Source organism: Mesorhizobium opportunistum WSM2075 (assembly GCF_000176035.2).
Classification (GTDB): domain Bacteria; phylum Pseudomonadota; class Alphaproteobacteria; order Rhizobiales; family Rhizobiaceae; genus Mesorhizobium; species Mesorhizobium opportunistum.
Genome location: NC_015675.1, coordinates 6,367,349 through 6,598,034, shown reverse-complemented (window position 1 = coordinate 6,598,034; position 230,686 = coordinate 6,367,349). Strand labels below are relative to the sequence as shown.

Here is a 230,686-nt window from a genome sequence, read left to right as displayed (position 1 = left end):
AGTTTCCAATCTTGGCGCAAAGCACGATGTCTACGCCTTCCAGCGCGGCGATGACGCACTCGAGAGTGTCGTTCTCGCCCCAACCGCCGAGGCAATACTGCTCAACCTTGCGGTGCCCGACAAAGTTGATACCTATCGGCGAGGCTTCATACACCTGGAACTCCTTGGCATGGCCGAAGTGTTCGTTGACGCGGCCACCGCCCCTAGTCGCCACCGCGACGACCAGGGACTTGCCGGAGCCGGCTGCCTTGACCATTCCAATCGCTTCGCTCCTGGCCGCCAGGTGATCACGGCGCTCGTCCGCGACCAGCTCCCGATAGGCTTCGCGCTTGCCGGCATCATAGGTGAGCTCGCCAGGAATCTGGTCGATCGTGAATTCCTGGCCACGATCCTCGCCGAGCAGGCCGACGGCATCTGCCCGGCACTGCCGGCAGTGGCGCATCAGCTTGGCGCCGCCTTGAAGACGATCCTGAAGAGCCCTCATCTCCAGTGCATTTGGGCCGCGCTGCCCGGTCAGTCCGTAGTACGTGCCGTGAGCCGGGTCTGAAATCAGGGGCATGACGTTGTGCAGGATCGCGCCGCGCTGCTTGACCTGCTTGTTCACCTCAACCAGGTGCTGGTCGTTCACCCCGGGGATCATCACCGAATTAATTTTGGTGAGGATGCCGCGCGCGCTCAGCATCTCCAAGCTCAGCATCTGTCGCTCGTGCAGGATCCTGGCGGCTTCGATGCCGACATAGCGGCGGTGGTCGTAAAAGATCCAGGGATAGATCTTTGCTCCGATTTCCGGATCGACCATGTTGATGGTGATCGTCACGTGATCGACATTCATGTCGGCAAGCTCGGCGACATGGTCCGGCAGCGCGAGCCCATTGGTAGAGATGCAAAGCTTGATGTCGGGGATTTCCCTGACGACGCGTTCGAACGTCGCCTTTGTCTTCTCCCAGTCGTAGCAGGCATCGCCCGGTCCGGCGATGCCCAGCACGGAAAGCTGCGGCACTTCGTTGGCGACCGCGATAACCTTGCGTACCGCCTGGTCGGGCGTCAGCTTTTCCGAGACAACCCCAGGCCGGCTTTCGTTGGAGCAGTCATATTTGCGATTGCAATAGTTGCATTGGACATTGCACGCAGGCGCGACAGCGACGTGCATGCGCGCGAAATAGTGATGCGCCTCTTCAGAAAAGCACGGATGATCCTTGATCTTGTCCCAGACAGCCGGATCCAGATCGTCCGGTCTTGTCGACGACCCGCAGGAGGTAGATACGCAGCCACCCGAATTCGCGCTCGCCAGCAACTGGTCGGAGAGCTTCGTCTCGGTCAGGCTCTCAACCGAAATTGCCGGTGCGGACATTGAACGGCTCCGTTGCGGGTTAACGTCGCGGTTCAAAGCGCAAGCGCAATGCCAACTAAAAAGGCGGCACTATGATCGGCAATTGGCTTTCGCGTCGGATATCATGAGGCTGCTCCGACATAAATTTGTCGGACCTCGGACAGCGGCAGCCGCATAAGGTGAGGAAGGCGACTACGGCCGGACATCATTGAGAGACAGAAATCCCGTGTCGATCCCTTCACCCGTGAGCGCCTCGGCACAACGTTCTCGACCGGTCTCCGACGAAGATGTCGATCTCGGCGACTGTGAACTCATCGGCGGTGAAGGTGTCGCCGCATACTGTGTCGGCATGGTTCCAGCTAGGAGAGTGCGTGCCTCCCCTTTACTCTCGTCCAGACGCCCGCATGGGCTCCTCATGATCGCGATCAAGAGCGTGATCATCGTCAGAGACCGAGCAGCTTGGCCCTGGCACGGACAGTTCCCGCGCACCTGGCGCAGGGGTATGGTCTTGTTCTCGACATCGTGAGAACGCTGGAATTTCTTCACCTCGATGTCATGTCGGCGCAAAGCGTATCCGACCTGCCGCGTTCGTTAACCCGGTCCGGCGGTATGTGAGCCCTGGAAACACCTCAGGAGTTGTGGTCCAATGCTCCCCCCAAGTAGCATTCATTCAATTCTGGAAGTACACTGTTCACCCGCCCCCCTTTGCGAGGATGGTGCCAGAAGCGGTTGGCGCTTGTGGTAACTTCAGGAGTACACACGTGCCCTATGCAAACGCGGATCATCCGAACTTGAAGAGGACACCGAAGCCACCGCGCGGATAGTTCCATTCGATCTCGCCGCTGGCCTCGCACAAGACGCGGCAGGTGCCGCACTCCATGCAGCCATCAGCGGTGATTTCAACCTGACCTTTGTCGTTCGACTCATAGCATTTCGCTGGACAGACGAGGGTCAGCGCGACCAGATTCGCGCTTGGTTGCTCGTGCGGTCGCACCTTTATATGCGGACGGCCGGAGTCCACCAGATAGCGGTTCTGGTAAAGCTTGTCCTCTACACGCAAGTTCGTCACTGGGTTTGCCATGTGGTCAGTGCCTCACCGCCACGCCAATGCCAGGCGGATAGCGTCCCTGACCAGACCCAACCGCGATCGCGCCTTGATGAAGGCTGCGGTAGTAGCCCTTTCCTTCTCGATCTTTGGCGTGCCGTCGACCCGCATGAAGTTCTGCGCGGCTTGCGACATTAGCCGCGGGTAGGTCGTGAAGAAATTGCCGGCGTTATTATGGAGTAAGGCTGGCATGTCTTTGTATTTCCGCAGGTCCTTCACCACGAAGGATTCGTCCAGCATCGTCTTGTAAAGGGCGAGGTTCCGTTTGGTCATGGGATCGTTGCGTCTCTTGACTTGGATGATAGCTTCAGCCGCAATGCGACCGGAGGTCATGGCGAGGTTCGAACCCTCGCGGTGAATGGCGTTGTTCAATTGCGCAGCATCGCCAACAACGACCCAACCGTCGCCAAAGAGCTGCGGAATTGCCTTGTAGCCACCTTCAGGAATGAGATGCGCCGCGTATTCCTTCACCTCCGAGCCGGCGATCAGCGGCCGGATCGAAGGATGGTTTTTTAGCGCGTCCAGGAGGGCGTAAGGGCTCTCCATCTTCGCGGTGAAATCCGAGACGAGGCAGCCGATGCCCAGTGAGATCGATTCCTTGTTGGTGTAGAGGAACCCGAGCCCGGCCATGTCGTGGGATATCGTGCCGACTGCCTCGATCACGCAGCCTTCACTCCCTTTGACGCCGAACCGCTGCTCAATGACCTCTTCGGGCAAGAAATGCATTTCCTTGACGGCCAGCGCCACGGCTTCCGGCGTCAGCATCTTGCGCAGGCCGCCTCGCGTGCCAAGCAGCCCGCAGACACCTTCTGCAAGAACAACGACATCCGCGTAGATCGCTCCGCCAGCCCGATCTGTCCGGACCCCGATCACCTTGCCCTTGTCGTCACGCACGAGTTCCGTCACGGTCGTCTCGCACAGAAGCGTCGCGCCCGCCTGGCGCACCCTGCGCGAAAACCACTTGTCGAACTGGGCACGGATGATGGTATAGCGATTGGGGCTCACCTCGTTGAAGTCCTCAGACCGATAGTGAATCCCGGTGTGGGAGGTCTCGTCCATGACCCATAGCCGCTGTTCGACCAGATGCCGCTCCAGAGGTGCATCATCGCGGAAATCCGGGATGATCTTCTCCAGCATGTTCGCGTACATGATGGCGCCCTGAACATTCTTGGAGCCCGGATATTCACCTCGCTCCAACTGGAGCACCTTCAAGCCGTCGCTTGCCATGGTGTAAGCAGCTGCGTTCCCGGACATGCCGGCTCCGATAACAATGGCGTCGAATTCTTCGTTGATCATCTCCATCTCCCTTAGCTCGCAAGCTTGTCGCGGCTGTGCGGTGACAGCCGCCGGGTGAAGGCCTCGGTGAGCGCGGGGAGGAAGCGGACCGCATCGGTGACGATCCCGAGGTGAGCGAAATCGAAAATCGGAGCGTTCGGGTCGGTGTTGATGGCCACGATGAGATCGGCTGCCTCAACCCCAACGCGGTGCTGGATCGCGCCAGAAATACCAGCCGCTATGTAAAGCTTCGGCCGGATTGTCTTGCCAGTCTGGCCGATCTGCCGATCCGCCGGCATCCAGCCCTTTTGGACCAGCGGCCGCGAACAGCCAAATTCGGCGCCAATCGCTCGCGCGAGACTCTTCACAAGCTGCAGGTTCTCCGCCCCGCCGAGGCCGAGCCCTCCCGCAATCACCACATCGGCATAGGCGAGATTGGCTGTGCCTGACTGGCTATCCGGCAGGAAGCCGAGGATTTTGGTGACGATTTCATCCTCGGCCAGTGACAGCTTGTGCGCGATGACGCGCCCGATCGCTCTGTCCGCCCGCTGCGGCATGGGCATGACCCTCGGTCGCACCGTCGCCATCTGCGGCCTGTAGTTCAGCGTGTATATCGTGCATAGCAACGAGCCCCCGAAAGTCGGACGGGTCGCGGCCAGCGAACCGTCGGCATCCACATCGAGTTCGGTGCAGTCGGCCGTGAGCCCTGTTAGCAAGGTCGTCGCGACGGACCCGGCGAGATCCCTGCCGAGCGTGGTCGCTCCAAGAAGCAGAATCTCGGGTTTGTAAGTATCAACCAAATCGGTCATCGCCTTGGTGAAAGGCTCATTCCGATAGTCGGCGAGCAGCGGCGACTCGATGAAGTAGACAAGGTCGGCGCCATAGGCGAAGGCTTCGGCGACCGCGTTCTGGGTGGCTTCTTCCGGCGGTCCGAGCACAACGCCCCCGAGCTGGACGCCAAGTTTGTCTGCCAGCTTGCGGCCCTCACCAAGCAATTCGAAGGACACGGAGTGGACCTGGCCGCGTTCAAGCTCGATGAAAACCCAAACGTGCCGATAGGCCCTGAAACGCTCGGGCAGCTCCTTCGTCATCCCGGCACGGCCGGCGGGCGGGCGGGGAGTGTCTGGGTTCGCGCTCGACATATGGTCTGCTCCTTGCCGTCAGGCGCCGTCGAAGGCGAGTTCCGGTTCCAGTGCCGGCTGGCGGGTGAAAATTGCAACAATCAGTTCGTCGGCGAGATCGCGCAGCGTCTTCTCGGCCGTGTCAATTTGCGCTGCCTTTTCCGACCGCGCGGTAGGGGCGAAAACGCGTCTGACGACCGTCGGCGAGCCACGCAAGCCGCACTTGGTGAGGTCCTCAATGCCCGCCTCGGCCGCACTCCATTTCACCACCTGCCTCCGCGCAGCGCTCAATGCGTCTTCGATCGAGCCCCGACGCATCTCGTTGGTGCCTTCCAGCATTGTGATGAGGCAAGGCAGCTTGCTCTTCAGCGTCTGCGTCCCACCCTCGCAACGACGCTCCACCGTGATCTCGCGCGCAGCAAGATCGATGGTAGCGATTCTCGCGACATAGGTGAGTTGGCTGAGATCGAGACGCTTGGCGATGCCGGGCCCGACTTGCGCGGTGTCGCCGTCGATCGTCTGCTTGCCCGTGAAGACCACGTCCGGCGTGCCGAAGGTTTCGCCGATCTTCGCGATTGCCTGGGAGAGAGCAAGTGATGTCGCCAGTGTGTCGGAACCGGCAAAATAGCGGTCGGTCAAAAGCACCGCGCGATCGGCGCCGTAGCCAAGCGCTTTGCGCAGGGAGTCCTCTGCCATGGGCGGACCCATGGTGAGCACGGTGACCTCGCCGCCATAAGCGTCGCGTAGCCTGAGAGCTTCTTCGAGGGCGAATAGGTCATAGGGGTTAATGATGGTCGGCACACCCTGGCGCATGATGGTGTTCGTCACCGGATGGACCCGTATCTGTGCCGAGTCCGGCACCTGCTTAATGCTGACGACGATGTGCATTGGCGTTTCTCTACGCTGTTATCCGGATGCGGGCTGGCGGTGCGAGTTCTTGGCTGCATCATTCGTGCCAAGTGCTTTGCGGCCCTGTTCCCCTAAGTTCGGGCTGCTCATTACGGATGGTGCCGTTGCGATCCCGAATTTGTCGACTTCTTGACATTGTCGCGTCGCGTCTATGTCGCGATCATTCCCTGCCGAACGGCTTCAGGACGGAATCGAAAGGAACGAAAGCGCGGCGTGTCGTGCAAGCTTTATCCGGATCGTGATCTTTGAGCACCTTGAAGACCCGGTGCGTGAGCGGCGAGGAAACCGCGAAGTCCCCGTAAGCCCGTTCCAGCAGGGCGCGCACGCGCGCGGCGATCACCTGGTCGGGCAGACCGGAGAAATCTTCCTCAGCAAGGTATTGTCCCACACGCTTCATGATATGAAGCCGTGAAACGTTGAGCACCTTCGGATCATAGGCGACGCCAAGGACAGAGAAGAACTCCTCCGCGGCCGACACTCCTTTCAGTCGCGTAACGATATCGGTGACATCGATGGGACGGCCGTCAGCGGAACAGGTCATTACATTCTCCCTTGTCGGAAAACTGTTGGGTCAAATACGAAAAACTCTGATCTACAGCCGCGAAAATCCGCAGTTTGATGACGAGGTGGGCTGAGCCAGCGAGGCCGCAAGGCTGGGCGCCCCGGTGCCCGGGCGTGGCGAACAGGCGCCATGCGCAGCGCCGAGCAGTGCGAGATGGGCTCGATTATTGCCGCATTGGCTCTCGATCTGCCGGGCTCCGACCTGGGTGGGACCGAGGTCTTGTTGCTGGCATCTATGAGGAGATCGGCCAGACGCGGCCGGATCATGCCCCTTGATCTCCGGAGGGCTTTGGAGGGCACAGCCCCGACGATCGGCTTGGTGGCGGCTGTCGGTCGGCGTGACGCCTGCGCCACCTTGGCTGCCAGGGCGGGCAATGCGGTCAGGTCGATGCCAGCATGTGCGTGCTGGAGGACAGCCAACGCGGCGGCCACCTCTTCCAGCGCGGCATTGCCCCCGCGCTCGCTGAGTCCAAGGAGGGTGACCGAGGCATGGCGCGCGCCGGCGCGGATCGCCGCCAGCTGGGCGACAAGCTCGAAGGTCGAAAAGGGGTCGAGAACGCCGGCTGTGTCAGCCAGCCTCACGCGCCTTGCGCCGGCGCGCGCCGCCGTCATGATAACGCGCCCGAGATGATCCCGGTCGGCCCGTGAAGCATCCTCGCAGCCAACGGCGACGGAGGAGCCGCTGGCGGCTGCGCGCCCGACCATATGTTCGATAAGCTGGAGCGCTCCCGCCCGATCGAGGCCGAGCTTGGTGGCAAGTTGGATGTTCGATGCAGAAAACGACAGATTGACGGCCCGGACCCCGCTCTCGATCGCTGCTTCGAGATCCGGTGAGGTCATCCGGCACCAGGCCGTGAGCCGCACCGAGAGGCTGCGCGCGACCTCGTCGGCGCCCATTGCCGGCGTGCCGATCTCGATCTCAGGGACGCCGGCTGCTGCAAGCGACTCAGCGATCTCAAGTTTTTCCGCCACGGTGAAGGCAACGCCGGGTGCCTGCTCGCCGTCGCGCAGAGTCGTATCCTTGAGAAAGACCTGACTGCTCATGAATGGTCGCCGGAGCTTCCGGCGCTGAGACAGGGACCGCATTGAAGGTCTTCGGCACTCCGCCCTTCCGGCGCAGAACTGAGGGACGCGCGCAGCTTCTCCACCATGGCAGGCAAGACCTCGAGCACCCGGTCCACGTCGTCTTGGTCGTTGTCACGCGAGAACGAGAAACGGACCGCCCCATGTGGGATGTTCATCGCCCTCAGCACATGGCTCGGCTGTGCACAGCCAGAGGTGCAGGCGGAGCCTGAGGAACAGGCGATACCCACGCGGTTGAGGAGATGCAGGATTCCATCACCTTCGATACGTTCGAAGGCGATGTTTGCGGTGTTCGGCAAGCGCTCGACGGGATCGCCGTTGACGAAGGTGTTTGGTACACGCTGAAGAATCCCGTTCTCCAGCCGGTCGCGTAGCCACTTTATCCGTGTGGTCTCATCATCCATGAATTTCAGGGCGAGTTCGGCTGCCCTGCCGAGCCCGACTATGCCGGGCGTGTTTTCGGTTCCCGCACGCCGGTCTCTCTCTTGGTGACCGCCTTTGATCAGCGAGTGGAAGCGCACACCGCGCTTGAGGAAAAGTGCGCCGACGCCTTTCGGTCCATGCAATTTATGGCTGGAGAGCGATAGCATGTCGATAGCGGTCGATTTCAGGTCCATAGGGAGCTTGCCGACCGCCTGCACGGCATCGGTGTGGAAAAGGGCGCCGACTTCCTTCGCCAATTCGGCGAGCTTTGCGACGGGGAAGATCGTACCAGTTTCGTTGTTGGCCCACATGATCGAGACGATTGCCACGTTTGAGCTGAGGGCTGCCCGGTAAGCGTCAATGTCGAGCCGGCCATGGTGATCCACCGGGATCCTGTGCACCTTGACCCGGCGCGTCTGCTCAAGATGTGCGCAGAGCGCCAGCACTGCGGGATGTTCAACGGCGGACGTCACGATTTCTGTTCGGTCAGGCATCACCTCGAGCGCCGAAAGAATGGCCGCGTTGTCGCTTTCCGTCCCACCCGAGGTGAAGGTGATCTCGTCATCAAACGCCGCGCCGATCAGCGCCTGCAGCTGCCGCCGCGCGTTTCTCAACGCGGCGCCGGCAAGGGTGCCAAGACCGTGCGCCGACGAAGGGTTGCCGAATTGATCCGTAAGGAAGGGCAACATCGCTTGAACGACCTCGGGATCGACCCGTGTCGTTGCGTTGTTGTCGAGATAGAGAACTGTCATGGGTGTGGTCTCCAATCGAGCGGAATGACGTTAAGCGCAAGGACTCATCGCGCTTGCAGCCGCCGTTGATAGCCGAGACGATCCAGAGCCGGTGCAGCACCCACAAATTGATTTAGACCGGCGCCGCCGTCGCGATCGACGAGCTCACCTCCCGGGCCCTCTCTCCTGCTTCGACGATCAGCTGAAGGACTTGCCGCATGAGCACTTCGCTCGCGCGTTAGGGTTATCGAAGACAAAGCCGGAGGATTCGAGCCCCGTGACGAAGTCGACGGTCATGCCGGCGACATGCGGTTGGGAGCCGGCGTCTAAGAACACCTTGATCCCATCTGTCTCGAGGATCGCGTCGCCCTCGCGCGGGACGCTCTCCAAACCGATTGAGTATTTGAAGCCGGAGCAGCCGCCGGGCTGAACCATGATGCGAAAGCCTTCTGCGGGCTCAGTAGCGGCGGAAAGAGCGGTCTTGACCGCGGCAACGGCCTTGTCGGTGAGCGTAATCATGGCTCGCTTATCCTGGTGCGTGACGATTTTGCGGATCACCATGCATGGTCCGTGCCAATGGGAAAAGCGGCGCTGGAACAGTGCGACATCGCTAACACTGCCGCGATTCCGGTTCGGAATTGCTGCGAAGGCGTCCGGCAATCGACACGTATTGTCGAATTTGTCGCGTCCGCCACAGGGGCTGGGCCCGAGTTCCCGCCGAGCTGGCACGTAAGCCAGTTTCCGAGATGCTTTCGGCAAATTGGCACGAGTTTTGAGGCTCCCTTTTGGCGAGGACTAACGCTCCTGACCGACAGTATGGGCAAGCAGAGGTAAGACATGCACCAGCGCGAGAAACCTTCGCCAGAGAGAATCCGGCGGGCACGCGAAGACAGCCCCAAAATCCGCGACCGCGATCTCGCTGGCCAATTGGGCATCTCGGAAGCGGAGCTCTCCGCGGCACATTGCGGTTTTGGCACTGTGCGCATCGAGCCACGCGTCAATGTTGTTCTAACCGCTCTCGAGGCGGTCGGCGAGGTAATGGCGCTGACCAGCAATGATAGTGCCGTGCATGAGAAGATAGGCATCTACGACAAGGTGCTCACCGGCAACCATCACGCCATGGTGCTCGGCAATGACATTGATCTGCGCATCTTCCCGAAGGTGTGGGCGCATGGCTTTGCCGTCGAGACACGCGAAGGCGGGGAGATCCGCCGCAGCCTGCAATTTTTCGACGCCGCAGGCGAGGCAGTGCACAAGGTGCATCTGAGGCCGTCCTCAAACCTCTGTGCCTATCAAAGACTGACAGACGAGCTCCAATCCTCGAACCAGGAGCCGATTGTATCGGTTAAGACGAGGTCAGCCGAAAACGAGGCAAAGATTCCGGACCAAGCCGCTACCATCGACGACCTGCGGGAGCACTGGAGCCAGCTGACCGACGTACACCAGTTCTTCGGCATGCTCAAGACGCTGAACCTCAGGCGCCGCCGGGCGGTCCGCATGGTCGGCCAGGACTACGCCTGGCTGCTTGACAATGCTGCAATTGGCGGCATGTTCCATCGTGTCGCCGAGGACGAGATGCCGATCATGTGCTTTGTCGGCAATCCTGGCTGCATCCAGATCCATTCCGGCCCGATCAAGTTGGTCAGGCAGATCGGGCCTTGCATCAACGTACTCGACGCCACTTTCCACCTGCATCTCAGGACCCAGCACATCCGCGAGGTTTGGGCCGTGCGCAAGCCGACCAGGGACGGCCACGTCACGTCACTCGAAGCCTATGGCGCCGACGGCAATATGATCATCCAGTTTTTCGGGACGCGCAGGGAAGGCGAGCCCGAGCGCGACGACTGGCGGTTACTGACCGAGAACCTGCCGCGCTTTACCAATTCAACCGCCGCTTGAGGTAGGACCGATGCATATTGATTTCCGTTTTCGCTCGGCGTCCGCGCCGCTACTCTGGATTCTGCTGACCACCTCTCCGCCTGCCGAGGCCAACGAGAGCACAGCTGTCTTTTGCGACCCGTCGCGGATCGCCTCGACCGTAGTCTCCAGCCCCAGAGCGCTACACCCGTGGCGAGCTAGCCCTCAATGGTTCCGTTGCGATGTCCCAGAACCGGAAGCTGCCCCTGGTCTAATGCGTCAGCTGTACGTCGATCGAACGTCCAACATCCCGGCCCTGTACGGCGCCGGGTGGCATCAAGTGGTCGAGGTGAAATCGATCGGTCCCCTCGTCCAGTTTCCAGAGGGATGGCTCCACAAAGGCGTGCTCGAATGATCCATAAGGTCGGCAACCCCGTCGGCGTCTAATGCCAAGTCCGCAAGGGTAGCGTGCGAGATGGATGCAAAGCTGAACGCCGCCCGAAGCAGACCGTATCATCAAAGAACGCCAGCGCATCCTGTTCGTGCTATCGGAGCAGGGCAGTTAGATTCTCGGCCCGGGGCGGCGACGCAGCAGACCACGGCCTGGTTGCCGGTACGACGAGTGCGGTCGAGGATTTCTCCGGCGAGCAGCAGCTGTCCGACGAGGCGATCGTCACCGCCAGGCGAGGTGATCCTGACGCAGAAGAATGTCGGGGCGCAATCTTCAGAGCTCAGCCGTTTGCGGCCTCGCGATAGCCTCGGCGGATGTAGGCCTTCTTCTCACGAGCGCGCAGGCTCATCATGGTCAGCGATCGTTCCTGCGAACTGATCGCTGTCAGCAAATCCAACCTTGCCTGCGAACCGTCGATTACCACCGCAAAGCCGCTCGCTCCCTACAGCGCTGGTGGAGAGCGCGCTCGCGAGCGGCTTCGCTACCGCCGAGCCACACCCGGTCTGGGAGGGACCTCGTTCGATCCTTAGGCAGCTTCCACCAGGCTCCTCGTTAGCTTCTATGCGCAACGTTGTCATGTCTGGAACGGACAAGAATGTCGAAAGCCCTACCAGGCGTCGCCCCATACCGGGTCGCCACTACGATATATGAGCGGGCGCCAACGGTGCCCCTATTCGGCACGCGATTTGCTCAATGTCATCTGAGGCGATGTCGGCAGTGCGTCACGCAGCTCAGCGGTATCTCAGTCGAGCGCGTAAACGCCTGAACGCAGGAGAACCAAATGGTAGCCAACCCGGTTCCAGATCATGTCCCCCCGGAAATGGTGGGCGACTTCAGTCTTTTTACCTCGCCATGCATGTCCCCGACGCCCAACGGCGATCCGCACGCAGCAGTCGCTTGCGTGCATGCCGGGCCGCCGATCTTTTATTCGCCTTGGAACACGCGGGCCGGACAGGGTACTTGGGTCATCACTCGCGCGGCAGATCAGCGCCGGGTGCTGCAGGAGACCGAAGTCTTTTCCAGTCATCGCAGCATCTTCGCATCTGCATTGGGCGAAGACTGGCCGATGATCCCGCTCGAACTCGATCCACCGTACCATGGAGTCTTTCGCTCACTGCTCAATCCGCTGCTTTCGCCACAGCGTGTAGCGGAATTTGAACCAACTATCCGCGAGCGAGCGATAACGCTCATCGACAGCATCGCCTCGCGGGGCACGAGCTGCGACGTGATGAAGGATTTCGCCTTTCCCTTCGCGGTCAACATCTTCCTTCGCTTTCTCGGACTGCCGGATCACCGTCTCGATACATTTGTCGGCTGGGCGAAAGATCTGCTCCACGGCGACGATCTGAGACGGCCGGCGGCTGCTCGGACTATTGTGGCGTTCATCGACGAACTGGCGGCCATGCGCCGCAAAGAGCCCGTCGACGACTTCATGAGCTTCATCGTGCATGCACAGGTCGAGGGTCGCGGGCTGACGGACCAGGAGGTCCGTGGCATTGGCGTGCTTACCTTCGTTGCGGGGCTCGACACCGTCGCTGCAGCCATTGGCTTCGACTTGGCCTATCTCGCGCGCAACCTCGAAGATCAGGAATTGCTGCGGAACGAACCGGACCGGATTGTGCTCGCAGCCGAAGAGTTGCTGCGCGCCTATCCGAGCGTTCAGATGATCCGTGTGGCACGGAAAGATATCGATTTCAAAGGCGCGCCGATCCGCAAGGGAGACTTTGTTTCCTGCGCCACGATGATTGCAAATCGTGACCCCACGGAATTTGAGGCCCCCAACACGGTCGATCTGACGCGAGAGGGCAACCCTCACGCCGCCTTTGGCTATGGTCCCCACCGCTGCCTTGGCTCTCATCTCGCCCGGCGGGAAATTGTCGTTGGGCTGGAGGAGTGGATGGCGCGCATACCGCCCTTTCGGATCAAGGAGGCAACAGCACCCATCACCCATGGCGGCCATGTGTTCGGGATCGAAAATCTGGTCCTGGATTGGGCTCGACCAAGGCCGCGCGGAACTGGGCACATACGTGGGAAGTAGCCGTGCGCATTATCGTTCACAAAGCCAGGTGCCAGGGTCATGCGCAATGCTCGGCGCGAGCGCCGGCAGTCTTCAAGCTGGATGAGGCGGGCTACATCCTACCTGGCGACATTGATGTTGCGGATGGGGAGCAACTGCTTGCGGCAGATGGGGTGCGATCCTGCCCCGAACTAGCGCTGGAAATAGACGATCCGCCTGCTGCGCGCCTAGTAGCCGAGGCCACGCGCAAACGGAAGACTCCGCTCCCGGAACAACTCAGAACCCCGGAATTTGCGACTATGGACCACGCAAAAACTACCGAACTACTCGACCGTGAGGCGATCCGCGACTGTCTGTATCGGTACTGCCGCGGGATAGACCGCGCCGATGAGGCAGCGCTGCGTAGCGCCTACTGGCCTGATGCACATGACAATCACGGGGCCTATCGCGGCTCGGCCGAGGGCTTCATTCGGTTTGCGCTCGGTGTGTTCAAGACCGGACCGCGCAACATCCATCAGATCACGAACGTCCTTGTCGAATTCATCAAACCGGCTCAGGCCGCAGTCGAGAGCTATTTCACCGCGCTGCAACGCGGACCGGACAAAGACGGAGAAATGCGCCAGATGCTGCTAAGCGGGCGCTACTGCGATCTGTTTCAAAAGAGGGCAGGCGAGTGGCGGATTGCCGATCGGACCGTCGTCTACGATTGGCTCGAGGAGCAGGTCCCAGCTGCGGTGCTTGAGACCGAACGGTTCGGCCCGCGACAGCCGATTGGAGCACCGTATCCGAACGATCCGGTCTACGCGATCGGAAAGCATCGCGTTGCTTCTCGCGATAATGCGTTCCCAGCTCCGAACGGGAAAACACATCGGTGGGACGATAATTTATGACAACTCTGCTACGCCACAGCAAGCTTAGCGACACCCTGCGCGGTAAAGATGCGGCCGCCAGGGTAGCCTTTCTGCCCCGCGACAGCGTGACCGCGACAGCGCTCTGGTCTGAGGCCACGAGCGCGCCGAGGCCGGTCTACATCGATTTGCTGGACTTTGGCAGAGCCGCTCATCGAGGCAAGCACCTGTGCTTGAGGCGTCGGACACACATTCGGCTATCCAACCGAGAGTTGGATCGCAGCCAATGGGGAGGACGCCTGTCTGGGAACGCACGCGACCGGCACCAGCACAGGGTGCTCTACGGGGGCGCACCATTCCGCCGCACCACGTCGAGGACAGAGAATTCAGAGACTCCTGGAGAAAGTTCCCATGAAGCATGCAGGACGGGTCGTCATCATAACAGGCGCCGCGGGCGGAATCGGCCGTGCCCTGGTCGATGTTCTTGCCGCAGATCAAGACACTATCGTTGCGGTGGACCTTCCTGGGAGCGGCGTGTTTGAACTGGCCCGCGATCTCGGCGAGCAGCACCTTGGCCTCGAGTGCGATGTCTCGCGAGAGGGAGATATCCTCGCGCTCTATGGCCGGGTCGAAGCACAGTTCGGGCAGATCGACGTCCTCATCAACAACGCCGCGGTGGGACCCAATGTGGCTGCCACTGTCGACACCGATGTCGACGCCTTCCGACGCCGCCTGGCAGTAAACCTGATTGGGCCGTTCCTCATGGCGCGCGAGGCGGCGAGGCGCATGAGGCCGGGAGGTGCCATCGTCAACGTCGCTTCGATGTCGGGCGTGGCCAGCAATCCCAGACGCCATGCCTACGCAGCCTCGAAAGCAGGCCTGATCTCGTTGACAAAGTCGCTTGCATGCGAATGGGCTTCTCGCGGCATCCGCGTGACGGCGGTAGCGCCGGGCTGCGTGCGCACGCCTATGACTGCAGAGCTGGAACGAGCAGGCAAAATGGACCTCTCGGCGATGCGCCGTCGCGTGCCAATGGGGCGCATGGCTCGGCCCGACGAGATCGCCCGGGCTGTGCGTTTTCTGGCAAGCGCACAGGCGCACTACGTCACGGGATCCGTGCTGGCGGTCGACGGCGGCTGGATGTCATTCAACCAACCTGGGGATGCCTGCCCTGAGGTGGAAGGCGTTCCCCTAAGCGAACTCTCCTGTCCGGCCCAACGCGCCGACGCGCGAGTGGTGCTCGTCACGGGTGGTGCGAACGGTATAGGCGCCGCCGTTGCTCGCCGTTTTGCCGCGAATGGTGATACCGTCGTGATCGCCGATAAAGACCGCACCGCGGCAACGCTCCTGGCTGCACTGCTTGGCGGAAAGAACATCGCGAAATCGGTAGATGTGGCCGTCGAGGCCGAGGTGGTGGCGCTGTTTGAGGAACTGAGGGAGCGCTTCGGGGGCGTCGATATCCTCGTCAACGGTGCTTCTGTCGTCGACACTTTTGTGGCTGGGATCGAACAAATGCCTGCAGACATCGAACGTGTCCTGCATGTCAATCTCACTGGCGCCTTCATTTGCGCGCGTGAAGCGATCAAAGCAATGCGCCCTGGCGGCGTGATCCTCAACCTCGGATCGATCAACAGTTTTCTGCCCTTCGCGCCGCGTCACGCCTACGGTGCCTCGAAGGCGGCGATGGACATGCTGACCCGATGCATGGCGGCCGAACTGGGGCCCGCCGGCATTCGCACAGCCACCGTCGCTCCTGGCTATATCCGCACTCCCGCCATTAGCGAGTTGGCGAAAACCGGCCATATCGACTTGGCAACGATCGGCCGACGGATCCCTTTGGGCAGGATGGGAAGGCCGGAAGACGTTGCAGATGCAGCGTTTTTCCTGGCTTCCTCCGACGCCTCATACATCAACGGCTCGATCCTCTATGTGGACGGCGGCTGGACCGCGTTCGGTGACGCAGGAAACGCCAGCGAACTCTACGACGAATGCTTTGCGGAGGCGGGTGTTTGAACGTCGACCATCGCTACGCAACCGGGCGCCGTCCATGAAAGCGGAGACCCTGGCTTGGGACGCGCCCGCGGCGCGGCCCCGATCCAAGATGTCGGCGGGGCAACGTCCCTCGGTATGGGGGCTCTCGCGCGTGCCTGCAACCGCGGATCGCAAAACTGCTTATCGTAACACTATGCCCCTGCCAGGCGCCCGATCCGAGGCAATCGCGTGTCTCGGATGAGCGCAGTTCCAAATTCGCCACCATCAGCAAACAAGGAAACATAGTGGAATTCGCCACCTTCATCCTGGCCGCCCAACGTGGGTATCATCAATCCCCCGAGATCGTTATCCGAAACTCGATCGAACAGGCCATCGTTTCGGAACAGGCCGGCTTCGGCACAGCCTGGTTCGCAGAACACCACTTCAACAACTACAGCCTGATCCCGTCGCCGTTGATGATGGTGGCCCACTGCGCCGGAGTGACGAGCACCATTCGCCTCGGCACTGCCGTCTGCGTTCTGCCGCTCTACAAACCGCAGCGTCTGCTCTCCGAGATCGGATTCGCCGATATCCTTGCGAACGGTCGCCTGGAACTCGGCGTCGGCTCTGGATACCAACAGTTCGAGTTCGAGCGCTTCGGCGTCAGTATCGATGAGGCGCCGGCCATCTTTTCGGAACACCTCGATATCCTTTTGAAGGGTCTCAACCAGAACATCTTCGAGCACGATGGCCACTATGAGAAAATACCCCCGACAGCGATTTCAGTATCCACCGTCCAAAGGCCGGCACCGCCCATCTGGATGGCCGGCGGGCCGGCCCGCATGAAACGGGCCTACCGAGAGGGTCACAATTTCTTTGTCACCGCATTCCACGACGGCCTGGCGAGCTTGAGCACGTTGCGCGGAGCAATCAAGGAGGCGGCGGCTTCCGAGGACAGGAATGTGACGGACGCCAGGATATCGCTGTTGCGTTGCTGCTACGCCAGCGATGACGAGGAGGAGATCAAAAGCTATCTCGACAACGCCCGTTTCCAGCGCCGCCTGTCCGAGGCGCTGCATCAGCGCCGGCAGCAGAGCCACGACGGCTATCTGCTGCAGGAAACGCCCACCCAGCAGGATCTGTCCTTCGGGGCAATGCGCAACAACCTGCCGATCGGCAGTGTGAATCGCGTGATTGATCGCTTGCTGGAAGAGATCGACATTCTGAATCCGGATCAGATCGCTATCCAGACCCAGTTGGGGGATTTCGACCAAAAGCTAATGCTGCGCCAGATCGAACTCTGGGGAGACAAGATCATTCCCGCAATCAACAAGGCGCTGGGTTATGCGCGCGTTTGAATTCATAAGGGGTCCAACTTCGTGCCGCAGCTTCTTTTTCGTTCCACTCGGCATAAACGATTTCAAATGGCACGTTCATGAACGGAACTTGGCGTGCTTTCGATGAGTGGCGCTGCCGTCACCTGGACGGCCCCAGATGGGGTTCCCCACTATCTCGCCTGCCGACGGGCGAGCCTTCACGGCTAACCCGTCGCTTCAGGACCTGCTCGCGCCGTCAGCCAATTTCACGGCGTCGTGTCCTGGGTGAAATTCTCGCCTGCCGACAGGCTGCAGGACGCGTTTCAAGGCGAGCTCAATTGCATGATCAAGGCGGTCGATTTCGTCGACCGCTCCATTGGGCACGAGCCTGGGCACACGTGTGCCCGAAAGACTGACTGACCCGCGTTGCGCTCGGCAGAGTGCTGCGTGAAGGCACAGACCAGGAGAACGGAACATGTCCGGTCAAAACGATGCGCATATCGGCACCGGCCAATGGCCGACGATCCAGCCGGAGAAGGAGTTCGACGAACATGTGCTTGCCTGCGTCTTCTCCTGTGCGTTCAAGGAGGTCGAGGCTGGCACGACAGTGGCGGAGTCAACAGGCCTTTCGCTTGCCGAGCTGCGCGAGGTCTTGCCCCGCAGTTTCCCTGGTACCGCGATGGCAGCATTCGCCTCGGCAGACGTCAGCGATGTTGAGCCGGGTATAGAGGAAGAACTTCTGCGCGGCCTGCTACTGGCACATGCCCGGGCGAGCCATCCGGCGAGCGCCCGCTTCGCTAAGATCCTCGCCCGGCGCGCCATGCATGATGGCCATCTGTGGCAGGACCTTGGGCTTCCCGACCGGGCCGAGCTCAACCGCCTTCTTGCCACACACTTTCCGACGCTGGCGGCCGGCAACACCCAAAATATGAAATGGAAGAAGTACTTTTACCGCAAACTCTGCGAGGCCGAAGGGTTTTCGCTGTGCACTGCGCCCAATTGTCGGGAATGCAGTGATTTCGAAAATTGCTTCGGCCCCGAGAGAGGCGAATGTGAAGAACGCGTCACACCGGTTTAAACGCCGCGTTCGTCACGAGGCCCTGAGGCCTTGATTACCGTTGTGCCACAAGCGTTTTTCCCGGCGCCGTTGTATGGAGGAGGGGACATTCATCGCCTCGCGATATTTTGCGACCGTGCGGCGAGCGAGATCGATACCGTCTTCCTTGAGCCGGTCAGCGATTTCATCGTCCGAAAGCACGTTCTCAAACGATTCTTCGGCGACCATTGCTTTGATCCTATGGCGGACAGCTTCGGCGGAGTGCGCGTCACCGCCTTCGGAAGAAGCGATCGCGACAGTGAAAAAGTACTTGAGCTCGAACACTCCACGTGGGGTGTGCATGTACTTGTTCGACGTTACCCGGCTTACAGTCGACTCGTGCATGTTGATCACGTCAGCGACCGCCTTGAGATTGAGGGGCCGTAGGTGGGCGACGCCATATTCCAGAAAGGCATGCTGCTGGCGCACGATTTCGTTCGAAACTTTGACGATCGTCTTGGCGCGCTGATCGAGGCTGCTGATTAACCAGAGCGCATTCTGTAAGCATTCGTTGAGAAATGTCATCTCTTTCGATTTTTTGCCGACTCGGCGTGAAACTTCCTTGAGATAAGTGTGTTTGATCAAAACCTTGGGCTGCGTGTTCGGATCAGGCTCGATCTGCCATCCACCTCCGGGCGAGGGAGTGGCCCAGACATCCGGCACGATGCATTCCGGCGCGCCCGAGTGGAATGCGTTTCCGGGCTTGGGGTCGAGCGCACGGATTTCCTGCAGCATGTCGAAAAGATCTTCGTCGTCGACGCCGCAACGCACCTTCAAAGTCCGAAAATCGCGTCGCGCAAGCACGTCAAGGTTGGCAGTCAAAGCCGCCATGGCCGGGTCGAACCGGTCTCGCTGGCGCAGCTGTATCTCAAGACATTCGCCGAGAGATCGTGCGAAAATCCCCGGCGGATCGAGGTGCTGCAAGATACCCAAAACTCGTTCCACTTCGGCCGGCGGGATGTTTAGCTTCCCGGCCAGCTCCGAAGCACTTGCCCCAAGCCAACCAGTGTCATCCAGATGTCCCGCAAGCACATTAGCAATCAGCCGCTCGTGCGGCGTGAAGGCGGTGAAGGAAATCTGAGAAGCGACATGGTCGTGCAACGTTTCTGGTAAGGCGACAAACTCCTCGAAGGCACGATGATCGCCAGGCGCGGTGCTCGATTTCCCTTGCCTGGGCAGATCCCGTCTCTTCGCATACTCCAGAAGGGGATTTCTCTCGAGCTCCTGGGCCACGAACTGATTCAGTTCGGGAATGTTCATTTGAAGCAGGCGAATCGACTGGATGAGTTGAGGCGATAATCCAAGAGACTGTTTCTGAAGTAGGCTCAACGACGATTTCATGGTCACTTATTCCTGTCCAAGAAGCTCTGACCGCGGCTGGTTTCGATCTCTCACAGGTCGACGCCTCGCATGCGCGTCACCTTTGAATGACCATCCCGGACGCGCCGCTTTAGAGCTTTGCCCTTGTGCAAGTGGCGTCCAAACGCAGCTGCACATCTTCGGCACCAGGTCATGCAGCGTCCTTCAATGTTTGAAGGACGTTCTGCGGGGATGAGACGCCATAGGGGTCGGTCCCGCAGTTGTCGGAGAAACCTTCCTCCTCAAACCACTGCTCCACCACGCCATTATTGACCAGAGCCGCGTAGCGCCAGGAGCGCATACCGAAGCCGAGATTGTCCTTGGCAACCAGCATGCCCATTTTGCGAGTGAACTCGCCTGAACCGTCGGGGATCAGCTCGACTTTCTGCAACCCCAAGGACTTCCCCCATGCATTCATGACAAAGGCATCGTTGACGGAGAGGCAGTAGATCGCGTCAATTCCCTCCTTCTTGAATTCCGCATAGAGATCTTCGAAATTCGGCAGTTGGTAGGTCGAACAGGTCGGTGTGAAAGCACCGGGCAGAGAGAACAGGATGACCCGTTTGCCGGCAAAGTAGTCGTCGGATGTTCTTTTTTCCCAGCGGTATGGATTTGGCCCCTGGACTGAATCATCGCGGACACGCGTAAGAAACGTGACGAAGGGAACCTTCTTTTTACCGGTCATCAATTTTCTCCTTGAAAGGAGGTGGCACTGGATTCTTGCAGGGGCTGGCGCAATACCGAGCTGCGGGTCTCGTGCATGGCATGATGCCGACGGCGCTCCCGATGCTTTCCCCATTCGGGTGTATGGGAACGGCCCGGCTCCAGGTGTTCTTCACCCGAACCGCATCGACGTGAGCGATTGGGGGACGCGGCTCCCGATTCATGGCAACGGCCCGGCTCCAGACCTTTCTCACCCGAAAGCCATCGATATGAGGGATGAGGGCACCTTCTAGCGCCGCGATTGGTCTTGCCGCGACTAGGGCGCCGGAGCCGGCATGGATCACCCACTCCTCATACCCGGGGTCAAAATGCTGGCAACCGGACATGACCAGCAGCGGGATGAGCATATGCGTCGCAAAAGTGATTCTCCGCGCCGCAGAGCGGCGTGGCTGAACTGGTTCAGCGTATTGGCTGGACTTGCCTGTTTCCGGCCGACGTGGGCTCCGCCGAAACTTTGAGAAGCCTCTGGGCCACTGACATGCTGATGCAAACCGATTTGTGGCAAATGCGCGAGCATCATCTGGCGTCTCGGCATCGAACCCCAGTTGCAAAGCCGCTTCGGAGGACGGATCTCCGAACCGGACGACGTCCCGATCTTCAGCGAGGACGGCCACCGTCGCCTTTGTCCATCGTTTGGAGCTTGGGGCGTCAGCCATGGTAGTCACCTTCTTCCTGGTTTGATGGGCTCTAAGCACAAGGCAGCAAGCGGCATGCCATTTCCAATGAAGCTGCTCCTGCACCAGCGCTATCGCTTCGAGACGACGTCTTCGCCAACCGGAGGTGCGCGCCAGAGCCGTCACGTCATCACACCGAACAAAAGTCCTGTGTAGAGAGGGTATTCACGCGTCCGGCGCCGGCTGGCAAAGGACGGGCCAGACAGGGCAAGCCCGGGCAATACCCCGCATCGGCCGGCACAGCGATTGCACAGTGTGTTTGCCCTGGCGTGTTTTTACGTGCGACTAACGTGAACGCAGGCCGGCAGCGCCACGATCCGGATTCGATAAGGATCGCTTTCGCTACGATCTTTACACGCTTGGTGTTCCTCTCGCCGAGCGTCCCTATCGAAATCTATTGTGTCGGAAACTGGACTAGAATTGTCGCAAAGCCGACCCAAAGGTCGCCAAGAAGCGTCCGCTGTTTGCGGGAACCGGCAGAACGCAACGGAGCGCCAACCGGGCACGCAAATAGCCAACAATCTTGTCAGTGGGACGTCTGCAAATTTCGAGGAGAGCCTCGGCTGCCCCTAAGGACGCTTGATGCAGGAGCGCATTGATCTTCCGCTCCAACTCAACTGAAAGGATTTCTGTGACCTATATCGGTCGCTATGCCTGGACAGGCACTAAATCGGCATTTCAAAACCGATGATTTGACGGGTCTCGCTAGCTCGCGCCGAAAAAGTTTGCTGCCCATTTGTGCCCGACGTTCAAACGCTCATTGAAGAGCAGATTGCGCCCTTATCTCCCAAGCTCGTCGGCGTCCACCAGCGGGACGAGTTCGTTGCCATGAAGTTGTCGGACATAGTCATTCGAGAGGTGAGACCGTCGTTGCGCTGACACCCTTGCAATATCAGGACATCGATGTCGGCGAAGATGGGCTGCGCAACCTGACCAAGTCCGCCCGGGCCGAGCGCTGATCGCTCGCTGTAGTCTCGGTGCAGGCCGGCAAGGCACCGGCGCTGGTCCATGCCCGTTGAAGAGCCGACGTGGAAGAGGCAGTACCGCGAATTAGGCGGCCGTCCTAGGCGAGACGAAGGCCTGGATCGAAAAAGTATCGTGGGCAGACCGCGTCGCGCGGCTGGTGCGAGTCCACCTCGACGGCGAGCTTCTCTCCCACCAGGCGGTTAGGTTGCGTGTTTCGGGTCGAATACGAACACTGTGAGTGCCGCGAGCAATGTGGCAATTGCGGTGTAGGCAAAGACACCCGTGACGTGGTCGGGATCATTCAGCAGCAGTCCGCCGAAAATCGCGCCGGCTGCGATGGCTACCTGGAACGTTGAGGTCATCAGCACGGCGGCGCTTTCGGCCTGCTCGGGGACGGCACGCAGCAGTATCCAAGTCTGCAACCCCACCGGCACCGCGCCGAAGGCAAAGCCCCATACGGAAACCGCAATCGCCGAGGCATAGGTCGATGCTCCAAACTTCAGCAACGAGACAGCGGCTATCGCCATAAGGAAGGATGGCAGGGCCGCGACTGCCTTGAGACTGTGTTTGGCCAGGAATGCTCCGGCAAAACTGCCGAAGAAGCCGCTTATGCCAGAAAGGAGCAACAATATCCAGATCCCGTTGGTACCGAGCTTGGGAGTCGTCTCGAGGAAGACCCGAATATAGCTGAAGCTGGTGAAGTGCCCAGAAGCGACCAGCAGTACGACCAAAAGTGCGACCTTGATGGTCGGATCTTTGGCCGCATCCAGCAGACTGCGGAATCCAGCCATTTCAACCGGAGGCAGCGTCGGCATCGTTAAAAGCAGCACCAGCAGCGTAACAGCATTAAGCACTGCGGTGAGCGTGAAGGCCACTCGCCATCCCAAGCTGCCGCCGACGACGGCGCCGAATGCAGGCACGCATACGAGAGCGACCGAAACGCCGGCGAGGATGATTGACATGGCGCGCGGCAGAAGATGATTTGGAACGAGCCGTATCGCCAGCGATGCCGAAATCGACCAGAAGCCTCCGAGCGCAATGCCGAGCATAACGCGTGCTGCCAGCAAAACCGGCAGCGACGACCCGACTGCCACCAGGAGGTTGGACAGGATCTGAAGCAGCATCATTGCCCACAGGACGGTCCTGCGGTCCAGGCGCTTTGTAATAATGGCCATCGTCGGCGCTGAGATCGCCGCAGCAATGCCCGTCGCTGTGATCGCATATCCAACCGCATCCACTGAGATACCGAGATCGTGCGCTATCAGCGTCAGCACGCTGGCTGGCAGACACTCTGCCGCCACCAGCCCGAAGGTGCCCAAAGCAAGCGAAATGACCGCACCCCATGCGGGAGGAGATAGTCGATCCGGCGTTTCTGGGCCGTGCAGAACAGTTTCGATAAGACCCGTCGCCGATTCGGTCATGAACATTCTCGCCCAACATGGGTTGGCTGCGATGATCCGAACTAAAGGCAAAAGCGCGCCATCGCTGCCCGACATCTTGTGATAGTAGGGCGTGCAATTTCGGTGCCGGTTCTCCGTGCCCGACGGGGGTGTCATCGTCGGCAGACGTCTCATCAGGCTGTTCTATGCCGACCACGGCTTCCGTCTCGAACCAGCCATGCGCGCCAGCAGTTCCGAGCACGGACGTCTGATGTTCCGTGACGGGACGACGCGAGCCGGTCGCTATGACCGCCGCCTTTAAGCAGCCAAAAACCGGCTCTGACTCAAAGGACCATTTCCGGTGGCTCGAACCTGACGTTTTGTGTCGGGCATTGTCGGGTCCGCTACACGGCTCGTTCCAACAATAATCTATCTGCCAGCGAGCACTTGTTAGCGCACAAGCTAACTAGCTTGAGCCAAAAGGAAAAATCCCGCTTTGGCTGTCCTTCGGAAAAGTTGGCACGAATCTTGAGACCTCGTTGTGAGGCGGCAAGAGCTGCCCATCGGCATTTGTGTCCCGGGCAGCCGCGACGGATAAAACCAAGGAAGGAAACCTATTAATGTCAGGTCTGCGTCAGATCGCCTTTTACGGCAAGGGCGGCATCGGCAAGTCCACCACCTCCCAAAATACGCTCGCCGCCCTCGTCGACCTCGGGCAGCGAATCCTCATCGTCGGCTGCGACCCCAAAGCGGATTCCACCCGCCTGATCCTGAACTCGAAGGCTCAGGATACTGTCCTGCATCTCGCGGCACAGGAAGGTTCGGTGGAAGACCTCGAGCTTCAGGACGTGCTTAAGGTAGGCTACAGAGGCATCAAGTGCGTGGAGTCCGGCGGCCCGGAGCCGGGTGTGGGCTGCGCCGGCCGCGGCGTCATCACCTCAATCAATTTCCTTGAGGAGAACGGCGCCTACGACGATGTCGACTATGTCTCCTACGACGTGCTCGGGGACGTGGTTTGCGGCGGTTTCGCGATGCCGATCCGCGAGGGCAAGGCGCAGGAAATCTATATCGTCATGTCCGGGGAGATGATGGCGCTCTATGCCGCCAATAATATCGCCAAGGGCATCCTGAAATATGCACATTCGGGCGGTGTTCGGCTCGGCGGACTGATCTGTAACGAGCGTCAGACCGACCGTGAGCTTGACCTGGCCGAAGCACTGGCTTCCAGGCTCAACTCCAAGCTCATCCACTTCGTGCCGCGCGACAACATCGTCCAGCACGCCGAGCTCAGAAAGATGTCAGTGATCCAATATGCGCCCGACTCCAAGCAGGCCGGAGAATACCGCGCGCTGGCTGAGAAGATACATGCGAATTCTGGCCAGGGTACCATCCCGACCCCGATTACCATGGAGGAGCTCGAGGACATGCTGCTCGATTTCGGCATCATGAAAACCGACGAGCAGATGCTTGCCGAGCTCCAGGCCAAGGAAGCGGCAAAGGCGGCAGCCCAGTAACCGATATTGGGCGCCCTCCTTGAGGTGGCACGCCTTGCAAAGAACGGCGCCTCGTCGGTGAGGCGTCACCAGACACCTTGAAAGGGGTCCCATGAGCCTGGAATACGAGAATGATGGTGCTCTCCATGCGAAGCTTATTGAGGAGGTGCTATCGCAATATCCGGACAAAGCGGCGAAGCGCCGCAAAAAGCATCTCAGCGTCGCAAAGAGCGGGGACCAGGCCGGCGGGGAAAGCGAGATCCTTTCCGAATGCGACGTCAAATCGAACATCAAGTCCATTCCGGGAGTGATGACCATACGCGGCTGCGCCTATGCCGGTTCAAAGGGCGTGGTCTGGGGTCCGGTCAAGGATATGGTCCATATCTCGCACGGCCCCGTCGGTTGCGGCCAATATTCCTGGTCACAGCGCCGCAACTACTACGTCGGAACAACGGGCATCGACACGTTCGGGACAATGCAGTTCACATCCGATTTCCAGGAGAAAGACATTGTCTTCGGCGGTGACAAGAAACTGGAACAGATCATCGATGAGATCGAGCTACTGTTTCCGCTGAATAACGGCATCACGGTGCAATCCGAATGCCCGATCGGTCTCATTGGCGATGACACCGAGGCAGTTTCTCGCAAGAAGGCCAAGGAGTACGAAAAGACTATCGTGCCGGTGCGCTGCGAGGGCTTCCGCGGCGTCTCGCAATCACTCGGCCACCATATCGCCAATGACTCCATCCGCGACTGGGTCTTCGACAAGAAGGACGTCGATTTCGAGGCCGGTGCTTACGACGTCAACGTGATCGGCGACTACAATATTGGCGGCGACGCGTGGGCCTCGCGCATCCTGCTTGAGGAGATAGGATTGCGCGTGGTCGGCAACTGGTCCGGTGACGCGACACTGGCCGAGATCGAGCGCGCCCCGAAGGCCAAGCTCAATCTCATCCACTGCTACCGGTCGATGAACTACATCTGCCGGCATATGGAGGAAAAGTATGGCGTCGCCTGGATGGAGTACAATTTCTTCGGACCGTCCCAGATCGAGACCTCCCTGCGTAAAATAGCCAAGCATTTCGGCTCCGAAATCGAGGAGAAAGTCGAGAAGGTCATCGCCAAGTACAGACCGCTTGTCGACGCCGTCATCTCAAAGTACCGGCCGCGCCTCGAAGGCAATACCGTCATGCTCTACGTCGGCGGCCTGCGCCCCCGCCACGTCATCACAGCTTACGAAGACCTCGGCATGGTCATCGTTGGCACCGGCTACGAGTTCGCTCACAACGATGACTATCAACGCACGGGCCATTACGCAAAGAATGGCACCCTGATCTATGACGACGTTACCGGCTATGAGTTGGAGAAGTTCATCGAGGGAGTTCGCCCCAACCTGGTTGGCTCTGGCATCAAGGAAAAATACCCCGTGCAGAAGATGGGTATCCCGTTCCGTCAAATGCACTCCTGGGACTATTCGGGACCTTATCATGGCTATGACGGCTTCGCCATTTTCGCGCGCGACGTGGATCTTGCGATCAACAATCCGGTCTGGGACCTCTACCAGGCACCTTGGAAACAAGGCCCGTCCCGCGGGCAGGCGATGGCTGCCGAATAGACGCCCTGTCCAAGGCCTAGTCTCCCCCAGAGAGACGATGAACCCCCGCGGCTTGTGAGCCTCGGGAAACCGCAAACGTCTCGACGTACCTGAGCTGCCGTATGGCGCGGCCAGATGGAAAAGAGGTAATACCAATGCCGCAGTCGGCCGAAAAGATTCTCGACCACGCTCCGCTGTTCCGCGAGCCGGAATACAGGCAGATGCTCGCCGAGAAGAAGCTGAATTTCGAATGTCCGCACCCGGATCAGATCGTTGCCGATCAGGGTGAATTCACCAAGACCTGGGCGTACCGCGAAAAGAACCTCGCCCGACAAGCGCTTGTGATTAATCCCGCCAAGGCCTGCCAGCCGCTCGGCGCGGTGTTCGCGGCCGCAGGCTTCGAGCGGACCATGTCCTTCGTCCACGGTAGCCAGGGCTGCGTGGCCTACTACCGCTCTCATCTATCGCGCCATTTCAAGGAGCCTGCTTCGGCAGTTTCCTCCTCGATGACGGAGGACGCGGCAGTGTTCGGGGGCCTGAAGAACCTGGTCGACGGGCTCGCCAACACATACCAGCTTTACGACCCCAAGATGATCGCAGTGTCGACGACTTGTATGGCCGAGGTCATAGGCGACGACCTGCACAGCTTCATCGAGAACGCCAAAGACGAAAAGTCGGTGCCGAGCGACTTTGACGTGCCCTTCGCCCACACGCCGGCCTTCGTCGGCAGCCATATCGACGGCTATGACGGCATGCTGAAGGGCATTCTAGAGCACTTCTGGAAAGGCCAGGAGCGCACGGAGGCCAAGGGAACCATCAACGTCATTCCGGGCTTCGACGGCTTCTGCGTCGGCAACAACCGGGAACTCAAACGCCTGCTCGATATGATGGGTGTGTCCTACACCTTCATCCAGGACGCCTCTGACCAGTTCGACACGCCATCGGACGGGGAATACCGCATGTATGACGGCGGCACGAAGATCGAAGAGGTGAAGGGGGCACTCGACGCCGAGGCAACGCTTTCGCTCCAGCACTACAACACCCGAAAAACGCTCGACTATTGCGGGCAAGTTGGGCAGGCCACGGCTTCCTTCCATTATCCGCTCGGCGTCCAGGCGACCGACGAATTGCTGATGAAGGTGTCGGCGCTTTCCGGCAAGGAAATCCCCGAGGCAATCCGACTGGAGCGCGGCCGACTGGTTGATGCCATGGCCGACAGCCAATCCTGGCTGCACGGCAAGAAGTACGCGATCTACGGCGACCCGGACTTCGTGTACGCCATGGCCCGCTTCGTCATGGAGACCGGCGGCGAGCCGACACATTGCCTGGCCACCAACGGCTCCTCGGCCTGGCAAGCCGAGTTGCAGGAGCTGCTTGACGCCTCGCCCTTCGGCGCGGATGCCCAGGTCTGGGCCGGCAAGGACCTGTGGGCGATGCGGTCGCTGCTCTTCACCGAGCCGGTCGACCTGCTGATCGGCAATTCCTATGGCAAGTATCTGGAGCGTGACACCGGCACGCCGCTGATCCGCCTGACGTTTCCGATCTTCGACCGGCACCATCACCATCGTTTTGCGCTCATGGGCTATCAAGGCGGATTGCGCGTGCTGACCACGATCCTCGACAAGATCTTCGACAAACTCGATCGCGAGACGAGCCAGACGGGCGTGACGGACTATTCCTATGACCTCACCCGCTGAAACATACGGCCAGCTTTTCGCGCAGGCGGTTCGTCGCCGAATTGGGTTTGGGGGCTGACGCGATGACCGCGCTCAGTGCCAAGATCCAAGACGTTTTCGACGAGCCCGCCTGCGACAAGAACCGTGGCAAGGACGCCAAGGCGCGCAAGGAAGGCTGCGCACGGCCGCTGACGCCGGGAGCGGCAGCGGGCGGCTGCGCCTTCGACGGGGCCAAGATCGTCCTGCAGCCGATCACTGACGTTGCCCACCTGGTGCATGCGCCGCTCGCCTGCGAGGGAAATTCCTGGGACAACCGCGGTGCAGCTTCGTCCGGGCCAACCTTGTGGCGCACAAGCTTCACGACCGACCTCACCGAATTCGATGTGGTGATGGGGCGGGGGGAGCGGAAGCTCTTCAAGGCGATCCGCCAAATCACGGAGACCTATGCGCCCGCAGCAGTCTTTGTCTATTCGACCTGCGTGACGGCGCTCATCGGCGACGATATCGAGGCCGTCTGCAAACGCGCCGCCGAAAAGTTCGGCCTGGCCGTGGTTCCCGTCAACGCGCCGGGCTTGGCTGGCTCCAAGAACCTCGGCAACAAGCTTGCCGCGGAGGCGTTGCTCGACCATGTCATCGGCACGGTGGAACCCGACGACGCCGGCCCGTATGACATCAACATCCTTGGTGAATTCAACCTTTGCGGCGAATTCTGGCTGGTAAAGCCGCTCCTGGATCGGCTCGGGATCCGGGTGCGCGCCTGCATTCCGGGCGACGCGCGCTATCGCGACGTAGCTTCCGGGCACAGCGCCCGGGCGGCCATGGTGGTGTGCTCGACGGCCCTCATCACTCTAGCCCGCAAGATGGAGGAGCGCTGGGGAATCCCCTTCTTCGAAGGCTCCTTCTACGGGATCTCGGACACTTCGGAGGCACTTCGCAGAATTGCCAAGCTGCTGGTGAGGAAAGGTGCCGATCCGGAGATCCTGGACCGCGCAGAGACGCTGATTGCCGAGCAGGAGGCGGTTGCATGGAAGAAGCTTGAGGCCTACCGGCCGCGGCTCCAAGGCAAGCGCGTGCTGCTCAACACAGGCGGTGTGAAGTCCTGGTCGGTCGTCCATGCGCTGATGGAGATCGGCATGGAGATCGTGGGCACCTCGGTCAAGAAATCCACGCCCGAAGACAAGGTGCGCATCCAACAGATGCTCAAGGACGACAACCATATGTTCGAGCAGATGTCAGCGCGCGACCTTTACGCCATCCTCTCTGGAGGCAAGGCCGATATCATGCTGTCTGGCGGGCGCACGCAATTCGTCGCGCTGAAGGCCAAGACGCCCTGGCTCGACATCAATCAGGAGCGCCAGCACCCTTACGCCGGTTATGACGGCATGGTGGAACTCGTACGCCAGATCGACCTCGCCATTCACAACCCGATCTGGCGCCAGGTGCGCGAGCGACCCCCGTGGGATTGCCAGCCCGATGGGAAGCACCAATTGCCCAGCGCCAACAATGACACGGCGACGACGCGCGCTGTCCAGAATTTCGCTGCCACCACGCGGACGATTTCGGCTGTCGAGGAAATCCTATGACCCGCATCCTTCCCCAAACCAAATCAGCCTCGGTCAATCCACTGAAATCGTCACAGCCGCTTGGTGCCGCCTTGGCGTTTCTCGGCATTGACGGCGCAGTGCCGCTGTTCCACGGCGCCCAAGGCTGCACCAGCTTCGCCCTCGTGCTGTTCGTGCGGCATTTCAAGGAAACGATTCCCCTACAGACGACCGCGATGGATGAAATAACAACCATCCTCGGCGGGTCGGACAATCTGGAAGAGGCCATCCTCAACCTCAAGAGCCGCACGACGCCAAAGCTGATTGGGGTCTGCACGACGGCCCTGGTGGAAACCCGAGGCGAAGATTGCGCAGGCGGCGTCGCCGACATCAGGCTGAAACGGGCGAAAGACCTCGCCGGCACGGAAATCGTCCTGGCCAACACGCCTGATTTCACCGGCGCCCTCGAAGAGGGCTGGGCCAACGCTGTAACCGCGATGATCGAAGCTGTTACGCGACCTGGCGAACGGGCGCGCCAGTCCAAAAAACTTGCAATCTTGCCCGGCTGGAACCTCACCGTGGCTGACCTCGAGCATTTGCGCGAGATCGTCGAAAGCTTTGGCCTGCAATCGGTGATCTTGCCAGACCTTTCAGGCTCGCTCGACGGTACCGTGCCAGACCACTGGGTCCCCACCACCTATGGCGGAACGAGCATCGAGGATATCCGCGAGCTCGGCACGGCCGGGCACTGCATCGCGATCGGCGAGCATATGCGCCGCCCGGCCGAGGTTCTCTACAAGGCGACCGGCGTGCCTTACGTGCTGTTTCAGTCGCTGACCGGATTGAAGGGCGCCGATCAGTTCGTTTCGCTGCTGTCGGCTATTTCTGGCCAGCCTGTGCCGGCAAGCGTCCGCCGTCGGCGGGCGCAACTGCAAGATGCGTTGCTCGACGGACATTTCCACTTCGGAGGCAAGAAAATTGCGATCGCTGCTGAACCAGACCAACTCTATCAATTCGGAGCGTTCTTCGTCGACATGGGCTCCGCAATCACGGCGGCCGTCACGACGACCGATATGTCGAAAATTCTGGAAAAGGTACCGGCGGAGTCGATTCAGGTCGGCGATCTCGGCGATCTGGAATCACTTGCAAGCGGCGCTGATCTTCTGGTCACCCATTCACATGGACGCCAGGCCTCGAAACGCCTTGGCATTCCGCTTATGCGCATCGGCTTCCCCGTCTTCGACCGGCTTGGCAGCCAGCACAGGCTCTCGATCCTCTATCAAGGGACCCGTGATCTGGTCTTCGAGGTTGCCAACCTGTTCCAAGCCGACCGGCGTGCGCCGACGCCTGATGAGCTCGATCCATTCCGCAACCGCCAAACGCCAGGTGAGCCCGATGCGTCGCTTCTCACTCGTCACTGACGAGGTTCACCGTCCGATGCGTGAACGACAAGTAGGCGCTTTGCGGGTGGCAATCGCTACCCAGGACGTCAAGCAACTCAACGCCCATTTCGGGTCGGCCAAGCGCTTTGTCATCTACGATATGACGCGCGAGGAGTGGGAGCTTGTGGAAGTCATCGAGTTCGACGACGTCTCTGACGAAAGTGGGAAACATCACTCCGAGAGGGATGACCGCATCACACCGAAGATAAAAGCGCTGAAGGGCTGCCACCTCCTGTTTTGCCTGGCGATCGGTGGACCTTCGGCAGCCAAGCTTGTTTCGGCAAAAATCCATCCGATCAAGGTGCGGCATACTCAGAGCATCCAAGAGGTGCTGGTTCGCACGCAGCTGATGCTCAGGACCTGCCCTCCACCTTGGCTGCGCAAGGTCCTGGCTGAGGCAGGCGTACAGAAGCCGTCCTTTGAAGACGAGGACTGAAATGAGGAGGCGAAATGTTCGACCCTGCCCTTAGCCTTGCTGTCGATGAGGATGAGGTGGCGCTTGCCAGCCCGTTTCTCAAATGCCTCGTGCGGCTAATACGTGCTCAGGACTCTTACGGCGCGTGGGAAGGCAAAGCGGACCGCGAACTGCTGGCCGCCTTCATCATCACCAAGGAACAGCGCCGTGGGATCCCCATCATAGGCGATCCCGACCCGGACGTCCTGTGGAGGCTAGATATGTTTTATACCGCCATTGGGCTTGCGATCGAGGAGCGCTGCGGCCTGATGGCATCGCCGATCATGGAGCTGAGCCGTGAAGGCTTTGGGCGCGTGCTTTTCACGACTGGGCGGCTGGTCGCTCTGTCGAAGACGCTGCGCGACGTCCACCGGTTCGGCTTCGAGACGTTGCGGAAGCTCGCCGGGGCCGGCACGAAGCTGGTCAGCGACGCAATCGCAGCCATCGAAACCTATCCCGAGGTGGCGCGTGCGTGATGAAGCAGGTTTCGAGCCCAGGGGCCATGACAATCTTCAGCAGCCGCGGTGGCCAGCCGTCGCAGCCGACGCCGTCCAGGCGGATCAAGCTCCTGAAGTAACACCGATGAAGCCACTCGTCCTGATCTGTTCGCAAGATGCCGAGCTTTATCTGTTGCTCAGCCACATACTGGAGGTGGACGGCTTCGCCACTGAGCCGGTAAGGAGCGCCAAAGAAGTGCTTGCATTGGCCGACGAACGCGAATTCCAGGCCGTAGTGCTGGACTGCGGTCCGGCGAGCATAACCGGGGCCCCAATCTGCGCCCGGCTCAAGGGGGAGCCCCGGACCGCCGACCTTACCGTTATTGCCCTGATCGCGCCGGGTGCCGAGGAACAGCACCTCGATCTCCTGAAGGCTCGCATTGACGAGAGATTTGTGCGGCCGATCGTTCCGGCCAACCTGCTCGACTTTCTACGGGCGAGGCTGGCACTGCCGAAGCGGGGCGCAAATGGTGTTGAAAACGGCGGCTGGCTCACCTTTGGTGACCTCGAGATGAAGGTGGATGCCCGCCGGATTCGCGGCAATGGCCACGATATTCACCTCGGAGTCATCGAGTTCAACGTGCTGCTGCTTATGATGGAAGCTCCCGGCAAGGTCTTCAGCCGGAAGGAGCTTATCGGCGCGGCTTGGGAGAAAAACATCCATGTCGAACCACGCACCGTCGATGTCCATGTCAGCCGGATCAGAACAGCCCTCAAGAAGGCTTGGCCCGGCGGCGGCATTCTCACTGTGAGGTCGGCCGGCTACTCGCTCCAGACGCCGGACGGCTGAATCAGTTGAGGTGTAGTGCCACTCCCTTTCCCTCGCGCTGTGAGTCGGTGTTGCGGCCTGCCCCCTAGACTAAACGAAATACTCAGGAAGAAGCAGGCAAATGGGTTTTAAAAGCGTACTCTGTGTGACGGACGCAGACCATTCCGATCATGACGTCGAAACTGCTGCCGGCTTGTGTGCTGAAGTCGGTGCGCATCTTTCCGTACGGATAATACCGGCTCTGATGCTCGTTTTGTCATATCGGCCGATCAGAGATGGTATCCCCGAGTGGCCCACGGGGCGTGGACAGGCAATGGCCACATTGAACAATCAGTTTCGGCAAGAGAGATTTACACTGGACGTGCCCAGACTGGAAAGACGCTCCGAGAAGATCCAGGAACTGCTGAGGGCCATGTGCCTCTCCTATGATGTCGATACGGATTATTGTAATTTGACTGGCGTGGGGGAGGTGGTGCGACAGCGGGTACTCTGCGCCGACCTGACAATTGTCGGCCCCGCACTTCTCAACGACAGTATTGTCGGACCTGTCGTCATCAACGGCAGCTTACTTGATACGGGAAAACCGGTACTTATTGTGCCCAAGCGCGCTGAGGCGACGCTGTGGCCAAGGCGCGTCCTGGTCGGTTGGGATTCGCGACTCGAGGCATCCCGTGCCGTTCGGGAAGCGCTGGGTCTCCTATGCGCTGCTGAGGAAGTTCGTGTTGTCCTGGTGGGTCCGAAGGCGAACCACAAAGGGTACGGCGCGAAACCTGGAGCCGATATTGCTGCCTATCTCACGCGCCACGGTGCTCGGGTGTCGGTTGACCTGTTGCCAAGTGCTGGCAAATCGGCGGCCAAGGTGCTTGCGCAGCACGCAATCGATACATCTGCCGACATGATAGTCATGGGCGCTTATGGCAGCCGTCGCCTGCGTGAGCGGCTCTTCGGCGGCGTAACGAAATGGATTGTTGACAAGCCGACATTGCCGCTGTTCTTGGCGCGCTGACCGGCTCGGCAGTTGCACCGATGCCGCTCGAAGCTCTAGTCCACTTGGGTGAACTATTCAGATATCGGGAAAAAGATCGCGGCGGCGCGACGCTCCTCGAAGGCAGTGCACGAGGCCTGACCGATCATATGCTCCGGTCTTGAGTTGCTTGTCGAACTCTCGCCCGAGACGGCTCCAAAGGCCGTGCAGCGGCGCTGCTCGACGCTATCGAAGCACGGCCGCGGCAGGTTGGCCTAAGTCGAGAATGGTAGCTTGGCTTAATTCAGTTGAGAAAGACAGTCGTTAGCTTGGTGCACGGGTTAGGACCTATGCTCCGGCCAGCACAGCCGTTCGCTCAAGGCAATGGTCTTTGCAGCGCCGGACCACAGGCTGCCATTGTTCCCGGCTGCCCCATGTCGAGGGCAATTGCAGCTTCATAGAACTCAAGACGAGTGCCCTCAGGCAGCTTAAGGTAGGGCTTCGCCGCAGCTCGTGATGACCTTTAGCTGGCGCCGGACGGAAGCAGTGTGCGATCCTCACTGCCCCGGAAAGCCTGCCTTAGCCGAATTCATGGCTGACGAAGAGATGAGCTTGGCGAAAATAGGGGCAAGCATATGCTGGCTCTCGCGCGAAAGATGGATCGCATCAAGGTAGTAGATGTCTTCACCTGATTTCAGCGGGCACTTATCCTGCCCACACAAAGCTGGGACTATGGGGACGAATTGTACGCTTCGTGGCAGCAGATCCGCGAGGATTTGATTGTTCTGCCAAGACCTCTCGGCCCGCATGGTGGAGCACGGCGCATCGCCATTCATGAAGTCCGCACGGATGAGGCAAGTCAGCACATCAGTGGGCGGTTCTGGGGCTGGTCCAACCACTGCGGTCTTGATGCCACGGGTCGCCAGTGCGGCCGCGGTCTCTTTAATGGCAGACGTGAAGTTCGCTTTGGAAGCCTCCTGCGAAGGCCAGCTTCCATCCTTCGAAAGGAAGCTGCCTCCACGCCCCGAGTAGGTGTTCCAGCGGCCTGCCAGGATCACGAGTGTGACGTTGCCATCGGCAAGAACCGATTGGAGAGCGGACGCATTGAAGGCCGGGCAATCCGCTCTCAAGGGACTGGCGGGAAGCATCGTCATGTCGGGAAAAGGAGCGCACCCCGCCTTTGTGATCTGTCTGACGCGCACGCCTGTCGTCCGGGCGGCCTCGTCTAAAGCAGAGGCAAGATGGGCAGCCTGAGAATCGCCCCACAAAACGATCCTCGGAGCGACATTGCCGGAGCCAAGGAGGCATTCGCCCGTCTTGGGAATGAGCCCGCCACGCCGGAGGCAGGAAGAGGATTCGAACTTGGCCCTTTCCGCTCTAAGCGCTTGAACAGACGGGCCGCCATCAGGCCCCCGACTGGGGAAACCGGAGCTGTTGATGATCACCAGGGACAGACAGCACACCGCAGCCGTTGCGCCGGCGGTCGGTACCATCCACTTCCAGCCTGTGGCCCTCCGGCGAAACGGGCGCTCGACAAAGCGCCAGGAGAGTGCTGACGCGAGCACAGCGGCCGTCAGGACGGCGACACGTTCAGAGACGAACAATTCTCGATTCCGATAGATGCCTGCAAAGACCAGCAACGGCCAGTGCCAGAGGTAAAGCGAGTAGGATGTGAGCCCGACGAAGGCGGCAGGCTTGATCGACAGCCCTCTCGAGACCATCGTGTCGCGGTGAAAGCCGGCGGCGATGATAAGCGCCGCTCCAATGCAGGGAGCAAGCGCGTATAGGCCGGGAAATGGCGTATCCTGATTGAGCAGGAAGATGGAAGCGGTGATGAGCGTCAGACCCGAGGCAGCGAGGAGTTCCGCAATCGTTTGGTTTGGCTTCATTGCCTTAGCCACAGGCAGCGCGATCAGCCCGCCCGCGAGCAGTTCCCAGGCGCGCGTCGGAAGCATGTAGAATACAAAGGCCGGATCGCTCTGGAGCCAGTGCTGAGCTGCGGTGATGGAGATGATGCCCAGCGCCGCGACGATCATTGACGCCCATGGTCTCAGCCATCGCATCATGAGCACGACTGCCAAAGGCCACAGCAAATAAAACTGCTCCTCGACGGCCAGGGACCATGTATGCAGGAGCGGGAGCGAGGTCGCGGCTTCAGTGAAATAGTTGGTGTTGACGTAAAAAAAGAAGTTGCTGGCGGAAATCGCAGCGGCGATGGCGCTGTTGCCGAAGCCGATGAACTCTCCTGGCGGCAGCACAAACCACCCCATCGCAAAACATGAGGCCAGCATCGCGAACAGGGCAGGAAAAATCCGTCGGACACGGCGGTGATAGAAGTCCAGCAGCGAGAATTCGCCCCTGTCGGTGCGCTCGATGATGTCGGAGGTGATGAGGAAGCCGGAGACCACAAAGAAGATGTCGACCCCAACGAACCCGCCGCTGACCGCTGAAAAACCAGCGTGATATAGGACAACCGGAACAACGGCGACGGCCCGCAGACCGCTGATATCCGCTCGGTACTTCATGCAGCTGATCGTCCTCAGAAGGTTCCGAGCAGCGTTTTTCATGGTCGTTACGCATCGTAAAATCGATAGTTTCGATGAAGTGCATCTACGGTATGAATGCGGCCCATCGCGTGCGACTAAGAACCGAACCAGACCGGACACAAATCGCGCAACGCACAATCACGCTCGATTAAAGTGAAAGACGGCTTTTCACTAGAGGCGAACCCGTCCGGTCACCGGCCACTCCGGCTTGTCAGTGTGCGCAGTGGTGCGCCGATGGTACGGGGCGCCAAGGCAAAGATCGCCACTCCAGCGCACATGAGCTTGAGATCATCAGTCGGATCGATCGCCTGCTGCCTTGCGTCAGCTTGACTTGAATTGATGTGGCCTTGCTCATCTCTTCCGCGGTCCTTGTGCCCACCTAGCGCATGTGCGCAGTATCCACCTTCACCGCGCCCGTGATGTCGATCGGCGATTGCCGCGCGTCCGTTGAACAGACGAAACCTATAAGCGCGGCTGGACGGCCGGTCAGAAACAGCACGCTGCCGAATTGGCCACCTACCGCAGCTGCGAAGCAGGCCAGTCATCTCTCAAGCCCGATCTGCTCTCCTCCTCGACAATCGACTAGCTCGCCCGTGCCACGTGGGGCGGTTCCGATTGGGATGATCGGCATCGCCGATCGTACGGTTTCTCATAAGTAGATCGGGCGTCGAGCTTGCAGGCGAGTTGCGCAGGCATCGGTATGGAGCTCTGGGGTTCGGATCTTGATCGCATGCGAGGCGCCCGAATTCACATCGTAGATGGGCTCCATCGAAACAATCTATTTTACGGAGAGTAGCGAACATGAAAAAGCGTCGATCGGGAGGCGACGCCCACCGGAAATCTCTCCAGGTCATGCGCAAGGCGGAAGGTGGAGCGGCGTCCTCCTTCTGATGCCTAGGGTACATCCTCAATTTAGTCGCTCGCTTCCTGGAGCCATCCTGCAGCGTCACGAGCCTGATCATTTGTGCTCGCGACCGGCGGACCCGTTCGGCGCGACCGGCAGACGATCTACATTCCTCTAAATCCGATGCCGTGCGAGCTTCTCAACACTCCGAAGGGATTTTCGGCGAAGGTGAGCTATCTCAAACGGTATGCCGTCCGCTTCGCTCCGGACTTAACGGCGCAATGGATGTCGCCCGAAGCCGGATCGTGGGTTGGACCCGAGGGTGCAAAGCGGTCTCGGCGTATGAGATGCATGAAAAAGCTGCAGACGTTATCTCGATGACGATACCTTACTGAACCAACCGCGCGACGAGGATTGTCTGGCCAGGAACAACGTCCCGACCTGGTGGCCGCGCGCTCCTTGCCGCGATTTGGCGCGTGCTGGCGTCTTCAACGCAATCGCTGCTGATAGCTTCGAGCCGCTGTCGGCTTCCACCGTAATCGACGGCGGCTGCGCCGGCGGAGATGTAAGCTCGAGCGCAGCGGTCGGACTAATGGCCCACGTCATCGGCATTGACCTCGATGAAGCGAGCTTGTGCTGGCGCGCGAAGAAGCTGCCGCGCGCACCTTATTCGAGTGCTAATGGGAGCGTCATGCGCCGTAAGAATGCTATGCCTATCGGATCATGGGAGAGATCCACGTCGCCTGACACATGTGACATTACCGGATTCCCCGGACGGCGCCCATCTGAAAAAAACGCTAGAGTTGGTCAAGCTGGTGCTGTTCCGAAGGGCGACGAAGTGCAAACCTTCAAGGCCTGCCGTTCAACGTCGGATACTCGACACGATCACAAACCCGCTGTCAGTTGGTTCCATCAACGTTTCATCCTGGCACGTCGATTGAGGGAACATTCCGAACACATCAGCGCACGTCCTGCCATGATCAGGCTAAGCGAACAAGCTAGCCCACCCAAGCGCATTTTTCGGGATCGGAGCTACCCTGCTAGCTTACCGGTAAGAGCACCGGGACAAATCTGCCGCCGGTGCAAGGTTTCCCTCCTCAACGTCGGATAGCCGACACGATCACAAACCTGCTGCCAGTTGTTTTGATCAATTTTCCTTCTGGCACGTTCGATGCGGGGAATCTTCTGAACACATCAGAAGGATGTCCTCCTAGGGTCAGGGTCACTGAAGAATGCTGTTGCCGCACTGGGACCGCGCTTCGGCTGATCCACAACCGGTCAGAAGTGGGCGCATCACCTTGGAGGCGAGCGACTGCGCCCGATTCATACGCCGAATAAGGTCGGTAAGCATCCGCTGAGCGAGACGCTATCATCGAAGCGGGGTGGAAACGTCGATCCCGCGCACGGCCCCCACGTCACCGACATGAGTGTCGATCTCATCCGTTGGCTGGATCCCTGGGCCTCACACAGCCGACCACACGAACGCCGGGACAAACGCTAGCGAATCCAGCCGCACCGGGGTCGAGAATGGCCGCGTAGTGCGGAAGCCGAATGACCAGGCCGATGTTCGCCGCGAGCATCGCCTGTTTGGGAAACACTTATAGGAGCAGGACAAGTGGAGCTCTCTTGCATTGGAGTGGGTGCTGGACCGTCTAATCTCAGCCTTGCGTGTCAGATACACGAGCAGATCGGTCGAGGGGCACTGTTCTTGGATCGGCAGCTCGACTTCCGCTGGCACCCCGGCAGCGCATTGGATTCGCCGGAACTCCAGGTCAACCACCTCAAGGATCTGGTCACGCTGGTGAACCCGCGATCAGCCTACACTTTCGTAAACTACCTATACGAGAACGGGCGTCTATTCCACTTCCTGAATGCACAGTTCGAGGCCGTGCTCAGAGCTGAGTTTGAGCAATACCTGAACTGGGCCTTCCACCGGAACCCGCTTGTCTGCGGCGGCGAGACTGTGCGCGAAATCCGCTTCGAGGGCGAATTTCGGGTGTGGACGGACGACGCAGTTCGTGGCGCCAGAGACCTGGTGATCGGCACCGGCAAGCAGCCGCGGATTCCGTCTCAGTTTCGGGGCTGGACCGGACGCAACCTGTTCCACTTATCGGATTTACCGCGCATCCATCCTGAGGTTTGGAAAAAGGACGTTTGCGTGGTTGGTGGAGGCCAGTTGGGAGCCGAGGTGCTTTTACACCTTGTCGGCCTGCCAAAAGAGCGGCGGCCTCGATCGATCACTTGGGTCTCGGAGTGCGAAAACTATCAGCCCATCGACAACAGCCCGTTTACAAACGAGTTGTTCATAGCGTGCTCTTCGGATCGCTTGGCGGCAATGAGCGAGTCGCAGCGCAAACTGTACCTGAGGCGTTTCGTGCTTGCTTCCGACTGCATTTCGGAAGGGACGTTGCGCGCGATTTATCAAGCGCAATACCGGCACGCGTTTTTGGAGCCAAGCCACTGCGAAATCACACTGCGGCCGGGCTACACCGTCTCGTACTGCGTCAACGCCGGCGCGGGTCACAGGCTGAGCCTGCGCCGCGGCAGGAGTGAGGTCGAAGAAGTCACGGCCGACATCGTCATCCTGGCCACCGGTTACGAGAACGCGTTGCCAGACTTCTTGGAGCCGATGGCGGGCCGGCTGGAAAAGAGCGACAACGAATTGGCTATCCGCGAAGATTTTTCCGTGTGCTGGGACGGACCGCCTGAAAGGCGCATCTTCGTACAGAACGCGACCCTCGGGCAGCGCGGGCTGGCTGATCCAAATCTAGGCCTGCTGGCCTGGCGAGCGCGTCGCATCCTCGACAGCCTCCTGGGACGCGTGCCGCAGGCGAACCGCGAGCAGGCCGGCTTCATCAGACCTGCCCCCGTCGACAACTGGCCCCACCTCGTCGCGGAAGAAATGGGCAGCGGGATATGACCTACGGCTACTGATCATCGGCGGGGGGGCCGAGGAATGCTGTCCGCCTTCGCTGCAGCGAAGGGCGGGGTGGATGCGGCGTCCGGGTCCCTGCGAAACAGCATTCGCGCTGTCAGCTCGCACTCGACGCTGGGCCTCATCGACAACGGCTTTAGGAGAAAAGCTCAACGTAACCGGGCGGCACTCAGTCGTTGCACGCGGGAGCCAGTCGCGGACCTAACCCCGCCCTTTCGAACGGCGCCGAAGTGCTGCTGCTGGAGAAGCCGAGGCCATCTGACCGCAGAAGAGAGCCAAGCTGTTCGGTTTCTTACGCAGGAGTGGTTGCGGTGTCCAAAAACTTACGGCCGGCAGAAATTTGTCGCGTCGAAGACAGCTGGCCAACTGGGCCTATGAGGTTTTCAAAGGTAACTATGGAGTTAACGGGCACTAAGCGTGCTGGCACGGCCCTTGCGGCAATACTCGTGAGGGCTGACCGCATGAGAACACGCAAGCCGGATTGGTCGCTACCAACTCGTGTGTTCCGCTCCTGAGAGAGAGAACGACCAGCTAACGCATAAGCGCCAGGAAAGGTGTGGGAATTTGGAGTACGAAACGGTGTTGCGTATTGAGTCCCCCGCTCCGCCAATCAAAGTGGACACTTGGCTGCGTGGCGAGCCCATCACGAACTTTCAGCCCGGCAAGGTCTGTCTTGTTGAATTTTGGGCGACTTGGTGCGGACCTTGTGTGGCGGCTATACCCCATCTGATGCAGCTGCAAGAGAAATATCAAGACAGTGGATTCGAGGTCGTCGGAATCGCAGCTAGCGAACAGGCTCCAACCGCAGACGAGGCGCGGACCAAGTTGGATGCGTGGCTGACCGAGAGGTTCCCGAATCTGAATTACCGGATTGCGTTCGATTTTACTGGTGAAATGAACAGACTATGGATGCAGGCGAGTTCTTCTCCCGGAATCCCTGAGTCGTTCCTGGTTGATGGCGACGGCCGCATCGCTTTCATCGGACACCCGGCGGAACTCAATGAGGTTCTACCCAAAGTTCTGAACGGCAGCTGGCGCAGCAGCAATGAAGCGAGGGCCGCCGACATAAGGCGGATCGCTACTAGCCAACGCACAGCGCGCGAACGGGCCCGGACCAAACCGATATACGCCAAACTTAAGCCCGCGACACAGACCGAGGATTGGCCGGCCGCACTCTCGGCAGTTGAAGAAGGCCTGGCATTGATGCCGGACTATATCGGGTTTCGGCAAACTCAAGCGAATCTTCTGCTTCACAAGCTGCGGGACATGCAGAGCGGCTTGCCAGTCATGCGCCAGTTAGTCGAGGACGCGATCAACAAAAAAAACGAGGCCGTGTCTTGGATGGTCATGGCCCTGAATCAGCTCTTCGATCCCGCGATAGACAACGCCCATCTTCCCCGTGCTGAGCGCTTTGCGATAGGCAACACGCTCTCGGAACAAATCCTGACACTGAATCCCCCGGATGGCGACGGGCGCCTTAAATTCCGTTGCTACCTCCCGGTAGCTCAGTATTACCACGAGAGCGGCAACAACGCTCGCGCGATCGAGTTGATCGAAGCGGCACTGGAATCGCTGGATATTCCGGAGCCAATGCCTGATCACATCAAACAGACACACCTTAGCCCCTTGCTTCAAGCCCTGGCCGACTACACGGGTGAGAACGCCTGTTGCGGGGACTTCTGTGTGGCACCGCAATCAAGGCTCCTGAACACTAAAGCGGAGTGGCCTCATGAGCAGAGATTGCAAAAGGCATGACAAGGAATTGAACCCTGATCAATTCGCTCAATGCATGCGGCCCGCTCGCAGTAAGTATGCCCATGCAGCACCGAGGGGATCGTTTGCTGTAGGTCAAGGCTGGGGCGTGAACGACCTCCAAAGACGGATCGCCGCGGACGCGATGTTCGACGAGAATTTAGCTATCGCGGAGGACGTCACAGTCCAGGACATGTTCAAGGTCGGCCCAAGCACAGCATTACCTGGAACCCGGCCCGGCCAAACCGGAGGGCGGCCGCGTAAGCGGCCCGAAGTTGGCGCAGCCGAACGCAGAGCTCGCCCTCTGAGGACGACACTGAATTGAGGAAACGATATGTCTCACACCGCGCTTGCTCCTGCCCGTCAAGAAGGCAGCAATGCCCTTGCCCGACAGACCATCGAACGGCTCCTGACGCTGATCCGTGCTCAGGACAGGCGATGCCAGGGCAAATCGGACCGAGCTGCTGGTCGACTTCATCATCACAAAAACTGCGTCCTTCAGATCCCGATCATTGGCGATTCTGCTGTGTAGGCTCGACATATTTCACACAGCAGCGGGGATTGTGATCGAGGAGCGCTCTTTCGTCACTACATCGCCAACAATGATGAAATCGATCGGGGTTTCGTGGTTTTCACGGTCGGGCAGTTAATCGTTTGAGACGTCCACCGCGTCCTCTTCGAGACTTTCCGGAAACTTGCCAGCACGAAACTGGGCGACGTTGCGACTGCGTTCATTGCCTGTCCGACGTTGCGAGGATGAAACAGAATTTCGAGGAAGGCTCATGTCAAATCTGGATGAGATGGTGAAGAAAGTCCGAAAGCTGCAACTGCGCGCGGCGATTGCCAAGACGAACTTGCGCGACCTTGCCGAGGGCCTCCCGAACAAATGGACTGAGATAGCGGAAGTCGCCGAGACAGCGCACGCTGTTTATGCCGAGTTGAATAGTGCCCGGAGAGAGCTCGCCAAAATGAGGACCTTACGATGAAGAGCATCACCCGCGACGGCTCCAAATGGGTGCCGGAATATCTGGCCGCTATCGACGAGAAAATCTGTATCGGCTGCGGTCGCTGTTTCAAGGTCTGCTCGCGCGGGGTCATGCATCTTCACGGCGTGGATGACGCGGGTGAAATCCTAGGCATCTGCGACGGGGAAGACGACGACTTCGACGGTGAGCTCAATCGTATGGTCATGGTGGTGGACCATGCCGGCCGCTGCATTGGCTGCGGAGCCTGTGGCCGTGTCTGCCCAAAGAACTGCCAGACGCATGTCGCGGCCGACCAGATTGCAGCATGAGCAGCATCAATGACGGGATAGGAGAACGGCTTTGGACCTCATCATCTTTAGTCGACTCGCGGCAGTGGTTTGGAGCGGCAACGCTGTGTCCGTTCTCTCCGCTTAGCACGCGATCCGTCTAGCCGTCGTCGCTACGCTGGCCTGTTCGCTACTGCTCCAGATGGTTTATTTCGGCAGCGTGCTCTTTCTGCTCTGGCGGTCCAGTGTGCTTGTCGAGCACAGGTAAGGGTAAGCCAACGCAGTTGGAACGAGCCGCCATGAGATGACGAGTTGATGAATGAATGTTCAGATGGATCTCAGCTCGTTCTGACTGGGCTATGTGTTGACGCTGTGTTGAGGCGTAGTGACAGAGCGGAACTCACGTTCACGCCCAACAAGGGACATCGAATTGATAGGACAAGCATACAGGTGGGCTTGAACTGGCCAGAGGTTCGCCACGCACATAGGAGGCGTCGCAGCACGCCGGCACGGGTCGATCGAACGGAGACGCGGCGATGATGTTGAGTCACTTCTACAACGTTCCAGAACATAGCTGGCTCAGCAAGAACGCCCATGGCCTAGACTGAAGGTAGTTCAGCTTGATTACCTCTGCTGGAGAAAACATGCTGAAAAAGTTCCCACGCTATCCGCTCACCTTTGGCCCAACGCCGATCGAGAAGCTCGATCGCCTCGGCAAACATCTGGGCGGCAAGGTAGAGATCTACGCCAAACGCGAGGACTGCAATTCAGGTCTTGCTTTCGGTGGAAACAAGCTGCGTAAGCTCGAATACATTGTTCCGGATGCGATCGCGTCAGATGCCGATACGCTGGTCACCGTAGGGGGCGTGCAGTCCAATCACACCCGGATAGTCGCAGCGGTCGCCGCCAGGATCGGCATGAAATGTCTTCTGGTTCAGGAGAGCTGGGTTCCACATGACGACGTTGTCTACGACCGGGTCGGCAACATTCTTTTGAGCCGCATCTTGGGCGCAGAGGTGCGCCTGGTCGACGAGGGCTTTGACATAGGTGTCCGCCACAGTTGGGAAAAAGCGCTATATGACGTCAAGGCACGGGGCGGCAGACCTTATGCGATACCGGCCGGGGCCTCTGTCCACAAATACGGTGGCCTTGGCTATGTGGGGTTCGCTTACGAGGTGCGCGCCCAGGAGAAACAGCTTGGGTTTGCCTTCGACTACATTGTGGTCTGCACTGTCACAGGTTCAACGCATGCCGGCATGATCGTCGGGTTCGCGAAGGACGGTCGACAGCGCAACGTGATCGGTATCGATGCATCCGCCACTCCAGCAAAGAGCAAGGCGCAGGTGCTTAGTATTGCCCAACATACAGCGATGCTCGTCAACCTCGGAACCGATCTTGTCGAGGCTGACATCGTGTTGCTCGAGGACTACGCGTACCCGCGCTATGGCGTTCCGTCTGAGGAAACCAAGCAAGCGATCCGTCTGTGCGCGCGTCTCGAGGGTATGATTACTGATCCGGTCTATGAGGGCAAATCGATGCAAGGGATGATCGACCTCGTCCAGAAAGGCGTCTTTCCAGAGGGGTCGAGGGTCCTTTACGCCCATCTGGGTGGCGCGCCCGCAATCAATGGTTACGGCTACACCTTCCGTAACGGCTGACGGGCGACAGCTCGCGTATGCCGCCGTGCCGTGCCGGACGTGTCCACGACAGTGCCGAACCGGAAAGGCCGGAGCCAATTTCGCGGACGGTCGATGATCTGGTAATAACGTTCAGCGCGTTCCGCGCAGAGGGCTCGCGACCAAATTCCTCCCTGGGCGGTTGGGCCGTCGAGAGACACGAGGCCGTTGAGTTCGTGCTCCGCTGCCATTCTGCGACCCAACGATTGTTCACTCCGCGACAAAGTGCGTTCGGTTCATCTCCTGGGTACCTACCCAGCCCATTGCAATCCGAAGAAAAGCTTTGCGCCCAAGTTGGCACGACTCTTGAAGCTCTGTCGACAGGGCCAGATTCCACCACGCAATTGGGATGCTGGGCTGGAGCAGCTCGCACCAATGAGAACGCAACTGAAGGAGAGATCATGGAATTCTCGCGGATTGCGGCCGAGTTAGGCTTATTCCTCGACACGACTAATGATGTCGCTGAATCCGAACAGTTGTTCGAATTGTTGTCCGCGTTTGCGCTGAATTTCGATTGCCCGTGGATAGCCTATGGCCCGCTTGCACCAGAACAAAGGGTTTTGAAGCCGACCCGACCGGACTCTGCGATGATGTGGAATTACCCTGATGAATGGCAGGAGCGCTACTTAAAGATGGGTTATGCCAAAATAGACCCGCTCATCAAGAAAGGTCGAAAGGGGGTAGGGCCCTTCCGGTGGAGTGAGGTTTATACCCACGAAAGCACAACTGAAAATGAACGCCGCGTCCTGGACGAGGCGGGGACGTTCGGCTTGAAGTCAGGCGTTACCGTTCCGCTACATGGCCCCGCTGGCAGCTTTAAGCTTATGTGTTTTGCTAAATCCGCGGACTGCGAATTGGAAAATAGAGCGATCACCTATCTGCAAATTGCCGCGGTACAGTTTCATCTGAGGGTTGCGAAGCTCGGAACGCAGAGGTCATCGGAGCACGCCTATAAGATCTCTGATAGGGAAAGAGAGTGCATTCATTGGATATCGAAAGGAAAAACGTCAGGGGAAATAGGGACGATATTAGGACGGTCCCAAAACACGGTTGATTTCCATGTGAAAAACGTAATGCGGAAGTTGGATACGACCCGCAGAACGGCACTTGCTGCGAAAGCTGTGGAACTTGGGATTATCGAACCATAGGAAGGAAGATTCGGAGAGCTCGGTGCGCGGCCTGTCGTGGAGCTCGAGCCTCGTCATACGCGGCGCCGATGGCTGCCCCAACCTCCAAATCCATCACTCGCTCGCCCAGAAGGCCTATCATGTCCCGCAAGAGACCGGAATCCACATTCCTCTCCAAGAGCGCACGCATGTTCGTCATGTCATCGGTCATGGGTGATTCCTTTAAATCAGGTTGGTACCCGCAACTGAGCTTTGCCGGGAACATCGATGACCGCCGCAATGCCGCTCGCTCGCTGCGGCACTGTTGAGGGCGCTCGCGAGCGGCTTCCGCAACCGCGGCGCTACAGCCTGTGGTGACGTGCTCCAGCGGTCGTGACCTTGCCCCTCTGATCTAATCCGGTTTGAAGTTCGTTCTGGCCCAGCGAGAGGACCAGGACATGAAACGCAGCCGCTTCTCTGAAGAGCAGATCATCGGAATTTTGAAGGAACACGAGGCCGGGGTATCGGTTGCCGATCTGTGCCGCAAGCACGGGGTCAGCGACGCCTCGATCTACAACTGGAAGGCCCGCTTCGGCGGGATGGATGTCTCCGAGGCTCGGCGGCTGAATGCGCTGGAGGACGATAACACGCGGCTGAAGCGGCTTCTGGCCGACGCCATGCTCGACAACGTTGAAGGATCTTGTGGGAAGGAATGTATGGTCCGCCCCGTCCGTGCAAGGGTTCGCGACATCGCCGATGACGATTCCAGCTGCGTAAATGATCCGGCCTCTCGCGAGTGAGCTGCTGTTGCAGCCAGGCCATGATGAGATCCGCGCACGCCGTTCCCAATAATGGTTCGGGCACGAAGCCCGCTTTTTTGCACAGGGCTTACGGCATGCTGATCCACTGTTTCGTCATCACTATTCCCGAGCCTTGCAATCGAGCCGGAGCGTCAGGCGAAAGCAGGGTCCCTGCGTTCGTAGAGCGCTCCCGGCTTGGTCAGGACAACCCAGACAATGCGCGCCATCTTGGCGGAAAGTGCGACAACAGCTTTGTTCGGGTGCATACGGCTCTGCAACCCGTCAAGCCAGCTTCCCAGGCGATCCCGGGTTCGATCCAGGTGACGGAAGCATGATCGCGCGCCATGAACGAGCAGCTTGCGAACGTAGCGGTTCCCGCGCTTGCTGATACCGAGTAGCTTCTGCTTGCCTCCGGTCGAGTATTCTCGAGGGACCAGCCCCAGCCATGCGGCCAGGTCGCGAGCCTTCTGGAACTGGCATCCGGTGCCGACGGCCGCCAGTAGCGCGGTGGCTCCCAATGCTCCGATTCCGGGGATCGTCATGAGCCGGCGGGCAACATCTTCTCGGTCTGGATCGCTGCGATCTCCCTCGTCACGTCGTTGATGCGCTGCTCCAACTGGCGCAGATCTGCGAACAGGTCCACGAGCAGTTTGCGCATTGCCGGCGTGAGGTCATTCGAAAGGTCATCGAGAACCAGTGGCAAGTCGAGCTTGAACAGTCCGGCGCCCTGTCTCAATGCGATGCCGTATTCCAGGCAGAATGCTCGCATCTGGTTGATCAGACGGGTTCGCGTGCCGATCATCTGGTCGCGCACCCGATGCAAAGCTTGGAGGTCGGATTGCTCCTCGCTCTTGATCGCGGCAAATCGCATCGTCGGCCGCGTGGCTGCTTCGGCGATAGCTTCGGCATCGATGATGTCGCTCTTGTTCGACTTGACGTATGGCTTCACGAACTGCGCTGGGAACCCTGTGCCCCAGTGCCTGAAGTCTCCTGGCGATCCATTGCGATCCAGCGCACGATTCCATCCCGACGATTGCCGGCGCTGCCCGCTCAAAGAACTTCATCAACGTATCGCGTCGGAAGCGAACTCGCTGGACGGGCTCGCCGTCGCTGCCCAAGCCGACGACGTGGAAGATGTTCTTGCCGATATCGACACCATAGACGGCCGCAGGGCGCGGCGCATTGCGTGGGGACATTGCAACCTCCTTTGTTGTGACTGCCCAGATGATGCTGCGGGAGGACGGGGCGGACCATCCCATTAATGGTGACGCCCGCGGCCAAGCGGAAAGCTGTCGCTCGCCTGAAGGAAGGCTTCGGGATGAGCGAACGGCGGGCGTGTAAAGCCATCGGCTGTTGCCGCATGACGGTTCGCTACGAGACCAGCAGGCCGGACGACCGCGAGGTTCGCGAACGGATGAAGGCGATCGCGCAGGAACGTCGTCGGTTCGGCTACCGGCGTCTTCTCGTGATGCTGAGGCGGGAGGGCCTGGTCGTGAACCAAAAGAAGCTGTTCCGGCTCTATCGGGAGGAGAAGCTCGCCGTTCGCCGCCGTGGCGGCCGCAAGCGGGCGATGGGGACCAGGGCGCCGATGCTGGTGCCGCTGAGGCCCGACGAGCGCTGGTCGCTTGACTCGTATCGGACCAGCTCACCGACGGGCGCCGCTTCCGCATCGTCGACGACTGCACGAGAGAGTGCCTGGCACTCATCGTTGATGCGTCTCTCTCGGGCATGCGGGTTGCCCGCGAATTGGACCGGCTCATCACCGAGCGCGGCCGGCCGAGGATGATCGTCAGCGACAACGTCCTAAGAGCGGAAGGAAATGGAGCGTGCAGTCAACGTCTCTCTGTTCGTCAGCATGCTCTTGCTGCGTAACGTTGGTCAAGTCATCGAACCAGGCGGCTCCCGCCGGCAAGGGAAAAGGTCTCGTCCATAGCAAACACAGGGTACGCACGCAGGCGGCCCTCACCGTCCTCAACACGAGCTTCTGATCCAGGCGGAAGACCCGAACATTATCTACAGGGTCATCGAAGCGATGCCTCACGGCCCTACGCACGTCTGCGGTCTTCACCGGATGCGTACGGCAGAAACCTCATTGTTCAGAAACACGCCGAATGATGGTGTAGGCGGCGCATCACCTTTTTTACGACAGAATGCGCAAATTACTTCAAGGCCGCAGGGCATGAACCGGATAAACGTGCTCTGGTCCGCGGTCCCGCCACTGCCGTTAATATGCGCTATTGGTCAATGTTGAGACGGGATTATGGGCAGGATCACACAGGATTCGAGCCCTGGCTGGTGAAAAACGCGCTGGTGCGCAACTATCGGTTCAGTCTCTTGGAATGGGTTTGCAGTCCCACCATTCAGATTGCGATCGTACTGCGTGAACCACGAACTCATGACTTCGATACCGATTCGGTGGCCTGGAAGGAACCGATTCCCGGTTGCGTCCATTGAGAACTCGAAGAGGGTTGGCTCGTGCGGCTCTAGGAGGCGAGGGCTAGCGAGAGAATCGCGGTATCGGGCACGCAGGACGCCACGAGTCAGGAACCTAGCCGAACCATCGGGATAGAGGTCAACAAGACGGACATGCCAGTCTGTATCCCGCGCCGATGACGACGCATACAGCCTCATAGTCACCCAACCGACAACATCCAACGGGGCCGTGAGCACTTCACTCGTATAACACAGGACGCCCTCGCATCCTCGAATCGCTCGATCATCCACGGGCCCTGCTTCCAAGCGCCACAGCATGCGAGGCGATTCACGAGGGTCGTAAACGTAGGAATCTGCTTCCTCGGCGCTCGTTGGAGGGCTCCACGAAAGCTGTCCGTCGCTCCGAGCATCATCATTCTGCGGGGCTCGGAGGTACAAGGACGTGTACTCAGTGGTCACGAGTGGCCAATCGTCCATCGCCCACCACTCGTTGGCGCCCGCTACAAACACCCTTACTAATGACTCCTTGCTCAATTGATTCTGTTTGCCTTTGAGCCAATGGTCGTAGAACTGCAGGATGTAGTCATCGAGGCTAACCACAGCTGACGGGCCAAAATCAAGTCCTGATAGGGTGGTCGTCTTGTTTACTCGGTGTGCCCATGGCCCGATGACCAATCGTTGCCCGCGCCTAGCACTCTCTGTGAGTCCCTGATCGCGCATTCGCTCAAAATTAAGTGGAGAGCCGGGAAAGTTCATGTCCCACCACCCGGTAATACTAAGCGCTGGGACGGCCATTCGTTCATAGCGCTCATAGGAGCCGGCGGCCCAGAAGCCGTCGTAGGTGGGATGTTCAAGCCACTCCCGCCACCAGTCTATTGATGCTCCGGCCATCTCCGGAAGGCAGCTGGAAGGGATGGCCTCGAAATACTCCTGCTGTTGCGACCATATCTCGCTGAAGTCGGTGACTTGCCAGCTGCGATCTCCCATACCGACAGCCCATTCTCCGAATGATATGAGCAGCGCACCATTAAAGATTGGCTCATTCCGCCACAGCGACCCCGGCGGCGAAACGATAGGAACTATGGCGCGCAAATGTGGTGGAGCCTCAGATGCGGCGTACCACTGCGTTTGACCGACATACGACGTACCATGCATGCCGACATTTCCATCGCACCACTCCTGTCGAGCGATCCATTCGATGGTGTCGTAGCCGTCGATGGCCTCATTGAAGTACGGCTTGAATTTCCCGCCGGAGTTGAAGCGGCCTCGAACATCGACTACTATCACGACGTAGCCGTTCTCAACAAGTTTCCGGTAGAACTCCGCACTCCAAGAGCGCTGGTTTGTCTTGTCGTATGGCGTTCTGATCAGAATCGCAGGCGAAGCACGTCCAAGGGCTCCGTCCGCACAGATCAGGTCAGCAGCCAACTCGACCCCATCGCGCATCGGGACACGCAGATTGTGCACCGTTCTTATGGTCACTGTCTCGGAACTTTGGGGCGACGCTGCCGGCCACCTAAATCCGCGAATGATCCGTCGCTCCACTGCTTCTTCCACTTCATTCATCCTTCTTGGGCTCGACTTGGGCACACCCAGCACCTGGCGGAACACGCGTAGGACGTTGGCGTCTTGCCGACACATTTCGGGCATTGCGAGCATCATGTCTGCTTGGGTCGCCACGATATGTGGATTTGGTTGCGAATATCCTCCCACATGTTCAGAAGTAAAGTGGATCGAGAATCCGGCTACTAGCGATGTAATGACGACTTCATCGAAGGAGGCGAGGAACGCGAAGAGGGCGCTGGCCGAACCCCAGCGGCAGCGTCATCCTCAAAAACGTCTGCAGCGGCCCAGCCCGCATGCTCATGACGTTCGCAAGAGCCGCCGAGACGATTACGACGACGTAGGCGAGCGCGCCGGACCCTCAACTCGTCCGAAGGGCTGATGCGCGTCGGCATCGCACCCACGGAGATCGCCGATCCCTCCTGAATTAAACGTCTGCGGTTAAAGTCCGAAAATTCAATTATTGTACGATTAGGTCAAATACTATTTGCATATATCTGCCATCTAGACATTAGATGGACGCTGAAGCTTGCAATGGGCTGATGTGATAGACGACCTCCCATGCGGGATCGCTCGGTCCGATCTTAGCTTGTGGGGTCACACAAGCGACAGCTGTCCCGAGGAACCCAGCGCGTGCCACTGGGTCTGGAAAGCGTCAGGCACCTCCCTAGTGCACGAGGCGAGCAATCGGCAAATAGGATGGTTGCGATGAATTTGCGCCAGCCGTTCGTCGATCTCGCCAAGGCGCGTGTTTAGTTTGTTCAGTTCGCCGTCCTGACCAATCAGAGTATCGAGGCAAAGCAGGCTTCAATGGGCATGGCCTCGCGGATCTCTTCGAAAGCAATCGCAATGTTATCGACGCGTTGCCGCCCCTGCGGGATGATCAGACCGTATTCCGCCAGATGAGCTTGGATCGCGCACGCCACCATTGTCCGCTGCCGCGCACCAGAAGGACGCAGGCCGGTTGCAACATCAGGAATGCCTGATCCTGCTCGGACTTGAGTCGGACCAAACCAAATGCCAGCTCGAGAGACAGCCTCACAGATTGCAGCAGCATCCGCAGCATTGTTCTTCCGTAGGGCTCACATGAGGAGCTTTGGGTCAAGCAAGCTTATCAGGGTGCCATCTGCAGGTCTCCTGCGCTGTTTCGGCATCCAAGGTCTGAGCCCGTTAAGGAGGCGGCTCCATATCGAGCACGCTCAAACTCACATTCGGTCGCCGCTCAAGGCGGCTGCACCATTATCCCGCATGCAGCGGACAGGGCTCAGGAAGACGAGACCATTCTTAACTTCGGCATTTCGGGCCATACCCTACGCCGGTTCGTCCACCCGGATCCGCAGGAATGATCAGGTCCTGGTAGGTTGCTTAGTTTCGCAAAAGCTATCGTCATACGCTGTTCGTCGCGGCGCCTTCGATCAGCACACCGGCGGTCACATATTTCCAGAGCGCGACCAATAATTTTCGCGCTAACGCGACGATCATCGGCTTCTTGAGACGACCGCCATTCCGGCTCACCCGTTCATAGAACCACCGACTGAGTTCCGAGGCCGGCTGGTGCCGCGGCCACAGCCATGCCAGTTCCACGAGCGTGGCTCGTAGCCTCGGATTGCCGGCTTTCGACACGCCCTGTTCGTGAGCGATTGATCCACTCTGCCACGGTGTGGGGGCCAAGCCCGCATAAGCGGCAATCTGGCGCCGATTGTCGAAGTGACGGAAGAGTCCTTCCGACCACAGGGCCCCGGCGAAGCCAGGGCCGACCCCTTTTAGCTCCAGCAACATGGCCACCCGCGCCGACGCGGCGGCGCGCTCTGCGGCAAGCAGGGCATTCCGCTCCGCCTTCACCACATCGATCTGCTTATTCAGCAGTTCCAGGAGGTCCAGTTCACGGCAAGCCACTGCTTTCAAATGCGTTGGCAACGGTCGCCCATCGCCGGTTCGCAGTTCCTCTAGCCGCTGGTGCCGATCATGGCGCCGTGGCTCGTAGTCGACGATCCCTTGTGCGAACAACAGTCCCTTGAGACGAATTGACGTGCCGTATGCGCTCGTTGATGAGCGTCTTGAGCTCGCGGCAGAGGCGGCGGCGGTCCTCCTCCTCAGGGGTGGGCACCCTGACCATCGCACACACCCGAGGCTCGCCTCGCTTGTACGCCAATAACGCGCGAACCAGCGCCTCGCCATCGATCTTGTCGGTCTTCGCCCGCCGGCGTCGGCGTGAGGTTGCGATCGAAGCGGGATCGACGATGTGGCTTTCGAAGCCTTCCTTCTCCAGGACCCGATGAATCCAGAAGCCGTCCAATCCGGCCTCCTGAATGAATATGATCGAAAAGTGCCGCCCTGTTCGCACCCGCGCCTTCTCCTGGAGTTGGCTAAAGCGCGCGAGGAGCGCTGCAACATCTGCGCCAGAGACGGTATGCTTCGACATTTTCTCTCCACCGCCTGGCGACGGCGAAGTGATCAGCCAGATCGATCGACTGAGTTCCAACGAAACGAAAATCGCGCCCCAAGATCGGTGCGGATAGGGGTCGGTGTTTCGGGTCATTCTGCTGCATCTTGCATGGTCGCCTCCAGAGAGTGAAATTCAGCAACCTCACTCTGCAGAGCGCTGGCCGCTATCCACCTCCTCATAGGATCTTAACGTGTAGGACGGTGGAATGACCGCACGATCTGGTGATTGTCGCGCAGCGCGATAGCTGCCTCGATCGGCCTTTGGGTATAGGAACAGCTTGGCCAAGATTTCGCGCAACCGAATGGTCCATAATTCCTTGCCGATGATTCTCGTTGTAAGGACAGCGCGAGTTCCTGGAGACGTGGGTGTCCCAAAATTTGCCTTGAAGCCCAAACGGCCGTCCAAAGAAGGCCCGAAGCTGCTACCGCTCCGGCCCTCGCGTACTGAGCCGCAAATACTCCGCCTCTCGACATCCGCTGCGGCATAGCGGTGGGTCGTGGCGACCGGCGGCACGGATCGCTGTGTTTGGCGAACCCGAGAATGTGCTCTTCCAACGTTCTGATTTCTTGCTCAATGCGTGCGCGGACAGCCAGCAACGCTGAGACAGCCCCTTCCAGCCCAAGCTCTCCCGCGCAGAGCTCGCGAACGGATTCCTCATATTTCCTTCCGCTGACCTTCCCGACAATCCTGCCAAATGTCTTCAAAAGCCCACGTATCTTTGTTCCGAGATCGCGGCGCATGTTGACCAGCTGGGCACGGGAGGAAAGCAAGGTCCGCACACGATGGCTGTCGAGGCTCTTGACCGCACTTTCTTATACCAGCCGCTCCGAATAAGCTGGGCTAAGCCGTAGGCATCATTGTCATCCGTCTTGTTCAGCTGAACCGACAATGCCGCCTTCGCATGCCTGGCATCAAGGCAGACGACAGGAAGGCCGTTTTCCCGGAGTGCGTGCCAATGCCATGTGCACAACGGTCCTGTTTCCAGGCCAATCTTTACAACTGATGGTGCATGTTTGCGAATGGCTTCAGTCAAAGCTTCCGGTGTTGAGGCAACCTTGCCAGCCACACCACGGCGCCGGCTTCGTCAAGAACGCATACCGACGTCAGGTCGAGGGAACATCCAGACCAACAAAGTGCTTCGTCATTCCATTTCTCCACATGGCGAGATCAAACGTCAGCAGTTTAGCTGAGTGCTCGATGCTCCGCGATCACGCCATGTAATCGCGGAAGCGAGTCGCCCTGAAACCAATCAATAGTCTTGGAGAGCGGCTGTTCCCCGATAGGATGGAGATACGGGCTCACGACTGGACGCCGGGCCCAAGCATCGAATGGAGAACAGCCATGGAAGAATATATCGGTCTCGATGTGTCGATGAAAGAGACGGCAGTCTCGATCCGCCGAGCAGGTCAACGGATCTGGCGCGGCAAGTGCGCATCTGATCCCAGCATCATCGCCGAGCTCATCCGCAAGCGGGCGCCAGCCGTGAAACGCGTGGTGTTCGAGACCGGACCGCTGTCGGTATGGTTCTATCATTCACTGCGCACCGAGGGGTTGCCGGCGATCTGCATCGATGCGCGCCATGCTAAGGCGGCGCTCGATATGGCGGCGAACAAGACGGACGCTAACGACGCCGATGGTCTGGCGCAGCTCGCGGAAGTCGGGTTCTTTCGTGAGGTCCGCGTGAAGGGATTCGACAGCATGCTGACTCGCACGCTTGTCGCAGCGCGCACCCGGTTGGTCCGAATCACTACCAAGCTTTCCAACCAGATCCGCGGTGTCATGAAAACCTTTGGTCTGCTCGTTCCCGCCGGAAAGGGAAGCACCATCGAGAAGAACGTCCGGAGCCTTCTTGCCGATCAGGACGGACTTGCATCGATCGTGCTTCCGATGCTGGAAGCCTGGCGTGGCATTCGCATCCGCGCCGCCGAACTCGGACGGCAGTTGGTCCGGGACGCGCGCCAGAGTCAGGCTTGCCGCATCCTCATGTCGATTCCCGGCATCGGTGCGATCACCGCAACCTCCTTTACCACAGCCATTGAGGAGCCGGACAACTTCAGGAAATCCCGATCGGTTGGCGCGTGGATCGGCCTGACGACATGCAAACCGCGGTCTCTTTCACCGATACATCCAGTGCACAATAGTGTTTCATGCTGCGCTTCTCCGTTTCCTGCGGTCGAGGCTGTTGAAAGACATGACCTCGTTCCCATCAGCCAGAAGCGCAGCACCACAATCCACAAGGGTCAATGGTAAGCCTGCAAAGCCAAATATCCCATCTAATCGCAATGTTGATGACAAGTATCTGCACGTCTTAACACGCGTGTGCCGGGTGCAGGGTTGTCTTCGCGGTCGACATTAGCCGCCGCATGATGGAGCTTCGCGGGTCGAGCCTTCAATGTGGACGACGCACTTTGCTGAGTCAGCGGTGCAACCCATCAGCGGAATGGCTCGGCTCACGTCCCGGCAGGGACACCTTAAGCGTTTGAACGCTATCCGGATTTATGCGGCTGCTCCAGCATTCGGATTAAAGATCTCGCCGGTCTTAAGCAACGTATGCTTATAACCGCCAGTTTGCGGGCTACGGCAACGGCGGCTCGTTTGAAGCCGATCCTCTCCCGGAGCTGCAGACCCCACGTGCGCAGAGTGCTGTCGGTTGAGCTGCGCGTCAGAATGACCGCCGCCGCTTCGTAGAGAAGCCCCCGCAAATGGCGATCGCCACGTCGGGATATATGGCCGTCATTAATCGACTTCTCCGGATTGGTAGCGGCCATCATTGATGAAACAGGAAAAATTTGCCGCGAAACAAAGGTTACTACTCACCCCGATGATTTGATCTCGGTGATAAAGGACCCGAAGTGGCAGATTGAGCGGATCGGTCTTGAAGCCGGACCACTGTCGCAATGGCTTTACGAGGGACTTGCCAAGGCAGGACTGCCCGTGATCTGCATTGAGACCAGGCATGCCAAGGCATTTGAAAGCTCAACCGAATAAGACCGACCGTAACGATGCCCGTGGGATAGCCCAGATGATGCGCGTCAATCTCTATCGGCCTGTGCATGTGAAGACCCTGACGAGCCAGAAGCACTGGGCATTGCTGACAGCGCGCAAACTCTTGCAGGGAAAAGCCATCGCCATCGAGAATGACATTCGCGGATTGTTGCGCAATTTCGGCCTGAAAGTCGGATTGGTTGGAAAGGTTAAATTCGAGGAGCGGATCAATGGTCTCGTCGAAGACAGGCCTGAGCGACATCATGCAGCCTTTGTTGACTGGGCGCAAATTGCTGCGCCAAGAGTTCACCAAGCTGCACAAGAAGGTCTTGGATTTGGTCCGTGAGGATGAAGTCTGCCGCCGGTTAACGACGATCCCCGGCGTCGGGCCCGTTGTCGCTCTGACCTATACGGCAACCATCGATATACCTGCGCGGTTTGCACATTCAAAGGCAGTTGGTTCGGTGCTCGGCATGACGCCGTATCCTGTTGTGGTGACGCGATGATGCGATCCCTGCTTTAGCAGCGCAGGTCCTGCTGGCTAATGTCAAGAAATGATCTTGGCTAAAAGCCTGGGCGGTGAATATCGCCAAACACCGCGGCAGGCAAAAGGCGGTTGTAGCTTTGGCCCGACGGCTTGCGGTGATCATGCATCGCATGTGGAGTGACGGAACCGAATTCTGCTGGACACGGGAGAGCTTGCCTGTTGCTGCGTAATTAGCAACCAGGATAGCGAGAGCCAAAGGAGACAATAAGATTCCGCCGCCGGTGGAAAGAGTCCTTCGCAGGACGATGGATGGGGCGAGTTCGCATGGTTGCTGTTGCGGTCTCATGTTGCGATCAGGTCGCCGATTAGATTGTTCCGCCCCATTCTTCTGGTCCCATAATGGGAGGGCCACAAAGGCCGATCCCGTCTCAGGGGATCTGAACCATGATGCAGAATGCGCATCGGTAGGCGAAGCTCCGGGGCGGCGGGCCCATTCTACGTCCGCGGTCTGAGGACCATGTGTAGCTTCGGGTTGCCGCCACCTCGGATCATCATCGGCAGACCGTCTGCGGGCCAGCCAATTGGGTGTGCGTTGCTCTCCTCTTCCCACGTGTTCCCACCACGCCGCACGCAAACTGACGCCCTGTGGCGCCTCGCCCGTGGTGACGAGGCGCCACAGCGCAATCAGAAGCTTGCGCGCCAGCGCCACGATCATTGTCTTGCGCGTGGCCTTGCGGCCGTCCGCCGTGCGCGCCTGGAACCATCGGGCCAGCGCACCGTCCTTCTGGAAGAGGAGAAAGCGCCAGCCCAGTTGGATCACGCCATGCCGCACGCGGGCACTGCCGGCGCGTGCAAGCCCCTTCTCGCGCCGGCGTTTGCCGCTCTCGTCGAGCGAACCCGTGAGTCCGGCATAGCGCGCCACCGCGCGGCGATCACGCAATCGGCGCGACAGGATCTTGTGGACCAGCATGTCCGCCGTCTCTACACCCACGCCGATGACTCGTGCGATGAGGCGCACCATCGCATGCGGGCCTTCTGGTGCAGCCGGAGCCGCGGCGAGCCTACGCAGGCGGTCGCCCTCGATTGTGCGGATCTGCGCACGCAGGAGGTCGAGCCGCTCAAGCAAGCGGTGCAACTCGGCGCGGGTGTTGTCCGGCAGCGGCGTTCCCTCCGCTATGCGGATGGCGATGAGCCTGTCGGCCGCATTGCGCAGACTCAAGCGGAAGCTGCGAATGCCGAAGCGGGCGAGAATCGCCTTGATGCGGTTGACGAGCCGCGTCTGCTCACCAACCAAGGTCTGTCGCTCGCGGTTCGGCCGCCGCGCGTCCTCTTCTTCGAGCGTCGGAAGCGCCGCCATACTGCAATGGCGCTTCTCGCCACGCAGCCGGCCGAGAAAGGCGCGCATCAAAAGCTCCGTGTCGAGCCTATCTGTCTTGGCACGCCGGTGCTCACGCGACACCGAAACGCTGGCAGGGTGGATGGGGCATAGGCCTCGATGTCGCGCGCCCGGCAGCCAGCGCGCCAGCCAAAAGCCGTCGCCGGCCGCCTCCTAGGCGACGGCGATCCGCTTGATCGTATGCCCGGCCTGGGCCGGCTTCGCCGCGCCAGCGCTGCATCAGCTTCAACAATGATGGCGCGTCGGCAGCAATGGTATCTTTAGCGGCTGGCGCTTGAATCCCGGAACAAGCGCGGCAATCAGCCACTTCGCCTTGCTCATTTCGATGACGGCGACGATCGTGTTATCCTGTTCGAGAGCGGTAAGGGACCGGCTTGCGTCAAAAGACTGTGGCATGGGGCGCCTCCTTCTGAAGAGTTGCTTCTAACAGCGCCGAAAGATGCCACACCCTCGCCGCTTGCCCCACATCTACGCCCTGGGACACGATCACTACTTCACTGCCGCATGACATGGACTCACATTAAAGTCCGCCGCTCTAGCTCAAGCAATTGTGGCTTCCGCCTAGATTCCTCGTTCATACGCTGGACATTCCACGACTGGGGAGGTTGCCGGTCGCAGTCCTTGTCCTTGCGTCCCGCAAGTCCATGCCGCTGCCATGGTCTGGCTGTGTTCTCCCCATGGCTCCCTGCAGGCGACCTACATGTACGCCCAAATTCGGATGCCGCCGACATACGTCTCCGGCGACCTCATCAGCATTTCGCCTCAGCCCTCGGCCTCAATTCCCTTTACCTGCGGGCTACGTGACCCTGCCAGTTGACGCCAGGTCACCGCCGCTTGGGCTCTTGCCCCATCACAGCAGAGCAGAGCATTCTTCAAATCCTCCTTTCTCGATGCCGGGACGGGGCGCACCGTAGGTGAAGTCGGAGACCCACAGCATGTTCGGCGCCTGGGCATGGAACTGGCGGTTGACGTGATCGAGAGGGCATGGCGCCGCCTTGTCGCTCACTGTGGCGCGGATCGGCTTGCCGCGGATGATGCCTTCGACGCCCATGGCCTTCATCAGGCGGGCAACCGTGCAGCGGGCGACGTCGAAGCCCTCGCGTTGCAACTGCCGCCAGACCTTGCGAACGCCGTAGACGCGGAAGTTAGCCTCGAACACACGTCGGACCTCATCGTTCAAAGCCTCATCCCGCTTCGTCCGAGCCGACACCGGGAGGGATCGATGCGCGTGGCGACATGGTCGTGGTAGTCGACGGGGTGATCGGCAGCACATTGCAGATCGGCTCGATCCCATGCGCCTCGCGGTGATCGTCGTGAACGCGATCATGGTCTGAACCGGCGGTCGAGCTCAGCCTGGGCAAAACACGCGGAAGCCTTGCGAAGGATCTCGTTGGCCTGGCGAAGCTCGCGGTCCAAAGCCTTGAGTCAGCCACTGTCGCGTTCGGCCTTCACCCAGTCATGCAGCGTCTGCGCCGTACGGCCAATGTTGGCGGCGATCGACGAGACCGCCGCCCACCGCGAGGCATGCTCTGATCCAGAACCAGCCGAACCGCGCGGGTCCGGACCTCGGGAGAGAACTTGTTAGTCGTCTTGCTTGCCGTGGCTCGACTTTCTCAGGAAGTTGGAGCCTCCGATCAACCCGGGGCGGTTCAGAACGGTCCCGAAGCCGCCGCAGCGTGAGAAGCGTCACCCTACCAGCTTTGACAGTTCCTGAAAAAGCTCAACATGCTATGTTTCAGGTCCAGTCAGCGACCAAAGGGCACAACTCGCTGGGTCACGCGAAGCTAGACAAATGAGATTGGCCGCGCTCAGGCAAGTGCGGAGTGCGATGTGTCCTAGTTGCTTCCTGAAAACCGCAGGCGGAAGACGAAGACCATGAGGGAGACCATACGATGCAGATTCTGATACCGACCCTCTCGGGTCCGCGCCGGCCGGTACGTTTTGGCCACGACAAAATCGGAAATGTTATCGCCACGACTTTGGAAAAATTTGCGTCGAACACCGCTGTTCATACGAGCGAGAATGGCGAGATAAGTTACCAGGAGTTGGGGATGTCCGCGTCGAGTCTTGTGCGGCGTTTCGAGGCCATCGGCCTCCAGCCTGGCGATGCGGTGATTGTCAAGCTCCCCCGATCAGTTGATTTGGTCACGGTCATTCTTGCTACCCAAATGATGGGCGTTGCGTTCGTGCCTGTTGATCCATCTGAATCCAACCAGCGGTTGGACCCCATACTCCGCAACACAAACGCCAATGCAATCGTTAGTCAGGATGCAAGCGGTTCCATCCACGTTGAGCACCTTCTGACACGCGGTGTCAGCAACTCGGCGTTCTCGGACATCTCATACATCATGCATACCTCCGGGACCACGGGAACCCCGAAAGGGGTACCAGTTTCCCAGACGGCTCTTCTGAATCTGGTCGACTGGTATATCGATATGCTCGATTTGTCGGAGGGCATCCGCATATCGCAGCTTACGCGGCCAACGTTCGATCTCTCGGTCCCCGAGTTCTTTGTCCCATTTGCGACCGGAGGGACAATTGTCTTGCCCGCTACAGAACTCCGTGGACAGATTATGCAGACAATCGAATTCCTAATCCAAAGCAAAACGAATGTTGTTCAGATCGTTCCAACACTGCTGCGTCGCTTCTTGGGAGCACTTGAGCGTCTTCCCTACATAGTAGAACAGTTAACGGATCTCAGATATGTGATCTGCAACGGTGAATCCTTGCCAGATTCACTTAGGAAGAGATTCTACTCTATCATTCCACGGGCGAATCTAATAAACAGCTACGGCCCCACTGAGTGTTGCGTTGCCGTTAGCTATCACTATTGCCAACGTTGTGATGCTGATCTGCCAATGTACATCGGCAAACCCGCATGCAACATTGACTTCTTTGTTCTTGACAGCGCCAAATCCGGCGTTGGGTTTGAAGTCGAGGGCGAGCTCTGGGTGGGAGGCATGCAGACGTCCAAAGGCTACGTGGGTGACGATGCCCAATCGCAGCTGCGCTTCGTGCCATTCATTACGTCCAACGGTGAACAAGTGCTGTATCGTACTGGAGACTATGTCTTGGCGTCGGAAGAGCAGGGATTGCGGTTTGTCGGAAGGAAGGATGATCAGATTAAGTTTCGAGGGATCCGACTGGAGAAAGGGGAAATTACGAGCGCGATCGATCGGACGGGCCTATGCGCAGATTCCGCGGTTGTCGTAGTGGATAGAGATGACGACATGGGGCAGGAGTTGGTCTGCATCGTCACGCCCACGAGCGTCGACGTGGATGATGTTCGCCGGCGGCTCTCGGATGCACTGCCGAATGATCGTGTTCCGAGGCTCGTTACGCCTCTTGTCGAGCTTCCTTTTACCGCCAATGGAAAACTGGACCAGCGCACCCTTGAGAGAACTGCCAAGGAGGCGCTCAGGGCGAACGTGAGTTGTGCTGCACCCCAAACAGAACATGCAACGGCGTCACCGTTGGACCACTTGCTGAGAGCGGTACACGCCGTCACGCGAAAATGGGTATTACCCAGCTCGATAGCTCGGGAGTGCAACATTGATTCGCTGAACTTCCTCGAGATACAGGTCAAGTTGGCCGAAACCGGCCTTATGTTCTGCGACGACGTCTATCGAGAGCAAGACTTGTCGCTTGAGGAGTGGGCAAGGCGAATCCAACCAGTCGATCGCAGCGGATCTCAAGCGGGCGCCAGAGGCAAGAGCGGACAGGCTGCCGAATTTAGGGACGAGCTCGCGCGGATTATCGGATACATTGAGTCACTGACACCCAGCACGATTGTGCTGCATTCGTCGCTTGTGGCATTGAGGAATGTAACTGCGAATGAGATAGCATCCATTCTTCTTGAAGGGATAGAGCGCGTCTCCGCGTCGTCCACGGTTATTCTTCCAGCGTTCACATTAAGCTACTGCGCTACGCGGTATTTTCATTGGACGAAGACAAAGTCTGAAACAGGAGTGTTGGCCGACCTTGTGATGCGAGAGCTTCCCGCTGGGCGCACCAAACATCCCGCTTATTCAATGGTCGTGACCGGCCCGAGAGCGCACGAATTGTGCCAGACGGAATGGTGGAGATGCAGTCCGTTCGGTGATGACTCGATATTTGGGTTGATCAGCCGGCTCGGAGGCCTTGTCATGGGCCTCGGTACGTCAGATGCCACGCATGTGCACCGCTGCGAACTGTTGGCTCACGTGCCTTATATGAAAACGATCGATATCGAGGGTGTCTTAGACTTCGGGACGGGGCCGTTTAACGGCTCATCATCAATCTATGTCCGCGATGTCGTGGGAAGGCCGGAATACAGATTTCTTTCGCGCAATGTCGCCCGTGACGTTCATGAATTGAAGGAGGTCACACGTGAGTTCGCGCTGGGTGGAACCTACGCGAGGCTCGTCAGCGTGAGAGACATGGAGTCCATTTGGGTTCCCGCCATGCGCAATGAGCCATATGGCTTCCTCTGGGAAGAGCGCAGGAGCGAAGCGCAACGCGCATATCCCATGGAGAAGTTGCCGAAGAACTATCCAACCCTTGTAAACTCATCTGATTCGGAAGCTTCAAAATGACTGCGCACATATTGGCCTGGTCGAACTTGGCCAAATGCGGCTCAGAAATTTACTATTACGGTCAGAGCTACTCGACATAGTCGGGCGGGGTAGGCAGTGCCTCCTATGTCGAACAAAAGTAACCGGCCGGTTACCCTTCGTCAAAACCTGAAAACGGACTATGCCTCGATCGTCATCCTCTCAGACGCCGACACCATCCTGGCCTTGCTTCGACGATTATGGTGAGGTCCACCCGCACTCCGGCCTCAAGTTCCGCTCACCTCGCGAGTTCTTGCGCCTCAGTGCCTAAACCCAACCGCCGCGTCTCCGGTGAAAATGGGGCCCACTCCACGGTGCAGACGAGAAAGTCGTCTTGTCATTGCTGCCATCCGGGCTAGGTCGTTGTTCCCCTTTCCGCTTCAAGGCGTGGACTTTTGACAATGAAGCGCCGCATGAATGAACTCGTGGTCTCCTGGTGCAGAAGTCAAGGATTGGAAGTGACGCGTTCCCGTGCTTATCGGAAGAATGATCAGGCATCGGTCGAGCAGAAGAACGGTGCCATCGTTCGTCGCCTGGTCGGCTATGCAGGTTCGTTGCGTGCGGAAGTGTATTGGCCCATCCCGAGGTGGCGGAGGTCGACAAGGAGCTGTTGCGCCACGCTCGACCGGCAGTGCTGGCTGACAATAGCGAACAGCATCACCGGTTCGCCGTTGCGAGCATACCCGCACCTCAGTGCGACAAAATCTGATGGAGGAAGAGTTTTGTTCTTTCGTGCTGAGGCTTGGTGAAGAAGTCGTGCGGCTTGCCTTCCTCGACGATCCGGCCTGCATCCATGAAGATGACGCGATCGGCGACGGAGCGCGCGAAACCCATCTCGTGGGTGACGCAGACCATCGCCATGCCCTCGCGCGCGAGACTGGTCATGGTCTCGAGCACCTCAGCGACCATCTCCGGATCGAGAGACGAGGTCGGCTCGTCGAAAAGCATGACCGCAGGCTCCATGCAGAGCGAGCGGGCAATTGCGACGCGCTGCTGTTGTCCTCCGGAGAGTTGACCAGGGAATTTGTTCGCCTGCTCGGGTATGCGTACGCGCTCGAGGAATTTTAGCGCGATCTTCTTTGCCTCGGCCTCGGACATACTCTTAATCCACACAGGCGCTGCCATGCAGATCATCAGCACCGTCATATGCGGGAAGAGATTGAAGTGCTGGAACACCATGCCGACGTTCGTACGAACCTCAGTCAGGTCGCGCATTTTGTTATGCAACCGGATCCCATTGACAGTGATCTCGCCCTCTTGGTGCGCCTCGAGAGCTTCAACGGCCGATTGCGCGATGAACTGCTCAACGAGACACTGTTTACCTCGCTGGCTCAGGCACGCGTAGCCATCGCCCTATGGCACGCCGACTACAACACCGCGCGGCCGCACTCCCAAATCGCTTGGCAGACAGCGGCCGAGTTCGCCAGCACTTCAACCCGCGACGGTCGCTCGCGCTGCGCTATGCCAAAGGCTCCGCGCCAGCGCCCGTCGCTTCACCCGCCCAGCAGGGCACAACCCACGCCGGAAACGAACTCAAAACTGGATAGAAACTGGGGGCAACGTCAGTCGGACGACTCCTATGGTTTTGGTCGGCCGAATTCTCGCAGGGGCGATGGGGCTGATCCGTCAACTACTCGATGCCGTAGTATCGGTGCTTGCCTGGAAAATCTATATGTTGTCCACCGCATTTCCCCTAGGTACCAGCTCTGGAACAACGCAATAATGGGGGTATTTTGAAGAGAGAGAGCCACACCAATTAGCATTCCGGCGAAGTACCGGCCCAAAAAAAGTCGATCCGACGATTCTGGTGTCAATGTGAAGAACATTTACCACGATCAGAAAGTTTTATCACTCTCCCCGTGAATGATCTCCGTGCAGAGGACCTAAAGATGAACATCAACGCTTTCACGGCTCATGAATCCAATGTTCGCCGATATTGTCGGGCCTTTCCCGCAGTCTTTACGAAGGCCCTGGGGGCGACGATCTGGGACGAGACCGGCAAGCCTCACATCGATTTCCTTGTGGGTTCCGGCGCACTCAACTACGGACACAACAACCCGAATATTATGGGACCAGCAATTGAATATCTTGTCGGTGAGAACATTGTCCTGTCGCTTGATATGCATACGGTGGCAAAGCGTGACTTCATTGAAGCCTTTGTCGATTCGATCCTGAAGCCAAGGGGCCTTTGCTACAAGATACAGTTTCCGGGGCCAACCGGCACGAACGCCAACGAAGCGGCGCTGGCCCTTGCGCGAAAGTATACCGGCCGCTCGAGCGTCATGGCATTCACCAATGCTTTCCACGGTATGTCCCTCGGCTCGCTGGCGGTGTCCGGGTCGGCGTCTACCAGAGAACTGGGAGGCGTTGCGCGCCACGATGTGATTCGTATCCCTTATGACGGCTATCCGAGCCAAGCGTTCGATTCCGCCAATTACATTGATTGCGTTTTGAGCGACCCAGGGAGCGGCATAGAAAAGCCGGCCGCAATCATTCTGGAGACCATCCAGGCAGAAGGGGGCATGAACGCCGCATCCGCGGCTTGGCTCATAGAAATTCAGCGCATTTGCCGCAAGCACGGCATTGTTTTTATCGTCGACGATATCCAGGCGGGTGCGGGCCGAACAGGCGATTTCTTTTCCTTCGAGTTCGCGAAAATTGAACCCGATATCGTGTGCCTTTCCAAGTCACTGAGCGGTTCAGGTAGTCCGTTCTCAATTGTCCTTATTCGCCCCGATATAGACATATGGAAGCCCGGAGAACATAGCGGGACCTTCAGAGGCAATAATTTCGCCTTCGTGACGGCAGGGGCCATGTCCAAAATGTGGTCGGACAGCCGGTTTACTGCAGGCGTGGAGCAGACAGCGGCCAAACTGCAGGGGCACCTTGACGGCCTCGTCGCGAAATTTCCCAGATACATTGAACAAAAACGCGGCCGCGGCCTGATGGCTGGCCTCAAGTGCCGTTCACCGGCCGTTGTTGGCCGCGTGCACGATGTCGCGTTCGAAAACGGTCTGCTTATCGAATCTTCAGGGCCAGTTCGCGACGTTATCAAAATTCTCCCGCCGATAACCATCACCAATGTCGAACTCGATAACGGCATTGCCATTCTTGATCACGCACTAAAGGAGCAAGACAATGCGTAGTAAGGCCCCTCAAGCGCCGGCCATCTCGCCTGTTTCCATCATAAAGCGGATCGGCTCGATCAGCACTGCGGACATCATCTCAGTCCTGAAAGGCGAGACGACCGCTCTGCACGTTAAGCAGGCTTTCAGTACTGAAGTAGCCGAGGAGATCAGCGCAAACTTCAGTGTCAGTACCGGTCTCAAGCAGCGAAAAGATGGAGTGCCAGGAGACTATGTCGGCGCATCCCACTACAGGAAGGATGCAGCCACCTATTTCGCCGAGGCCGAAAATGCACGACCGTACGTCGAGGCCCTGTTTAAGAATTTGGTTGACCCGGTCCGAGCAATATTCAGCGCATTGAAGCGCGAGCTTCACAATCAGGGCATTGAATTGCGACTGGCCCGTTCAGAACACGGTCAGGCCAATGTTTGTCGTGCTATCAGCTGGTCTGGGAGCGGCACATTTTCATTGGACCCCCACGACGATGTCGCTCAAGTCCTATGTGCTGGGAGCGGTTATGAGCTCTCATCGGTGGCGCACAACACTGTCGCAGCACTCAACTTTTATCCCAGCATGCCCGAGGAAGGTGGCAATCTGCGGCTCTGGAGCCATAAGCCGACCGTCGCGGACCGAAAGTTGCAGGGTGTAGAGGCCACGGGTTATCCCTATTCGGCAGCTTATCTAAAAACCGTTCCTTGTCGCGAGTTCCAGCTTAAGGCCGGGGACATCGCCCTGATCGACGGCGGCTTCGTTCACGGGGTCACCGGTCAATCAGGCAACGGAAAGCCTCGCCTAGTGCTGAACAGCTTTTTCGGGTTCGCACGGGCGGATCTTGTTCTCTGGTGGACATGAAAAGCTATGGCGGAGGCCACATCCTTTGAAGATGAGGTGCGGCGTCTGCAGGATGAGGACCTGCTTGTGACGGCACAGTGTTTAAGCAACGGCAGATACCTCGCGGAGGAGGGCGCCCACTACTGGGTTTTCCAAGTGACCCATAAAGCCAATGCGCGAACGGAGAAGCAGCTATGATCACGCTACCGCAAATCTCACTGACAAAATTGACAGCCGATGCAACGCGACACGAAGAGCGCGAGCGCCTGCGCCTGGCATGCGAGGAGTACGGGTTCTTCTACCTTGAGCACGGCATCCCGAAAGAACAGATTACAGAAGCCATCCAGGCTTCCCGGCGGTTCTTCGCGTTGCCACAATCGACAAAGGAACGTTTCGGCCACGCCGCCCAAGACGTGTACCCCACTACCGCCCGTGGATACAGTCCCTTGCACGGCGAGGTGCTACATCCCGAGGCTGGTCCCGATCCGAAGGAAATGTTCGACCTCGGGATAGAGAACGAAGGTGACCGGCGCCTGTTTGCCGGACGCACACACCTTCCGGATGACGCGTTGGCTCCTGGTTTTGCCCGAAGCCTGCTTGCTTTGCAGGCTACCGTGGTCAATGAGGTTGTGCCGAAGCTCGGAAGCGCGCTGGCCGACCTGCTCGAAATGGAAGAGGGCTGGTTCCGACGCCATTTCAGCCCGCCGACCGTCCTGCAGCGCGTGATCCGGTATCCGTCTACTGGTGGCACAGCCGGAAAGCATACCGACAATGGGTTCTTCACGCTGCTGCTGCAGGAAGAACTCCCGACGCGCTCCTTGCAGGTCTGGTTCGGGGGGCGCTGGGTGCCGGCACCGAGCTTGCCCGACAGTCTCGTTGTCAATCTGGGCGACATGCTTCAGGCCTTGAGCGAAGACCGCTTTAAGAGCACGCCCCATCAGGTCGTGCACACCGGTCCGGCCGAACGAATTTCCCTTCCCTTCTTTATCTATCCGGACATCGACGCTCGCCTAACTTCCCGGCAAGGGAAGCAAACCTTTAGCGTTGCGGAAGTGATGTTACGCAACTTTGACTCGATCTGGGAAACTCGGAACGGCGCTGGGCGGGCGCGAGAGTTGCAGTAGATAGTTCGGGCTTTGTCAAGCTACGCAAATACGGCGACGACGCGCCGCACCTCGGCGAGGTGCGCTGAGAGAACTCTCCCTACCGGGCTCTGTCGAGCTCTGCGACCTTGTCGAACACCAACACTAGATGTTTATATGGGTTGTCTGCTCTATTTGGCGTGGTGAGGTCAAACACCTTCTGACCATCCGCACCAATGGTCATTGATGTCTTCGCAGTATCGCGCTTCTCTCCGGGCTCGGCCTTTGTGGCCCTCCCATTATGGGCCTGTTGCGCAGTAGCGGAGGGATGTTTGAAGGGATCGGATTGCAGGGATTTCGCTCGTAATCTTGAGCTCTAGCGCCTTGGTGGGGTTTTGGCGGCGGTGCGGCCTCTTACGGCCGGATTGTAGGCGCACCTATCCCGTGATGGCGGCCCATCCGCGCATGTTGAATGCGGTCGCCGCCATCGTCAGCTGGGCGGTCGCCTTGGCCAGCCCGACATAACGGATCGCGGTCAGCTTCATGCGGTTTTTGAGCGTGGCAAAGGTAGTCTCGACCGTCGCGCGGCGTCTTGCGATCAGGCGATTGTAGTGCTTGAGCAGCGGCGGCAACTGCGGATGATGCTTGTTGGGGCGGCGCGCAATGCGCACCTTCTTGCCCTCGGCCTTGAGCCGGGCGCGGCGAGCAGGGGTGTCGTAAGCGGCGTCCGCCCACACCGTCTTCTCGTCTCCGCAGATCAAGGCATCGGCCATCACCGTGTCGTTGACGTTGGCTAGTGTGGTGATCACCGTGCGGATCAGGCCAGAGCCCTCATCCACCCCGACATGAGCCTTGTAGCCGAAGGTGAAGCCGCCCTTGCCCTGCCGCACGGTGCCACGGGCGTCCGCTTCCTTTGAGGTCCGCTCGTCCGTCGGCGGCAATGAGACCGCATTGATCAGCGTGGCATCCAGCATCGTGCCACGCTTCAGGATAACGCCGGCCTTCTCCAACTGCCGGTCCAGTTCACCAAACAACTTATCAAGCAGACCTTCGCCGACAAGCAGATTGCGAAAGCGCGAAAGCACCGTGTGATCGGGAATGCTCTCCTCCAGCCCGAGCCCGACAAAGCGCCGGAACGACAGCCGGTCGCCAAGCGCCTCTTCCAACTCACGGTCCGAAAGTCCGTACAGCGACTGCAGTAAAAGCGCCTTGAACAGGACCAGCGGTGGCCAAGCCGCCCGACCCTGCGAAGGACAACTTTCCACCGACGGCGGAATCTTATTGTCTCCTTTGGCTCTCGCTATCCTGGTTGCTAATTACGCAGCAACAGGCAAGCTCTCCCGTGTCCAGCAGAATTCGGTCCCGTCACCCCACATGCGATGCATGATCACCGCAAGCCGTCGGGCCAAAGCTACAACCGCCTTTTGCCTGCCGCGGTGTTTGGCGATATTCACCGCCCAGGCTTTTAGCCAAGATCATTTCTTGACATTAGCCAGCAGGACCTGCGCTGCTAAAGCAGGGATCGCATCATCGCGTCACCACAACAGGATACGGCGTCATGCCGAGCACCGAACCAACTGCCTTTGAATGTGCAAACCGCGCAGGTATATCGATGGTTGCCGTATAGGTCAGAGCGACAACGGGCCCGACGCCGGGGATCGTCGTTAACCGGCGGCAGACTTCATCCTCACGGACCAAATCCAAGACCTTCTTGTGCAGCTTGGTGAACTCTTGGCGCAGCAATTTGCGCCCAGTCAACAAAGGCTGCATGATGTCGCTCAGGCCTGTCTTCGACGAGACCATTGATCCGCTCCTCGAATTTAACCTTTCCAACCAATCCGACTTTCAGGCCGAAATTGCGCAACAATCCGCGAATGTCATTCTCGATGGCGATGGCTTTTCCCTGCAAGAGTTTGCGCGCTGTCAGCAATGCCCAGTGCTTCTGGCTCGTCAGGGTCTTCACATGCACAGGCCGATAGAGATTGACGCGCATCATCTGGGCTATCCCACGGGCATCGTTACGGTCGGTCTTATTCGGTTGAGCTTTCAAATGCCTTGGCATGCCTGGTCTCAATGCAGATCACGGGCAGTCCTGCCTTGGCAAGTCCCTCGTAAAGCCATTGCGACAGTGGTCCGGCTTCAAGACCGATCCGCTCAATCTGCCACTTCGGGTCCTTTATCACCGAGATCAAATCATCGGGGTGAGTAGTAACCTTTGTTTCGCGGCAAATTGTTCCTGTTTCATCAATGATGCAAACCGCGGTCTCTTCCACCGATACATCCAGTGCACAATAGTGTTTCATGCTGCGCTTCTCCCTTTCCTGCGGTCGAGGCTGCTGAAAGACGTGACCTCGTTCCCATCAGCCAGAAGCGCAGCACCGCACTCAGCTGAGCCAGCGGTGCAACCCATCAGCGGAATGGCTCTGTCCACGCCCCGGCAGGGACGTCTCGGCGCGCTCAGAGACTGAACGCGATCCTTAAAGCCGTCATGCTGTCGCGCCAGCGGTCCTGTCGAAGAACTCGCCGGTCTTGAGCATCGCATGCATTGTCACCGCCAGTTTGCGGGCTACGGCAACGGCGGCTCGTTTGAAGCCTATCCTCTCTCGGAGTTTTAGACCCCATGTTCGCAGGCTGCTGTCGGCGCAGCTGCGGGACCGTCGCAGCTTCGTAGAGAAGCCCCCGCAAATGACGATCGCCCCGCCGGGATATGTGGCCATCATAGTCGACCTCTCCCGATTGGTATCGTCGGGTAGTCAGGCCAAGCCAGGCGCCGACGGAGCGAGATTTCTTGAAGTTGTCCGGCTCCTCAACGGCGGTCACGAACGAAGTCGCGGTGATTGCGCCGACACCGGGGATCGCTCGGCTTTGACGCGCACCAGCGACAAGCTGACGCCCGAGTTCCGCGGCCCGAACGCGCATGTTGCGCCAGGCTTCCAGCCTCGGCAGCACGATAGGAGGCCGTCCTGGTCGACAAGGAGATTGCGGACATTCCTCTCGAACGTGCTTCCTTTGCCGGCGGGAACAAGCAGTCCGAATGTCTTCATGAGCCCTCGGATCTGGTTTGAGAGTTCGGTCGTGATCCTGACCAGCCTGGTGCGTGCCGCAACGAGCGCGCGCGTCAGCATGCTGTCGAAGCCTTACGTATTCCCTGCGGTGACGCCATGATGCGAACGCTACTTTATGAAGCCGCTCAAGTCTTGCTGACGGTGATGAAAAAGTGGTCATGGCTGAAAGCTTGGGCGATGAACGTCGCTAAGCGCCGGGGCCGACAAAGAGCGACCGTTGCCCATGCCCTGCACAGAATATGGTCCGATGGCAATGAGTTCCGGTGGGCGCGAGAGGAAGCGACGGCGGTGATAAAGCGGGTCCACCAAACGAAAGGGAGAACATCCGATAACCAGATCCGCCAGGGGCGGATGAATGTCCTTCGCGGGACGGAGGATGAAGAGAGGACGTGCCGGGACTCGTTTCCACCGCGGCAACATGGTGAGAACGCTGTTTATGTTGTCCCCTTCACTCCAACTGATCCCATGCTGGGAGGGCCAACGCGCCGATCCCGAAGAGAAGCACGGCCTCGCGAAAGACATCAAATGCGCGTGGTAGAGGAAGCTTGAAAGCGATTGCCTTCAACACGCCGAATAGAGAAGTCCCGGCATTTGCGGAGCGGATCAAGCTTGAAGCGTTCTGCTGTGCAGCCCATGCCTTGCAAATGAACTCGTAGGGCGTGAGGCCCTTGAGGGTCTTGAGCCTGCGAGCGAAGTTGTACGCAGCGACGAAGTCGGTGAAATGCTGCCGGAGCTGATCGTGGCTCTCATAGTGGAAGCGCTGGACGGTGGCGTCCTCGATGGTCCGGTTCATTCTCTCGACCCGGCCGTTGGTCCATGGGTGCTTTGGCTTTGTGGTTCGATGTTCGATGCGTGTTGTAGCCGATCGATCTGCGGCGCCTGCCGCTATCCACCGATCTTGGCGCGATCTTCGTTTCTTTGGAACTCAGCAAATCGACCTGGTTGATCAGCTCGCTGTCGCCGCGCAGTGGGGAGAAGATGTCGAAACATGCGGTCCGCGGCGGCGATATCACAGGACTGCTGGCACGGCCGAGGGATCGAAAGCCATGTCGTCGACGCCGCCTCTATTGCCACGTCGCGCCGGCGGCGTCGTGCCAAGACCGACAGATCGATGGTGAGGCGTCGTCGCCTTCTCTCACGGAGAACTCGCCGACTCCGGATAGGCGGCCGCCGACCGCTGCTAACCATAACCCTGCAACAGATCCTTCAAACATCTTTACAGTATCTTTGCAACCGCAAGTCGCTGACAATGTTACCTTCACCGCAAGGGTCTGAGGCTCGGTAGGGCACAAGAAGCCGACGCCTATTGACGCTCAGGCAGCCGGACAGCACCCAACGGAGAGTGAACAGCCAATGACAAGAAGAGCGCTCATCCTGGTTGAAGGGCATAATCGTATCGGACTGCTGTATATGAAAGCAGCCCAGCGCCTTGGTCTTCATCCAATCACCCTGTCGGCTGATCCAGCTCGGTACGACTACCTTGCGGCGGAAAGCATCGAGACAATCCGTGTCGATACAAACAGTCTCGATGCGCTGATCTACGAATGCTCCCGGCTGGGTGGGACGTATGACATTGCTGGCATTACGGGCTTTGCGGGCGACGACGAGTCGATCTATGCCACAGTTGGCCAGCTCTGCCGGTATTTCGATTTACCGGGGCCGAACCCCGCATCGATTGAAGGATGCTGCAACAAATTTACTCAACGTCAGCTCCTCGCGGAGGCCGGCGTTCCAATGCCTTCTTATCGCTTGGCAGCGAATGCGGCGGAGGTTGAAAGCGCTGTCGCGCAGATCGGTCTGCCGGTGGTTATCAAGCCAGCCCTAGGCAGCGGAAGCATTGGGGTTCGCTTGTGCCGCAACGTCGATGATCTAGCCGAACATGCGACCTATCTATTGAGCGGGAGGCACCGGTCTTCGCCGCGTATATTGGTCGAAGAATTCGCACAAGGCCCGCACTATAGCGCTGACATAATGGGAAATGAAGTCATTGGGATTGAGGCCGCTGAATTCGGCCCCCCACCGCATTTCATCTTTCGTGAGTACATCCATCCAGCCCCGCTGACTAGTGAGGAGTATAAATGCATCGCCGACCTTTCGCTCAGCTGTTTGCGAGCTCTCGGCCTTGGCTGGGGGCCATCCTTCGTTGAATTCCGGTGGACGAAGCGTGGCCCCGTCGTCATTGAAGTCAATCCGCGCATTGCGGGTGGGGCCAATCCTCAGCTGGTTCAGCTGGCTTACGGCGTCGACCTCGTCACCGAGCACATCAAGCTAACGGTCGGCGAGGGATCGGATTTGCGCAAAAAGTATTCGCATTCTGCGGGCGCGCGGTTCCTGATCGCAGATCGCGATGGCACCCTAGATTGGATCAGTGGCGACTGTCAGGCGGCTGGTTTACCTGGCGTCGCCGAGGTGGAATTGTACGCCAAACCCAAGACACCGATCGTCAGGAAAGGCGACTATCGAGACCGCATCGGACATGTCGTCGCTGCTTCACCCAGCTATTCTGAGACCGAGACGATACTTGAGGGAGCCGTCAACTTAATCAATTGGTCGATCACACCTTTTCCGACCTCCGGCGAACAGGAACAATCTGAAGCCCCTCACCCTCCGCACCAGAGGAGGAAGCTACGCAACGGGTGATCGTCGTCAAAGATTGGTGCACTCGAGACCGGGGAGTTGCAGGTCGAGATGACTTTGTTTGTGTGGTCCCGGCATGAGATGGCGCGGATCGATCTTGAAGATTGACGGGTCTTTCGTCCATGCCCCGCAGATCATGGTAGAGTGTTTTCCATCGCAGAGCCTTGAGGTGCTTGGCGAAGTTGTAGGCGGCGACGAAGGCCACGACATGGGCCTTGAGGCTTTCTAGATCGTCGTAGTGGTAGACCTTGACCGTGGCATCCTCGATTGTCCGGTTCATCCGCTCGGCCTGACCGCTGGTTCAAGGATGGTAGTTTGGTCAGCCGGTGCTCGATCCCATGATGATGCAGACGCGGTCGAAGATGTGCGGCCCAAGGAAGCGTCGGTTGGGACCATCGCGGTTTTGGGCAGTTCGTTCCTGAGGAAGGCCGCGCCTTCCATCTTGCCAGCGCAGTGATGGAACTCGACGTGGTGAACTTAGAGACCTGGTCGGTCGATGGCCAGGAACATGCCAAGCCTGCACGCACATTATTCATGAATTTGGGTATTGCTATAAGCGAGGAAAACGTGAGAGATATTCATCTGACGCGATTGTAAATATAATTGCAGAGCACGCCCCATCAGGTCGTGCACACCGGTCCGGCCGAACGAATTTCCCTTCCCTTCTTTATCTATCCGGACATCGACGCTCGCCTAACTTCCCGGCAAGGGAAGCAAACCTTCAGCGTTACGGAAGTGATGTTACGCAACTTGGACTTGATCTGGGAAACTCGGAATGGCGCCGGGCGGGCGCGAGAGTTGCAGTAGATAGTTCGGTTTGACGAAGAAGGAGATCAGGAATCTTAAGAGGCGGCTGGCGCAATCTTAATGACGGAGTCACAATGGGACTAGATCTCGCCAAGAATGTGCTTCAGACGCGCGGAGGGTGCTCAGATGCGACGCCTTTCAAATGAAAATCACCTGCCTAGTGGTTTGGCAAGTGCCATTGATCAGCCATGTTCCTTATAACTTGGCGGGTGGAACGACCTCCTATACCATCGCCTCACATTGCTCCGCGTCGATACCGACGAAAGAATCGCGGTTGGGGTGATGTGTATCGAGGGTACATGGGGGTCCGACGTTACGACGGGTGCACTCCTTCACTTGGCGCGTCGACGCCATCCAGCCGGATCATGAATGCATGCGATCTATCGAGTTACGTTACTCCGCGGCTCGATCCTTTCGCCCCAGCTCGCCGCAGCGGCCATATTGCGCCGCCTGAGGGCCTGGGCATTGGCGTGAATCCGGATCCTGAAGCGCTCGGCAATCGGCCGCCATTATCAGTTATCTCCCACAACCGCAGCGCTATCTCTCGCGTTTACGAGCTGGACGACCGGAACGATCAAAGGAGCGTCGCCTCGGCAACTACTTCAAGTTTCGAGTGCAGCCCCTCAGTAAGCTCGCCCGACGTTGTCATTTCGCCAACCAGGCTCGCTCCGCATATGCGAGCTGCCCATCGTGCGAACCAGCTCGGACTACACTCTCAACTTTTGGTGTGCACCGTACAGCGAACCGGCATTTATTGAAAGAGAGGTGATCCCCGTTTCGGGGTGTGCTTGAGGCGACCCAATTAGCCAAGGTGAGCAGTGCGGCCGTGCTCGGCCAGCGGTGCGCACCACATGATGCAAGGCATAATCATAGAGCGCTGCGGTGCGATCGTGCCTAGACGGTGTATCATGGTGCGGGTGGCCAAGCGGCATGAGAGCGCGCGCATGCGGTGCGCCTGGATATGGTGCGGTGCGCTCGGCAGGCATGCGGCATCAGCCTGTGTCTTTTTTCCAAGCCACGCGGCCGTTCAGTGCAATGGAAATCCTGACTGGCACTGGTGATGGCACGGGATCTTCCAAGAGCGGGGGCAATTCGTCATCATCCGCTCATAAGACAGACGCCGATTGCTGTCGTACTCAACCGTGTACCATTCATGACGTCTATATTCGAATCCCCACACACCGGGGCGCGACCATTCCGCCGGCGCAGCGCAGATGACATGATTATTCCTCTTGCTCGCGCCATGTCTTCGGCGGCACGGCGATTGCATGGAACGTAGTGAAGGGGCACGGGCTCCAGACGTGCTGATCCCTTCGATTGACAGAAGGCGAGCGAATAAACGTGACGGCGGACAAACATCAAGGGAGTAGCTTATGCGGGTAGCAGTCGTATCGAACCATGATCATACAGGTGTGATCAACCGGTTCGGGCAGCCTATTCCGGAGTTCGGCGACCGCGAAGAGGTGGAAAGCGTGGTGGCGGCGCTGCAAGAGGGAGGTCACGAGACGCTGATTTGCGACGGCGACAAAGGACTGCTCGCTACGCTCGAGCGGTTCATGCCCCCCGATCGGCAATCCCGGCCCTCGGGGATCGTCTTCAACTTGGCGTGGGGAAGTCAGGGCGAGCGCCCTGAAGCCGGCGTTCCGGCCATGCTTGAGATGGCAGGCGTGCCGTGTACCGGACCGGGCCCGCTTGGATATGGTCTGGCGTTCGACAAGGTCATCATCAAGAGGCTCATCCGCGATCGCGGAGTGCCGACGCCAAATTTTCGGGTGATGCGTCTCGGCACCGAGACTACCGGCGACCTGCGATTCCCATTGGTAGTGAAGCCGCGTTACGAATGCGCGAGCTTCGGGTTACAGCTGGCACATGAGCCCGCTCAGTTGAGGCAGGCCGTGGAGGTGATCGTAACGCTGTATGCTCAGGACGCACTCGTCGAAGAATACATTGATGGGCGAGAAATCACTGTCGCGCTGCTTGGAAATCGAGAGCTCGAGGTGTTACCCCTTGTGGAATACGACTTCCGCGACCGCGAAAAGCGTTGTCTGACTCGGGAAGCTAAGCAGCGGAGAATTTGCCCGGGGCAAATCGGGAGTAGGCTTGCGACTGTGCTGCAAGATATTTCGGTTGCGACGTTCCTTGAGTGCCAGTGCCGGGACTACGCCCGCGTCGACCTACGGATCGACCGCTCCGGCCAGGCCTTTGTCCTCGAGATCAACAACATGCCGTCACTCCGTATGCGCGCCTCTTATGTTCTGGCAGCGAGGACCGCCGGATACACCTTCTCGAGTTTGGTAAATCGCATCCTTGATGTTGCGCACATGCGGTATTTCGGAATCGGCATCCCCAACGCCGAACACGCGTCGAATCGCGGCCGGAGGATCGGAAGTTCCTGAAGTGAGCATCGCGAATGACGGGAGCGAGCGGCGCATAGTGCCGAAGGCCCTCGCCAAATTCAGGCGCTGATCCGGGATATGAGTACGCCAGACCCGGGGCATAAGTCTGCGGCAGCTGGCCCAGGCGTCGAAGCCAGTACCTCATCGGATGGCGCGGCTACTTAGGCTTCTGCCAGACCCCAGGGGTGCTTGCCAACTTGGAAGCGTGGACCCGCGGAAGATTACGCATGTATCTCGGGCGGCGATTGGGAACGGGCACAACCACGTCCCTTCAGCCGACCACTGTCATAGCGACAATCCAATGAATTCTGGCTTATTCTCGAAATTTCATCAAACTGTGCGGCAACTCATGAAAGCAAGTCGGCGCCACAATTTGCGAGGTTCCGTATTACGTCATATCCACATATGCTTGGTAAATATTAATTGTGCAAAATTTAAAGTGATTTTAATATAAGAAAGCTTGCCATGATGACATCATCCATTTATTTGTGGGCCTAGGTTCTGTTTGAACTGTACGTAGCACTAATCGCGACTGACCTATGAAAGGAAGTCCCATTGTCTACTGTAGAAGCCGCGCCCGCCGCTCTTTTCGGCAACGCCGAACGCATCGGATTCGTTGGTACCGGCAGCATGGGGCGGCCGATGATCGCCAAGCTCCTGGAGGCCGGCTATCTGGTGAATGTGTACGATATTGATCCCGCGGCTGCAAAAGACGTGGTCGAAAAGGGAGCCCGGTGGCATGATGCACCGTGTGACGCGGCCCGCGATTGCGAGATTGTCATTACTTGTCTGCCGATGCCCCGCGATGTCTTTGACAACATGACGGGCGAGCAGGGCGCTATGGCCGGAATGCCACCGGGCGGCGTGTGGATCGACGCGTCTACTACCGACTACCACAATACGATCGAGATCGCCCGACGGGCGGCAGCAATTGGCGTGTATTCGCTAGAAGCGCCCGTGAGCAACTTGTCTCACATGGGGGTCGATTTTGGCAATGTCAGCTTCTTCGTGGGTGGGCCATTGGAAGCCTATGTACGTTGCGAGGCGGCGTTGCAAGCCATGGGAGCCGTCTCCTTCCATGTCGGAAACATCGGTCAGGGCCAGTCGGTCAAACTTCTGACGAACCTTCTCTTTTACGCTGCGGCCGTTGCCAGCGGTGACGCGCTCTGCCGAAGCGTACGCGACGGCGTTCCAGCCCAGCAGGCGTGGCGCAAGTTTGTCGGTTCTTCGGCGAACTCCGTTGCAGTCGAGCAATTCGTCCCGTTTCTCCTAGATGGCAGTTACGATCGCTCTTGCACTCTGGAGATCACGATGAAGGATATGGACTTGACCGTCCAGCTGGCCGACGAACTCGGCGTGGGACTGCCGATCGGGCGCACGATCGAAGAGCGCTATAGCCTGGCGGGAAGGAAGTTCGATCGACACGACAGCCATCTGAGCGTCGTCGAACTGGCGCAGGCGGCCTACGGCGCTGGACTGCAAGTGCCGGGTTATCGCGCGCCATCCAAATACGGTGCCGACCCCGCGCATCCGCCAGACCAAGAATTTCTGACCGATCCCGTCGGACGGATCAAACCGAAGCGCGAGCATATGTTTCCGCTCGAGGACGTCCCGCTAAGTGACGTCCAGATACGGCTACTCGAGTCTCTGTCCGTCGAGCTCACTAACTTGAATCGCCTGATCCTTGACGAGGCGTTTGATCTTGGGCGCGGCATGGGCCTGAGCGATGCCCTGATCCACGACGTTATCACCTGGAGCGTAGGCGCCTCCGCATGGTCGGATAGCCATGCTCAGCAATACGGCAACCGACAGCCCATTGCCCCGCCGCTGACGAATGTACCCCATCTCATCTACCCCTACACGGAGGAACTGTCATGACCACTCTGAATGAGCAGACGGCAATAGAGCAAGCCGCACGAAAGCGCATCAAGGACTCCCATGCCCTCGACGGCGACGTCGGTCGCTTGGCCCGCTTCTATCGCGGATGGGCCAGTTCCTATGAACTGGATGTTGGCCGCGAGGGCTACTGCGGGCCGACGGTTGTTGCGGAACTCGCGAGCGCGGTGCAGACGGCGTATTTTGCCAATGAACGAGCAGCCATCGCAATCCTTGACGCCGGGTGCGGAACGGGCCTCGTTGGCGCGCAGTTGAATCGCCTCGGCTTCCAGTTGCTAGACGGGTTCGACCTTTCCGAAGACATGGCAGGAAAGGCGCGAAAAAGCCACGTCTACCGCCATGTCCAAGGCGATGTCGACCTTAATGGGCCGCTCTCCGACTACTCCAGTGCGACTTATGACATTACTGTTTGCTGCGGCGTCTTCACGCTCGGGCACGTCCGACCGGACGCATTGCGCGAACTTGCTCGCGTGACGCGCCCCGATGGGTTCATCATCGCAAGCACCCGCAAAAGCTATGCGGAGGCCACATCCTTTGAAGATGAGGTGCGGCGTCTGCAGGATGAGGACCTGCTTGTGACGGCACAGTGTTTAAGCAACGGCAGATACCTCGCGGAGGAGGGCGCCCACTACTGGGTTTTCCAGGTGACCCATAAAGCCAATGCGCGAACGGAGAAGCAGCTATGATCACGCTACCGCAAATCTCACTGACAAAATTGACAGCCGATGCAACGCGACACGAAGAGCGCGAGCGCCTGCGCCTGGCATGCGAGGAGTCCGGGTTCTTCTACCTTGAGCACGGCATCCCGAAAGAACAGATTACAGAAGCCATCCAGGCTTCCCGGCGGTTCTTCGCGTTGCCACAATCGACAAAGGAACGTTTCGGCCACGCCGCCCAAGACGTGTACCCCACTACCGCCCGTGGATACAGTCCCTTGCACGGCGAGGTGCTACATCCCGAGGCTGGTCCCGAGGCCGTCAGCAACATCCAGCGATTTCATCAGCGACGCCAGGAGCTTGGTATCTACTGGAGTGAGGATCAACGATGAATATCCCCGCGATGCCGCCGATTGTGCCCCTGCGATCTCTGGAAGCCCATTACTACACCGACCTAGAGATCTTTGCCAAGGAACAGGCCGGCCTGCTAGCTCGCTCATGGCAATTTGCCGGGCACGTCAGTCTGGTGGAGAAGCCGGGCGACTACTTCACGTTCGAGATCGCCGGCCAGAACCTGTTCTGTATCCGGGATCGCGACGGTGAAGTGCGATCCTTCTACAATGTGTGCCAGCACCGGGCGCATGAGTTGGTGCACGGGACCGGAAATTCAAAGCTCACCGTTTGCCCCTATCATGCTTGGACGTATGAGATCAGCGGACAACTGCGCAGCGGTCCGAACATTAAGGCGGTTCCGGGTTTCGACCGGCACGACGTTTGTTTGCCATCCGTGAGAACCGAGGTTTTTCTGGGCTTCGTGTTCGTGAATCTCGATCCAGATGCGCACCCCATGGATGAATGGTTCTCGAGAGTTCGAGAAGAACTAACTGAATATGTCCCTGACATCGAGCGGTTGAAACCACTAGAATGGGTCGAGATTCCCGAACGCTGCAACTGGAAAGTCTCCGTCGAAAACTATTCCGAGTGCTATCACTGCCAGTTCAATCACAAAACTTTTTCGACCGGCGTGATCAAGCCGGAAACCTATGACATCCAGCCTCAAGGCTATTGCCTCAGGCATACAACCGAATGCCAGAACCTGGAGCGCATGAGCTACCCGATTGATCTCGCCGCCAATCCCCGCGCCCGGAAGTATTCGTCGTGGTTCTTGTGGCCAACATTCTCCTTCCAGGTCTACCCCGGCAACGTGCTGAACACCTATCACTGGCGCCCCAAGGGCGTGGATGAGGTCGTCGTATGGCGCGGCTGGTACACGATCAACGGAGCCGATTCGGATATGATACGCAAGCTGGCTATCCAAGATCGGGCGACCACGGTGGAGGAAGATATCCACATCGTTGAATCCGTCCAGCGCGGTCTGAAAAGCCGCGGCTATCGGCCTGGCCCACTCGTTATCGACCCCAATTGCGGCGTCAATTCCGAGCACTCGATACGTGTGCTCCAAGAGTGGATGCGCGAGGCCGTCCATGCCTGAGGTTAAGGCATATTGGCAGAACTATATTGACGGCGCATGGACCGACGGCGGTGCCGGCAGGATCGTGGTCGACGATCCCGCAACAGGTGAAAATCTGGCCGAGCAGGGGCTTGCCGATGCCGGCGATGTCAACCGTGCGGTCGTAGCTGCCAGAGCGTGTCACGAAACTGGCGTGCTGACTGCAATGCGTCCGGTCGAGCGCGGCCGGATGGTCCAGGCGATGGGTGACTACCTTCTGGCCAATATCGACATCATTGCGGAAGTGCTGTGTCGTGAGGCGGGCAAGCCGCTCTGGGAGGCGCGGCTCGAGGTCGAGGGTGCGGCGCGTTACTTCGAATATTACGGCAACCAGGCCGAAACGTTCGAGGGCCGCTCGATCCCGCTCGGCGAGGGCTATTACGACTTCACCAGCTACGAGCCCTATGGCGTGTCCGCGCAGGTGATCCCGTGGAACTATCCGCTGGAGATGGCCGCACGCTCGCTAGCGCCGGCTTTGGCCACGGGCAATGCCTGCGTCGTCAAGACCCCCGAACTCGCCCCGCTGTCCAGCGCATACATCGCTAAGGCGGCCGAGCATGCTGGCCTGCCGCGCGGCGCAGTCAACATACTGTGCGGGCTTGGTCGCGAAGCCGGGGCATCGCTGGTCGGCCACCGAGACGTCAGCCAGATCGTCTTCATCGGCTCCGTGACGACTGGCATCAGTATCGCCTCAGCTGCGGCCAGGAACGTCGTCCCCTGCGTGCTGGAGCTCGGCGGCAAATCGGCCGCGATCGTCTGGCCCGACGCCGACCTCGACGCGCTTGTGTCGTCGGTGCGCTGGGGGATTTTCTTCAATGCCGGCCAGGTATGCTCCGCCATGTCCAGACTGATCGTCCATGATGACGTTCACGACGAGGTCGTCGAACGGGTGGCCGATATGGCCCGCTCGATCTCGGTCGGACCGGGCCTCGATCGACCGGACTTCGGCGCAAATATGGGGGCGATGATCTCCGCTGCTCAGCGCGATCGCGCCGAGGCAATGTGCCGCGAGGCTAAACGCCAGGGCGCCCGACCCGTGGTCGGTGGTCGCAAACTCAACCAGCCCGGTTACTTCCTCGAGCCGACCATATTTGACGGTGTTACACCGGACATGAACATCGCCCGAGACGAGATCTTCGGACCGGTCCTGTCCGTCCTAAAGTTCGGTGAGGACGAGGAGGCAGTGCGCATTGCCAACGGAACCGATTACGGGCTCGTAGGTGGCGTCTTTACCGCCGACGTCACCCGAGCGATGAAAACAGCCGCGCGGCTGCGCGCCGGACAAGTCTTCGTTAACGAATGGTTCGCCGGGGGCGTCGAGACGCCCTTCGGCGGCTATGGCAAGTCCGGCTACGGGCGGGAAAAGGGCCGCGAGGCGTTATGGAACTACGTGCAAACCAAGAACATCGCGATCTCACTTCAATCTTAGGAGTTTCGTGTGAAGAAAGATTTGTTCGACGAGGGCCTTCCCAGGCGCAAGGCCACCTTGGAGGCCGAATACGTGGAGAAGAACCTCGCCGCTGCAGACGCCTTCACCCGTCCCTTCCAAGAGGCGATGACCGCCTGGTGCTGGGGGTTCGGCTGGGGCGACGAAGCGCTCGACGCCCAGACGCGATCGCTCATGAACCTCGCGATAATCGGGGGGCTCGGAAAGATGCACGAGTGGGAAACCCATTGCCGCGGCGCGCTCAACAACGGTGTGTCCATGGAAGAGATCCGCGCCGCGATCCATGTCGTCGGTATCTACTGTGGCGTGCCGCAGGCGCTTGAGCTTTCGTGTCGCCAGCAAGGTTCTTGAGGAGCGCCCCGCTGCTATGAAGATCACCCGGATTTACGTGTGGCAGCACGAGCTTCCGCTGACGAAACCTTACTGGCTGTCCGGCGGCCGGCTGAAGTTCGAGAAACTCGACAGCACTTTCGTGCGCATCGACACGGATGCCGGTCTGTCCGGCTGGGGCGAAGGCTGTCCATGGGGCAACACCTACCTGCCTGCCCACGGACCTGGCATCCGGGCTGGCATCGCAACGCTGGTGCCAGCGCTGCTCGGGCGCGACCCGTGCGCGCTTGACGCGATCAACCGCACTATGGACAAAGCCTTGCCCGGCCATCTCTACGTCAAGTCGGCCATCGACATGGCCTGCTGGGACATTCTCGGCAGGGCGAGCGGCATGCCGCTGTGGCGCCTGTTTGGTGGCGAAGAAGCAGATCCGGTCGCAGTCAATTCGTCGATCTCGACCGGCTCGAATGAGGAGATGATTGCCCTTATCCGGGAGGCGTATGCGCACGGCTACCGCACCCATTCGGCAAAGGTGGGTGGCAGCGACCCGGCGCACGACATCTCCAGGATAGAGGCAATCGAGGCCGCCCTGCAGCCCGACGAGACCGTGACCTATGATGTCAATCGTGCCTGGCTGCCGGCGGTCGCGATCCGGGTCTTGAATAATGTAGGCCTGCGGGGCTGGGTCGAGCAGCCCTGCCAGACCCTGTCGCAGTGCGCGCAGGTGGCGAGAAGGGTGAGCCAGCCGATCATGCTGGACGAATGCCTGCACACTTTCGAGGACCATCTGGAAGCCTGGAAGCTCGGTGCCTGCGAAGGCGTCAAGGTGAAGCCGAACCGGGTCGGGGGACTGACTAAGGCCAGGCAGATCCGGGATTTCGGCGTGTCGGTGGGGTGGCAGATGCATATCGAGGACCTCGGCGGCTCCGCACTGGCCGATACGGCTGCCATCCACCTGGCGTCCTCCACGGCAGCCGAAAACAGGCTTGCGAGCTGGCTTTGCCATCATCATCTCGCTGTCGACCTGGTTGCGGGCCAGGGTGCCAGGAACATCGACGGCTTTGCTACCCCGCCGAGCGACCCCGGTCTCGGCGTCGAACCGGACGTCGAGGTGCTGGGTGAGGCAGTTGCGGTCTATTCGTGATCCCGAGGAGAAAAACGTGACTCGGCCGACATCTATGCGTGCGGTGATCCTGACCGGCCACGGCGGTCTCGATAAGCTCGAATACCGCGAAGATTGGCCCATTCCCGCGCCGGCTGCCGGCGAAGTGTTGATCAAGGTCGGAGCCTGCGGCCTCAACAACACCGACATCAACACCCGCACCGCATGGTATTCCAAAGCCGTCCATGACGGCATCACGCTGTCGAGCGGCAGCGCGGGCTTCGCCGTGGCCGAGGCCGATGTCGGCGGTTGGGGAAGCGCGGCGCTGCAGTTTCCGCGCGTCCAGGGCGCCGATGTGGCGGGCCGGATCGTGGCCATCGGCGACGGCGTTGACACCGGCCGGATCGGCGAACGGGTTATCGTCGACCCGTGGCTGCTTGGCCCGGAGGACTGGTTTGACGCCAAAAGCGCGGCCTATTTCGGGTCCGAATGCGACGGCGGATTTGCCGACTTCACTACCGTGCGCGGCGACAACGCGATCCGAATCGAGAGCCCGCTGTCGGATGCCGAGCTGGCAACCTTTCCCTGTGCCTACACCACGGCGGAGAATTTGATCTCGCGCACCTGTCTGAAGCCTGGGGAGGCCGTGGTGATCGCCGGCGCCTCGGGAGGAGTGGGATCGGCCGCGATACAACTTTGCCGGTTGCGCGGCGCTCGCGTCATCGCGATCGCCTCGCGCTCGAAGGCGGCCCTGCTCGAGGAACTCGGCGCTGAGACGGTGATTGACCGCGCATCGCCCGACTTGGCCGAAGCAATTCGCGCGGCTGTCGGCGGCGGTGTCGATGTCGCACTCGACGTCGTTGGCGGCAGCGTTTTCGGATATTTGATCGAGGCGTTGCGTCACGGCGGCCGCTATTCCACTTCAGGCGCGATCGCCGGGCCGGTTGTCGAATTCGACCTGCGCCAACTGGTCTACAAGGACCTGCAACTCACCGGCGCGACGATCGTGCCCCCAGGCACGGCATCACGCCTTGTTCGCCTGATCGAGCGGGGTCTGCTGAAGCCGATACTCGCCGCTCAGTACCCACTACGCGAGCTTGCCGCTGCCCAGCAGGCGTTCATGGAAAAGCGGCATGTCGGCAATATCGTGGTCGCTATGTCCTGACGTTTCGCGGCTGGATGGGACGCTGAGGATCAGCCCTGCGCCCCCGTCCGCCGCGTCGCGCTCCCCTTGCGGGGCGACCATCGCTGATCAGATGACCATTGGACCGGCGAAACTCTCCGACCTGAACCTGCAGGACTGTCTCGCCAACGTGCTATCTAGCATCAATGACCACATCGTCAGCCCGCTCGATGAACTCTTGCCCGGACTGGAAGTTGCCGGCTGTCCCTCACCACAGGGGGCAAGAAGCCGGCCACTGTCGGCGACAGGACCTTGACCGGCCTTTCCTTTCTTGGTCGAAGCGGCGACGACAGCAATGGTGTGCAAGGGGCCGAGTCACACTCAACCAAAGATGGGCGTTCGTGCCGACGGGCGTCTTACCAATCGGCCGGGTAGCCGCCAAACTGGCGCTTCCCGAAGGCGATCATGCGGACACATCTTTGAGACCGCAGGACAAAACGCCGCCCAGCTTCGCAAGTGTACCGATCTATGCCTTGGCCAAAAGCGGTCCAGTTAGATCAGGCTGTTCCTATTCACTAACGGGCGGAAACGGTGTGATCGACCAATTGATCAATTCGACGGCACTTTGAAGTATTGCCTCGGTCCGAGTATGGCTGCGTGAAAAGGCGATGACATATCCCATGGAGTCTAGGTAATCGCCTTTCCTAACGATCGGCATCTTGGGTTTGACCCACAATTTGATCTCGGCCACACCAGGTACCGCAGCTGCCCGACTGCCGTCATCGATCCAGTCGAGGGTACCCTCGTGATCGGGAAGTAGGTTCCGCCAGCCAGCAATTTCCGAATGCCTTTTACGCAAATCCCATTCGTCGCCGGTGACAAGTTTGATGTGCTCGGTGATGAGATCGATACCGTAAGCCAGCTGAATGTGTTCAGGACCGCCACCAAGACGCGGATTGACTTCAATGACGACTGGGCCACACTTCGTCCACCGGAGTTCAATGCACGTTGGCCCCCAGCCAAGGCTCAGAGCTTGCAAACAGCTCAACGAAGTATCGATGATACGCTTATGCTCGTCATCAGTTAGCGGAGCGGGAAAGATGCCCCCACGAAAGACGAAATGCGGTGGGCGGTCGAAGTCAGCTGCCTCAATCCCAATGACCTCATGTCCCATCACATGAGTGATATAATGCGGACCTTCTGCGAATTCTTCGACCAGTATTCTCGGCGGGGACCGCCAAATGTGCTTGCCGCCCAATAGATAGGTCGTGTGTTCGGCTAGCTCGTGGATATTGCGGCACAATCGGACGCCTTGGCTGCCAGTGCCTACGGCTGGCTTGAGAATCACTGGCAGGCCGATCTCTGCGGCAGAGCTTTCGACGTCCGCCACATTAGTGGCCACGCGATACGCTGGTATTGGAACCCCGGCTTCCGCGAGAAGCTGGCGTTGGACGAATTTGTCGCAGCATCGCTCAATAGAGGTGGGGTCCGGTCCGGGTAGATCGAAATGCCGGCAGAGCTTGCCAACTTTCGCACAGAACGGTTCCGCGGAGGATGTAATTCCAGCAATATCATAGGTTGCACGCAGCTGGGAACATTCACGGATCAGCGCATCGAGATTGTCTGTATCGATACGGACTGCGTCAATGCTTCGGGTTGCAAGATAGTCGTACTGAGTTGGATCAGTCGACAAGGTAATTGGATGAAGACCAAGACGCTGGGCCGCTTGGACGTACATAAGACCATTGCTCCTCCCGGCTTCAACTAGTATGAGCGATCTTCTTGCCATTTTCTGCTGTCTCCACGTTGCGTGCGGTCGAGATAAATAGGCATCAACTTCTTCAGTTTCGCCTGACCAGAGTGTCTAGTGAACGTACTGTCGTCAGCAGCGTACCACTATCAGCGGTTTGCAATCGCAAAGATTCTGCAAGCTTGTTTGAAGGATATGTTGCAATTGGTTCATTGTGAGAGCCTAACTCATCGCAGCGACCAAGCCGAGAGGCTCGTTGTTCTCTCCTTCGAAAGCCGATCCGGATGATCTCTCATTCTTGATCTTGCCAGAAGCCCGAACTCAGTGAACGGTCAATTCGGAGCCCGCTTTCCGCATCAACAGATCGCACGAGACGTGCGCGTCATCAAAAAAACGAACGGGCTTGTGATCGGAAAGCTCGAAAGCTCCGTTTCGTTTTTCTTCGCTGAGGTAGCGGACTTCCAGAGTCCGCAGGGGCACGATCGGCGACCTGGCGGGACGTTCACAGCGCGTCGCGGCGCATCAGCCCACTATGGAGGTCCTCGCCATGGAACCAATCCGGATCACATGGTCAGTTTCAGTCCGTGCTTAACGAGTAAGCGGTGTTTCGGGGCCACCTTTCGGGAGTGATCGCGATCTGTGAGGTTGCCGATCCTGTATTGGGATCGGAGATAGGCTTGTGTCTGGACTTGACCTTACGCTCGACCCGGAGCGGCAGCCTCGGCGTTTCGAGGTGATCAACGGTGCTGGCGGCCGGCGTCACTGGTCGCTGGATGACAAGGCGCGGATCGTCGCGGAGACGCTGGAACCGAACGCAATCATTTCCGAAGTCGCCCGGCGTTATGGTCTCAGGCCACAGCAGGTGTTCGCCTGGCGGCGCGAAGCGCGCAAACAGGCCGCTTCGGTGCAGCAGGAATCCCCGACCTTCGTGCCGGCGGTGGTGGCGCCTCCGGAACCCGCGCCGACGCGTCCAGCACAGCCACGGAAGCGGAAGGCGACCCGAGATGCTGGCCTGATGGCGGCGCAACGCTCGCCTTCTGCTGGGCACACGTGCGCCGGCGCTTCTACGAACTCGCCGCGGCTGGCCCAGCGCCGATCGCGAGCGAGGCGCTCCGGCGCATCTCAGAACTCTATCGCGTCAAGGACGACATCCGCGGCCAGCCGGCAGACGCACGTCGTGCCGCGCGCCAGGAAAGGAGCCGGCCCATCCTGGTCGAGCTCGAGCCGTGGCTGCGCGAGAAGCTCGGCCTGATCAGCCAGAAGACCAAGCTCGCCGAGGCGATCCGCTATACGCTGTCACGCTGCGAGGGGCTCACCCACTTCCTCGACGACGGACGCATCGAGGTCGACTCCAATATCGTCGAGCGGTCGATCCGCCCGATCGCGCTCAACCGGAAGAACGCCCTCTTCGCGGGCTCTGACGGCGGCGCCGAGCACTGGGCCGTCGTCGCTTCGCTGATCGAGACGTGCAAGCTGAACGGCGTCGAGCCGCTCGGCTACCTGGCCGACGTGCTCGCCAGGATCGTCAACGGCCATCCGAACAGCAAATTGACGAACTCCTGCCCTGGACCTACATCGCCAAGCCGGAGCTCAAGGCCTTGGCCTGAGAACGACGCTTACCTTAACGAGGCCGGTCTCCAATCCAATCTGAAAATTAACCGGTGGGAAATCAATTTGCGTCAGCAACCGAAATTGGAGAATTGTACCTGCACAGGTCACATTTCGAAATACTAGCGCAACATCTACTTCACGCAAAATAACCTTACGCATTGCGGCAATGTGATACAGCTTTGGCGACGCCCGACCTGCGGTGACGGCATGGCGAGCCTGGTACCTGACAGCTCTGTGCATCTGTATGCCAATCACAACATCCAGCGCAAAATGGCTGCGGAGAGAGATTATGGAACGCCCGCGGATCCTTAGTCTCGTCGATGCATTCCCCGAGGCACCCAGGGAGGCGTTTGCGGTCGAGTTCAGCCGATTTCTCGACAAGGCTGACGGCATTGCTCAATCCGAGCGGTTGTTTGACCTTTTATCCGCCTTTGCCCTGAATTTTGATTGCCCGTGGACCTCCTATGGGTCTCTTGCACCTGACTAACGGGGTTTAAAGCCCGATGATTCTGCGCGCATGGTTCTGGAGGATGCAGTCATGCAGTCGGCAGCTGGACCGCCAGCAGGATCAGCGAGCGGATCATATGGGCGATCTTGTCCAGTTCCGTACGACAACAATCGAGTTTGATGTGGGGCGCAGCCGTACATTTCCCGATAGACTTTTGAGAAATGTGATGCAGAGACGAATCCGCACGCTACAGCTATCTCTATAACGGGCAGGTTCGAGCTTCGAAGCAGCAAGTGCGCGCGCTCGAGACGCAGTTCCAGGTAGTAGCGGCTCGGACCTCGTCCTAGTTCACGCCTGAAGAGTCGCTCAATTTGGCGGCGTGTAAGGCCAGTCGCTGCCACCAGTCCATTTACCGACTTGGGATCGCCGATATGTGCTTCCATCTGATCGATGACTGTTATCACTGCCTTGTGATTGCATCGTACGCGGGAATTCGGCGGCAAGCGTTGACGGTCCCCAACAGAGCGGACACGACACGCGATGGCCTTCTCACATATGCGATTTACGACGGCAGCTCCATGATCGCGTCCAACCAGATCCAGGAATGTATCAAAGGATGCGCCTGCGCCAGAGCAGGTATACAGCTCACCATCTTCCTCGAATGCGGCTTGCGTAGCTATAACGCTTGGAAACTTCTCCAGGAATAGCGGGAATTGCTCCCAGTGCACGGCGCAGCGGCGACCTTCTGCCAGGCCCGCTCGAGCAAGGACTAGGGTTCCGCCACCTATGCCGATAAGGCGCGCGCGACGGTTGCGGCACTCTCTGAGCCAGGCATCCAACTGGCTGTCATGTCGAGGGAGGGAACGGCCTCCACACACTATCGCGACCGTGGCTGGGTTTGATCGAAGGCGGTCACGCTCCGATCGCAATGCGGCGGCTGAGCTTATGGTGATGCCGCAACTCGACACCACCGGTTGTCCGTCGCCCGAAACAACCTGCCAACTATAGGCGTTTCGTCCCGTCGCTTCGTTAGCCAGCGTAAGCACTTCAATCGCGGAGGAAAAAGCATGCAGGGAAAAAGCGGGAAGCAGGTAAAAGTTAAACCTGCCGGGCATGGTTTCCAGGCCTTGCTTTCGGGCCTCGTTGTATCGACCCGAGGAGCCCCGCGCTGCGTCAAGCGGTGTCAGCCGTTGCAAAATCGAAACCCTGTCTTCACACGAGTAGCCTGAGTACGTTCATCGTTGCCGGACCAAATTCTCACGGCGCACCCCCAGAATTGTTCGATGTCGCTCAGAAGCCGCGGCCCAACACCTGATGGTGGCTACGCTACGCGGCCTCGAAAAGATTCTCGCACAAGCCGAGCCTTTTCGCCGGCCGCCAGCCCAACGTCGACCATATCAGGCCCGACGAGTTCTTAGGCTTATAAGAGATTTCGTTCCTCAAGTACTTTGCGAGCAACCCTGAAGCACTCTAAAGCCTGTGGCACGCCGCAATAGATGCCAACTATGTGAATCGCAGCACGGATCTCGTCCTTTGAGACACCATTGTTGATTGCGCCACGACAATGGGTCTCCCATTCGTGCATCTTCCCTAAGGCGCCGATCATGGCCAGGTTCATCAGCGATCTCGTCTTTGGATCGATTGCTTCATCTCCCCAGCCAAATCCCCAACACCAAGCCGTCATCGCTTCCTGGAACGGGCGGGTGAATTCGTCTGCCGACGCGAGGTTTTTCTCAACGTACTCGGCGCCAAGTACGGCCTTTCTTTTGGACAGGCCCAATTCAAAGAGATTTTGTTCCATTCTGTCCTCTATGTGCGAACGGGCCGGCATCACCTTTGCTCATCTTTCCAGTAGATACCCAGATCATGCCGCCGTTGGTGGAAACGCTCGATATTATTGACAGCGCCGGTCTTGGCTTCCGCTACGACAAAGGCCATGATCGTCTCGAAAAGCGCGGTAACAGCAACGGTAGAGGGAAAAAATTGCGGGGTGTTGGTGGGTATGACGAAACGCTGATCTGCCCGGACGAGGATCGGCGATGCCGGGCTGTCAGATATGCCAACCACCTTGAGGCCGTAAGAACGGGCGACTTCGACAGCCTCGATGATCTCGCGTCGATATGGCTTAAATGTCATCGCCACCAGGATGTCGCCCTTCTCGGCGTGGACCAGTCCGTCAATAGGCAGGGACCCTTCACGCGGGATGGCGACAACGCCGCCTACGGCCATGCTCGCAAGATAGGCGAAGTTTCGGGCAATGGAACTGGCGAAGCCTACGCCAAGCACATATGTCATTCGCGCACTCACGATAGCGTCGGCGAGCTTCTTTATCTCGGTTGCGCTCGTACCAGTAAACAGACCCTCAATATTCTCTATGGATGTCGACGCCATCTGGCTGTAGAGGCTGGCGAGCTTGCCGCCCTTCGAAAGTGACTGAAGCCATCGCGCTCGGTCCGGAAAGTCGTCGCGCCCTCGCATGACTTGTTCTCTAAAGGGTCTACGAAAATCCTCGTACCCTTCAAAGCCCAGAGCGCGGGCCATCCTGACCAAAGTATTTGGCTTGATATCGGCGCCCTGCGCCATGTTTCTGATCGACGTGATGCTGATCAGATTTGAGTTCTCAAGTACATGGGTAGCGGCCTTGTGCAATTCCGGTGTGAACGAAATGAGCCGCCCTCTAATCTCTTCCAGAACCGCGGCCGCGGACCTTTCGGATGGTACATTCATTCGCTTCATGGTTGACATCCATACAGTTGTTCGGTAGCGTTGTCTATAGCGTGTTTGCTCGGAGAAGGCACATGAATGTACGCGATGCACGCGTTGAAAGCACGGGTGTGCGTGCCCCAGCTTGTGGAATGGCATAGCCTCTGAAAGTTGCTTTCCCGCGCCGAAATGAACGAGCTTCTGCCGGCAGACCACTAACGCAGCTGAGCCGCCCTCCAATTGCAAACGATCAAAGTCTTGATCAGCAAGCTGAATGAATATGCCGAATCTCGATATCGCCTCGTCAATTGCCGAATGGGCCGGGCGCTATAGGGGCGATATGTCTCCCACAATCGAAAGGGAGGCGCGCCGAAGCCTTGTCGATACCGCATCTTGCATGTTTGGCGGCAGAACTACAGCCGTGTCTGCCCTGGCTGAGAAGGCGATATCGTTAGAATCCGGAGAGGGTGCGGTTTCGATTGTTGGTGGCGGCATGCTCAGTGTCGGTGGGGCTGCCTTTCTCAATGGCGTGCGCTCCCATGCTCTCGATTTCGACGATTACGAATTCGTCGGCTCGACGCACCCCAGTGCACCGATCCTTGCGGCGCTTCTTGCCGTTGGCTTTCGCGACGGCTTGACCGTTGGCGATATCCTTCGAGCCTGGACGGTCGGATATGAGGTTATTGTTCGTCTGGGTGAATCTCTCGGCTTCGGGCACTACCTGTCGGGATGGCATTCAACATCCACGCTTGGTCCGATCGCCGCTGCCGCCGCATGTGCTCACGCCATGGACCTGCCAAGCGAACGCATTGCGGCCGCGATGAATATGGGGTCCAGCGTATCTGCGGGGCTTCAGCATCAGTTCGGAACAGACATGAAGGTTGCCCATGTTGGCTTAGCTGCCAGGGGCGGAGTATTTGCGGCTCAGTACGCGAGGGTCGGAGCGGTAGCAGCTTCCGGCCTTGTTTGGGACGGCCCTTTGGGCTTCCTGGCGAATTTTGGGACGCCCACGTCTCCAGGAACTCGGGCGGTCCTTGCGACCAGAATCATCGGGCAAGGAATTATGGACCATCCGGTTGCGCGAAAATCTTGGCCAAGCTGTTCCTATACCCAAAGGCCGATCGAGGCAGCTATCGGGCTACGCGAGAATCACCAGATCGATCCCACATCGATCGCTTCGATAGCGATCCACAGTCCCGCGCCTTTCGTGCGAGTTGTGTCGATCGCCGAACCCACGACATCCGCGGAGGCGCGGTTCTCAGTTCGGTATTGCGTCGCAAGAGCAATGTTGTGTGGCGTGTTGACCCCTGCTGATTTCGAACCGGCAGCGCTGAGCGAGCCGGACACTCGGGCCCTGATGCTGAAAGTGTCGATCGTACCTGAACAAGTCCCGGATGACATCCAAGATCTATCGCCAGAAGCTCCCGACCGCCTTGTCGTTACATTGCAATCAGGGCAGCGCCTCGAAAAAGCCGTGGCTTATGTGCGCGGAGGGCCCAAGAATCCGATGACGGACGCCGATCTGACACGAAAGGCCAAAGCTTGCGATGCTCCTGCCGAGCTTGTCGGTCTTTTGGCCGAAGGTGCTTTGTCCATTCCTATCAGGTCGACGGCCATCTTTTAAAGCTACCGCAGGGCTCCGTCCGGTCAACGTCGTTTCATCCTCACTGGGATGTCCAAGCAATTCTCCGAATCCGAATTGACTCAAAAACGTTTGTACGCCAGGTTCTCTGCGGGAAAACAATCGTTCTCTAACCGCCGGTCGGTTCCACGGTTGTGATGGCCAGGGATGGCGAACCCCATCCCAAAAAAGAAAAAGCGGTTAAGCTCAGGGGAGTGAAACATGGACAGACGCAGCATGTTATCGGCGATGGGGGCCACGGCCGCCGCATCGCTCGTGGCCAAAGGCGCCAAGGCCGAGGAGGTCACCTCGACCTTGGATGCGATAATGAAGCGCGGCCACTTGTTAGCCGGCGCGCGATACGATTATCCTCCGGGCAGCTTCGCTGACGCGCAGGGCGTCGTGCAGGGCTACGGACCGGATGTGGCGAGGGAGTTCGGCAAGCACTTGGGTGTCGAAGTCAAGTTCGTGCAGACGACGTCGCAGACCCGAATCCCGCTCTTGCTGAACGGGCAGATTGATGCCGAGTTCGGTCCTACCACAAACTCCAAGATTCGCGAGGAAGTCGTGGACTTTTCCTTGATCTGGAACACCGAGCAGGCGGTCATACTTGTCCGGAAAGGTGAACCGACGGACCCCAAGGCTTACGCCGGCACGGAAAAGACGATCGGCGCGACGCAGGGCGCAGTCTATATAGGCTACTGGAGAGCGACCAATGCTGGCGCCAAGTTCAAGCTCTTCCAACAGTATCCGGAACTGCTGCTGGCCGTTGCCCAAGGGCAAGTGGACTGCGTTCTGATCGACTCCTTGCAGGCGGAGCTGATGATCGAAAAAATGTCCGACGCGAAGCTCGCGGTGGGCGAGCCTTTCTATCGGGACTCCAGCGCCATCATGGTTCGGCAGAACGATTCGAAATGGCGCAACTGGGTGAACTGGGGCCTGCAGCGCCTTTGGCTTGAAGGCAAACTCCAGGAGATCTACCGCAAATACTACAACGAAGAGCCAGGGTTCGTGTTGTGGCAGCCAGGCATGATGCAGCCTGGCGTAGCGGAAGTGCACGGCCCCGATAAGTGGTAGCTTCCAGACAGACATGAACGCAGGTCGGCCGGACCAACAAGCGCCGCGAAAGCCGCGCCACTGGTCGACCTGAGTGATCGGGGCTTGACGCGGAACCCTACGGAAACCTCATGCATCTCGACTGGGGAATAATCTGGGAGTACCGAGCTCTGCTGTTCCAGGGTTTGGGTACGACGCTCCGCATATCTCTGATCTCGATAGCTCTGTCTTTTCTGATCGGATCGGTTGTCGGCTGCTTGAAGGTTACTGCGGGCTTCCATCTCAGAAAGTCCTTAGATACGTGTGTAGAAGTCATCAGGGATATACCAGTAGTTGTAAAATTATTTGCCATATATTACGCCTTCGGGATCGATGCATCCATTTCCGGCGTGATAGCTTTAACGTTGCATCAGGGCGCCTATATCTCTGATGTTGTGACCTCAGGAATCCGGGCTCTTCCCACAGGGCAGTGGGAGGCCGGCATCGCTTCCGGCCTGTCAGGCCGACAGGTATTTACGAGGATCATACTGCCGCAGGCGATCCGGATCACTGTACCGCCCCTGACCAGCCAATTTATCCAAGTCGTGAAGAATTCATCGACTGTGATGCTGATCGCGATTGAAGACCTCACGTTCATGACCCAGCAGATCGAGCAGGAGACGTTTCGCGGCATGGAGGCCGCGATCGCGGTGACGGTCCTGTACCTGATGCTTGCTTTGCTGATAGCGGGCGCGATGAGCGCTGTCCAAGTGCTAATGGACCGGGAACGCCGATGAATCTCGATCGCCAGCCAGAGGATGCCGATCGCCGGAAGGCGGTTATTTGGTACGGTTGCCTCGCGTTCCTGTGCTTTGTGGGTGCTTGGAAAGCGGCTGGGTTTCGCTGGGCTCCCATTTGGCCGAGCGCCGGCCTGATCGCGCAAGGCCTATGGCTATCAATTCAGCTCTCCATCCTGTCCACTGCGATCGGACTGGCGGCCGCGATACCTTTGGCGGTGGCGCGCGTCCACGGTTCGTCTTTCGCCAGGATTCCGGCGGTTTTCCTGATCGAGATCGTTCGCGCGACGCCCGAGTTGATGGTGATATTTTGGGTCTACTTCGGCGCTCCGGCCATCACGGGTCAACCAATCGACGGTTGGACAGCGGCGCTGGTGGCAATGTCGATAATCGCGGCTTCGTACCTGGCTGAGGTCATTCGAGCTGGGTTGTATTCCGTGGACAAGGGTCAATGGGAGGCCGCTGCGTCGACGGGCTTGAACAACTGGCAATCCTTCAAATGGATAATCCTGCCCCAGGCTATTTCCAACATGATGCCAGCCCTTCTGTCGCAAGTGATTATGCTTTTCAAGACAACGTCTCTCGTCTCAATGGTGGGGGTAATTGATTTCTTTAGAGCAGCGCAGATCACAAACAGCAACACCTTCAGTCCGTATGCGATCTATACTTTGGTTGGCATTGGATATTTTATCATTTGCGGCACCCTCTCCTTGGTCGTGAAAAGGTGGCGAGGGCGGGTTTCCGCTGTAGGTGCTTGAGCGATCGGAAGCATAGGGAATGGATTTCGTTACATGACGATTCAGTCGATCATTCGGTTCTCCAAGGTCAGCAAGAGCTTTGGAACCGCCCAGGTGCTGCACGAAATCGATCTCAATGTGAGGGAGCGCGAAGTCGTCGTTGTGTGCGGCCCGTCCGGCTCGGGAAAGTCAACGCTGACCCGATGCATCAATGGCCTGGAAACGTTTCAGACCGGGTCTTTGCGGGTCCTTAATCACAATCTGAACGCAGCCAAGAAGAACCTTCGGCAGCTTCGTTGCGAAGTCGGAATGGTCTTTCAGAATTTCAATCTGTATCCGCATCTCGACGCGATCGACAACATTACCCTGGCACCCCGCCTGGTGCGTGGGACCGCCAGGCGAGAGGCGGAGGAGCGCGCTCACGCGCTGCTCAAACGCGTCGGCATAGGCGACAAGGCCCGCGAGTTCCCGGGCCGCCTTTCGGGCGGGCAAAGGCAGCGCCTCGCGATTGCCCGCTCACTGGCCATGGACCCAAAGGTGATGCTTTTCGACGAGCCGACATCCGCCCTTGATCCGGAGATGATTTCAGAAGTGCTGGATGTCATGGGTGAGCTCGCACAGGCGGGCATGACCATGGTTGTCGTGACGCACGAAATGGGATTCGCGCGCAAGGTCGCCGATCGCATCGTTTTCTTGGATTCCGGGCGAATAGTTGAAGAAGCTGAGCCGGAGCAATTTTTCACCGCACCGACGGACAGGCGGGCAAAGGACTTCCTGTCAAAGATTCTTTCCCACTAGGGAAGCGGGAACAGCCGCGGCGTGCTCACGCTCGGCGGCATCGGCTGTGCCCACCTAATTCCTCAAAATCTCATTAGGAGGCTCCCCGTAAGGCTGCTCGCGCAAGCTTGGCCGCATGGCCCGCTATGGTACAATTTTTCGATTTATCATTGACAAACGCACATCTGTCCTATTAGGTTTTGAGACCATTCGATTAGGAGAACTGACAATGAGCGTATCTCATGCGCGCGTGGTGATTATTGGTGGCGGGGTCATGGGCTGTGGGTTGGCCTACCACCTGGCGCACGAGGGGTGGACAGACGTAGTTCTCCTGGAGAAAGCCGAGTTGACGTCGGGGTCTACCTGGCATGCAGCAGGCCAGATTACCCATTCGACATCGAGTTTCTCCTTAGGCAAATGCGTTGGCTACAATATCGATCTCTACTCCAAGGTACTGGAGCAAGAGACTGGCCAGTCGGTGACTTGGCATGGCTGCGGGTCGCTGCGGCTCGCCTACACTGACGATGAGCTCGATTGGCTTCGTCAAACCCTGAGCGTCGGCAAGGCTCTTGGGTTCACCATGGAATTGGTGGGACCACAGCGCATAAGGGAGCTGCATCCATTCTACAATCTCGAAGGCGTTCAAGCCGCGCTCTACACACCCGATGATGGGCATGTGGATCCCTCCGGCGCTACATTCGCCTTGGCTCAGGGCGCGAGACAATTTGGTGCCAAAATTATTCGGCAGTGCCGCGCCACCGACATCAAGCGAGAGCCGAACGGCGAATGGAGGGTCTTCACGGAGCAGGGCGAGATCGTTTGCGAACACGTTGTCAATGCTGGCGGCACCTATGCCCGCCAGGTTGGGAAGTGGGTGGGTCTCGACGTGCCCATCACGTCGATGACTCACCACTATCTGATTACGGATACCGTGCCGGAATTCATGTCCCTAGAAAGGGAGCTGCCCGTCATCAGAGACGACCAGCTTGTCTCCGGTTACATCCGAATGGAGCAGAAGTCCGGCCTCATCGGCATTTATGAGAAGGCCAATCCGAATGCGGTTTGGATCGACGAATGTCCTTGGGAGGCGGAACACGAACTTTTCGAGCCGCATTATGACCGGATTATGCCGTGGCTAGAGAACGCCATGGGCCGTATGCCTGTGCTTTCCCAGCTTGGCATCAAACGAGCCGTTCACGGGGCGATTTCGCATCCGCCGGACGGCAACCCGCTGATCGGGCCAGCACCGGGGCTCAGGAATTTTTGGCTGAACTGCGGTTGCCAAATCGGTATCGGTTGGGGCCCAGGGCTGACACGTGAACTGGCTCGCTGGATGGTCCACGGTGCGTCGGACATCAACATGCGCGACTACGATCCGCGGCGCTTCGGCCGCTTCGCCGACCAGGGATATCAGGTTACAAAGGCGAAAGAGGACTACCTTCTGCGCCATGAAGTTCCGTTCCCTCACCTCAACAGGCATGCCGGCAGGCCAGTCAAGCCCAGCGCCCTCTATGAACGCCTCAAAAGTCGGGGTGCTGTGTTCGAAGAAGTCTACGGATGGGAACGTCCGCGCTGGTTCGCGCGCGACGGTGTCGAGCAACGAGACTACTATTCTTTCCGCAGGCCCGCTTGGTTTCCTCTTGTCCAGCAAGAGGTCAACAGCGTGCGCGAGTGCGCCGGCGTGATAGACATTTCCGCGTTCACCAAGGTTCAAGTCTCTGGACCGGGAGCGGCCAAATTCATCGATAGGCTCATCCCGAACAGGCTGCCTTCGAAGCCCGGTCGCATTGCGTTGACTCACCTGTTGAATGAGAACGGTCGCATCGAGTTGGAAACGACCATTGTTCGCCTCGCCGACGATCGCTTCTATTTCACCTGCGCGGCGTTCTTCGAGCAGCGCTTGCTGGACTATCTGAGGTTCGCTCGCACTGATCACGACGATGTAACCATCACCAATCTGTCTGATGCCTGGGGAGCCTTGGCTCTCAATGGACCTCGCTCCCGCGAGATCCTGGCCCCGAACACAAGCGCTGCCTTGACCAACGAGGCGTTCCCCTGGCTTACGGCCCAGGAGATCGAGATCGCAGGGGAGAAGGTATGGGCGTTCCGGATGTCCTACGCGGGCGAGGTGGGCTGGGAGTTCCATGGACCAAAAGAGAGCATCCCGGCCGTCTACGATGCATTGCATGAGATTGGCGATGCCATGGGGCTGATCGACTACGGCTCTTTCGCGATGAACGTCATGCGATTGGAGAAGATGTTCAAGGGGGCTGGCGAACTTACCAACGAGGTCACTTTGCCGGAGGCCGATGTGATGCGCTTCGTCAAGACCGACAAGGCTGAGTTCAGGGGCAAGCAGGCCACACTGGCCGCTCTGGAGAAGGGCCCGTCGTGGATCTGCGCTTATCTGCAGATCGAGTCCGACGGGGTGTCGGATGGAAATGGCGGCGAAGCCGTGCTGATGGGAGACCGTCAAGTGGGATCGGTGACCTCGATCGCCTACTCGCCGTCCGTCGGCAAGATTCTCGCCTTTGCCTACGTGTCGCCCGATGTCGCGAGCCCGGGAACAAAGGTGGATGTCACGATCATGGGTGAAATCCGGAAGGCGGAGGTGCTGGGCGAGCCGGCTTTCGATCCCGACAATGTTCGCCCCCGCGCCGATGCAGGCGCAGACAGCCAGAGGAAGAGGGTGGCGGCCAATGCTTGACAATTCAGTTGCGCAGCCGGCGCAGAAGCAGTGGGTCGACAGGGCGAAAGGTGTGCTGCCCGGCGGTGGATTCGGTAATTTCGACCCGTCGATCGTCATTCGCGAAGGCCATGGCGCTCGCGTCTGGGATGAGGACGGGAAGGAATACGTCGACTACCTCATTGGCTCGGGACCGATGATCCTGGGACACGACAATGAAGAGGTCGTTGAGGCAATTCGAGAGCAGGCAGGAAAAGGACTGACGTTTTTCGCCAGCAACAGGCACGGTATAGAGCTTGCCGAAGCGATATGCCAAGCCTTGCAGTGTGCGGAAAAGCTACGATTTGTTTCGAGCGGTGGCGAGGCAGACATGTTCGCGATGCGCCTTGCTCGCGCGCATACTGGTCGGGACCTCATTTTAAAATTCGAAGGCGGCTATCATGGCATGTCTTCAGATGCCCTGATCAGTGTCTTCCCCGACAGACTGGAGAACTATCCAAATGGCGTTCCGGATTCAGCGGGAATACCCGAACAAGTCCGCGAAAGCATCTACGTCGCGCCGTTCAACGATCCGGATTTTATTCGGCAGTTCCTTGATGAACATGGCGAGAGAATCGCTGGTGTGATCGTTGAACCGCTTCAGCGCCTGATTCCTCCGGAGCCAGGATTTCTCGAAGTGTTGCGCGAAGAAACCTCGAAGCACGGGATCGTGCTAATTTTCGATGAGGTAGTTACCGGATTCCGTTTGGCCTACGGCGGGGGACAAGAAAAGTACGGCGTTGTGCCGGATCTTTGCACCGTCGGCAAAATCGTAGGCGGCGGTCTCCCGCTTGCCGCGGTGGTGGGCCAAGCAGACATCATGGCTCATTTCGACAAGAGCGTGGTCGGCAAAGATCGCTTTACCCTGCAGATCGGAACCCTGAGCGGCAATCCGCTTGCAGCCGTTGCCGGCCTGAAGACGCTCGAAATCCTTCGCCGTCCGGACAGCTATGACCGGCTTCGCAGAAATGGGGAGGCCATCATGGGCTTCCTTAGGGATGCTCTCGATCAAACAGGAGTCGATTATCAAATCGTTGGGGATCCTGTTCTTTTTGATGTCGTATTCACTAAGCGTTCGGTGAAGTTCTACAGAGATGTTCTCAAGGCGGACAATAGTTTGGCAGGCAGGTTTAATGCTCGGCTCCGTCAGCATGGAATCTTTAAATCGCCGGGCAAGATTTATCCTAGCCTTGCTCTCTCCAGCAGCGATCTCGCTTGGACGCAGAACGCGATAATGGCGGCCGCCAAGCAACTGTCCGCCGAATAAGCGGTGCTACGCGATGAAACCGCGATTCGACAATTGTCGTCCTGCCACATCGCGTTGCCCTTGCGCTGAGAAATGTAGCTGGCTTCCGGGCGATCTCGCTATTCTCCCGGGTTCAAGTTCTCGTGGATCGACTAAAGGAAAAGAGTTCAGTGAAGATCCTGGTGCCCGTGAAGCGGGTCGTGGATGCGAATGTGAAGGTTCGCGTGAAGGCTGACGGTTCGGCGGTGGAACTTGCCAACGTCAAGATGGCGAGGGTTCGTCAGCGGAAGATTGAGCCGACACACGCAAATCCGGGTGACCTTCATAGCAGGTCGCGCTCCTCTAGCGCGGCTACGGGCCGCAAGAATATCACGCGCATGTGGCCCGTTCAGCGCGAGTGCGCCCCAGTCCTCACACAGGATCGCGATCGTAACCGCCTCGTCGACCTTTTTGTTCATTGCCAAATAATTCAGCAGACGCTGCTCAAAGAAGGCTCTGAAGTAGAACTGGTCATCGGCGAAGCGAACGATGGTCGTCTTGAGCTCAATGCGGCCATTGTCGTTCAGCAGATGCGCCAGCGCGATTCGGCCAGGCTTCGACGGCAGCCGGTTCGCCACAAGCCGGTCGAGAAAGCGTGCCCGTCTGGAGCCGACACCTCAATCTTGGTGAAGGCGGAAATATCTATCAGCCCGGCCCGTTCGCGCACGGCGCGAACCTCCTCCCCGCGAGATGGTGCCAGGGCGGGGCGGCGGAATGAATAGTGGTCGCGCTGCTCAAGCCACCGCGAGGGAACGAGAGCGGCCGCTCCCAGCCGTAGACATTCGAACACCGCGCTTTTCCTTCAAACGGCCGTAGAGTGCGCTCGGCTTGACACGACGGCGCACCGTGCGGTGGAGATGCTGCCGGCATTCACTTCGCAAACGATCTCGCCCTGCTCGGAGAATACCCCCCATTCGCCATTTGGCCGGGCTTTATGTCAGTCACCCGGCACTGGCGGGTAATCGTTGCGCCGATCTGGCGCGCACCCTTGGTCAGCGTGAAAGTCGCACCTGCCGGGTCCATATGGCCGTCATCGGGTTTGTAGAGCGCGATCCGGCGCTGACCAACGAGGCGTTTCCATGGCTGACTGCATAGAAAAATCGAGGTCGCAGGCAACAAGGTGTGGGCGTTCCGAATGTTCTATGCCGGCGAGCTCGGCTGGGAGCTCCACGGTCGGCGCGCGAGCCAACCCTATTCTCTAGGACGCCCTGCAGGAAGCCGGTGCGCTTGCCAACTAACTACGGTTCGTTCGCGATGAACGTGATAGCCGTTAGAGGCCGTTTGGAAAATCGGAAAAATTGGGATTTCGTCTGAGGCTGGTTTGTGATTCAAGCTGGGGATGTGGACCGAACAGAGCCGTGGCCGGATGGCCAAGATCGCCAAGAAGACCAAGCGCTACCCGTCCGATCTGACGGACGAGGAGTGGGAACAGATCGCGCCGCTGATGCCCAAGCCTGGGCGTCGCGGTCGTCCGCGCGAGGTTGAATTCCGTGAGGTGATCAACGCGGTGCGCTACCTTGTGCGCTCGGGTTGCGGCTGGCGGATGCTGCCGATCCATTTCGGCGCCTGGCAGACGGTCTACGGCTGGTTTCGCGAGTTGGCGCGGCGCTTTCCAGACCATCCAAGACGTGGCGCTGATGCTGGATCGCGAGCGGGCCGGGCGCGAGGCCAGTCCCACGGCTGGCGTGATCGACAGCCAGTCGGTCGAGGCCCGCAAGCGGAAACAAGAGGTTGCGACGCCGGCAAGAAGATTGTCGGCTGCAAGCGACACGTTGCCGTCGATACGGATGGGTGGCTCTTGATGGTCAACCTCACCACCGCCGACATCTCCGACAGCGCCGGCGCTCAGGCGATTCTGGATGGTATCCGCAAGCGCTGGCCCTGGGTGAAGCATCTGTTCGCCGACGGCGCCTACGACCGGATAAGGCCGCCTATCTGGACTTCGTGGTAGAGATCATCCGCCGATCCGACGACCAGAAGGGCTTCCAGATCCTGCCCCGCCGCTGGGTTGTCGAGCGCACCTTCGGCTGGATGACAAGATGGCGCCGCCTCGTGCGCGACTACGAGCAGCGCATCGATGTCTCGCAAGCCATGATCCTCGTCGCTATGGCCGGCAATCTTATCCGCAGAAACACTCATCCCTGAATTCAAAACGGACTCTAAGACAGCTCACTCGTATCTTGGCGATCGGATCGGTTGTCGGCACGTTGCTGCAGTCGCTTGGGCAGGATGAACATGCCGCCGGTGATGATGTCGAAGCGACCGTCCTGCAGGCTAGGGACGAGCGAGCCCCATTCCGTCACGATCGGCTCGACCTTGGTGATGCCCATCTTCTTCAGAATGTCGAGCGTCGTATTGACCAAGCCGAGCGGCTCTTTGTTGTCGCGCGGATAGGCCCAGGGAATCTCGTTGGAGAAGCCGATCCGGATCGTCTCTCCGTTCTTGATCTTGCCGAGCGATGAAGCCCAGACCCAGCGAACGGTCGATTTGGAGCCCGCTTCCCGCATCAGCAGATTGCACAAGACGAGCGCGTCATCAAACGAACGGGCTTTAACATCGGAAAGCTCCGCCTTCCACGCTGAGGGCCCGTCGGCGCGGGAAAGTGGAGCAAATCAGTTGTCCTGGACACGTTGGGGCCTTCTGCAACGAGGGCGAAGCGGGACCCAGTTTGACCGTGCAATGTGCTGAAGGGTGACCCATTGTCCCAGTGGCGACCTGGGCCATCTCGTTCCCAGATGATGAGCATAAAATAACTGTATTTGCTCCGAGCCGCCGCGCAATTGATCATCAAAAAATGAAGAAGCCTCGTTCAAGCTTGGGCCACTTGTGACCTCGTCAAGGTGGCACTCGCCGCAGGAAGCTAAGGCTAGTAGACGCGGAAAACGGCGTCGGGACGGAAGTCCATAGGAATCGCTCAGTGGGTTCCCGACGACATCGGAACCGGGCGTAAACGCAGGTGCACGATCAACGTTGAGAAAAAGGGGAACCGCTGTGACACGAAACACTTACTTGCTCGATGGTCTTCGCTCTGGCCTAACGCCGATCGAGAACCACCTGATCGATGGCCACGTCGATGGCCGCGTCAGTCGTCGCGAGTTTTTGCGGCACGGCAGTGTGCTTGGCCTGTCCCTGCCGTTTCTTGGCCAGGCTACGCTGGTGGTTGGCCTCGGCGCAACACCGTCCGTAGCGAGAGCGGCCGTCCAACCCGGTTCCACCATTCGAGTTGCTTGCGATGCGCCGCAGACCGTGGTCGACCCCGTCCTGAATGGCGACACGGGGGGGGTCCTGATGCTCAATCAGGTCGGTGAGTTCCTCTGCATCGACGGGCCAGACCTTGTGCTGAAGCCCTGTCTTGCGACAAGCTGGAACCCTAACCAGGACGGCACCGTTTGGACGTTCACGCTACAAAAAGGCGTTAAGTTCCATTCTGGCGGCGAGATGAAGGCCGATGATGTCGTCGCCACTATGGATCGACTGGCGGATCCAAAGAATTCGTCAAACGCGCTTTCCGTCTTCAAGGGCATTTTGCAAAAGGGCGGCACCCGAAAGGTGGACGACTACACAGTCGAGTTCCATCTCGACAGCGCGAGCGGCAGTTTCCCTTACTTGGTGTCGTCCGACAACTACAATGCTATTATCTTGCCGGCGGGCTATTCGGGAAATTTCGAGGAAAGTTGGGACGCCACTGGTCCTTTCAAGATCGAGAAGTTCACTCGCAACGTCGGCGCGAGTTTCGTCCGCAATGATGATTATTGGGGACTAAAGGCGCTGCCGGCGAAAACAGAATTCATCTTCTTCAAGGATATCCGGGCGCAAATCTTTGCGCTGCAGGCCGGGCAGGTCGACATCGTCAACCAGTTCTCCGTGCTCGACGGTGTGGCACTGCTAGGCGACCCGAGCGTTGACATCGTTAGCTTAAAATCCACTGCGAACCAGCCAGTCCACATGCACTGTGACTCGGATCCATTCGGGGATCCACGTGTCCGTCAGGCGGTGGCGCTGTGTTTGGATCGCGAGAAGTTCGTAAAGGGCCTGATGAAAGGCCGCGCCGAAGTCGGCAACGATAGCCCCTTCGCCAAAGTCTATCCCATGACCGATCCGACCGTGCCGCAGCGCAACCAGGACATCCGCAAGGCCAAAGAGTTGATGAAGGCGGCGGGGATGGAGAAGGGCTTTCAGGTGACGCTTGCCGCCCCGCAATATCTGGAAATTCCGGCCTATGCCCAGCTCTTACAGAACTGGGTGAAGGAGATCGGCGTCGAGCTCAAGCTCGACATCATGGACCGGAGTGCCTTTTATGGCGATGTGATCCCCGGCAAATCGCCGTGGCTCGACTCGGTGATGGGCATTGGCGACTTCGGCCACCGCGGCGTACCGAACGTTCTCCTCCAATCGCTATTGATGAGCGACGGCATTTATAATCCGGCCAAGTTCAAGAACAAGGAATATGACAACCTCGTCAACAGCTACACGGCCTCGCTCGATTTGGAGGCGCAGCGGGCGGGTGCAGGCAAGATTCAGCGGCTACTGCTTGAAGAAACGCCGCTGCTGTTCGGCTACTTCTATGACTACCTGATCGCGACCAAGAAGGGCGTCGTTGGCGTCCAGCCAACAGCCATCGGGCAATTGTTCTTACAGGATGCGGGAAAGACATAACGTTGGCTCGGCGAGGGCAGCATTAGCTGCCTCGCCGTACAGGTACATCATTTAAGAAGCGGACCCCGATGAAACGTTTCCTTGCCCGGCGCTTTACCTATGCAATAATTACACTCTTCGTGCTGAGCCTGCTCGTGTTTTTCGGCGGGCAGGTACTGCCGGGCAACGTGGGGCGGGCCATTCTTGGCCCCTTCGCCGATCAACAAGCGGTGGATGCGCTGAACCACCGGCTCGGTGTGGACAGGCCGTTACTCGTCCAGTACGGCTCTTGGCTAGGGCGCTTCCTGCACGGCGACATGGGAGAGTCCCTTGTCTATCGTAGCCCGGTAGCCCTCGTTGTGAAAGCGGCACTGGGCCAGTCGTTGAAGCTAGCCGCGGTGGCATTCGCTGTCGTCGTGCCACTCAGTATTCTCGGCGGGATAGTGGCAGCGCTAAACGTGAACCGTCCAGTTGATCGCATCATTACCCTTGGCGGTCTCTCGGTAACTGTGCTCCCGGAATTCGTCACTGGAATCGTGCTGATCCTGATTTTCGGCGTTTGGCTGCGTTGGCTGCCGGTTTCCGCCGCCTGGCCGGATGGTGCAGGGCCGCTGACACAACTTTATTATCTTATTCTGCCGGCGATGCCGTTGGTGCTGGGGCTTTTCGCCTATATCGCACGGATGGCCCGTGCAGGAACGCTCGATGCGCTTGATTCCGACTACACCCGCACTGCCGTTCTAAAAGGCCTGCCCTGGCGGAAGGTCATCTGGAGGCATGTGCTGCGGAATGCGCTCTTGCCGACGATCACAGTTATTGCGACTCAGACTGCTTTTCTGATTGGCGGCCTGTTGGTGACGGAGAAACTATTCGGCTACCAAGGAGTTGGATTGCTTATTTTCTCTGCCGCGCAGAGCAAGGACTTCCCGATGCTGCAGGCGGGGGTGCTAGTGACTGGCATCGCCTTAGTGGTAGCGACTATGGTTGCAGATCTGCTTTATGCGCTGCTCAATCCCCGAATCCGTCTCGGGGCTGAGTAATGGCCGACCTGACCGCTTCTTCTAGTTGCCAGCCTACGGTGCGGAGCGCGCTGTTAGGCTCGGGCCCGTTTTTGTTCGGCTCCGCCATTCTCGCGTACTGGGTCGTCTGTGCGTTATTTGGTCGCTATTTCGTGCCTCACGACCCGTTTGCCGCTGACATCATGAATGTGCTCGCCCCCCCTTCTACCGAGCATTGGTTCGGCACGGATCAACTTGGGCGCGACATTTTCTCGCGCGTTTTCCTTGGATCGCGCGATATCCTGATCGTAGCTCCGGTCGCCACCTGCCTCGCTACATTATTGGGAACAGCGCTGGGGCTAGTGACGGGCTACTTTCGTGGAATGATCGATGATGTCGTCTCCCGTCTACTCGAGGCGGTGTTGGCGCTCCCCACGCTCATCATTGCCTTGCTGATCATCGTTGCGTTGGGCAACTCGCAGACGTCCGTGATTCTCGTTATCGGATTGTCCTACGCGCCAAGCATCGCCCGCACGGTCCGCTCCGCCGTCTTGTCGGAACGCGATCTTGAATACGTCGCTGCCGCGACGCTCCGCCGCGAGAACGCCGCCCATATCATGTTCGTCGAAATCTTACCTAACATACTCCCACCCATTCTCGTCGAATCCGCCGTGCGTCTCGGTTATGCAATCTTCGCAGTCGCCACGTTGAGTTTCATTGGCTTCGGCCTGCAGCCACCTTCGCCGGATTGGGGGCTGTCGATCGCGACCAACTACGGAATGATCGGCGGCGGCTTTTGGTGGACAGTGCTATTCGATGCATTGGCCATCGCCAGCCTGGTAATCGGGGTAAATCTAATGGCCGAAGGGCTGCATGGAGCGCTCGATGGCTGAACCCGCACTTCACCTCGATCGCCTCTCCGTCGCTTACCGGTCTGGTGGGCGGGACCGCGCCGTGCTGCGCGATGTTAGTCTGCAGATTGCGCCGGGTGAGGCTTATGGGCTCGTCGGCGAAAGCGGTTGTGGCAAGTCCACCGTGGCACTGGCGGTGGTTCGGTACCTTCCGCGGAACGGGAAGATCACCGGCGGGGCGGTGATGCTCGACGGGACGGATGTAATGCGGCTCGGGCCCGAGGCGCTCAGGCACCTGCGAGCAGGAACTGTCTCGATGGTCTACCAGGATCCCAGCAAAGCGCTAAACCCGTCGCTGAAAGTGGGGTGTCAGTTGGGCGAGGTGTTCGAGGTGATGGGCGTCCCTTCTGCCGAGCGCGAAATGCGTTCGCTAGAGATGCTGCAAAAGGTGCGCATCGCCGATCCCGGCTCGGTTATGATGCGCTATCCACATCAACTTTCGGGAGGCATGCAGCAACGGGTGACGATTGCCATGGCACTGGCGAGCGATCCGAAGATGCTGATTCTGGACGAGCCCACGACCGGCCTTGACGCCACCGTGGAGGCTGAGGCCCTCGACCTCATCTCCGATCTTCGGCGCGAGCTCGGCACCTCAATCTTGTTCATCAGCCACAACCTCGCCGTGGTGGCCAAGATGTCCGATCGCGTCGGTGTCCTCTATGCAGGGATGCTGGTTGAGGAAGGGCTGACCCGTGAGATATTGAGTTCTCCACGCCATCCCTACACTGTCTCGCTCTTGCGTTGCCTACCTCGGGGCGGGCAGCGAAAGGACCAGCGACGGCTCGATAACATTCCGGGTTTTCTACCCGCGCCCGGCGCGCTGATCTCCGGTTGCCCCTTCGCGGAGCGCTGTGCGATCGCCGACGACCGGTGTCGCGCGGAAGTGCCGGAACTGCGGGAAGATTGCGGTAGACTCGTGCGTTGCCACTACCCGGATCGGGCCGTCAATATTCCGCGGAGTACGCCAAGCGATCTTGTAAATCTAAAGTCTTCGTGGGGGGCCGCGCCGGTACTTCGGGTTAGCAATCTCTCGAAAACTTATGGTCAGGGGAGCCACGCGATCCGTGCGGTCGCCGGTGTTTCGCTAAGTCTTCTGCCTGGGGAAACACTAGGTCTGGTCGGTGAGTCTGGCTCCGGCAAAACGACGCTAGCGCGAATGCTCTTGGGCTTGGTGCCGCCGGATCCCGGCGGGGCCATCGAGCTTGACGGCAGGCCTCTGGCCGCCAGTCTCGATCGGCGCCGAGATGAAGAGGTGAAAGCGGTGCAGATCGTCTTTCAGAATCCGGATTCAGCGCTGAACCGCTCGCATTCGGTCTCTCGGATCATTGGCCGCGCGTTGCGAAAGCTCGGCGGCTATCGTGGCGCCGACTTGACTGGCCGTCTCAATGCGCTCGTGGCCGCAGTCCGCCTGACGCCTCGACATCTATCGCTCCGTCCGCGCCAGCTTTCCGGTGGGCTCAAGCAGCGCGTCGCCATAGCGCGCAGTTTCGCCGGCGACCCTCGCGTTTTGGTCTGCGACGAGCCTACGTCGGCGCTCGACGTCTCAGTGCAGGCGGCGATCCTGAATCTGCTCGCAGACCTTCAGGTAGAGCGGAATGTCAGCTACCTATTCATCTCTCACGATCTTGGCGTCGTTCGGTATCTTTCCGACCGAATTGCCGTGCTCTACCTCGGGCGGATCATGGAGATGGGGCCATCGGAGAGCGTGTTCGAAGGACCAAACCACCCCTATACCGAAGCGCTTCTTTCGGCGGTCCCCCAACTCGACGGTGCCCAGAATACCCGCATTCGCCTCTCTGGAGAGATCCCCTCCGCGGCCAACCCGCCCAAGGGGTGCGTCTTCCATAACCGGTGCCCACGCAAGCTTGGCGCAATCTGTGAGACCCTGGAGCCGCCGCAGAACGAGGTGCAGCCGGGCCATGTCATCCGTTGCCATATCCGAACAGAAGACCTCCAGCGCCTCCAGCGGCGTGGCATGCTTTCTCCGGTAAGTTGAAGGCGGTGACGCCACCGTCGGCGATGCCCCTTCTCGACAGACTCGATCACAACGCCCACCGCATCGTGCTCCAGGGTGACAGCATGCGAAAGCAAGCCGCGCCCCCCTTGACCGGCACCCGAAACGGCGAACTCAATCATCCATGACCGCAACGAGGCACCCGAGCGGCAGCTTCTCGAAGAAGGCCACCACCTCCTTGCGTCGAAGTTTCTTGCGCAATGTCGGCTCTTCAGCGGCGTTCGCCCCATGCAGCTGAAACACGTGCTTTGACGTGTCCATCCCAGTTCGAATAATCTGATCCACGGACGGCCTCCTTTGCTTGAGATCTTTAACGACCTCACTCTGGCAGATCGATGCCGTGCTGGGGGCCGTCCACACCAACAGACCGTGCTGCCTTCGGCCGAAACGGCGGCAATGTTGTTATGGGCGTTGATGGCGCCGGCCAGATCTCAATGCGAAAGATCGACGGTTGGCACACGCTCCCCGCCAAGCCGCTCGATCAACAGATTGACCTCGCCGCATGAACCGATAATCTCAACCTACCGAGGCTGCTCCGCCGAATTCCAACACGATCCGCTACGGCACCAGGCATGATGGCAAATAATGCGCAGTGATTACCGTCTCCCCATGCCGCCGTATTTCGCCTTCTACGCGTAAGCCATCATCTAAGGCTTCAATAGGATGGGCCATTCGGATTATGGTCGAGTAACTCAGCCAATCGGCTCTGGTTCGCCAAAATCATGGCCCTAGACATTGCGAACTCGCCATTGAAATCGGTATGAACCTAGCCGCGTTTTCCTGGTGGCCGTTTCGTTTGAGTCAACGCGGCCTGGCTCGTTCATTGAGCAGGTCTTGAGGGGCTAAAGCCGGATTAGCGTCGAATTCGATTTCCTCTCACCCTCAGGGCTGTCGCGTGAACTTGACAACATGGCGCTGCCAAACTGAATCACGTCGCCTTGGCCGCTGAGGTGCTGCCTTATGGAGCCGAGACATGCCGCCGGCTTCTGAGGTGAGAGTGGCAGCAGGGGTCAACTCCAATTTTGTCCTTGCAAGGAAGCAGACCTCGACTACCAGCACCATGGACCGGTTCGATGGGACGACCCGAAAAGTATTGACGTTATTATGGCCGCAGCCGCGGCCGGCCGTGAGTTGCCTGTCGCTCAGCACCGGCCTATCCGTAAGATTCACACGCAGAGCTATGAGAAGCAGGTGCACGGTCATCAGTTCCAGGTTGGCGTTAGTCGCTGAATCTCGGCCGCAAAGACGGGAGATTCAACGTTTCGTCGGCCGTCCTAAACTCCCTCGTACCCTCTCAAAGTTCTCTGCTTATTCTCTTCCTGCCTCATCGGGGTGATCCAACAGTTTGGACAGATCCCCATCACCAGGCCCAGGATCCGCAACAGGGCGCTATAGTCGATTTGCGATCTGAATTTCAGATGAATCGAATCGCAAAACTGTATTTGACTGCGGCCTGGCGCGAGATCGATTGTGGGTGTCGTCCAAATTGAGATTTGCACTCCACTACCATTGGAAAACGACCGCTGTTTTCCAGTTGGATTTAGTACTAATTGAAAATTCAAACCGCGCTGTGCGTGCCACGGCCCTCTCTCGCTGACACGAGGCAGAGGAGAAAGGATAGCTGCAATGAGGGTGAGTGAATACGCAGAGTACGATGCCACCGGTTTGGCCTCTCTTGTCGCTGCCGGCGAAGTGACGCCCTCGGAATTGATGCGGCTAGCCCGCGAGGCGCACGACGAGGTCAATCGGCAGATCAACGCTGTGATGGAATTCTACGAAGATGCTGAAACCGTTGCCGGCGCGGACGGAGGGCTCTTCCATGGCGTGCCGTTCCTTCGGAAGGATATCGGTGCCGCCGAAGCTGGCCGCCTCCAGGAAAAAGGAAGCCGACTGTTCAAAGGCTGCCGGCCCGATACCGACAGCTATTTTTTTCGTCGCGCTCGGGAGGCCGGGCTTCGAACTATAGGAAGGACAACAACTCCCGAGCTTGGCTCTTCCGTAATGACAGAGTCCATTCTCAGTGGCGTCACCGGCAATCCATGGGATCTGGAACGCGCCGCGGGGGGCTCCTCCGGGGGAGCGGCAGCGGCTGTGGCCGCCGGCATCACACCTATTGCCCACGGCAGTGATGGCGGCGGGTCAATTCGCATCCCCGCGTCATGGTGCGGCCTCGTCGGACTTAATCCGTCCAGGGGACGTGTTTCAGGCGGTCCCAACAATCAAGACCGTTCGTATGGTCTCACCCGCGAGTTTATTCTGTGTCGAACAGTCCGCGACATGGCCGCGGCGCTGGACGTCTTTTCCGGTCCCCATCCCGGCGATCCGTTTATCATCGTCCAACCGAACCGTCCCTATGTGGACGAACTCTTAAAGCCCACGGGCCGTCTGCGGGTCGGGGTCGCGAGAACGAGTTGGGGCGCGGTCAATCTTGATCAGGAAGTGCTGCGCGCTGTCGAGTCGACGGCAACGCTTCTGCAGAAGATGGGGCACACGGTACAAGACATCGACCCGCCATATGAGCCGGTCGAATACAGCAGCCTATATCTCGACCCGACGACTGCGAGTGGGCTCGAAAAAGCGGCGCGGGCCATGGGGCGCAGCATCACCGCGAACACCTTAGAGCCGGCCAACCTAAAACGGTATGAATTTTGCCGAGACTTGCCTCTTTCCCTAGCGGCGGACGTACAAGAGGCACTCCGGAGAATGCGTTTCCGCGTGGGCGAGGCGATCCATGCGTTCGAAATTTTGCTGACCCCGACAATGCCAATCGTGGCCGTGCCGCATGGCGGCATCTATTCTGCCACGAATCCTGCGGTCTCTGCAGAGGAATACGTGGAAGCGGATACGGCGATTTGTCAGTATACTGGCGTATTCAATGTGACCGGACAACCTTCGGTGTCCTTGCCTTTGGCACAGAGCGCCAGCGGGCTGCCGATCGGTATTCAGATCGTTGGCCGCTTTGGCGACGAGGCCACACTCGTCCGTGTCGCACGCGATCTGGAAGACGCCAGACCCTGGGGCGACCGGCGACCAACGGTTCGAGCAGGAAACAGCTGACTATCACCTCACATGCTTCAATTCTGAAATTCGAGCAATGTTCCGTAATCGAAGCTTCGAATAGACTGACGCACGGAAATAAGCGATCTGACGCAACGTATGACAGGCGTCTCGGCGGTCAATCCGAAGCAGGAAGGATGTGTTGCAACGTTTTAATTACCCATCGACATTTTCGGAGGACTAGATGTTCAAGGGTCGCCAGTTCGACCAGGCAGTGATCCTGCTTTGCGTGCGCTGGTACCTGGCCTATAATCTCAGCCTGCGTGATCTTGAGGAGATGATGGCCGAGCGGAGGATTGCCGTCGACCAGATGACCATTTGCGGCTTGACCGTTCGCACGCTACTGCTGGAGCATTTCGATCGGCCCAAGCGTAGCGTGACGGGGAAGTGGCAAGTCGACGAGACGTACGGATGCATCTTTACCGCGCCATCGACAGTGTCGGCGACGCAGTCGAATTCTGTTCAGCGAGCATCGTGACTTGTTCTCGGCCCACCGGGTCTTCAGAAAAAGCGCTGGCACATCATGGCCGGCCCGTCCACGTCGTCATCGATGGTAGCAAGACCAATCAGGAGGTTATCGTTTCCTGTGACGTCACAAATCGCTTGCAGGATCGTTCCGGGCGTCGGCTGAAGCCGATCCGGAGTCGCAAGACTAAATGCCTGAACAAGCGGATCGAACAGGACCATCGGTGCATAAAGCGCCGCATCCGGTCAATGCTCGGGTTCAAATCACCAGCATCAGCCGCGATCACCCTAAACGGCATTGAAATGGTTGACATGATGCGTGAGCAACAGGCGAGGTTCGCCTTCAATCCGAATTTATCCCTGGCCGAGCAGTTCCAAATCCATGCCGCGTGATTGGCCTCGTGTCAGACCTCCCTGCGCTCCCATTCAGCCGTTGGACAAAACCCCTCACGGCACGATTGGAAGGATGATTTGCGAGGGATGGTCGCGATCGTGGTAGATAGTGTTCTCTGCCACGACCCACCTGGTTTCCGTCAAATTGTTACCGCCTGTATTCAGGTTTCGGCCGAAATGCGGGAAGCTGCTGCTCGACACTTGCACGCGGATGCGGTGGCCAGGCGCGAAGTAATTGCCGGTCGCATGCAGATTCACCTCTATGGGATAGATTTGGCCTGGGATCATCAATTTAGACGGCTTGTAGCCTTCACGGTAGCGCGCCCGCGCGATACCGGTCCTGAGATTGTAGACCCGCCCATCGGGATAGACGTCACTCAGTTGCACAACGAAGTCGGTGTCCACCGCCGAGGATGACACATAGAGCACGGCGCGCAGCGGACCGGTCACCTCGATGCCTGAACGAAGCGGCTCCGTGGTGAACACCAACCGGTCGTCTCGCAGATCCGTCTGGCGCTGGTCCACTGACACGCTGGCGGACTCAAGCTCGGCAGGGCAGCCCGGACCCGGGGGGACTCTGAAGGGCTCAGGGCTGATAACGGGATCGGCAGGATCATAGTGATAACGGTCAGGCGGGCCCGACGCAGCCGCCGTGGATAGCCGGCCGTCACCCTTGCTCGTGTTCGCATGACCGCCGCTGCTCAAATAATAGGGCACAAAGCGTGTTCCCGGCAGCGGCCAGCTGTCGGATGACTTCCACTGGTTCGCTCCAATCAAAAAGTATTGGACGTGCGGCATGTCGAAGCCGCCCTGACCGTCGCGCAGCCAATGATTGAACCAGCGCAAATAGATCGACCACCAATCCAGCCGATTGTCCCCGACATCACGCTGGCCCACGATGTAGGGTGGGGCCTGTTCGCTTTCGCAATGACCGGTGGGAGAGATGATCACATACTGATTCCGCCGCGCTTCCTCTGACAACGACTGCTTCTGGAACCTGTCGAACAATTCCAGCGTGCCTCCAACCGTACCGTCATACCAAGAATCGACGAACAGGGCCGGAACATCGGGGTGCGAGAACTCATCGAAAAGGCCGAACTTGCCCCACCAAGGACCGCCGAGTTCACGCGAGTGCCAATCCCGCCAGTCATTGGGCGGGCCGCCGGCCCGGTCGCCCAAGTCGGCAACAGGGAGGGTCTTCAGCAACTCCCAATAATCAACTTTCTTGAGCACTTCTTGGCGCTGGTTGGCCGACTCGCGAAACCACTGCAGTGTGCAGCCCATATCGTGAACACCGGAAACCAGTTCATCCCATGGCATCGACCGCAGTGCGCCAGCGGCTCCCTGCGGCACGACAGCCTTCAGCGCTGGCGGCCGCCGTTGCGACGTCATCACCTGAGTGATGCCGAGAGCAGAGCAGCCGTAACCGCCGACCCGGCCGTTGGACCAGGACTGCGAAGCGATCCAGGCGACCGTGTCGTAGCCGTCCATGGCATCGCTTTCAGCTAAATGGAAGGTACCCTCGGAACGGAAGCGCCCGCGAAGGTCCTGCACAACGACCGCGAAGCCCTGGCCGGCAAACATCCTGACTGCCACGCTGCGGTGGCTGAACGGACTGGGCTGAAGATAGCCCGCCTTATTGTATTGCGTCCGGATCATGATTGTCGGCAGCGGGCCAGCCACCCCGCGTGGACGATAGATGTCGGCATAGTGACCGACGCCGTCATGCATCGGTATGCGGACGTCCTTCTCGACATCTACTTCGTAACGCGGCTTCGGAAGGGGCACTGGCTGGTCTGTCTGCCCGCTCCGGTTCAACCATCCAGTGCCAATTTCGGCAGCCTCATTCGTGGGCGTTTTCGACCATCCAGTGCCCGTTTGGGCAGCCTCACTCGTAGGGGTTTGGGCAGCCTCACTCGTAGGGGTTTGGGCGGCCGTGCCCGTAGGGGTGGCTAAGACCGCGCTTGCGGACCTGGCGATAGCCGCAGCGGTCGCCGTCAAGCGCTGACGGAGCCGGTATGGTGCATTTTGGACCATCCTGTCCCTCCTCGGTATGGCGAGTTCATGCGCGGTTACACGCACCTCCAGATCCAGGCCCGCGATCGACCAGGGTAAAGCAAGACAGGCGACCGGCCCTACTCCGCCATGCTTGCGGTAGAATGACGGGCAGGGCCAAGTTCCGGTAGAGGGCATGTCCCGTCGGCCAAGAGTTGGCAAGAATATTATCATTATCGCAGTCATCTAGAACTTAGATGGTTGAACACCGCCAGCCTCGCCTATAGGGGATCGATGCAAAATTGCCTGGTTGTGATTCATGGACTGCATCGGCGGGTCGGTGCAGTTTGGCCCGGCGAATGGCGGATTTCAGCGCGGGTTGGTCAGAATGCGGCGCTGGAGCGTCTGGCGCGGAGGGTGAAGTGGTATCACTTTAAGACGCTGTCGTCGCTTCGGCCGCAGGGCGCGGGCTGGCCGCCGTTAGCTTGGCCTAGCATTGCAGGCGCCGCCGCCCGATCACATGCCATTGTCCCCGGTTCCGCAACCGGCACTATGATCGATGCTCGCTGGTGGCGACGCCGCACCGGCCGGGGTCGGCCGACGGGGCGCGGCGAGCTACTTTTCGTGGCCAACTAATGGGCTCGGTGCGAAACAATCGAATCGGAATTTGAGGTGAGGCTGTGCCTTTCCGGTTGATCGATTGTCGAGAGCGTGGCTGAGGGCTAGACGCGGTCGGTATGGTCGGATTCAGTCATTCGAAGAAGTTGGTCAAAGCGGATGATAGACATTGCCGCGATCAAGGCGCGTTTTGAAACGCTTTCGCCTATTTGTATGAGCGCGCCCGACGCTTGTTTGCGGCAACGGAGGCTGAACTCTTCGGGAATTGCGTCGCGCAGTGCCTATTGGACTGGACGCATTCGTCGACCGGGAGGCGGTCGCAAGCCGAAGACCGAGACTGAGCTTGGACTTTTGGCGGCGCTCAGGGAACTGGTGCGGTCGGCGATCCGTGCGATCCCGAGGCGGTCCTGTTGTGGGTCAGCTGAAGCCAACGTCATCTTGTGTGCGCTCTGCCTGAGCGCTGCTTCACTGCAAGCCGGAAATTGGTAGGCCGGTTACTGCGGGAACTCGGCTTCAGCCTTCATGCTAACAAGAAGACGCGGGAGCGCGCGGCCCATCCTGACCGTGATAGGCAGTTTGAACACATCAACGCGAAGATCAGACGGTTCCGGGATGGCAACCAACCGGCCGTCTCTGTCGATTCCAAAAAAAAGGAACTGGTTGGCGATTTCAAGAATGGTGGCCGTCAGCTGCGGCGCAAAGGCGATCCGAAGCCCGTACGCTTTCATGACTTCGAAATCCCCGCACTACGGCAAGGTCGCTCCCTATGGCGTCTATGACATCGCGGCCAACGCCGGCTTGGTCAATCTCGGCACCGATCACGATACCGGCCTTCGCGGTGGAAACGTTCGACGCTGGTGGCTCACCTTGGGCAAGAGCCGGTATCCGGGCGCAACCACCCTGCTCATTAAAATCGCAGCGGTTGTTTTGAGCCGAGGCCTAACTGCTCTTTTCGCGCCGCTCAACCCCCAGCAGAAGCACCGGTCTGTGCAGGCGGACGCAGGGACCGCGAAGTCACGGCCGCTCTGAGGTTATCTCAAAACGAGATAGCGTCGATCCGCAAACTGAATTTGACGTCGATCGCCGCGACGGGTCATAGTTCGAAAGCATGTTCTTGGCGGCATCTACAAAGTTTATCAGCTTGTCGGCTCCGTTACTTTCGGCGCGTGAGGATAGCGGATAAATAGTCACTGTCCGCAAGTTTTAGCCCCGGCATCTCACATAAAAATAGAGGTAACTATCGAGCCATGGGTCTCAGTTGCTGCCGCAGAATGATTAGCAGGGAGATTGAGCACGATGAATCTTGACAGCGCAAAGGAGCTAGCCTCCGTTGTCTTTTCTGACGATTATTTCGAAGCCAGGCAGAAATTCCTGGCGGCTGCGCCGACGTCGCGAGCATACCGATGCAGTACAAACGGACCCTCTGGTGAGGCTCTCTACACGGACGCAGCGTATTTCGGCCCGGCAGACGCCAAGAAACTCTTGGTTCTGGTTTCCGGTACACACGGGCCAGAAGGTTGCATCGGGTCCGCGGCGCAGCTTCTATTCTTGGAAGCCAAATTTCATAAGCGTCTCCCATACTCCACGGCCGTGCTCTTCCTTCATGCGCTGAATTGCTACGGTTTTGCCTGGGATCGCCGAGTTACTGCGGAGGGGGTTGACCTCAACCGGAATTTTGTCGACTTTTCCAAACCGCTCCCCTCGAATCCTGGATACGAGGAGTTGGCCGGGCATTTCGTTCCGGCGGACATTTCCGAGGAGGGATTGAAGCGCGCTGAGATTGCGTTCGCGGCATATCAAGCGAGACACGGCGAATTGAAACTTCGGGAGGCGCGAGGATCAGGGCAATACACCCATCCGGGCGGCCTGTTCTACGGCGGAACCGAGCCTACCGAAGCCAGGCGAACTCTCGAGGAAATAACGAACGAATTCAACGTAGCCGCCCGCGATGAGGTTATCATCATAGATTACCACACCGGACTGGGCCCTTACGGCTATGGGGAACTGCAATGCGAGCAGTCGTCCGGACTAAGCGGCTATGAGCGAGCCGTCCGCATCTTTGGCACGTCTGTAACGTCGCCCGAAGTAGGGAATTCTTCCGCGGAAATTATACCTGGGACCCAAGACGCATTTTGGGAGCGTGTCTTGGGGAGCCGGCACACCTACATTGCTCTTGAATTTGGAACTTACAAACTAAATACGGCGGTGCTGCGCGACGACCATTGGTTATTCATGTATCGGCCAGAAGAGGTTGATTCCGAGCGGGGCCGGCAGATTCGGCAGGTCACCAAATTGCACTACTATCCGCAGGGGTCAGACTGGAAGGAGATGATCGCTTGGAGATCGCACCAGGTGCATCGACAGGCAATCGAGGCACTTGCGTCAGGAAAATGATCTCCCAAGCCTGGCCGGCGTCCGGGCCAATTGAGATAATCTCGGCTTAACGCATACAGGCCACGGAAGGAGCCGGCGGAGAAATTCATTAAGGACATCGGCCGCGCTACCCGCAAACAATATTCGGCGGAAGAGAGGATCCGCATCGCCGCGAGCGCGGCCTCCGATCAACTGAAGGCGAGATCAGACGCCTGTTAGCCCACTTCGAGGGCAACCCCGTCAATTGATCCCGATGGGTCGCATCATCCGCTTCGTGATCGCACGGCGATGTGACAGGAGAAAATGTGCAGAGTGACGTGGAGCGATCTCGACGCCCGCACCCGGACGCTCACGATCCTCGCAAGGACCCGCGGGTCAGGATGGGCAAATGACGTTTGGAGCGTAAAGCGATCCTGTATGTGCAGTCGTCAGCCCATCAGGTCCTGCACAATCCTGAGAGCAGCATGCTTCAGTATGCGACCCGCGATCGCCTGACGGCGCTTGGCTGCTCTCGCGTAGAGACGATCGACGACGATCTCGGCCCGTTCTGCCGCCGGCGGCGTCGCGCGTGCCGGCTTCGACCGGAGGGTCGCCGAGGTCTGCCTCGGCAAGGTCGGTACGGTTGCGGCGCGAGTTGGAACCAGGCACTCATCCGTGTCGGTGAGATCGAGAGCAAGATCGCCGCGCATGATGCCGCGACGCCAAGGCCATCACCTGTGTTGGCAACGGCATCACGGCGCTGGCCACAGACCTTCAGGCTGTCTGGTCGGCGCCAACGACGGACGCCAGGCTCAAGAAGCGCATCGTGCGCACGGTCATTCAGAAGGTGGTCGCCAATTTCGACGATCATGCCTCCGAGATCGTGCTGCTGATCCATTGGATTGGCGGCACCCATACCGAGCTGCGCCTGCCGAAGCGCCGGCGCGGACAGCGCAGCAGCACCTCCACCGATATCATCGCAGCCATCCGGCAACTGGTGCTGATCGCCAGCGATGATCTGATCGCCAGCATTCTCAACCGCAACGGCTTGGTGACCGGGCATGGCAATCGCTGGACACGGGAGCGGGTCACCGCACACAGATCGCATCACAAGATCCCGGATGCGGTGCTGGATCTCGGTCTTGGCTCTGGCGATCGCCTCATGCGTCTTCGACAGTTCCTGTACGTTGTTTATTCCGGCGCGCAGCGGATCGTGATAGCGCTGCGTCGCCTGGATCCTGAGCATGTGCAGGATCACCTGCGCATCCTGGGGATCGTTCTTGTCCCAACTGTTGTGCAAGGCCTCCCGGGTTCGGGCGAGCGCCAGTGACGACACCAGCCGCACCTCGAAGCCTGCCTCAGCCAAACGCCATGCGATAGGGCGATGATAATTGCCCGTCGCTTCGAAGCCGCAGACCACCGGTTGGCAATACGCCTGCAGAATCTCGATCAGCCGGTCATGCTCTGCGCGGGTGTTGAGAACCGGCAGCCGGCTGCGGCGCTTGTGGCCGGAGGCTTCAATCAGGACTTCATTGCGGACCTTGGCGATATCGATCGCTACCAACACCGCATCGGCGGGTATAACATTTGGGCTGGTCGTGGTCGGTCTCTCCGGAATGGGTTGTGAACATTCACATTCAAGAGATCCTTCGACTGGCCATGGCCACCTCGATCGGTGCGCGCCTGCAGCGAAAAAGCTGCGCGCACCGATGTCTCGGTTGCCTCTCATCATTCCTTCGGTAGGTGCTATGGCAGCGAGTTCACCACGCCAGGAGCTGGCGGTTCGGCCGTTCCACTGATCAAGGAAGCGATCGCAAATGGCGAGATATTCCGGGCTCATGCCTTCGAACTCGCCCGCGCCAGGAACGATATCGAACATCGAACCACAAAGCCAAAGCATCCTTGGACCAACGGCCAGGTCGGGCGCATGAACCGCACCATCAAGGACGCTACGGTCAAGCGTTTCCACTACGACGATCACGACCAACTGCGTCGGCACCTTGCCGAGTTCGTCACAGCCTACAACTTCGGTCGCAGGCTCAAGACCTCAAAGGTCTCACCCCCTACGAGTTCATCTGCAAGGCATGGGCTTCCCAGCCCGAGCGCTTCACCCTCAATCCGCTCCAGCAAATGCCGGGACTAAACACCTAGGCTTGGCAAGTTGAACTTGGGACGCCGCTTCCGGCCTTTCGCTCAAGACCTGTCCAAGTGGGGCTTAAGCGGCATGTCGTCGTGTACCCGCACGTCTGCCGTTCGATCTTGATGGATTTGGGCGGGCAATCGCCTTGGTGCAGTGCGTCCAGGCGCGCTGCGATTTCAGCGTCGGCATGGGTCTGCCTCTGGTTGTGTCGCAAATGTTCGACCCATGTTGGTACGTGGTAACACTCGGTCCACAGTCCGGGCTTTTCTAAGTCGCGCAGCAGCGACCACTGCCTGGCACCGTCTCGGAGTCGGGCTTTTCGCCACGATGTCATCACGATGAGGAATTCTGGAACTTCTTTCTGATCGATGCGATAATCAACCATCGCCATGATCGGTCCGCTGCGCGATCGCAGGTCAAGTTGCAGCGCCGGTTCGCTGAACTTATTGGTCGGGTCGAGATTGAGTGTTTCGAAATCCGGTTGGTGAAGAAGAATGCCGATCAGCCCCCCGAAGACAAGAACGAGGCTAGCAACGAACAAAGCCCCGGAAACACCCTGGATGTCCGCCAATTCACCCCAGATCCAGCTGCCCGCCGCCATGCCGCCATATGTAGCCGTCTGGTAGAGGGAGAGAGCTCGTCCAACCACCCACCGTGGCGCCGAAAGCTGAACCGTCACGTTGGACAGCGAGAATGCCTGCAGCCAGGCCGCACCAGCCGGCATGAGGAGAAGGCAGCTCAACCAAACGTGTTCGCACGATGCCAGAAAGAAGCAGATGATCGCCAGCACAAAGAATGCGCCACGAATGACCCACTCGTTGGTGAGAACTTCGCGGCTCCGTGTGATAAGAAGCGCGCCGCAAATGGCACCCAGGCCAAAGAAGCCGAGCATCACGCCGTAGATTATGGCAGTACCCTTCACCTGTTCTCGGGCAATGAGCGGCAGCAGAGCCAGAATGACGATGGCGGTGAGACCGAAAACGAAACTCCGACACATCACCTTGAGAAGGTTCGGCGACAGCAGCACATAGCGGAAGCCGGCGCCCATCGCACTACCGAAAGCCTCACGCGGAAGCGGCTGTCGCGCACGTACAGTTTTCCATCGCAAGAGCGCGATGATCAGGGCGAAGTAGCAAAAGAATTTGAAAAGAAACGCAAAGGCCGCACCGGCTGCCGCTACAATGAGCCCACCAATGGCCGGTCCGATGCTGCGCATGAGATTGTAGCTCATGCCGTTAAGTGCAACTGCGCTTGATAGGTGCTCGCGAGGGAGGATATCTCCCATCGAAGCTTGCCACGATGGGTCGTGCAACGCCCAACCACAGCCGATCAGGAACGTGAGACTCAACAGAGTCCAGGGTGTGAGTGCCTGGGTATAGGCCAAAAACGCCAAAGACGCGGAAACGCACACCATCAGCAGTTGAGCCGTCAACATAATCCGGCGGCGATCAGAGTTATCTGCGAGCGCTCCCGCTGCGAGCGAAAAGATCATGTACGGCAGCGTAGTCGATGACTGGACGAGCGCCACCATACCAGGCGACGTGGCAATGCTCGTCATCAGCCATGCAGCAGCCACGCCCTCGACTAGGGTGCCAAGGTTCGAAACAAATGCAGCCGACCACAGAGAACGGAACCTCTTGTGTTGAAACGGCACGAGTGGAGATGTTCTCTTTGCCATTGTGGAAGCTTTCGGGATCGACTGCTGGCGCGAATTCACAAGCACCCAAATATGCCACGCCCTTAAAGCCAAGCTGCCACGCGCTCGCGCGCCCACTAACCCACAAGGGTAGCGGCCTCACACCCATAACGATGAACGCAGGCAGTACTACCATCGAGCGCGATCCACCGTCGTTTTTCCAACGGCGCTGCAATTTGAATCTCACTCTAGGCGGAAGCCACGACGTTTGAGCTAGGTGTGTTCAAATACTGTTTGGGCGATGTGATTCATCTAAAACTCAGATGACAAGATTGGCTAAAGCGACCGTTGCTTTGTGGCCGAGATCTGTTGCAATCAACTAATATTGCTTATGTTGCTCGTCTCTCGATAATTCTGATAGTCGCTAAATCAGATCCGCCCGATTGATCAACTCAGTGCGACAAGATTTGATGGAGGAAGAGCTTTGTTCTTTCGTGCTGAGGCTTGGTGAAGAAGTCGTGCGGCTTGCCTTCCTCGACGATCCGGCCTGCATCCATGAAGATGACGCGATCGGCGACGGAGCGCGCGAAACCCATCTCGTGGGTGACGCAGACCATCGTCATGCCCTCGCGCGCGAGACTGGTCATGGTCTCGAGCACCTCAGCGACCATCTCCGGATCGAGAGACGAGGTCGGCTCGTCGAAAAGCATGACCGCAGGCTCCATGCAGAGCGAGCGGGCAATTGCGACGCGCTGCTGTTGTCCTCCGGAGAGTTGACCAGGGAATTTGTTCGCCTGCTCGGGTATGCGTACGCGCTCGAGGAATTTTAGCGCGATCTTCTTTGCCTCGGCCTCTGACATACCCTTAATCCACATCGGCGCTGCCATGCAGTTCATCAGCACCGTCATATGCGGGAAGAGATTGAAGTGCTGGAACACCATGCCGACGTTCGTACGAACCTCAGCCAGGTCGCGCATTTTGTTATGCAACCGGATCCCATTGACAGTGATCTCGCCCTCTTGGTGCGCCTCGAGCCGATTAAAGCAGCGGATTAGCGTCGACTTTCCCGATCCGGAGGGGCCGCAGATAACGATGCGTTCGCCCTTGCGGACCGTGAGATTGACGTCAGTCAATGCTCTGAAGGTGCCGTACCACTTCGAGACGTTCTTAGCTTCGATAACTGTATCACTCACTGCCACTCCTCTGGCCGCCCGATAACCCCGATCCGAACTTGACCCGGGGGAGCTTATCTCGACAGTCGTCTTAGATGGGCCGTACAATTTTGGAGCGTGCTTCACGTGACCTTGCCTATGCTGACGACCATCACCGCACCTTGCTTCTAGCAAAGTGGCGCTCGATCCTGGACTGGACCAGTTCCAGGCAGATGGACATAATCCAATATATAATTGCGGCCGTTATGAGCATCTCCATGTGTTGAAAAGTCGGCTGGCCGAGTGTGCGAGCAAGGAACGTGAGCTCCCACACACCGAGGATGGAGACGAGTGAGCTGTCCTTCAGCATTGAGATGAACGTGTTTCCCATTGGGGGAATGATGACCGGAAGCGCCTGCGGCAGTATGATCCTACGCATCGTAAGACCGAAGCCGAAACCCATGGATCGCGAAGCTTCCCATTGGCCGCGGTCGATGCTCTGGATACCGGCACGGAAAATTTCTGTCATGTAGGCTCCGGTGCAAAGCGACAGCGCCAAGACGCCTGAAGGAACGGCGTTGATAAAGATACCAAGTTGCGGCAGTCCGAGGTAAATCAGGTAAATCTGGACCAGCAGCGGCAGGCCACGGAAAAATGATGTGTAGAAACTGGCGATTGCATAGGCGAAGCCATTGCTTGAAAGCTTTGCAATCGCGGCAATCATCGCGATGATCGAAGCGAATATCAGTGAAACCGCCGAGATATAGATCGTCGTAACCGCTCCCTGCGTGATCAGATATGGTAAATTCTCCCAGATGAAGGGCATGCTCAGGTTAAATGACTTGAAGAAGGCAAGAAACAGAACCAGTAGCTCGGCCCAGACAACACCGATTTGCACCTTCAGCGAAACAAAACCGATCAAAACGATGTTGAGACAGAATATGATCGCTATCACAAACGCGATCGCGAAGCGACCATAGATCCCACTTTGCGCCGGGTCGCCGATGACAGGCCGCATGAGCTCGCCAAAGGTGGTGCCCGTAAGATTGAACATAAGAAAAACCGCGAGCACTACGGCAAAAATTGAAGCAACGAACCACGGCTTGTGGACGAGGACCTCGGACTCGACGTTGTCCTGATAAAGCATGAGCAGCGCTTTCAAAGAGCGGCCCCGACAGCGGGGCCGCTATGCTTTGCAATTATCTGTCGACGCTGTAGTCCGCGCCGAACCATTTCATGGACTGCTTGGCGAGGGTGCCATCATCCCTCATCGTTTTCACGGCAGCCGCAACCCTGTCGAGGAATTCCTTGTCGCCATGGAGAATGGAAATAGCAGCCGGCCCCGAGAACAACGGCTCGTCAAGGATCTTAATTGGATACCCGGCCTTTATCGCATTTCTAGCCCCGTTATCAGAGTTAAGCACCGCATCAAGCCGTACTCCATCTCCCAGGCGAAGGTCGTCGTACAAAAGGCTGTCCGTTTGGTAAATCTTCAGCTCGCCAGGTGTAAATTGGTACTTTACTGGTTTAGCGGTGACCCATCCGGGCGTAAAGTTATGTTTGGCATAGGACTCTGCCACGTCGCCCGATCCGACACCGATAACCTTGCCGTCGAGGTCGGAAAGTTTCGTCGCCTTACTATCCTTGTGTACGATGGCTACCTCTGGAATGTAACTGTAAGTGACGAACTCAAATAGTTTGGCACGTTCCTTCGTAGGCGTCATTTGACCCATGCCCATATCCCAACGGCCCTGCCACTTGCCTGCCGCTATCATATCCCAGTTCGTCGTTACGAACTTTACCTCCACGCCAAGGGATTTCGCGATGGCCTTGGCAAGGTCGATATCGGAACCATCGAGCTCATGTTTGTCGTTCAAATGGGACAGGGGTCCCCAATCCGGCCCCACCGCCACCGTCAGCGTCTTTGTGGCGAGCACGCGATCCAGAACTTCGCCGGCGTTGGCCCTGGACGGGCTACCGCCGGACGCAACTGCGAGTGAGGCTGCAGCTGCAATCATCGTTATAAGCCGATTCATCCGTCTCTCCCATCTTTTTTGCCGTTCTTGGCCCGTTAGCGAAGCAAGGTCGTGTCTGCGCGTACTCTCAATGACTACATTCATGCCTGCATTTCGGGCAGGCGTTCCTGTTGACTAGATATGCATGGCGCTGGTGCATCAGAAACGATTAGCGCCTTGTCAGTCAAAACCGCTGAGTGGCTGCCGTCAAATTCAGTTTGTCGATTGTGGCCATCTGAGTCTGAGATGATGTGAGTTGACCGGCCGCCTTTGCTACCGTGGGTAATAGGTGTGATGCCGGCGGCTACTGCCGCTGCTGCTCCAAATCCCACTGATTGCCGGTGACGCCCTCACTACAACGGCACTCCGGTGCCAATGCCCCACCGGGAACAACACGAAGACGCACTATCCCGCTTACTGCCATGGGCGTGCGGGCTTTGTGTTGGAACCACAGCTTGATCGTTATTCATGACAATTCAGGGCTAGCAACCGACGCGAGCGTCAGCCGACAAAGGTCCGTGATGTCGTAGATCGGCAGCCCTGTTATGCGGCGTAGGGCGTTTTTGATACTCGGGAAAGCCGTGCATTCGAAAAGTAGGGTTCCAATCTCAGAATGTTCGGAGCGCAGTTGCGCGACACAAGCTGCGACTTCCGATTCAATTTGTCCAACATCGGTTTGGATGTATGGCCGCGCGAACGCGTTACCTACGAACATACCGCCTTCAATCCCTCCGACGACTACTTTCGATCGATCGACGGGCTTCTCTATCCCCAACAGATCTTCGGTGCAGTGTCGGGAGTCAGCCGCTACTACCGCCAGCTTCTGAGCGGGCGATAGCTGCCGCAGCAACGCCGGAACGAGTAGCAGGCTGGACATCACGACGGGTATATTGACTGCAGCCGCAACCGCTGCCTGATAGCGAACGAAAAAACCGCAGTCAGCAGAGATTACGTCAGCGCCTCGTTCGACTAGTCGTCTCGCTGCAGCAACACAAGCGTCCTTAAGCCTAAGAGACGGCTCACCGCGCACAATAGTCTCGGCGAAGGCGCCTTCCACTATTTCCATGATGATCGGGCCATCAAAGGTCGCTGGATGCAACATAGAACCCTCCCTTGCAATAAGGAACGCGCCATCAGGTGCCAGTCCTTCATCAAGCTCAAGAATTCCGAGGACCGGGCGGCGGCCTTGCAAGACCATGAGTGACACCTTTCAAACTGAGAGGGTTCAGATTCCGCAGGGTCGTGGCAAATCTCGATGCCGTCGCTGTCGACTTGCGAAAAGCAAACGTTTGTTCGTAGGAATTGACATTGTCATACAAACGTTTCTAAGTCAATTGGATTCCGAGAATTGGTTCGAATGTACCGGTTGCTCATGGCACCAAGGATCGGGTGCGGAGGAGGGCCAGGCAGTTGCCCTCTGGCGGCCAGCAATGCCTTCAGAAAAATCGCGGTCGACTTGATAGGCAGGAATAGAGCAACGTCGGTAAGGAGAAACGACGAGCTCGTCGGGAGCGCCACAAGCCTTGGTCTTTCGCATCAACTCGGAGTCTGACATTGGGTCGCCAGCCCTCTGCGCCAGGCGCGAATACTCTCCGCCCCTGGCAGCTATGCCAACATGGGCAACCTTCATGTCTGTTCCGAACTGATGCTGAAGCCCCGCAGATGCGCTGGACCCATACTCATCGCGGCCGCGATGCGTTCGCTCGGCATGTCCATGGCCTGAGCGCATGCGGCGGCAGCGGCGATTGGAGCAAGCGTGGAGGCAGGCAACCGTGCAGGGGACGACATCGAAGCTCCCGCGCTGCAACTGGCGCCAGACCTTGCGAACGCCGTCGACGCGGAAGCTCGCTTCAAACACGCGCCGCACCTCATCCTACAAAGCCTCATCCCTCTCGCCTAAGCCGAGAGGCGGGAGAGATCGATGGGCTTGGCGAAATGGTGGTGGCAGGCCGACGGGGCGACCGGCAACACCTTGAAAATCAGCTCGACCCATGCCCCCTGCGGTGACCGTCGATAAAGGCGATCGTGGGAAAAATAGGTTCGAAGCTCGCGGTTCACACGTTCCGAAGCCTTGAGCTTAATCGCGACATCCGTGGGACCGCAGGCGCTCGAACCTCGTCACCCACTCATTGAGCGTCTCCGCTGTGCAGCCCATCTTGGCGGCAACCGACATGACCGCCGCCCAGCGCGAGGAAATGCTCGTCTTATCCAGAACCAGCCGCACCGCACGGGCCTGACTTCGGGAGAAAATTATTTGTTGTCCTGCCAGCCAGGCTCTACCTTCTCAGGAGCTAGAGTCCCCGATCAACCCGGCGCGATTCACATTCCACATTATGAAGCCATCGCGTGGCCAGATGACTACGATATGGAAAATGCATTTGACCCATGCCGACGGTGCAAGCAATCCTCACGATAGGACGACGGATGGTATCCGCGCGTGCGCATTGTCTGCGTGCTCCGGTTAGCCGATGGGCGCCTTTTAGACAACCAGTGAGCACTTGAGGTGATCTAATGACTAATACATCTTCAGCAGTTCCGTCGACGGGTCTTCCGTTCCCTAGGACCGAATACGAACGCCGTCTGCACAAAGTATTCGAGGCGATGGAACGAGCTAGCCTCGACGCTCTTTTGGTCACCGCCCATGGTAACCTCCAGTATCTTAGCGGATACGACGGGCGTGGTGCATACTTCATGCCGTTCCCATTGATTCTCATCCCGGGACAAATGCCTACCTTGGTCGTCAGAGAGTTTGACTTAGCAAGTGTCCGTGTAGGCAGCTGGGTAGATGAAATAGTTCCTTACAGGGAACAAACTGATTTCGCCCCAGTGTGCGCGGATGCCATTCGGAGACGTGGCTTGAAGGGTAGGGTCGGCCTTGAGCTTGGCTGCTGGAATCTTGCACCGGCGGACGTTTACGCGCTTCAAGCGAAACTTCCAGATATCGAATTCGTTGACGCGTCTCATCTGGTGGCGACGGTCGCAGCTGTCAAGACGGATATGGAACTTGAAATTATGCGTTCCGCAATGAAAATGACAGACATAGCTGTTCGAGTTTTCCATCAGTCCCTACGGGAAGGCATTTCGGAGGCCGAAGTGGCGGCGAATATTGATCGCGAAGTCGAGCAAGCCGGAGGCGAGGTAAGGGCGGCTTCCTCAACATTGGTCTTCGGCGAGCGGACGAAACTTCCACACGGCAGCCCCAAGCACAATGCGATCAGAAACAACGAGCCGGCCTTTATGGAACTTGGGGGATATCAAAGCGGTTACGCCTGCGGCGTCGTGCGAAGCGCCATTCTTGGTCGGCACGCCGAGACTGAAAGTCTGCACGACCTCTCGATTGAAGTTCTGGAGGCGGTGATTTCTGCGATCAGGCCTGGCGCGACAGCCGGCGAAGTTGATGCGGCCGGCAGAGAGGTACTCAAACGACATGGCCGTCCCGGGCTTCTTAACCACAGAGTCGGCTATCAAACTGGCATCAATTGGCTGGAGCGTGGTTACATCAGTCTTGAACCCGGCGCAGAAGACATTCTTGAGCCAAATATGACCTTGCATATGCCAATCATTTTATGTGGTGAAAGTGGTTACTTGTTTGGAACCAGTGAGCATGTTCTTGTTACAGATAACGGTACGGAAATACTAAGCAGCACACCTCACACGCTTTTTCATGCATAATTTGAGTGCGCGTTCCTGCACTCGATACCTCACAACGGCCAAACATGCGTGCGTTCATCCGGAATCGATCCGCCATGCGAAGATACCTGCCGATCCGGAGGAAGATGCGGTCTGCTCTGCAGTGCTAGTCATTTGAATCTAAAGTTCGCCACATAAGGTCTGCTCGGCCTTCCGGGTTCTCATTGTGGCGCTCGATGAAGGTGCAAATATCGGCATCGAGCTGGCTGGTTGAGGTATGCACGCCGCGTCGCAGCTGCTTTCGGGTCAGTTCAGCGAACCAGCGTTCGACCCTGATTGATCAAGGATGCCGAGGTAGGCGTGAAGTAGACATGGGAGTGAGGCCGGCGCGCCAGCCACGACCTGACCAGCGCGGTTTTGTGGGGGCATAAATTATCCATGATATGTGGACATCGAGATCGCGCGGCACGTTGGCGTCGATCTGCTTGAGGAAGTCCGGAAACTCGGTTGTCCAGTGCCGCTTGTAGCATTTGCCAATCACAACGCCGGACGCCACATCGAGCGCCGCGAACAGCGAGGTGGTGCCGTGTCGGACAGAGCTATGGGTCCGGCGCTCCGGCATGCCCGGCATCATCGACAGGACCGGTTGCTCCCGATCGAATGCCTGGATCTGGCTCTGTTCTCGTCGACGCTCAAAACCAGGGCCCTGTTGAGCGGTGACAGGTAGAGCCCGACCATGTCGCGAACACTTCGACAAACAGTAGATCGCTTGACAGCTTGAACGTCTCCGAGCGATGCGGCTGCAGCCCGAAGGCGGTCCATATCCGGCGGATCGTCGTATGGGAGAAGCCAGTCGCAGTGCCCATCGAGCGGATTGACCAATGGGTCGCATCATCAGGATTCGAGCGTAGCGGCCGCTCGATTACAGCTGCGATCTGATCATCGTAGATCGTCCGGGTCAGCCGGGGCGGGCCTCGTCCAGCAGCCCCTCGGCGCGATCTTTGAGGAAAACGTCGTCGCCATTTGCCGACCGTGTGTTCGTGCACGCCCAACTCGGCTGCACGACCTTGCTGGAGACACCGTCAGCGCATCGAAGAAATGATCCGGCACCGCTCCGCCATTGATCGCGCTACACGCCGACGCCGGACCTGCCGCTCCAGATACTCCCGCTCGACCGAGCTCAGAACCGAGGCGGCCGTAACCCGGCCAAAGCACTTGGCACTCAAACTCCTCGCTACACGCATCTGGTGTCAGCCATAATGGTTCCCTCCTAGACTGGTAAAGACGATTGCCAAATTGCCTGATCGCCGCTTCTGCTGACCATCCCGGCTTTGGACCACTTTCTGTCGCGCTTGCGAACGGAATGGGAGGAAGACGGTGAGGATCACACAGGTAGGGGTTAGGGCTTCAATAGCCGGTGCAGGGCGAATCGGGCGGCACAAAGCAGTCCTTGGAACGGGGCCGAATATGCTTGTCTCGGTGTCTGCGTCGGAACACATCCAGCCTCCAGCACGCTATGGTCATGCAGATTTGGACCGTCGACCAGGGCCGAATGGCCAGCCCTTTTCAAGCCCTAAACTGCATCTTTTTCGCGCGCTCAACCCTAGCAGAAGTACCGGTCTTTGTAGGCGGACACAGGGGCGATTCTCCTCCAAGTCACGGCCGCTCTGAGTTTTTATCTCAAAACGAGATAGTGCCGATCCGCAAACTGAATTTGACGTCGATCGCCGCGCCGGATCATAGTTCGGATACACGTTCTTCGCGATATCTCGCTGATAAACGCCGACCCCAATAGCCGCGAGGTACCATCCGTTAGTCGGGCCATCCTGTGCCACAACGTCATTTAGAAAGTCTCGTCTCGCAAACGACACCATGAAGGCTGAACAATGAGCGAAGCACCACACCTTACGTTCGACCTCGAAAAGCCCGGCGTGAGCAAAGGGGATCTTGTTGTGCCAAAGGGCGCCGATTGCGAAGCTCTTTCGCTCCCAGTATTCAGCCTCAACAAAGGCGAGGGGCCTCGGCTCCTGATCACCGGCGGATGTCACGGTAATGAACTCGAAGGGCCGATTGTTGCGCGACGGCTTATTGAGTGGCTGCCCGAAGCGCAAACCTGTGGACGGATCATCATCGTACCGGTGCTCAATCCACCGGCTGTGCAGGCGTTCACCCGCAATACACCGATTGACGGATTGAACCTCAATCGAGTGTTTCCGGGCCGTGCCGACGGGTCGGCAACCGAACGAATCGCGGACGCGGTTTCTCGGATATTGTTGCCTACCGCGGACACCATTTTTGATCTTCACAGCTACGGACCGGGCTGGGAATTTCCTCTGGTCAATACGACACATCCCGTAGCTGATCCCGGCCTCATGGCCAAGACGATTAGAATGGCAGAGGCGTTCAAATTACCCATGACGTTGATCTGGGAACACCCAGAAACGCCTGGAATGTTCGATACTTTGGCCCAAAATCAGGGCAAGGTATTCATTTGCCCCGAACTCGGTGGCGGCGAGGTTGGCGCCGAAGCTCTTGCAATATACGAAGCTGGAGTACGCAACGGACTCATCGCGCTTGGACTGGTCGAAGGAAAATCTGACTATCTGACGTTCCGTCGCCAGAACTCTGTCCAGGCACTTGAAACGCGGCGCTCGTCCGACGAGCTGTATTCGCCCGCGCGAGGCATCTTCGAACCTCGCTGCTCGATGTTGGACGAAGTTAAGCAGGGGGATCTAATCGGAGTACTATACCCGATGGACTCGTTAACGGCCGACACCATTGATGTCCTTGCGCCTGGCACATCCATCGTCTGTGGAATTCGATCCGGAAGTTATGTCGAGGTCGGCGAATTTATAGCGCTCCTCGGGCGGCCGTTAAATCGCTGAAATCCGCGAGCGCAGGAACGCGATCGCAGCCAACGATCCGGCGATCGCCGGCTTCACCGTCGCCTGGTGGCTCGACCGCTCGACGATCCCGACGGCACTAGCAGGCTGTTGAAAAAGGGCTCGCGACGGTCTCAGGTTCGTGATCCACTCTGACCACGAAGAGGTGGGAGTGAATCGTGCGGGGCGAAGACGAACTGACAGGCGAACTGTTCAGATCCTATGAGGAGGTGGATAGCGACCGGCGCGGTGGCAAAGTGAGGTCGCCAAAACATCTCACCTTGGAGGCTAAACTTGCCAGTCACTCGCCAACCGGAAAAACCGACCGCTATCCGCACCCATCTTGGCGCAATTTTCGTGTCGTTGGAATTGAGCCGCTCGAAATGGCTGATCACGTCGCTGTTGCCGGGTGGCGGAGAGAAGATGTCGAAGCACATGGTGACGGCGGGCGACGTCGCCGACCTGCTGGCGCGGTTCGCCGAGCTCAAGCGGAGGGCTGAGGCGCGAAGCGGGACATACCTTCCGATCATCGTGATCCAAGAAGCGGGACTCGACGGCTTCTGGATTCACCGGCTACTGGAGGCCGAAGGGATCGAAAGCTACGTCGTCGATCCGGCGTCGATTGCGACCTCGCGCAGGCGGCGGCGGGCAAAGACCGATAAGATCGACGGCGAGGCGCTGGTGCGCGCGCTGCTCGCCTACAAGCGGGGCGAGCCGCGCGTGTGTGCGATGCTGTGGGTTCCCACACCCAAGGAAGAGGATCGCCGCCGTATAGCACGCGAGCGCAAAGCATTAACGAATGAGCGCACACGCCATATCAATCGCCTCAAGGGGCTGCTGTTTGCACAAGGCATATCTGGCTACGAACCGTTGCGCCGCGACCGGCGCGAGCGGCTGGAGGAACTGAAGACCGGCGATGGTCGTCCGTTGCCTGTCCATCTGAAGCGACAGATTGGCCGCGAACTCGACCGGCTCGAGCTGCTGATCGACCAGATCAAGGCGGTCGAGGCCGAGCGCGACGCCATGCTTGCTGCTGAGCAGGCCGTCTCGCCCGCCCCGGCGATGCTACTTGCCCTGAAAGGCATCGGACCGGAGTTTACCGCCGTCTTGTGCTCGGAAGGTTTGTCCCGCCATTACGATAACCGGCGACAGCTTGCCGCCTATGCCGGCCTGGCGGCGACGCCCTGGAAGAGTGGGGCGATCGATCACGAGCAGGGGGTGTCGAAATCCGGCAATCCGAAGCTGCGAACGACGCTGGTCCAGATGGCCTGGCTATGGGTGCGCCATCAGCCGCGCTCGGCGCTCACCTTATGGTTCAAGGAGCGGGTGAAGCAGAACGACGGCCGGCTGAAGAAGACGATGATCGTCGCGCTCGCCCGCAAGCTGCTCGTGGCGCTGTGGAAATACGTCAATGTCGGCGTTGTCATCGAGGGAGCGATCATGACAGTTGCCTAATGCGCCACACCCATCGAATTCTGCCATCTTCCAGGACCTGATCAGTCCTGGCGGATCCAAGGTGGACGAACCGGCACGTAGCGTGGCTTCAAAAGTCGTTGTCTCAGAATGGTCTCGTCCTCTTGAGCCCTTGTCCGCCGCAAGCGGGATGTTGGTGCCGCTGTTTCGAACAGCGACCGTATATAAGCTGGATCTGGCTCGGAGTAACGAGCCGCGTCATGCAATCGGGCTCAGATCATGGGATCCGCACAACCGAACCGGGGAAGTTAAAAATGTTGCCCTGACACACCCGTTTGCCAAGTTCGAGACCGAGGCGCAACTTCATCCCAGAAAAACGAGCCGCCGCGTCTATTTAACCATGGCTTGCGGGGAGGACAGAATGAATGAATGGTGAATGAGTCGCCGTGCGGTCGTGCCAACGGACTGAGGTGCTGGAGCCGGATCTCCAACAGCTCGTGCTCGAAGGCGGTTCGGCACACTGTCTGACCATTCTGTTGAGAAGAGGTTTGTGATGCCTACTGCCGCAGCGGCTGTAAAGACCTTCAACAATGATTACCGCAGCCGCGTTGCCCAAGGTGCCATGGTCGGGGCGGCTATGTCTTCGATGCCGATGGCGAGCAATACATCGATGACTCCAATTGGGAGCCGCCGTTTACAACCGCAAAGCCGGGGATGTCATCAGATCGGTGTACGGAGGCCCGCAGAACGGACATACGTTCACCGGCCATACCACGGCTTGTGCCGCGGGCGTGGCTGTTCAGAGGATAATCGAGCGGGAGCGGCTTATTGAACCTGTCGCAGCCAACGGATCGAAGCTGATTTCCCTGCTGCGCGATGCGCTCGACAGGGTAGCGTCCGTAGCGATATTAGAGGGCGAGGTTACTTCGTCGGAATCGAGCTTGTCGCCCCTGCCACCAAGGCCTCCGTTCGACCCCGGGAGCCAGGCTTTCCTGAGACTGTGGCGACGGGCGCTGCAAAATGGCCTCATCTGCTATCCGTCAGGCGGGAACGTCGATGGAGTGGCAGGCGACACAATCATCATTTCCCCCAGGTATAACGCGACAGACGCGGAGTTAAGCGAAATCGCCGACAAGCTTGGCAAGTCGGTGCGAGAGGCCCGATGACATTGGAGCCGCCTGATGTCTCCACGCAAAGCCATCATTACTTGCGCCATCACAGCCCTATCTGCCCATCAGCGAGGACGACATTGTTTCGCAGGCGATCGCGGCGGCTGATGCCGGCGACGGTCATTCACCTTCACGTCCGTGACCCCGTGACGGGTCGCCCGAGCTCCGATGCGGAACGGTTTGAACGTGTGGTGGGACGCATTCGCGCCGGTTGCGACGCTCTGCCTAGCATCACGACCGGCGGCAGCGCGCCGGCTCCGACCTGAACTTTGTTCCCTCGATCTGGCACGATGAATTTTTCGCTGCACCCGATGGCATTGACGGAGCGAACCTGGACACACTCGTGGGAGAAGCCGTCCCTTGAGACCATGAAGAGCGGCTTCTTCGGAATACTTTTGCCGATATAGAGAGAATAATTGGTGAACTGGCAGACCAGTTCGGCACGCGCTTCGAGTTTGAAGCCTATGACGGCGGGCATCTCTACAACTTGGTGCATCTTCTGGACCGCGGCCTTGTCAAGGGCAGGACGTTTGTCCAGTTCGTGATAGGAATCCTTGGGGGTTCGGAGCGGATGCCGACAATCGTTCAGGCCGCATCGACATCACCGGTGTTCTTCCTCTCAATTCTCGCCGGACCATCGCCGATCCGCGGCTGGCGCCCTAGCCTGCCACTCCTGCCGCGCCCTGCTGATGTGGGGACGATCTTGCTCGCTGGCCAGCAGCGTTTTTTTGACATTCCTGATGAGCCAGCGCGAGATTGAGGCGGGGGAATCTGGACGCCTGCAGCAGCGGCCTGTTCAGCGGCAAGCTTCGGCATGGTGATGTCATCCTTCTCACAAGGCCAAGTAGGAACGCACAACGCGGGTCGAGCTTGGAATGGCTACCGCCCCCGCTGACCGGGGGCGAGCCTCTCGGTTCGATAGTTCCTCATAGGATCACGACGAATGAGACCGACTCCCCAAAATATGCCGCTGTCGCATGCCGTCAGCGACCAGCCTCGACACCCGCGATTCAGAGATGCCGGTGCTTTAGCGCCGGGATGCTGTGCTAAGAGCGACGAAATTCCGGCCCTCCGGCAATCTGAGTTTCATCTGAAAACCAGATGGCCGCAATACACAGACTGAATTTGACGTGAACCCCGCGGCATTTGAAAATCAACTGACCAATTAAAGAGCCGAATCGCAGACGGGAAGATGAGCGCTTTGGGAGTAAGACCTATGCAATCATCTATTGATAAGATCGTCGAGGGCAAGCTCAAGGAATTTTCAATTCCAGGTTCGGCAGTTGGACTCGTGCACGATGGCAGGCTTGTTTGGGCGAAGGGGTATGGATGGGCAGATGTGACACGCAGCGTTCCGATGACGCCCAAAACCATCATGAATATCGGCTCCGTGTCCAAGACTATTACGGCAACAGCCGTGATGCAGCTTTGGGAACACGGGTTAATTGACCTGGATGCGGATGTCAGTAGGTATCTTCCCTATCAGGTCGTCAATCCGAAACACCCATCGCTGGCCATCACAGCACGGCGGCTCCTGAATCATCGCTCGTCAATCCGGGACGGGAAGTCTTACTCAGACAGCTACGCCTGCGGCGATCCGACGGTTGCTCTTGGGGACTGGCTCGAGGCATACCTAACGCCAGGGGGGATCTATTTCGACGCCAACGACAATTTCCACGGGTGGGCGCCCGGCAAACTCGATCCGGATCACCCCGGCGGGTATTGCAATGTTGCTTATGGCCTGCTCGGCCACCTTGTCGAGTGCGTAGCTGGCGCGCGCTTCACCGATTATTGCGCCGACCACATCTTCACCCCCTTGGGCATGAACAGCACTGGCTGGTATGTGCGCGATGTTAATATTAACCGGCATGCAGTTCTCTATAGCAGGGGTACCAAAGAAAAGTGGGAGGGAGGCGGGCAAGCATTTTCCTCCCGATTTGCAGTTCCTGGCTTGACAATTGATGAGGTTGCGCCGGAGGGCCGCGTGGCGCTTTGCCTCTACAGTTACCCCACCTATATGGAGGGACTAGCGCGCACGAGCATTGAGGAACTGTCGCTCTTTCTCGCCACCTACGGAAACCGAGGCGGAAATCTGTTGCTGAAAGAGTCAACCATCGACGTGATGCTCTCTGAAGTCCACGATGGTCGCCCCCTCTGCTGGCACAAATTCATCCTTGAAAATGGTGATGTTATTTGGGGACACACTGGCGGCGATCCTGGTGTCAGGACGTTTATGGGCTTCCGTGAAAAGGACGGGACTGGCGCGATCCTCTACTTCAATGGAGACGACATTGGTGACAGCAGAGAGGTCCTTATCGAAAGCCTTTTCTGCAGTGCGAGCACCCTTTAACATCGCTTCCGCCGTGACCGTTGGGACGCACGCTATTTCACGAAAGCTATCAAGAACTACGTGTTGGTTTAATAGGGTATGCTGGTGCCCCGGCTTGAGCGCATCGCGCATCGATCCGGCGATTCTGATTCGCTGGTCGACCTTGCGATGTCGAACGTCGCGTCTGGCCGGTGGATCAGGAAGCTTTTGAGAAGTGCGATGCAGAGACTGCGCAATCATTTGCCACAGGGCCTTGACGACGCCCGCCAAAAAAGCTCAGGGCCTGCACCTGCCCTCCGATCCAATCCGGCAGCTTCTGGACTGAGCCTGAACGCAAGATTGGGCAGCAACACATTGAACTTGGTTTTTCAAGAAGCCTTGCGGAATGGTCAATGCGGACAACCTGGTCGCCGACGCGCTGGAAGCCGACTGGAACGCACGGCTGCGTGACCTGGACGCGCTCCAGCGCGAGCACGAGCGCCAGAACGAGGCCGACCGCTCGCTGCTGGACGAGCCAGCGCAGGAGCGCATCAAGGCGCTGGCCGCCGATTTCCCACGCATCTGGAATGACGAGCGCACCGGTGCCGTCGAACGCAAGCGCATGCTCGGCCTTCTCATGGAAGACGTGACGCTGCTCGTCGACGAGCAGGTCAACATCCATAGCCGCTGGCGCGGCGAGGGCATGCGAGCCTGTCGGTGACCAGACCGCGGCCAATGTCAGTGATACGCAAGACGCCGGCACAGTCGTGGCGATATTGAACGAGCTGCTAGAGACCGCCAACGACCAGCAGATCGCCGCCCGTCTCAATGAACTCGGGCATCGCAACTGGCGCGGCGAACTCTTCACGCTGAAGAAGGGTCATGCTCGTGCGCCGCACCTATGGATTGAAGACCCGGTAGGAACGGCTGCGGGAGAGCGGCATGCTGACTGGCGAGGACGTAGCCCAGCAGCTCGGCGTGTGCGCCTCGACCCTTCACCAACTCGGGCGAAAGGGCATTCTCAAGCGCCATCGATATGCCACCAACCATCGATTACCTCTTGAACCGCCGGGCCAATGTCAGACTCGAAAAAGGCGCCGGCAGTCGATATGGTGGTCGTCCGCCCAGATTAATTGCCGCTCAACAACTCCAAGAAGGTGCATCGTGATGCCTGCTCCTTGGTCGGTGGCTCGATGTCGTTCGTGGCGCAAGCGTGTTCAAAGGCATGGGCCCAGAAGCGCTCACCGTTTGCGATGGCCTCCTTGATCAATGGCACGGCTGAACCGCAGGGCGAAGGCGGCCTTCGACCTGCCGAAGAACGCCGCCACCAGCCGCACCTATTCCGGCATCAACATCCTGATCCTGTGTGCCGCGGTCATCGAGCGCGGTTACTCGGCTAGAACTGGCTGACCTTTCGGCAGGCGCTTTCCTTTGGCGGCAATGGCAGGACGGGCGAGCACGGAGGTCTTCAGCCGGGGAAAGGGCCCAGGATACCTCATATCCACAATCCAAACCGCTCTGAGTTATCTCAAAACCAGATGGCAACGATACGCAAACTGAATTTGACGGAGGTTGTGGCGCGACGGAACATAGATTGAATGAATGCTCCTCTCAGTATTCATCTAACCGATAAGCGTGATAACGGCGCGACCGGACAAAGGGGAATGAGCCATGGCAATCTCTCGACGTGAAATGATCAAAGCGGGTTTGGCCGCCGGAGCGGCTATATCGATTCCCTCAGTCCTGAGGGCACAAACAGCACCAACCGACGCGCGGACGGTCCGCATGGTGATGGGCGACCTCAGCACCTTCGATCCGATCGTTACGACGGCTACTATGACCGGCAATCATGGCCTTGCGATTTACGACATGCTGTTTTCGCTTGATTCCAAATTGATTCCACAACCGCAAATGGTGGGGAAGTGGGCCGTTTCCGATGACAAGAAAACTTATACGTTCGAGCTGCGGGATGGTCTGGGCTGGCATGATGGCACCCCCGTCACCGCGAAGGACTGTGTCGCCTCGATCTGTCGCTGGGGCGAGGTGCCTTCTGGCGGAAAGCTGATCGTGGAACGGGCCAGCGACATCTCGGCGCAGGACGATAAAACCTTGATCATCTCGCTCAGGGAACCGATGGGACTTCTTATTGAAATCCTAGCGGGAGCGGTCACGCCGGTCTTGTACATCATGCGCGAAAAGGACGCGAATCTCGCTGCCACAGAGCAGGTGACCGCGAACATCGGATCGGGGCCGTTCAAGTTTAACCATGCTCTTGCTAAGCCGGGCGCCAGCTTCACCTACGACCGCAATGAAAAGTATGTACCCCGCCACGAGCCGACAGACGGGTTCGCGGGCGGGAAGGTCGTCAACGTCGATCGCGTTATCTGGGAAAATATCACTGATCAGCAGACCGCCGTTGCGGCCTTGCAGTCGGGCGAGGTCGATTTTCACTTATTGCCACCCGCCGATCTTTACCCAGCGATTGAAAGCGACACTAACCTTGCACTGCAGGTTCTTAACAAGGCGGGCGATGTATATTTCATGCGCATGAACTGCCTGCAGAAGCCGTTCGACAACGTCAAGGCACGCCAAGCAATGCTTCACCTGATCGATCAGGAGGCATTTATGCGTACTTCGTTTCCCCCAGAATACACCCGCACCATCACTTCGTTTTTCGGAAACCAAACGCCCTATACCAACGACGAAAATACAGGGTGGTACAAGAAGGGCGGTGATCCGGAAAAAGCCAAGCAGCTCTTCAAGGAGGCGGGATATGCCGGCGAAAAAGTCGTCATCCTGCAGCGAACGGACTGGGCGGAGGCCGGCAATTGTGCGCAGCTCTTGGCGGTCACTCTGCGCAAGATTGGGGTCAACGCCGAGCTTGCCCCGGGCGATTCGGCCTCAAATGGCGCCCGCCGAAGGAACAAGGGCTCCGTTGAGAACGACGGCTGGAGCATTTTCATCACGTCCGAGTCCGATTATGAGCGCAGCACTACGCTCAGTAATCCCACTCTGACCGCGAATGGCGAGCAGGGTTGGTGGGGGTGGCCGCAGAGCGATGAATACGAGGCTCTTCGGGCAAAATGGGCGGATGTCGAAACACTCGAAGAGCGCCAGGCACTGGCGCGCGAGATGCAACGTATACAGTGGGACATCGCGGGCACCGTTCTACTGGGATCAGTTCTCTCGCCAATCGCGCGCCGCAAGACGCTCACTGGTCTCATCGAAATGCCGTCGCTCACAGCGATGTGGAATATGCAGAAGGTTCCGGCCTAGTGGCTGCCTACATCCTACGCAGATTCGTTTCGACCATCGCCGTCATGGCGATGGTCGGGATCTTCATATTCCTGCTTCTCAGGCTGGCTCGCGGCGACCCGGCGGCCATGATCGCCGGCAGAAATGCCGCTCCGCAGCTGATCGCCAGTATCCGAGAGCATCTGGGCCTGAACGACCCCATGCCGGTTCAGTTCATGCGTTGGGTGCGCGACATGCTCGGCGGTGATTTCGGCACCTCGATCTTTGCCGGGCGACCGGTCCTCGACCTGATCTCGCAGCGGCTTGAACCGACCCTTTCGTTGTCGATCCTGACGATGATCCTGTCCGTGTCCGTTGGGGTCTCCTTCGGCATTCTTGCCGCGTGGCGATCTGGCGGGCTGCTCGACCGTCTCCTCGCAGCCTTTTCGGCAGTTGGTTATTCCGTCCCGGTCTTTGTCATCGGCTATTTTCTCATATACTTCTTCGCCATCAGGACACACTGGCTGCCGGTCCAAGGATACATCCCTTTAAACCAGGGTCTCGGGCCTTGGTTTGTGCACCTGATCCTTCCCACCGTGGCCTTAGGGCTTGGCTACATTGCATTCATTGCCCGGGTTACACGGGCGAGCATGCTCGAGGTCCTGTCGGAAGACTATATGCGAACGGCCGCCGCCAAGGGCGCTTCGTCCTATGCCATGCTATTCCACCACGCCTTGAAGAATGCGGGTGTTCCGATCCTGACCGTTATCGGCATAAGCTTCGCTTATCTGATCGGCGGCGTCGTCCTCACGGAAACGGTGTTCAACATACCCGGTATCGGTCGTCTGGTCGTGGATGCAATCAACAACCGCGACTATCCGATCATACAGAGTGTGCTCATCCTGACTTCGGGTTTGTACGTCCTTATCAATCTCACAGTCGATCTGGCCTACACCTTGATCGATCCCCGGATCCGGTACTGATATGACCCTTCTTTCCGCACCGGTTGAGGCCGTGCCGATTGGTCGGCTGCAGCTATCCGATATTCCGCGTCTGGCTAGGCGGCACCCGCTGGTTCTGGTGGGCGGCAGTCTGTTGGTGCTCCTGATCGCTCTGGCGATTGCCGCCCCTCTTTACGCCGGCGATCCAGTGAACATGGATCCGTTCAAGCGCCTTCAGCCGCCGTACGCCGAGATGTGGTTCGGGAGCGACAATCTGGGCCGGGACGTGTTTGCGCGAACGATCTTCGGCGCCCGCATCTCTCTTGTGGTCGGGCTGCTGTCGGCGGCGTGTGCGGCTCTTGCGGGGCTTCTGATCGGAATCGTCGCAGGCTACAGCCGCAGCTTCGACAACGTGGTCATGCGGGTCATGGACGGCCTGATGTCGATCCCGACGATTCTGCTGGCGATCGCGCTCATTTCTCTGACCGGGCCCGGCATCGGCATCCTCATCGTCGCCATCGCGGTCCCAGAAACGCCAGCTGTCGCGCGGCTGGTTCGTTCGGTGGTTCTGGGTGTTCGCGAGCGTCCCTACGTGGAGGCCGCACTCTGCGGCGGGGCGCGCCTGCCCAAGGTGCTGTGGCGGCATATCCTGCCGAGTACCATTCCGGCGCTGATGGTCCAGGGCGCTACCGTCTGCGCCAGTGCGATCCTGACGGAGGCGGGGCTGAGTTTCCTCGGCGTGGGCGTGCCGCCCGAGATTCCGAGCTGGGGCAACATGATTGCCAGTTCGCGCCTGTATCTTGCCATCGCTCCAATGACGATCTTCGCCCCCGGTATCTGCCTTGCCGTGACGGTCCTTGCTGTCAACCTGCTCGGGGACGGTTTGCGCGACCTGTTCGATCCCCGCGCCAAGAAGAGGCGCTAACATGCAGATGCATCAAACTGCAGGGAACGACGTGCTTCTCGATGTCCGAGACCTAGAGACGCATTTTTACGGCGAAGAGAGCGTCACCCGTGCGCTCAGCGGCATCAGCTTTCAGGTCAAGAAAGGCGAGACACTTGGCGTCGTCGGTGAATCGGGATGCGGGAAGAGCGTCACCGCTCTCTCTATCCTTCGTCTGCTGCCGAAGCTGACCGCCAGGACTGTCGGCGGCGAGGCCCGCTTGCACGGACGCGATCTCCTTAAGCTGTCCCATCGGGAGATGCGAAAGATCCGCGGCAACCAGATCGCCATGATCTTCCAGGAGCCGATGACGAGCCTGAACCCCGTTTATACGGTCGGCCACCAGATTGCGGAAGCGGTGCAGATCCATACCAAGGTCTCGCGGACCGTGGCCATGGCAAAGGCCGAAGAGATGCTGCGTCTCGTCCGCATCGCGGATCCGGAACGGCGCGTCTGTAATTATCCCCACGAAATGTCGGGCGGCATGCGCCAGCGCGCCATGATCGCCATGGCTCTTGCCTGCTCGCCGGAATTGTTGATCGCCGACGAGCCGACGACCGCGCTTGACGTCACGATCCAGGCGCAGATCCTGCGGCTCATTGTCGATCTGAAAGCGCGCACGGGAACGGCCGTCATGTTCATCACGCATGACCTGGGCGTTGTAGCCGAGACATGCCAACGCGTGATCGTGATGTATGCCGGCCGGATCGTGGAACAAGCTAACGTGATAGATCTGTTTGCGCGTCCCGCACATCCCTACACCCAGGGCCTCATGCGATCGGTGCCAGATCCGCGGCGTGGCCGCCAGCGCCGCCTTCCGGAAATTCCCGGCATCGTCCCAAACTTGCGCGAGCCCAATGTCGGCTGCAGCTTTGCACCACGCTGCCCGTTCGCGATCGATATTTGCCGCGAGAAGACACCCATCCTGCGTGATGTCGGGCCGAGCCACGCCGCAGCTTGCTGGCGCGCCGAAGAGGTGATGGGCGCATGAATGGTCCTTTGCTTAAAGTCGAAAATCTGACCAAGCATTATCCGCTCGGTGCTGGAATATTCAAGAAAAGCATTCCGGTGATCCGGGCGGTGGAGGATGTATCCTTTTGCGTCGAGGCGGGCGAGACACTCTGCATCGTCGGTGAATCGGGCTGCGGAAAGTCGACTGTCGCGCGGCTCCTGATGCGGCTCGTGGAGCCGACGGGTGGGCGCGTGCTGATCGAGGGAACCGACATTGCTGGCCTCAAGAAGGACGCGCTTCGCGCCTGGCGCCGTCGCATGCAGATGGTCTTTCAGGATCCTCACTCGTCGCTGAACCCACGCCTTACCGCCGGACAGGTCATCACCGAGCCGGTCGAGAATTTTGAGTGCCTCAGCAGGAAGCAACGCCAGGCACTTGCCGCGGAGCTTCTGCGTAAGGTCGGAATGTCGCCCGAGATGATGCACAGGCTACCCTCCGAGCTGTCGGGCGGACAGCGCCAGCGGCTCGGCATTGCGCGCGCACTGTCACTCAAGCCTTCGCTCATCATCGCCGACGAAGCGGTGTCAGCCCTCGATGTCTCCGTGCAGGCGCAGATTCTGAACCTACTTCTGGATCTCCAGCAGCAGATGGGCATCGCCTTCGTCTTCATCTCGCATGACCTCGGCGTCGTGGAGCATATCGCGCATCGCGTTGCCGTCATGTATCTGGGGCGCATCGTGGAGCTCGCCCGGAGCGAGGCGCTCTTCGAGAATCCAGTCCATCCCTACACCGAGGCGTTGATCGCGGCAGCTCCGGTGCCGGATCCGACGCGGGTTCGGCTGGAGGTGCCGGTCGAGGGCGAGGTGCCGAGCCCCATCAACCCGCCGAGCGGGTGCGCCTTCCATCCGCGCTGCCCGCTCGCAGTCGAGCGTTGCCGTGCCGAGATACCGCCTTTGGTGCCGATGGCTGACGGGCGCCTCGTGGCCTGCCACGTGCGCGCTCCGGCCACAGGCCAGTCTGCTGCGGCGGCCAATTTCTCGGCTGCAACGGTTTCGGCGATTAGGAGCCCATAAAAATACAAGACAAATCTAACGCTCCCATGGTCGAGTCGTATTTGGTAGTCGATATTTCCGGCCCTCTCCATGAACGTGGGCGGCAGTATGGCCGCGAGGCGCGCTGGTCGCAAAGGGAGCATCGCAACCTCTCAGCTAAAGGAGCGCTTGTGGTGCGAGTGGCGCGGCGACGCTGGTAGAGCTGGGGGAACAGGAATGACAAAGGCGAATGGATTCGGTTATAAGCAATCAGCCTACTGAGGAAGATATGGAGAAAAAATTACACGACAACGGTTGTGATCCAGCCCGACGTGCTGATGGCTACGATACGGTCGGCTCGATCGAAACTAATGTTGCCGACGGCTTCACGATGGTCGCAGTCGGTGACCTCATCGTATCCCGGGCTCTGATGGAAGGCCGGCATCCCGGCATCCACGCCATTGCCGAAATCCTTCGCAATGGCGATGCCACTTTCGGCAACATGGAATCCGTCATCTTCGACATCCGATCGTTCAAGGGAAGCCCACAAGCCGAGCATGGTGGTGCGTACCACGTCAGCCTTCCAGAGGTCGGACCCGATCTAAAGGCGATGGGCTTCAACATTATGGGGCGCGCAAATAACCATACACTCGACTGGGGCCTCGAAGGTATGCGCGCAACCGGCCGGATCCTCGACGAGAGCGGAATCATTCATGCGGGTGCGGGTGAGAACCTTGCAGAAGCCAGCGCTGCCCGGTTTCTAGAGACGGCGCGGGGGCGGGTGGCGCTGGTGTCATTTACTACGTCTTTTACGCCGATGTCCCGGGCGTGCGATCCCGCCGGCGAGGCGCCGGGCAGGCCGGGACTCTATGCCCTTCGCTTGACTGAAAGCATCGTAGTGCCGCCGACGATGCTCGAAAGTTTACGGAACGTGAGTGATTCGCTACCCAATCCCAGTCCCGACCATAAGAACCCGAACCGGCTTAGTCTCGCTGGAGCGACGTTCAAATCTGGCGACAAGGCCGGTTATAGCTACGAACCCGACGCGGGCGATGTCGCTGATATCCTGCGAAACGTTCGCCGCGGCAAGCAGTTTTCTGATTTCTGCGTCGTCACCAACCATTGTCACGAGCCCGGAAACTGGAGCCAGGAACCGCCAGATTACGAGCAATCCTTTGCGCGTAAGACAATAGATGCAGGGGCGGATGCATATGTCGGACACGGGCCGCACCTATTGAGAGGCATCGAGATCTACAAAGGCCGACCAATCCTCTACAGCCTGGGGAATTTCTTCTACGACGACCTGCGGACGCCCGTAGGGGCTGACATGTTCGCCCTCTACGGCAAGAATCCACGAACCGACACCGATGCAGAGGTGACGGTCGACGAAGAGACAAAAGGATACCCCAGGGCAGGCGGCTTTGTGGGCGCGCTCGCCGCACCGATCTACTACGAGAGCATCATCACAGTCAGCCGATTTGAAAGAAATCATCTCGCTGAATTGCGGCTATATCCAATCGAGCTGGGCTATGCCCAGAGATTTGCCAATCGTGGCATCCCGAAGTTGGTTGCCAGGTCGCAAGCAAAGGCCATTCTGGAACGCCTACAGAAGCTCTCGGAGCCATTTGGAACTGAAATTGCATTTGAGAACGACGTTGGAGTGATAAAGCTGCCCGGCGCTTCACGATGAGGCGATGCGCACTGAATCGGTCGCGCAGCGAAATGCTGGCAAGGATATCACAAAGCGTCGCCGACGCGCTTCGGGTACATCTCGAACTCCATCCTCCCGACTGTATCCGATACCTTTCGCAGGCATACGCGCGCGAACAGAGTCAGGCGGCGAAAAACGCTATCGGGCAGATTCTGCTGAATTCCCGAAGCGGAACAAGCAAGTTTGCGAACTCACCTCATCCATCGTCCGCGAGGGCCAGCGTCCCACCGGCAAGTGGGAACTTATCGTCTAGCTTTCTTCCGGCTTTTAAAATTTCACGTTCATCAATTCCGCGATCCGGTTCGACCCTGCGGCCATCTTCGCGCCCCCGGCCAGACCCCTGGGACCGCATCAGACGGCGGCACGTCTCATCCTCCCGAGCGAGCGCGCGCAGCTTGCTTCGTGGATCGGAGCAGCGGCTCCTCGATCAGGTCAGGCAGGCCTTCGGCGAGCTTGCGGATGCGATCCTCGAAGCTTGCGGCACTGGCCTTGCCAAGCTTGAGCCCGAAATTGCGCAAGATCCCCCGGATGTCGTTCTCGATGGCAGTCGCCTTGTCCTGCAGCAGCTTGCGTGCCGACAGCAGTGCCCGACGTTCTGGCTGGTTAGTCTAGCGTCTTCACATGCATCGGGCGGAACAGGTTGACCCGCATCATCTGGGGAATGCCGCGGGCGTCAATGTGATCGGTTTTGTCCGGCTGGGCCTTTAGAAATGGTATGCCGGGTCTCGACAGATAACCGAGCGCAGCATCTCAACCAAGCGTCGTCACCAAAGATCAAAAGATCAGGCTCCGCGCCGAATTCACATCTGGAAATTGAGGGCTGGGGTGCACCAGATCAGCCCGAAGAAGGTGCGCCAGCACAGTCGCGTCGATCGTGTCCGTCTTGATCTTGGCGTCGGCGATCGCCTTCACCTTCAAGGGGTACGCCAACACAACGCAGATGTGGTGGAGCCAGTCGTACATCGCCATCCCAGTTGCGCGTGGCTTCCAGAACGGCATGAGAGTTCTCACAATATCGTTCTAGAAACGAGCCGAGAGGGTGACGGTCGTTCTTCACCCGGTCCGGACCGCAGCATCTTGCCAGGTGAATCCTGCACGACCAGTTGGCCGTAGCTTTTGTGATATCGAACCCGATAGGGTCGCTTTGCTTTCCGTCCTCGAGTTCTTCAAAACCCAGGAACGATAAGCCAATCGGCACAGGGCGTGACAGTCCCGCGATCATCTGGTTGTTGAGCAATCCGGTTCTTCCAGTAGGCGACACCTCTTTCATGCCTCCGATGCTGGTGCCGTAGCCAACCGGCATGGGCTTCTGAATTCCTCAGCAAAGGATACGCCATGAAGATACGCGAGTTGCTGGTGCGCAAGCTCGCCGGCGAGGTGCGTATCCCGGCCAAGAGCACCGTTCAAGTCGTGCTCGATCGTCATGTGTGAGCCAGGCCCGCAAGAGGAACCCGGCGAACAAGGCCGTGGGCACCCAGCTGCCAGAGGGGACGCAGCCAACGATCTATGGGGCGCCGTTAAAGCAGCGGCAAAGCCCCCCAGAATTTATCCAGCAGTTCCCTGAGTTGACCCTGACCAGCAGCTCGCCACTTTCTTCACGTGCGAATCCAACTCTTGCAACAGATCCTTCGAATAAAATTTACAGGATCTTTGCGACCGCAAATCGCTGACGATGATACGCTCACGGCAAGGTCTGAGTCAGGCACGGCTGAAAAAGTAGATGACGATTCAAACTCGTACCGCCACACAGGACGCAATGTCGGGGTTAAAGCCAATGGCAAAAAGAGCACTCATTATGGTTGGAGCGTCAATGGGTAATGGTCCGCTATACATCCAAGCGGCCCAGCGTCTTGGTCTTCATCCAATTACCCTGACGGCGGATCCAACTCAATACGACTATCTTGCGGCGAAGGGGATCGAGGCAATCCGTATCGATACAGACAATCTCAATGCGCTGATCCACGAATGTTCGCGGCTGCGTGCGACCTATGACATTGCCGGCATTACCGGGTTTGCGGGCCTCGATGAGTCGATTCCTGCGACAGTTGGCAAGCTCTGCCGACATTTCGGTCTACCGGGACCGAACCCCGCATCCGTTGAACGGTGCTGCGACAAATTCACTCAACGTCAGCTCCTCGATGATGCCGACGTTCCAATACCCGCTTATCGCTTAGCAGCGAATGCGACGGATGCAGAACGGGCTGCCGCAGAGATTGGCCTGCCGGTTGTTCTGAAGCCAGCCGTAGGCATCAGAAGCATCGGTGTCCGATTGTGCCGCAATATCGATGAGTTGGCCGAACATACGACCTATCTGTTGGGCGGGAAGCATATATGGCGGTCTTCGCCAAGGATAGTGGTCGAAGAGTTCGTACAAGGCCCCCTTTATGTCGCTAATTTAATGGGAACTGAGGTCATTGGAATTAGCGCCTACGAGTTCGGCCCGCCACCGTATTTCGTCGTTCGTGAGTGCACCTGTCCGGCCCCGCTGATTGATGATGAGCATCAACGTATCGGCGATGTTTCGCTGAGCTGTCTGCGAGCTCTCGGCCTTGGCTGGGGGCCATCGAATATTGAATTCCGCTGGACGAAGGGTGGCCCAGTCGTCATTGAGGTTAATCCGCGTCTTGGTGTTGGGGAACCTGAACGGGTCCGACTGGCTTACGGTGTCGATCTCGTCACCGAGCACATCAAGCTTGTCATCGGCGAGGAATGGGATTTGCGCAAAAGGCATTCGCAGACTGTGGCTTCGCGGTGCTTAGTTCCTGATCGCGATGGCATTCTCGATTGGATCGAAGGCGGCAGCCGGGCGGCCGCCGTACCAGGTGTCGTCGAGGTCAAATTTATTGTTGAACCCAAGACGCCGATCGTCAGGAAAGGCGATAATGGAGACTACATCGGGCATGTCATCGCCGCTTCACCCAGCCGTGCTCAGACCGCGGCGATACTTCAGCGTGCCGTAGACTTAATCGCTTGGTCGATCACACCATTTCCGACCCTTGGCGAATAGGAAGGATATGCGGTCTCCTTGCCGCCTCCGCACCAGCGCAGGTAGTCCCAGCTTGTCGCCGCGTCCGGGAAACAATTCAGGCTTACCACCTCCGATGCGCGCAGGCCGGCGGCATAGGCGGTGGTCAACGCGGTGCGTGCCTTCAGTGGTGGCAGCGCCCCGAGAAAGCGCACCACCTAGTCTGGGCTCAATATTGTTGGCAGCTTGCGCGGCGTAGGAATCCGCTCGGGAGTCTCCACCCATCAAGCGTCACGAAGCCGCAGGGCTGGCTGTTTCCGGGCCAATGCCGCCATCTTCGAGCGCTGCGTCGAAACTCGCTCCCGACTGTCGCCCGTCGACGTCGTCATTCTCGACAATCTCGGCTTCTAAAAGAACGAGGGCGCCGCTCAACTGGTTCGCCAATGGGGCGCCTGGCTCCTGTTCCTGCCGCCATAATCGCCCGATCTCAACCCATCGAGCTGGCCTACTCAAAACTCAAGGCGCGCTGCGAAAGAAGGCGGCCAGAACTTTCGACGCTCTCTGCGAAGCTCTCGGCGACGATATCTGCCATCTGTTCGAGCCAAGTGGATGCAGAAACTTCTTCAAGGCTGCCGGATATGAGGCCAATTAATTACGACAGACTTAACCCAAGCTGTGTCCTGATCGGCCGGTCACAATATAGGACACGGCCGAACGAGACCTGCATGAGGATCAGCGTGGGCAAATCCACGAAGAGCAAGCGGAATTCACTGGGCAGTCGACACGCTCTGCGTCGTCATTTCCGACAATGTCAGACATACAACGTAGCAGCATTGGAGCTATGCCGTTATTTTTCAAATAGATTTCTGGTTGGCACGGCACATGTATTCGGTATTCGCAGAACGTCACGGGCCAAGGAGAAGACTTTGTCTCAAACCAATTTGCAAGTCTATTCGGAACGAGTGCTCTCGTTTTTAACCGCCGACGCTATCGGGGATGCGCAATCGAATACCGGCGAACGCGTGGTCAGAGATCGATAGAGGCTTACGGCCCCATCTTGCGCTACTTCGAAGGTACGCACCTCATTCGCAGCTACGCGCCCTTACCCGCCTTGACTTGGGCTGTCTTTGCTGGCGCATCTCTCCAATGGATGGAATTTCACATGAATCTGGAAACAGAACGTTTATTCATGCGCCCAGTTCGTACTTGGGACGCCGAGGCCCTGCATTGTCTGCACTGTGATCCGCTGGTATTCAAATTCATGGAGGGAATTCCGCCAACCCGGGAAATGTCTGATGCTTGGCTGTCCCTCTATCTTCATGACTGGGAGACCCACGGGTACGGATTCTGGATGGTCTATGAACGAAAGGCTAATGGCGATTTGCGCTTTGTAGGCAAGTCCGGGCTGCGCCGCTTCGGTGAAAACGACATTCAAACCGCATGCTTCCTGTTCGGAGCCCGGTGCGGTCAGGGGATTGGGCCGGAAAGCCTTCAGCCGGTGATCGAATTCGCCTTCGCAACCCAATCTATCGATCGGTTGGTCTCTCTCGTACGCTCCACGAATATACGAGCGCTCAAAACGAGAACCCCAATGGGCTATTCCTACCTTGGGCCGGTTGTATTTGATGGAAAGAAATATCAATTCTTTGAATTGCGCCGTCCGCGAAAGTGAAGCTCAGCAAACTGCTGCGCTTCGGGCTCAAGTGTCTCAGTGTCAGGCCGACGAACCGAATGCTGTCAACGGGACGGCGGAGCCGCCGGCTCCCGCCGTGGTGAGCTGGATGTGTTATCTCTAGGTGTTTGATCCCAGGCTTTGATGGTTCATCATTGTCGTCCGGATCAAAGGATGCGCTATGGGCCAGATTCTGCATGGGAGCGCCACAACGACAGAGGCGATCCGTCGAGCGATACAGCATAGTCATGTCTGGACGGCGCCCGCCGATCAAGGGTTTATTTTCGGCGATGGGGTGGTCGCGGGTGCGGTCATGTCTCCGGCCTGTTGCTGCGGTTTAATGACCGCACCCGCGACCACCCCATCACGTCATTGTCACCCTCGATTCCGGATGGCGGCCTTAGCCGATGCTCCTGTTACGCCGGCGTGCCGACATAATGTGTCTCGTCGCGCATGAGTGCGAAGGCAATACGGGCGAGTTTGTTGGCGGTCGCTACGGCGACAAGCCTGAAGGGCTTGGTCTCCATCAGGCGATCCGCCCAGTTTCTCAACACATCGCCGGAACGCTTGCGATGGAACAGAACAGCATGAGCCCCCACCACGAGCAGCTTTCGCAGATATCGGTTTCCCATCTTGGATACACGCCCCAGCCGTTCCTTTCCGCCTGAGGAGTTTTGCCTTGGTGTGAGCCCAAGGAAGGCGGCGAATTCGCGCGGGCCTGAGAAAGCCGAGATATCCTGGACGCTCGCCGCAAGCGCGGAGGCAGTAACAGGGCCGATGCCGGGAACGGTCATCAGGCGGCGTGCCGTTTCATCGGTCTTGGCGAGGGCCAGAATGGCCTGATCGCTCTGCCTGATCTCGGCATCGAGTTCGCTCAGTTGGCGCACCAACGGCAATAGTGCCGAACGCACCGTCGCCGGGATCATGTCGTTGCCCTCGATGACGAGGATAGCCAAGGCACGCGCATTGTTCGGTCCCTGGGCGGCGATGATCCCGATTTCGGCCAGATGGCTGCGAAGGGCATTGAGCAGCTGAGTGCGCTGGGCCACCAGAAGTTCGCGGACCTTGTGATGCATGAGCGCCGCCTGGTTCTCGACCGATCGCACCGGCACAAAATGCATTGACGGGCGCGTCACCGCCTCGCAGATCGCTGCTGCATCAGCAGCGTCGTTCTTCTGACGACGCACGTAAGCCTTCACATAGGCTGGCGGCATCAGCCGCACGTCATGGCCGAACTTCATGAGTTCGCGAGCCCAGTGATGGGCCGACCCACACGTTTCCAAGCCAATGAGGCAGCATGGCAGGCATTCGAAGAATGCCAGAACATCCTTCCGCCGCAGCGCGCGGGTCGTGACGACACGGCCGGCGGCGTCGATCGCGTGAACCTGGAATACGTGCTTGGCCAGATCGAGGCAAACGGTAACGACAGCGCTGAGATCGGTGTTAATATTGCCCATGGACGGTGCTCCTTCCAGATGAGTGCTCGACAGCAGCCATCTTGGCACGCCTCTCACGAGGATGATGCCGTTGCGGGCGCCGTCCATCCCATCAAGCGAGCCTGAGGAAGCTTTCGAAGCGCTACGGCATCAATCCTAAGACGGTCGCTAAGTGGAAGAAGCGGAGTTCGACCGCCGATCACCGGCCCCAGGGAGCCGAGATCGACGATTCTGTCTGTCGAGGAAGAGGCTGTCGTTGTGGCCTTCCGCCGGCACACGCTGCTGCCGCTCGATGATTGCCTCTACGCATTGCAGCCGACAATCCCGCATCTGACACGTTCTTCATTGCACCGCTGTCTGCAGCGCCACGGCATCGGCCGATTGCCGGATGTCGAAGGCGACAGGCCGGCGAAGAAGAAGTCCAAGGCCTATCCGATCGGCTTCTTCCACGTTGATATCGCGGAGGTCCGAACCGAGCAGGGCAAGCTACACATGTTCGTCGCCATCGACCGGACCTCGAAATTTGCCTTCGTCGAACTGCACGAGAAGGCTCCGACAGCCATTTCCAAAGAGTTTCTGCTCCGCCTGATCGCCGCCGTCCCTTACAAGATCCTGCTCACCGACAACGGCATACAGTTCACCACGCCAGGAGCTGGCGGTTCGGCCGTTCCACTGATCAAGGAAGCGATCGCAAATGGCGAGATATTCCGGGCTCATGCCTTCGAACTCGCCTGCGCCAGGAACGATATCGAACATCGAACCACAAAGCCAAAGCATCCTTGGACCAACGGCCAGGTCGAGCGCATGAACCGCACCATCAAGGACGCTACGGTCAAGCGTTTCCACTACGACGATCACGACTAACTGCGTTCCTCTCCCGGAGTTTTAGACCCCATGTTCGCAGGCTGCTGTCGGCGCAGCTGCGGGTTAGGATGACGTCGCAGCTTCGTAGAGAAGCCCTCGCAAATGATGATCGCCCCGCCGGGATATGTGGCCATCATAGTCGACCTCTCCCGATTGGTATCGTCGGGTCGTCAGTCCAAGCCAGGCGCCGACGAGGCGAGATTTCTTGAAGTTGTCCGGCTCCTCAATGCGGTCACGAACGAAGTCGCGGTGATTGCGCCGACACCGGCGATCGACACGAGTATTTGACACGCTCGGCCTTGACGCGCACCAGCGACAAGCTGACGCCCGAGTTCCGCGGCCCGAACGCGCATGTTGCGCCAGGCTTCCAGCCTCGGCAGCACGATAGGAGGCCGTCCTGGTCGACAAGGAGATTGCGGACTTTCCTCTCGAAGGTGCTTCCTTTGCCGGCGGGAACAAGCAGTCCGAATGTCTTCATGAGCCCTCGGATCTGGTTTGAGAGTTCGGTCGTGATCCTGACCAGCCTGGTGCGTGCCGCAACGAGCGCGCGCGTCAGCATGCTGTCGAAGCCTTTCACTCGCACTCACGAAAGAACCCTACTTCTGCAAGATGCGCCAAACCGTCGGCATCGTTCGCGTCGGTTTTGTTCGCGGCCATGTCGAGCGCTGCTTTGGCATGACGAGCATCGATGCAGATCGCCTGCAAACCCTCTGCGCGCAGCGCATGATAGAACCACACCGATAGAACACGACGCGCTTTGCGGCCGGCGCCCGCTTGCGGACAAGCTCGGCAATGACCTTTGGATCAGAGGCGCACCTCCCACGCCAGACGCGCTTGCCTTCACGTCGAATGGAAACCGCTGTCTCTTTCATCGAAACATCGAGGCCGATATAGTCTTCCATGGCTGTTCTCCCTGAGATGCCTGGGCCCGGTGCGAATCGTGAGCCCGTATTCCATCCTGTCGGGGAACAGCCACCCACTTCCATAGCTAAGACTTGGGAAACCGATTACCCCATGTATTCGGCTAGCCCCACGTCTTGAACGGATGTTTGAGGTGCTGCGCTTCGAGCTGATGATAAAACGTGGTCTGCGTGAACAGCCACAAGCATCAGGAAAGCAAGCGCAGCATGAAGCATTATGCCGGACTGGACGTCTCCGTGAAAGAGACGGCCGTTTGCATCGTGGATGAAGGAGGCCGCATTTGCCGAGAGATGAAGGTCGCGAGCCATCCGGACGATCTTGTTGAGGCGTTGAAGAACCCCGCCTGGAATTTGGCCCGGATCGGGCTTGAAGCTGCTCCCTTATCACAATGGTTGTTCAGTGGTCTGGCGGGAGCCGGACTACCTGCATCTGCGTCGAAACCCGTCATGCGAAGGCCTTTCTCAAGGCGCAGACCTGTCGTTGCGCTGGCTTTCAAGGCTACAGTCGACATTCCTGCCCACTTCAAGAATGCGAAGGCCGTAGGCCGGCTCTTGGGTTAACGCCGCGCTGCATCAATCAGGCGAGGACAATCGCGTCGGGACGTGTTTCCCTGTGCGGTGACTCCATGATGCGAACGCGACTTTATGAAGCCGCGCAAGTCTTGCTGACGGTGGTGAAAAAGTGGTCATGGCTGAAAGCTCGGGCGATGAACGTCGCTAAGCGCCGGGGCCGACAAAGAGCGACCGTTGCCCTTGCTCGCAGATTAGCCTCATCATGCACAGAATATATGGTCCGATGGCAGTGAGTTCCGCTGGGCGCGAGAGGAAGCGACGGCGGTGATATAGCCGGTCCACCAAACGAAAGGGAGAACATCCGATAACGAGATTCGACAGGGGCGGATGAATGTCCTTCGCGGGACGGAGGATGAAGAGAGGACGTGCCGGACTTCGGTTTGCTTCGGGGCTTGTTTTGGGCCGCGAGGAACGGTCGATCATGCCGGCGCTTCCCTCGACCCGGAAGCGCTCCACCCAGCGCGCCACCACCCCGTATGTTCGCGCCGCATCGGCTTTGGAAAGACAGCCTTCAACAACGTCGCGGGCTATCTCCTCTCGACGCAGCGGCGTCAGACGGGCGTTCTGATGGATGTTCATTCGGTCCTCCGAGAATCACTGAAGCTTCGACAACCTCAGCTTTCCCGGCTTGGACCGGATGGACAACCTACTGAAAGCTCACAGCTAGTTCGCTCAGTTGGCGCACCAACGGCAACAATGCCGAACGCACTGTCGCCGGATCATGTCGTTGCCCTCGGTGACGAGGGTATCCAAGGCGCGCGCGTTGTTCGGTCGCTGGGCTGAGATAATCCCGATTTCGGCCAGATGGCTGCGAAGGGGTATTGAGCAGTTGGGTGCGTTGGGCAACCAAGTACGAGTACCTTTTGATGCATGAGCGCCGCCTGGTTCCCGACCGATCGCATCGGCACGAAACGCATCGAAGGGCGCTGTCACCGCCTGGCAGATGGCTGCTGCATCAGCCATCGTTCTTCTGGCGACGCACGTAAGCCTACACATAGGCTGGCGGCATCAGCCGCACGTCATGGCCGAACTTCATGAGTTCGCGAGCCAGTGATGGGCCGAGCCACACGCGTCCAAGCCAATGAGGCAGCACGGCAAGGGTTCGAAGAACCGTCAAAACATCCTTCCGCCGCAGCGCCCGGGTCGTGAGGACGCTGCCTGCGGCATCGATCGCCTGAACCTGGAAGGCATGCTTGGCCAGATCGAGGCCGATCGAGGCCAATAGTGGCAACAGCACTGAGATCGGTGTTAATATTGCTCATGGACGGTTTCCCCCAGATGAGTGCTCGACAGCAGCCATCTTGGCACGCCTCTCACGAGGATGATGCCGTTACGAGCGCCTGTCCACCTCATCAAGAGAGACTGAGAGCGCTGGCGAAGCCCTGGGGCATCAACCAGAAGAAGTTGCCAAATGGCGGGAACGGACCTCGGGTCGTCCGCACTGTGTCTCTTTCTGGCCATATCTTCGCTCCGCCATCGCGTCGAAAGCCATACCTCAGGGACGATCGGGCAGGCCAGGAAGGTGCCGGTCATCTCAAAACGCGATGGTTCCGTCCTGGACATTATATTGGCGAACCCAACGCTAAATGGCACATAGTTGGCAGGTAGCCGTGGAAGTGCGTCGCCCGTCAATGGCTCTGGAATGAATCGAGCGAAACGAAGTGCAGATCAAAGATGTCCTGCTAGCGCCTGGCAACGGCGCATTTTTCTATGACGATCAGGAAGCCATTAGGTCCGGCGCAATCCAGGACGGCTTTATGTATGTCGGCGCACCGACGACCCCCGGGTTCAAGTCCATTCGTATTCCGGCATCTTCGCTCAGCATCGGGCTCGTCCTTGCGGACGAGACCGTTGTTTGGGGTGACATGATGAACGTCCAGTACGCTGGTGCCGGTGGACGCGATCCTCTGTTCGACACTAACCAAATCTCAGATCTAACGTCATGCGTCGTCGCGCCGAGGCTTTTTGATGTCGATGCCTCTCGGTTTATTGATTCTTGCACGAGGGTTTTTGAATCCGTCGAGCATTTGCGGATACCTCTGGCTATTGAATATGGCGTGAGCCAAGCGCTTCTTCGCGCAGCCGCCCACCTTCAGCGCAAGACAATGGCGGAGATCGTATGCGCCGAGTTTGATCTGCCGCTACCCACGTGCCGCGTCCCAATTTACTGCCAGAGCGGCGATGCTCGCGAAATCAACGTTGACAGAATGATCTTGAAAGGCGTGGACATTCTTCCCCACGGCCTTATCAACTCTCGGCAGAAATTCGGCACCGACGGCCAGACGTTCATGGATTTCGTGAAGTGGGTTGCAACGCGTACGCGCCAAATCGGTCTCCCGGGGTATCATCCGGTGCTGCATTTCGATGTATATGGCTGGATCGGCCTCGAAATCGGCTTGGAGCCGCAACGGATCGCCGACTTTATCTGCAGGGTTGCCGAGAGCGTTCCGGGTTTCGCGCTCAATGTCGAGTCTCCTGCGGATTTTGGTTCGACTCAAGCGCAAATTGAGAACTACGCGGAGATCGTGTCGATTTTGGACAACCGCGGTTCCAGAGCCCGCATTGTCGTGGACGAGAGATGCAATACGCTTGAGGATATTCGGCTCTTTGCCGAAGCGAAGGCTACGCATCTGGTCCAAATCAAGACGCCAGACGTAGGCTCAATCGCCGATACGGCCCGCGCAGTTCTCATCTGCAAGGAAAACAGGGTCGGAGCGTATGTCGGAGGAAGTTGTACCGAGACAGATCTCTCCGCCCAGGCTTCAGTGCACATTTCGGTAGCGACCCAGGCCGACATGATGCTCGCAAAGCCGGGAATGGGGGTCGACGAGGGATTTTCCATCGTCGGGAACGAACAGAACCGATTGCTGGCGATACTGAACCGTCGTCGAGTTCAAGCCGATAACGTTGGATGAAAACACGGTGTCGCATGCAGAAGTCTCTTGAGGGGATCACAGTCGTTGCCGTGGAGCAGGCGGTTGCTGCGCCTTACGCTTCGTCTCGCCTTGCTGACGCCGGCGCCCGGGTGATCAAGATCGAGAGGCCCGAAGGGGATTTTGCCAGAAACTACGACAAGTTGGTGCGGGGTCAGAGCGCCTACTTCGTCTGGCTCAACCGGGGTAAGGAGTCGGTCTGTCTGGACTTGAGATCTGAGGCGGACCGCGCCGTCCTGGACACGCTCATTGCCGGTGCCGACGTATTGATCCAAAATCTGAAGCCGGGCAGTATTGAAAAATTGGGTTTCGGGTCTGCGGATCTACGTCGGCGTTTTCCACGGCTGATCACCTGCGATATCTCTGGTTTCGGAGAGCAGGGGCCGTATTCCCACTTGAAGGCTTATGATCTCATCGTCCAGGCCGAAACTGGTCTGTGTGCGATCACCGGGACGCAACAGGGGCCCGCCCGTGTGGGTGTGTCGGTTTGCGACATCTCGGCAGGCATGACAGCACATAGCGCCATTCTTCAGGCCCTCTATCATCGCGAGGTCACCGGTGAAGGCACCAGCATCCAGGTGTCACTGTTCGATGCAATCGCCGACTGGATGAACGTGCCGGTTCTGCAAAACGACTATAGCGGCTACCATACGGTACGCGCCGGCGTGAAACACCCGTCGCTGGCGCCGTATGGCGCTTACCGTTGTGCCGACGGCAAAGAGGTCATCTTTTCGGTTCAGAATGACCGGGAATGGGTAAATTTCTGCGAGAAATTTCTTAAGCAGCCGGCGCTTATACGCACACCTGGTTTCGCCGATAATATGGAGCGCCTCGGTCACCGTGCGCAACTTGATAAGATCATTGAACGGCGGTTTTCCGAACTATCCTGCCATGAAGCGATGCGGGAGCTCGAGGCGGCCGGGTTGGCATATGGCCGACTGAACGAAGTCGCGGATGTTTCAACGCACCCACACATTCGCAAGGTGCAGGTCGGAACACCCGAAGGAACCATCGAGACGATAGCGCCGGCGGCGATCTTCAACTCTGAGCGCCCGTTGCTGCGCCCCGTTCCGGCTCTTGGCGCTCATACCGAGGCTGTCCGCGAGGAGGTTCAAGCAGGTTTGCGCGCAAGAGCCGCCTCAGCATGAGCACGCCTCTTGTGGGCAAGGGGGCGCGGTCGCGACCCACAGAGTGCATACCAACCTCTCTGACCCCTTCCAGTCCCACGGCCGCCCAGCCAGCTCACTGACACAGCCCGCACTAAAACCGGCAGCAGATCTTCATGAAGCGCACCGTTCCGGCCATTGAAAGACCGATGTCCATTCCCCGCTGGAGATCGCTGCTTTTCGTTCCCTCTCATGTTCCGCGCTTTGTGGAGACTGCTCATGAGCGCGGGGCAGATGGCGTCATACTGGACCTTGAGGACTCGGTTCCCCAGGATCAGAAAGAGGAGTCGCGAAAGCGGCTTTCTGCATCCGTGGCAAAGGTGGGCCGAAAGGGCGCATCTGTCTTGATCCGTGTGAATCGTGGTTTGCGCCCCTTGGCGGCAGATCTTGATGCAGCAGTGATGGCGGGTGTTGATGCACTTGTTCTTCCGAAAACGGATTCGTCAGAATGGGTATCGGAGATCGCGAATGCGGTACTGGAACTTGAACGAGAAAGAAATCTTGTGCCGGGTCAAATCCGGTTCCTTGCACAGATCGAGACCCCAGCTGCATTGCAAAATCTCGCGGCCATTGCGTCGGCCGATCCCAGGATGATTGCAATGGCGCTGGGCCCTGAAGACTTCAGTGCCTCAGTTGGTGGTGCCCCGGAACTCGACCTTCTCTTGACGCCGAACCTTTCCGTTTTGTTTGCTGCTCGTGCCGCAGGCTTGCTACCGCTTGGCTTCGTAGGAAGCATCGGCGAGTTCTCAGACACGCATAAGATTCGTGAGGCCGCGGCTCACGCGCGGCGGCTTGGCTTTGTCGGAGCTTTGGCGATCCACCCGACCCAGGTGGCCATATTCAATGAGGCTTTCTCGCCAAGCGAGCAGGAACTCGAGTGGGCCCGTCGTGTCGTCGCGGCGCAAAACGATACCTCGGCGCAGGGCAGAGGTGCTTTCGCCTTAGACGGAAAGATGGTTGATGCACCGGTGATTCGAAGGGCCCGTGAGATAATCGCCATGGGCCCGAAAGCCTAGCTGGGCGTCTGTCCGTTTTTGAAATTCACGGATGGGCATTTCAGCGAAGCAGATTGCCCATGGCGACGAGGATCATGTCGTGAGAGACGTCGACGCGCTGCACGTAGTCGCGCACGAGGCGCCGCCATCGGGTCATCCAGCCGAAAGTTCGCTGGACGGCCCAGCGGCGGGGGAGGCTTTCGAAGCCCTTCTGTCGTTGGATCGGCGGATTGCCTGCACGACGAAGTCGAGATAGGCGGCTTGTCCGTGAGCTTTAGCGATGGTAGGCGCCGTTACGAACAGATGCTTGGCCAGGGCCAGCGCTGGCGGATGTCATCCAGGTCGCCTGAGCGCCGGCGCTGTCTGGCCGGCTCATCCCGTATCGACCGCGATATCGCGCTTGCGTGCAACGTTTTTTTCAGCACCAGAGCCAGGTTTTGGGGGTCTGGAACAGAAACGCCGCGCGATTTCGCCAATCCAGGTAGCGCTTTGTCTTCCTGACGAACTGGGTCATCCGCCCACGACCCGGTTTTGTCCACGTCCGGAACTCGAAACACAATTCGCCTCACCTCAAACAAAAATTCCGATATCCAAACGGCGTCTTAACAACTGAAGAGACCGGACGGGACGACAAGAGACCACGGCGATCCAATTGCGTCGCCACTGGATCGCTGCAGCGTGGCACAATTATTGCTATCGCGCCATCGCATTTCGAGATAGATTACATCCATTGGAGTCCACCCTCGGATGTACCCGTGGAAATCAGGCAGTTAAGATATTTCGTCGGCGTGGTCGAAGCAGGCAGTTTTACGAAGGCCGCTGGTTTCCTTAATGTCGCCCAGAGTGCGCTGAGCCTGCATGTGCGTCAACTAGAGGAGGGCTTCGGCACTCAGCTGCTGATACGCGACAGAACCGGCGTCAGCGTCACCGCGTCAGGAGCCAAATTGCTCGAGCGGGCACGGGCGATCCTCAACGAAATTCGACTTACCGAGGTGGAATTGACCAACACAGCTTCTTCCCCTGCAGGGGAGGTAACTATTGGCATTCCATCTGGAGCAGCCCGCGTCCTGAGCGGCCTGCTGCTTGAGTCGGTGAGAAACGAACTGCCCAAAGTGTCCCTTAAGATGGTCGAGGGAATGACTGGCCCGCTGGAGGAGTGGATGGCTGCTGGACGCTTCAATCTGGCGGTCCTCTACCGCACCGCGGACAGTGTAGGGCGAATGACGGTGCTAGCGCGCGAAAACCTTTGTCTGGTGGTCCCGTCCGGTGAGCCACCCTTCGAAGATGCAATATCTCTAGCTGACCTGCATGCATTCCCGCTGGCTGTTCCCATGCGCAACAACAATGTAAGGCGTTCCGTGGCTGATGTCGTCGCACAACATGGTTGCGCGCTGGACGTCAAGTTTGAAGTGGACTCGCTTTCAACGATCATCAACATGGTCATAGAGGGCAAAGCCCATTCTATTCTCGCCCCGTCTGCGGTTCAGAAAGAAGCCGCTCAAGGGCTGGTGCGGACCGTGAAGATCGTTGATCCGGTGATTACCCGCTCGGTTGTGCTTGCTGTAAATCCGAAGGACGAGCGTTCTGCGGCCGTCTCCGCGGTCCGCAAGATCATCCCCAAGGTGGCCAGAGAGTTAATAGAGAGCCGCGGCTGGGCAGCATCCATTCCTGACGCGACCTGACAGCCGTCGATCTATAAAATACGGCACGACTATTTGCCATTCGAAAGATCGATCTGGATTCCAGATGGATTTCGGCACTAATCGATATTTGACCCACCGCGACCATCGCGATGAAACTGGCTCGAGCGAGTTCAGCGGTTTCGATATTGAAACGGCACTCGTATGGCAAGAATTACACAAGTGGAGCGCGCGATGTCCGACGCCAGGAGCCACCAGCTCTTTATCAATGGCAAATGGCGAGCCGGCGGTAGCAGAGCCACATTGCCGGTAGTTAATCCGGCGACGGAGAAGGTATTTGCTTCGGTGGCTTCGGCGACGGTGTCGGATTTGGATGAGGCTCTCGCTTCGGCAGAACGGAGCCGCAAGGCGTGGTCGTCGCGGCCAGCCAAGGATCGTGGCGAGATCCTCGTAGCCGCCGCCAGGATTCTAGCAGAGAAGGCTGGAGCCGCAGCCAGGGACCTGTCGGCCGAACAGGGAAAGACGATTGCCGAAGCGACAGGTGAGTACCTGCGCGCCGTCGAAACGCTGGAATGGAACGGCAGACATGCCGAAGAGCTGTCGGCCCCGATTCCGGTGGGCCCGAACCGGATGGTCGTCCCGGAGTCGCTCGGTGTTGTTGCTGCGTTTACGCCATGGAATTATCCGGCCGTTCTCATCGCCCGCAAGCTCGCCCCAGCGCTGGCGGCAGGCTGTCCGGTGATCCTCAAAGGGGCTGAAGAGACACCGAGCGTAGCTGTCCATATCGTGGAATCGTTGCGTCAAGCAGGCATTCCGGATGGCGTGGTCAATCTCGTCTTCGGTGTTCCAGTGCATATATCGCGGCATCTCCTCAGTTCGCCAATAGTGAAGGTCTTGACTTTCACGGGCTCGACCGAGGTGGGGAAACAGCTGGCCACGCTCGCCGCGAATAACTTGCAGCGTTGCATCCTTGAACTCGGTGGACACTCGCCGGTTATTGTGTGTGAGGATGCCGACCTGGGAAAGGCCATCCCGGCAATTTCGGAATACAAGTTCGAGTGCGCTGGCCAGAGCTGCAACGCGCCCAGCAGGGTTCTCGTCGCCCGGTCCCGCTATGAGGAATTCCTGTCCCAAATGACGGATGCGGCTCGAAAGATCAAAATCGGGCTACCAGACGACCCCTCAACTGACATGGGTCCTATGGCGAACACGCGGCGAATCGAGGCCATGCAGCGCCTGACCAAGGATGCGGTCGAACGCGGCGCCCGTATCGAGACCGGTGGCTCTCGGCTCGACCGGCCGGGCTTCTACTGGCCGCCAACCATCCTGACGGGCGTACCGAAAGAAGCCAGAGTGCTGCATGAAGAGCCGTTCGGACCGATCCTTACGATTGCGCCTTTTGACGAGCTAGATGAGGCGATCGAGGAGGCCAACGCCACCGATTATGGCTTGGCCGCTTACTTCTTCACGGACGCTGCCAATGCGCAACGAAAGCTGATTAATAGTCTTTCAGCGGGAGCTGTCAGTGTGAATTACCTGAAAGGGGTTTCCGCGGACGCGCCTTATGGAGGCGTCAAGCAAAGCGGCTATGGATACGAGGGCGGCGAACAGGGGGTGCGAAGCTTCCAAATCCTCAAAATGGTCAATGGTCTCAGCTCATTTGGATGAAATCGGTGGGAAATAGAACGCGGACCATCGCCGGCAAGGATATCACAAGGAGCGTTGCCGACGCCCTTCAGTACATCTCGTATTACCATCCTCCAGATTACATCCGGTCTCTTTCGCAGGCCTACGTGCGTGAACAGAGTCCAGCGGCGAAGAATGCCATCGGACAGATCCTCGCTAATTCCCGTATGGCGGCCTTCGGACGGCGGCCAATGTGCCAGGACACCGGTCTTGTGGTGGTCTTCGCCAAGGTCGGTATGGACGTCCGCATCAACTCAGCAGCCAGTTTCGCAGACCTCGTGAATGACGGCGTCCGTCAGGCATATCTCGACCCGGACAACCCGCTTAGGGCATCAATTGTTGCCGATCCGCTTGCCCGACGGATGAACACCCGTGACAACACGCCGGCAGTGGTCCACGTTGACCTTGTGCAAGGTAATAGGATTGAGATCACCATTGCGGCAAAAGGCGGCGGGTCGGAGAACAAGGCACGCTTTACCACCCTGAACCCGAGCACCTCGGTTGCCGACTGGGTGGTCGATACCGTTTCGACCCTTGGAAGCGGATGGTGTCCGCCCGGCCTGATCTCCGTTGGCATCGGTGGTAGCGCTGAAAAGGCGATGCTGCTGGCCAAAGAGGCCATGAACGAGCCCATCGATATGGTGGAACTGATTGCCAGGGGAGCGTCCAGTCCAGAGGAGGGGCTGCGGATTGAGCTTTATGAGCGGATCAACGCGCTTGGTATTGGGGCCCAAGGCCTTGGTGGCCTGACGACAGTCGTTGACGTCAAGGTTGCTACCTATCCTACTCATGCGGCGTCCAAGCCCGTGGCCCTCATCCCGCAATGTGCCGCCAACCGGCACGTGAAGTTTACTTTGGACGGCTCTGGACCCATCAGCCTCCAGCCGCCCGATCTGAGCGAATGGCCCGAAATTGGAACGGACGAATTGAGGCCAGCCGGCGTACGCAGGATCAATCTTGATACGCTGGCGAAGGAAGAGACAGCATCGTGGCGCTGCGGGGAAACCCTCCTTTTATCCGGAACGATGCTGACGGGCCGTGACGCAGCCCACAAGCGGATCGTCGAGTTGATCGACGCCGGCAAGCCGCTTCCCTTCGATCTGCAGGGACGCGTTATCTACTACGTTGGACCCGTCCGCGCGGTGGGAGATGAAGTCGTCGGACCGGCTGGGCCAACGACCTCCAGCCGAATGGACGATTTTACGGAAAAGGTACTAGCCGAAACCGGGCTTTTCGCGATGGTGGGCAAAGCGGAGAGAGGGCGGGCGGCAATACAGTCGATTGCAAGATACAAAACGCCGTATCTCATCGCGGTGGGAGGGGCTGGCTACCTGATCTCAAAATCAATTAAGTCAGCGCGGCTTGTGGCCTTCGAAGACCTTGGCATGGAAGCTGTCTATGAATTCGAGGTGAAGGACATGCCTGTCATCGCAGCTGTCGATGTCGAGGGAAACTCCATTCATGATTCCGGCCCTCTTGAGTGGCGAAAGCGCATGGCTGCGGACAGCATCGCACGCAACATCGGCGTTTGAGCCTTCTGACCAAGCTCGGTTGGTTGACGTCAATTCTATTGTCGACAACGGCTTAACTAAGAGCACAACTCATGAAGTCGAAACCCAATCCTGCGGGCCTGGACGCTTGGGACTTACGGATTCTCTCCGAGATTCAGTCAGACGGCCGAATTTCAAAAAGCGAGCTTGCGAAGCGCGTCCATTTGTCGGCTTCGGCTTGCTCGGATCGGCTCCGTGCGCTCGAAGCTGGAGGAATTATTGAGGGATTCTACGCACGGCTCAGTCCAGCCCTCATTGGCGGCATGATCTTTGTAATGGTGGAGGTCGTGCTGGACCGTCATCGCCTTGAGGACCAAAGACACTTCGAGGTCGCGATCCAAGATTTTCCCGAAATCTTGGATTGCTGGGCAATTGGCGGAAGGATCGATTATCTGATGCGCGTCGCAACACTTTCCATGGCTACCTATCAAGATTTCATGGAGGGGCTGCTGCAGGCAGGGCTGGGGATTGATCAATATTACAGCCTTGTGGTGACCAAACCTGTGAAATCAAATGCGCCGATTCCCTTGTCCTCACTAAGACAACGGTAGACGCCCAGGCGTTATTCCTGCGGGTTTGGACCTCCATTCCGCGAATTCCGTGGCGAAACACGCGCATTCCCGTCAAACCCGAAGGAACGCTTCCCGTATAAGAGGCAACTGGTCAAGCCCTGCCCGTAATCAACGGGAGAAGAGGGATGTGCGCGCCAGAGATATCTTGAAACCAAGCAACTGCGAGAGAAGGATCCATGGCTGCCAAAGAGAAGTTCAAGTTCAAAATCGAAAACGAAAATTACGATTGGGACAACCGGTTCATAACCGGCGCCGAGGTGCGAGGCGTGGGCCCTGGCATACCGGATAGCATGGACCTTTATGTGAAAAGGCCAGGCCAGCCTGGCCAGTTGGTTGGGCGCGAGGACCCGATCGACTTGCTGCCACCGGGGATCGAAAAGTTCTACGCGCAGGATGCAAGTTCCGAAGCCGGAATTGAATGATGCCCCTGTTGTTCGATTCTGATTACGAGACACTCCACAAAGCCGGCGTCAATTTTGAAGAAGAGGAGGGCGCCCGTTTCCTAATATTCAAAAGCTTTCCGCTGCCGAAAGGGATTTACCTGGCAGATGCAAAACCTGCAAACGCTGTCGATGTGTTGTATGAGATTCCGCAGAATTACAATAGCTCGGGTGGGGACATGTTCTGGGTTCACCCACGACTTCACCGGGCTGACGGCAAGCCAATACCAAATACTGGCGGACCTGGTTCCAATGAGGATTCGCGTACGCACAAGGCGACAGTGTTTTGCCGATGGTCCAGACACTGGCATAAAAATGCCTGGAAGCCAAAGGTCGACGACGTCCGGACAATTATGGACCGAATCTCATGGGCGTTTAAGTACCCGGACGCGAGGCGTTCATGAACGGACATCGGATTTCGATTATCGGTTCCCTCGACGATAAGCTCAAGAGCTGGTTGACCGGGCACCCCGACGGTGACGAGCGGGGCGCGCTCGTCCTCTTCCGCAAAATTGAGAGAACCGTACTGGGTCTGCCGCCGTCAACGCGTTTTGTGGCCGTTGACGCGATTGAGATGGATGGCGACTGGGTGCTGGACAGCTCCCCGGTGCACTTGCGCATCAATCTCCGCAAGTTCCAGGATATCTACTTTCGTTGCGAGCAGGAGCGGCTCGAGCTGGGGTTTGCCCACAGTCACCCAAGGGGCGTTCTGGATTTCTCGACGAAGGATGATGAGAACGAACAAAGCATTCTGAGGGGATACGCTGGCTGCAATGGACCTGAGGTATCACTTGTCGCGATGATTTTGGCCGACGGACATTGGCGTGCCAGAGTTCGGACGGGTGCGGCCCCTCACGGAGTGGCTGACGTCCGGCATGTCTGTGTGCTCGGGACGCAGCTGTCAGTTCACATGGGCAACAGGGTCGATGCTGCACCATCGGAAGTGCTAAGGCGACAAGAAGCTGCATTTGGCGAACCATTCAACGAGAAGATCAGATCGTTGCGCGTAGCAATCGTCGGAGGAGGGGGAACAGGGTCTTCAGTCGCCACACTTATCGCTCGCGCGGGTGTAGGCGAACTCATCGTTGTAGACGGCGATTCGCTCGAAGCTAGCAATCTCAACCGCGTTCGCGGATATCGCCGTTGCGATGTAGGCGAGAGCAAAGCTGCTACGTTAGCCCGATATGTCCGGGATCTGGGCCTGAGAGTGACTGTCGTTGCCATTGAGGGGTATGTGAACGAGTCTCCAGAAGCGGTCGATGCCATTTCCAGCGCCGACTTGGTGTTCGGTTGTACTGATGATGTCGCTGGGAGAGAAATTCTCAATCAGGCGGTTTACTATTACTGCCAAGGACTTATCGACTGCGGGCTCACGGGCAATATTGGTCTTGACCAGGACCGTCAGCCGTACCTACGTGATCATAGAGGGCGGGTTAGCACAGTTCTTCCCGAATCTGGTGGGTGCTTAAGATGCCAAGGCGTCGTCACCGAGGAAAAGCTCGATTACGAGAGTGCACTGAAGGCGCGTCCGGAGCTGGCGGAGCTGGATCCAGAGACGCTCCGGGAAGAGTATTATCTGATCGGGGGCGGGGAGCGGGCGCCCGGAGTAGGTCCCTTCACCAGTGCGACCGCCGACATGGCCGTAGCGACCTTGTTTGATCTGGTGCGCCCCTATAGGCGGCTTGCGAGCGACATTCGCCGCGACAATATATGGTACGATTTCGTGCACATGGTAATTTACAGCAATATGCCAAAAGACAACGCTGGTTGTTTTTGCTGCGGTCCAGACGGTTTATTGCTCGCACGCGAGAATGGCTACCGGCTCGGAATGCCGTCACTCGGCAAGCTGTGTTGATTCGCATGTGGTCTTGGTTGTTAAGTTTCCTACGGTGGGTAGAGGAAATCATTCTCGGTCCACGTGGTCCAAAAACACCGGCGGACGGAGTTCCTTCTGAGGCATCGCTCGCGGACGTATCTTTCGCTCGCAATGATGTGGTTGAAAAAACGCCCCCGAATGACGCGGTTCGGCCGGGACATTTCATCAGCGTCGTGCATAAAGGCCGACCATACTGGGCACTCTTTAGGTGTCCCTGTGGGTGTGGGGATGTGGTTTCATTGCCAACCCACGCGCCGCATAACCCCAGGTGGCGCATTGAGGTGAGCCTGGAGGGCCGGCCAACGTTGCATCCCTCCGTTTGGAGAACCAAAGGATGCCTGAGCCATTTCTGGCTCAGCGACGGAAGGGTCTATTGGTGTGAAGACACCGGTGTCGAGCCTTGGCGAGCCCGACCAGACATATATGCAAGAAAACTCTAGAGTAGGTCCTGGAGCCGCGGACGCGTTTGCGATAAGGCCCGCGCGGCTTCACCGGGCGACGCACCCTTGTCATGGAGATGGGCCGCGCCACCGCGGGGTCTCGGCAACGGCCTTCATCGGGAACTGTCACTCGGCTGCAACAAGCGCCGCAAGTCGGTTTATTTTGAGTCCGACCCGGCCAGCGCGTCCTTGAGGATCTCCACTTGCATGGTCTTGCGGCCGAGAAGCCGCTCGAGGTCGCGAACGCGCTCTTCAAGCCCCCGCACTTCTGAACTCCAAAGATTCGACCGATCCCACCGCAGCCGCTGCAATTCAATCCGTCGATAGTCGTCAGCCGCCTGTGCTTGACGATACCCCCAAGCCTCCCACATTAGCCGACTGTCCGGTCCAAACGGGCCCAGTCCAGGCAAAGGTACACAGCTCAGCTGATTTCCACGGCATCTGATCCCGATTCCGCGAATTCGTCTGCAAAAAACATCCATTCCCGCGAAATTCGAGCCGTCTTTCCGGTATACTGCTTGCCAATGAGCTGGCCGGCCGAGTGCCTCCGCCAGTGTGTTGCGAGGAGAGGAACATGCGCTTGAGCAATCTGGGAACCGAGCAACTCCGGGAGAAGGATCGAAGCTTCGTCTTTCATCCGTCTACCCATCTGGCCAAGCACAGCCGAGGCGAGACCCCAAATCGGATTATGGCCGGTGCAGAAGGCGTCTACATCTGGGATACCGAAGGCAGGAAGAGCCTCGACGGTTTCGGAGGGCTCTACTGCGTCAACATGGGATATGGATGCACGGAAATTGCCGAGGCTATCGCCCGGCAAGCGCATGAGCTGCCGTTCGCACACGTCTATGCCAGCCAGGGGACGGAGCCGGTCGCCCTTTTGGCAGAGGCGATAGTTGAGTATTTCGGACGGAACATGCGACGGGTCTATTTTGGCCTATCCGGTTCCGATGCCAACGAAACCAACATCAAGCTGGTCTGGTACTATAATAACATCCTCTGTCGGCCCGAAAAGAAAAAGATCATTTCACGAAATCGTGGCTATCACGGATCTGGATTGGTCACCGGTAGCCTGACGGGGCTTCCCTTCTTCCATAATTTCTTCGACTTGCCCCTGGATTTGGTGCGCCATACAACGACGCCGCACTACTATCGCCAAGCGCGTACCGGGGAGATCGAGGAAGCGTTCTCCCAGCGCTGTGCCGATGAGCTTGAGGCGTTGATCCTGACCGAAGGCCCCGAGACTGTTGCGGCTTTTATCGGAGAGCCGGTACTTGGAACAGGAGGTATTGTGCCGCCCCCCACAGGGTACTGGACGGCCATTCAAGCGGTGCTCGACAAGTACGATATCCTCCTCATTGCCGATGAAGTGGTCTGCGGCTTCGCGCGAACCGGCGAGAAGTTCGGTTCCCACCTGTACGACATGCGCCCGGATTTCGTGACGATCGCCAAGGGTTTGAGTTCCGCCTACCTCCCTATATCCGGGTCAATCATTGGCGAGCGAGTCTGGTCGGTTTTGGAACAAGGAACCGAGAAGCACGGCGCACTTGGCCATGGATGGACATATTCCGGTCACACGCTTTGTGCTGCGGCCGCGCTTGCCAATATTCGACTGCTAAAAGAAAGAAACATCCTGGAACATGTGAAGGATGTCGGACCGTACTGGCAGGCCCGCATGAAAGCCGAACTGGCGGGACATCCCATCGTCGGCGAAGTTCGCGGAGTGGGTATCCTATCCGCGGTAGAGATGATGCGGGACCCGAAACAAAGGATACCATTCGATCCTGACCTTCAGGTCGGGGTGCGCACTGCAGCTGCTCTGTTTGAAAATGGTGTGATCGGACGGGCCATGCCGCATGGCGACATCCTCGGCTATGCGCCACCTCTGATCATTACCCGAAAAGAGATCGACATCATCGTCGGTGCGACCGCGAAATCAGTCGATGCCACATATCGCGCGCTGAAGGCTGAGGGTGCCGTATGATCTTCCAAAGGCGACGGGATTGAGCACTGGCATGACCATGTGCCAGAATGCTGTCATATCATCCCGTGAAAACTCTGCACGGACCAGTAGTAAAGATCTGGCTGCGTCAGGGGCTGTCCTTGGGTGATGCTGGGCTTGACTGCATTCTGTTGCGCCGAGCAAACCCAAATAGTTGAATTCCAGACATCTGATCCTGAGCATGCTCCGGACCACTTTACTCGCAAGTTGTAACCGAACCAGTTCTGCCGCCACTGTCCTGTCCCCCAACAACCAGGGCCTTTGTGCGGCGCGCCCTGCCGGTGTACCTCCCCGCCGGCAGGGCGCCCTTTTTGATTCACCCCATCACGATCATTATGGGCGGCCGGAAATCAGGCGTTCAAAGATGATTTGCGTGTTGGGATGCAGATCGAACTTAGACGCGACTTTACACCATTGCAGCGCGCCATCCCTACCGTTCAACGGAGCGGCCACGCCGAAGATATCGTCCTCAATCATCGATCGCAGCAGAACAATCGCGGCGGTGAATTCTCACATCTCAAACCCAGTGTGGCCACATCTGCTGATCAGCCTCCGCGACGCCTGCGAAGTCAATGACAGTTGTCCGGCCATGCACGCCGCGGCCGGGAGGCGTGCAGAAAGAGGAAGAAGCGAGCGCGACTATGACGAGGGACATGCCACTTGTTTTCGAGACATTCCTTGAAAGACTGTCACAGAGTGTCGATGAAGCAGATTTCCGGGAAGCCTTGGCTGAGGCGGCCGCAAGATTTGACCTACTCTCTTTTGCGTACCTGTCTTTGCCATCACTGCCTTCCGGCAAGCCAAAGCTAATTTCGAATTACCCACCTCGCTGGGCCATGCAGTATCTGGAAAATCAGTATGAGAAGCTCGATCCTGTCATCTTGCGTGCTCGAAATGGCGGCCGCCCGTTTCAATGGGGGTCGGATTTGTGGGGCGGTAAGATGTCGCCGGCTCAACAGCAGCTATTTGATGAGGCGGCCCGATTCAGCATCCGCTGCGGATTGACGATCCCAATCGTCGATCTACGAGGCCGCACTGCCGCGGTTACGTTCGCCGCCGATGAGCCTCGTCCAGTATTTCTTCGGGTCATCGAGCGGTACGAACAAGCTCTTCAGCTGATGGCCACCTGCTTTCATCGCTGCGTTCGCCGCAAACTGCCGGGCGATCGAACCGTGGATGGGATCTTGCTGACATCGCGCGAATATATGTGCCTGCGGTCGGCAGCGCGCGGCAATTCGGCCTGGGTAACCGGCCGCATCTTGGGCATTAAGCCGCGCACCATCGCATTCCATTTGGAGAATGCCAAGAAGAAGCTGGGCGTGCGCACGCAAAATCAGGCCATAGCCCTTTTGGGGTCCCAAGGGAGCTCGATCCTCTGAGTAGCTCTTTTGGTCCGCTGTGCTCGGGCCATCGGTCGCAGCATTTTAACAGCGGCGAAGGGATGCTGAGACCCTTTGTTCCGCCCGGCGTAGTCAGGCGCGATGCAGTCGTATATTCCCGTCACACTTTGCACTCAAAGGACTCAGTCGGCGTCTCGTTCCGACGCTAGTCCGCGTTGCATGGTTATGAGGATAGCTCGCCCCATACTGCTGACGCAAAGCGTCAACCGTGGCGGGCACCGGGTATTTGAATATCCAGCTTCACCGAAAACCTACACTTACTCGTGGGAGGAGCGGCACTCGATGACGTGCTGCTGTGGCTACTGCCCATCCAAACGGACGCGATCCTTTTGTCGCATCAGACCCCCAACCGGCCAAAACGATGCCCATGAACCGAATTGAGGCTGCCGTTGGCCGTTCCTGGATGCCTGATCAGGCGCCGAGGAGGGGGCTGTAGCCGAAGCAGTGGCGGCCACTGGGCGAGCACTGCGCAATTTCTCAGCTGTCGAACAATTCCTTGTACCCGCTTGTCATCACCCAGTTTGCACGGTCGAGATGACTGCGAACAGCCTTCCTCGCACGCTCCGGTTCTCGTCTCGGATCAATGCCGAGGATCAGATGTGCCATTTCCTCTTCGCTAGCATCGTCGCCGGATGCATCGAGGAGCCTCATGTAGGTTGTAAAGTGCTCCTTGTCGTAGGCTGTGATGCCGTCTGACCAGGGCACTTCGTCGGCAATCGCCATGTCCGATTTAGGCTGTAACATTGCTGATCCTAGCTCCAGATGATCGCCTCGGCGAACTTCTCTCCCGGCAAAATGTGAATTACATATTATAGTTGATAAACTCAAGTCGCCTGATCCGGTGGCTTGCGTGCATGGATATGCGCAAGTTGATCGGACGGAATGTGCAGCGGATCAGGCAAAGGAAGCGTCTGACCCAGGAGCAGCTTGCCGACATTTCCGGCTTCAGCCAGCAGTACATCAGCGGTTTGGAGAAGGGCCGAAGAAATCCGACGATCATCACGATCTATGAACTGGCGTTGGCGCTCGGCGTCAGCCACATGGATCTGGTACGGCCCGACAAACAGGCCTGAGGTGGCCGTTCATGTAAGCACTAGGCGCCAGCGCCTGACGGATCTTCCTCGGGGCGACCAGCTATCGCCGCCACCCTTTGCCGATGAGTGTTCCGGGGCTCGCGGGCAAGGTGACTGAGAGAACCAGCGCTACGACGTTACAGTCGAGGTTACGACGTGCTGATCAAAGGTGGGCGCGACGCATGCTGATCGCGTACCTCGACAGGCGTCCTTGTGCTGGGCGTTCTGCAGAAGTCGTCACGGGAAACCGAAACTAACCCGAGGAAGGGGGAACGCTAACGGGCGCCTGAGGGGGCCGTTGGCTAAAAGCGCGCTCACGAGGCCGCGCTATCAGAATCGGTACGTGACACCTGCGCCGATCAGCCAGGAATCGAGCTCCGCTTTCCCCGTCAGCTTGTTACCGGCCACGGTGACTTCGAAGTCCGGCTCCAGGAAAAGCTTCTTCACGTCGAAGCTGACGCCCCAGTGCTGGTCGAGCTTGTAGTCGAACCCGACCTGCAGCGCGGTGCCGAAGGTGTTCTTGACCTTGAGATCATCGGCGCTGCCGGCTTCCTGATGATAAAGGATCGTATAGTTCACGCCGGCGCCGACATAGGGTTTGAAGGCGCCGAAATCGGCAAAATTATACTGGAATGTGAGCGCGGGCGGCAGCAGCCAAACCTTACCGACCTTGCCTAGCCCCCATCGAGCGTTGGCCATTGATGTTGGCATAGGTGGTGCCGAGTATGAGTTCGGCGGCGACGTTGTCCGAGAATATCGAGTGCAGGCGTCACCGTGTTCGAATAGGAAAGACCGGAGCCAGACACCCATTGACGTAGCCCGAATCCCCCAGTGATGACCCTCAAGGCGCGCAGGCGGATCTGCCAGGGGCTTGGCCATTCCGCGACCGAAGGACCCTCGTCGGGGCCGCACGGTTCTGGAAGGTCTGACGCGACCGCCTGCTGTCCGATCAGCATCAGGACGACAGCCGCTGTTGCTGCCCGCGCAGGTTCATTCGCTTTGTTGACTGATATCTCTTGCTCTTCAGAACTAACGAATATTATGCAACTAGTCTATTTCAAGATAGATGGAGCTGTGCGCGCATTCTGACCAACTGTGATCGCGTTATTGCTTTTGTCGCAGTCCTGACCTGTGCTCCTTCGTTCGTCTTGCTTTCGTCGTGCTCCCGGTCGTCCATAAACGTTACCGGCGTGCCAGCCGATCGCGCCGCCAAGCAAATTGTCGCCTAAGCCAATGAACGCGCCCGGGTCGGATTGTCCTTGCCGTAGCTGTGCCCGCCCGGGCTGGTCCCGCAGAAGCAACCGGATAGGCACCGTATTAACCTAGCCGAATGTGGTCCCCCGAGGCGCGCAGGCGGATATGCCAAGAGCTTGACTCCTAGATTGGTGTCGTAGACGGGCACGGGTAAGCGCAACGGGACGGGGGAGGCGGGGAGGCGCAGGGACTTGTGGATGACTCGTCGCGACAACCTGCTGTGCCAGCAGCATCAGGACAACGGCCGTTACTACTCCCTGCGCCAGTTTCACTTACTTGATCCCATGGATTGCTCCTTGCTCTTCAGAAAATGGTAGACTGCATTGATTGAGATCGAGAGCGTGCGAGCGCGCTTTGCACAAACCGTCCTCGCATTATTTCCACCGTTCTCGCAGTCATCGACCTGTACTCAGTCATCCGAAGTTCGCCCTCCTCGGGTTCCCGATCCTTTGTGAAAGCTATCGGCGTGCCAGCCGATCGCGCTACGAAGGAAATTGATGCCAAGACTGATGAATGCAGCGCGCTCCCGATTGTCCTTACCGTGGCCGTGCCCGCCTGCGACGGGCTCGTAGAAATAAGCCGGATAGCCGAGGGCCTGCAGCTTTGCGGTCATCTTGCGCGCGTGGCCCGGGTGAACGCGGTCGTCCCGCTTCGTGGTGGCGAGCAGCATCGGCGGATAGGGCTGTCCCGGCGTGGCGGCGTGATAGGCGGAGAGTTCCTTCAGGAAAGCCCAATCCTCAGCCTTCTCCGGATCGCCATATTCGTCGATCCAGCTCGCGCCGGCCAAGAGCTTGGTGTAGCGGCGCATGTCGATAAGCGGAACCGTGCAGAACAGCGCGCCGAAATGCTCAGGATAGCGGGTAAGCATGTTGGCAATCAGCAGGCCGCCGTTCGAGCCGCCTTCGGCGGCAATCCGCCTCGGCAGTGTGATGCCCCTTCGCACGAGGTCGGCTGCTACGGCGGCGAAATCGTCATGGGCGAGACGCTTGCCCTCCCTCCGCCCGGCATCATGCCAGCGGGTGCCGAACTCGCCGCCCCCGCGGATATTTGCCACCACACACGTGCCGCCGCGTTCGAGCCACAGCTTGCCGAGCGACGAGTTGTAGTGGGGCAGGAGCGATATGCCGAACCCGCCATATGCGGAAAGGTGAACCGGGGCATCTCCGTTCCCGTTCGCCGGACCGACCTGCGTATAGGGGATCAATTCATCATCGATTGAGACTGCCTCGTGGCGCGTGACCACCAGTCCGGATGCGTCGAAATTCTCCGGGCTGCGCTTCAGGACCACTGGAGCGCCAAGAGGCGGCGCATCATTGAGATCAAGTAGGAGCAGTTTCGACGGTGTGATCGGGTCCTGGGCCGAAACGAAGACCTCTCCATTGGTCTCGTGATCTGCCGCATCGAGGGACCAGAGGTGGACGGTCCCTTGCGCCGGCACCGCGTCCAGGGCACGGCGCGTCCATTCCTGGTGACCCGGGGTCAACACCTCGAAACGCGGAGCGAGGTTCTCGAGGTAGGCGATAATGAGCTTCCCGTCATTCCAGAAGAATGACTGCAGACAGCGCCTCTCGCCCGGTTCAAACAGGGTGCTGAAACGGCGTTCGCCACCGATGAAAGAGGAAAGCGAGATGCCGATCAGCGCGTCCGCGGGATGGGTAGTCCCTCTCACTGTCCAGGGCTTGCGCGGCTTTACCGCCAGCCAATCACCGAAGCTGGCCCACCAGGCATCCCGAGGAAGGTTGATCTCAAGCTTCGGCCCGCTCCTGTCGCCGATTTGGACTATCTGCTTGAAGAAGCCAGTATTCTCGATGAACCAAAGGCGCTCGTTCTCGACCGTGTGATCCATATGACCAGACACGCTTAGGGATTCGGAACCCGTCCTGAAGATTACCGGCGCGGTGAGGGGATCGGCGCCACGCTTCCACAACCGCAAGGTCCGCGCGAATCCGGAGCGGGTGGCCATGCCATGGCCAAGCGCACTGAAAAGCAGAAGCGTGTCAGGGTCGAGCCAATTTATCCCGCCCTTGGCCTCTGGGAGATTAAACCCGTCCGCGACAATGCTCAAAGAGCTAAGGTCGAATTCGCGATGCACGACCGCGTCGCTGCCCCCGCGCGACAGGCGCAAGACGGCTCTTTCGCGCGTCTCAGGCTCGATCGACGCGCCGCCCCAGATCCAGTCTTCTCCGTCGCTAGCGGCCAGGGCGTCCAGATCGACCAGTAGCTCCCACTGGGGATCCGCCTTCATGTAGGCGGCAAGGGTGGTTCGGCGCCATTGTCCGCGCGGGTTTCCGGCATCTTGCCAGAAATTATAGAGGTACTGACCGCGGCGCGTGACAAGCGGAATCCTGTCGAAACGGTCGAACATCACTCTAAGCACCGCCCGGTCGCGCTCGAACTGCGTTCCCGCGAAGTGCTTCAGGGTCTTTGCCGACTGGCTGGCGGTCCACGCAAGTGCCCGTTCGCCTTCTACATCTTCAAGCCAAAGATGGGGGTCATCGTCGGGCGCATTCAGCGTTGGGCGAAAATCGAATTCGCTCATGGCCGAAAGACCTGAGGAATGAAAGCGGAAGGGCTCTCGTCCGCTCGAGAAGGCTCAATGTTTGCGGCGGCGTCCGCATGTTCAAAAACCGTGATCATGGATGAGTTCTTCCCAACCGGTGGCGTCGCAGTGCTCTTGCACATAGGACCGCAGCTCTCGTGCCAACTCGGAAGCCCTTACGGAACAATGAGATCGCTCTGACAGAGCTGTGTCAGATGTCAAACATCGTCGCGAAAGCGACAACGAGTGCACCCTGTGATCACCGGAACAACCTCAAGCCCTATAGCTGACACCGTGCAGCTCGCGATGAACTTGGTTGGCCGCCGACATCTTCGCTCCGGAACGCTTCACGCATGCGAGTCAATGGCAGCCACCATGATGTGATGGACGAGTGAGCGACTAAGACCGGCTGCACCTGTGGGTCTAGCCGGCGGCAAAAACCGGAGCCAGGCAAGGAACTGGGGCGCCGCTTGGGCAATCTGAGGGTTGCCCCAAGGCCTGCCGCAACCTTGGCCTGCACGGTCCCCTTCATTGGATTCTTGAAGTCTGTCGATCAAGCCAGCAAGCTGTTCGGGCGAACGCAGTGGACTGGTCCCCATGGCAACTTGGGGTGATGTCGGGGCCGCCGTCCGATATGCGATACGCGGGTCAGGAGGGGCGGTAGAGCCCAATGGGAGAAAATTCCCCCAGGAGACCTCCCGATCACTGACCTTATAGCGCCGCGCTACGACAACTTGCCCACAACCAGCGTGCAATCCACCGCGGCGCCCACTGCCCCTCAAGGAAAATCTGGCACGGGTCTCACGAGCCGATCACGGACTTGAAATCAATTGCGTTGGCCTGCACAGGCCGAGGTGGCTGTCGCAATGCGGATGCGACGGCCTGGACGCGTATTGCGCGCGCCTTCTACTCTCGACAGTGCCGATGGCACACGGCTCGACGAAATGCCTCTATCGAGGTCTGGTGCGCTCAGCGCCGGTGCCTTGCCAGCTGGCATGATGTTTCGACATCCGTGGGGGCGGGCAGGGGAGCACAATCATGCCAGCACTTCTCGTGACTGGCGCGGACGAGGCTGAGTGGCGCGGATGAGGCTGAGTGGCGCGATGAAAGATCATACGATTACTCCGCTGGTCTGACGCCGTGAATGGGCTTAGGAGTTTTTAGTACGCGACCAGCAGTCCACCGTGATGTGACCGCTGCAACCCAGTAGGCCACCCACCTGGTCTCACCAACCCTTTCTCAACGTAGTCGCGTCGGCCGGCGACCTGTCGCGCTGGCCTGTCTTATTTCGCCGAGTCCTTTGGGCGAAATTCGGTCGTATTCTGGTCTCCGCTCTGGTGCCTCCATGCGCTGCCGGTCATTGCAGATGTCAAGATCCTTGGTGACAGCGCCGTTCGAGCTCTCGCATTGCCTGCGGTGCGACGGTCCTGCTGCCGCCCGACAAGGGCCGGCATGTTCTTCTTCACAAAGGGGAGCATGCTCCCAGCTCGGCGTCTCTGGCGCCGATATGCTGCAAGCCTGTCAACCTCCGTACCGAAGCGATCTGGCCCGAGAGGCTTTTGAAGCACTGCAGCTCGCGAAGGCATTCAGCGTCGACCCCTGTGAGCTCATTAAAACGCCGCGCGGGCATCGCATAAAAAAATCAGCTGTGGCGGATGTGGGAACTTCGGACGGCTCTTACGATGCATGCGCCTCCGGGCGGGCCTCGTGAGAAGGGACCCGCCTTTCTTCGGCATTTGGTCTCGGTCACCGGTGCAGCGCCAGCCACAAAGATCCCGTGGACAGTCAAAAGGGGCATTAAAGATGACGTCGCGGGACGTTAGTCGGATGGCGCGGCATCCCTAGCTGAGTCATTCTTCTAGATCAAACAAGTCGTTCCAGTTGGGCGGGGTCTGACCTAGAATGTTCCGAACGAAGAAGTCCAGGAGTTTGTGCTCGGTGTAGATGCCTAGCGTATAGTGATCGGCACCAGGCACATAGACCATTTCGAAATCTTTTCCTGCCTTGACGAGCCGATCGGCAAGCTGGAACGAGGAAAACGGATCGACATTATCATCCATTTCGCCGACCGCGATCATCAGCCTGCCCTCTAGCCTGTAAGCATTGTCAACGGCGGAGGATTGGGAATATTCAATCCCGACCGGCCATCCCATCCACAGTTCGTTCCAGCAGATCTTGTCTATCCGGTTGTCGTAGCAGCCGTTTTCAGCAACTGCGACCTTGTAGAAATCGGCATGAAAGAGCAGTGCGCTGACCGCGCTCTGGCCACCGGCGGACGCGCCAAAAATTCCGACGTTGGATGTGTCATACCACGGATATCGTGCGGCCGCGGCCTTGTGCCACAGAATGCGATCGGGAAATCCTGCGTCCTTCAGATTTTTCCAGGCAACATCATGGAAGGCGCGCGAGCGGTTGTTGGTACCCATGCCATCGATCTGAGCAACGACGAAGCCAAGCTGCGTGAGCGGCTCCGTCCACCCCGAGAAGGATTTCGGGACGAAGGAGCCGTGGGGCCCGGCATAGATATTCTCCACCACCGGGTACTTCTTGCTCGGGTCGAAGTCGGCTGGCAGGTGGATCACGCCCCAGACATCGGTCTTGCCGTCGCGCCCCTTGGAATGGAAACTGAGCGGCGGCTGCCAACCGGCGGCGACGAGCTCGGAAACGTCGGCGGTCTCGATCTCCTTGAGCTTGGCATTGTCGCTGGCGCGGTAAAGTGCCATGCGCGGAGGCAGATCGATGCGTGACCAGAGATCGACATAATAGCGCCCGTCGGGCGAGAACTCGATATGGTGGTTGGCTGGATCGGGCGTCAGTGCAGTCAGCCCCTTGCCATCGAAGCCGATGCTGTAAGCATGAACGAAATAGGGGTCCTCCTCCGAGTTCATCCCGCTCGCTTCGAACCAGATCTGTCGCTTGATCGGATCAATATAATCGACCCTCCGGACGACCCACTCACCTCGGGTGATCTGGTTTTCGAGCGCGCCTGTCCGGCCGTTGAAAAGATACAGATGCTCGTACCCGTCGCGCTCGGATGCCCAGATGATCTCCTTCCCGTCATCGACATCGTAACGGAAGATTTTTCCGGTACCCTCCTGGCTCGCTCCCAGCGGCGGATAATCAACGAATGTCTCACTGGTCTCCTCGATCAGGGAGCGAGCGCGGCCCGTGGCGGCGTCTACCTCGACCAGGCGATAGAGCTGATGCCCGCGCTGGTTATATTCGAAAGTGAAGCCGCGACCGTCCGCCCACCACTGGGGAGGGGAAAGTTCGAAGACGTTCGAGAATAGGGCATTGTCAATCACGATCTGGCGCCCGTCGGCAATGTCAAACAAGACCGGCTGCGGCAGCGGAAGGACATCGCCCGGCTTGCGATAGGGCCTTGTTGAATATTCGCGCCCCAACTGGTCCGTCGAGGAATTGAGGTAGGGGACCTCCCGCTTGTAGCCGGGGCGAACACGGTAAGCAGCGAGGTGGCGCGAGTCCGGCGACCAGCTTAGCGTCGAAACGACGTAGCAATTGTCTTCGGCTCCGTCTCGGCTCAGAGGGACATCCCGCAATCCGTCCTCGCTGCGCAGGAAAACATTACAGTGTTTGATGTAGACGATCCATTTTCCGTCGGGCGACAACCTGCTACTGTCGGGGTTGTTCTGCACCGGCACGTAGTTGTGGCCGAGCGGCCAAAGCTCCCGGTTGTCCGAATCGAATGTGGTGTTGGTACACTCATAGCTTGCAAGATCGCAGCTCCACCGGATGTCTTCAATCTGGAAGCCGAGCCTGCGACCATCGTCGCTCAGTTCGAAATGGTCGAACGGAAGATGGTCGGCGTGGTACAGGTTATGGCTCGCCCTGTTTAATGCCGCCGCCAGACGAGACTGATCGAAGGCTGGCCGCTGCATGCCCGTGGCAACATCGACCAGCATGAACTGGCGCTCGCCATGGCTAGTCCGGCGGTAGACGAACGCGTCGGCTCCATTCGGCCAGAAAGGCACCTCCGGGACATTGACGGTGAGCCCGCCATATGAATCGTTGATGGTAAGTGCGCGCTCGAAATCGGCCGGCGCTAGCTGCGGATGTCCACCATTTGAACCTACAGCCAGCGCCTCAGCGGTTGCCCATTCCGACGCACCCTGAATTGATGGCGCGACCGTCAAAGCGCGGGTTCTGTGCATTTCCATTTACTCTTCGGTTTTCGGAATTCGTATTTTGGATGTGGCTGTCACCGCCAGTCTACGGCAGCGCCAAGTCTGAGGACGTGTGTGCGGATGAAGCAGAAATGCGCCTATGCACCCGTGACGAGACTACGCCTCGGCTACTGGCCTCTTCCTTTTCTGCATCTGGTGGTCTGGGCATAGCCTAGACAAAGGAAAAACCTCTCCACTTTCGCTGCACGAACATCATTGACACCGAGGTGCGGCGCAAAAGGTGTGCCAATGAAAGAAACACTTAAAACCAAAGCAATCGGTCCAACCGGCTTTGTCGCATCTCCAACATTGTCGTGCAGCGGACAGTGCCAATCTGTGCGCGCCGGATTGTGAAAGTGGACCGCCGTCGTCAGCGATAACACCGACCCGAGTGAGGCGAGACGAGCGATTGCCAAGCATGGATTTTCCTGAGCGATCTGTAGCGCTTGCTGCCTGGCCGCATCCAGCCCCAGTTGGCCCCGACCTGTTCTCAAGAATTCCGAGCGAAACAGGCCTCCGGATGTTGATCTCATGCTTTGAGCGGCGTCTCCCCGGCTTAGCTTCCTCAGCCGGCCTTTTTCTGGCGCTGGGTTCGACGTCGCAGACGCGTCGAACGGCCAGGGGAGGTCCCTGACGCGACCGGCGGCAAGCGCCGCCCACTTGAACAGGCAGGCGATATGCGGAGAGCCGTTCGAATAGGCGGTCTTGTTGTCCTTGAAAATGCGCCGGAGAGCGGTCTCTGGTGATGCAGCCAAAAAACCGGATCCAGCTCTCGAGCGCGGCAACCGGGCAGGCGGGCTGCGCCGAGGCGGATCTCGACCTCGCCCGCCGGTTCAGAACTTTTAAAGCGAAGAGACAATAGAGCTTGCCACGGCTATTCCGCCGCCTCGTCATCGGCACATAGTTGAAAATAGGCCCAAGCCAGCGTTCGAAGTCGACGATTGGGCGTGACAGGCACAGCCGGCGAAAGCCTCGCGGCGAAAATGCTCCTCGTCGAAACGCAGGCCCTGGATCTGCGTGCCCATGGCGCCATCGAGGACCAGAATGCGCTCGCGCTCGGTCGTGGCGAGCGCCGCAAGCACTTCAGGGTCTTTGCTGACTGGCCTTCTGTCCACTCAAGTGCCCGTTCGCCGTCTACGTCTTCAAGCCAAAGATGGGGGTTATCGTCGGGTGCGTTCAGGGTTGGGCGGAAATCGAACTCGGTCATGTCCCGATAACCGGACGAGTGAAAGCGCAAGCGCAACGGTTTCGGTCCGCTCGGGAATGCTCAGTGCTGGCCGGGGCGTCCGCATTTTCGACAAGCTTGATCATCAGAAGGTTCTTCTCAGTTGGCTGGCCAGAGTGCTCTTGCGCACAGGACCGCATTTGCCGTGCCAACTGTGAGATCGTTCAAAAACAATGCGATGAGTCTAGTAGGGCTGTGTCGCATGTTCGACATCGTCGAGAATCCCACAACGAGCGCGGATCAAGCTCCAACGGTGAGTTCCGCGGCACAGTCAGAACTCAAGCTGTGAACCTCACACACCTTGGCTGGACCGCAACATCTTCGCCAGAACGCTTAAATGCTTGCGGATCCAATTGGCCGACGACACCCCCAGTCGATGGCCACTTGAGCGACCGAAGCGTCTAGACACCGGAGCGGCAAAAGTCGGATAGGGCTCCGTTTGGCCGATCTGATGGTTGGTCAAGCCCCTGCCATAACGCTTATCCCGGCCGCCGCGCTCCACGTGCACGCCGCTCGCAAAAGCTCGGCGTGAGCACCACCTCAAAGCCATTGCCCCTCGCCGGTGTCCTTTTGCGGTCCGCTGAACCCCCCGGCTTACCTGTATAGCTATACAGGCTGCCGTAGCCTGAAACTTGGTCTCCAATGGCGGGGAACTTCCCCCAGGAGACCTCCATGGCTACGCTTATATCGCTGGCGCTACGACGACCTGCGCACAATCAACGAGAAACCCACCGCTGCGCCACGCGGGCTTCAAGGAACGTCAGGAATGCGGCGCAGGAACCGGCCACTGGCGGCGAGCCAACTCACTTGGCCCGCTCGGGCCGTGCTGGCTGCGCTGGTTCGGTCATGTCGCCGCTATTTGCCGGCGTGTTCGGCCCTGAACGGTGCCGGCCGCAACAGCTTCGACGAAACGCATTCGTCGAGGTCTGGTGGCCCCTGCGCCGGTGCTTTGCCACCCGGCATGATGTTTCGACGTGTCTGGGGGCGGGCAGGGGAGCAAACTGATGCCTGCAGTTCTCGTGAATGGCGCCGATGAGGCTGATTGGCGCGACGAAAGATCTTATGATTACACCTCAGCTCTGACGCCGCGCGAATGGGCCTGGGAGTTCTTACGCCGGAATCCAGCATTCCAGCCTGATGTGACCACTGCAAGCCAGCAGGCCAATACTTTGTCGTACCGACCTTTTCTCAATGTGGTCACGGTGGCCGGCGAACTGTCACGCTGGGGTGTTCTGTTTCGCCGAGTCTCATGGGCGCAATTCGGTCGTATTCTGGTCTCCGCTATGGTGCGCTCATGTGCTGCCGGTCATTGCAGAACAGCTGTCCGCGTGGTCGGGCACAGCGCCGTTCGAGCTCTCGGCATTGCCGTGCCGTTCGACGGTCCTGCTAGCCCCCGACAAGGGCCAGCATGTTCTTCTTCGGGATACCGAGCATACGCTCCAACTCGCCGTCTCTGGCGCGGATATCTTGCACCCCGTTTGCCTCCGTACCGAGGCCATCTGGCCCGAGACCCTTTCGAAGCACCGTCTTAGGGCGATCGAGTCCCTCAATCGTCTAAATGTGGGCCAACAGCTTCCTGCCCGCTTATTCCCGCCAGAAAAACGGGGTCCCCGTTTGACCTTCGTTCTTCGGGCGCTCGACGGCTCGCTTGCTGGGGCGTCACATCGCGAGCTCGCCGAAGCGCTGATTGGTCAACAGCGCGTCCATGCCGACTGGAGGGATCCTCGCGATCATCTGCGCGATCGCATTCGCCGCGCTGTCTCTCGTGGCCGCGCCCTCATGCATGGAGGGTACAGGGATTTCCTTCTTTGAGAAGGGACGGTCCGCCCTGTACATCAGCCGGCGAACAGTTCGGAGCTAGAACCGGTCACCCCAGTTCGCCCGGTCGACTTGGCGGGGCAAGGCCTTAGGTGCGCTCTGGTCGAGGCGTCAGCCGATGCCGAGAGGCACGTTTGAAAACGTTCCATAGGTGACAATGTCGAATGCGCAACAGAGAAAAAAGCTGCCGCGACCGGTATTTTAGAACGCTTTTTGCCTTGGCACGATACATGCTCGCTCAGCAAAACGAGCGGACTGGGTGGTTCCCCCCCGCCACGAAGGTCGCGGACTTACGCCACCTCCCAGGGCGTACCCGGCCCGGCAGCGAGCTCTGTCTCCTGCCGGGCATGCCGCTCAGACGTAGTCGCGTTTAGAGCTTAAAGTTTGAGGCCCATTTCGCGTCCGGCTATGCGGGCTGGTGGCTGTAGGTAGTCGAGGCGGCGGAACTTGCCAATGCGTCTGCCACGGATAGAAAACGAAGCGCAAGGCCCCGAAATCGTCGAGCGCGTCGTTGTTGCTTCATGTTCACGGCAGCGACTATTTCGGCCATCGTTAACTCGAGGATCGCTTTTCAAGTAGTGCGGAAGTCTCACTACGCAGCGTAGTCTTAGCACCTCATAGGCTCTCCCATCGTCGTCGGTACATGCGATGGAGCGGCGAGCGCGGCAGGCGGAGCCTGGAGAGACAGATTCCGCACATCGCAAGGCCGCTCGGCAAGCGCGATGCTCTAAGCCCATTTTTGCGGCAGGCGCATTGCCAACTCCCGTTCAAAGTTGTTCGAATCGCTTTGATGAGGGCTCGCTATACGCAGCGGCCGAGCCGGCCCTTCCCAGCAACGGCAGACCGCCGGCATGGCTACGTGGGTGTAGTTCGACTAACTTGTCATGCTTATCACTTCTTTTGCGGCCAGCTTTCCACCAGATTGCGCTGGGTTGACGGCCCGGAACGTAGAAGGAGCACGTTCAGGCTTGGTGTCGGGGTGCCTTCGGCTTGTTGGTTCAGATGATCTGGCCCAGATCCGCAAGGCAATCGACCACGTAATCCGGTCTGAATGGAAACCGCTCTATGTCAGCCAGTTTGGTCACCCCAGTAAGCACAAGGGCTGTTTTCAGGCCCGATTCCAGCCCTGCGAGCACGTCGGTATCCATGCGGTCCCCGACCATGATGGTATCGACAGCTCGCACTCCCAGCCGGTCGAGCGCATTGCGCATCATGAACGGGTTCGGCTTCCCGACGAAATAGGGCTGACGGCCGGTGGCCTTCTCGATTAGTGCTGCGACTGCCCCGCACGCCGGATGGAAGCCTCGTTCGGTCGGGCCAGTCGCATCCGGTTTGGTGGCGAGAAAACGCGCTCCCTTCGCCACAAGCTCGGCACCAGTTGCGATCTGCTCATAGTGGTACGAAATTGTATCCCCGAGGACCACGAACTCGGGCGAAAACTCCGTTATCCGGCAGCCTGCCTGCCGCAGAGCCTCAACCAGACCGTGGTCGCCGATGACATAGGCAGATGATCCGGGCTTTTGCAGTTCCATGAACCGCGCAGTGGCGAGCGCCGATGTGTAGATGTGCTCTGGCTGCACGGCGAAGCCAACCGCTCTTAGACGCTCGGCATGATCTTCGGGTGTGAAGCGCGAGTTGTTGGTGAAGATCTGAAACGGCTCACCCGTGGCGATTAGCCCGGCCACATAGCCGACCGAGCCAGCAATCGGTTGGCCGCCGCGGACCAGGACTCCGTCCATGTCGAGCAGATGCGCTGTAATCATTGGATATCAACCCTCGATGTCTTTCGTGCATGCACGGCCTGAGCACGGCTTGTGTCACTGAATCTTCTCCAGGCGAGAATGCCGGCGACTGTACCGATTGAGAGCGATGCGCGAAGGGCGCCCAGTTGGCCGTGCGGCAATAAGGAGGTTGCGGCGTAAACGTGTCGGGCGCACCGCTCGCCGTGCCGACGCCCTGCGCCGTCGGCTGCCGACATTCGCTGCGTCAACGCAGCTGATGGACAACGCGTCTCTAGTTCCCAGCGAACCACTAGCCTGGCGAGACGTGCCGCGCTTGGATCAGGATGAGCAACCTGCCGTCCGCTTGTGGCACCTTGCCTCGTCGCTGTAGAGGCGGTTCACGTAGCGCGGCGTCTAGATCTCACTTAAGGCGCGCAGGCCAGGGGCGCGGTGAACGACCCGAAACCAGCCGGAAGAAGGTTCGCCAAAGCGTTCGATCATCCCTTTGGTTCATTCTGCGCCTGAGGCGGCCCATCCCATAGAGATCAGATGCCGCCCATGCAGAGGTATTTCATTTCGAGGTAATCTTCGAGCCCGTGGCGGGAACCCTCTCGCCCAATGCCGGACTGCTTGATGCCGCCAAAGGGCGCCGCTTCCGAAGACATACGCCCCGTGTTGATGCCAACCATGCCGTATTCCAACGCCTCGGCAACGCGCCAGACACGCTTCAGATTGGAGGCATAGAAATAGGCGGCGAGGCCGTAGATCGTGTCGTTGGCCTCACGCACTACCTGATCCGCATCGTGGAAGCGAATGATCGGAGCCAGCGGCCCGAAAGTCTCCTCTTGCGCAACCGCCATGCTGCTGGAAATTTCAGTGAGGACTGTCGGTTTGAAGAAGGTCCCATCCTTGCCAATACGTTCGCCCCCGCATCGAATTGTCCCACCCTTGGCAACGGCATCTGCGATGTGGGACTCGATCTTGGCCAAAGCATGCAAGTCGATGAGCGGTCCGACGTCCACTGCCGGAGCGAAGCCGTCGCCGACCGACAAGGACCGGGCTTTCTCCACGAACTTTTCGACGAACTCATCGTGAACGCTCGATTGGACGTAAAGCCGGTTCGCTGAAACGCAAGTCTGGCCGGCGTTGCGGAACTTCGCCTGGATCGCGCCGTCAACCGCAGCGTCGATGTCAGCGTCGTCGAAGACGATGAAAGGCGCGTTGCCGCCGAGCTCGAGACTGACCTTCTTGATCTGGTCCGAACACTGGCGCATGAGCAGCCGGCCAACCTCGGTCGAGCCTGTGAAGCTGATCTTTCGAACCTTGGGGTTAGAGCAAAGCTCGCGTCCGACGTCATCACCTTCAGATGCATAAACTAGGTTGACGACGCCTTCGGGAAAGCCGGCCTGGTGCGCGAGGGCGAACATTGCACCTGCCACAAGCGGCGTCTGTTCAGCAGGCTTAAGCACGATCGCGCAGCCCGCCGCCAGCGCCGGCGAGATCTTTCGCGCCACCATCGACGCCGGGAAATTCCAAGGCGTAATCGTGCCGACCACACCGATGGGCTGCTTGATCACCAGCATGCGACGGTCTGTCGACGGCGCGGGGATCGTCTCGCCATAAGTGCGATTGGCCTCTTCGGCGTACCATTGCAGATACGCGGCGGCGTGCGAAACCTCGGACCTGGCTTCGGCAATGGGCTTGCCCATCTCTGCAGTGAGTATCGCGGCAAGATCGTCGGTGTGGTCAATGATCAGCTGATGCCATCGCCACAAAGCGTCACTGCGTTCTCGGGCGGTCAGCCCCGCCCATTCTGGCTGCGCCAGGTAAGCCTTGTCGATCGCAGCGCGCGTTTCTTCCACACCCATGTCGGGAAGCACCGCCAGCACTTCGCCGCTCGATGGATTGATGACTTCGAATGTGCGCTCGCTAACCGGTGTGCCAAGCGCCGGCAAGCGATCGATGGCGCCAAACAGGTCCGGGGATTTCAGGTGGCGGATCATCGGTAGGCATAGGGGCATACCGGGTTCCTCTTAAACGCGGCGGATGAGTTGTCGAGCGGCGTCGATGTCTATTCCGCACCTGCGGGTTCCTTATAGGGCCTCCGCCAGACGGCTAGTAGACCATCCCCGAATTTGAAAGGGCGAATTGCTCAAGGCTTTTAGTTTGGTTGGTGGTCTCATTAGGAGACAAACCGAACAGTCGATATGGGCTTGCCCAAGCGCAGGTATTTCGTGGCGGTTTTCCGCTCTGCGTCTACGCCGCAGGGGCCCACAGTGAAGGTCACATCTTGGAAGCCGAAGCCATCAGCAGTCTCGGCATCCCTCAGTGGCCGGACGGATAACCTGCGCTACTTGGCGCAACCGGCTCCCTCGGCGGTCTGGCAGAGGTTCGGACGGAGCCGGAGTCCATCACATGCAACTCGCTCGTATTGGCGTTGGCGAGCTCACCTTGTCACCTTTCGACGTGCGAGACGGCAAGCGGGCGCCGGACATATCCGATGACGTGCCGTCCATCCGCCGGCGCAGCATCCTCCAGCCGCTATTGGTCCGAAAAACGGCAGTCCAGACCCTTTCGACATCGTCGCGCCACTACGCCGCAAAGACAAATCGCCGATGAGCGCAAGCCGGGAAGACCTGCGCGCCATCATGAACCGGCGACGATGTGGCCGCTCTCTCACCCTCGCTAATCGAGAACATCGGGTGAAGTCGCGCAACGGGTTCGCCCAGTTGTCCAAGGCAGGCGCCGCCGTGGCGCAATCGGCAATACCTACCGCCGCGAGATCGGGGCCGAGAGAGCGCGCTATTTGACGCTAGCGACCAAGGACGGGTAGAAGGAATGGCTGTCGCTGTTCAACAACCTACGCGCCGCGCCGCGGGCCGAATGGAGGCATGGCTGATCGGGACAGTTGATGCCACCGAAGTTCGCGCTGTTTGCGATCTATCCCCGCCAGATCCTCCTCGATCTCTTTGGCGAGGAGAGCTATTTCACCGCCGACGTCGATACGGCGATTGCCAGGCGCCAGGCAGGCTATCTCGACGCCGGACGGTCCGATGTTGTTGTTATGGACGCCAATCACTGTTCCATTCCTGGGAGTACAAGACGATGCCGCAGACGAAGGCGGCACAGCCCGCCTACAATTGGGTTCATACCATCTGCCAAGTCATTTGCGGTTTCTCGGCTTCTTTCAATGGAAAGGCGCACCAAGAGCGGGGCATACCTCAATACAAGCGTCGGCAGCCTTCAACATACGTTCACTTGGGTTAAATCCTGGCAGCATTTGCCCCAGGATCATAGCGTTGAGGAACAGCGAACCGCCCAGACGCGGATGAGACGTGTGCCCTATCGCCAAGCTGTAGTTTGAAGGCCTACCACCATAGCGGAATGCAATATTCCGCGCATTTGAGAGGCCAGATACACCGCGTTTCTTTTTACCTTCAGCACTCATTGTTTTCTCTTCTGCTTATGCTCATCGAGAGATGGGTAACCAAAAGACAAGAAAAATTATGCAGTAAATTACGCCAACGTAACCAACCGCGTATGCTTCCGTGCTCGTTCTCTTCATCCTTTCCGGCAGAGAGAACGCAATTATCCTTTGAGTTCCTTCCCGCTGAAACCTTCCGAAGCTTTGACTTCGCTGTCCGGCAACAAGGGGAAACACCTCGCTCGATGTTGCCACCTCCAATTTGCAAAGGCCGTGCCAACACCTCGGCGCCCAATAAGCGCCGTTTGCTTCGACGGTGCTCAGATATAGTTTGTAGTGAACCTGACATTTTGCCTGCCGCAGAGTCGCGCTCGTTGACGCTCATTCCGGAGAGCTGGGTCCGGGCTGCGATCGACCGGCTCTGTCATTGGTGACCGCCAGAACCGAAGCGGTGGTCGCGAAGGTCAGCGCCGTCGCAAAATGTGGCCTTGTGCACCCAGCCAGACCGAAGGTCCACGTTACCGGGCGATGGGCAAAGTTCGAGGCGAAGTGAGTTGCCCCACATTTCGCCGATGCTGCGTCCTCGACGCCCTTGCGGGACAAAATGGATGCGTGGGCAGCGCAGGGCCAGCTGAGCCATCAGTATTTTGCGAGGCCTGACGCGAGCGTCATCTTGAGTGAATCAATGTGAGCGCATTCTTTGGTGGGTGATCATCGGATGACTTTCTCTTTAGTCTGTGAGGCGTTTGCGGGATCGCACATGCCGTGCCAAACAAGAAACTCGTCTCGGCAACGTGAGTAATCGGACTCTGCTATGTTGCCGATCCGACATTGTCCGACATCGAACGCCAGTTAAGGGAAGCGCTTGCCGCTTAAGGTATCGTCGGCGCCACCGGGGCATGGCGGCGCTCGCCGGCAGCATGAGTAATATTCACGACAGAAGGATCGCCGACCGCGTGGCTAGCGCTGGGCCTGCAACACCGCGCTTCGGACAGGACCTTGGCCAATCGACCGCGTCGCCACCATCCTAAGTTCGCGTACAGCCGCGAGGTTTTTGGCCTCGGTCGGATAATCTCGCCGACAGGGTCAAGATCCAGAAGAGTTGCCGCACGCCGTCGCGATGGGAGCAGCATACATGCCGGCCTAGACTATAGACTAGAGGTGCCGCTGAGCGGTTTGAGGGAGTGGCATACCTTGCGCGTCTGGTGCAGAAATTGCTCGCGTCACGCCGAAGTAAGGTCGGCCACGCTAATGCGCCGGCATGGCAAAGGCGCGCTAATCGGCACGGTCGAGGGCAGTTGACTGCCCGGGAATTGGGCCGGGTCATCGCCAGCGACAATGCCAGCGAGTTCATCTTGAATGCCATGCTCTCCCGAGCGGGTCAGAACCGGTCGAATGTCATTACATTGCGCACGGCCCGTCGCCATCGCCATGTGGCGCGCCGAGCTGCAACACCGCGCGGCGGTACAGGCGTGAGAGCTGGAAGCGTGCTGCGAGCCGCCGATATCGACCGCCGGGCGGTCCAACTCGCCGGCGGCATGATTGATACCGCCAATCAGATGCTCAAGGAAATGCCCGATCGCCGAATTTCCCGGGCGGGCTCGTCGGCGCTGCCGATCTTGTACCGCACCATATGGGTGATAGTTGGCGCGCGGTGATCGGGGACTAGGACCACGCCTTTGTCGAGCAGAAAATTCGTCGCCTTGATGTCATCGCTGGCCGCCACAACCGGAGCGCCAGACCGAAGGTTCATCGACCGCCTAGCTTGTAGTTACCGGGCGATGTGCAAAGTTCGAGGCGAAGGAGTTGCCCCTCATTTTGCCGATGCTGCGTCCTCGACGCCCTTGCGGGACAAAATGGATGCGTGGGCAGCGCAGGGCCAGCTGAGCCATCAGTATTTTGCGAGGCCTGACGCGAGCGTCATCTTGAGTGAATCAATGTGAGGGCATTCTTTGGTGGGTGATCACCGGATGACTTCTCTTTAGTCTGTGAGGCGTTTGCGGGATCGCGCACATGCCGTGCCAAGCAAGAAACTCGTCTCGGCAACGTGAGTAATCGGATTCTGCTATGCTGCCGATCCGACATTGTCCGACATCGAACGCCAGTTTACGGGAAGCGCTTGCCGCTTAAGGTGATATCGTCGGCGTCACCGGGGCATGGCGGCGCTCGCCGGCAGCATGAGTAAAATTCACGACAGAAGGATCGCCGACCGCGTGGCCAGCGCTGGGCTCGCGAAACCGCGCTTCGGACAGGACCTTGGCCCAATCGACCGCGTGGCCACCATCGTAAGTTCGCGTACAGCCGCGGCCAAGATCCTTGCCGTCTTCGACGAGCGTAGTGGCATCAGGGGGGCCGGGCGACAGTTCGAGGGCGGAGTCTTTCTGAACGTGACGCTACGCTCAACGCCGCGTGACGCAAATGCCCTGAGGTTGTCAGGCTGCTGTCAGGTCCGGGTGTCACAAGCCGGCTGTTACTGCCCTGCCATTCACCGTTAATTGGAACTCCCCATGATTAATCTAAAAGCCGGCCGGATCGCCCTTTCAGCCCTACTGCTGCTGCTTTCCGTGCTGGCGAAATATGGTCCAACTGTCACACACTACGTGCTCCAGCACGAATACAATAGCCAGCTCCGCAAGGATAGGGAGAAGGTCATTTCAGACCGGCACGACGCACTCTTCAACGACCCCGCTGCGCCAACTGCAGGCAACCCGAATGGCGACCACCATATCGCCGTATTTTTGGACTGCAACGACCCGCAGCGCCGCGCGGTAGACCGTACGATCCAGCAAGCCCTCAAGCGTGATCCCGAGCTGAAGGTTTACTACATACCTTATTCGAGCACGAGACCGGGTTCCAAATTTGCCGCACGGGCGGTGCTCGCCGCCAGCAAACAGGGAAAATTTGAGGCGTTCCATCACGGCCTAATGGCTACTGGCCTCCGGCTCAGCGGATCCGACATTTTGGATATCGCACGAGACGAGGGTCTCGACGTTGAGCGGCTCAAGCGGGACATGAAGGACCCCGGAATCGTAAACACCGTCAAGCACCATTCCGCGCTCGCAAAGAAGCTGTCCATCCACGGCGGGCCGGCGGTCGTTGTCGGCAAACGAGTGGTTTCAGGTGCGGCTAACATTCACTATTTGGACCGCTACCTCGCCAACGAGCGGAAAAAGGATAGGCGTCCTACCGGATCACCAACTTCGGCATTTTGACAGGGCTGGCCGCCGGTGCAACCTCTCTGGCCACGAGTGCCGCCTCTCGCGCCGGGCCAAATCTCAATATGGCCCGGCAACGCGGTAGTGGGCGGCCCGCGCGGCGCTATGCAACGCACCGGGCAAAGGGCAATGACTAAGCCGTCCTGAACATCGCATCGGAGTTCAACGTCTTTGCACCAATGCCCAGGAATGGTCGCCGCGACAAACAACGTCTTCGAACGGTCGCTGAGAGCCGCCGTCGTTCAACGAGAGATCACCAACGGCTATCCCGAGGAGGCGGCCCCATGAATCGCTGCTATGATTGGCTCAAGGAAGCGCCGAGCTCTGCCGAACGGGATTGGTCGGATCAGTCAATCCACTCCGACACCCACCTTGACCGCTACATCAATTTGGACGGCGCAGGCGGCCGAGGTTTCGTGATCAGCGTGCCACGGTTCTCAACCTTCATGGCGGCGTCAATTACACGAACATGAAGCGGAGCGACTAACGGGATCGTACATATATGCCTAAGGGGATCGTACATATATAGTGGGAACGGCTTCGGCTTCCGCGAGAAACGCGGCAAGTTCCCGGACGGCGAAGCCAGCATCGATTACGAACAGCGCTATTTCGGCGTGTTCCTTGGCGCGGAAGCAACCACGACGCTCAGCACTTGACGCCCTCGGGTCTGCTCCGCGGCGGCCTGACCATCGACGCAAGCGATGTTGACCATCAATGGGGGGCGATTGGCCCGGGCTGCGATTTGACGACGACTTCTCCACGGTGCCGTTCATCTCGGCCAGCCAAGATCGACTATCAGATAACCGGCCGCGCCAGCGTCTTCCTGGCCGGCAATCTGGACAATATTTTCCCAAGAAAGGCTAGAACCCGGACTACAGCATCGCGACCGGCGGAGAGCTAAGCATCAAGGGTAGCAACAGCGCTGGCATGGACTCCTATGCCTTCACCCTGTCGGCCGGCTTCAAGCTGACGTTTTGAGCTGAGCACGTAAAACGATGCGTGGAATAAGGACCCACGTTGCATCTGCGCCCAAACGATTTCAATCGCAGCTACCCAAGCGGCGCCGACGTCGGCCAGGATCTCAGGATTATCCGGGCGGTCCGCCAGGCATGATCCGGCCGGCGTGAAGGTGTTGTCGCCGGTCGATTTTAAGGTTCCGGGGGCCATCTGGCACCGGTGCGCGAAGCCGGTTCGAAGCGGGCAAACGCGTAGCTCAGCTCATGCCCCGCTTAACCAAAGGCGGTGGCGTCGTAGCAGACCGCCGTCCTTCGGACCTAAGTCCAAAAGAGCAGCCAAGGCGATCTCGCAGACCGGGCGGCTTTGCGCCGTTCGCATCAAGAGCTGTCCGCCCGGCCAATTCTGTCCCTAACATAAACCTGATGGTCAGCCGGAAACGGTATACCAGCTGTCGAATCGGCCATTGTTTGGAGCCGCACACACAGCGCCGTAACAAACCTTCTCACCCTTGAAGTAGGCCAGGAACTGCAGCAAATGCTGTTCATCTTCGTCGCGGATAAGCTACGGACCGCCCTGCGACTTCAGTGTCAGGTCGATCAACTCGATCGCCCGAGTCTTTGTTGCCGCTCTCGTGATAGTACAGAGCTGCCAACGGGTAAGGCACGAGCTTGCATTGGTCGCTATCGGGGGATTCAATGCCAGGATGTGGTCGGACAGCTGTTTTCCCATCGCCAAGCGCTCAGAAGACGGAAAGTGCGAATGGTCAAGGCCGCAACCATCCAATTCTCGGAGTTTCTGTTGATCCCAGCGAACGAATTGCCGCATGACGGGCAAGCCGGCCTGCATGTCCTCTTCATTTTGTGAAGCCAACAGATTCACACGAGACCGGCGGAAACCGAGATTGTGTGGCATCAAGGCGATGCCTTCTTCGACCGCCGAGAGAAATTCTGCGCATGTCGCAGATCGAGGTGAGCCTCGATCAATTGCTCGACGTTCGCAAGCGGCTGATCACCGGCTCAACCAGGCATTGACCGACGATCAGCGAAAATTCCTGCTCTCCTTCGAAGCCCGCCCCGCAATGGGATCTGCTCGGCATTGAAGGGGCGGACAAGCTGCCCGCCGTTCGCTGGAAGCTGCGCACTCTGGAACGCATGCCAGATGAACGGCAGCCTGGGGTGTATGAGAACTTGGAGCGGGTGCTCGGCGAGAAAAGGCAAATAAGTGAGACCGCCCAAGTAATCGGGGTTCATTGGCTCCTGCTGCGAACTCTTGCTGCTTATAAAGGGCGACTCAGGGGTTTGGATCATATAGGAGACGGATGCTTGCCTCGCTCTGCGAAGATGACCTATATAAAGGCCGAAAGCCTGAGATATGGCTCATGCATGGATCACGGTGGCCTAATGACGGCAACGCAAAAACGGACTTATTCGCGCTACGCGATCGAGGCGCTTGGCCTTTTCGGTAAGACCATCCGGCTGGGCCGGATGCAGCACCGGTTAACCGGACAGGAGTTAGCCGAGAGAATCGGTGTTTCACGCAGCACCTTGCAGCGCATCGAGAAGGGCGATCCCAAAGTCGAAATCGGACTGATGTTCGAGGCTGCTGCCATTGTCGGTGTGAAGCTGTTCGATGCGGATGGCAAGGCCATCACAGCCCTCACAGGCCGCATGGACGATCGCATCGCGCTGCTGCCGAAGCACGTCTACAAGGCCGGCAAGCAGGTCGTCGATGAGTTCTAAGGTCCCCAAGTACGACGAAGCCTATGTCTGGGTCTGGCTGCCGGGCGAGACCGCGCCGGTTGTCGCCGGGCGGCTATATACCCATGACGGACTCGTCAGCTTCAACTATGGCAGGAGCTTTCGTGAACTCGGCAGGGCGGTCGCGCTTTATCTCCCGGAACTGCCCCTGAAGACAGGCGAATTGCCTTTGCTTCCTGGCCTAACCATGCCGGGATGCATCCGCGATGCTGCCCCCGATGCCTGGGGACGACGGGTTATCCTCAATCGCAAATTCGGTGTGAAAGGCGATGAAATCGCGCAGCTCGATATTTCAGAACTGACGTTCCTGCTGGAATCAGGCTCGGACCGCATCGGCGCGCTCGATTTTCAGTTTTCGCCCACAAATTACGAGCCGCGCGCACCGGCCAATGCCACTCTCGAAGAGCTTGTCCAATCGGCGGAGCGGGTAGAGACAGGTATTCCGCTCACCCCCGAATTAGATCAGGCGCTGCATCACGGCAGCTCGATCGGCGGGGCAAGACCCAAGGCGCTGATCGAGGACCACACCGTCAAGCATGTCGCGAAATTTTCCTCGTCTGCCGACCTTTACAGCGTCGTCAAAGGAGAATTCATAGCCATGCGGCTTGCCGCCTTGTGCGGCATCAGAGCGGCATCCGTCTCGCTCGTCCGCGCCGCAGGCAAGGACGTGTTGCTCGTCGAGCGATTCGACCGGATCAGGGTCACGGGCGGCTGGCAACGCAAATCCATGGTCTCAGCGCTGACGATGCTCGCGCTCGATGAGATGATGGCGCGTTACGCTAGCTACCAGGATCTGGCGGAGATCATTCGCCACCGATTCACTGCGCCGTCGGAAACTCTCCGCGAGTTGTTCAGCCGCATTGTATTCAATATACTTTGCGGCAACACCGACGATCATGCCCGCAACCATGCGGCGTTCTGGGACGGGGCTAAGCTCACCCTCACGCCTGCCTATGATATTTGTCCGCAGGCCCGCAGCGGCCAGGAGGCCAGCCAGGCCATGCTCATCAGCGGCAATAACCGCATGAGCCGGATCGCGTCATGCCTTGAGGCCGCGCATCACTTCCTGCTCAGCGCGCCGGAAGCTCTTGCGATTGTTGAAGGCCAGCTCCGATGCATTGCGGAGAATTGGCCGAGTGTCAGCGAGGAAGCTGCGCTATCGCGCACAGATCGCAATCTGTTCTGGGGCCGACAGTTCCTCAATCCCTACGCTTTTACGGCGCTGGAAGGGAGCGCCGACGCTCTCCGCGCTCTGGCTGACGAACTACGCAACAGTGTTCACGCCTGATCCGGCGCTGGATTTCGGACACGCTCGGCAAGCGCACGACGCCCACAATTTGGACAATCCTTGCCGTGCCAGCGCGAAGACAGGAACAGACGGCTGTTCAACCTTCAAGACTGCCGCCCGTAATCTGGGCGGGCGCTTGGCCGAGCGGCAAAGCTGTGCGCCGGCCGCAGCTGGCTGTCGTTGACGACTCGGCGGCAGAACGCCATCCGCCACTCGTCGGACGCGGCGCTTTTCGAGCAGGCGCTGCGCCAGGCCGTGCTTTACTCTGTCGGCCGAGCTGATGGGACGCAATGCTGACGGGGCGCGCCGCGCTTTGGCGACAGTACTGCCGGCTGCACGATCTAGCCAACCGGACCGAAGGTTCAGCGATGGCTTAGCTTGTGGTGATCGGGCGATGGGCAAAGTTCGAGGCAAAGTGAGTTTATCTCCTAGTTGAGGGTGCTGCGTGCTCGTCCCACTTAGTAGTGGGAGAGAGTGGGACGGTGGGCAGCCCGAGCCAGATGAGCCATCATCATGTTGCGGGGCCTGACTCGAGCGTCATCTTTGAGTGAATCAAGGTGAGGGGCATTCTTTGGTGGATGATGGTCGGATGACTTCTCGTTAGTTTGTGAGGCGTTTGCGGACCGGGCACATACCGTGCCAACGAGAAACTCGTCTCGGCAATGTGATTATCCGCAGTCTGCTATGTTGCCTATCCGACATTGTCGGACGTCGGACATCGCCGAATGGGAAGCGCGTGCCGCTTAACATGATATCTTCCCCGTCATGCCGGATGGACGCCGGCAGCATGAGGGAAATGCGTCGAAAAAGCGCAGAAACGCCCCCCTTTTTGTGAGCTTCGCCTTCCAGCTGATATGCTGCTGCGGGTCAAATCAGGACCCGCAGCAACCGCTATAGATCTACTTGGTCGCAGGGGCTCAGATCGTCTTCCGAGCGCCAACATTCACAAGGGAGGCGGCATAGCCACAACCGCCGTCGTCGTCGTCGTCGTCGGGGCCTGCGGGAGCCGGACCGGTCGCCATCAGGGCTAGCGCGCCAGCAAGTATGGTGCGCAGCAAGGCAGAGGGAAATTTCGTCGGCGGCTTCGGAAGGCCCTGGACGGCGACATCTTTGGGTGAGGGGGACATCATCGTATATCTTTCTCCTGTATGGTAACGTGCTGGATTCCGGTGTCGTCTGCCATTTGGCCATCGGCACGCCGGACGGAATGATATGGTTTCCTAGTTCATAAGATCTCCTGACTGGAAGGCCCAACAATAACCCTTCTGGCAGAGCTAGCTGAGCCTGAAAGCTACCAGCTATTTTCGCGACGACGATTCTGAGTGGCCTCAGTTCTGTCGAGCAGGGTAGGTAATCCAATCGATCTTGAAGATCGGCCCTGACCTTATATTGATCATGAAAACGACAAGACAAAAGCGTTGTCGAACTGGAGACGAACATTGGGGGGAAGCGGACGGATCAACGTCCCATGTGAATGAAAAAGACCGCTCAGAACAACGCTACAGCGCGGGCTCTCACGACGGGAAATCGGAAGGGTGCGTGCAGGCGGAAGCGCCTTGGGCTTGGGCGGGGGCCGTGGCATGCTTGTCTCACGCCAGTGGATTGGGATGTGGTGTGCCCCGCCAAAGCTGACTTCCTCTGGCGAGCCGGCCCACCGCGGGGTTGGTTACCGCCCCTGTTTGACATTCCCGTTGCCCAGCAGCGTACAATGCTTCCTACGCCCAACCTGGTCGCTGCAGCAAACCAGGGTCATCGAGGGATTCGAATAATCGCCTCAAAACCATCCTCGCGACCTGTGGCAGGCGAGGCAAGTTCAAGGCTGCCACCGACCTTCTTGATTACATAATTAGCGACGGGTAGACCCTGGCCTGGGACAGTTGCCCGAGTCGCAAGACGCACAAAACGCTCTGTTATCTCGTCAAGGTCTGGGAGGGGCACCACCGGTCCTGCGTTTACAATGGCGATGGTTCCATCAGCTCGGACGGAAACTGTCGTCGGGATATCGGGCAGTCCATGTGTGAGTGCGTTGTCGATGAGGTATCGAAGCACGACGGGAATTCTAACGGCGTGGTCTGCTTTGCACTCCCAGGCGGGACAGCCGTCGACGTCAAGGATTAGCCGTCCGGCAAACCACGGCTTTTTCAAGAAGTCATCAACGACTGACCGAACCTTTTGGACAAGATCGACGGGGTCTCCGAGGCCGTTCCGCGATTCTTCCACGAAACTGTACCCCAAGCCACGCAGTGTCGCTATTCGGTCCCTACCGATCTTCTTGCGGAGCCGGCTAACATAAACCTCCACGGTATTGCTCTCACTTTCCGAACCTAAGGAAAGGAGTTCTTCCTCGATCTTCCTCTTCAAAACTACCGCTCCGGGTCGGGATAGAACGCAGTCGAGAATCGCCCATTCGCGTGCAGTCAGGTTGACCGGCTGCCCGTCGAGGGCGACGCGCCGCTCAGCCGCGTTTATGGACAGCGCCCCGACAGAATATGGCTTCGGGAAGTTCCCGTGACTACGCGCCACGGCATGAATGCGCGCGGAAAGTTCGCGGGGATCGAACGGCTTGACCAAGTAGTCGGCGGCACCAGCATTGAGCCCCTCGATGCGGTCCTCGACCGTATGGCGAGCTGTCACGATGATGACGGGTGTCGAATCACGCCCCTTCCTCATCTCCCGCAAGTAGTCCAGGCCGTTACCGTCTGGCAGGTTAATATCGAGCAGAACAAGCCCGTAGGGAATCCCACTTGCGTGATACCGCGCTTCGGACAGGTCCTTGGCCCATTCAACCGCGTGGCCATCAGCTATCATATGTTCTCGTACAGCGCTGCCAAAGTCCTCGCTGTCTTCAATGAGCAAAATTCGCATGCCGAGCTCCATAATTGGGCAGGGTTCGTGCCCTATTGACGGAACCTGACAATAGGCTGAACGCCGTAGCGCAAATGTTCCGGCGGCTTTCAGGCTGCCGTCAGGTGCGCGTGTCAGAAGGGCGGTGATTATAACAACCGATTAGAGGCAAGTTATGAACGTCATCTTGATCACGGCACTTTCTCTTTATGCGACCACCGTCGGCGCTGCACCGGCCGCCGGGAACTTAGAGGTTGGGATCGCCGAATGGCAACCGCGCCAAGCCGTACTGACCAAGCCTGAAGCGGAGCAAAGGCACCTCCGTTTGATTAGACCGAAGACGGCGGGTCAGATGGCGTCGAGTCGATGGGCAAAACGTCAAAACGCACTTCGACCGCGTAGCTTCGCGCGTGTGGGTGGTGCCGGCGCAGGAGGCTAAGGATAAAGCGATGCGTCACCTACAATGTCTGGAAGCCCTGTCTTAGGATTGTTCCACTGTAGCCTCGAGATTGGCCAAGTGGTGTTATTCTTCGTGGATGAAATATGATCAGCATGAGCGTTCTGCCAATGCCCGCTGCGGCCCTCATCATCCAATCCCGCCTTATTCATGCGCCCGCGATGCCAACGATGCACTGTCATATCCTGAATGCGTGATCTTCAAGTCCTGAGTGCATGACCAAGCGTAAATCGGGCTACCTAGCCACAATCCGTCGGGAGCATCGAAGCTGATCTTGCTAACCTAGACAGCACTCGTGGCCATCACCGGCTGGCGGCATCCAAAGGGGGCGAGGGGGCCCGTGTCTGCTTGCCAATCTCGCCGGCTCAGATCGCGCTTTTTTATCGGCGGCGGGCTCGGAAGCGTCAGTACAACCGAGAACTTCGTTCGAGCCATCACCATTCAATGTCTGAATGCGCCGCCCACGCGTGCGTCGCTTGACAGGAAATCGTCGTCAGAATGCGGCCAAAGCAAACGTCCAAAATTCGCAATTCAATTGGAAGGAGCGTTGTTCCGGCCTGCCTTCTCTTGGGTCCCATCGCGTTGGCCTTAGGACTGCTGCTGCTGCTAACTGCCTAGAAAGGGGCAATGAATGCTCGCCCGCTGCTTCAGGATTTTCGTCGCCGAGAGTTCGCGTTCGCAATCATGCTTCCGCGTCGCTCGCCACTTCTCAGCGGAAAAAGCTCTTGCCGGAGCCAATCTCCGTTCGGGCCGATCGCAGTTTGCGCCGCCACCGCGCTGAATGAACCGACAGGGCAGGGCGGCGAAGATTACCCGGCCCGTTCCTGCGACGCGGCTGCTTCCGCCGTGTCTTAAGTTGGATGTGCACGTATTCGCGCTTCATTGACCATCAGCGGATTGGGCGCAGTGGATGATCGGCTGGAACGAAATCCTCCAACCGCTTCATCGTGAACAGCTACTCCATCACACATCGCTCCGGGCGCATCGAACCGCCTCGCCAAGGTGGATCAGTGGTCTACTTTGGCGTAGGTATTTCAGCAGCCTTCTGGGCGCCCCGCCGCTACGTGCGGACGCCCGCATCAACCGGCGGGCAGATGCGCCGAGGGCAACAAGCGCGCCTGACGTAATGCCGCCAGATCGGCCGAGCCGGTGCAGAAGCAGGCGACGGCCAACTGGCGGATGACGATCTCGAAATGCGCGACAACTGCCTCGGTGGACACCGTCGCCGCGCGCAGCACGCCGGCCGCCTGCCCAGCGATGTCCGCGCCCAGGCGAATGGCCTTGGCCACGTCGACGCCGTCGCGGATTCCGCCCGACGCGATCAGCTTCACCGTTGGCAGCGCCCGACGTACCGCCTGCACGCCGGCCGGGGTCGGAATCCCCCAATCGGCGAAGGCCAGCGCCACTGCACGGTCGGCGGCATCGCGGGCGCGCTCGCCCTCCACCGCGGCCCAACAGGTGCCGCCGGCGCCTGCGACATCGATCACCGCCACGCCCGCCTCGACGAGCACACAGGCCACAGAGGTGGACAGGCCCGACCCCACTTCCTTGGCCACGATCGGCACGCCCACGCAGCGCGCGGCGCGAGCGATCTGCGCCATGACGCCGCGCCAGTCGCTGTCGCCGTCCGGCTGTACCGCTTCCTGCAGCGGATTGAGATGGACGATGAGTCCATCGGCCTCCAGCGCATCAACTGCCCGCCGCGCCAGGTCCAGGCCGTCGGCCTCGCGCAGTTGCGCGGCGCCGATATTGGCCAGCAAGGGAATGTCTGGGGCCAGGCGGCGCAGCGCGCGCGTTAGCCCCTGGGAGCTGCGGGATTGCAGGCTCACGCGCTGCGAACCGACGCACATGGCGATCCCCAAGGATTGCGCTGCCTCGCTCAAATGCCGGTTGATGGCCTCGGCGCGTGGCATGCCGCCGGTCATGGAGCTGATCAGCAGCGGCGCGCGCATGGTCTTGCCCAGCAGCGAGGCGCGCAGGTCGATCTGCGTCAGGTCCAACTCGGGCAATGCGCAGTGTTCGAAACGGATGGACTCCCAGCCGGCGGCGACCCTGGCCGGCGCCGTTCGCCGATCCAGCACGATGTCCAGATGATCGTCCTTGCGCCGGCTCAGGGCGGTGTCGGTCATGCTCGCTCCATCCGTCGCATCGTGCGACGGCATTGCGTCGGATCGGACCGACGGCAGCGCGCGCACGCGCCGCGTCCCGCGCGTTCAGGCAGGCGCACGCTGGCCTCCCCTCGAAGCGTCGCTGCGGTAGCGGCTGGTCGAGGTCTGGTAGTACTGCGCGCGTATGGCCGCCATGGCCTCGATCAACGGTCCCCACGGCGCGGGAAAGCGTTCTTCCGCCATCACCCGGTGCAGCATGCGCGTATGGCCGGCCAGCTCGTCTTTGAGGAACTCCATCACAGCCATAGCCGGATAGCGCTCCAGCAACAGGATCGCCGCGTTGTCAGCCTCGCCGGCCGACCTATCCTTGTCGCGTCCATGCAGATCGTTCTGCAGGCGCCCTATCGCGGAGATGAGCCGCAGGACCTGGCGAAACGCCGGTCGCGCGCGCAAGCTCGCCATGTCCAGCCCCCACAGCAACGAAAGGCAAGAGAACACGTTCGCGTAGGCGATCGAATCAATGCCGTTGTGCAGGTACTCGGCGTAGGACCAGCGTTCCGTCGCTGCCGCCTGAGCGTGTCCTGCGCGCAGCGCCGCGCAGTAGCACCGGGTATCGTCGAGAAGCTGAGCATAGTCGCGACGATCGTAGGCGAGCGCGGCCAGCGAAGCACGCAGCACAACGCAGCCCTCGAATCCGGGGAGCACGCACGGCACGCCGTGCCCCAGCGCCTGCTCCACCGCGGCGAGCTGCTCCGGCGCGATCAGGCCAAGGTCGTTGCAATCGTCGAGCCAGAACAGCAGCGCCAGTTCGCGATAGAACGCCAGGATCAGCATTTCGTCCTGCGGATCGCGGCCGGTGCGGGCGCTGGTCTCACGCAGGCTCGGATGGATGCGCTGCAGGATGTACTGGCCGCCCCTGACCGCTTCCATCGCATGCTCGTCGGCGAACCCGGTCAGGGAACGCCCCCACTCCAGCACCTGCTGCAGCGCGCGTTCGGTCTGGATCATGGAGGCGCTCCTGCTCCCTCGGCCAGGACGCGCCGCCCCCAATGAAGCGCCAGCCACAACCCGGCGAGTTCGGCCACGCGCACGACCCGGATGGGGCAATACAGTTCCTTGCCGATCCACAGCGGCGTCTGCGGTAATGCATGCGCCGCATAGCGGGCGAGCATCCACTCCAGCGCACGCCCCACCGCCTGCGCGATGCGCCGGCGCTCTGTCGGTTCTTCGCTCCCGTCCATCACGTGCAACGCGAACAGCGCATAGGCGGTTTCCTCGAATGTGCACGCGCGACCGGCGCCCCAGCCGCCGTCGTCACGCTGCGCCTGCAGCAGCGCCGCTAGCGCGCGCTCGTCGCGCCACTGGGGCTTGCCTTGCGCCAGCGCAGCGACCGCATGCGCGGTGGGATACAGCCACGAAACGTGCCATTTTTCGTTGTCCCATAGACCGTGTGGGTTGCGATTGGCCTCGACGTAGGCGCCGGTGCCGGCGTCGGGCTTTTCCAATAGTCGCAACGCATGCAGGGCATGTATGTTGGTCGACACTGAGGCATTGCGCTCTCCGGGAAAGGTGACGAACAGCTCGCCGATTTCGAAATGGCGCAACGCATCGACCGCCGGGTCGCGGCCTGCAAGGCGCAGGACGCACAACGCAACGGCGGTGTCGTCCGCATCGGCCGCGAAGTGCAAGGCCGGGCCCAGACCGCGCACGCCCAGGCGGGCGTCGAGCTGCGCGACGATCACGCGCATCGCCTCGGCGAGCGCGGGATGCGCGAACAGCCCGGCCAGATGCAGGGTATACAGCGACCAGCATGGCTCAAACACATTGATCGGCCAGACGCTGGGAACGACACCTTCGATGCAGCTGCGCGTCGCCCGCGATGCCGCCTGCAGATACGCGTCGGCGCACCCGACCTGCGGCCTGCTCCCTTGTGCCACGGCGTGCGCACGCCACGCGGCGGTGGCCGCCGGACTGATGCCGATGCTGCCGTCTTCATCTGGGCATGCGGTGGTCAGCGACGTCCCCCAGGCTTCCCAGGAGTGCAGCAATGGATGGCCGCTCGGCAACGTCGCCCCCGCCCCCAGCTTGACCAGGCAGGCTTGCCGCAACGGCAACAGCGCCGGGTGGCGCGGAAACGCCACGCTGCCCAGCAAGGATGCGGCCTCGCCGCACAACTGCGGCAGGATCAGCTCCGCGCCGATCGGCGCGTCTTCCGGCACCGCATGCGCGTAGGGATCCGGCTGGCGCTCGAGGAACCGGGTTGCAGCCTGGACTGCGTCGGCAGCGTCGGGAAGAGGCTCAGCGCGCTGCAATGCCAGCAACGCCGCCCACGTGGGCGCATGGCGAAACAGCGGGAAGTCCGCGCTTCCCCATCCGCCGTCGGCCTGTTGCTGCGCGATCAGCCAGGCGTATGCGTCCTGCCGACCGGTGACGTTGCCGTGGAACTGCAGCGCTCGCGCCGTGTCGTAGACGGACGGACCGACGCTGCCGCCGTCGCTCATCTCGCTCAGCAGGTGGCGCAATTCGGAAAGGATCTGTTCGGACAGCGCGTTCACGCGGGATGTTCCTTCTGCAGAAGGGTTGACGAACGATCGGGCAGACGCCGCGCACGTCGCCGCAGGCCCGTCGCGGCCAGGCGCGTGGGCAGCGCCGGATGGCCGCCCTGCTCCGGCGCGGCGACGCGCGGCTGGCGTCGGTTCGCCCAATAGGCTAGCGCAGCGCGCCGCGTGCCACGGCCGTGCTGGGCAACCGCTGCGATCGGCGCCGCGGGATCTCGGACAGAGTGCAGCATCCACCGCTACCGCCGGCCGATCGCAGCGGCACAGGGGCGACTCCATGCGGACGGGACGCCTCATGCGCATGGCGCGTGCTTTAACAGATACGCGGTGGCCCGCTGCAGCATCTGCGCCAACGGTTCCGCACGCGGCCCCAGCGGGGCGATGGCCTCCCCGGCGTCGCGCAACAGATCCAGCGCAAACTGGCGCGCTGCTTGCAGCCCCATGATCGACGCGCAGGTCGGCTTCTGCGCCGCCGCGTCCTTGCCGGGGGTCTTGCCCAGCGCCGCGGCATCCGCTGTCGCGTCGAGAATGTCGTCAACCACCTGCAGCGCCAGGCCGAAACAGGCGCTGTAGCGATCGAGCGCACTGTACAGCGCGGCGTGCGCGGCATCCTCCGTGATGGCGCATAGCGCGCCCATGCGAACGGACGCGCGCACCAGCGCTCCGCTCTTCATCCGGTGCATCGCCACGATCCTGTCCAGCTCGACATGCTTTCCGACCAGCGACAGATCCTTGGCCTGCCCGCCTGCGGCACCCTCGGCGGACACCGCCTGCGCCAATTCGCGCACGAGCGCGATACGGTTGTCGCCCGGCGCATCCAGGCTCGCCAGGGTGAGGAAGGCGTGCGCCTGCAGCGCATCACCGACCAGGATCGCAGTGGCTTCGCCGAACTTGACGTGCACAGTCGGAAGGCCGCGGCGAAGCACGTCGTTGTCCATCGCGGGCAGGTCGTCGTGGACCAGGGTACAGGCGTGGATCATCTCGATGGCGGCGCCGACGTCCTCGAGCACGTGCGCCGGCGTATCGGCCAGTGCGCCGGCAGCCAGACAGAGCAAGGCGCGGGTGCGCTTCCCGCCATGCAAGGTGGCGTAGCGCATCGCCGCCATCAGCTCGGTCTCGCCATCGTCTTCGGCGCACAGAAGACGCGCCAGCGCCTGTTCGACCCCCTTTGCGCCGTCCTGCATCCAGATCTCCGGCAGCAGCCTGCCGGATGCGCCGCGCGCCTGCGCGCCTAATCCCCCGATCGCGGAAACGCCAGTTCGGTCGTCATGTGGCTTGGAACCGGCCTGCATGTTGTTCATGTCCTTGTACCTGACAGGAGACGGCCACGGCGAGCGGCGACCGCCGCGCTGTTGCCGGCGTCGCACCGAGCGCGCGCGCCGAGTGCAGCAATGCTGCGCGTCGCTCGCCGCTGCCTCGCCACACGGGGCATGCGATGCCAGCTCATGAGAATCCGATGCGGATTTTCATGGACGGATTTGCGGTCGGGTAATAGCGCCGGCCTTTTTCGACGTCGCTCAGCAACCGCGGCCGCACCCCGGCCTTGTGCATGGTCAGCGCCAAGGCGATGCAGAACTGCACTAGTTCCAGCCATACCACGTGGTAGCCGATGCAGACGTGTGGGCCGGTACCGAACTGCAGCATGTCCACCGGCCGGATCGGCTCCGTGCGTTGCAGCCATCGCGCCAGGCGGAACTGATCAGGCGCCTCGTGCAGCAGCGCCGAGGTCGAGAAATGCAGCAGCGGGATGCACAGATGGGTACCCGCGGGAATGCGCCATTGGCCGAGTTGCAATTCCTGCAGCGCTTGACGCGGCAGGAGCGTGACCGCCGGATGCAGGCGCAGCGTCTCGCGGAACAGCGCCTCGGCGACCGGACACTGCGCTAGATCCGCGTGCCGGGTCGGCACCGCGCCCACGCGTTGCGCCTCTTCGACCAGGGTGTCCCACAGCACAGGCTGCCGCGCCAGCTCGATCACCATCCAGGCCATCGTCGAGGCGGTGGTCTCGTGACCGCCAAGCAGCAGCAAGCGGATATTGGCGACCAGGACGTCATCGGAGAGCGCATCGTCGCTGCGATCGAAGGCGCTCACCATGTCCTTGATCAACCCGGTGCGCGCGGCATGCGCGCGCGCGTCGCGGACGAACTGGTGCAACTGCGCGTCGATCCAGTCGCGGGCGGCGCGGCCGCGCCGCAAGGGCAGTCCGGGCAGGTCGATCGGGGGCGCGACGATCAACTGCACCAGTTGCCGGTACTTGCGATGCCATCCCGCCAGGTCCTGCGCGGGGATTCCCATGAGGCTGAAGATGAGCTTTAGCATCAGGTCGCCGGTTTCACGCAGGATGGCTACGTCGCCGCGGTCGCGCCACGCCTGCACACGCGCCCGGATGACGGGCTCGAACAGGTCGCCGATGCCGGCCTGGGTCAGCCCCTTGGGCAGGAACGCCGGCTTGATCGCATCGCGCGCCTGCCGGTGCGCGCCGCCGTCCTGGGCGACCATCGTTCCACCAAGCAATTCGGGCGCGATCCCTTCGATCAGCGCCGAGGACACGTCCTTGTGCCGAAGCAGTGCGAACGCGTCCGGATCCATGCAGGTCATCAGGTGTCCGGCAGGGCCGAAATCCAGCCAGAAGTAGCTGCCCAGCGTCCGTTCCGCGCGCCGCAGCAGGCGCGGCAGGTCGCAGATGATGGCGGGAAGATGCCCGACCAAGGGGAAAGCGCCGGGCACGACCGGGATGTCGTGCCGCAGCCGGTGGCGACGGTTCAGCGGGTTGAGCAGCATGTCCATCAGCTCCATCAGCAGCGCGGCGCCGCGGCCGCTTCGGCGGTGTCGCCGGCAGGCCGCGCGGCGCGGCTGTTGCCACCGTTCGCGTACGTCCGCACATGCGCCAGCATGCCGCCGTCGATGCACACGACCTGGCCGGTGATGAACGCAGCATCGTCGGAGAGCAGGAACGCTACCAGCGCGGCCACGTCCTCGGGGCGGCCGACGCGCGGCAGCTGGTGCCGGCGCAGATGCCGTTGCATGCACTCGTCCAGCTTGGCGAGGAGACGCTCGGTCATGATCAGACCCGGCGCAACCGCGTTGCAGCGGATCTGCTCATCACCGTACTGGGTGGCGAGCGAGGCCGTCAGGGTGTTCATCGCCGCCTTCGATGCGGGGTAGGACGTCTGGGCGGGGTCACCGCTGAGCCCTGGCACGACGACATGTTGACGATCGCGCCACCGCCGCGGGCAATCAGCCGTCGGATGGCGTGCCGCAGCAGAGCAGCATGCCGCGCAGATTGGTCGCCATGGTCTGATCCCAGACCGCCAGGTCCAGGTCGAGCATCGCGCGCTCGTGCGGGGTCAGATGCATAGCTCGCGTTGTTCACCGCAGTCGACCTCACCGAAGTGCCGCTCCGCCGTCTGGAACAGCGCTGCCACCGCCTGCGCATCGGCGATGTCCATGGCCAGGGCCAGCGCGTGGCCCGCTTCGGCCGTGATCTGCGCGGTGCAGGCGATGGTCGCCGAGCCATCAATGTCGGCCACCACCACTCTGCCGCCCTCGGCGCGATGGCGAGGGCGCATGCCTTGCCGATGCCGGCGCTGGCGCCGGTCACCACGGCCACCTTGCCTTCAAACCGTCCCATCGTGTCCTTCTGGATTGCGTTGGTCTTTCGCGGCATGCCGCTCGGGTTCCGCCGGAGAAGGCGCAGCGTCGGCGCTGGCGCGCTCGTCATCGCCAGCGTCGCTTATCACCCGAATGGCGGCGACCGGGCACTGGCTGGCCGCGAGCCGCACGGCGGCGAGCAACGCCTGCGGCACCGTCGCCGCGCACACTTCAGCCACGCCGTCCGGTTCGCGCTGGCGAAAGGTGCCCGGCAGCGTAAGCACGCACTGCCCGGTGGTTCCGCACAGATCCTGGTCGACCACGACGCGCATCTCAGCCCCCCGCCTGCGCATTCAGCCGCACCGGCAGCGCAAGGAACGTCCTAAGGAACGCGGAGGGCTCCCGGGTCGGCTGCTCGGCCAATGCCAGCGTGGGGAAGCGCGCCTGGATCCGCGGCAGGCTCTCGGCCAACTGCATCCGGGCCAGTTGTGCACCGGGGCAGAAGTGGATGCCGTGGCCGAAGCTCAGCATGATCTTCCCGTCGGTCGACATGCCAGGATTGGTGCCGTAGAACCGCGCGGGATCGAAGCGGTCGGGATCGGCGAAGCCGTCCGGGTCGCGATTGCCGGCCGCGATCAGAACGCGAACGTCCGCGTTCTTCGGGATCACCACGCCGCCCAGTTCGATGTCGCGCTGGGCGATACGCGGAGTGGCGCTGAACAGGACGGGCGCGTCGCGGCGCAGGACTTCTTCGACGAATGCCTTCACCTCCACGGCGTCTCCCTGCAGCCAGTGCCGCTGTTCGGGATAAGCCAGCATCGCCAGGACCGCGTGGTCGATGGCCGCAGCAGTGGTGGTGAAGCCGCCCAGCAGCATGCCCCACAGCATGCTGATCAACTCCGCATCCGATAGCGTGTCGGCATCGTCGTCGTGTGCGCCGACCAGCATCGACACGATGTCATGGCGGGGATCGGTGCGCTTGCGCTGTATGAGGTCGCCGAAGTAGGCCTGCACCCTGGCGCTGCCTGCGTCCGCCGCGGCGAGCTGGGGATCGCTGGCGTGCGGGCTCAGGCCTTCCACAATGGCGCCGATGCCGGCGGCGAGCCCGAACATGTCGTCCTGGGGCAGGCCGAACAGTTCGGCGAAGACCAGCATGGGCAAGGCCAGCGCGAATTCCCGATGCAGATCCACCGCCTCCCCGCGCTCCAGCGCGGGCGCCATGCCGTCCAGGCGCGCTGCGACGATGCGCGCGATGCTCGGCCGCAGGTTGTCGATCTGGCGCATGGTGAAATCGCGAGAGATCAGCCGGCGCAGACGCGTATGCGTCGGTGGGTCCTTCATCGCTATCGTGGACGCCATTAGATTGAGCGACAGGCTGGTCGCCGCACGCGGGAAATAGCGCGCCAGTTCGCCAGGCGCCGGTCCCCGAAAGGCATCGCCCGTGGCCGTGAGCGCCCAGTAAATGTCGGCGTGGCGGCTCAACAGAAAGAGGCCCGAGGCCGCGCGATGCACCGGATCGTGCTCGCGCAACCATCGCATAAACGGATACGGGTCGTGGATGCACGCTGGCGACGCCAGTTCGGCGAAGGCGTCCCGGCATGCTGTCTTGGTTTCTTGCACGTCCATCTTGGTTACCTCTTGGCTGGCTGATCTGACCGGCGCGCGCCAGGGTAGTAGGCACTATAGTCATAGGAGGTGAAGGCGTCGTGCGAGCCACCGATCTCGGCCACCGCGCGGTCAAACTCGCCGGCGACGTGATTGGCCGTCGCCTTGATGTCATCGGTAGCCGCCAGAACCGGAGCGGTGCTCACGAAGGCCAGCGCGGTCGCAAAAAGAGCCAGACTGAAGGTTTGCTGACGGCGTCTCTTGTCGTGACCGGCCGATGGGCAAGTTTTGAGGCAAAGTGAGTTGTCCCTTATGTTGAGGGTGCTGCGTGCTCGTCCCTTTAGTGGGAGATAGTGGGGCGGTGGGTAGCCCCGAGCCAGATGAGCCATCAACATGTTTCGAGGCCTGACACGAGCGTCATCTTTGAGCTAATCTGGGAAACGTGAGGCGGTATTTTTTTGGGATCATTGGATGACTCTCCTCGGCCCGTGACGTGTTCGCGATGACCGCGCACGAACCGTGCCAAATGAGAAAACCCCGTTTCGGCGATGTGATTGTCGGACTCAGCTATGTTACGTATCCGACATTGTCGGACATCTTACACCGCCCGAATGGGAAGCCCTCACCGCTTAAAAAGGTGGCTAGGTGAGCTACCCTTCGGAGATGTCGAATATCATGGCGTTAGCGCGCGCCTGTAGTTGCTGGTCGTCCGCGTACGCCTGCTCACATCGGCCGATCGCTGGTCCCCTAACACGACTCCAAACAGCGATAGACGCGGTCTGGAATTTACCGGAGCGTTGCAGGACATGTATTTGCCACTCGGAACGCCAGCGCGGGAGACGCTTCCGCGAGGGGCGGTCATGATGGAGCTTGCGAGCCGATTTGCGATTTGACCGGGGCTTTTGCTGTTTTCGCTTTTGCTGCCCCTAAAATCTCAGATATGAAGCGGACCTGGCCTATGGCCTGCCTACATTGAATGGTTACAAAGGAATACGACTATGGCGACTGGAACGGTGAAGTGGTTCAACAGCACCAAGGGATTCGGTTTTATCCAGCCTGACAACGGAGGTCAGGACGTTTTCGTTCACATTTCCGCTGTCGAACGAGCGGGCCTTTCGACCCTTAATGAGGGCCAGAAGATCAACTACGAGGTCGAACAGGACCGCCGTACCGGCAAGTCCTCCGCAGGCAGTCTCAGCAAAGCTGGCTGATCTTTTTCTGCCTCTGCCCGGCAAGAGCCGGGCAGAAGTGCCACTGACCGCGCCATAGGAGCGGGCAAGAACACGGATCTCCCGCTGACCGGGCTGCGGTTTGCAGGAAGCTGCTAAGTTCTACTGAAACAAGATGTTTGCAAGTGAAGAGGGGCGGGTCCCGGCCTCTTATTTTTTCTGCTGTAGATTCTCACGTAGCAGATGCCGACGGCGACCGCGCGCATCAGAACGAATCTGGACAAATGAGATCAAGCTGCGAGCTTCTTGTGGGTCCGCTCGCTTCACGCGGATCAATGCTATATTTTCGTTCACGAGCCCCGTGCTCTGACGCATTATCGATCGAGCGTGCCGAGGAAATGAACCAGCAATTCAGCCACCTCCAGCGGTCGACATCTCCACGATCAAGCGGGTAGGGTACATTGGCCCTGAGGGGACCTGGACCCATCAAGCCTCGCTGGACCTCTTTGGCGACCAAGTTGAACTCGTTCCGTTCAACGACGGATTGTTCGAAGCATATGAGAATGGCTGCGTCGACGTTGCATGCGTTCCAGCTACGACCTCTCTGGTCGGAACCACTCTCTACCTCGACCAAGTCCTGCGCTTGAGGTCTCCCAGGGTCATCGCCGAGTACCCGAAGGTCTTGAGCTATAGCCTGATGGCCAGCAAGGATGCGAGTTTCTCGATGATCACTAAGGTGCTTGGCCACGCCGTAGCCTTGCAGGAGGTGGCCGGGTGGCTCGACGAGAACATGCCCAATGTCGAGCGAGAGAGCCGTAAGGGAGCGACATCTTTAGTCGCTAAGCCTCGCCCTCGATAGCGGCATTTGGTCCTGCGCTTGGTGCCAAGCTGTACAATCTGCAGATATTGCGAACAGGAATTGAAGAAGGGCTGCATAACGTTAAGCGGTGGTGGGTGCTCGGGGGCAGGGCCACTGAGCCGACAGGATTTGACCGGACGACACTTCACCTCCGCGTTTCAGAGCAAAATCTCAGTTATGAGCGTCCGACATGCGAGCGGCTGGACACCCATCAATATGTCATCGATGTCGCTGGCCATGTTTTGACGCACCCGGCGCTGGCTGCGTTGGCGGATATTGATGGCTTTAGAATTCTCGGGTCCTGCCCACGTTGCCATTAGCTAAGGCTAGGGTAGTTTCTGCCCATAACTCCAAAACTGTTGATCCTCATCACTGATGAGAAGACACGACCGTGCCGCGCGTCCACGAGATCATCGCGCCGACGATCTTGTCGTTTTCGCTCTTGCCTGCGAAAGTAGTATTCATAAGCACAAGACGTCGATCGGCCGGGCATCTCGCAAAACAAGTCACCATCGATGACTGTGTCGCGTTATCGGCGACACGCTCGTCCATTCGGGACCGTCAAACACTTCAATCCGCGCAGGGGGCGCCGTGACCGGGGCCTGCGGCGGTTTTAGGAGCTTGCCGTTCGGCACGAGCTTGTCGCTTTGGCACCTCACGCTGATTGGCTGTGCTGTGGGACAACCCGGTCGAGAAAAGCATCGAATGCGGCAGCAACAGCGCGAACTACGAAACGATGCTCCTGCCGCACCCGGATGAAACCGTTTTCAATGTCCACTATCCCATCCTCAGCCAGCTTCGCCAAGCGTTCGGCAGCCGAATCGAGAAGGCGAGTTGGATCGAATCCACAGGCCGCACAAATTGCCGGCACATCGGCCTGCAAATCGCACATCAGCCGCTCTATGATCACGGCTCGCACGCGGTCATCGTCTGTGAGCCGGTAGCCTTTTGACGTCGCCAAACGGCCAGCTGCTATGTGCCGACTGTAGGACTCACGTGTTACCTCGTTCTGGACGTAACCCTCGCCGACCCGCCCGATAGCCGACGCGCCGAAACCGATCAGGGTTTTGCAGGTGTCGGCCGAGTAACCCAGCGAGTTACGCCGTAGCCGACCACTGGTCTGCGCCAGCGTAAGTTCGTCGTCCGGCAAGGCGAAATGGTCGAGGCCGATCTCTTGGTAGCCGGCGGCGACCAGCGTCTCGGCCACGGCCGCAGCCTGTTCGGCGCGGGCGACGCTGTCCGGCAGCGCAGTCGTCTCGATCAGGCGCTGATTCTTTATCACCGATGGAATGTGCGCGTAGCCGAACACCGCAAGCCGGTTGGGGCGCATGGCGACAGTTGCCGCCGCAGTCTGGACGCAGGACTCTACCGTCTGATTCGGAAGACCGAAAATGAGATCGACGTTGATGCCGCTTACCCCATGCCGGCGCAGCTCTTCGACGGCAGCGGCCGTCTGCGCCTCGCTCTGGACGCGGTTTATCGCTTTTTGAACAATCGGATCAAAGCTCTGCACTCCGAGACTCGCGCGGCTCACATTGGCTGCTCCCATTGCTTCGGCAATCTCGGCCGTGAAGGTGCGCGGGTCAATTTCGACGGCGATTGTCGCGGACTCCCTGAACGCGAAGCGGCGGCGCAGGAGTTGGATCATGGCCAAGAACTCCGCTGCTCCGATCAGGGTCGGGGTTCCACCGCCGAAATGCACGTCGTTCACGACGAGCCCCTGCTGCACTTGCTCCCAGACCAAACGGATCTCGTCACGCAGAACGGCCAGATAATCGAGGATCGGACCCTGATTGCGGGCAATCGTGGTCGGGAAGCCGCAATACCAGCAAATCGATCGGCAGAACGGAATGTGGAGATAGAGAGACACCGGATCGTCAGCCGGCAGACCTCTTAGCCATTCCTGATAGCTTTCGGGCCTGACGGTGGCGGTGAACTCCGGCACAGTCGGATAGATGGTGTACCAAGGCAGGAGAGCCTCGCGATATTCTTTCAGGATAGAGGTCTGCAACAGTTTCCGTCCCAAGCTGAAAAGTTGGTCCTTTTACCGCCGCGGTCTCCTGTGTCCCTGCGCTATGTCAATTCCATTCCGCTTCGCGCATGTAATCACGCCCTGCAAGGAAAAGGCGGGATTTGATCCCGCCTTTCTATGTTTTCGCTCGCATCATGCCCGAGCTGCCAGCCCCTCAACGGGTCTGGATTGAGGAAGTCACGCTGGTACCTTCTTTCTAGACCGCTTCTCGGGCGCCGAGACTTCAGGCTCTTTCGGTTTGCGGCCGAGTCCCATCGTCTTGGCCAGGGCAGAGCGCGCAGCCGCATAGTTCGGCGCGACCATGGGATAGTCCGCCGGCAGACCCCATTTGGCGCGATATTCATCGGGTGTCAGCCCGTAATGGGTCGACAGATGGCGCTTTAGCGATTTGAATTTCTTGCCGTCCTCAAGGGAGATAATGTAGTCCGGCGTCACCGATTTTCTGATCGGGACGGCCGGCGTAAACGCCGTCGGCTCTTGTGCGGAGACGCGACCGGCCGCCGTGCGTTTCAAAGCTTCGTGCAATTGGCCGATCAGGGCAGGCAGCTCCCCCACCGGGACGGGATTGTTGGAAACATAGGCTGAGACAACATCCGCGGTAAGGTCGATGAGGTTGTTGGCGTTTTCGAAGTCTTCTTCTGGCATGAAACTCTCCAGTGGATTGGTCTACGGAGCGTGGCCTTCTAGTGATGATTTCCGATGAACGCAACAAATCTCGCGACAGGATTGTTCGGTGCTCGTCCAACATCGAGGTCTATAGCGCCAGTTACAAGCTGTCGCGACGCTGATCTCCTCGGAAATCGCCGTTCATAAGCGCCCGGTATCCGCCGTTCAGTCGCGATCTTGTCGGTTTGAGTTGCGAGAGGACGACGCAGAAAAATTGTAAGCACCATGAGCCGTGCACCTGGAAGACCTTGCGCGTACGAAGCAGGTCGGCGTTGCGCCAGCGTGGGGGCGACAGGCAACAGAACCGACCAAGCCCTCAGCGAACAAATAGCGATTGCGCGCCCGCCACTGTTGATATCGGGGGCCGTCGGGCGATACATCAATCACTGTTTCCGCCGCTCGATCATCTTGGTCGACAGGCGCCATTCCCTTGATCAACGGATCTCGCGCAGGGCGTTCGCATGCCGCATGTGGAGATTCGTAAGGAAATCTATGAAAATTCTATTGCCCGCGGTGGCTGTTGCGCTTGTGGCGGCCACAGCTTTGCTGAGCAGTCCCTCCGCCAGACCTCAGGGACACGGCACTGCCATCTTCAAGCCCTTGCCATCCTACGAGGCGACACTGGTCGCGCCGGACCCATTCGAGGCCTACCTCAATGGCGATGACACCGCCATTGATCCCAGCGAAACACGGTCTGGCCCTTTTATGGAAAAGGGCTGCTCCTCCTGCCATTCCGGTGTCAATATTGGCGGGGAAGGCTATATCCATTCGGCCTCGTAGAGAAGCCCGGCGCCGACATCCTGCCGGAGAACGACAAGGGACGATTTGCCGTCACCAATGTGCCAGAGGATCCTATGTTTTCCGCGTGCCATCGCTGCGCAACGTAGCAATCACCGCGCTATACTTTCATTCGGGCAAGGTCTGGGACCTGAGCGAGGCGGTCGCCATCATGGGCACTACCCAGTTTGGCCAAGAGCTAGCGCAAATCGAAATCGATCGGATCGTTGCCTACCTTCATTCGGTGACCGGAAAGCGACCGGAGATCACATATCCCCTCTTGCCAACTGAGACGCCCACTACACCTCGACCTCGATCCTAGGCATCGCGAAACAAGCGATCGCGTCGGAGCCAGTGAGCGTTCCTTGACCCATCTGGCGAATTGCCACAGGCGCGGCCGTCCGATTGGGCCGTGATACGTCGCGGCGCGATTGAGCGTCGCTCGTTGATGGCATGAAGCCATGGTTTTGCATGCTCCCGCCCTTGGAGATCTTCGGCAGGCCAGGGCGCTGTCCGTCAGCATTAGGCCGGCCAATCGCCTCACCAGTCCATCACCACCTTGCCCGAACTACCGCTCCTCATCGCATCGAAGCCGGCTTGGAAATCGTCGATGCCGATGCGGTGCGTGATAAGCCCGGAAACATCCAGCGGCCCCTGCACCAGCGCGATCATCTTGTACCAGGTCTCGAACATCTCACGGCCATAGATGCCCTTGAGATGCAGCATCTTGAAGATCACCTTGTTCCAGTCGATCTCGAAACCGGTCGGTGCAATGCCCAAAATGGCGATCTTGCCGCCATTGTTCATGGTGTCGATCATATCGCGGAAGGCGGGCGCGGCACCCGACATTTCAAGGCCGACATCGAAACCTTCGGTCATACCGAGCACCGGCATGACGTCGCGCAGCTTTTCCTTGGACGCGTCGACGACGTGCTGCACGCCGAGTTTTTTTGCCAGCGCCAGCCGCACCGGGTTGATGTCGGTGATCACCACTTTTCGCGCGCCGACGCATTGGGCGACGAGCGCGCCCATGATGCCGATCGGCCCGGCGCCGGTGACCAGCACGTCCTCGCCGACCAGATCGAAGGAGAGTGCCGTGTGCACGGCATTGCCCAACGGATCGAAGATGGCGGCGATCTCGTCCGGCACATCATCGGGGATCGGCACGACATTGTGCTGCGGGATAGCCAGATACTCACCGAAGGCGCCCGGACGGTTGACGCCGACGCCGAGCGTGTTGCGGCACAGATGCCCTCGCCCGGCGCGACAGTTGCGGCAATGACCGCAGACGATGTGGCCCTCGCCCGACACGCGCTGGCCGACCTTGTATTCGGTGACCGCTGCGCCGAAATCGGCAACGGTGCCGACGAATTCATGGCCCGTCACCATCGGCACCGGCACCGTCTTCTGCGCCCACTGGTCCCAATTGTAGATGTGCACGTCGGTGCCGCAGATCGCCGTCTTCTTGATCTTGATCAGCACGTCGTTAGGGCCGATTTCCGGCACCGGCACCTCTTCCATCCAGATGCCTGGTTCGGCCTTGGCCTTCACCAGCGCTTTCATCATGTTCGACATCAGATGCTCCTTACACCTTGGTTTTGATCCCACTTGCGCCTCTCCTCTGGTAGCCGCACAACGGAAAGGTGGGGTTCGGAGAGCACAGCTGAGATTTCTGGACCGATGGGTATGTCGAGGCTGCCTTGGTGTCGAAGCAACACTCCACCGCGAGGGGCGCGTGAAGATCCAGTTCCAGCGAACCTCAGCGGAAGCGGAGCAAGCGCCACGCCAGATGCAGCGAAGTTTCAACTCATGGGATGAGTAAAGGGTCGCAGCTTGCGGCTCGGGGCCGTGGCTATGTTGTCGATGTCAGCAACATGCCAGGCAATCAATCGACACGATGCTCTCGATGGTCGATCTCACCGCGATATCTCATAGTGCGGACGCACAGGCGGCATCCGAAAACGTGCCCCTCGGTGAAGTGTCTGTTGACCGCTGCTGGCAGGTGACTTGGAAGGCAGCTCGTTCGTTCGGGTTAAGATCGAGCACAAGCGCCGGCTCATCAATCTGCACCCAGTTGGCCCCAGCGAGTTCCAGCTTCTGCGGGAGTTGCTCGTAGACGGGCAGCAGCCGCGGCAGGAGCGCCATGGGATTGAAACCCTGGTCGGGAGACTTCGCCAGCTTCAGGAAGGTCACGGGTCCAAGGATGACCGGGCGTGTATGGATGCCGAGCTCTTTTGCCTCCAGAAGTGATCGACGGGTTTCGTCGACGAAAGGGCGAATGTATGATCGTCGCCAGCTCCGGCACGAGGTAGTGATAGTTTGTTTCAAACCATTTGGTCATTTCCATCGCGGTTAGCATTGCCCCTTAACGGCATGCCCGTGACTGGCGTGTCCGCAACCCGCAGTATCGCCTTGCGTCCCGCGCGCCATCGCGAAGTAGATGTCGAGCGGCACCTCGCCGCCTGTCCAGCCGTAACGAGCTGGCACGGCGCCGACCATTGCTGCCGTGTCGAGCACGTGGTCATAGAGTGAGAAATCGTTCGACGGGATTTTCGACACGCCGCGGTCTCGCTGCTCCAACTGGCGGCACGGAGCGCCTTCGCCGTCGCCAGAAGGTTGGCAGCAGAAGATTTTCTGGACCAGTAGCTTTCGAGCGCGAATTTCAGTTCTCGCCGGCGACCGATACGCGGCACGCCAAGCGTTGCTATGGGAACTTGCTGAGAGACATTCATTCCATACCCCGATGGTTGGGGCGGGAAAAGGAAGGCGCTAGCAGGCCGGCATCAAAGCCGAGCTGCAGCGGCCACCAGACACCCCGCCCGTGTTCACCGTGGCAGGTCTCCTGGCTCGCGGATAACAGCCTCTGCCCCTCTTCCCGGGGAGTTCGCCCCAGTGACCTTAGTGGGTAGGCTGTGTTTATGTGAACTTTATCTGCGACGGTTTCCAAGTCCAAGGCCGCGCTAGGGCTGAGCCGCTTGTGCCCTCTCCAGTTTTGCGCAGGCCGTGCCTGGCCGCTCCGGCAAATCTGCGAGCCGCACGATCCTGGCTGGCGACTTCGGCAAATGGCCTGTCGGCCACCATGATCGGCCACAGTATTAGCCCGAAGAGCGTAAATGTTTCTGCGCCGTCAAAATCGGAAATTTGGAGAAAACCGCCATCCTTCACGGACGGGCACGCGACATTTCGAATTACACGCGCTTATCTTAACAGCCCTGCATCAAGTTCGGTGGGCAGCACCTTGCCGATATGCCCCCTACAACAATCCCGCCTGCTCAGCCTCGCGGCGCAGATTCTGCCGGGGCCTGGGGCCGATCTGCTGGATCACCAATCCGGCCGCCAGTGAGCCAAGATCACCGCAGGTCTTGAGGTCGCGGCCTTGCGTGTAGCCATGCAGGAAGCCGGCGGCGTAGAGGTCGCCGGCGCCGGTCGTGTCGACCAGTTCCTTGATGGCGGTCGCCTTGATCACCACGGTTTCGTCGCCGTGCACGATGACGGAGCCTTTTTCCGAGCGGGTCACGGCGGCGATCCGGCAATCCTTGCGGATCTGCGCCAGCGCCTCGTCGAACGAGGATGTCTGGTAGAGCGATTTGATCTCGTGGCTGTTGGCAAAGACGATGTCGACCGTGCCCGAACGCATCAGCTCGAGGAATTCGTCGCGGTAGCGGTCGACGCAGAACGAATCCGACAGCGTCATCGACACTTCGCGGCCTGCTGCGTGCGCCAGCTTCGCCGTCTGGCGGATCGCTTCCTTGGCGCGCGGCGGGTCCCACAGATAGCCTTCGAAATAGGTGACCTTGGCGCCAGACGCCTTGTCGGCCTCGACATCCTCCGGCCCAAGCTCGACGCAGGCGCCGAGATAGGTGTTCATCGAGCGCTCGCCGTCGGGCGTGACGAAGATCATCGAGCGCGCCGTCGGCGGCTCTCCCTTGAGCGGCGTGGTGTCGAAGGCGACGCCCTGCGCATGGATGTCGTGGGCGTAGATTTCGCCCAGCGCATCGTTGGAGACCTTGCCGAAGAAGGCGGCGCGGCCGCCGAAGCTGGCGACGCCGGCCGCCGTGTTGCCGGCGCTGCCGCCGGACGCCTCGATCGCCGGGCCCATGCGGCTGTAGAGCAGTTCGGCGCGTTGTGTGTCGATGAGGTTCATCGCGCCCTTGATGATGCCGTTGGTCTCGAGGAATTCCTCGTCGCACTGGGCGAGGATGTCGACAATGGCATTGCCGATGCAAAGCACGTCATAATCCGGCATCAAAATCTCCGCCAAAAACCCGAGCCGGCTTCTTGCCACGCCGGCCGGGTGTTTCTTTCGAGTGTGGAATGGGTCGTCCTTTGCCGAAAGAATCCAATACCGACGCATCAAGCAGCTGCGGGTCCTGCCTCACGCGACAGGTCGTCAGCTCTGTCCGTCTTTTCCCAGGTGAACTCCGGCTCTTCGCGGCCGAAGTGTCCGTATGTCGCGGTCTTGCGGTAAATCGGCCGTAAGAGATCCAGCGCCTTGATGATGCCTTTCGGCCTGAGATCGAAAAGCTCAAGGACGGCGCGTTCGATCCTTTTTTCATCAATCTTTGCGGTTCCGAATGTATTGATGAGGACTGAGACCGGTGCGGCCACACCGATCGCGTAAGCAAGCTGAACCTCGCACACCTCCGCAAGTCCGCTGGCAACGACGTTTTTTGCGACGTACCGCGCGGCATAGGCGGCCGACCGATCAACCTTGGACGGGTCCTTGCCCGAAAAGGCACCGCCGCCGTGACGCCCCATGCCGCCGTAGGAATCGACGATGATCTTGCGGCCGGTAAGCCCGCAATCGCCTCGCGGCCCGCCGACCACGAACCGGCCGGTTGGATTGACCAGGAACCTTATTCCCGTCGTATCCAGGTCATGGGGCAAGACCGGCCTTATGATCTCCTCAATGACGCCTTCGCGGACGGCGGCCTGTGAGACCTTATCGTCATGCTGCGTCGACAGGACTATGGTATCGAGCGCTACCGGTCGCAAACCTTCATAGCGGACGGACACCTGAGATTTAACGTCCGGGCGAAGCCAGCCAAGGCGTCCGGTTTGGCGCACCTCTGCCTGTTTTTTCGTCAAATCGTGAGCAAGTTGGATTGGCAATGGCATCAATGTTTCGGTCTCGTTGCATGCGTACCCGAACATGAGGCCCTGATCTCCCGCTCCCTGCTCGAGATCCTGCCCTCGTCCCTCGTCTACCCCCTGGCTGATGTCAGGCGACTGCTCGGTCAGGGCCAAGATCACCGCGCAACGCCGGCCGTCAAAGCCGATCGCATCGTCGTCATATCCAATGTCCAAAATGATATCGCGGGCAACTTGGCTGTAGTCGATCTGCGCGTGGCTGGTGATCTCGCCAGCCAGAACGACCATCCCTGACTTCACCAACGCTTCACAAGCAACGCGAGCCAGAGGATCCTTGCGAAGGATCGCATCGAGGACGCCATCTGAGATATTGTCGGCCATCTTGTCGGGATGTCCCGCGCCGACGGATTCGGAGGAGAACACGAATTGTCTGGTCATGGAATATCCTCGCTTCAAACGTTGGAATTAAATGTGACAGCCGATCCGGCCATCTTATCTGTCGGAGATGCCAGGGACGTCGAACGCAGCGCAGAAGTCGGCAACGTCTCTGCGCACGCGGGCATGGACATCCGAATCATCGGGCTGGCGGCAAACAAGGTCGATGAAAGCGGCAATCTGCAGCATTTCCGCCTCGCGCATGCCCACAGACGTCACTGCTGGCGTGCCTAACCGAATGCCGCTGGTGAGCGCGGGATGCCGCCGGTCGCCCGGCACCATGTTGAAATTCGTGATGATACCTGCTTGCGACAAGCGCTCGGCATAGGCTTTCCCGGACAGCGGCCGTTCCCGTAGATCAAGGATCAGCATGTGATTGTCAGTGCCCCCCGTGACGAGTTCATAGCCTCGCTCCAGAAGCGCCTGGGCCAGAGCCCTGGCGTTGTTGACGATCTGCTGACCGTACACACGGAAGGACGGATTCCCTGCTTCGTGCAGAGCGACAGCTAGCGCTGCAATCGTATTCATGTGAGGTCCGCCCTGCAGGAGAGGGAACACGGCACGGTCTATGCGTTTGGCCAGATTGTGTTTGCTCTTGGAATGATAGAGTGCCTGATAGCGGTCTTCATTCCTTGACAATATGAAGCCACCGCGGGGACCGCGGATCGATTTGTGAGAGGTGCTGGTGACCACATCGCAATGGCCTACAGGATTGGGGTGCACTCCTGCGACAACGAGGCCGCTGATGTGGGCGATGTCGGCCACCAGGTAGGAGTTCACCTCCGAAGCAATTTCGGCCATTGCCTCGTAGTCAAAGATACGCGGATAGGCAGTTCCGCCGACCCAAATGAGCTTCGGTCGTTCCCGCTTGGCCGTCTCGCGCAAGCTGTCATGGTCAATCTGGTGTGTCTTTTCGTGCAGCCCGTACGGGACTCTCTGATAGTCAGTGCCGGAGAAGTTGACGGCCCAACCGTGAGTCAGATGCCCGCCCTCGGGGAGGGTCAAGCCCATCATCTTGTCTCCCGGACACAACAGCGCTCGACAGACAGCCTGATTGGCCGGGGAGCCGGAATAGGGCTGCACGTTGGCGTGTTCACAGCCGAACAGTGCCTTCAATCGATCCATGGCGAGGTTCTCAAGCTCATCGACGATCTCGTTTCCGGCGTAATAGCGTGCGCCAGGATATCCCTCGGCATACTTGTTGGTGAAAATAGACCCGGTCGCTTCCAGCACCGCGGAGGACGCGAAGTTCTCGGAGGCGATAAGCTTGAGGGTCGTCCTCTCCTGGCGCTCCTGTCTTAAAAGCAGCTCGTGAACGCGAGAATCTGCGACAGCCAGGGGAGGCCACTCGCAAGTGCCAAGCTCCGCGATCCCGCCGCCAGTCGAATTGCTCATATCTGCTTCGCGATCCATTGGGACTAAGTTTCAAGACAAGCAGGCGGTCACCTTGGACCGCGCGCTCTGTATCGCCTCCAGTCGCTGTAGGTCTTGTCTGTGATGGCCATCGCCGTGAGGCAGGAGATCAACCAATAATTGAACCAAGCCGCCGTCCGAGCCTCCTGCTTCGAGGTGGTACGAAGGCCAGGGGCGCTGTTCGTTGCCGAGAAGAAAGCCGGCTCTGGCGAGCCGACGGACGTGTGCAACCACGTGCTCGCGAGACAGACTCAGAACTTCTGCTAGCTCGCAGACGGTTAGGTCCGCATGCGCACAAAGTCCCAGGATTCGAAGTCGATCAAGATGAGCCGCGGCCTTTAGGCGCCTGACCAGTGTCATCATCGTCCGGCGCTCGTTGTATTGACTTCGTCCATTTGGCGTCTCCCACTCTTTCAGAGGCGATCTTGCCGTCCCGACGAGGTCAATACGCTCGACCGCATCGTCAGATCGTTTGCGATATATCTCCTCGACCAAGGCAAATGCTCCTGCCGGCCCCTGCTTTTCCGAGCTGCAGGTATTTGGTCGGGGCACGGCGCCACGGTCTCGACCCGCGGCTTTAACGAGGCTCAACGTACATATTCTCACCGGTTTAGAGTGCTAAAAGTCCGCGATTTTCTTTGAAGGATCTGTTGCAACGCTGCATACCGGCGTTGGAAAGCCCAATCAGGAGACTTCATCGAGGTGCTTGCGCGGGCGGCCAAGCGTCCCGCTCGCTGCTGAGCTCGCTTGTGGTGGATCTCGCTGCTCTGAGGCTGGGTCAGGCACCCGAACTGCCCCCGGGATGTCATGTCGTTCGTTTCGAGAGCGGGGCCTGGTGATACAACTCCTCGGATAACTGATGTCAGCCTCCGAGGCTTCGTATCTAGCCTGAACCCGGGCGGCCGCCATTTTGGCCTCAAGGCGCGGCCTTCCCCAGCGTATCGATATACGACAGTACCGGACGGGGCCGAATACGTTTCGGCAGACGATCTGAATTTTCGTCCCCTGTCGGTGGTGATAGTGGGCATCAGCGCGGCGTGGCCGCGTTCAGTCTCCTGCGTTCCATCTTTCTGCCTAATCGTGCCGTGTCTGGTGTCGCCGGCCGTTTCCCCACGATGCTCATGTTCGGTGGTCACCGGATCAGTTGCCTCCTCTGATGCGTCGCTCCTCACCGATCGGGATGATCCAGCCGCCAGCGCGGTCAGGCCGAGAAAAATCATCGGGACCCCCTATCTGCGTCAGGCGCATGCGAACGGTTTGCAGCTCCGCGTCGATAGCGGCACGGATGAGATCGCGCTCGATGCCGACGAAGACCGGCCGGAGATTGAGGCGAGCGAGCGCCTCCTGATCGGCGGGCGCAACGTCGGTGTCAGCGACGGGTCCGGCACGGGTGACGATCCCTCCGATCAGTCCGCCCATGGTCGTGGCCTTTTCCAGCTCTCTCACCAACGTGGCATCCAGCAGCGCTCGGGCGCGTTGGAGATCCCCTTGCAGTCTTCGCGCGAACGGCTGGTGTGTGAGGCCGCGAAGCGCACTGGCTAGCTCAGCGTGCCCAAGCGACTTGATGAGATTGGCGATATGGAGGCGGAGAAGCCCGATGAAGAGCGCGTCTTTCTCCTCCGGCTTGATCGGCTCGCCTTCATCGATCGGATCGCGGACTGAGAGGTGGGCGTCCGTCGGATTTCGCGCCGCCATCCCCCAGCGGGTCGCGACGGCAATGCGCTTCACTGTGATCTTGCGGCCTCCAGCGGTGATATCTATCCGTCCGGCCTGAGCCCAGGCGCGGTTCAATGCTTTGGCCGGGCCGCCATTATCGTGGCAACCCTTCGCTTCGGCCACGGTCAAGGAGGACAGGTCGGATGCGCAGGCGATCCAGTCGGGCAGATCGCCGCGGGACAAGCGCGTGACTTTGACCTGCCGGCGGCGATCGAGGTCGATGATGCGGCTGCCGAGATGCGCGAAGACGAAAGTTGAAGTAGCGTTCCAGATAGGCGCGGGCAACGAAGCGGCCGAACAAGCCGGATAGCGCGACCTTCACCTCGCGGGCTTGCCCAAGCGGTTCCCGGAAGATGAAGGGCGTACCCGCGCCGGTTGGCGTCAACAGCGCGTCCAGGATAGACCACGCGCCGTATGCAGCCCCTGGCGTCTGCAACACTTCGCGAATCCCGGCGTCCTCGATCTCCGAGACGTCGAGGTCGACGGTCGCGCCCGTGACAGGGCTGAATGCTGGCGGATCGAAATTGTGGAGGAAGGTCCTCGTCATAGCGCCAGCGCCAGCTTGAGATCGTCATGCTCGAAAGCGCTGGCCATTCGGCTGATTTCCGCCGATCGAGCGCCGACCGCCTTGGCTGTATCGCGCCAGGTCGCTGTCACGGTCGCGACCTCTTTGATAATCGCGCGGGCCTGCGGCAGGGTGAGCGCGAAAAATATCGACGCGGCTTCAAGCAGATCGAGCGAACAGGTGCCCTCATCGAGATCGATGTTCGTCGTCAGCACCCGGGCCTTGAGATCTGTCGGGACGGGATTGAGGTCGTATGCCGGCGAGAGAGACCACCCCGCCTTTCCCAGCCATAGGAAACCGTGATTGCGGAGGTGGTCGTCGACATTGGAAACCAGCACATTGAAGACGACCCGCCGATAGAGGGCATGCGCGTCCGTCTTCCCCTGGGCGCCGTGTTGAGCAAGGGCATCGACGATCTCCGGATAGCTGCCGCGCTCACCGTCCTTGGCGCCCATCATCGCCATCGCCGACAGGAACGGGATGCGGCTCGCACCGTCACGATCGAAGCGCCGCGACAACATGACTGGCTTGCCGGCGACCTCGATCAGCTCGTGTCGAGGCGTGGCAATACCTGCCTGGCCGGCCAGCCGCAGCGCGATCTGTTCCCAGGTCTCCATACTGTAGTCGTCGGTCTCCTTCGGGAATTTCGCTATGGAGAGGTGACCATGTTGGTCGATAACCGAGGCCTTCGGTCGGGCACCGCCCAGGGAGGAGCCTGGGGCAAAGATGAGCTGCAGGTCTTCATCCGTTTCCTCGTCTCGGAGGATCCGTTCGGTGATCTGGAGCAAACGGCCAAGCTCGATTAAAGCGGGAACGCCCGTGCGGATCGGCGCTTGGAAAATCTCTTCGCCGACCCAGCGGAAGCGGAGGGCGCCAAGTCGCGTCTCGTCGGCGACGCTGAGCAGGTAGTCGCTTTCTATAAGCGTGCGAACCGCGCGGCCTTCTTGGTCGGCGAGGCGGCGTTCGGCGCGCTGCATGAGGCGCCGGCCCCAGGTATCCGGCGCTGAGTCGCCGATGGAGCCGAAAGTCGCAAGACCTGCAGGGGGGGCGAAGGCTCCGCGGGTCAGAGCAAGAGCTGGCTCTAGCGAGAAGCGGTCCGAATCCTCAAGCCATGCTCCGTCATACTCGAAGAGCATGGTCTCGGTGCCCCGGACGCGATTGCTCCTCGCCAGTCCGATCGGGCGTGTGCGGCCGTCCAAATCGATATGGACCTCGAAGTCAGCCATCGCGCGACGATCCGGTTGGCCGCTGGAGGTGGACATGCTTGGGCAGGTCGGCACTGGCGAGCGCCTGACCGACGCTGTCGTTGCTGATGTCGGCGACCTGGCCTAGGCCCTCGAGGAGGCCGAGCGCCTGCAGGACGCCGGCATAGATGCCGACGCTGACGTTGGTGTCCCCGGCTTCGACCCTTTGCAGAGTCGAGCGAGAAGTGAAGGCGCGCTCGGCTACCACCGCCATCGGCAGCCGTCGGCGTCGACGGGCATCATGAATGTCAGCCCCAAGCTTGCGCAGCACGCGCCGCACCGCAGCAGGAGGGTTGTGTGGAGTGGGCATTATGTCACCTTCGCGCTACAGATTGGTGCGTTATGTAGCACGAAGACTACATTTCATCTAGCCCTTGAAGCCTCATCTCAATGGAGAACGAAGTTCTATTAACGCCGTCGTGATGGCATCGACGGGACCCCCCAGTCGACGGCGATCGCGGCGACCGTGGTCATCACGTCATCGAAGCTCGTTCGGTCGACCTGAGTGAAAGGAGCGTCTGTCTCCGTCACTATGCGGTCGATCTGGGCAAGTGCAGGCGAGAGAGCGGCCGCGATGCGAACGGGTCATCTCGGCATGACGGAGAAATAGCATAGCATCGGCGCACATCGAGCCTCGCTTTTGCTTCGGGTGAACCAGTGAAGCACGACCGTGCCGCGATGCCGTGGGAGATATTGTTCGTGCAGGTGCGGCCGCTGCCCGCCTTAAAAACTGTCAAGAAAGGTGGCGAGCGCCCAGACCCGTATCAGGATCCACTAAGGCTCGGGTATTCAGGCTCCGCGCTTCCAACGCGACCATGCTCTGAAGCCGCACTTCCAAGATAATAGGTTTTCCTTTGCCGGATGGAGGCGGTCAGAAACCCAACGCTTTGGCCAGCATCGGTTCAAGAACCAGATCCGGCCGACCTCCCTTTTCGCGAAGCTCCATTGCCCTTATGATCTTCGTGCCTTCATGGCTGTGCTTCCAGTCCCGAGACGCTTCGGCCGCGACGACGAGGTAGTCGGTCTGGCCGCAGACGGTTTCCTTCCAATCACCGCCGCGTTCGCAAATCATCTCAGCGATTACCTTTCGCGGGCCAATGGCGAATTTTCCCGTGAGGACGAACATCCGACTCGGAATTACGAGCCGGCTTGCATCCTCCAAGGCGCCGTCAATGACACCCACATTGCCGAAGGTAGGCAGCCCCGTATCTGTCGCGCTGTCGCCGACAAGATGGGCAATCCACCCGCATATGTCTTTTGCCTCCTCGGCGGTTATGCGACCGTCAGAAATAGACCTTCTGGCAGTTTCTCCGAGAGACGCCACGCGGCTGTCTCTCTGCAGGACCACACTCGCAGTCTTTCGACCTCTGCGGGCGTGATGGAGTTGTCGCAGGCGATACCGGCACAGAACCCGTAGAACTCGTTGACTTCGTCCTTCTCGTCAGCGGCGATAAACTCCCGCGAGCGTATGCCGACTATAGTTTCAAGGATGGCGTAGATCTCTTCGGGCGCGTTACCCCACACATCCAGATCGCGGATGAGCTCGGCAGCATCGTCGTCATGAAGAAGGGACAGGAACTGCTCAGCTTCGACCCTGAGTGGCGGCATCTCCGCGCTCTCGACCCGCTCGCTGGCCATCACGCCCTTCAAGAACCCGAGCCAGTACCCCAACGCCTTCCGGTGATTTGCCTGCGCATGGATTCTACCGAGCGCGGCCCCTTCGTGTTCGAGTTTACCGCCCCTTCCGCGGAACACTTCAACCATTGTCGCCCCCTCGACTCTTTGGTTTCGATCGTAGCAGACATCAGAACACTCATCTATCCGCCGACCAGACAACGCGTGCCTAAACCGGAAGGCCTATCCCGTTAGCTCCCTGCTTTCTCGATGGTAGGGCCAGGTTGCCACCCCAGGAACGGCGTTTCGGCCGAGCGGTCGACCAAAGAAGACGCTCTGGACTCACCAAGGATCAGGCCGCCTGAACCCGCTGCCTCCGACGCGCTCTGTCCCTCGCGCAGCCGTGCTCGTCCGCAAGGGACGCTCCGCTCAAGCCCTTGCGGACTGCGCGCGCCTGCGCATGGCGGGACGCGCGACGGCGGCTCCGGAGATCAGGCTTGGTTCCAGACCGCTTCGTGCGGGGAGCTAAAGCTCGAGACCGCCCTTTCGCCTACTGTGCCGACACCGTTCTGTCCCTGGCGCTGCCGTGCTCTTTGATTAAATCTGCCGAATTCTCGCGTATCCTGCGGCCGCGCATGTGAGCACAAGGTGGCGCCTGGCGCTTCGACGAGCCCCACAAAAACCAGCGTCGGCATGGCGACCGAAATGCTGAGGCAAGAGACCGCCACTCCAGAAGGAAAAGTTCGTCATGCATTCCCATGCCGTTATTGCGTCCCTGCCAGTCGCCGGGGCCGACCGTACTGTCCTTATCGAACGTCATGACGATGACGGAGGCCGCCCCCTTCCTGGGAGTCCATCACTAACCGAGAGATTCCTGGTGGATTCGGGATACGTCGAAACGACCTCGTGAGAGGGAACTGGCCGCAAGAACATTCGGGCCGAATTCACTACGGCGGCGGCAGCACGGCCGCTCCAGATCGATTTCGTCCAGGCCAGGAACGGGCCAGGAGACTAGGACGCGGTGCGGGTCCTTGCCCCGGCTCTCGGAAGCAGGATTCAACCTGCGATCCGCACCTCGATGGGGAACAGTCGCAAAGTGCAACCGAAGCTTTTGAGCAAGTGTTCACGGCTCAAATCGGAACGCCGGGGACTATGGATGTATCTTCGGCACGGCGACTTCAAAGGAACCGCCTCGTTATGGGCCAAAACGTTTGTGATGACGTAAAGGTCGGGCCAGAGTTGCCACTCCCCGCACGCGGTGTCCCTCTGAGGCGCCTTTCGCGACCAGAATCGTCTGATCATTTGTCGGAACCCTGACAAAGCTGTGTCGTTGCAAACAGACAGAAGCGGAGACTAAGAGCCAATATGGTGAACTAAACCGACTCTTTGAATTGGCTTGGCTCTTGCATTTTGAATCCGCGTTCACTCCGCAACGGAGCCGTTCGATGTCCGGAGCCCGACCAGAGCGACACCCTTCGACCATTTCCTGTTGCGGAACGAGCGGCGTTATTTCCGAGCCGATTGCATACGAAGTAATTGCTAAAATCCTTAAATCAATCTCACAGGAGGAGAAATGGCTGACGAATTCATCTACGACGAAAATTGGTCGGCAATGTATGAGCTACTTACATTGCTGCGAGGTAAGAATGATGAGGTTGGCGAGACTGTCGCCTTTCTTCAGCGATTTTCCAGCGGAGGGACTGCTCTTGAACTTGGCATTGGCGACGGACGCGTGGCGGTGCCGTTGAGCGAGCGCGGCGTCAAGGTCGAAGGTATCGACAATTCGGACAGCATGTTGAACCTTCTCGCCAAGCGTACTGATCTGATTAAGTTTTGGAAGGCAGATATTTCAAGATTTAGATCGGAGCAACGCTACAACTTGGTGTATTGCGTTTGGAATACATTCACGCAGGCCGTCACGCGCGAAGCGCAAATAGCTTGCCTCCGATCTGCCGTGGAGGCGTTAGATGATGGAGGGAATTTGGTGATAGATGTAGGCGTGCCGCCCTTGGATGGTTTCGTCAACGGCCAGAAAATTTCCACGCTCGTTGTGGATCATGAGAATACGATCATCGCTGCTGATGTGCACGATCCCCTAACCCAAAACTTGGTCTCAACCCTCCTCTGGTTTTCTGGTACGTCGGTCAAACGATTGCCCAATCGCGTTCGTTACGTCTATCATCAGGAACTCGATACCATGGCCGAATGCGTAGGGCTCAAGCTGGCGGAGCGTTGGGGAGATTGGGCAGGAGGTGCGTTCACCGAACAGTCCAAACGTCATATCTCTGTTTACGGCCGAGCGACGACCGGTCTATTAAATGAGTTATCTCCAACTCATGTAAGGCAAGCCCCTCGAGGCGGATGATAAAGCCTGGCAGAGCCTCATTGAAACAACCGTGAGGTTGTTGTGAGCGGAACAAGCTAGCTTGGCGGCATAAGGGTCTATGATCGGTTCTACCTATTCGCAATATCGGCCTGTAGGAGTCAGCAGCGCGAAGCGCGAACGTGCATCAGCGAACAAGCGCGGCTCACGAACTTCGATGCCTTAACAACTCGATCGCGCGCCGAACGACATCGCTGGCTTTCTGCAAGCACTTGACCACCTGACGCCGAAGGCCATTTCTGTCAGCATAATTCGGCCGTCCGCAATCGCCAATCCGCACGCATGGCTCGCACAGGTCTTCAAAGCGCATCGGCGATGGAAGGCCCGACAGCGATGTCCATGCGTTCTGTGAAATGACCAAATCTGAACGGCGTCAGCTTCGCGCTCACAGATCAACGGGAGGGGCCAATTACATCCTGTTTTGGCTGCTGAGCGCCAGCGAGCCAAATGGGGCGATCCTCCAATGCTGTTTCCTTTGCAAGCCGTTTGCACAACGTTTGCCAGAGGGGATCGCCGGCGAATGCTGGCAAGCTGCCCCATGCCTCGCTCAAAGGTATCTCGCCATAGCAGTCGATTAGCCGCCCAAAATCGCAGCCAAGCTGGGTCATAAGACTGAACGGATCGATTCGACCCGGCGAGATCGTACGATGCCCCCACAGACTCGGCTCTTGGTCAGACCCCAGCGAGACGGACAAGCTACGATTTGCAGGTGACGGAAACTCAGAGAGAGTAGACAGCAAGGCATAGCGCATAATCGGATAGTAAACGATCTGGCGACTGCCGCCGAGCACCCGCACTCCAGGGAGTATCGATGTCACAAAGAATGACAGGAGCATACTGGGTATGATTTCACGCTCGTTCAACGATTGGAGAAGCGCGTCAGGTGCGCACTGTACAGAGAAGGTCCCGCTTTCGTTCAAAAACAGGCCATCGCGCAGCCGCAGGGGAAATATGCGCCCCCCTGAAAAATGCCAAAAGAAGTCGGTTGTCGTCTTTGCCCAGTCGGCCCATTGGCCGCAATCAAACGATGCGAAATGATTGAGCAGCCTCTTCGCAAAAGAGCTTGGTCCAAACAGCGTTGACGAAAGCCAGGACGACGGGTCGCGAAGATGCTGGGCGACTAGGTCGCCCACGTCCCAATCGTCGAACTGCAACAAGTGAAGATCCGATGCGAAGAAACGGCGCCAGAGGCTCTGATTGGCTGTCTTGATAGCATCGGCGGCCGAGAGAAACTCGTCATCGGGCAGGGCTCTTTTCAATCGCTCGGCCAATTGGCTCGCGATCCCCGTCTGTTTGGCGCTCGTCAGAGCAAACCGCTGCGGCGCATCACGTCCGCAAACACTGAGTCGACCCATTTTTCTGTTTGACAGCCCGAAGAGATTGAAGTGCTGACCTCCAAGCCGCAGCCAACCGGGGCCTTTCTTGTCGCTTTCTTGGAATTTAACGGTTGAACTCGAATGAGTCACATACCAGCTGTCTTTATGGGAGCGCAGCCCCATGGCACTAAAGATATGCGTGTAGAACGCATCGGGTTCAAAGGCCAGGTAACAATGTGGGCCGGTCTGAATGACCGGTCGGCTTCGAAGCTGTGTACCGAGTTTTTCAATCTGCGGATGCCCGTAGCCCAGACGAGAGGCACAATCTGCAAGTCGCAATTCCATCTGCTCTAGAGCATGCATACGGACAGGATCGGCGGCGGCGGGTTTAGCGTCATAAGCGACATGCGCATACGCACGTGTCGGAAGCGTCGAGTAACGCGAGATGTGTGGCACAAGCCAAGCCAATGCTTCAGCGACGGGTTTTGGAGATGGCGATTTCATTACACGTCATCCGGTGGCTGTTGGGCTACCGTTTTGCTTGGTGGACAGACGAGAATACCGACTGTCCAAACCACGACCATGACAACTCCGAAATACGGGAGCCCGGCCGGGGCAGCAGCGTATCGCCGGCAAATGCAGTCAAACCATACACAACAAATCCAAACCCCGTTGCAAGGGTTTGGATGCGCACTGGCCGATCGACGGGAACCGCAATAAAGCCGACTGCGCCGCTGGTGAACAATGGGTCATCCTTCCCGACAACAGTAATGAGGTGACTGTCTGTACGCTGTTGTTTTCAAGAAAGCGCGAGCCATGTAGCGGACATGAAATACCAGTACCTACGGATATTGGAGGCAAGCCACTGGCCAAGAATGTACTGGTCGTAAATGATGGCATGTTAGGACGCGTTGGTCGTTGGCCGGCTTCGCTCATCTGCCGGACGCTGCCAGGCGGCGGAACGGCGGGGGTTCGAAGGCCAATCCCGGCAGCGAAGCCGGAGTTTCCGTATAGACGTATTCATTTGGAATGCAGGGCGGGGCCATCGCCGAAATTACACGCCGAAGATTGTCCGCGTTGTTGCTAGCGGCAAGTGTGTAGAAATTGCCGGAATTCCATGTCACGCATCCGTATTTGAAGTGTGCGGCCACCGACTCTGACATTTCAGATAGCGTCGTCTCATTGAAGTTCATTTGCTTAAGAATGGATTCAGTCTTATTTTTGATATCGTCCTGAGTGAAGAAGCGTGCCTTATATCCGTAGTCTTTCTGTAGCTCCCGGCTCAGGTATGAGATATCGTCGTCTTGCCGAAATTTTTCGAAGAAGAAGAATATCCCGCCGTCTTTCAAATGATGTTTCACAAAGCCAATCTGCGCCTTTCGATTGGGCGAATACATTTGAAATGTGGTGTCCTCCAAGATGATGTCGAATCCGTCGGCAAAGTGCCTGAGCGCCGACGTTCCCACCATTCTGCTCCGGGTCAAGTGATGAAATGGGCCGAGGAAGAATGTTGCATGCGCGGGCCGTCCGTGGAGAAAGAAGCTTTCCTCGTTTTCTTTATTGGGACTGCATGAAAGGGTTTGAATCTTGCCGTTGCCCAGCTGGGCAAGCGTTCGAGCGAGTGTGCCTTCGGCGGCCCCCAGCAGATAGAACCGAGCCGGGACGGTCTCATCCGCGATAGCGTCTGCATATCGCAAGAAGGCATCGCCAACTCGAACCTCCTCCTCGAGACGATAAGGAATGCTGGCATGATAGTGAGGGTCGAAGCGGCCCCAGATCTGGCGATGCACGCTGGTGAAGCTTTGCAGCGACACATCCCCTTGGAAAAGGCGCGCATCCACGCTCGGAACTTTGATCGGGGCTCCTGATCGGCCTGCTGCGGTCGCCGAAAAGAAATCGGCCATTTCATTCAATCGCGGTGCCTTATCGCAGTCCTTGAAAAAGTCTTCCACCTGCTGTTCCATTTCGCTCTTGTTGCTCGACGCACAGCCTCCGGCAGTTTGCGCATGGCTCCGTCTATAGACGCATCTGAGGCGCACGCGCGGACGAGTGAGGGCATCCGAGGCTGCGGCTTTGTGCTGCTGACCCGGCAGGCCGGCTTCGCCAAAGTTATATCACATCGCAATCAGTAC

General features: G+C 59.1%; 151 protein-coding genes, 46 pseudogenes and 1 other annotated feature (1 of these 198 only partly in view). Of the genes and pseudogenes, 111 read left to right on the top strand and 86 right to left on the bottom strand.

The genetic code is table 11. The features are described 5' to 3' along the window. The 9 genes from nifB to MESOP_RS31555 all read right to left on the bottom strand — a co-directional run. Positions 1 to 1,351: the 5' portion of a nitrogenase cofactor biosynthesis protein NifB gene (nifB, locus tag MESOP_RS31595; RefSeq protein ID WP_013533511.1), read on the bottom strand. It extends 131 nt beyond the left edge of the window; only the first 1,351 of its 1,482 coding nucleotides appear in the window; its start codon is at positions 1,349 to 1,351; the stop codon falls past the left edge of the window. A gap of 760 nt (positions 1,352 to 2,111) precedes the next feature. Continuing rightward, positions 2,112 to 2,411 carry a ferredoxin family protein gene (locus MESOP_RS31590; protein WP_013533510.1) on the bottom strand — a complete coding sequence of 100 codons (300 nt, stop codon included), beginning with the start codon at positions 2,409 to 2,411 and terminating at the stop codon, positions 2,112 to 2,114. A gap of 12 nt (positions 2,412 to 2,423) precedes the next feature. Beyond that, positions 2,424 to 3,731 carry an FAD-dependent oxidoreductase gene (locus tag MESOP_RS31585; protein WP_013533509.1) on the bottom strand — a complete coding sequence of 436 codons (1,308 nt, stop codon included), beginning with the start codon at positions 3,729 to 3,731 and terminating at the stop codon, positions 2,424 to 2,426. Positions 3,732 to 3,742: 11 nt separating this feature from the next. Further along, entirely contained in the window at positions 3,743 to 4,852 is a 1,110-nt protein-coding gene (locus MESOP_RS31580; protein WP_013533508.1) for an electron transfer flavoprotein subunit alpha/FixB family protein, read from the bottom strand. A gap of 18 nt (positions 4,853 to 4,870) precedes the next feature. Continuing rightward, a complete protein-coding gene (locus MESOP_RS31575; RefSeq protein ID WP_013533507.1) occupies positions 4,871 to 5,719 on the bottom strand; it encodes an electron transfer flavoprotein subunit beta/FixA family protein in 849 nt (282 codons plus the stop codon). 181 nt (positions 5,720 to 5,900) lie between these two features. Further along, entirely contained in the window at positions 5,901 to 6,281 is a 381-nt protein-coding gene (gene nifW / locus MESOP_RS31570; protein ID WP_013533506.1) for a nitrogenase stabilizing/protective protein NifW, read from the bottom strand. After that, positions 6,281 to 7,345: a beta/alpha barrel domain-containing protein gene (locus MESOP_RS31565; protein WP_013533505.1), complete on the bottom strand. Its 1,065-nt coding sequence runs from the start codon at positions 7,343 to 7,345 to the stop codon at positions 6,281 to 6,283. Before MESOP_RS31565 ends, nifW begins: the two co-directional genes overlap by 1 nt. Continuing rightward, positions 7,342 to 8,559, bottom strand: a complete 1,218-nt coding sequence (gene nifS, locus MESOP_RS31560; RefSeq protein ID WP_013533504.1) for a cysteine desulfurase NifS — start codon at positions 8,557 to 8,559, stop codon at positions 7,342 to 7,344. Before nifS ends, MESOP_RS31565 begins: the two co-directional genes overlap by 4 nt. 177 nt (positions 8,560 to 8,736) lie before the next feature. Further along, positions 8,737 to 9,057 carry a HesB/IscA family protein gene (locus MESOP_RS31555; RefSeq protein WP_013533503.1) on the bottom strand — a complete coding sequence of 107 codons (321 nt, stop codon included), beginning with the start codon at positions 9,055 to 9,057 and terminating at the stop codon, positions 8,737 to 8,739. Positions 9,058 to 9,375: 318 nt separating this feature from the next. Here MESOP_RS31555 and MESOP_RS31550 point away from each other — a divergent pair, with 318 nt between their 5' ends. The 7 genes and pseudogenes from MESOP_RS31550 to MESOP_RS31525 all read left to right on the top strand — a co-directional run bounded on the left by MESOP_RS31550 (position 9,376) and on the right by MESOP_RS31525 (position 18,076). After that, positions 9,376 to 10,437 carry a hemin-degrading factor gene (locus MESOP_RS31550; protein WP_013533502.1) on the top strand — a complete coding sequence of 354 codons (1,062 nt, stop codon included), beginning with the start codon at positions 9,376 to 9,378 and terminating at the stop codon, positions 10,435 to 10,437. Positions 10,438 to 11,627: 1,190 nt separating this feature from the next. Then, positions 11,628 to 12,884 carry a cytochrome P450 gene (locus MESOP_RS31545; RefSeq protein ID WP_013533500.1) on the top strand — a complete coding sequence of 419 codons (1,257 nt, stop codon included), beginning with the start codon at positions 11,628 to 11,630 and terminating at the stop codon, positions 12,882 to 12,884. A 2-nt stretch (positions 12,885 to 12,886) separates the two neighbouring features. Then, positions 12,887 to 13,057 (top strand): annotated as a pseudogene (locus tag MESOP_RS36475) (ferredoxin); the annotation flags it as partial. 105 nt (positions 13,058 to 13,162) lie between these two features. Beyond that, positions 13,163 to 13,753 carry a nuclear transport factor 2 family protein gene (locus MESOP_RS31540; RefSeq protein WP_013897121.1) on the top strand — a complete coding sequence of 197 codons (591 nt, stop codon included), beginning with the start codon at positions 13,163 to 13,165 and terminating at the stop codon, positions 13,751 to 13,753. Between the two features lie 369 nt (positions 13,754 to 14,122). Beyond that, entirely contained in the window at positions 14,123 to 15,724 is a 1,602-nt protein-coding gene (locus MESOP_RS31535; protein ID WP_013533498.1) for an SDR family oxidoreductase, read from the top strand. Between the two features lie 263 nt (positions 15,725 to 15,987). Next, positions 15,988 to 17,040, top strand: a complete 1,053-nt coding sequence (locus MESOP_RS31530; protein ID WP_013533497.1) for an LLM class flavin-dependent oxidoreductase — start codon at positions 15,988 to 15,990, stop codon at positions 17,038 to 17,040. A 433-nt stretch (positions 17,041 to 17,473) separates the two neighbouring features. Beyond that, positions 17,474 to 18,076 carry a nitrogen fixation protein NifQ gene (locus MESOP_RS31525; protein ID WP_013533496.1) on the top strand — a complete coding sequence of 201 codons (603 nt, stop codon included), beginning with the start codon at positions 17,474 to 17,476 and terminating at the stop codon, positions 18,074 to 18,076. Between the two features lie 12 nt (positions 18,077 to 18,088). On the opposite strand, the gene rpoN is transcribed toward MESOP_RS31525, so the two are convergent. From rpoN to MESOP_RS31500, 3 genes are all read right to left on the bottom strand, one after another. After that, positions 18,089 to 19,435 (bottom strand): RNA polymerase factor sigma-54, encoded by a 1,347-nt coding sequence (gene rpoN, locus MESOP_RS31520; RefSeq protein ID WP_013533495.1) that lies wholly within the window; start codon positions 19,433 to 19,435, stop codon positions 18,089 to 18,091. Positions 19,436 to 19,604: 169 nt separating this feature from the next. Then, positions 19,605 to 20,138, bottom strand: a complete 534-nt coding sequence (locus tag MESOP_RS31515) for a peroxiredoxin (protein WP_013533494.1) — start codon at positions 20,136 to 20,138, stop codon at positions 19,605 to 19,607. 1,878 nt (positions 20,139 to 22,016) lie between these two features. Then, positions 22,017 to 23,237: an MFS transporter gene (locus tag MESOP_RS31500; protein ID WP_013533492.1), complete on the bottom strand. Its 1,221-nt coding sequence runs from the start codon at positions 23,235 to 23,237 to the stop codon at positions 22,017 to 22,019. A 578-nt stretch (positions 23,238 to 23,815) separates the two neighbouring features. Here MESOP_RS31500 and nifH point away from each other — a divergent pair. The 9 genes from nifH to MESOP_RS31455 all read left to right on the top strand — a co-directional run bounded on the left by nifH (position 23,816) and on the right by MESOP_RS31455 (position 33,667). Then, positions 23,816 to 24,709, top strand: coding sequence for a nitrogenase iron protein (gene nifH, locus MESOP_RS31495; RefSeq protein ID WP_013533491.1), 894 nt, complete (start codon positions 23,816 to 23,818; stop codon positions 24,707 to 24,709). A 91-nt stretch (positions 24,710 to 24,800) separates the two neighbouring features. Next, positions 24,801 to 26,303, top strand: coding sequence for a nitrogenase molybdenum-iron protein alpha chain (gene nifD, locus MESOP_RS31490; protein ID WP_013533490.1), 1,503 nt, complete (start codon positions 24,801 to 24,803; stop codon positions 26,301 to 26,303). A gap of 134 nt (positions 26,304 to 26,437) precedes the next feature. After that, entirely contained in the window at positions 26,438 to 27,979 is a 1,542-nt protein-coding gene (gene nifK, locus MESOP_RS31485; RefSeq protein WP_013533489.1) for a nitrogenase molybdenum-iron protein subunit beta, read from the top strand. 62 nt (positions 27,980 to 28,041) lie between these two features. After that, positions 28,042 to 29,541 carry a nitrogenase iron-molybdenum cofactor biosynthesis protein NifE gene (gene nifE, locus MESOP_RS31480; protein ID WP_013533488.1) on the top strand — a complete coding sequence of 500 codons (1,500 nt, stop codon included), beginning with the start codon at positions 28,042 to 28,044 and terminating at the stop codon, positions 29,539 to 29,541. Continuing rightward, positions 29,538 to 30,920: a nitrogenase iron-molybdenum cofactor biosynthesis protein NifN gene (gene nifN / locus MESOP_RS31475; RefSeq protein ID WP_013533487.1), complete on the top strand. Its 1,383-nt coding sequence runs from the start codon at positions 29,538 to 29,540 to the stop codon at positions 30,918 to 30,920. The genes nifE and nifN overlap by 4 nt, the downstream gene beginning before the upstream one ends. Next, positions 30,886 to 31,377, top strand: coding sequence for a nitrogen fixation protein NifX (nifX, locus tag MESOP_RS31470; RefSeq protein WP_013897120.1), 492 nt, complete (start codon positions 30,886 to 30,888; stop codon positions 31,375 to 31,377). The genes nifN and nifX overlap by 35 nt, the downstream gene beginning before the upstream one ends. Positions 31,378 to 31,391: 14 nt before the next feature. Next, positions 31,392 to 31,871 (top strand): NifX-associated nitrogen fixation protein, encoded by a 480-nt coding sequence (locus MESOP_RS31465; protein ID WP_013533485.1) that lies wholly within the window; start codon positions 31,392 to 31,394, stop codon positions 31,869 to 31,871. Next, a complete protein-coding gene (locus MESOP_RS31460; RefSeq protein WP_013533484.1) occupies positions 31,864 to 32,682 on the top strand; it encodes a response regulator transcription factor in 819 nt (272 codons plus the stop codon). Before MESOP_RS31465 ends, MESOP_RS31460 begins: the two co-directional genes overlap by 8 nt. A 292-nt stretch (positions 32,683 to 32,974) precedes the next feature. Then, on the top strand, positions 32,975 to 33,667 hold the full coding sequence (locus MESOP_RS31455) for a universal stress protein (protein ID WP_245262922.1): 693 nt from the start codon (positions 32,975 to 32,977) through the stop codon (positions 33,665 to 33,667). Between the two features lie 515 nt (positions 33,668 to 34,182). On the opposite strand, the gene MESOP_RS31450 is transcribed toward MESOP_RS31455, so the two are convergent. Continuing rightward, entirely contained in the window at positions 34,183 to 36,150 is a 1,968-nt protein-coding gene (locus MESOP_RS31450) for an acyltransferase family protein (RefSeq protein ID WP_013533482.1), read from the bottom strand. 2,480 nt (positions 36,151 to 38,630) lie between these two features. Between MESOP_RS31450 and MESOP_RS31445 the strand changes: the two genes are divergently transcribed. The 9 genes and pseudogenes from MESOP_RS31445 to MESOP_RS34460 all read left to right on the top strand — a co-directional run. Then, positions 38,631 to 39,935, top strand: coding sequence for a lysine N(6)-hydroxylase/L-ornithine N(5)-oxygenase family protein (locus MESOP_RS31445; RefSeq protein WP_013533481.1), 1,305 nt, complete (start codon positions 38,631 to 38,633; stop codon positions 39,933 to 39,935). 594 nt (positions 39,936 to 40,529) lie between these two features. Next, positions 40,530 to 41,705 carry a TlpA disulfide reductase family protein gene (locus tag MESOP_RS31440; protein WP_013533480.1) on the top strand — a complete coding sequence of 392 codons (1,176 nt, stop codon included), beginning with the start codon at positions 40,530 to 40,532 and terminating at the stop codon, positions 41,703 to 41,705. 779 nt (positions 41,706 to 42,484) lie between these two features. Next, positions 42,485 to 42,688, top strand: a complete 204-nt coding sequence (locus MESOP_RS31430; protein ID WP_013533479.1) for a CCE_0567 family metalloprotein — start codon at positions 42,485 to 42,487, stop codon at positions 42,686 to 42,688. After that, the gene (gene fdxB / locus MESOP_RS31425) at positions 42,685 to 42,996 is read left to right on the top strand and encodes a ferredoxin III, nif-specific (protein WP_013533478.1); all 312 of its coding nucleotides are present in this window, start codon (positions 42,685 to 42,687) and stop codon (positions 42,994 to 42,996) included. Before MESOP_RS31430 ends, fdxB begins: the two co-directional genes overlap by 4 nt. 112 nt (positions 42,997 to 43,108) lie before the next feature. Continuing rightward, positions 43,109 to 43,222, top strand: coding sequence for an exopolysaccharide production repressor protein (locus MESOP_RS36710; protein ID WP_338048537.1), 114 nt, complete (start codon positions 43,109 to 43,111; stop codon positions 43,220 to 43,222). 376 nt (positions 43,223 to 43,598) lie between these two features. Further along, positions 43,599 to 44,612 (top strand): 1-aminocyclopropane-1-carboxylate deaminase, encoded by a 1,014-nt coding sequence (locus MESOP_RS31420; protein WP_013533477.1) that lies wholly within the window; start codon positions 43,599 to 43,601, stop codon positions 44,610 to 44,612. 419 nt (positions 44,613 to 45,031) lie between these two features. Next, complete coding sequence (locus MESOP_RS31415; protein WP_013533476.1) at positions 45,032 to 45,778, top strand: LuxR family transcriptional regulator; 747 nt, start codon at positions 45,032 to 45,034, stop codon at positions 45,776 to 45,778. 119 nt (positions 45,779 to 45,897) lie between these two features. Continuing rightward, on the top strand, positions 45,898 to 46,065 hold the full coding sequence (locus tag MESOP_RS35930) for a hypothetical protein (RefSeq protein WP_015319221.1): 168 nt from the start codon (positions 45,898 to 45,900) through the stop codon (positions 46,063 to 46,065). Positions 46,066 to 46,194: 129 nt separating this feature from the next. Then, a pseudogene (locus tag MESOP_RS34460) lies at positions 46,195 to 46,428 on the top strand (transposase); the annotation flags it as partial. A gap of 260 nt (positions 46,429 to 46,688) precedes the next feature. Here MESOP_RS34460 and MESOP_RS31400 read toward each other — a convergent pair. Further along, positions 46,689 to 47,732 (bottom strand): annotated as a pseudogene (locus MESOP_RS31400) (IS110 family RNA-guided transposase). 65 nt (positions 47,733 to 47,797) lie between these two features. Here MESOP_RS31400 and MESOP_RS31395 point away from each other — a divergent pair. Next, positions 47,798 to 48,336: pseudogene (locus MESOP_RS31395) on the top strand (IS3 family transposase); the annotation flags it as partial. 441 nt (positions 48,337 to 48,777) lie between these two features. On the opposite strand, the gene MESOP_RS31390 reads toward MESOP_RS31395, so the two are convergent. The 4 genes and pseudogenes from MESOP_RS31390 to MESOP_RS36910 form a co-directional block, all read right to left on the bottom strand. After that, positions 48,778 to 50,610, bottom strand: a complete 1,833-nt coding sequence (locus tag MESOP_RS31390; RefSeq protein ID WP_280739560.1) for a CocE/NonD family hydrolase — start codon at positions 50,608 to 50,610, stop codon at positions 48,778 to 48,780. Between the two features lie 805 nt (positions 50,611 to 51,415). Further along, positions 51,416 to 51,598, bottom strand: a complete 183-nt coding sequence (locus tag MESOP_RS34450) for a hypothetical protein (RefSeq protein ID WP_013533473.1) — start codon at positions 51,596 to 51,598, stop codon at positions 51,416 to 51,418. 320 nt (positions 51,599 to 51,918) lie between these two features. Further along, positions 51,919 to 53,049 (bottom strand): annotated as a pseudogene (locus MESOP_RS31385) (IS110 family RNA-guided transposase). Positions 53,050 to 53,678: 629 nt separating this feature from the next. After that, positions 53,679 to 54,044 carry a hypothetical protein gene (locus MESOP_RS36910; protein WP_420845286.1) on the bottom strand — a complete coding sequence of 122 codons (366 nt, stop codon included), beginning with the start codon at positions 54,042 to 54,044 and terminating at the stop codon, positions 53,679 to 53,681. 275 nt (positions 54,045 to 54,319) lie between these two features. On the opposite strand from MESOP_RS36910, the pseudogene MESOP_RS31380 reads away from it, so the two are divergent. Next, a pseudogene (locus MESOP_RS31380) lies at positions 54,320 to 55,090 on the top strand (IS110 family RNA-guided transposase); the annotation flags it as partial. Between the two features lie 384 nt (positions 55,091 to 55,474). Here the strand turns inward: MESOP_RS31380 and MESOP_RS35425 are convergent. Continuing rightward, positions 55,475 to 55,741, bottom strand: a pseudogene (locus MESOP_RS35425) (transposase); the annotation flags it as partial. Here MESOP_RS35425 and MESOP_RS31375 point away from each other — a divergent pair. Next, positions 55,718 to 56,680, top strand: a pseudogene (locus tag MESOP_RS31375) (IS110 family RNA-guided transposase). The pseudogenes MESOP_RS35425 and MESOP_RS31375 overlap by 24 nt on opposite strands. 392 nt (positions 56,681 to 57,072) lie before the next feature. Here MESOP_RS31375 and MESOP_RS36905 read toward each other — a convergent pair. Together MESOP_RS36905 and MESOP_RS34440 are read right to left on the bottom strand one after the other, a co-directional pair. Next, positions 57,073 to 58,242 (bottom strand): annotated as a pseudogene (locus tag MESOP_RS36905) (IS110 family RNA-guided transposase); the annotation flags it as partial. Positions 58,243 to 58,738: 496 nt separating this feature from the next. After that, positions 58,739 to 59,390 (bottom strand): annotated as a pseudogene (locus MESOP_RS34440) (IS3 family transposase); the annotation flags it as partial. Then, positions 59,100 to 59,215: a sequence feature (AL1L pseudoknot), on the bottom strand. It overlaps the preceding pseudogene by 116 nt. Before the next feature lie 348 nt (positions 59,391 to 59,738). Between MESOP_RS34440 and MESOP_RS31360 the strand changes: the two are divergent. Continuing rightward, positions 59,739 to 62,420, top strand: coding sequence for an AMP-binding protein (locus MESOP_RS31360; RefSeq protein WP_013533471.1), 2,682 nt, complete (start codon positions 59,739 to 59,741; stop codon positions 62,418 to 62,420). A 708-nt stretch (positions 62,421 to 63,128) separates the two neighbouring features. Here the strand turns inward: MESOP_RS31360 and MESOP_RS31355 are convergent. Then, positions 63,129 to 63,770: pseudogene (locus tag MESOP_RS31355) on the bottom strand (amino acid ABC transporter ATP-binding protein); the annotation flags it as partial. On the opposite strand from MESOP_RS31355, the pseudogene MESOP_RS36455 reads away from it, so the two are divergent. The 4 genes and pseudogenes from MESOP_RS36455 to MESOP_RS31340 form a co-directional block, all read left to right on the top strand. Beyond that, a pseudogene (locus tag MESOP_RS36455) lies at positions 63,705 to 63,985 on the top strand (integrase core domain-containing protein); the annotation flags it as partial. The pseudogenes MESOP_RS31355 and MESOP_RS36455 overlap by 66 nt on opposite strands. A 342-nt stretch (positions 63,986 to 64,327) precedes the next feature. Beyond that, the gene (gene ectB, locus MESOP_RS31350; RefSeq protein WP_013533470.1) at positions 64,328 to 65,584 is read left to right on the top strand and encodes a diaminobutyrate--2-oxoglutarate transaminase; all 1,257 of its coding nucleotides are present in this window, start codon (positions 64,328 to 64,330) and stop codon (positions 65,582 to 65,584) included. After that, complete coding sequence (locus MESOP_RS31345) at positions 65,577 to 66,416, top strand: 2OG-Fe(II)-dependent halogenase WelO5 family protein (RefSeq protein ID WP_013533469.1); 840 nt, start codon at positions 65,577 to 65,579, stop codon at positions 66,414 to 66,416. The genes ectB and MESOP_RS31345 overlap by 8 nt, the downstream gene beginning before the upstream one ends. A gap of 173 nt (positions 66,417 to 66,589) precedes the next feature. Then, positions 66,590 to 67,519, top strand: a complete 930-nt coding sequence (locus tag MESOP_RS31340) for a 2-oxoglutarate and iron-dependent oxygenase domain-containing protein (RefSeq protein ID WP_013533468.1) — start codon at positions 66,590 to 66,592, stop codon at positions 67,517 to 67,519. A 395-nt stretch (positions 67,520 to 67,914) separates the two neighbouring features. Here the strand turns inward: MESOP_RS31340 and MESOP_RS31335 are convergent. The 3 pseudogenes from MESOP_RS31335 to MESOP_RS34425 form a co-directional block, all read right to left on the bottom strand. Beyond that, positions 67,915 to 68,721: pseudogene (locus MESOP_RS31335) on the bottom strand (IS5 family transposase); the annotation flags it as partial. Between the two features lie 72 nt (positions 68,722 to 68,793). Then, positions 68,794 to 69,780: pseudogene (locus tag MESOP_RS31330) on the bottom strand (IS110 family RNA-guided transposase). A 183-nt stretch (positions 69,781 to 69,963) separates the two neighbouring features. Next, positions 69,964 to 70,614 (bottom strand): annotated as a pseudogene (locus MESOP_RS34425) (IS110 family RNA-guided transposase); the annotation flags it as partial. Positions 70,615 to 70,629: 15 nt separating this feature from the next. Here MESOP_RS34425 and MESOP_RS36450 point away from each other — a divergent pair. Continuing rightward, positions 70,630 to 70,830 (top strand): annotated as a pseudogene (locus tag MESOP_RS36450) (IS110 family RNA-guided transposase); the annotation flags it as partial. A 273-nt stretch (positions 70,831 to 71,103) separates the two neighbouring features. On the opposite strand, the pseudogene MESOP_RS31315 reads toward MESOP_RS36450, so the two are convergent. Continuing rightward, positions 71,104 to 71,392, bottom strand: a pseudogene (locus MESOP_RS31315) (integrase core domain-containing protein); the annotation flags it as partial. Positions 71,393 to 71,406: 14 nt separating this feature from the next. Between MESOP_RS31315 and MESOP_RS34420 the strand changes: the two are divergent. Both MESOP_RS34420 and MESOP_RS31310 read left to right on the top strand, forming a co-directional pair. Then, positions 71,407 to 71,650 (top strand): annotated as a pseudogene (locus MESOP_RS34420) (IS110 family transposase); the annotation flags it as partial. A gap of 245 nt (positions 71,651 to 71,895) precedes the next feature. Further along, positions 71,896 to 73,182 (top strand): ATP-grasp domain-containing protein, encoded by a 1,287-nt coding sequence (locus MESOP_RS31310; protein ID WP_013533467.1) that lies wholly within the window; start codon positions 71,896 to 71,898, stop codon positions 73,180 to 73,182. Positions 73,183 to 73,188: 6 nt separating this feature from the next. Here MESOP_RS31310 and MESOP_RS34415 read toward each other — a convergent pair. Then, a pseudogene (locus MESOP_RS34415) lies at positions 73,189 to 73,670 on the bottom strand (integrase core domain-containing protein); the annotation flags it as partial. A 1,689-nt stretch (positions 73,671 to 75,359) separates the two neighbouring features. On the opposite strand from MESOP_RS34415, the gene MESOP_RS31300 reads away from it, so the two are divergent. The 10 genes from MESOP_RS31300 (at position 75,360) to MESOP_RS31260 (ending at position 84,488) form a co-directional block, all read left to right on the top strand. After that, a complete protein-coding gene (locus tag MESOP_RS31300) occupies positions 75,360 to 76,382 on the top strand; it encodes a D-alanine--D-alanine ligase family protein (protein ID WP_013533466.1) in 1,023 nt (340 codons plus the stop codon). Between the two features lie 185 nt (positions 76,383 to 76,567). Next, complete coding sequence (locus tag MESOP_RS36900) at positions 76,568 to 76,687, top strand: hypothetical protein (protein WP_245262920.1); 120 nt, start codon at positions 76,568 to 76,570, stop codon at positions 76,685 to 76,687. 250 nt (positions 76,688 to 76,937) lie between these two features. Further along, positions 76,938 to 78,260: an NAD(P)-dependent oxidoreductase gene (locus tag MESOP_RS31295; protein ID WP_013533465.1), complete on the top strand. Its 1,323-nt coding sequence runs from the start codon at positions 76,938 to 76,940 to the stop codon at positions 78,258 to 78,260. Further along, positions 78,257 to 78,964: a class I SAM-dependent DNA methyltransferase gene (locus tag MESOP_RS31290; protein WP_013533464.1), complete on the top strand. Its 708-nt coding sequence runs from the start codon at positions 78,257 to 78,259 to the stop codon at positions 78,962 to 78,964. The genes MESOP_RS31295 and MESOP_RS31290 overlap by 4 nt, the downstream gene beginning before the upstream one ends. Then, positions 78,961 to 79,326: a 2-oxoglutarate and iron-dependent oxygenase domain-containing protein gene (locus tag MESOP_RS31285; protein WP_013533463.1), complete on the top strand. Its 366-nt coding sequence runs from the start codon at positions 78,961 to 78,963 to the stop codon at positions 79,324 to 79,326. The genes MESOP_RS31290 and MESOP_RS31285 overlap by 4 nt, the downstream gene beginning before the upstream one ends. Beyond that, the gene (locus MESOP_RS31280) at positions 79,323 to 80,426 is read left to right on the top strand and encodes an aromatic ring-hydroxylating oxygenase subunit alpha (RefSeq protein WP_013533462.1); all 1,104 of its coding nucleotides are present in this window, start codon (positions 79,323 to 79,325) and stop codon (positions 80,424 to 80,426) included. The genes MESOP_RS31285 and MESOP_RS31280 overlap by 4 nt, the downstream gene beginning before the upstream one ends. Then, a complete protein-coding gene (locus MESOP_RS31275) occupies positions 80,419 to 81,873 on the top strand; it encodes an aldehyde dehydrogenase family protein (RefSeq protein WP_013533461.1) in 1,455 nt (484 codons plus the stop codon). Before MESOP_RS31280 ends, MESOP_RS31275 begins: the two co-directional genes overlap by 8 nt. A 9-nt stretch (positions 81,874 to 81,882) precedes the next feature. Beyond that, positions 81,883 to 82,242 (top strand): carboxymuconolactone decarboxylase family protein, encoded by a 360-nt coding sequence (locus tag MESOP_RS31270; protein WP_013533460.1) that lies wholly within the window; start codon positions 81,883 to 81,885, stop codon positions 82,240 to 82,242. Positions 82,243 to 82,258: 16 nt separating this feature from the next. Then, the gene (locus MESOP_RS31265) at positions 82,259 to 83,365 is read left to right on the top strand and encodes a mandelate racemase/muconate lactonizing enzyme family protein (RefSeq protein ID WP_013533459.1); all 1,107 of its coding nucleotides are present in this window, start codon (positions 82,259 to 82,261) and stop codon (positions 83,363 to 83,365) included. A gap of 16 nt (positions 83,366 to 83,381) precedes the next feature. Then, entirely contained in the window at positions 83,382 to 84,488 is a 1,107-nt protein-coding gene (locus MESOP_RS31260; protein WP_013533458.1) for an alcohol dehydrogenase family protein, read from the top strand. Between the two features lie 526 nt (positions 84,489 to 85,014). Here MESOP_RS31260 and MESOP_RS31255 read toward each other — a convergent pair. Beyond that, positions 85,015 to 86,235, bottom strand: coding sequence for an ATP-grasp domain-containing protein (locus MESOP_RS31255; RefSeq protein ID WP_013533457.1), 1,221 nt, complete (start codon positions 86,233 to 86,235; stop codon positions 85,015 to 85,017). A gap of 640 nt (positions 86,236 to 86,875) precedes the next feature. Here MESOP_RS31255 and tnpA point away from each other — a divergent pair. The 3 genes and pseudogenes from tnpA to MESOP_RS31245 all read left to right on the top strand — a co-directional run. Then, positions 86,876 to 87,187 (top strand): annotated as a pseudogene (gene tnpA / locus MESOP_RS36895) (IS66-like element accessory protein TnpA); the annotation flags it as partial. Between the two features lie 26 nt (positions 87,188 to 87,213). Next, positions 87,214 to 87,803: pseudogene (gene tnpC / locus MESOP_RS31250) on the top strand (IS66 family transposase); the annotation flags it as partial. Between the two features lie 293 nt (positions 87,804 to 88,096). Beyond that, positions 88,097 to 88,294, top strand: coding sequence for a hypothetical protein (locus MESOP_RS31245; RefSeq protein ID WP_013533456.1), 198 nt, complete (start codon positions 88,097 to 88,099; stop codon positions 88,292 to 88,294). Here MESOP_RS31245 and MESOP_RS34405 read toward each other — a convergent pair. From MESOP_RS34405 to MESOP_RS31230, 3 genes are all read right to left on the bottom strand, one after another. After that, positions 88,291 to 89,370, bottom strand: coding sequence for a GlxA family transcriptional regulator (locus tag MESOP_RS34405; RefSeq protein ID WP_013533455.1), 1,080 nt, complete (start codon positions 89,368 to 89,370; stop codon positions 88,291 to 88,293). The two genes, MESOP_RS31245 and MESOP_RS34405, sit on opposite strands and share 4 nt — an antisense overlap. 305 nt (positions 89,371 to 89,675) lie before the next feature. Beyond that, a complete protein-coding gene (locus MESOP_RS31235) occupies positions 89,676 to 90,056 on the bottom strand; it encodes a carboxymuconolactone decarboxylase family protein (RefSeq protein ID WP_013533454.1) in 381 nt (126 codons plus the stop codon). Positions 90,057 to 90,085: 29 nt separating this feature from the next. Then, positions 90,086 to 90,991 (bottom strand): MurR/RpiR family transcriptional regulator, encoded by a 906-nt coding sequence (locus MESOP_RS31230; protein ID WP_013533453.1) that lies wholly within the window; start codon positions 90,989 to 90,991, stop codon positions 90,086 to 90,088. Between the two features lie 241 nt (positions 90,992 to 91,232). Between MESOP_RS31230 and MESOP_RS31225 the strand changes: the two genes are divergently transcribed. The 7 genes from MESOP_RS31225 to MESOP_RS31195 all read left to right on the top strand — a co-directional run bounded on the left by MESOP_RS31225 (position 91,233) and on the right by MESOP_RS31195 (position 99,917). After that, on the top strand, positions 91,233 to 92,582 hold the full coding sequence (locus tag MESOP_RS31225; RefSeq protein ID WP_245262919.1) for an MmgE/PrpD family protein: 1,350 nt from the start codon (positions 91,233 to 91,235) through the stop codon (positions 92,580 to 92,582). Positions 92,583 to 92,801: 219 nt separating this feature from the next. Continuing rightward, complete coding sequence (locus MESOP_RS31220; protein ID WP_013533451.1) at positions 92,802 to 93,656, top strand: substrate-binding periplasmic protein; 855 nt, start codon at positions 92,802 to 92,804, stop codon at positions 93,654 to 93,656. Between the two features lie 110 nt (positions 93,657 to 93,766). Further along, complete coding sequence (locus MESOP_RS31215; protein WP_013533450.1) at positions 93,767 to 94,411, top strand: amino acid ABC transporter permease; 645 nt, start codon at positions 93,767 to 93,769, stop codon at positions 94,409 to 94,411. Beyond that, entirely contained in the window at positions 94,408 to 95,169 is a 762-nt protein-coding gene (locus tag MESOP_RS31210; RefSeq protein ID WP_013533449.1) for an amino acid ABC transporter permease, read from the top strand. The genes MESOP_RS31215 and MESOP_RS31210 overlap by 4 nt, the downstream gene beginning before the upstream one ends. Positions 95,170 to 95,202: 33 nt before the next feature. Then, positions 95,203 to 95,946, top strand: a complete 744-nt coding sequence (locus MESOP_RS31205) for an amino acid ABC transporter ATP-binding protein (protein WP_013533448.1) — start codon at positions 95,203 to 95,205, stop codon at positions 95,944 to 95,946. Positions 95,947 to 96,154: 208 nt separating this feature from the next. Further along, entirely contained in the window at positions 96,155 to 98,632 is a 2,478-nt protein-coding gene (locus MESOP_RS31200; protein ID WP_013533447.1) for an FAD-dependent oxidoreductase, read from the top strand. Beyond that, positions 98,625 to 99,917: an aspartate aminotransferase family protein gene (locus tag MESOP_RS31195; RefSeq protein ID WP_013533446.1), complete on the top strand. Its 1,293-nt coding sequence runs from the start codon at positions 98,625 to 98,627 to the stop codon at positions 99,915 to 99,917. The genes MESOP_RS31200 and MESOP_RS31195 overlap by 8 nt, the downstream gene beginning before the upstream one ends. A gap of 383 nt (positions 99,918 to 100,300) precedes the next feature. Here MESOP_RS31195 and MESOP_RS36890 read toward each other — a convergent pair. Then, positions 100,301 to 100,513 (bottom strand): annotated as a pseudogene (locus MESOP_RS36890) (hypothetical protein); the annotation flags it as partial. A gap of 761 nt (positions 100,514 to 101,274) precedes the next feature. On the opposite strand from MESOP_RS36890, the pseudogene MESOP_RS31185 reads away from it, so the two are divergent. Beyond that, positions 101,275 to 102,080, top strand: a pseudogene (locus MESOP_RS31185) (IS5 family transposase). Between the two features lie 14 nt (positions 102,081 to 102,094). On the opposite strand, the gene MESOP_RS31180 reads toward MESOP_RS31185, so the two are convergent. Continuing rightward, entirely contained in the window at positions 102,095 to 102,442 is a 348-nt protein-coding gene (locus MESOP_RS31180; RefSeq protein ID WP_013533444.1) for a transporter substrate-binding domain-containing protein, read from the bottom strand. A 484-nt stretch (positions 102,443 to 102,926) separates the two neighbouring features. On the opposite strand from MESOP_RS31180, the gene MESOP_RS31175 reads away from it, so the two are divergent. From MESOP_RS31175 to MESOP_RS31160, 4 genes are all read left to right on the top strand, one after another. Next, the gene (locus MESOP_RS31175) at positions 102,927 to 104,591 is read left to right on the top strand and encodes an ABC transporter substrate-binding protein (protein ID WP_013533443.1); all 1,665 of its coding nucleotides are present in this window, start codon (positions 102,927 to 102,929) and stop codon (positions 104,589 to 104,591) included. A gap of 68 nt (positions 104,592 to 104,659) precedes the next feature. Next, positions 104,660 to 105,610, top strand: a complete 951-nt coding sequence (locus tag MESOP_RS31170) for an ABC transporter permease (protein ID WP_013533442.1) — start codon at positions 104,660 to 104,662, stop codon at positions 105,608 to 105,610. Further along, the gene (locus MESOP_RS31165) at positions 105,610 to 106,461 is read left to right on the top strand and encodes an ABC transporter permease (RefSeq protein WP_013533441.1); all 852 of its coding nucleotides are present in this window, start codon (positions 105,610 to 105,612) and stop codon (positions 106,459 to 106,461) included. Before MESOP_RS31170 ends, MESOP_RS31165 begins: the two co-directional genes overlap by 1 nt. Next, the gene (locus MESOP_RS31160; protein ID WP_013533440.1) at positions 106,454 to 108,475 is read left to right on the top strand and encodes an ABC transporter ATP-binding protein; all 2,022 of its coding nucleotides are present in this window, start codon (positions 106,454 to 106,456) and stop codon (positions 108,473 to 108,475) included. The genes MESOP_RS31165 and MESOP_RS31160 overlap by 8 nt, the downstream gene beginning before the upstream one ends. 168 nt (positions 108,476 to 108,643) lie before the next feature. Here MESOP_RS31160 and MESOP_RS35400 read toward each other — a convergent pair. Then, a pseudogene (locus MESOP_RS35400) lies at positions 108,644 to 108,778 on the bottom strand (IS110 family transposase); the annotation flags it as partial. A 78-nt stretch (positions 108,779 to 108,856) separates the two neighbouring features. Here MESOP_RS35400 and MESOP_RS35395 point away from each other — a divergent pair. From MESOP_RS35395 to MESOP_RS31145, 3 genes and pseudogenes are all read left to right on the top strand, one after another. Then, a pseudogene (locus MESOP_RS35395) lies at positions 108,857 to 108,999 on the top strand (IS256 family transposase); the annotation flags it as partial. 1,120 nt (positions 109,000 to 110,119) lie between these two features. After that, positions 110,120 to 111,550: an amidase gene (locus MESOP_RS31150; RefSeq protein WP_013533439.1), complete on the top strand. Its 1,431-nt coding sequence runs from the start codon at positions 110,120 to 110,122 to the stop codon at positions 111,548 to 111,550. A 184-nt stretch (positions 111,551 to 111,734) separates the two neighbouring features. Then, positions 111,735 to 112,408 (top strand): annotated as a pseudogene (locus tag MESOP_RS31145) (IS6 family transposase). Between the two features lie 54 nt (positions 112,409 to 112,462). Here the strand turns inward: MESOP_RS31145 and MESOP_RS31140 are convergent. Continuing rightward, positions 112,463 to 114,139: a CocE/NonD family hydrolase gene (locus MESOP_RS31140; protein WP_245262918.1), complete on the bottom strand. Its 1,677-nt coding sequence runs from the start codon at positions 114,137 to 114,139 to the stop codon at positions 112,463 to 112,465. A 1,041-nt stretch (positions 114,140 to 115,180) separates the two neighbouring features. Here MESOP_RS31140 and MESOP_RS36885 point away from each other — a divergent pair. Continuing rightward, positions 115,181 to 115,930: pseudogene (locus tag MESOP_RS36885) on the top strand (ISAzo13 family transposase); the annotation flags it as partial. 387 nt (positions 115,931 to 116,317) lie between these two features. After that, the gene (locus MESOP_RS31125) at positions 116,318 to 117,415 is read left to right on the top strand and encodes a DUF2817 domain-containing protein (RefSeq protein ID WP_013533436.1); all 1,098 of its coding nucleotides are present in this window, start codon (positions 116,318 to 116,320) and stop codon (positions 117,413 to 117,415) included. A 407-nt stretch (positions 117,416 to 117,822) separates the two neighbouring features. Here the strand turns inward: MESOP_RS31125 and MESOP_RS35925 are convergent, their stop codons facing one another. Both MESOP_RS35925 and MESOP_RS34385 read right to left on the bottom strand, forming a co-directional pair. Continuing rightward, positions 117,823 to 118,083: a hypothetical protein gene (locus MESOP_RS35925; protein WP_041163552.1), complete on the bottom strand. Its 261-nt coding sequence runs from the start codon at positions 118,081 to 118,083 to the stop codon at positions 117,823 to 117,825. Positions 118,084 to 118,493: 410 nt separating this feature from the next. After that, positions 118,494 to 118,955, bottom strand: a pseudogene (locus MESOP_RS34385) (IS110 family transposase); the annotation flags it as partial. A 255-nt stretch (positions 118,956 to 119,210) separates the two neighbouring features. On the opposite strand from MESOP_RS34385, the pseudogene MESOP_RS31105 reads away from it, so the two are divergent. Continuing rightward, positions 119,211 to 119,524: pseudogene (locus MESOP_RS31105) on the top strand (integrase core domain-containing protein); the annotation flags it as partial. Between the two features lie 42 nt (positions 119,525 to 119,566). On the opposite strand, the pseudogene MESOP_RS31100 reads toward MESOP_RS31105, so the two are convergent. From MESOP_RS31100 to MESOP_RS31080, 5 genes and pseudogenes are all read right to left on the bottom strand, one after another. Then, positions 119,567 to 121,191: pseudogene (locus MESOP_RS31100) on the bottom strand (MFS transporter). A gap of 410 nt (positions 121,192 to 121,601) precedes the next feature. After that, on the bottom strand, positions 121,602 to 122,342 hold the full coding sequence (locus MESOP_RS31095) for an amino acid ABC transporter ATP-binding protein (protein ID WP_013533434.1): 741 nt from the start codon (positions 122,340 to 122,342) through the stop codon (positions 121,602 to 121,604). Positions 122,343 to 122,472: 130 nt separating this feature from the next. After that, complete coding sequence (locus tag MESOP_RS31090) at positions 122,473 to 123,447, bottom strand: amino acid ABC transporter permease (protein ID WP_013533433.1); 975 nt, start codon at positions 123,445 to 123,447, stop codon at positions 122,473 to 122,475. A 52-nt stretch (positions 123,448 to 123,499) separates the two neighbouring features. Beyond that, positions 123,500 to 124,336, bottom strand: coding sequence for a transporter substrate-binding domain-containing protein (locus tag MESOP_RS31085; protein ID WP_013533432.1), 837 nt, complete (start codon positions 124,334 to 124,336; stop codon positions 123,500 to 123,502). A gap of 445 nt (positions 124,337 to 124,781) precedes the next feature. Further along, entirely contained in the window at positions 124,782 to 125,513 is a 732-nt protein-coding gene (locus MESOP_RS31080) for an aspartate/glutamate racemase family protein (RefSeq protein WP_013533431.1), read from the bottom strand. A gap of 1,313 nt (positions 125,514 to 126,826) precedes the next feature. On the opposite strand from MESOP_RS31080, the gene MESOP_RS31075 reads away from it, so the two are divergent. Beyond that, complete coding sequence (locus tag MESOP_RS31075) at positions 126,827 to 127,987, top strand: M24 family metallopeptidase (RefSeq protein ID WP_013533430.1); 1,161 nt, start codon at positions 126,827 to 126,829, stop codon at positions 127,985 to 127,987. A gap of 169 nt (positions 127,988 to 128,156) precedes the next feature. Here the strand turns inward: MESOP_RS31075 and MESOP_RS34370 are convergent. After that, positions 128,157 to 129,189, bottom strand: a pseudogene (locus MESOP_RS34370) (IS630 family transposase); the annotation flags it as partial. A gap of 642 nt (positions 129,190 to 129,831) precedes the next feature. Here MESOP_RS34370 and MESOP_RS31065 point away from each other — a divergent pair. The 13 genes and pseudogenes from MESOP_RS31065 to MESOP_RS31005 all read left to right on the top strand — a co-directional run bounded on the left by MESOP_RS31065 (position 129,832) and on the right by MESOP_RS31005 (position 144,508). Next, a complete protein-coding gene (locus MESOP_RS31065) occupies positions 129,832 to 130,830 on the top strand; it encodes a succinylglutamate desuccinylase/aspartoacylase family protein (RefSeq protein WP_013533429.1) in 999 nt (332 codons plus the stop codon). 291 nt (positions 130,831 to 131,121) lie between these two features. Next, positions 131,122 to 132,282, top strand: a complete 1,161-nt coding sequence (locus MESOP_RS31060; RefSeq protein WP_013533428.1) for an IS110 family RNA-guided transposase — start codon at positions 131,122 to 131,124, stop codon at positions 132,280 to 132,282. Between the two features lie 1,120 nt (positions 132,283 to 133,402). Beyond that, positions 133,403 to 133,675, top strand: a complete 273-nt coding sequence (locus MESOP_RS36880; protein ID WP_081285656.1) for a 3-keto-5-aminohexanoate cleavage protein — start codon at positions 133,403 to 133,405, stop codon at positions 133,673 to 133,675. Between the two features lie 137 nt (positions 133,676 to 133,812). Then, entirely contained in the window at positions 133,813 to 134,169 is a 357-nt protein-coding gene (locus tag MESOP_RS36875; RefSeq protein ID WP_081285657.1) for a 3-keto-5-aminohexanoate cleavage protein, read from the top strand. A gap of 456 nt (positions 134,170 to 134,625) precedes the next feature. Next, a complete protein-coding gene (locus MESOP_RS31040; RefSeq protein WP_013533426.1) occupies positions 134,626 to 135,759 on the top strand; it encodes a serine hydrolase domain-containing protein in 1,134 nt (377 codons plus the stop codon). A gap of 364 nt (positions 135,760 to 136,123) precedes the next feature. Continuing rightward, positions 136,124 to 136,438, top strand: coding sequence for a hypothetical protein (locus tag MESOP_RS36430; protein WP_245262917.1), 315 nt, complete (start codon positions 136,124 to 136,126; stop codon positions 136,436 to 136,438). Positions 136,439 to 137,007: 569 nt separating this feature from the next. Further along, positions 137,008 to 137,180: pseudogene (locus tag MESOP_RS36425) on the top strand (ArdC-like ssDNA-binding domain-containing protein); the annotation flags it as partial. A gap of 208 nt (positions 137,181 to 137,388) precedes the next feature. Then, positions 137,389 to 138,993: an ABC transporter substrate-binding protein gene (locus MESOP_RS31030; RefSeq protein ID WP_013533425.1), complete on the top strand. Its 1,605-nt coding sequence runs from the start codon at positions 137,389 to 137,391 to the stop codon at positions 138,991 to 138,993. After that, a complete protein-coding gene (locus MESOP_RS31025) occupies positions 138,993 to 139,934 on the top strand; it encodes an ABC transporter permease (protein WP_013533424.1) in 942 nt (313 codons plus the stop codon). The genes MESOP_RS31030 and MESOP_RS31025 overlap by 1 nt, the downstream gene beginning before the upstream one ends. A 1-nt stretch (position 139,935) precedes the next feature. Beyond that, a complete protein-coding gene (locus tag MESOP_RS31020) occupies positions 139,936 to 140,817 on the top strand; it encodes an ABC transporter permease (RefSeq protein WP_013533423.1) in 882 nt (293 codons plus the stop codon). A 1-nt stretch (position 140,818) separates the two neighbouring features. Further along, positions 140,819 to 141,826 carry an ABC transporter ATP-binding protein gene (locus MESOP_RS31015; RefSeq protein WP_013533422.1) on the top strand — a complete coding sequence of 336 codons (1,008 nt, stop codon included), beginning with the start codon at positions 140,819 to 140,821 and terminating at the stop codon, positions 141,824 to 141,826. Further along, complete coding sequence (locus tag MESOP_RS31010) at positions 141,823 to 142,860, top strand: ABC transporter ATP-binding protein (protein ID WP_013533421.1); 1,038 nt, start codon at positions 141,823 to 141,825, stop codon at positions 142,858 to 142,860. The genes MESOP_RS31015 and MESOP_RS31010 overlap by 4 nt, the downstream gene beginning before the upstream one ends. 247 nt (positions 142,861 to 143,107) lie before the next feature. Next, positions 143,108 to 144,508 carry a CapA family protein gene (locus MESOP_RS31005; protein WP_013533420.1) on the top strand — a complete coding sequence of 467 codons (1,401 nt, stop codon included), beginning with the start codon at positions 143,108 to 143,110 and terminating at the stop codon, positions 144,506 to 144,508. Between the two features lie 352 nt (positions 144,509 to 144,860). Here the strand turns inward: MESOP_RS31005 and MESOP_RS36420 are convergent. Then, positions 144,861 to 145,240: pseudogene (locus tag MESOP_RS36420) on the bottom strand (IS110 family RNA-guided transposase); the annotation flags it as partial. Between the two features lie 117 nt (positions 145,241 to 145,357). Continuing rightward, positions 145,358 to 145,632: pseudogene (locus tag MESOP_RS36705) on the bottom strand (IS110 family transposase); the annotation flags it as partial. 229 nt (positions 145,633 to 145,861) lie between these two features. Between MESOP_RS36705 and MESOP_RS36870 the strand changes: the two are divergent. After that, positions 145,862 to 146,028: pseudogene (locus MESOP_RS36870) on the top strand (IS481 family transposase); the annotation flags it as partial. 275 nt (positions 146,029 to 146,303) lie between these two features. Next, complete coding sequence (locus MESOP_RS34340; protein ID WP_015319220.1) at positions 146,304 to 147,536, top strand: ATP-grasp domain-containing protein; 1,233 nt, start codon at positions 146,304 to 146,306, stop codon at positions 147,534 to 147,536. A gap of 77 nt (positions 147,537 to 147,613) precedes the next feature. On the opposite strand, the pseudogene MESOP_RS36410 reads toward MESOP_RS34340, so the two are convergent. Both MESOP_RS36410 and MESOP_RS35915 read right to left on the bottom strand, forming a co-directional pair. After that, positions 147,614 to 147,775: pseudogene (locus tag MESOP_RS36410) on the bottom strand (tyrosine-type recombinase/integrase); the annotation flags it as partial. A 10-nt stretch (positions 147,776 to 147,785) separates the two neighbouring features. Then, positions 147,786 to 147,938, bottom strand: a complete 153-nt coding sequence (locus MESOP_RS35915) for a hypothetical protein (protein WP_155767324.1) — start codon at positions 147,936 to 147,938, stop codon at positions 147,786 to 147,788. A gap of 718 nt (positions 147,939 to 148,656) precedes the next feature. Between MESOP_RS35915 and MESOP_RS30980 the strand changes: the two genes are divergently transcribed. Further along, the gene (locus tag MESOP_RS30980) at positions 148,657 to 149,166 is read left to right on the top strand and encodes a GNAT family N-acetyltransferase (RefSeq protein ID WP_013533417.1); all 510 of its coding nucleotides are present in this window, start codon (positions 148,657 to 148,659) and stop codon (positions 149,164 to 149,166) included. A 416-nt stretch (positions 149,167 to 149,582) separates the two neighbouring features. On the opposite strand, the gene MESOP_RS30975 is transcribed toward MESOP_RS30980, so the two are convergent. Further along, positions 149,583 to 150,623 (bottom strand): IS110 family RNA-guided transposase, encoded by a 1,041-nt coding sequence (locus tag MESOP_RS30975; protein ID WP_013533416.1) that lies wholly within the window; start codon positions 150,621 to 150,623, stop codon positions 149,583 to 149,585. Positions 150,624 to 150,724: 101 nt separating this feature from the next. Between MESOP_RS30975 and MESOP_RS30970 the strand changes: the two are divergent. After that, positions 150,725 to 151,463, top strand: a pseudogene (locus MESOP_RS30970) (DDE-type integrase/transposase/recombinase); the annotation flags it as partial. Here the strand turns inward: MESOP_RS30970 and MESOP_RS30965 are convergent. Next, positions 151,459 to 152,368, bottom strand: a pseudogene (locus MESOP_RS30965) (IS110 family RNA-guided transposase); the annotation flags it as partial. The pseudogenes MESOP_RS30970 and MESOP_RS30965 sit on opposite strands and share 5 nt — an antisense overlap. Positions 152,369 to 152,593: 225 nt before the next feature. Here MESOP_RS30965 and MESOP_RS34330 point away from each other — a divergent pair. Then, positions 152,594 to 153,232, top strand: a pseudogene (locus tag MESOP_RS34330) (transposase). A gap of 108 nt (positions 153,233 to 153,340) precedes the next feature. Here the strand turns inward: MESOP_RS34330 and MESOP_RS34325 are convergent. Next, positions 153,341 to 153,538: pseudogene (locus tag MESOP_RS34325) on the bottom strand (leucine zipper domain-containing protein); the annotation flags it as partial. 409 nt (positions 153,539 to 153,947) lie between these two features. Next, positions 153,948 to 154,181 carry a hypothetical protein gene (locus MESOP_RS36865; protein WP_174299071.1) on the bottom strand — a complete coding sequence of 78 codons (234 nt, stop codon included), beginning with the start codon at positions 154,179 to 154,181 and terminating at the stop codon, positions 153,948 to 153,950. A 439-nt stretch (positions 154,182 to 154,620) separates the two neighbouring features. Here MESOP_RS36865 and MESOP_RS30950 point away from each other — a divergent pair, with 439 nt between their 5' ends. From MESOP_RS30950 to MESOP_RS30885, 13 genes are all read left to right on the top strand, one after another. Beyond that, entirely contained in the window at positions 154,621 to 155,874 is a 1,254-nt protein-coding gene (locus MESOP_RS30950) for a methylaspartate ammonia-lyase (RefSeq protein WP_013533413.1), read from the top strand. 14 nt (positions 155,875 to 155,888) lie between these two features. Next, the gene (locus MESOP_RS30945) at positions 155,889 to 157,040 is read left to right on the top strand and encodes a CaiB/BaiF CoA transferase family protein (RefSeq protein ID WP_172832172.1); all 1,152 of its coding nucleotides are present in this window, start codon (positions 155,889 to 155,891) and stop codon (positions 157,038 to 157,040) included. 134 nt (positions 157,041 to 157,174) lie between these two features. Further along, entirely contained in the window at positions 157,175 to 158,074 is a 900-nt protein-coding gene (locus MESOP_RS30940; RefSeq protein WP_013533411.1) for an HpcH/HpaI aldolase/citrate lyase family protein, read from the top strand. A gap of 734 nt (positions 158,075 to 158,808) precedes the next feature. Next, positions 158,809 to 159,735, top strand: a complete 927-nt coding sequence (locus MESOP_RS30930) for a LysR family transcriptional regulator (protein ID WP_013533410.1) — start codon at positions 158,809 to 158,811, stop codon at positions 159,733 to 159,735. 192 nt (positions 159,736 to 159,927) lie between these two features. After that, positions 159,928 to 161,361 carry an NAD-dependent succinate-semialdehyde dehydrogenase gene (locus MESOP_RS30925; RefSeq protein WP_013533409.1) on the top strand — a complete coding sequence of 478 codons (1,434 nt, stop codon included), beginning with the start codon at positions 159,928 to 159,930 and terminating at the stop codon, positions 161,359 to 161,361. Then, positions 161,358 to 162,911 (top strand): fumarate hydratase, encoded by a 1,554-nt coding sequence (locus tag MESOP_RS30920; RefSeq protein ID WP_013533408.1) that lies wholly within the window; start codon positions 161,358 to 161,360, stop codon positions 162,909 to 162,911. The genes MESOP_RS30925 and MESOP_RS30920 overlap by 4 nt, the downstream gene beginning before the upstream one ends. Positions 162,912 to 162,982: 71 nt before the next feature. Next, positions 162,983 to 163,480, top strand: a complete 498-nt coding sequence (locus MESOP_RS30915; RefSeq protein WP_013533407.1) for an Lrp/AsnC family transcriptional regulator — start codon at positions 162,983 to 162,985, stop codon at positions 163,478 to 163,480. A gap of 197 nt (positions 163,481 to 163,677) precedes the next feature. Beyond that, positions 163,678 to 163,923 carry a multiubiquitin domain-containing protein gene (locus tag MESOP_RS30910; protein WP_041163544.1) on the top strand — a complete coding sequence of 82 codons (246 nt, stop codon included), beginning with the start codon at positions 163,678 to 163,680 and terminating at the stop codon, positions 163,921 to 163,923. Next, positions 163,920 to 164,345: an E2/UBC family protein gene (locus MESOP_RS30905; protein ID WP_338048492.1), complete on the top strand. Its 426-nt coding sequence runs from the start codon at positions 163,920 to 163,922 to the stop codon at positions 164,343 to 164,345. The genes MESOP_RS30910 and MESOP_RS30905 overlap by 4 nt, the downstream gene beginning before the upstream one ends. Beyond that, positions 164,342 to 165,796 (top strand): HesA/MoeB/ThiF family protein, encoded by a 1,455-nt coding sequence (locus MESOP_RS30900; protein ID WP_013533405.1) that lies wholly within the window; start codon positions 164,342 to 164,344, stop codon positions 165,794 to 165,796. Before MESOP_RS30905 ends, MESOP_RS30900 begins: the two co-directional genes overlap by 4 nt. Before the next feature lie 5 nt (positions 165,797 to 165,801). Next, a complete protein-coding gene (locus tag MESOP_RS36400; RefSeq protein WP_013897114.1) occupies positions 165,802 to 166,257 on the top strand; it encodes a ubiquitination-like system serine protease family protein in 456 nt (151 codons plus the stop codon). A 574-nt stretch (positions 166,258 to 166,831) separates the two neighbouring features. Continuing rightward, complete coding sequence (locus MESOP_RS30890) at positions 166,832 to 168,238, top strand: aminotransferase (RefSeq protein ID WP_013533403.1); 1,407 nt, start codon at positions 166,832 to 166,834, stop codon at positions 168,236 to 168,238. A 671-nt stretch (positions 168,239 to 168,909) separates the two neighbouring features. Next, complete coding sequence (locus MESOP_RS30885; protein ID WP_420845285.1) at positions 168,910 to 169,635, top strand: LuxR family transcriptional regulator; 726 nt, start codon at positions 168,910 to 168,912, stop codon at positions 169,633 to 169,635. 498 nt (positions 169,636 to 170,133) lie between these two features. Here MESOP_RS30885 and MESOP_RS30880 read toward each other — a convergent pair whose 3' ends face one another. Further along, entirely contained in the window at positions 170,134 to 170,400 is a 267-nt protein-coding gene (locus MESOP_RS30880; RefSeq protein WP_013533401.1) for a DNA -binding domain-containing protein, read from the bottom strand. A gap of 110 nt (positions 170,401 to 170,510) precedes the next feature. Here MESOP_RS30880 and MESOP_RS30875 point away from each other — a divergent pair, with 110 nt between their 5' ends. After that, positions 170,511 to 170,729, top strand: coding sequence for a helix-turn-helix transcriptional regulator (locus MESOP_RS30875; protein WP_013533400.1), 219 nt, complete (start codon positions 170,511 to 170,513; stop codon positions 170,727 to 170,729). 330 nt (positions 170,730 to 171,059) lie between these two features. On the opposite strand, the pseudogene MESOP_RS30870 reads toward MESOP_RS30875, so the two are convergent. From MESOP_RS30870 to MESOP_RS30855, 5 genes and pseudogenes are all read right to left on the bottom strand, one after another. Continuing rightward, a pseudogene (locus MESOP_RS30870) lies at positions 171,060 to 171,685 on the bottom strand (OmpW/AlkL family protein). 707 nt (positions 171,686 to 172,392) lie between these two features. Beyond that, entirely contained in the window at positions 172,393 to 174,522 is a 2,130-nt protein-coding gene (locus MESOP_RS30865; RefSeq protein ID WP_013533399.1) for a prolyl oligopeptidase family serine peptidase, read from the bottom strand. A 1,850-nt stretch (positions 174,523 to 176,372) separates the two neighbouring features. Beyond that, on the bottom strand, positions 176,373 to 178,694 hold the full coding sequence (locus MESOP_RS30860; RefSeq protein ID WP_013533398.1) for a S9 family peptidase: 2,322 nt from the start codon (positions 178,692 to 178,694) through the stop codon (positions 176,373 to 176,375). Positions 178,695 to 178,834: 140 nt separating this feature from the next. Continuing rightward, positions 178,835 to 179,461, bottom strand: a complete 627-nt coding sequence (locus MESOP_RS34315; RefSeq protein WP_174299070.1) for a hypothetical protein — start codon at positions 179,459 to 179,461, stop codon at positions 178,835 to 178,837. Between the two features lie 180 nt (positions 179,462 to 179,641). Then, positions 179,642 to 179,821 (bottom strand): annotated as a pseudogene (locus tag MESOP_RS30855) (hypothetical protein); the annotation flags it as partial. Between the two features lie 1,114 nt (positions 179,822 to 180,935). Here MESOP_RS30855 and MESOP_RS36860 point away from each other — a divergent pair. Continuing rightward, positions 180,936 to 181,463, top strand: a complete 528-nt coding sequence (locus MESOP_RS36860) for a transcriptional regulator domain-containing protein (protein WP_366216864.1) — start codon at positions 180,936 to 180,938, stop codon at positions 181,461 to 181,463. Positions 181,464 to 181,491: 28 nt separating this feature from the next. After that, a complete protein-coding gene (locus MESOP_RS36855) occupies positions 181,492 to 181,743 on the top strand; it encodes a DUF2285 domain-containing protein (RefSeq protein WP_366216862.1) in 252 nt (83 codons plus the stop codon). A 1,004-nt stretch (positions 181,744 to 182,747) separates the two neighbouring features. Here MESOP_RS36855 and MESOP_RS30850 read toward each other — a convergent pair. The 4 genes from MESOP_RS30850 to MESOP_RS35375 all read right to left on the bottom strand — a co-directional run bounded on the left by MESOP_RS30850 (position 182,748) and on the right by MESOP_RS35375 (position 186,918). Beyond that, positions 182,748 to 183,512, bottom strand: a complete 765-nt coding sequence (locus MESOP_RS30850) for an HAD-IIA family hydrolase (RefSeq protein WP_013533395.1) — start codon at positions 183,510 to 183,512, stop codon at positions 182,748 to 182,750. Between the two features lie 503 nt (positions 183,513 to 184,015). Beyond that, positions 184,016 to 185,491 (bottom strand): NAD-dependent succinate-semialdehyde dehydrogenase, encoded by a 1,476-nt coding sequence (locus tag MESOP_RS30845; protein ID WP_013533394.1) that lies wholly within the window; start codon positions 185,489 to 185,491, stop codon positions 184,016 to 184,018. Positions 185,492 to 186,330: 839 nt separating this feature from the next. Continuing rightward, the gene (locus MESOP_RS30840; RefSeq protein ID WP_041163542.1) at positions 186,331 to 186,549 is read right to left on the bottom strand and encodes a hypothetical protein; all 219 of its coding nucleotides are present in this window, start codon (positions 186,547 to 186,549) and stop codon (positions 186,331 to 186,333) included. A gap of 108 nt (positions 186,550 to 186,657) precedes the next feature. Beyond that, complete coding sequence (locus tag MESOP_RS35375; RefSeq protein ID WP_150111241.1) at positions 186,658 to 186,918, bottom strand: hypothetical protein; 261 nt, start codon at positions 186,916 to 186,918, stop codon at positions 186,658 to 186,660. Between the two features lie 1,274 nt (positions 186,919 to 188,192). On the opposite strand from MESOP_RS35375, the gene MESOP_RS35990 reads away from it, so the two are divergent. Together MESOP_RS35990 and MESOP_RS30825 are read left to right on the top strand one after the other, a co-directional pair. Further along, positions 188,193 to 188,552: a hypothetical protein gene (locus MESOP_RS35990; protein ID WP_172832173.1), complete on the top strand. Its 360-nt coding sequence runs from the start codon at positions 188,193 to 188,195 to the stop codon at positions 188,550 to 188,552. Positions 188,553 to 189,401: 849 nt separating this feature from the next. Next, a complete protein-coding gene (locus MESOP_RS30825) occupies positions 189,402 to 190,106 on the top strand; it encodes a DsbA family protein (protein ID WP_013533392.1) in 705 nt (234 codons plus the stop codon). Between the two features lie 1,521 nt (positions 190,107 to 191,627). On the opposite strand, the gene MESOP_RS35905 is transcribed toward MESOP_RS30825, so the two are convergent. Continuing rightward, complete coding sequence (locus MESOP_RS35905; RefSeq protein WP_164919826.1) at positions 191,628 to 191,978, bottom strand: hypothetical protein; 351 nt, start codon at positions 191,976 to 191,978, stop codon at positions 191,628 to 191,630. A gap of 488 nt (positions 191,979 to 192,466) precedes the next feature. Between MESOP_RS35905 and MESOP_RS30810 the strand changes: the two genes are divergently transcribed. From MESOP_RS30810 to MESOP_RS36850, 3 genes and pseudogenes are all read left to right on the top strand, one after another. Continuing rightward, positions 192,467 to 192,805: a helix-turn-helix transcriptional regulator gene (locus MESOP_RS30810; protein WP_224687294.1), complete on the top strand. Its 339-nt coding sequence runs from the start codon at positions 192,467 to 192,469 to the stop codon at positions 192,803 to 192,805. Then, the gene (locus MESOP_RS30805) at positions 192,795 to 194,111 is read left to right on the top strand and encodes a type II toxin-antitoxin system HipA family toxin (RefSeq protein WP_013533388.1); all 1,317 of its coding nucleotides are present in this window, start codon (positions 192,795 to 192,797) and stop codon (positions 194,109 to 194,111) included. The genes MESOP_RS30810 and MESOP_RS30805 overlap by 11 nt, the downstream gene beginning before the upstream one ends. 195 nt (positions 194,112 to 194,306) lie before the next feature. Continuing rightward, a pseudogene (locus MESOP_RS36850) lies at positions 194,307 to 194,455 on the top strand (IS110 family transposase); the annotation flags it as partial. A 1,405-nt stretch (positions 194,456 to 195,860) separates the two neighbouring features. Here MESOP_RS36850 and MESOP_RS36700 read toward each other — a convergent pair. The 10 genes and pseudogenes from MESOP_RS36700 to MESOP_RS36385 all read right to left on the bottom strand — a co-directional run bounded on the left by MESOP_RS36700 (position 195,861) and on the right by MESOP_RS36385 (position 207,480). After that, a complete protein-coding gene (locus tag MESOP_RS36700) occupies positions 195,861 to 196,976 on the bottom strand; it encodes an ATP-binding response regulator (protein ID WP_013533386.1) in 1,116 nt (371 codons plus the stop codon). A gap of 1,515 nt (positions 196,977 to 198,491) precedes the next feature. After that, positions 198,492 to 199,541: a type 2 isopentenyl-diphosphate Delta-isomerase gene (gene fni, locus MESOP_RS30790; protein WP_013533385.1), complete on the bottom strand. Its 1,050-nt coding sequence runs from the start codon at positions 199,539 to 199,541 to the stop codon at positions 198,492 to 198,494. An 84-nt stretch (positions 199,542 to 199,625) separates the two neighbouring features. After that, positions 199,626 to 200,528 carry a terpene synthase family protein gene (locus MESOP_RS30785; RefSeq protein ID WP_013533384.1) on the bottom strand — a complete coding sequence of 301 codons (903 nt, stop codon included), beginning with the start codon at positions 200,526 to 200,528 and terminating at the stop codon, positions 199,626 to 199,628. After that, a complete protein-coding gene (locus MESOP_RS30780; protein ID WP_013533383.1) occupies positions 200,525 to 202,075 on the bottom strand; it encodes a hypothetical protein in 1,551 nt (516 codons plus the stop codon). The genes MESOP_RS30785 and MESOP_RS30780 overlap by 4 nt, the downstream gene beginning before the upstream one ends. A gap of 296 nt (positions 202,076 to 202,371) precedes the next feature. Beyond that, positions 202,372 to 203,370 (bottom strand): polyprenyl synthetase family protein, encoded by a 999-nt coding sequence (locus tag MESOP_RS30770; protein WP_013533382.1) that lies wholly within the window; start codon positions 203,368 to 203,370, stop codon positions 202,372 to 202,374. A gap of 151 nt (positions 203,371 to 203,521) precedes the next feature. Beyond that, positions 203,522 to 204,865 (bottom strand): cytochrome P450, encoded by a 1,344-nt coding sequence (locus tag MESOP_RS30765; RefSeq protein WP_041163922.1) that lies wholly within the window; start codon positions 204,863 to 204,865, stop codon positions 203,522 to 203,524. 8 nt (positions 204,866 to 204,873) lie between these two features. Next, a pseudogene (locus MESOP_RS30760) lies at positions 204,874 to 205,709 on the bottom strand (SDR family oxidoreductase). Then, entirely contained in the window at positions 205,696 to 206,001 is a 306-nt protein-coding gene (locus MESOP_RS30755; protein WP_013897112.1) for a ferredoxin, read from the bottom strand. Before MESOP_RS30755 ends, MESOP_RS30760 begins: the two are co-directional and overlap by 14 nt. A gap of 1 nt (position 206,002) precedes the next feature. Further along, positions 206,003 to 207,295, bottom strand: coding sequence for a cytochrome P450 (locus tag MESOP_RS30750; protein WP_013533380.1), 1,293 nt, complete (start codon positions 207,293 to 207,295; stop codon positions 206,003 to 206,005). A 5-nt stretch (positions 207,296 to 207,300) separates the two neighbouring features. Then, a complete protein-coding gene (locus MESOP_RS36385; RefSeq protein WP_245265020.1) occupies positions 207,301 to 207,480 on the bottom strand; it encodes a hypothetical protein in 180 nt (59 codons plus the stop codon). Positions 207,481 to 208,272: 792 nt separating this feature from the next. Between MESOP_RS36385 and MESOP_RS30740 the strand changes: the two genes are divergently transcribed. Further along, the gene (locus MESOP_RS30740; RefSeq protein ID WP_008874821.1) at positions 208,273 to 208,485 is read left to right on the top strand and encodes a cold-shock protein; all 213 of its coding nucleotides are present in this window, start codon (positions 208,273 to 208,275) and stop codon (positions 208,483 to 208,485) included. Between the two features lie 331 nt (positions 208,486 to 208,816). Beyond that, complete coding sequence (locus tag MESOP_RS36845; RefSeq protein WP_081285659.1) at positions 208,817 to 209,302, top strand: prephenate dehydratase domain-containing protein; 486 nt, start codon at positions 208,817 to 208,819, stop codon at positions 209,300 to 209,302. A gap of 655 nt (positions 209,303 to 209,957) precedes the next feature. Here MESOP_RS36845 and hemN read toward each other — a convergent pair. Both hemN and MESOP_RS30725 read right to left on the bottom strand, forming a co-directional pair. Then, positions 209,958 to 211,313, bottom strand: a complete 1,356-nt coding sequence (gene hemN, locus MESOP_RS30730) for an oxygen-independent coproporphyrinogen III oxidase (protein WP_013533378.1) — start codon at positions 211,311 to 211,313, stop codon at positions 209,958 to 209,960. A 198-nt stretch (positions 211,314 to 211,511) separates the two neighbouring features. Next, positions 211,512 to 211,979 carry a Ros/MucR family transcriptional regulator gene (locus MESOP_RS30725; protein WP_013533377.1) on the bottom strand — a complete coding sequence of 156 codons (468 nt, stop codon included), beginning with the start codon at positions 211,977 to 211,979 and terminating at the stop codon, positions 211,512 to 211,514. A gap of 630 nt (positions 211,980 to 212,609) precedes the next feature. Between MESOP_RS30725 and MESOP_RS36840 the strand changes: the two are divergent. Further along, positions 212,610 to 213,099 (top strand): annotated as a pseudogene (locus MESOP_RS36840) (cytochrome-c peroxidase); the annotation flags it as partial. Between the two features lie 218 nt (positions 213,100 to 213,317). Here the strand turns inward: MESOP_RS36840 and tdh are convergent. The 10 genes and pseudogenes from tdh to MESOP_RS35895 all read right to left on the bottom strand — a co-directional run bounded on the left by tdh (position 213,318) and on the right by MESOP_RS35895 (position 225,005). Next, entirely contained in the window at positions 213,318 to 214,352 is a 1,035-nt protein-coding gene (tdh, locus tag MESOP_RS30715; protein WP_013533376.1) for an L-threonine 3-dehydrogenase, read from the bottom strand. Between the two features lie 432 nt (positions 214,353 to 214,784). Continuing rightward, a pseudogene (locus MESOP_RS34285) lies at positions 214,785 to 215,509 on the bottom strand (uroporphyrinogen decarboxylase/cobalamine-independent methonine synthase family protein); the annotation flags it as partial. Between the two features lie 521 nt (positions 215,510 to 216,030). Next, entirely contained in the window at positions 216,031 to 217,023 is a 993-nt protein-coding gene (locus MESOP_RS30700) for an adenosine kinase (RefSeq protein ID WP_013533375.1), read from the bottom strand. 107 nt (positions 217,024 to 217,130) lie between these two features. Continuing rightward, complete coding sequence (gene metK / locus MESOP_RS30695; RefSeq protein ID WP_013533374.1) at positions 217,131 to 218,306, bottom strand: methionine adenosyltransferase; 1,176 nt, start codon at positions 218,304 to 218,306, stop codon at positions 217,131 to 217,133. A gap of 54 nt (positions 218,307 to 218,360) precedes the next feature. Continuing rightward, positions 218,361 to 219,698, bottom strand: a complete 1,338-nt coding sequence (locus MESOP_RS30690; protein WP_013533373.1) for a serine hydroxymethyltransferase — start codon at positions 219,696 to 219,698, stop codon at positions 218,361 to 218,363. A 1,158-nt stretch (positions 219,699 to 220,856) separates the two neighbouring features. Further along, on the bottom strand, positions 220,857 to 221,717 hold the full coding sequence (locus MESOP_RS30680; RefSeq protein ID WP_013533372.1) for a hypothetical protein: 861 nt from the start codon (positions 221,715 to 221,717) through the stop codon (positions 220,857 to 220,859). A 258-nt stretch (positions 221,718 to 221,975) separates the two neighbouring features. Next, on the bottom strand, positions 221,976 to 223,223 hold the full coding sequence (locus tag MESOP_RS30675) for a type II toxin-antitoxin system HipA family toxin (RefSeq protein WP_013533371.1): 1,248 nt from the start codon (positions 223,221 to 223,223) through the stop codon (positions 221,976 to 221,978). Further along, the gene (locus MESOP_RS30670) at positions 223,216 to 223,551 is read right to left on the bottom strand and encodes a helix-turn-helix domain-containing protein (RefSeq protein ID WP_013533370.1); all 336 of its coding nucleotides are present in this window, start codon (positions 223,549 to 223,551) and stop codon (positions 223,216 to 223,218) included. The genes MESOP_RS30675 and MESOP_RS30670 overlap by 8 nt, the downstream gene beginning before the upstream one ends. A gap of 561 nt (positions 223,552 to 224,112) precedes the next feature. Next, a complete protein-coding gene (locus MESOP_RS35900; protein WP_049802409.1) occupies positions 224,113 to 224,367 on the bottom strand; it encodes a BRCT domain-containing protein in 255 nt (84 codons plus the stop codon). A 146-nt stretch (positions 224,368 to 224,513) separates the two neighbouring features. Further along, positions 224,514 to 225,005, bottom strand: coding sequence for a hypothetical protein (locus MESOP_RS35895; RefSeq protein ID WP_041163535.1), 492 nt, complete (start codon positions 225,003 to 225,005; stop codon positions 224,514 to 224,516). A 1,423-nt stretch (positions 225,006 to 226,428) separates the two neighbouring features. Between MESOP_RS35895 and MESOP_RS30655 the strand changes: the two genes are divergently transcribed. Further along, entirely contained in the window at positions 226,429 to 227,220 is a 792-nt protein-coding gene (locus MESOP_RS30655) for a class I SAM-dependent DNA methyltransferase (RefSeq protein ID WP_013533369.1), read from the top strand. A 410-nt stretch (positions 227,221 to 227,630) separates the two neighbouring features. Here the strand turns inward: MESOP_RS30655 and MESOP_RS30650 are convergent, their stop codons facing one another. After that, complete coding sequence (locus tag MESOP_RS30650) at positions 227,631 to 229,058, bottom strand: hypothetical protein (protein WP_013533368.1); 1,428 nt, start codon at positions 229,056 to 229,058, stop codon at positions 227,631 to 227,633. Positions 229,059 to 229,486: 428 nt separating this feature from the next. Continuing rightward, positions 229,487 to 230,518, bottom strand: coding sequence for a class I SAM-dependent methyltransferase (locus MESOP_RS30645; protein ID WP_013533367.1), 1,032 nt, complete (start codon positions 230,516 to 230,518; stop codon positions 229,487 to 229,489). Positions 230,519 to 230,686 lie beyond the last annotated feature (168 nt).

Excerpts from the sequence above, each read along its gene's own strand:
- MESOP_RS31590 (WP_013533510.1), bottom strand. The coding sequence starts at position 2,411 with ATGGCAAACCCAGTGACGAACTTGCGTGTAGAGGACAAGCTTTACCAG.
- MESOP_RS31585 (WP_013533509.1), bottom strand. The coding sequence starts at position 3,731 with ATGATCAACGAAGAATTCGACGCCATTGTTATCGGAGCCGGCATGTCC.
- MESOP_RS31580 (WP_013533508.1), bottom strand. The coding sequence starts at position 4,852 with ATGTCGAGCGCGAACCCAGACACTCCCCGCCCGCCCGCCGGCCGTGCC.
- MESOP_RS31575 (WP_013533507.1), bottom strand. The coding sequence starts at position 5,719 with ATGCACATCGTCGTCAGCATTAAGCAGGTGCCGGACTCGGCACAGATA.
- nifW (WP_013533506.1), bottom strand. The coding sequence starts at position 6,281 with ATGACCTGTTCCGCTGACGGCCGTCCCATCGATGTCACCGATATCGTT.
- MESOP_RS31565 (WP_013533505.1), bottom strand. The coding sequence starts at position 7,345 with ATGAGCAGTCAGGTCTTTCTCAAGGATACGACTCTGCGCGACGGCGAG.
- nifS (WP_013533504.1), bottom strand. The coding sequence starts at position 8,559 with ATGACAGTTCTCTATCTCGACAACAACGCAACGACACGGGTCGATCCC.
- MESOP_RS31555 (WP_013533503.1), bottom strand. The coding sequence starts at position 9,057 with ATGATTACGCTCACCGACAAGGCCGTTGCCGCGGTCAAGACCGCTCTT.
- MESOP_RS31550 (WP_013533502.1), top strand. The coding sequence starts at position 9,376 with ATGCACCAGCGCGAGAAACCTTCGCCAGAGAGAATCCGGCGGGCACGC.
- MESOP_RS31545 (WP_013533500.1), top strand. The coding sequence starts at position 11,628 with ATGGTAGCCAACCCGGTTCCAGATCATGTCCCCCCGGAAATGGTGGGC.
- MESOP_RS31540 (WP_013897121.1), top strand. The coding sequence starts at position 13,163 with ATGGACCACGCAAAAACTACCGAACTACTCGACCGTGAGGCGATCCGC.
- MESOP_RS31535 (WP_013533498.1), top strand. The coding sequence starts at position 14,123 with ATGAAGCATGCAGGACGGGTCGTCATCATAACAGGCGCCGCGGGCGGA.
- MESOP_RS31525 (WP_013533496.1), top strand. The coding sequence starts at position 17,474 with ATGTCCGGTCAAAACGATGCGCATATCGGCACCGGCCAATGGCCGACG.
- rpoN (WP_013533495.1), bottom strand. The coding sequence starts at position 19,435 with ATGAAATCGTCGTTGAGCCTACTTCAGAAACAGTCTCTTGGATTATCG.
- MESOP_RS31515 (WP_013533494.1), bottom strand. The coding sequence starts at position 20,138 with ATGACCGGTAAAAAGAAGGTTCCCTTCGTCACGTTTCTTACGCGTGTC.
- MESOP_RS31500 (WP_013533492.1), bottom strand. The coding sequence starts at position 23,237 with ATGACCGAATCGGCGACGGGTCTTATCGAAACTGTTCTGCACGGCCCA.
- nifH (WP_013533491.1), top strand. The coding sequence starts at position 23,816 with ATGTCAGGTCTGCGTCAGATCGCCTTTTACGGCAAGGGCGGCATCGGC.
- nifD (WP_013533490.1), top strand. The coding sequence starts at position 24,801 with ATGAGCCTGGAATACGAGAATGATGGTGCTCTCCATGCGAAGCTTATT.
- nifK (WP_013533489.1), top strand. The coding sequence starts at position 26,438 with ATGCCGCAGTCGGCCGAAAAGATTCTCGACCACGCTCCGCTGTTCCGC.
- nifE (WP_013533488.1), top strand. The coding sequence starts at position 28,042 with ATGACCGCGCTCAGTGCCAAGATCCAAGACGTTTTCGACGAGCCCGCC.
- nifN (WP_013533487.1), top strand. The coding sequence starts at position 29,538 with ATGACCCGCATCCTTCCCCAAACCAAATCAGCCTCGGTCAATCCACTG.
- MESOP_RS31465 (WP_013533485.1), top strand. The coding sequence starts at position 31,392 with ATGTTCGACCCTGCCCTTAGCCTTGCTGTCGATGAGGATGAGGTGGCG.
- MESOP_RS31455 (WP_245262922.1), top strand. The coding sequence starts at position 32,975 with ATGGCCACATTGAACAATCAGTTTCGGCAAGAGAGATTTACACTGGAC.
- MESOP_RS31450 (WP_013533482.1), bottom strand. The coding sequence starts at position 36,150 with ATGAAGTACCGAGCGGATATCAGCGGTCTGCGGGCCGTCGCCGTTGTT.
- MESOP_RS31430 (WP_013533479.1), top strand. The coding sequence starts at position 42,485 with ATGTCAAATCTGGATGAGATGGTGAAGAAAGTCCGAAAGCTGCAACTG.
- fdxB (WP_013533478.1), top strand. The coding sequence starts at position 42,685 with ATGAAGAGCATCACCCGCGACGGCTCCAAATGGGTGCCGGAATATCTG.
- MESOP_RS31420 (WP_013533477.1), top strand. The coding sequence starts at position 43,599 with ATGCTGAAAAAGTTCCCACGCTATCCGCTCACCTTTGGCCCAACGCCG.
- MESOP_RS31415 (WP_013533476.1), top strand. The coding sequence starts at position 45,032 with ATGGAATTCTCGCGGATTGCGGCCGAGTTAGGCTTATTCCTCGACACG.
- MESOP_RS35930 (WP_015319221.1), top strand. The coding sequence starts at position 45,898 with ATGTCCCGCAAGAGACCGGAATCCACATTCCTCTCCAAGAGCGCACGC.
- MESOP_RS31390 (WP_280739560.1), bottom strand. The coding sequence starts at position 50,610 with ATGTGTCGGCAAGACGCCAACGTCCTACGCGTGTTCCGCCAGGTGCTG.
- MESOP_RS34450 (WP_013533473.1), bottom strand. The coding sequence starts at position 51,598 with ATGCTGCGGATGCTGCTGCAATCTGTGAGGCTGTCTCTCGAGCTGGCA.
- MESOP_RS31360 (WP_013533471.1), top strand. The coding sequence starts at position 59,739 with ATGCAGATTCTGATACCGACCCTCTCGGGTCCGCGCCGGCCGGTACGT.
- ectB (WP_013533470.1), top strand. The coding sequence starts at position 64,328 with ATGAACATCAACGCTTTCACGGCTCATGAATCCAATGTTCGCCGATAT.
- MESOP_RS31345 (WP_013533469.1), top strand. The coding sequence starts at position 65,577 with ATGCGTAGTAAGGCCCCTCAAGCGCCGGCCATCTCGCCTGTTTCCATC.
- MESOP_RS31340 (WP_013533468.1), top strand. The coding sequence starts at position 66,590 with ATGATCACGCTACCGCAAATCTCACTGACAAAATTGACAGCCGATGCA.
- MESOP_RS31310 (WP_013533467.1), top strand. The coding sequence starts at position 71,896 with ATGACAAGAAGAGCGCTCATCCTGGTTGAAGGGCATAATCGTATCGGA.
- MESOP_RS31300 (WP_013533466.1), top strand. The coding sequence starts at position 75,360 with ATGCGGGTAGCAGTCGTATCGAACCATGATCATACAGGTGTGATCAAC.
- MESOP_RS31290 (WP_013533464.1), top strand. The coding sequence starts at position 78,257 with ATGACCACTCTGAATGAGCAGACGGCAATAGAGCAAGCCGCACGAAAG.
- MESOP_RS31285 (WP_013533463.1), top strand. The coding sequence starts at position 78,961 with ATGATCACGCTACCGCAAATCTCACTGACAAAATTGACAGCCGATGCA.
- MESOP_RS31280 (WP_013533462.1), top strand. The coding sequence starts at position 79,323 with ATGAATATCCCCGCGATGCCGCCGATTGTGCCCCTGCGATCTCTGGAA.
- MESOP_RS31275 (WP_013533461.1), top strand. The coding sequence starts at position 80,419 with ATGCCTGAGGTTAAGGCATATTGGCAGAACTATATTGACGGCGCATGG.
- MESOP_RS31265 (WP_013533459.1), top strand. The coding sequence starts at position 82,259 with ATGAAGATCACCCGGATTTACGTGTGGCAGCACGAGCTTCCGCTGACG.
- MESOP_RS31255 (WP_013533457.1), bottom strand. The coding sequence starts at position 86,235 with ATGGCAAGAAGATCGCTCATACTAGTTGAAGCCGGGAGGAGCAATGGT.
- MESOP_RS31245 (WP_013533456.1), top strand. The coding sequence starts at position 88,097 with ATGGAACGCCCGCGGATCCTTAGTCTCGTCGATGCATTCCCCGAGGCA.
- MESOP_RS34405 (WP_013533455.1), bottom strand. The coding sequence starts at position 89,370 with ATGCCCGGCAGGTTTAACTTTTACCTGCTTCCCGCTTTTTCCCTGCAT.
- MESOP_RS31235 (WP_013533454.1), bottom strand. The coding sequence starts at position 90,056 with ATGGAACAAAATCTCTTTGAATTGGGCCTGTCCAAAAGAAAGGCCGTA.
- MESOP_RS31230 (WP_013533453.1), bottom strand. The coding sequence starts at position 90,991 with ATGAAGCGAATGAATGTACCATCCGAAAGGTCCGCGGCCGCGGTTCTG.
- MESOP_RS31225 (WP_245262919.1), top strand. The coding sequence starts at position 91,233 with ATGAATATGCCGAATCTCGATATCGCCTCGTCAATTGCCGAATGGGCC.
- MESOP_RS31220 (WP_013533451.1), top strand. The coding sequence starts at position 92,802 with ATGGACAGACGCAGCATGTTATCGGCGATGGGGGCCACGGCCGCCGCA.
- MESOP_RS31215 (WP_013533450.1), top strand. The coding sequence starts at position 93,767 with ATGCATCTCGACTGGGGAATAATCTGGGAGTACCGAGCTCTGCTGTTC.
- MESOP_RS31210 (WP_013533449.1), top strand. The coding sequence starts at position 94,408 with ATGAATCTCGATCGCCAGCCAGAGGATGCCGATCGCCGGAAGGCGGTT.
- MESOP_RS31205 (WP_013533448.1), top strand. The coding sequence starts at position 95,203 with ATGACGATTCAGTCGATCATTCGGTTCTCCAAGGTCAGCAAGAGCTTT.
- MESOP_RS31200 (WP_013533447.1), top strand. The coding sequence starts at position 96,155 with ATGAGCGTATCTCATGCGCGCGTGGTGATTATTGGTGGCGGGGTCATG.
- MESOP_RS31195 (WP_013533446.1), top strand. The coding sequence starts at position 98,625 with ATGCTTGACAATTCAGTTGCGCAGCCGGCGCAGAAGCAGTGGGTCGAC.
- MESOP_RS31180 (WP_013533444.1), bottom strand. The coding sequence starts at position 102,442 with ATGCGGGAAGCGGGCTCCAAATCGACCGTTCGCTGGGTCTGGGCTTCA.
- MESOP_RS31170 (WP_013533442.1), top strand. The coding sequence starts at position 104,660 with ATGAAACGTTTCCTTGCCCGGCGCTTTACCTATGCAATAATTACACTC.
- MESOP_RS31165 (WP_013533441.1), top strand. The coding sequence starts at position 105,610 with ATGGCCGACCTGACCGCTTCTTCTAGTTGCCAGCCTACGGTGCGGAGC.
- MESOP_RS31160 (WP_013533440.1), top strand. The coding sequence starts at position 106,454 with ATGGCTGAACCCGCACTTCACCTCGATCGCCTCTCCGTCGCTTACCGG.
- MESOP_RS31150 (WP_013533439.1), top strand. The coding sequence starts at position 110,120 with ATGAGGGTGAGTGAATACGCAGAGTACGATGCCACCGGTTTGGCCTCT.
- MESOP_RS31140 (WP_245262918.1), bottom strand. The coding sequence starts at position 114,139 with ATGCATGACGGCGTCGGTCACTATGCCGACATCTATCGTCCACGCGGG.
- MESOP_RS31125 (WP_013533436.1), top strand. The coding sequence starts at position 116,318 with ATGAATCTTGACAGCGCAAAGGAGCTAGCCTCCGTTGTCTTTTCTGAC.
- MESOP_RS35925 (WP_041163552.1), bottom strand. The coding sequence starts at position 118,083 with ATGCGCGGCGATCTTGCTCTCGATCTCACCGACACGGATGAGTGCCTG.
- MESOP_RS31090 (WP_013533433.1), bottom strand. The coding sequence starts at position 123,447 with ATGCTTTATCAGGACAACGTCGAGTCCGAGGTCCTCGTCCACAAGCCG.
- MESOP_RS31085 (WP_013533432.1), bottom strand. The coding sequence starts at position 124,336 with ATGAATCGGCTTATAACGATGATTGCAGCTGCAGCCTCACTCGCAGTT.
- MESOP_RS31080 (WP_013533431.1), bottom strand. The coding sequence starts at position 125,513 with ATGGTCTTGCAAGGCCGCCGCCCGGTCCTCGGAATTCTTGAGCTTGAT.
- MESOP_RS31075 (WP_013533430.1), top strand. The coding sequence starts at position 126,827 with ATGACTAATACATCTTCAGCAGTTCCGTCGACGGGTCTTCCGTTCCCT.
- MESOP_RS31065 (WP_013533429.1), top strand. The coding sequence starts at position 129,832 with ATGAGCGAAGCACCACACCTTACGTTCGACCTCGAAAAGCCCGGCGTG.
- MESOP_RS36880 (WP_081285656.1), top strand. The coding sequence starts at position 133,403 with ATGACATTGGAGCCGCCTGATGTCTCCACGCAAAGCCATCATTACTTG.
- MESOP_RS31040 (WP_013533426.1), top strand. The coding sequence starts at position 134,626 with ATGCAATCATCTATTGATAAGATCGTCGAGGGCAAGCTCAAGGAATTT.
- MESOP_RS36430 (WP_245262917.1), top strand. The coding sequence starts at position 136,124 with ATGGTCAATGCGGACAACCTGGTCGCCGACGCGCTGGAAGCCGACTGG.
- MESOP_RS31030 (WP_013533425.1), top strand. The coding sequence starts at position 137,389 with ATGGCAATCTCTCGACGTGAAATGATCAAAGCGGGTTTGGCCGCCGGA.
- MESOP_RS31020 (WP_013533423.1), top strand. The coding sequence starts at position 139,936 with ATGACCCTTCTTTCCGCACCGGTTGAGGCCGTGCCGATTGGTCGGCTG.
- MESOP_RS31015 (WP_013533422.1), top strand. The coding sequence starts at position 140,819 with ATGCAGATGCATCAAACTGCAGGGAACGACGTGCTTCTCGATGTCCGA.
- MESOP_RS31010 (WP_013533421.1), top strand. The coding sequence starts at position 141,823 with ATGAATGGTCCTTTGCTTAAAGTCGAAAATCTGACCAAGCATTATCCG.
- MESOP_RS31005 (WP_013533420.1), top strand. The coding sequence starts at position 143,108 with ATGGAGAAAAAATTACACGACAACGGTTGTGATCCAGCCCGACGTGCT.
- MESOP_RS34340 (WP_015319220.1), top strand. The coding sequence starts at position 146,304 with ATGGCAAAAAGAGCACTCATTATGGTTGGAGCGTCAATGGGTAATGGT.
- MESOP_RS30980 (WP_013533417.1), top strand. The coding sequence starts at position 148,657 with ATGAATCTGGAAACAGAACGTTTATTCATGCGCCCAGTTCGTACTTGG.
- MESOP_RS30975 (WP_013533416.1), bottom strand. The coding sequence starts at position 150,623 with ATGGGCAATATTAACACCGATCTCAGCGCTGTCGTTACCGTTTGCCTC.
- MESOP_RS30945 (WP_172832172.1), top strand. The coding sequence starts at position 155,889 with ATGCAGAAGTCTCTTGAGGGGATCACAGTCGTTGCCGTGGAGCAGGCG.
- MESOP_RS30940 (WP_013533411.1), top strand. The coding sequence starts at position 157,175 with ATGAAGCGCACCGTTCCGGCCATTGAAAGACCGATGTCCATTCCCCGC.
- MESOP_RS30925 (WP_013533409.1), top strand. The coding sequence starts at position 159,928 with ATGTCCGACGCCAGGAGCCACCAGCTCTTTATCAATGGCAAATGGCGA.
- MESOP_RS30920 (WP_013533408.1), top strand. The coding sequence starts at position 161,358 with ATGAAATCGGTGGGAAATAGAACGCGGACCATCGCCGGCAAGGATATC.
- MESOP_RS30915 (WP_013533407.1), top strand. The coding sequence starts at position 162,983 with ATGAAGTCGAAACCCAATCCTGCGGGCCTGGACGCTTGGGACTTACGG.
- MESOP_RS30910 (WP_041163544.1), top strand. The coding sequence starts at position 163,678 with ATGGCTGCCAAAGAGAAGTTCAAGTTCAAAATCGAAAACGAAAATTAC.
- MESOP_RS30905 (WP_338048492.1), top strand. The coding sequence starts at position 163,920 with ATGATGCCCCTGTTGTTCGATTCTGATTACGAGACACTCCACAAAGCC.
- MESOP_RS30900 (WP_013533405.1), top strand. The coding sequence starts at position 164,342 with ATGAACGGACATCGGATTTCGATTATCGGTTCCCTCGACGATAAGCTC.
- MESOP_RS36400 (WP_013897114.1), top strand. The coding sequence starts at position 165,802 with ATGTGGTCTTGGTTGTTAAGTTTCCTACGGTGGGTAGAGGAAATCATT.
- MESOP_RS30890 (WP_013533403.1), top strand. The coding sequence starts at position 166,832 with ATGCGCTTGAGCAATCTGGGAACCGAGCAACTCCGGGAGAAGGATCGA.
- MESOP_RS30885 (WP_420845285.1), top strand. The coding sequence starts at position 168,910 with ATGCCACTTGTTTTCGAGACATTCCTTGAAAGACTGTCACAGAGTGTC.
- MESOP_RS30880 (WP_013533401.1), bottom strand. The coding sequence starts at position 170,400 with ATGTTACAGCCTAAATCGGACATGGCGATTGCCGACGAAGTGCCCTGG.
- MESOP_RS30875 (WP_013533400.1), top strand. The coding sequence starts at position 170,511 with ATGGATATGCGCAAGTTGATCGGACGGAATGTGCAGCGGATCAGGCAA.
- MESOP_RS30865 (WP_013533399.1), bottom strand. The coding sequence starts at position 174,522 with ATGAGCGAATTCGATTTTCGCCCAACGCTGAATGCGCCCGACGATGAC.
- MESOP_RS30860 (WP_013533398.1), bottom strand. The coding sequence starts at position 178,694 with ATGCACAGAACCCGCGCTTTGACGGTCGCGCCATCAATTCAGGGTGCG.
- MESOP_RS36860 (WP_366216864.1), top strand. The coding sequence starts at position 180,936 with ATGCCTGCAGTTCTCGTGAATGGCGCCGATGAGGCTGATTGGCGCGAC.
- MESOP_RS30850 (WP_013533395.1), bottom strand. The coding sequence starts at position 183,512 with ATGATTACAGCGCATCTGCTCGACATGGACGGAGTCCTGGTCCGCGGC.
- MESOP_RS30845 (WP_013533394.1), bottom strand. The coding sequence starts at position 185,491 with ATGCCCCTATGCCTACCGATGATCCGCCACCTGAAATCCCCGGACCTG.
- MESOP_RS35375 (WP_150111241.1), bottom strand. The coding sequence starts at position 186,918 with ATGAGTGCTGAAGGTAAAAAGAAACGCGGTGTATCTGGCCTCTCAAAT.
- MESOP_RS30825 (WP_013533392.1), top strand. The coding sequence starts at position 189,402 with ATGATTAATCTAAAAGCCGGCCGGATCGCCCTTTCAGCCCTACTGCTG.
- MESOP_RS35905 (WP_164919826.1), bottom strand. The coding sequence starts at position 191,978 with ATGCCACACAATCTCGGTTTCCGCCGGTCTCGTGTGAATCTGTTGGCT.
- MESOP_RS30810 (WP_224687294.1), top strand. The coding sequence starts at position 192,467 with ATGACGGCAACGCAAAAACGGACTTATTCGCGCTACGCGATCGAGGCG.
- MESOP_RS30805 (WP_013533388.1), top strand. The coding sequence starts at position 192,795 with ATGAGTTCTAAGGTCCCCAAGTACGACGAAGCCTATGTCTGGGTCTGG.
- MESOP_RS36700 (WP_013533386.1), bottom strand. The coding sequence starts at position 196,976 with ATGCGAATTTTGCTCATTGAAGACAGCGAGGACTTTGGCAGCGCTGTA.
- fni (WP_013533385.1), bottom strand. The coding sequence starts at position 199,541 with ATGACCGACACCGCCCTGAGCCGGCGCAAGGACGATCATCTGGACATC.
- MESOP_RS30785 (WP_013533384.1), bottom strand. The coding sequence starts at position 200,528 with ATGATCCAGACCGAACGCGCGCTGCAGCAGGTGCTGGAGTGGGGGCGT.
- MESOP_RS30770 (WP_013533382.1), bottom strand. The coding sequence starts at position 203,370 with ATGCAGGCCGGTTCCAAGCCACATGACGACCGAACTGGCGTTTCCGCG.
- MESOP_RS30765 (WP_041163922.1), bottom strand. The coding sequence starts at position 204,865 with ATGGACATGCTGCTCAACCCGCTGAACCGTCGCCACCGGCTGCGGCAC.
- MESOP_RS30755 (WP_013897112.1), bottom strand. The coding sequence starts at position 206,001 with ATGCGCGTCGTGGTCGACCAGGATCTGTGCGGAACCACCGGGCAGTGC.
- MESOP_RS30750 (WP_013533380.1), bottom strand. The coding sequence starts at position 207,295 with ATGGACGTGCAAGAAACCAAGACAGCATGCCGGGACGCCTTCGCCGAA.
- MESOP_RS30740 (WP_008874821.1), top strand. The coding sequence starts at position 208,273 with ATGGCGACTGGAACGGTGAAGTGGTTCAACAGCACCAAGGGATTCGGT.
- MESOP_RS30725 (WP_013533377.1), bottom strand. The coding sequence starts at position 211,979 with ATGCCAGAAGAAGACTTCGAAAACGCCAACAACCTCATCGACCTTACC.
- tdh (WP_013533376.1), bottom strand. The coding sequence starts at position 214,352 with ATGTCGAACATGATGAAAGCGCTGGTGAAGGCCAAGGCCGAACCAGGC.
- MESOP_RS30700 (WP_013533375.1), bottom strand. The coding sequence starts at position 217,023 with ATGCCGGATTATGACGTGCTTTGCATCGGCAATGCCATTGTCGACATC.
- metK (WP_013533374.1), bottom strand. The coding sequence starts at position 218,306 with ATGACCAGACAATTCGTGTTCTCCTCCGAATCCGTCGGCGCGGGACAT.
- MESOP_RS30690 (WP_013533373.1), bottom strand. The coding sequence starts at position 219,698 with ATGAGCAATTCGACTGGCGGCGGGATCGCGGAGCTTGGCACTTGCGAG.
- MESOP_RS30675 (WP_013533371.1), bottom strand. The coding sequence starts at position 223,223 with ATGGCTGACTTCGAGGTCCATATCGATTTGGACGGCCGCACACGCCCG.
- MESOP_RS30670 (WP_013533370.1), bottom strand. The coding sequence starts at position 223,551 with ATGCCCACTCCACACAACCCTCCTGCTGCGGTGCGGCGCGTGCTGCGC.
- MESOP_RS35900 (WP_049802409.1), bottom strand. The coding sequence starts at position 224,367 with ATGTTCGTCCTCACGGGAAAATTCGCCATTGGCCCGCGAAAGGTAATC.
- MESOP_RS35895 (WP_041163535.1), bottom strand. The coding sequence starts at position 225,005 with ATGGTTGAAGTGTTCCGCGGAAGGGGCGGTAAACTCGAACACGAAGGG.
- MESOP_RS30655 (WP_013533369.1), top strand. The coding sequence starts at position 226,429 with ATGGCTGACGAATTCATCTACGACGAAAATTGGTCGGCAATGTATGAG.
- MESOP_RS30650 (WP_013533368.1), bottom strand. The coding sequence starts at position 229,058 with ATGAAATCGCCATCTCCAAAACCCGTCGCTGAAGCATTGGCTTGGCTT.
- MESOP_RS30645 (WP_013533367.1), bottom strand. The coding sequence starts at position 230,518 with ATGGAACAGCAGGTGGAAGACTTTTTCAAGGACTGCGATAAGGCACCG.